The sequence below is a fragment of the Colwellia sp. MB02u-10 genome, assembly GCF_014077185.1.
GTDB lineage: Bacteria > Pseudomonadota > Gammaproteobacteria > Enterobacterales > Alteromonadaceae > Cognaticolwellia.
The window spans coordinates 173014-369888 of the sequence record NZ_JACGVK010000132.1 but is presented as its reverse complement, the minus strand read 5'-3'; the positions used below and the strand labels follow the sequence as shown (position 1 = coordinate 369888).

Annotated in this window: 151 protein-coding genes, 1 other RNA gene, 1 pseudogene and 3 riboswitches (1 of these 156 only partly in view); of the genes and pseudogenes, 78 read left to right on the top strand and 75 right to left on the bottom strand. The window is 39.6% G+C overall.

The window, feature by feature from the left end; translation table 11 throughout:
• Positions 1–603 precede the first annotated feature (603 nt).
• The 3 genes from H4J59_RS14950 to H4J59_RS14940 are packed head-to-tail and all read left to right on the top strand — an operon-like array spanning position 604 to position 4911.
• Entirely contained in the window at positions 604–2415 is a 1812-nt protein-coding gene (locus H4J59_RS14950; protein ID WP_182240638.1) for an assimilatory sulfite reductase (NADPH) flavoprotein subunit, read from the top strand.
• On the top strand, positions 2415–4157 hold the full coding sequence (cysI, locus tag H4J59_RS14945; protein WP_182240636.1) for an assimilatory sulfite reductase (NADPH) hemoprotein subunit: 1743 nt from the start codon (positions 2415–2417) through the stop codon (positions 4155–4157). The genes H4J59_RS14950 and cysI overlap by 1 nt, the downstream gene beginning before the upstream one ends.
• Entirely contained in the window at positions 4150–4911 is a 762-nt protein-coding gene (locus H4J59_RS14940) for a phosphoadenylyl-sulfate reductase (protein ID WP_182240634.1), read from the top strand. The genes cysI and H4J59_RS14940 overlap by 8 nt, the downstream gene beginning before the upstream one ends.
• 113 nt (positions 4912–5024) lie before the next feature.
• On the opposite strand, the gene H4J59_RS14935 is transcribed toward H4J59_RS14940, so the two are convergent.
• Entirely contained in the window at positions 5025–5936 is a 912-nt protein-coding gene (locus H4J59_RS14935) for a TIGR03899 family protein (RefSeq protein WP_182240632.1), read from the bottom strand.
• Between the two features lie 364 nt (positions 5937–6300).
• On the opposite strand from H4J59_RS14935, the gene H4J59_RS14930 reads away from it, so the two are divergent.
• The 4 genes from H4J59_RS14930 (at position 6301) to fadA (ending at position 12751) form a co-directional block, all read left to right on the top strand.
• Positions 6301–8526 (top strand): EAL domain-containing protein, encoded by a 2226-nt coding sequence (locus H4J59_RS14930; RefSeq protein ID WP_182240630.1) that lies wholly within the window; start codon positions 6301–6303, stop codon positions 8524–8526.
• 388 nt (positions 8527–8914) lie between these two features.
• The gene (locus tag H4J59_RS14925) at positions 8915–9199 is read left to right on the top strand and encodes a MazG nucleotide pyrophosphohydrolase domain-containing protein (protein WP_182240628.1); all 285 of its coding nucleotides are present in this window, start codon (positions 8915–8917) and stop codon (positions 9197–9199) included.
• 195 nt (positions 9200–9394) lie between these two features.
• Complete coding sequence (fadB, locus tag H4J59_RS14920; RefSeq protein ID WP_182240626.1) at positions 9395–11572, top strand: fatty acid oxidation complex subunit alpha FadB; 2178 nt, start codon at positions 9395–9397, stop codon at positions 11570–11572.
• 15 nt (positions 11573–11587) lie between these two features.
• Positions 11588–12751 carry an acetyl-CoA C-acyltransferase FadA gene (gene fadA / locus H4J59_RS14915; protein WP_182240624.1) on the top strand — a complete coding sequence of 388 codons (1164 nt, stop codon included), beginning with the start codon at positions 11588–11590 and terminating at the stop codon, positions 12749–12751.
• 174 nt (positions 12752–12925) lie between these two features.
• Here the strand turns inward: fadA and H4J59_RS14910 are convergent, their stop codons facing one another.
• Positions 12926–13483: a GNAT family N-acetyltransferase gene (locus H4J59_RS14910; RefSeq protein WP_182240622.1), complete on the bottom strand. Its 558-nt coding sequence runs from the start codon at positions 13481–13483 to the stop codon at positions 12926–12928.
• A 160-nt stretch (positions 13484–13643) separates the two neighbouring features.
• Here H4J59_RS14910 and H4J59_RS14905 point away from each other — a divergent pair, with 160 nt between their 5' ends.
• Positions 13644–15830 (top strand): prolyl oligopeptidase family protein, encoded by a 2187-nt coding sequence (locus H4J59_RS14905; protein WP_182240620.1) that lies wholly within the window; start codon positions 13644–13646, stop codon positions 15828–15830.
• A gap of 162 nt (positions 15831–15992) precedes the next feature.
• Here H4J59_RS14905 and H4J59_RS14900 read toward each other — a convergent pair whose 3' ends face one another.
• The 5 genes from H4J59_RS14900 to H4J59_RS14880 all read right to left on the bottom strand — a co-directional run bounded on the left by H4J59_RS14900 (position 15993) and on the right by H4J59_RS14880 (position 21416).
• On the bottom strand, positions 15993–16919 hold the full coding sequence (locus H4J59_RS14900; protein ID WP_182240618.1) for a manganese-dependent inorganic pyrophosphatase: 927 nt from the start codon (positions 16917–16919) through the stop codon (positions 15993–15995).
• 132 nt (positions 16920–17051) lie between these two features.
• Complete coding sequence (locus H4J59_RS14895) at positions 17052–18053, bottom strand: cytochrome d ubiquinol oxidase subunit II (protein ID WP_182240616.1); 1002 nt, start codon at positions 18051–18053, stop codon at positions 17052–17054.
• Positions 18050–19426, bottom strand: coding sequence for a cytochrome ubiquinol oxidase subunit I (locus H4J59_RS14890; RefSeq protein WP_182240693.1), 1377 nt, complete (start codon positions 19424–19426; stop codon positions 18050–18052). Before H4J59_RS14890 ends, H4J59_RS14895 begins: the two co-directional genes overlap by 4 nt.
• A gap of 114 nt (positions 19427–19540) precedes the next feature.
• Positions 19541–20083 (bottom strand): GbsR/MarR family transcriptional regulator, encoded by a 543-nt coding sequence (locus H4J59_RS14885; RefSeq protein WP_182240614.1) that lies wholly within the window; start codon positions 20081–20083, stop codon positions 19541–19543.
• Positions 20084–20447: 364 nt separating this feature from the next.
• A complete protein-coding gene (locus tag H4J59_RS14880; RefSeq protein WP_182240612.1) occupies positions 20448–21416 on the bottom strand; it encodes a class 1 fructose-bisphosphatase in 969 nt (322 codons plus the stop codon).
• A gap of 424 nt (positions 21417–21840) precedes the next feature.
• Here H4J59_RS14880 and H4J59_RS14875 point away from each other — a divergent pair, with 424 nt between their 5' ends.
• Both H4J59_RS14875 and speB read left to right on the top strand, forming a co-directional pair.
• A complete protein-coding gene (locus H4J59_RS14875) occupies positions 21841–24276 on the top strand; it encodes a zinc-dependent metalloprotease (protein WP_182240610.1) in 2436 nt (811 codons plus the stop codon).
• 149 nt (positions 24277–24425) lie between these two features.
• On the top strand, positions 24426–25241 hold the full coding sequence (speB, locus tag H4J59_RS14870) for an agmatinase (protein WP_182240608.1): 816 nt from the start codon (positions 24426–24428) through the stop codon (positions 25239–25241).
• 326 nt (positions 25242–25567) lie between these two features.
• Here speB and H4J59_RS14865 read toward each other — a convergent pair whose 3' ends face one another.
• Positions 25568–26530: a DMT family transporter gene (locus H4J59_RS14865; RefSeq protein WP_182240606.1), complete on the bottom strand. Its 963-nt coding sequence runs from the start codon at positions 26528–26530 to the stop codon at positions 25568–25570.
• Positions 26531–26931: 401 nt separating this feature from the next.
• Here H4J59_RS14865 and H4J59_RS14860 point away from each other — a divergent pair, with 401 nt between their 5' ends.
• The 3 genes from H4J59_RS14860 to elbB are packed head-to-tail and all read left to right on the top strand — an operon-like array spanning position 26932 to position 30245.
• Positions 26932–28377, top strand: a complete 1446-nt coding sequence (locus H4J59_RS14860) for a PLP-dependent aminotransferase family protein (protein ID WP_182240604.1) — start codon at positions 26932–26934, stop codon at positions 28375–28377.
• Between the two features lie 21 nt (positions 28378–28398).
• Positions 28399–29592, top strand: coding sequence for a multidrug effflux MFS transporter (locus H4J59_RS14855; RefSeq protein WP_182240602.1), 1194 nt, complete (start codon positions 28399–28401; stop codon positions 29590–29592).
• Positions 29589–30245 (top strand): isoprenoid biosynthesis glyoxalase ElbB, encoded by a 657-nt coding sequence (gene elbB / locus H4J59_RS14850; protein WP_182240600.1) that lies wholly within the window; start codon positions 29589–29591, stop codon positions 30243–30245. The genes H4J59_RS14855 and elbB overlap by 4 nt, the downstream gene beginning before the upstream one ends.
• A 65-nt stretch (positions 30246–30310) precedes the next feature.
• Here elbB and H4J59_RS14845 read toward each other — a convergent pair whose 3' ends face one another.
• The 6 genes from H4J59_RS14845 to cutA form a co-directional block, all read right to left on the bottom strand.
• Entirely contained in the window at positions 30311–30502 is a 192-nt protein-coding gene (locus H4J59_RS14845) for an oxidoreductase-like domain-containing protein (protein ID WP_182191813.1), read from the bottom strand.
• Positions 30503–30624: 122 nt separating this feature from the next.
• A complete protein-coding gene (gene accC / locus H4J59_RS14840; RefSeq protein WP_182240598.1) occupies positions 30625–31971 on the bottom strand; it encodes an acetyl-CoA carboxylase biotin carboxylase subunit in 1347 nt (448 codons plus the stop codon).
• Positions 31972–31994: 23 nt separating this feature from the next.
• The gene (gene accB / locus H4J59_RS14835; RefSeq protein WP_182240596.1) at positions 31995–32444 is read right to left on the bottom strand and encodes an acetyl-CoA carboxylase biotin carboxyl carrier protein; all 450 of its coding nucleotides are present in this window, start codon (positions 32442–32444) and stop codon (positions 31995–31997) included.
• Between the two features lie 85 nt (positions 32445–32529).
• Positions 32530–32985 (bottom strand): type II 3-dehydroquinate dehydratase, encoded by a 456-nt coding sequence (gene aroQ, locus H4J59_RS14830; protein ID WP_182240594.1) that lies wholly within the window; start codon positions 32983–32985, stop codon positions 32530–32532.
• 577 nt (positions 32986–33562) lie between these two features.
• A complete protein-coding gene (locus tag H4J59_RS14825; RefSeq protein ID WP_182240592.1) occupies positions 33563–35452 on the bottom strand; it encodes a protein-disulfide reductase DsbD in 1890 nt (629 codons plus the stop codon).
• Positions 35449–35685: a divalent cation tolerance protein CutA gene (gene cutA, locus H4J59_RS14820; protein ID WP_404852025.1), complete on the bottom strand. Its 237-nt coding sequence runs from the start codon at positions 35683–35685 to the stop codon at positions 35449–35451. The genes H4J59_RS14825 and cutA overlap by 4 nt, the downstream gene beginning before the upstream one ends.
• 324 nt (positions 35686–36009) lie before the next feature.
• On the opposite strand from cutA, the gene H4J59_RS14815 reads away from it, so the two are divergent.
• From H4J59_RS14815 to groL, 3 genes are all read left to right on the top strand, one after another.
• On the top strand, positions 36010–36543 hold the full coding sequence (locus H4J59_RS14815) for an FxsA family protein (RefSeq protein ID WP_182240590.1): 534 nt from the start codon (positions 36010–36012) through the stop codon (positions 36541–36543).
• A 118-nt stretch (positions 36544–36661) separates the two neighbouring features.
• Positions 36662–36952, top strand: coding sequence for a co-chaperone GroES (locus H4J59_RS14810; RefSeq protein WP_182138150.1), 291 nt, complete (start codon positions 36662–36664; stop codon positions 36950–36952).
• A 78-nt stretch (positions 36953–37030) separates the two neighbouring features.
• Complete coding sequence (gene groL, locus H4J59_RS14805; protein WP_182240589.1) at positions 37031–38680, top strand: chaperonin GroEL; 1650 nt, start codon at positions 37031–37033, stop codon at positions 38678–38680.
• Positions 38681–39054: 374 nt separating this feature from the next.
• Here the strand turns inward: groL and H4J59_RS14800 are convergent, their stop codons facing one another.
• Positions 39055–39957, bottom strand: coding sequence for a LysR family transcriptional regulator (locus tag H4J59_RS14800; RefSeq protein WP_182240587.1), 903 nt, complete (start codon positions 39955–39957; stop codon positions 39055–39057).
• Between the two features lie 106 nt (positions 39958–40063).
• On the opposite strand from H4J59_RS14800, the gene H4J59_RS14795 reads away from it, so the two are divergent.
• The 3 genes from H4J59_RS14795 to H4J59_RS14785 all read left to right on the top strand — a co-directional run bounded on the left by H4J59_RS14795 (position 40064) and on the right by H4J59_RS14785 (position 43124).
• Positions 40064–41767 (top strand): arylsulfatase, encoded by a 1704-nt coding sequence (locus H4J59_RS14795; protein ID WP_259369545.1) that lies wholly within the window; start codon positions 40064–40066, stop codon positions 41765–41767.
• A gap of 182 nt (positions 41768–41949) precedes the next feature.
• Positions 41950–42360 (top strand): hypothetical protein, encoded by a 411-nt coding sequence (locus H4J59_RS14790; protein ID WP_182240585.1) that lies wholly within the window; start codon positions 41950–41952, stop codon positions 42358–42360.
• A gap of 248 nt (positions 42361–42608) precedes the next feature.
• On the top strand, positions 42609–43124 hold the full coding sequence (locus H4J59_RS14785) for a DUF3016 domain-containing protein (RefSeq protein ID WP_259369544.1): 516 nt from the start codon (positions 42609–42611) through the stop codon (positions 43122–43124).
• Between the two features lie 182 nt (positions 43125–43306).
• On the opposite strand, the gene H4J59_RS14780 is transcribed toward H4J59_RS14785, so the two are convergent.
• Both H4J59_RS14780 and epmB read right to left on the bottom strand, forming a co-directional pair.
• Positions 43307–43603 carry a hypothetical protein gene (locus H4J59_RS14780; protein ID WP_182240583.1) on the bottom strand — a complete coding sequence of 99 codons (297 nt, stop codon included), beginning with the start codon at positions 43601–43603 and terminating at the stop codon, positions 43307–43309.
• Positions 43604–43790: 187 nt separating this feature from the next.
• A complete protein-coding gene (epmB, locus tag H4J59_RS14775; RefSeq protein ID WP_310733200.1) occupies positions 43791–44819 on the bottom strand; it encodes an EF-P beta-lysylation protein EpmB in 1029 nt (342 codons plus the stop codon).
• 46 nt (positions 44820–44865) lie between these two features.
• Between epmB and efp the strand changes: the two genes are divergently transcribed.
• The 5 genes from efp to panP all read left to right on the top strand — a co-directional run bounded on the left by efp (position 44866) and on the right by panP (position 50248).
• Positions 44866–45438: an elongation factor P gene (gene efp, locus H4J59_RS14770; protein ID WP_146879317.1), complete on the top strand. Its 573-nt coding sequence runs from the start codon at positions 44866–44868 to the stop codon at positions 45436–45438.
• Between the two features lie 257 nt (positions 45439–45695).
• Entirely contained in the window at positions 45696–46637 is a 942-nt protein-coding gene (locus tag H4J59_RS14765; RefSeq protein WP_182138156.1) for an ABC transporter ATP-binding protein, read from the top strand.
• 5 nt (positions 46638–46642) lie between these two features.
• Positions 46643–47416 carry an ABC transporter permease gene (locus H4J59_RS14760; protein WP_182240581.1) on the top strand — a complete coding sequence of 258 codons (774 nt, stop codon included), beginning with the start codon at positions 46643–46645 and terminating at the stop codon, positions 47414–47416.
• 44 nt (positions 47417–47460) lie between these two features.
• A complete protein-coding gene (locus H4J59_RS14755; RefSeq protein ID WP_182240579.1) occupies positions 47461–48150 on the top strand; it encodes a tRNA (guanosine(46)-N(7))-methyltransferase TrmB in 690 nt (229 codons plus the stop codon).
• Between the two features lie 469 nt (positions 48151–48619).
• A complete protein-coding gene (gene panP / locus H4J59_RS14750; protein WP_182240577.1) occupies positions 48620–50248 on the top strand; it encodes a pyridoxal-dependent aspartate 1-decarboxylase PanP in 1629 nt (542 codons plus the stop codon).
• Between the two features lie 105 nt (positions 50249–50353).
• On the opposite strand, the gene panC is transcribed toward panP, so the two are convergent.
• From panC to sfsA, 7 genes are all read right to left on the bottom strand, one after another.
• Positions 50354–51202, bottom strand: coding sequence for a pantoate--beta-alanine ligase (gene panC, locus H4J59_RS14745; RefSeq protein WP_182240575.1), 849 nt, complete (start codon positions 51200–51202; stop codon positions 50354–50356).
• Positions 51203–51345: 143 nt separating this feature from the next.
• On the bottom strand, positions 51346–52140 hold the full coding sequence (panB, locus tag H4J59_RS14740; protein WP_182240573.1) for a 3-methyl-2-oxobutanoate hydroxymethyltransferase: 795 nt from the start codon (positions 52138–52140) through the stop codon (positions 51346–51348).
• Between the two features lie 57 nt (positions 52141–52197).
• Positions 52198–52689, bottom strand: a complete 492-nt coding sequence (gene folK, locus H4J59_RS14735) for a 2-amino-4-hydroxy-6-hydroxymethyldihydropteridine diphosphokinase (RefSeq protein ID WP_182240570.1) — start codon at positions 52687–52689, stop codon at positions 52198–52200.
• Positions 52689–54131: a polynucleotide adenylyltransferase PcnB gene (pcnB, locus tag H4J59_RS14730; RefSeq protein ID WP_404852027.1), complete on the bottom strand. Its 1443-nt coding sequence runs from the start codon at positions 54129–54131 to the stop codon at positions 52689–52691. Before pcnB ends, folK begins: the two co-directional genes overlap by 1 nt.
• A gap of 87 nt (positions 54132–54218) precedes the next feature.
• Positions 54219–55115 (bottom strand): tRNA glutamyl-Q(34) synthetase GluQRS, encoded by an 897-nt coding sequence (gene gluQRS / locus H4J59_RS14725; protein WP_310733203.1) that lies wholly within the window; start codon positions 55113–55115, stop codon positions 54219–54221.
• A 21-nt stretch (positions 55116–55136) separates the two neighbouring features.
• Positions 55137–55577 carry an RNA polymerase-binding protein DksA gene (dksA, locus tag H4J59_RS14720; RefSeq protein WP_182191795.1) on the bottom strand — a complete coding sequence of 147 codons (441 nt, stop codon included), beginning with the start codon at positions 55575–55577 and terminating at the stop codon, positions 55137–55139.
• A 287-nt stretch (positions 55578–55864) separates the two neighbouring features.
• Positions 55865–56575 (bottom strand): DNA/RNA nuclease SfsA, encoded by a 711-nt coding sequence (sfsA, locus tag H4J59_RS14715; protein WP_182240568.1) that lies wholly within the window; start codon positions 56573–56575, stop codon positions 55865–55867.
• A gap of 466 nt (positions 56576–57041) precedes the next feature.
• Here sfsA and pepB point away from each other — a divergent pair, with 466 nt between their 5' ends.
• A complete protein-coding gene (gene pepB / locus H4J59_RS14710; protein ID WP_182240566.1) occupies positions 57042–58349 on the top strand; it encodes an aminopeptidase PepB in 1308 nt (435 codons plus the stop codon).
• Between the two features lie 250 nt (positions 58350–58599).
• Here pepB and H4J59_RS14705 read toward each other — a convergent pair whose 3' ends face one another.
• Both H4J59_RS14705 and thpR read right to left on the bottom strand, forming a co-directional pair.
• Positions 58600–59001 (bottom strand): hypothetical protein, encoded by a 402-nt coding sequence (locus H4J59_RS14705; RefSeq protein WP_182240564.1) that lies wholly within the window; start codon positions 58999–59001, stop codon positions 58600–58602.
• 114 nt (positions 59002–59115) lie between these two features.
• Positions 59116–59691: an RNA 2',3'-cyclic phosphodiesterase gene (gene thpR / locus H4J59_RS14700; protein WP_182240562.1), complete on the bottom strand. Its 576-nt coding sequence runs from the start codon at positions 59689–59691 to the stop codon at positions 59116–59118.
• Between the two features lie 809 nt (positions 59692–60500).
• On the opposite strand from thpR, the gene hrpB reads away from it, so the two are divergent.
• The 7 genes from hrpB (at position 60501) to H4J59_RS14665 (ending at position 71150) form a co-directional block, all read left to right on the top strand.
• Positions 60501–63083 (top strand): ATP-dependent helicase HrpB, encoded by a 2583-nt coding sequence (gene hrpB, locus H4J59_RS14695; protein WP_182240560.1) that lies wholly within the window; start codon positions 60501–60503, stop codon positions 63081–63083.
• Positions 63084–63301: 218 nt separating this feature from the next.
• Positions 63302–65089, top strand: coding sequence for an ABC transporter transmembrane domain-containing protein (locus H4J59_RS14690; RefSeq protein ID WP_182240681.1), 1788 nt, complete (start codon positions 63302–63304; stop codon positions 65087–65089).
• Positions 65090–65572: 483 nt separating this feature from the next.
• Complete coding sequence (locus H4J59_RS14685) at positions 65573–66703, top strand: hypothetical protein (RefSeq protein ID WP_182240558.1); 1131 nt, start codon at positions 65573–65575, stop codon at positions 66701–66703.
• Positions 66700–68433 (top strand): hypothetical protein, encoded by a 1734-nt coding sequence (locus H4J59_RS14680; RefSeq protein ID WP_182240556.1) that lies wholly within the window; start codon positions 66700–66702, stop codon positions 68431–68433. Before H4J59_RS14685 ends, H4J59_RS14680 begins: the two co-directional genes overlap by 4 nt.
• Positions 68434–68504: 71 nt before the next feature.
• Positions 68505–69518 carry a DUF4365 domain-containing protein gene (locus tag H4J59_RS14675; protein WP_182240554.1) on the top strand — a complete coding sequence of 338 codons (1014 nt, stop codon included), beginning with the start codon at positions 68505–68507 and terminating at the stop codon, positions 69516–69518.
• A gap of 107 nt (positions 69519–69625) precedes the next feature.
• The gene (locus H4J59_RS14670; RefSeq protein WP_182240552.1) at positions 69626–70357 is read left to right on the top strand and encodes a hypothetical protein; all 732 of its coding nucleotides are present in this window, start codon (positions 69626–69628) and stop codon (positions 70355–70357) included.
• Between the two features lie 460 nt (positions 70358–70817).
• Positions 70818–71150, top strand: a complete 333-nt coding sequence (locus H4J59_RS14665; protein WP_182138169.1) for a PBPRA1643 family SWIM/SEC-C metal-binding motif protein — start codon at positions 70818–70820, stop codon at positions 71148–71150.
• A 182-nt stretch (positions 71151–71332) separates the two neighbouring features.
• Here the strand turns inward: H4J59_RS14665 and miaA are convergent, their stop codons facing one another.
• A complete protein-coding gene (gene miaA, locus H4J59_RS14660; protein WP_182240550.1) occupies positions 71333–72277 on the bottom strand; it encodes a tRNA (adenosine(37)-N6)-dimethylallyltransferase MiaA in 945 nt (314 codons plus the stop codon).
• Positions 72278–72451: 174 nt separating this feature from the next.
• Here miaA and mrcB point away from each other — a divergent pair, with 174 nt between their 5' ends.
• Entirely contained in the window at positions 72452–74815 is a 2364-nt protein-coding gene (mrcB, locus tag H4J59_RS14655) for a penicillin-binding protein 1B (RefSeq protein ID WP_182240548.1), read from the top strand.
• A gap of 205 nt (positions 74816–75020) precedes the next feature.
• Positions 75021–75431, top strand: coding sequence for a hypothetical protein (locus H4J59_RS14650; RefSeq protein ID WP_182240546.1), 411 nt, complete (start codon positions 75021–75023; stop codon positions 75429–75431).
• 272 nt (positions 75432–75703) lie between these two features.
• On the opposite strand, the gene H4J59_RS14645 is transcribed toward H4J59_RS14650, so the two are convergent.
• The 4 genes from H4J59_RS14645 to H4J59_RS14630 are packed head-to-tail and all read right to left on the bottom strand — an operon-like array spanning position 75704 to position 79134.
• Positions 75704–76276, bottom strand: coding sequence for a BON domain-containing protein (locus H4J59_RS14645; RefSeq protein ID WP_182240544.1), 573 nt, complete (start codon positions 76274–76276; stop codon positions 75704–75706).
• 1 nt (position 76277) lies between these two features.
• On the bottom strand, positions 76278–76868 hold the full coding sequence (locus H4J59_RS14640) for a phosphoheptose isomerase (protein ID WP_182240542.1): 591 nt from the start codon (positions 76866–76868) through the stop codon (positions 76278–76280).
• A 42-nt stretch (positions 76869–76910) separates the two neighbouring features.
• The gene (locus tag H4J59_RS14635; protein ID WP_182240540.1) at positions 76911–77285 is read right to left on the bottom strand and encodes a YraN family protein; all 375 of its coding nucleotides are present in this window, start codon (positions 77283–77285) and stop codon (positions 76911–76913) included.
• Complete coding sequence (locus H4J59_RS14630) at positions 77269–79134, bottom strand: penicillin-binding protein activator (RefSeq protein WP_182240538.1); 1866 nt, start codon at positions 79132–79134, stop codon at positions 77269–77271. The genes H4J59_RS14635 and H4J59_RS14630 overlap by 17 nt, the downstream gene beginning before the upstream one ends.
• Positions 79135–79211: 77 nt before the next feature.
• Between H4J59_RS14630 and rsmI the strand changes: the two genes are divergently transcribed.
• Complete coding sequence (rsmI, locus tag H4J59_RS14625; RefSeq protein WP_182240536.1) at positions 79212–80063, top strand: 16S rRNA (cytidine(1402)-2'-O)-methyltransferase; 852 nt, start codon at positions 79212–79214, stop codon at positions 80061–80063.
• 4 nt (positions 80064–80067) lie between these two features.
• Here the strand turns inward: rsmI and H4J59_RS14620 are convergent, their stop codons facing one another.
• Positions 80068–80721 carry a glutathione S-transferase family protein gene (locus H4J59_RS14620; protein ID WP_220469832.1) on the bottom strand — a complete coding sequence of 218 codons (654 nt, stop codon included), beginning with the start codon at positions 80719–80721 and terminating at the stop codon, positions 80068–80070.
• A 98-nt stretch (positions 80722–80819) separates the two neighbouring features.
• On the opposite strand from H4J59_RS14620, the gene rnpB reads away from it, so the two are divergent.
• An RNA gene (gene rnpB, locus H4J59_RS14615) (RNase P RNA component class A) lies at positions 80820–81255 on the top strand.
• A gap of 617 nt (positions 81256–81872) precedes the next feature.
• Entirely contained in the window at positions 81873–82226 is a 354-nt protein-coding gene (locus H4J59_RS14610; RefSeq protein ID WP_182240534.1) for a hypothetical protein, read from the top strand.
• A 495-nt stretch (positions 82227–82721) separates the two neighbouring features.
• On the opposite strand, the gene H4J59_RS14605 is transcribed toward H4J59_RS14610, so the two are convergent.
• Both H4J59_RS14605 and H4J59_RS14600 read right to left on the bottom strand, forming a co-directional pair.
• Positions 82722–83726, bottom strand: coding sequence for a sensor domain-containing diguanylate cyclase (locus H4J59_RS14605; RefSeq protein WP_182240532.1), 1005 nt, complete (start codon positions 83724–83726; stop codon positions 82722–82724).
• A gap of 1217 nt (positions 83727–84943) precedes the next feature.
• A complete protein-coding gene (locus H4J59_RS14600; RefSeq protein WP_182240530.1) occupies positions 84944–85843 on the bottom strand; it encodes a histone deacetylase in 900 nt (299 codons plus the stop codon).
• A 204-nt stretch (positions 85844–86047) separates the two neighbouring features.
• Here H4J59_RS14600 and H4J59_RS14595 point away from each other — a divergent pair, with 204 nt between their 5' ends.
• Positions 86048–86743 carry a hypothetical protein gene (locus H4J59_RS14595; RefSeq protein ID WP_182240528.1) on the top strand — a complete coding sequence of 232 codons (696 nt, stop codon included), beginning with the start codon at positions 86048–86050 and terminating at the stop codon, positions 86741–86743.
• 351 nt (positions 86744–87094) lie between these two features.
• Here the strand turns inward: H4J59_RS14595 and H4J59_RS14590 are convergent.
• The 9 genes and pseudogenes from H4J59_RS14590 to sufB all read right to left on the bottom strand — a co-directional run.
• A pseudogene (locus H4J59_RS14590) lies at positions 87095–87970 on the bottom strand (transposase); the annotation flags it as partial.
• Positions 87971–88300: 330 nt separating this feature from the next.
• On the bottom strand, positions 88301–89083 hold the full coding sequence (locus H4J59_RS14585; RefSeq protein ID WP_182240526.1) for a ferredoxin--NADP reductase: 783 nt from the start codon (positions 89081–89083) through the stop codon (positions 88301–88303).
• 117 nt (positions 89084–89200) lie between these two features.
• The gene (locus tag H4J59_RS14580) at positions 89201–89611 is read right to left on the bottom strand and encodes a SufE family protein (protein ID WP_182240524.1); all 411 of its coding nucleotides are present in this window, start codon (positions 89609–89611) and stop codon (positions 89201–89203) included.
• A 22-nt stretch (positions 89612–89633) separates the two neighbouring features.
• Entirely contained in the window at positions 89634–90167 is a 534-nt protein-coding gene (gene sufT / locus H4J59_RS14575; protein ID WP_182240522.1) for a putative Fe-S cluster assembly protein SufT, read from the bottom strand.
• A 43-nt stretch (positions 90168–90210) separates the two neighbouring features.
• Positions 90211–90576, bottom strand: coding sequence for an iron-sulfur cluster assembly accessory protein (locus H4J59_RS14570; RefSeq protein WP_182138181.1), 366 nt, complete (start codon positions 90574–90576; stop codon positions 90211–90213).
• 10 nt (positions 90577–90586) lie between these two features.
• A complete protein-coding gene (locus H4J59_RS14565) occupies positions 90587–91819 on the bottom strand; it encodes an aminotransferase class V-fold PLP-dependent enzyme (protein ID WP_182240520.1) in 1233 nt (410 codons plus the stop codon).
• The gene (gene sufD, locus H4J59_RS14560) at positions 91816–93075 is read right to left on the bottom strand and encodes a Fe-S cluster assembly protein SufD (protein ID WP_182240518.1); all 1260 of its coding nucleotides are present in this window, start codon (positions 93073–93075) and stop codon (positions 91816–91818) included. The genes H4J59_RS14565 and sufD overlap by 4 nt, the downstream gene beginning before the upstream one ends.
• Positions 93072–93836 carry a Fe-S cluster assembly ATPase SufC gene (gene sufC / locus H4J59_RS14555; protein WP_182240516.1) on the bottom strand — a complete coding sequence of 255 codons (765 nt, stop codon included), beginning with the start codon at positions 93834–93836 and terminating at the stop codon, positions 93072–93074. The genes sufD and sufC overlap by 4 nt, the downstream gene beginning before the upstream one ends.
• A 6-nt stretch (positions 93837–93842) precedes the next feature.
• Entirely contained in the window at positions 93843–95279 is a 1437-nt protein-coding gene (sufB, locus tag H4J59_RS14550; protein ID WP_182138185.1) for a Fe-S cluster assembly protein SufB, read from the bottom strand.
• A gap of 458 nt (positions 95280–95737) precedes the next feature.
• Here sufB and H4J59_RS14545 point away from each other — a divergent pair, with 458 nt between their 5' ends.
• On the top strand, positions 95738–97084 hold the full coding sequence (locus tag H4J59_RS14545; RefSeq protein WP_182240514.1) for an AarF/ABC1/UbiB kinase family protein: 1347 nt from the start codon (positions 95738–95740) through the stop codon (positions 97082–97084).
• Between the two features lie 441 nt (positions 97085–97525).
• Here H4J59_RS14545 and H4J59_RS14540 read toward each other — a convergent pair whose 3' ends face one another.
• Genes H4J59_RS14540 through H4J59_RS14520 form a run of 5 tightly spaced genes read right to left on the bottom strand, consistent with a single transcriptional unit; the run spans position 97526 to position 103529 of the window.
• Positions 97526–97741, bottom strand: a complete 216-nt coding sequence (locus tag H4J59_RS14540; protein WP_182240512.1) for a formate dehydrogenase subunit delta — start codon at positions 97739–97741, stop codon at positions 97526–97528.
• 14 nt (positions 97742–97755) lie between these two features.
• Positions 97756–98568, bottom strand: coding sequence for a formate dehydrogenase accessory sulfurtransferase FdhD (gene fdhD / locus H4J59_RS14535; protein WP_182240510.1), 813 nt, complete (start codon positions 98566–98568; stop codon positions 97756–97758).
• Positions 98569–98570: 2 nt separating this feature from the next.
• Positions 98571–101474, bottom strand: a complete 2904-nt coding sequence (fdhF, locus tag H4J59_RS14530; protein WP_182240508.1) for a formate dehydrogenase subunit alpha — start codon at positions 101472–101474, stop codon at positions 98571–98573.
• Positions 101467–103038, bottom strand: coding sequence for an NADH-quinone oxidoreductase subunit NuoF (locus tag H4J59_RS14525; RefSeq protein ID WP_182240506.1), 1572 nt, complete (start codon positions 103036–103038; stop codon positions 101467–101469). The genes fdhF and H4J59_RS14525 overlap by 8 nt, the downstream gene beginning before the upstream one ends.
• Before the next feature lie 8 nt (positions 103039–103046).
• Complete coding sequence (locus tag H4J59_RS14520; protein ID WP_182240504.1) at positions 103047–103529, bottom strand: NAD(P)H-dependent oxidoreductase subunit E; 483 nt, start codon at positions 103527–103529, stop codon at positions 103047–103049.
• Between the two features lie 284 nt (positions 103530–103813).
• Here H4J59_RS14520 and H4J59_RS14515 point away from each other — a divergent pair, with 284 nt between their 5' ends.
• Positions 103814–104902, top strand: coding sequence for a substrate-binding domain-containing protein (locus H4J59_RS14515; protein WP_182240502.1), 1089 nt, complete (start codon positions 103814–103816; stop codon positions 104900–104902).
• A gap of 97 nt (positions 104903–104999) precedes the next feature.
• Here the strand turns inward: H4J59_RS14515 and H4J59_RS14510 are convergent, their stop codons facing one another.
• The gene (locus H4J59_RS14510) at positions 105000–106724 is read right to left on the bottom strand and encodes an OFA family MFS transporter (protein ID WP_182240500.1); all 1725 of its coding nucleotides are present in this window, start codon (positions 106722–106724) and stop codon (positions 105000–105002) included.
• Between the two features lie 607 nt (positions 106725–107331).
• Positions 107332–107676: a hypothetical protein gene (locus tag H4J59_RS14505; RefSeq protein ID WP_182240498.1), complete on the bottom strand. Its 345-nt coding sequence runs from the start codon at positions 107674–107676 to the stop codon at positions 107332–107334.
• An 844-nt stretch (positions 107677–108520) separates the two neighbouring features.
• Here H4J59_RS14505 and H4J59_RS14500 point away from each other — a divergent pair.
• Positions 108521–110794 carry an EAL domain-containing protein gene (locus tag H4J59_RS14500; protein ID WP_259369542.1) on the top strand — a complete coding sequence of 758 codons (2274 nt, stop codon included), beginning with the start codon at positions 108521–108523 and terminating at the stop codon, positions 110792–110794.
• A 171-nt stretch (positions 110795–110965) separates the two neighbouring features.
• Here the strand turns inward: H4J59_RS14500 and H4J59_RS14495 are convergent, their stop codons facing one another.
• Positions 110966–111694 (bottom strand): class II aldolase/adducin family protein, encoded by a 729-nt coding sequence (locus H4J59_RS14495; protein ID WP_182240496.1) that lies wholly within the window; start codon positions 111692–111694, stop codon positions 110966–110968.
• Positions 111695–111756: 62 nt separating this feature from the next.
• On the bottom strand, positions 111757–112893 hold the full coding sequence (locus H4J59_RS14490) for a TauD/TfdA family dioxygenase (RefSeq protein WP_182240494.1): 1137 nt from the start codon (positions 112891–112893) through the stop codon (positions 111757–111759).
• A 404-nt stretch (positions 112894–113297) separates the two neighbouring features.
• Here H4J59_RS14490 and H4J59_RS14485 point away from each other — a divergent pair, with 404 nt between their 5' ends.
• Entirely contained in the window at positions 113298–113939 is a 642-nt protein-coding gene (locus H4J59_RS14485) for a DUF5610 domain-containing protein (protein ID WP_182240492.1), read from the top strand.
• A gap of 406 nt (positions 113940–114345) precedes the next feature.
• Entirely contained in the window at positions 114346–115257 is a 912-nt protein-coding gene (locus tag H4J59_RS14480; RefSeq protein ID WP_259369541.1) for an HNH endonuclease, read from the top strand.
• Between the two features lie 262 nt (positions 115258–115519).
• On the opposite strand, the gene putA is transcribed toward H4J59_RS14480, so the two are convergent.
• Complete coding sequence (gene putA / locus H4J59_RS14475; protein WP_182240490.1) at positions 115520–119356, bottom strand: bifunctional proline dehydrogenase/L-glutamate gamma-semialdehyde dehydrogenase PutA; 3837 nt, start codon at positions 119354–119356, stop codon at positions 115520–115522.
• A gap of 1084 nt (positions 119357–120440) precedes the next feature.
• On the opposite strand from putA, the gene H4J59_RS14470 reads away from it, so the two are divergent.
• Positions 120441–121460 carry an FHA domain-containing protein gene (locus H4J59_RS14470; RefSeq protein ID WP_182240488.1) on the top strand — a complete coding sequence of 340 codons (1020 nt, stop codon included), beginning with the start codon at positions 120441–120443 and terminating at the stop codon, positions 121458–121460.
• A 191-nt stretch (positions 121461–121651) separates the two neighbouring features.
• A complete protein-coding gene (locus H4J59_RS14465) occupies positions 121652–124408 on the top strand; it encodes a serine/threonine-protein kinase (RefSeq protein WP_182240486.1) in 2757 nt (918 codons plus the stop codon).
• Positions 124409–124418: 10 nt separating this feature from the next.
• Here H4J59_RS14465 and H4J59_RS14460 read toward each other — a convergent pair whose 3' ends face one another.
• Complete coding sequence (locus tag H4J59_RS14460) at positions 124419–124913, bottom strand: hypothetical protein (protein ID WP_182240484.1); 495 nt, start codon at positions 124911–124913, stop codon at positions 124419–124421.
• Between the two features lie 363 nt (positions 124914–125276).
• Complete coding sequence (locus H4J59_RS14455) at positions 125277–125672, bottom strand: hypothetical protein (protein WP_182240482.1); 396 nt, start codon at positions 125670–125672, stop codon at positions 125277–125279.
• Positions 125673–126190: 518 nt separating this feature from the next.
• On the opposite strand from H4J59_RS14455, the gene iadA reads away from it, so the two are divergent.
• The 4 genes from iadA to H4J59_RS14435 all read left to right on the top strand — a co-directional run bounded on the left by iadA (position 126191) and on the right by H4J59_RS14435 (position 133006).
• Positions 126191–127378 carry a beta-aspartyl-peptidase gene (gene iadA / locus H4J59_RS14450; protein WP_182240480.1) on the top strand — a complete coding sequence of 396 codons (1188 nt, stop codon included), beginning with the start codon at positions 126191–126193 and terminating at the stop codon, positions 127376–127378.
• Between the two features lie 8 nt (positions 127379–127386).
• Positions 127387–128211 carry a cyanophycinase gene (locus H4J59_RS14445; protein ID WP_182240478.1) on the top strand — a complete coding sequence of 275 codons (825 nt, stop codon included), beginning with the start codon at positions 127387–127389 and terminating at the stop codon, positions 128209–128211.
• 216 nt (positions 128212–128427) lie between these two features.
• On the top strand, positions 128428–131247 hold the full coding sequence (gene cphA, locus H4J59_RS14440; RefSeq protein WP_182240476.1) for a cyanophycin synthetase: 2820 nt from the start codon (positions 128428–128430) through the stop codon (positions 131245–131247).
• A gap of 40 nt (positions 131248–131287) precedes the next feature.
• The gene (locus H4J59_RS14435; RefSeq protein ID WP_220469831.1) at positions 131288–133006 is read left to right on the top strand and encodes a Mur ligase family protein; all 1719 of its coding nucleotides are present in this window, start codon (positions 131288–131290) and stop codon (positions 133004–133006) included.
• A 201-nt stretch (positions 133007–133207) separates the two neighbouring features.
• Here the strand turns inward: H4J59_RS14435 and H4J59_RS14430 are convergent, their stop codons facing one another.
• Both H4J59_RS14430 and gtfA read right to left on the bottom strand, forming a co-directional pair.
• Positions 133208–134239: a LacI family DNA-binding transcriptional regulator gene (locus H4J59_RS14430; protein WP_182240474.1), complete on the bottom strand. Its 1032-nt coding sequence runs from the start codon at positions 134237–134239 to the stop codon at positions 133208–133210.
• Between the two features lie 137 nt (positions 134240–134376).
• The gene (gene gtfA, locus H4J59_RS14425; protein WP_182240472.1) at positions 134377–135846 is read right to left on the bottom strand and encodes a sucrose phosphorylase; all 1470 of its coding nucleotides are present in this window, start codon (positions 135844–135846) and stop codon (positions 134377–134379) included.
• A gap of 203 nt (positions 135847–136049) precedes the next feature.
• On the opposite strand from gtfA, the gene H4J59_RS14420 reads away from it, so the two are divergent.
• From H4J59_RS14420 to H4J59_RS14380, 9 genes are all read left to right on the top strand, one after another.
• Positions 136050–137276: a sugar MFS transporter gene (locus H4J59_RS14420; RefSeq protein WP_259369540.1), complete on the top strand. Its 1227-nt coding sequence runs from the start codon at positions 136050–136052 to the stop codon at positions 137274–137276.
• Positions 137277–137467: 191 nt separating this feature from the next.
• Complete coding sequence (locus H4J59_RS14415) at positions 137468–139891, top strand: TonB-dependent receptor domain-containing protein (protein WP_182240470.1); 2424 nt, start codon at positions 137468–137470, stop codon at positions 139889–139891.
• Between the two features lie 77 nt (positions 139892–139968).
• Positions 139969–140925: a carbohydrate kinase gene (locus H4J59_RS14410; RefSeq protein WP_182240468.1), complete on the top strand. Its 957-nt coding sequence runs from the start codon at positions 139969–139971 to the stop codon at positions 140923–140925.
• A gap of 31 nt (positions 140926–140956) precedes the next feature.
• The gene (gene pgi, locus H4J59_RS14405; protein ID WP_182240466.1) at positions 140957–142627 is read left to right on the top strand and encodes a glucose-6-phosphate isomerase; all 1671 of its coding nucleotides are present in this window, start codon (positions 140957–140959) and stop codon (positions 142625–142627) included.
• Positions 142628–142861: 234 nt separating this feature from the next.
• Positions 142862–144208 (top strand): DASH family cryptochrome, encoded by a 1347-nt coding sequence (locus tag H4J59_RS14400; RefSeq protein ID WP_182240464.1) that lies wholly within the window; start codon positions 142862–142864, stop codon positions 144206–144208.
• A gap of 6 nt (positions 144209–144214) precedes the next feature.
• A complete protein-coding gene (locus tag H4J59_RS14395; protein ID WP_259369539.1) occupies positions 144215–145798 on the top strand; it encodes a cryptochrome/deoxyribodipyrimidine photo-lyase family protein in 1584 nt (527 codons plus the stop codon).
• Positions 145799–145804: 6 nt separating this feature from the next.
• Positions 145805–145990: a DUF2256 domain-containing protein gene (locus tag H4J59_RS14390; RefSeq protein ID WP_182240462.1), complete on the top strand. Its 186-nt coding sequence runs from the start codon at positions 145805–145807 to the stop codon at positions 145988–145990.
• A gap of 67 nt (positions 145991–146057) precedes the next feature.
• Positions 146058–147608: a cryptochrome/photolyase family protein gene (locus tag H4J59_RS14385; protein WP_182240460.1), complete on the top strand. Its 1551-nt coding sequence runs from the start codon at positions 146058–146060 to the stop codon at positions 147606–147608.
• A 654-nt stretch (positions 147609–148262) separates the two neighbouring features.
• Complete coding sequence (locus tag H4J59_RS14380) at positions 148263–148514, top strand: TIGR03643 family protein (protein WP_146879395.1); 252 nt, start codon at positions 148263–148265, stop codon at positions 148512–148514.
• 253 nt (positions 148515–148767) lie between these two features.
• On the opposite strand, the gene H4J59_RS14375 is transcribed toward H4J59_RS14380, so the two are convergent.
• Positions 148768–149745 carry a GGDEF domain-containing protein gene (locus H4J59_RS14375; protein WP_182240458.1) on the bottom strand — a complete coding sequence of 326 codons (978 nt, stop codon included), beginning with the start codon at positions 149743–149745 and terminating at the stop codon, positions 148768–148770.
• Between the two features lie 783 nt (positions 149746–150528).
• On the opposite strand from H4J59_RS14375, the gene H4J59_RS14370 reads away from it, so the two are divergent.
• Both H4J59_RS14370 and H4J59_RS14365 read left to right on the top strand, forming a co-directional pair.
• Positions 150529–150813, top strand: a complete 285-nt coding sequence (locus H4J59_RS14370; protein ID WP_182240456.1) for a hypothetical protein — start codon at positions 150529–150531, stop codon at positions 150811–150813.
• Positions 150814–151510: 697 nt separating this feature from the next.
• On the top strand, positions 151511–153202 hold the full coding sequence (locus H4J59_RS14365; protein WP_182240454.1) for an RluA family pseudouridine synthase: 1692 nt from the start codon (positions 151511–151513) through the stop codon (positions 153200–153202).
• Positions 153203–153517: 315 nt separating this feature from the next.
• Here H4J59_RS14365 and H4J59_RS14360 read toward each other — a convergent pair whose 3' ends face one another.
• The 3 genes from H4J59_RS14360 to H4J59_RS14350 all read right to left on the bottom strand — a co-directional run bounded on the left by H4J59_RS14360 (position 153518) and on the right by H4J59_RS14350 (position 160586).
• Positions 153518–153985 (bottom strand): 2TM domain-containing protein, encoded by a 468-nt coding sequence (locus H4J59_RS14360; protein WP_182240452.1) that lies wholly within the window; start codon positions 153983–153985, stop codon positions 153518–153520.
• A gap of 141 nt (positions 153986–154126) precedes the next feature.
• A complete protein-coding gene (locus tag H4J59_RS14355) occupies positions 154127–159775 on the bottom strand; it encodes an ABC transporter substrate-binding protein (RefSeq protein ID WP_182240450.1) in 5649 nt (1882 codons plus the stop codon).
• Between the two features lies 1 nt (position 159776).
• Positions 159777–160586 carry a cobalamin-binding protein gene (locus H4J59_RS14350; protein WP_182240448.1) on the bottom strand — a complete coding sequence of 270 codons (810 nt, stop codon included), beginning with the start codon at positions 160584–160586 and terminating at the stop codon, positions 159777–159779.
• Positions 160587–161079: 493 nt separating this feature from the next.
• A riboswitch (cobalamin riboswitch) is annotated at positions 161080–161275 on the top strand.
• 162 nt (positions 161276–161437) lie between these two features.
• Between H4J59_RS14350 and H4J59_RS14345 the strand changes: the two genes are divergently transcribed.
• From H4J59_RS14345 to H4J59_RS14330, 4 genes are all read left to right on the top strand, one after another.
• A complete protein-coding gene (locus tag H4J59_RS14345) occupies positions 161438–161674 on the top strand; it encodes a hypothetical protein (RefSeq protein ID WP_182240446.1) in 237 nt (78 codons plus the stop codon).
• Positions 161667–161873, top strand: coding sequence for a hypothetical protein (locus H4J59_RS14340; protein ID WP_182240444.1), 207 nt, complete (start codon positions 161667–161669; stop codon positions 161871–161873). The genes H4J59_RS14345 and H4J59_RS14340 overlap by 8 nt, the downstream gene beginning before the upstream one ends.
• Positions 161870–163390: a cobyric acid synthase gene (locus H4J59_RS14335; protein ID WP_182240442.1), complete on the top strand. Its 1521-nt coding sequence runs from the start codon at positions 161870–161872 to the stop codon at positions 163388–163390. The genes H4J59_RS14340 and H4J59_RS14335 overlap by 4 nt, the downstream gene beginning before the upstream one ends.
• Positions 163391–163414: 24 nt before the next feature.
• Positions 163415–163591: riboswitch (cobalamin riboswitch) on the top strand.
• A 51-nt stretch (positions 163592–163642) separates the two neighbouring features.
• A complete protein-coding gene (locus H4J59_RS14330; protein ID WP_182240440.1) occupies positions 163643–165496 on the top strand; it encodes a TonB-dependent receptor domain-containing protein in 1854 nt (617 codons plus the stop codon).
• Between the two features lie 135 nt (positions 165497–165631).
• Here H4J59_RS14330 and H4J59_RS14325 read toward each other — a convergent pair whose 3' ends face one another.
• Together H4J59_RS14325 and H4J59_RS14320 are read right to left on the bottom strand one after the other, a co-directional pair.
• The gene (locus H4J59_RS14325; protein ID WP_182240438.1) at positions 165632–166735 is read right to left on the bottom strand and encodes a phosphotransferase enzyme family protein; all 1104 of its coding nucleotides are present in this window, start codon (positions 166733–166735) and stop codon (positions 165632–165634) included.
• Between the two features lie 792 nt (positions 166736–167527).
• The gene (locus tag H4J59_RS14320) at positions 167528–168358 is read right to left on the bottom strand and encodes a LysR family transcriptional regulator (protein WP_182240436.1); all 831 of its coding nucleotides are present in this window, start codon (positions 168356–168358) and stop codon (positions 167528–167530) included.
• 238 nt (positions 168359–168596) lie between these two features.
• Between H4J59_RS14320 and H4J59_RS14315 the strand changes: the two genes are divergently transcribed.
• The 3 genes from H4J59_RS14315 (at position 168597) to argR (ending at position 172493) form a co-directional block, all read left to right on the top strand.
• Entirely contained in the window at positions 168597–170801 is a 2205-nt protein-coding gene (locus tag H4J59_RS14315) for an alpha-ketoacid dehydrogenase subunit alpha/beta (protein ID WP_182240434.1), read from the top strand.
• A complete protein-coding gene (locus H4J59_RS14310) occupies positions 170798–171889 on the top strand; it encodes an ACP S-malonyltransferase (RefSeq protein ID WP_259369538.1) in 1092 nt (363 codons plus the stop codon). The genes H4J59_RS14315 and H4J59_RS14310 overlap by 4 nt, the downstream gene beginning before the upstream one ends.
• Before the next feature lie 124 nt (positions 171890–172013).
• Positions 172014–172493 carry a transcriptional regulator ArgR gene (argR, locus tag H4J59_RS14305; protein ID WP_182240432.1) on the top strand — a complete coding sequence of 160 codons (480 nt, stop codon included), beginning with the start codon at positions 172014–172016 and terminating at the stop codon, positions 172491–172493.
• A gap of 234 nt (positions 172494–172727) precedes the next feature.
• On the opposite strand, the gene H4J59_RS14300 is transcribed toward argR, so the two are convergent.
• A complete protein-coding gene (locus H4J59_RS14300; protein ID WP_182240430.1) occupies positions 172728–173816 on the bottom strand; it encodes an aldose epimerase family protein in 1089 nt (362 codons plus the stop codon).
• Positions 173817–174114: 298 nt separating this feature from the next.
• Complete coding sequence (ispB, locus tag H4J59_RS14295; protein ID WP_182240428.1) at positions 174115–175086, bottom strand: octaprenyl diphosphate synthase; 972 nt, start codon at positions 175084–175086, stop codon at positions 174115–174117.
• A gap of 241 nt (positions 175087–175327) precedes the next feature.
• Here ispB and rplU point away from each other — a divergent pair, with 241 nt between their 5' ends.
• From rplU to cgtA, 3 genes are all read left to right on the top strand, one after another.
• On the top strand, positions 175328–175639 hold the full coding sequence (gene rplU, locus H4J59_RS14290) for a 50S ribosomal protein L21 (RefSeq protein ID WP_077285540.1): 312 nt from the start codon (positions 175328–175330) through the stop codon (positions 175637–175639).
• A gap of 16 nt (positions 175640–175655) precedes the next feature.
• Positions 175656–175913 carry a 50S ribosomal protein L27 gene (rpmA, locus tag H4J59_RS14285; protein ID WP_182190682.1) on the top strand — a complete coding sequence of 86 codons (258 nt, stop codon included), beginning with the start codon at positions 175656–175658 and terminating at the stop codon, positions 175911–175913.
• 168 nt (positions 175914–176081) lie between these two features.
• Positions 176082–177242 (top strand): Obg family GTPase CgtA, encoded by a 1161-nt coding sequence (cgtA, locus tag H4J59_RS14280; RefSeq protein ID WP_182240426.1) that lies wholly within the window; start codon positions 176082–176084, stop codon positions 177240–177242.
• A 133-nt stretch (positions 177243–177375) separates the two neighbouring features.
• Here cgtA and H4J59_RS14275 read toward each other — a convergent pair whose 3' ends face one another.
• From H4J59_RS14275 to moaA, 7 genes are all read right to left on the bottom strand, one after another.
• Complete coding sequence (locus H4J59_RS14275; protein WP_182240424.1) at positions 177376–178122, bottom strand: HesA/MoeB/ThiF family protein; 747 nt, start codon at positions 178120–178122, stop codon at positions 177376–177378.
• Entirely contained in the window at positions 178115–179329 is a 1215-nt protein-coding gene (modC, locus tag H4J59_RS14270; RefSeq protein ID WP_182240422.1) for a molybdenum ABC transporter ATP-binding protein, read from the bottom strand. The genes H4J59_RS14275 and modC overlap by 8 nt, the downstream gene beginning before the upstream one ends.
• A 4-nt stretch (positions 179330–179333) precedes the next feature.
• Positions 179334–180023: a molybdate ABC transporter permease subunit gene (gene modB, locus H4J59_RS14265; protein ID WP_182240420.1), complete on the bottom strand. Its 690-nt coding sequence runs from the start codon at positions 180021–180023 to the stop codon at positions 179334–179336.
• Positions 180016–180843: a molybdate ABC transporter substrate-binding protein gene (gene modA, locus H4J59_RS14260; RefSeq protein ID WP_182240418.1), complete on the bottom strand. Its 828-nt coding sequence runs from the start codon at positions 180841–180843 to the stop codon at positions 180016–180018. The genes modB and modA overlap by 8 nt, the downstream gene beginning before the upstream one ends.
• A gap of 35 nt (positions 180844–180878) precedes the next feature.
• Positions 180879–181409: a molybdenum cofactor biosynthesis protein B gene (moaB, locus tag H4J59_RS14255; protein ID WP_182240416.1), complete on the bottom strand. Its 531-nt coding sequence runs from the start codon at positions 181407–181409 to the stop codon at positions 180879–180881.
• Positions 181402–182088 carry a molybdenum cofactor guanylyltransferase gene (locus tag H4J59_RS14250; RefSeq protein WP_182240414.1) on the bottom strand — a complete coding sequence of 229 codons (687 nt, stop codon included), beginning with the start codon at positions 182086–182088 and terminating at the stop codon, positions 181402–181404. The genes moaB and H4J59_RS14250 overlap by 8 nt, the downstream gene beginning before the upstream one ends.
• Positions 182088–183059 (bottom strand): GTP 3',8-cyclase MoaA, encoded by a 972-nt coding sequence (gene moaA, locus H4J59_RS14245; protein WP_182198521.1) that lies wholly within the window; start codon positions 183057–183059, stop codon positions 182088–182090. Before moaA ends, H4J59_RS14250 begins: the two co-directional genes overlap by 1 nt.
• Positions 183046–183207: riboswitch (molybdenum cofactor riboswitch) on the bottom strand. Its footprint overlaps the gene before it by 14 nt.
• Before the next feature lie 262 nt (positions 183208–183469).
• Between moaA and moeA the strand changes: the two genes are divergently transcribed.
• The 8 genes from moeA to thrC all read left to right on the top strand — a co-directional run bounded on the left by moeA (position 183470) and on the right by thrC (position 194086).
• The gene (gene moeA, locus H4J59_RS14240) at positions 183470–184708 is read left to right on the top strand and encodes a molybdopterin molybdotransferase MoeA (protein ID WP_182240412.1); all 1239 of its coding nucleotides are present in this window, start codon (positions 183470–183472) and stop codon (positions 184706–184708) included.
• 42 nt (positions 184709–184750) lie between these two features.
• Positions 184751–185476, top strand: coding sequence for an alpha/beta fold hydrolase (locus tag H4J59_RS14235; protein WP_182240410.1), 726 nt, complete (start codon positions 184751–184753; stop codon positions 185474–185476).
• A gap of 113 nt (positions 185477–185589) precedes the next feature.
• Complete coding sequence (gene dbpA / locus H4J59_RS14230; protein WP_182240408.1) at positions 185590–186975, top strand: ATP-dependent RNA helicase DbpA; 1386 nt, start codon at positions 185590–185592, stop codon at positions 186973–186975.
• A 399-nt stretch (positions 186976–187374) separates the two neighbouring features.
• Positions 187375–187779 carry a YebG family protein gene (locus tag H4J59_RS14225; protein WP_182240406.1) on the top strand — a complete coding sequence of 135 codons (405 nt, stop codon included), beginning with the start codon at positions 187375–187377 and terminating at the stop codon, positions 187777–187779.
• 183 nt (positions 187780–187962) lie between these two features.
• The gene (locus H4J59_RS14220) at positions 187963–188691 is read left to right on the top strand and encodes a M48 family metallopeptidase (protein WP_182240405.1); all 729 of its coding nucleotides are present in this window, start codon (positions 187963–187965) and stop codon (positions 188689–188691) included.
• Between the two features lie 619 nt (positions 188692–189310).
• The gene (gene thrA / locus H4J59_RS14215; RefSeq protein WP_182240403.1) at positions 189311–191767 is read left to right on the top strand and encodes a bifunctional aspartate kinase/homoserine dehydrogenase I; all 2457 of its coding nucleotides are present in this window, start codon (positions 189311–189313) and stop codon (positions 191765–191767) included.
• A complete protein-coding gene (thrB, locus tag H4J59_RS14210) occupies positions 191767–192741 on the top strand; it encodes a homoserine kinase (RefSeq protein WP_182240401.1) in 975 nt (324 codons plus the stop codon). Before thrA ends, thrB begins: the two co-directional genes overlap by 1 nt.
• A 58-nt stretch (positions 192742–192799) precedes the next feature.
• Entirely contained in the window at positions 192800–194086 is a 1287-nt protein-coding gene (gene thrC / locus H4J59_RS14205; protein WP_182240400.1) for a threonine synthase, read from the top strand.
• Positions 194087–194356: 270 nt separating this feature from the next.
• On the opposite strand, the gene serA is transcribed toward thrC, so the two are convergent.
• The 3 genes from serA to H4J59_RS14190 form a co-directional block, all read right to left on the bottom strand.
• Positions 194357–195586, bottom strand: coding sequence for a phosphoglycerate dehydrogenase (serA, locus tag H4J59_RS14200; RefSeq protein ID WP_182240398.1), 1230 nt, complete (start codon positions 195584–195586; stop codon positions 194357–194359).
• 109 nt (positions 195587–195695) lie between these two features.
• On the bottom strand, positions 195696–196352 hold the full coding sequence (gene rpiA, locus H4J59_RS14195) for a ribose-5-phosphate isomerase RpiA (protein ID WP_182240396.1): 657 nt from the start codon (positions 196350–196352) through the stop codon (positions 195696–195698).
• Between the two features lie 314 nt (positions 196353–196666).
• Positions 196667–196875 carry the final stretch of a 5-formyltetrahydrofolate cyclo-ligase gene (locus H4J59_RS14190; RefSeq protein WP_259369537.1) on the bottom strand. 430 nt of this gene lie beyond the right edge of the window, so the window shows 209 of its 639 coding nt (coding positions 431–639); the start codon falls outside the window, past its right edge; its stop codon occupies positions 196667–196669.

Below are 196875 nucleotides of genomic sequence, written 5' to 3'. Positions count from 1 at the left end.
CCCATTCCGAACTCAGAAGTGAAACGTGTTAGCGCCGATGGTAGTGTGGGAGTTCCCATGTGAGAGTAGGACATTGCTAGGCTTCTATTTAGAGAAACCCGTAGCTGACGCTACGGGTTTTTTGTTTTCTGGGATTTAATAAATAAAACTTGAGAATGGCACATTAGCTTGTTGCAATCTCAAAGGTTACAAAGCGTATAGTCGTTTAAACTTCTTATATATCACGGCAATTCACATATTTACACTTTAGAGATCTTTAGTTAAAGCTACTTTTTTAAGTCTTAAGTTTTGATGGTTAATAACAATTAAATATAATTGCTATAACATCAGTTTTTGATCAATAGTTAATATTACTGCCAGTTAAAGGTCTTCGTCTAAATTGACCTTGTTCTGTTGTTTAAATCAAAAATACCCTCCAAAAAACACTGTCATAGTCATTAATTTTTTTACATAGAGTTATCGTAAGTAGCTGCTATGATTTTTATGTTATAAATTCATCTCCCTATATTCTATTTTTGCATAAAAAAGCCGTTTATATTCTTTTTACTTCAACGAAAATGAGTTTATTATGATGTCATTCATTAGTAATAGGTGTATTGCCAGATGTCGCCAGAACCACAAAAATTAAACCAAACAATGCTAGATACCAATCAGTTGGCATCTTTTCAGCAAAGCATCAACAATCTTTCTCCACTTCAATTAGCGTGGGCTAGTGGCTATTTGGCCGCTAAAGCAGAAAATGTTACTAATGCTACAGTTCCCGCGGCCATTGCAAGTGCTGCTCCAACAACTTTAACTATTTTATATGGCTCGCAAACGGGCAATGCTAAAGGTGTTGCTAAGAGTTTAGCGGCCCAAGCCAGTGCTCAAGGTTTGAATGTTGAATTAAAAAGTATGGGAGAGATTAAGCCTAAGGCGATTAAAAACATTACTCACTTACTGATAGTAGCGAGTACCAATGGAGAAGGCGAAGCTCCAGACGATGCTATTGCATTACATGAATTTTTGTCTTCAAAGAAAGCGCCTAGACTTGATCATTTGAATTATAGTGTTTTGGCACTGGGTGATACCAGTTATGAGCTTTTCTGCCAAACAGGTAAAGATTTCGATCTGAATTTAGAAAAATTAGGCGCAAAAAGAATTGCACCTCGATTGGATTGTGACGTTGACTATGATGAGGCCGCGAATACTTGGTCAGCTACTGTCATTACTCAGGTTAAAACCCTGCTTAGTAGTGAGGCTAGCGCTAGCAATGTAGTAGCATTAGCCAGCGTGAACAGCACAGAAGAACTTTATACTAAGCAAAAGCCATATACTGCTGAACTATTGCTTAGCCAGAAAATTACCGGTCGTGATTCAGCTAAAGATGTACGACATGTTGAAATAGATTTAGGTGACTCAGGGTTAACTTATCAAGCCGGTGATGCCTTAGGTGTTTGGTTTGAGAACTCTGTTGCATTAGTAGATGAGCTTATTACGGAACTAGGGTTTGATGATCAAGAGAAAGTCTCTATAGGTGATGAAAGCATAGCACTTGGTGAAGCATTAAAGACCAAGTTTGAAATAACTCAAACTTCAATTCAGTTTGTTAATTTTTGGGCTGAAAAATCACAAGCGACTAATTTACTTGATATGTTAGATGATAAGAGTGCTATGCGAGAGTATGCGGCTAATCATCAGGTCGTTGACGTGGTTAAATCTGCTCCATTACCGAATGAAGTTAAGTTAAATGCTCAAGAATTTATAGATGCGTTACGTAAAATAACGCCAAGGCTTTATTCTATCGCGTCCTCTCAAAGCGAAGTGGAAGAAGAAGTGCATTTAACCGTTGGCCTTGTTCAGTATCAGACTGAAGAGGCTAACCGTCAGGGTGGTGCGTCTGGATTTTTAACCAATGGTATTGAAGAAGGTGGTGAAGTTAAGGTGTTTGTTGAGCACAATGACAACTTTCGTTTACCAGAAAATAATGAAACACCCGTGATTATGATCGGTCCAGGTACTGGTGTTGCGCCATTTAGGGCCTTTATGCAAGAACGTGAAGCCACTGAAGCCACAGGCGATAATTGGTTGTTTTTTGGTGACCAAACGTTTACCCAAGACTTTCTTTATCAAGTTGAATGGCAAGGCTATCTTAAGTCAGGCTTGTTAACCAAAATAGATTTAGCCTTTTCTCGTGATCAAGCGGAAAAAATTTATGTGCAAGATAGATTATTAGAAAATGCTGATGAAGTTTTTTCATGGTTAGAGCGAGGTGCACATATTTACGTTTGTGGAGATATGAGCCGAATGGCAAAAGATGTTGAGGCGGCTTTATTAACTATTATTGCCACTAAAGGCCAATTATCAGCAGAACAGGCAAATGATTACTTAAAAGATTTACGTAACGCTAAGCGTTACCAGAAGGATGTATACTAATGACTGATTTGACTAAAAAAGATCAAGCAAATGGCCCTTTAATTGTCGAAGGCAAACATGCCGATAATGAAAGGTTAAAAGCGGAAAGTAATTACTTACGTGGTACCATTGTCGACGATTTAAAAGATCATGTTACTGGTGGTTTTACCGCTGATAACTTTCAGTTGATCAGAACACACGGTATGTATCAGCAAGATGATCGTGATATTCGTAATGAGCGTACTAAGCAAAAACTTGAACCACTACACAATGTCATGCTGCGTGCTCGTATGCCTGGTGGCATTATCACGCCAACACAATGGTTAGGCATTGATCAATTTGCTCGTGAAAAAACTAGTTACGGCAGTATTCGTATCACGACCCGTCAAACCTTTCAGTTTCACGGTGTGTTAAAGCCAAATATTAAGTTAATGCACCAAACACTGAACCATTATGGTATCGACTCTATTGCTACGGCAGGTGATGTAAATCGTAATGTGCTTTGTACGACGAATCCAGTTGAGTCAGAGCTACATCAAGAAGCGTATGAATGGGCTAAAAAAATTAGTGAACATTTGTTACCTAAAACACGCGCTTATGCGGAAATTTGGCTAGATGGTGAGAAAATTGAAGGTGGTACAGAAACCGGTGAAGTAGAGCCGATTTTAGGTCCAAACTATTTACCACGTAAATTTAAAACTACGGTCGTTATTCCACCGCATAACGATGTTGACGTACATGCTAATGATCTAAACTTTATTGCTATCGCTAAAGACGGCAAACTAATTGGCTTTAATGTGTTGGTCGGTGGTGGTTTAGCGATGACCCATGGCGATAAATCTACTTACCCACGTAAGGCTGATGATTTTGGTTATGTGGAGTTAGCTAAAACCTTAGATGTTGCTAGTGCAGTAGTTACTACTCAACGAGATTGGGGTAACCGTGTTAATCGTAAGAATGCAAAAACAAAATACACCTTAGATCGTGTGGGTGTTGAGGTCTTTAAGGCTGAAGTTGAGCAACGTGCCGGTATCACTTTTGCAGAAAGTCGCCCTTATAAATTTACCAGTCGAGGCGATCGCATTGGTTGGACTGAAGGCTTTGATGGTAAGCATCATTTAGCCTTGTTTATTGAGAATGGGCGTCTGCTTGATAAGCCCAATTTGCCATTAAAAACGGGTGTGGCTGAAATTGCGAAAATCCACAAAGGCGATTTTCGTATGACCGCCAACCAAAATTTAATTGTTGCGGGTGTGGCAAGCGAAGACAAAGCTGACATTGAACGCTTAGCACGCGCACATGGCTTAATGGCTGATAGTGTTTCTGTGCAGCGCAAAAGTTCAATGGCCTGCGTATCTTTTCCTACTTGCCCGTTAGCAATGGCTGAAGCGGAAAGATATTTACCTGGCTTGGTCACTGATGTCGAAGCTATATTAGCGAAGCACAATGTCGCTGATGAAAGTATTATTTTACGAGTGACAGGCTGCCCGAATGGCTGTGGACGCGCCATGTTGGCCGAAATAGGGTTAGTCGGTAAAGGTCCTGGCAAATACAACATGCATTTAGGTGGTAATGTTGCCGGTACGCGTATACCTAAAATGTATAAAGAAAACCTTAGTGAAGACGATATTTTACAAGAGATTGACAGTCTAGTGGCACGCTGGGTGGCTGAGCGTAACTCAGCCGAGGCTTTTGGTGATTTTGTGATTCGAGTCAGTATTGTTGATGAAGTTAAAGTTAGCAAGCGAGATTTTCATGACTAAGATTATTACAGCGAGTACAGCTCCGCTGATCAGTAATAAATTTCCAGCGTCGTTACCAGAACCTTGGTTAAAGCAGTGGAACGAATTATTAGAAAAACAGTCGGCAAGCCAACGCGTAGAATGGGCAATGGAAAATTTACCCGCACAATTCGTTTTATCGTCGAGTTTCGGTATTCAATCTGCGGTAATGCTACATATGCTGACCCAAATTGAACCCAATATACCGGTATTAATAACTGATACTGGGCATTTGTTTCCTGAAACCTATCAGTTTATTGAGCAACTAACAAAGCGCTTAAAGTTAAACTTACAAGTGTTTAGCGCGAAAGAAAGTGCGGCATGGCAACAAGCTAAGTTTGGTCAAGAGTGGAATGCTGATGAAGACTCGTTAAAAGCTTATAATCGCCGTAACAAAGTTGAGCCATTAGAACGTGGCTTGAGTGAGTTGCAAGCGGGTACTTGGTTTTCTGGCGTTCGTCGCCAGCAATCTAGCCACCGTGAAGGTTTATCGGTAGTCAGTATTTTACGAGGGCGATTTAAAGTACATCCGATTATTGATTGGACCAATAAAGACGTGCATCAATACTTAACGGCAAATAATTTACCTTATCACCCGCTGTGGGAAGAAGGTTATGTTTCAGTGGGCGATGTACATAGTACGCGACCATTAACTGCCGGAATGGATGAGAGCGATACACGTTTCTCTGGTATGCAAAGAGAGTGTGGTTTACACACTGACGGTGATGGTATTTAAGGTCATTATTATAAAAAGAATGCGCGAGACGTATTCTTTTTACTGTCTAACTTCTCATCTAACTAATCTATCGATTGTAAAAATCTTATTCCTGTTCTTAAACCGTAAACTTCCTAACTATCTATAGCAAAATTTTCCGCCAATTGCGTTTTAATTAGGGTTAAATAATGCTCGTTTTCATCATCAGTAACTAAGTGGGCGAGTTCAGTGCCAATGGGAGTGAACTTATAAAAAGTGAGTATGCAATCAGGTTTTTTCGCGACAAAACTAAGTTGTTTACCATGATAATTAAATTGAATTTTTTCTCCCTTGGCAAAGGAATGGCTTTCTGTTTCTTGTTCAAACATTAAGTGGTTATCGGCTAAGGTTAAGATGTCAGCGTAACTCAATCCCATCTGGTTAAGATCGAGTCGTTGTTGTCGCTGTTTATTAAATAAATTGAATAATTTGGGGATTTGATAAGCGCCGCTGATCACACGAATATTTTTTTTACGTGCATCAGTCATCGCGACACTGCAAGCTTTTGCCAACAGCTTCGCTTCAGTGATACTCATGGTTCTAAATGCTTGTAAGGTTTTTAGTGAAAAAGAGCCAGGTTGAGATACTTCACCGGCTAAAATTTTCGCCCATAAGTCCTGCATATTTTTATTACTAATACTTTCAGCAAGTGTTAAAAAAGAGCTAAACCAGTCTTGATCTGCTCTGTCGGTAATTGTCTCATCCGAGCAATACTGAACAGCGCGTACAATGATAGCTTCCATATTTTGTTGTTTTCTTAACTGGTCAAGTTTCTTTCGTCGGTTGGCTCTTTCTTCCAAAGGGGCTTGTTTGGTTTCGGGTAAAAATGCAGCGCTAAGTGAAAACTTTTTTGCCAGTACTAATAATTGTTTTTGTGAGGAAGCGTTGACGTTTGCATGAGCATTATTTTTAGGTGTGACGGTTTGTTCATCATGTTCGACGATAGCGGGTTTACTTTGTTCTACAGGATGCTTAATTATTTTATTTTGATCAATCGAATTCGACATCAGTTGTATCCCTTAAAACTATCAAATATTGAAAAAAATGCTGGAAATTCCAACATGATATCGCCAAAAAATTATTATAGCGCAAATATAAATTTTACTCATGCTCTTATATTATTAACTTTTCTTTAACAAAGAGTAAGATATAACTTGAATTTATTCATGTTTAAGCTTATGTCAGTATGTTTTTTGTACATGTAAATGATTTATGACTAACCGTACTTGAAAATGATAATATTATTAAACGAAATGTTGAATAATTTCATTCCGACTTTTATTATGTACCTATTACATGAAGACAATTTTTAACGAAATTAATATTCAAAAAACTCTACTAGCATCTTTTTGCTAGTGCTTTGAGGATGATATGCAAGTTTTTGACAATACTAACGATGATTTTTTGTTTATCGACGATAGTGATGAAGATGAAATATTTGATTCAGCTATAAGGGATACTTGGAAAGTCTTAATTGTTGATGATGACCCTGAAATTCATTCAGTAACCAAGTTGGCCTTATCCGACTTGGTTGTTTTAGGTCGACATCTACAATACCTGCATGCTTATTCAGGTCACGATGCTTGCAAACTTATTGAAGAGCATGAAGATATCGTTTTAGTTTTGCTCGATGTGGTAATGGAAAGTGACGACGCAGGTCTTGTGGTCGTTAAGCACATACGTGAAGTATTAAAACGTGATGATATTCGTATTGTGTTACGCACTGGCCAGCCGGGCTATGCACCAGAAGAAAGTGTTATTAAAGATTACGATATTAATGACTACAAAACAAAAACTGAATTAACTCGTCGTAAATTAGTGACAACAGTTTATGCCGCTGTTCGCTCATATCAGCAAATTGACTCTGTAACTCAGTATAGAAATGGTTTAGAAAAAATCATTGGCGCTGCTGCCAAGTTGTTAGAACTGCGTACTATTCATGATTATGCTAGTGGCGTGTTAGCTGAGCTTATAACGCTAGTGGACGGTAGTAGTGCTGTTTTCTGCGCTCGTGGACAAGGAATTGTAGAGGGTGCTGATGATTTAAGTTTGTATGTTATTGGCCAAGCCGGTTTAGTTGAAGCGAAAATAAATCAAAAATTAGCAGCATTGGAAAATCAAGACACCGCTAGTCAAATTAATAGTTGTTTTCAACAAAAACAGCACTTCTTTGCTGTCGACTCTACCTCATTTTATTTCGCCAGTGGTGGCTTTAGAGCCGTAATTCATTTAGAGCTTACTCAAGCGTTAACGAGTATTGAAATACAGCATATCGAAGTTTTTCTCGCCAATATTGCCACGGGTTATGAGAATGTTCATCTATTTCAAAAACTGCGTAATGCGGCTTATAAAGATTGGTTAACTGAACTGCCCAATAGATTAGACTTTGTCAATTTGTTGGATGACTTCTGTCAAAGTGTTGATGACAAGTTGGTCACTGCACTGGTTGATCTTAATCATTTTAGTGATACCAATGATGGCTTAGGGCAAGATATTGGTAATCAGCTTTTAATGGCAGTATCTAGACGTATTCAAGCATTAAGTCCAAATAATCATGTGGCAAGAATTGGTGCTGATGTATTTGGTATTATTGGTGCAAAGAAATGGGTTAATCCTGAAATATTAACCGCGCTGTTTAGTGAGCCCTTTATTGTTGGTGAACAAAATTTACTTATTAGCGCCTGTTTTGGTTTTTGTTCTAAAGGCTCAGCAGGATCGCGTGGTGTCAAAGTACTGAATCAAATTAATATTGCCCTTAATTTGGCCAAAAAATCTTCGCATGAACCTTATGTTTATTATCATCAAGAAATGGAAGATAAAACACTTTGGCGCTTAAGTATGATTAGGCAATTACGCACTGATTTTGCTGAACATCGTTTAGAGCTTTGGTATCAACCCCAGTTAAGTTTAATCACGGGCAAAATTATGGGTGCTGAAGCCCTGCTGCGTTGGAAAACAGCCGAAGGCAAGTTTATTTCACCCGCGGTATTTATCCCATTGGCAGAGTATTCTGGTTTGATCATTGAGATTGGCAACTGGGTTGTCGATCAAGCATGTCAGCTGTTAAATAGACTGGCAGCGAGCAAATTTACCGAGGTCAGTGTTTCGGTTAATGTGTCGATTCCTCAGTTTAAACGCGATAACTTTGTCGACACGATTATTGAGATAACGAAGTCGCATAAAGTTGATCCCAGTAAATTAGAATTAGAAATCACCGAAAATGTGTTAATGGATGAACCTCAGGTGATTATCGATGCGCTAGTGAGATTAAAAGCGCAGGGCATTAGTATTGCACTTGATGATTTTGGCACAGGTTTTTCATCGTTAAGCTATTTACAAAAACTACCTTTGGATCGATTAAAAGTTGATCGCTCTTTTGTCAGTGCTATTGCCGAGCCAGGTGGTGCAATTATAGCCGACACCATCATCAACTTAGGCAAGCAAATGAACTTAAAAGTCATTGCTGAGGGCATTGAAAACAGTGAACAAGAATCAGAACTAAGAGCTTTGGGCTGTGATGAAGTACAAGGTTTTTATTATGCTAAGCCAATGCCAGCTGACGAGTTCTTTACTTGTTTAGAGAGAATAAATCGATAGCGTATATTATTGGCAATACTCAGTTTAAAGTGCTTGTTTTACAAGTGCTTTTTTTTGTGTGAATTTTTATATTTTTCCTAGGTGTTTAAAGCACAAACAAAGTTAACCATAAAGCCCAACAAGCCAAGCCTGCACCGATATAAAACCCCGACAAAGTATTCACTATTCAAATCCTTCCAAGTAAAACTGCAATATCCACGGCGGTAATAGGCTAAGTGAAAAGCAGGTTTTATCATTTTCAGTAATGTATTCTGTTTAGGCTTCGTAAGTTAATTGTTTGTAAAATATAGGATAAATGCAGTAAAGTTATGATTGCTAGCTTAAGTTCTTCACTCTAAGCTAGTCATCAAGCGCAATAACGATAGATAAAACCACAGCTGAGGTATGTATGGATATTAATAAAATAGCGGAGCAAAATTATGATTGGGTTGAACGCATGGGTTGGCACAATAAGACCACGTTGGAAGCATTAGCTTTAGTCGCCTCAGAGGTCGGTGAAGCGATAAATGAATGTCGCGGTGCAAAGCCGACTGACAATTTTAAAGAAGAGTTAGCCGATATTGTGCTGAGAGTTTTAGATATTGCGCATTGGCAAGGTATAAATATGGAGCAAGCGTTGCTAAATAAAATGAAAAAAAATGAGCAAAGAGGCACCCGAGGCCGCATTAAATAAAATTAATACACTTAATTAAAACGCTTGTTTAAAAATGTTTGCTTTCCCTTTCTTTTCAAGGCAAACTCATTGGCACTTTATTTATTTTACTTATTGGTTATACCTAATGAGTAAGCTAAATATTCACACGCTTGGTAGTAATCTATGATTACGCATTACCAGTCAATCGATCCATGAAAAGTCAGGAGAGTAGGCATGTTATTCCAAGGCAAAAGCCTTTCTGCCCAGTTGTTAGACAACGGCATTGTTGAATTTAAATTCGATGCGCAAGGTTCAGTTAACAAGTTTGATCAGGCAACGTTTAAAGAATATATCGCAGTAGTCGATGCGATTAATAATTGCAGTGAAGCTAAAGGGGTACTCGTTACTTCTGGTAAGTCTTCTTTTATTGTTGGTGCTGATATCACCGAGTTTTTAGCAGTATTTAAAAAACCGGAAGATGAGTTACTACCTTGGATAAAACAAGGCTCAGACGTTTTTGACTCATTTGAAGATATTAACCTACCAACAGTTGTTGCTATTAATGGTTTTGCTTTAGGTGGCGGTTGTGAAATGAGCTTAGCTTGTGACTATCGTATAGCTGATACCTCATGTTCAATCGGTTTACCAGAAGTTAGCTTAGGTTTAATACCTGGCTTTGGTGGTACCGTGCGTTTACCACGTGTTATTGGTGCTGATAATGCTATTGAGTGGATGTCGACAGGCCGATCTTTTAAAGCTGAACAAGCGATGGCGGTAGGTTTACTTGACGCTGTAGTTGCTCCTGAGCACTTACGTGAAGCGGCATTGAAAATGTTAAACCAAGCGATTGCTGGCAAACTAGATTGGCGCGCAAAGCGTCAACCTAAGCTTGAAGCATTAAAGCTTTCTCCAGTAGAAACTATGATGACCTTCAATACCTGTAAAGGTATGATCGCGGCTAAAGCCGGTAAACATTATCCTGCACCTATGGTAATGGTTAAAACTATTGAAGCTGCAGCAGGTTTAGACCGTGCAGGCGCAATGGCATTAGAAAACGCAGGGTTTGCAAAATTAGCGAAAACTGACGCTGCTACTGCACAAATTGGCCTATTTATGGCTGATCAAGTAGTGAAAGGCAAGGCGAAAAAAGCGGGTAAACAAGCCACTAAAGCGGTTAATAAAGCGGCTGTTTTGGGTGCTGGTATTATGGGCGGTGGTATTGCATACCAGTCTGCTTATAAAGGCACGCCAATTATCATGAAAGATATTAATGACCAAGCACTTGATTTAGGTCTTACTACGGCAGCCGGTATTTTAACTAAACAAGTTGAACGTGGCCGCATGAACGTCAAGAAAATGGCTGGCGTACTCAATAGCATCACACCGTCACTAAGTTATGACAGTCTTAAAGGTGTTGATATTGTTGTTGAAGCTGTAGTTGAAAATCCGAAAGTAAAAGCTATGGTGTTGGCTGAAGTTGAAAACCATGTTGATGAAGACACTATTGTGACTTCAAATACCTCAACTATTTCAATTGATTTATTAGCGCAAAGCCTTAAACGTAAAGATAAATTTTGTGGCATGCATTTCTTCAACCCGGTAAATAAAATGCCATTAGTTGAAGTTATTCGTGGTAAAGACACTTCTGACGAAACCGTTGCTGCTGTTGTTGCTTACGCAGCTAAAATGGGCAAATCACCTATCGTGGTAAACGACTGTCCTGGTTTTTACATTAACCGTGTTTTATTCCCATACTTTGCTGGCTTTAGCCAATTAGTACTTGAAGGTGCTGATTTCGTTGCTGTTGATAAAGTCATGGAAAAACAATTTGGTTGGCCAATGGGTCCAGCGTACTTACTTGATGTGGTTGGTATTGATACTGCTGATCATTGTACGGGTGTTATGTCTGCGGGTTTCCCAACACGTATGACTAAAATTGATAATGACCCAGTGAGTGCTTTATATAACGAAAAACGTTTAGGTCAGAAAAACGGTAAAGGCTTTTACGATTACGGTAAAGATAAGCGCGGTCGTCCAACAAAAGTTGCAGCACAAGCGGCTTATGACTTATTTACTGGCGTAGATAAAAAAGACTTCACTCAAGACGAAACCATTGCTCGCTTGATGATCCCTATGGTTAATGAAGTGGTTCGTTGTTTAGAAGAAGGTGTGGTTGATACTGCAGCTGAAGCTGATATGGGCTTAATTTACGGTTTAGGCTTCCCTCCATTTAGAGGCGGTCCAATTCGTTATTTAGAAACGTTAGGCTTAGATAACTTTATTGCAATGGCAGATAAATATGCGCACTTAGGCGAAATTTATCAAGTTACTGATGGAATGCGCGCTATGGCGAAATCTGGTCAATCATATTTTACAACCGATGTTAAAACTAACAGCGTTAAAACAGCTTAGGCGAAGGAGAAAATCATGAAAGAAGTCGTTATTGTCGATTGCATCCGTACCCCAATGGGACGCTCAAGAGCGGGTGTTTTTCGTAATGTTCGTGCTGAAACTTTATCAGCACATCTAATGCAACAATTGTTAATTAGAAATCCAAATCTAGATCCTGCATTAATTGAAGATATTATTTGGGGCAACGTTAAGCAAACTAAAGAGCAAGGTTTCAACATTGCTCGTAATGCTCAACTGTTAACTGATATTCCAAAGTCTACTGGTGCTGTTACTGTGAACCGCTTGTGTGGTTCATCAATGCAAGCACTACATGATGCAACTACTAATATCATGGCCGGTCAAGGCGATGTGTTTTTAGTAGGCGGTGTTGAACACATGGGTCACGTACCTATGATGTACGATGTAGATTTTGATCCCGCATTGAGCAAGCATATTTCTCGTGCGGCCGGCAACATGGGCTTAACGGCTGAATTGCTAGGTATGCAACACGGCATTACGCGTGCTGAGCAAGATGCCTTTGGTGCTCGCTCTCATCAGCTTGCTCATAAAGCCATGCTTGAAGGTCGTTGGGCCAATGAAATCGTACCAACTTTAGGTCATGATGCTATGGGCGCGTTAACGCTTATCGAACATGATGAAGTTATTCGTCCTGAAACGACTATTGAAAGCTTATCAGCATTGCGTCCGGTATTTGATCCGGTAAATGGTACGGTAACTGCAGGTACTTCTTCTGCACTTTCTGATGGCGCTTCTGCGATGTTAGTGATGTCAGCAGAAAGAGCTAAAGCCATGGGCTTAACACCTCGTGTTAAAATCCGTGGTATGGCTATTTCAGGTTGTGATCCATCAACAATGGGCTTTGGTCCAGTGCCAGCCACTAAGAAAGCATTAAAACGTGCCGGCTTAACATTAGCTGATATTGAGCTAGCTGAGTTTAACGAAGCCTTTGCTGCACAAGCTTTGTCATGTGTACGTTCATTAGGTCTAGAAGATAAAGTGGATGACATGATTAACCTTAACGGTGGTGCTATTGCGTTAGGTCACCCACTAGGTTGTTCAGGTACGCGTATTTCAGGGACCTTAATTAACTTGATGGAAGCACAAGATGCTAACATTGGTTTAGCGACTATGTGTATTGGTTTAGGCCAAGGTATCGCAACGGTATTTGAAAGAGTGTAGTTTGCATTTTTTATCGTTAGCTTTTTAGTTAATGCTCTAAGCTAACCTGATGAATAAAAGCCCAACATTTGTTGGGCTTTTTTGTGTTCAGACTTCTCAGGTATCCTGTTTTTCAATGTCTTAGTACCTATTTGTCATGACTCCAGCATGGCTAAGTAAGGTTAACTTACTTAGTTACTTTTTGCGCGCTTGATTATTTTCAATACGATACAGTGCGACATCTACATTATCTAGCGGTGAGTCGGTATGAATATAAGACTTGATATATTCCATACCTAGCTTTTTCATTACCGCAATTGAGCCAAGATTATCTTTTACGGCAATAGCACTAAAGCTTTTATTTTCTGGTTGTTTAGCCAGTAGCTGTTGAAGATGAATCGCTGCTTCACTGGCATAACCTTTACCCCAAGTGGATTGTAAGAAACGCCAGCCTAATTCAATGTCATGCCAAATAGGCTGGTCGGAGAAAAAGTCCATCGGGCGCACTAAAATCCAGCCAATTTTGGCTTGAGTTGCTATTAGGGTAACTTTCCATAAGCCCCAACCTTTTTCTACATTTTTATAGGCGTTATGGCGTGGGATAAATACCTCGCTAATATCTTTGCGAGTGGTCATATCACCGCCATTGATATAACGCATCACTTCTGGGTTTTGATCGAGTTGGAATAAGAACTCGCTGTCTGTTTTATCAATGAGCTGATAGCTAAGTCGAGCTGAATTATCAATATTCATGTTTATACCATTTTTATAATTTTCAATAGCTTAATTATCATAATAAGTGATTAAATTTTTATTATTCTTACTGTTAACTAAGGCCATGCGCTAGACATCAATTATTGACTGCCTTATGATTGTTAGCAACATAATAACAATATGGTTTATTTGGTAAATTATGAATGCTAAAAAAGTAATGTTAAATTCTGCTGTGCTAATCGCCTTTTGTGGTTTAACAGCCTGTAGTAAAGACGCACCGATAGCGGCTGATACAGCCCCTGAAACTGAAAAAGTAGTGAGTATTGGCGATGGAAGTAAAATGTTAACTTATCCAATAACAAAAAAAGTAGCCGTTGTTGATGATTATTTTGGTACTAAAGTTACCGATGCTTATCGATGGTTAGAAGATGACATGAGCGCTGAAACCGCAGATTGGGTAAAGGCACAAAATAAAACCACCTACGATTATTTAGCGAAAATCCCTTATCGCGAGAAAATTAAATCTCGTCTTGCGGATTTATTAGATTATGAAAAAGTTGGCATGCCGTTCCTTGAAGGCGACTATAGTTATTTTTATAAAAACGATGGCTTACAAAACCAAGCGGTTTTATATCGCCAAAAAGGCGATGCACCGGCGGAAGTATTTCTTGATCCTAATACGTTTAGTGAAGATGGTACCGTTTCGTTAGCCAATATTGAATTTAGTGAAGACGGTTCATTAGCGGTTTACTTAATTTCTGAAGGCGGTAGTGATTGGCGTAAAGCGCGTATTATAGCAACTGAAACTAATGCTGTACTTGAAGCCGAACTGGTTGACATGAAGTTTAGTGGCTTATCTTGGGTGGCTAACGAAGGCTTTTATTACTCAAGCTACGACAAACCTAAAGGGAGTGAGCTTTCAGCCAAAACGGATCAACATAAATTGTATTACCATAAGTTAGGTACTGCACAGTCGCAAGATAGCTTAGTTTTTGGTGGCAGCGAAGCACAAAAACACCGTTATGTTAGTGGTGAAGTCACTAAAGATGGGCACTATTTAGTGGTATCAGCAGCGGTATCTACCTCGGGCAACAAGCTCTTTATTAAAGATTTAACCAGCAAAAATTCGCCACTGGTTAGCGTGGTTGATAATACTGAGTCAGACACCTATATGGTCAATAGTGAGGGTGACAACTTGCTATTTGTCACCAATATGGCAGCACCTAATAACCGTGTGGTTAAAGTTAATGCACTGCAACCCAGTGCTGAGAATTGGCTTGATATTATTCCTGAAACTGAGCATGTTTTATCCGTGTCTACTGGCGGACATTACTTGTTTGCTAACTATATGAAACATGCGGCGTCTTTTATTGAGCAGTATGATTTAACTGGTAAAAAAATTCGCGATATCGCTTTACCTGAAGTAGGCACAGCTAGTGGCTTTAGTGGTAAAGCGTCGCAAAGTCAGCTTTACTATTCATTTAGTAACCAGAAAACCCCATCAACCATTTTTAGCTTAGACCTTGCAACCGGTGAGTCTGTTGTACATATGAAGTCGAAAGTAAAATTCAATAGCGATAACTTTGAATCAAAGCAGGTTTTTTATAGCTCTAAAGACGGTACTAAAGTGCCGATGATCATTACCCATAAAAAAGGCTTAGTGCTTGATGGCAGTAACCCAACGATTTTATATGGTTACGGTGGTTTCAATATCAGTCTACAACCAGAATTTAGCTCAACTCGCGCTGCTTGGTTAGAACTCGGCGGTGTCTATGCCGTAGCTAATTTACGTGGTGGTGGCGAATACGGTAAAAAATGGCATGATGCGGGTACGCAGTTGAAAAAACAGAATGTATTTGATGACTTTATTGCTGCAGCTGAATACCTGATTAAAACGCAAGTGACTTCTTCAGATAAACTTGCGGTTATGGGTGGCTCAAACGGTGGTTTGTTAGTGGGTGCTGTGATGACACAACGTCCTGAGTTATTTAAAGTAGCATTACCTGCGGTAGGGGTACTTGATATGCTGCGCTACCATACCTTTACTTCAGGTGCTGGTTGGGCTTACGACTATGGTAAATCAAACGACAATGCACAAATATTTAATTACCTGTTAGCTTACTCGCCATTACACAATGTTAAAGCAGGCACACATTACCCTGCGACATTAATCACAACCGGTGATCATGATGATCGCGTCGTGCCGGCGCATTCATTTAAGTTTGCTGCCGAGTTACAAGCAAAACAAGCGGGCGCTAACCCAACCTTAATTCGTATTGAAACGGATGCGGGTCATGGTGCGGGTACGCCAATTAGCAAAACCATTGAGCAATATGCCGATATTTATGGTTTCACATTATTTAATATGGGTGTGACGGATATTTAAGCGCTTGGCTATAATTCGTTGGTAATGAGCGATTGTAAAAGCAATCACTAACAAAAAGCCCAGCAATTGCTGGGCTTTTTAATATCGTTTTAATATAGTGTTAAGTTATAGTTTTACAGGTATAACTTTACGCTTATAACTTTACATTTATAGTGCGGCTAACTACTTAGCAAAAGTATCTTGTAGTGGTGGTACAACTTGCTTTTTACGGCTCATCACACCCGGTAACCACGTTTTACCGTCAACCAAGGTAATATCATAAGCTTTTTCAATAAGGCTGATATCATCACTTACCACTAACAACTCAGAGCCTTCTTGCATGATGTCAGTTAATAACAACATCACAGTATGACGATTACCTTCTTCTTTAACAGCTTGTAAATCAGCATATAAATCAGCTTTCATCTCGTCAAATAAAGCTAAGTCGATCACTTCTAATTGGCCAATACCCACAATATTATTCTTCATGTTGAAGTCTTTAAAATCACGTAAAACAAGTTCACGTACTGGCGTACCGGCGACTGATGACTTTACGGTGAACATTTCCATGCCCAAGCCTTTGTAATCTTCAATACCAGCAATTTCAGCCAAGGCTTCAACGCATTTTATATCAGCGGTTGTGCAGGTTGGCGATTTAAATATCACTGTGTCTGATAAAATTGCACACATCATGGCGCCAGCAATATTTTTAGGAATTTCAATACTGTGAAAATCGAACATCATTTTAATAATGGTATTGGTACAACCTACAGGGCGAACCCAAATCTCTAAAGGGGTAGACGTGGTAATATCACCCAGTTTGTGATGATCGATAATGCCTAAAACTGTGCTGTCATCAATATCATCAGGGCCTTGAATTCGGTCTGAGTGATCAACAACATAAATGCCGTCAGTATCAGCGAAACTCAATTTAAGCTCAGGTTGTTCTAAGCCAAATTTATCTAAAATGAATAGCGTTTCTGGCGAAAGTTCACCCAAGCGTGCAGGCTGTACATCTTCACCAATTTGGGTTTTTAAATATGAAAGGGCAATGGCTGAACAAATTGAATCTGAATCAGGAACTTTGTGTCCTACGGCATAAGCTGGCATAAATTGTGCTCTCCAAGCGCCGTTAAGATGATAACGGCGCTACTGTATAAGTATTTTCTAGAATATGTCGTATATTCTAGCAAAAATTATAAGCATTAGCCTAGTCACTATTTATACTCTTTTTATACGACTTTAGTAATTAAGCTTGGTGGTTTTACCCCAAAACACTTTATAAGAAAATATGGTGTAAGCAATAATCATGGGTAATACGACTGCCGCGCCAACAAAGATAACCCATAAAGATTCTCGTGCACTTGCTGCTTCAAATATAGTTAATTGAAACGGTACTATATAAGGATAAAAGCTGTAGGCTAAACCACAAAAACATAAAATAAAGAGCATAATTGCCGCTAAAAATGGTAGCCAGCAACCCAGGTCATTTTCCATTGGCACTTTACCTAAATAGCGATGCACGGTAAAAAAAGTAAAGCCAAGTAACAAAGTAATGGGAATAAGTACTATCGCTTGAACGCCACCTAACCATTTATCCATAATTTGTTGATCAATTAATAGGTTGGTGAAGCACACAGCGACAATCCCCAAAGCCATCAATATATTGGTATGCTTTGCCCATTTTGCCGCTTTACGTTGTAGTTCACCTTCAGTTTTCATTACCAGCCATGCCGCACCAATAAAGCAATAACCTGCGGTTACACAAACAGCTGATAAAGCAGAAAAACCCAGGGTTAACCATGAATCTTCAAATGAGGTGATATAGCGTCCCAGCATATAACCTTGTGATAATGTCGCTAATAATGAGCCAAATTTAAACGCGTAATCCCACTTTTTTTTGTCGGTACTAGGTGCTTTAGTACGAAAGTCGAATGATACGCCACGTAAAATCAGTCCCGCTAACATTAAGGCTGTTGGTAGATACAATGCCTGAAAAATAATGGAATGAGCTTTTGGAAACGCAATCAACAACAAGCCAATAGCCATCACTAGCCAAGTTTCATTAGCATCCCAAAATGGTCCAATGGAATAGATCATTGTGTCGCGTTGTTGCTGGTTATCTAATGGCAGTAAAACCCCAACGCCTAAGTCGTAACCATCAAGTATCGCGTAAATTAAAAATGAAAAGCCCATTAAGCCAACGAAAACTATGGGTAGCCAATCTAAAGTTGTGGGGATCATAATTTAGCTCCTAAGGTAGTGTTATTTTGTGCAGTTTGTTTATCGTCTATCATTGGGCCTGTGTCGGTTATTGACACATCGGCTTGTTCTAATATTACTGCACGATTTGCCATAACAAATAGAGTACGAATATAGGCAATCAGCAAAAAGCCATAAATAACCAGATATAAGGTTAAAGACAATACTATGTCTTCTGGTGGCGTGGTAGTTACCGCGTCTTTGGTGCGTAATATGCCCGTAACTAAATAAGGCTGGCGGCCAATTTCAGTGACATACCAACCCGCTAATGTTGCTAGCCAGCCAGAGAATGTCATGGCAATACCTGTTTTTAATAACCAAGGTGGATAGCGTTTTTTGAGAACAAATTGATAAGTGGCCAACCAAGAAAATAACAGCATTAATACACCTACGCCGATCATAATACGAAAGCTGAAAAATACCGGTGCTACAGGTGGATGTTCGCCAACAAAGTCGTTTAAACCTTTTATTTCACCTTGCGCGTCATGGGTCAAAATAATACTAGCCATGTTGGGCACTTTTACTTCAAAGCTATTTTCTCGTGTTTCTTCATTAGGTAAGGCGAATAATAATAATGGCACGCTGGTATCTGTTTCCCAAACACCTTCCATAGCGGCGACTTTTGCCGGTTGATTTTGAAATGTATTCAAGCCATGTAAATCACCAACAAAAATTTGTATTGGTATTAAAATAGCCGCTAAGGTAACTGAAAAGTTCAACGCTTGTTTTACTGACTTTTTATTGTCGCCTTTGAGCAGTCGATAGGCGGAAATACCAGAGATTAAAAATGCTGATGTTAACCCTGAAGCTAATAACATATGCATTAAGCGATAAGGCATAGACGGATTAAAAATAACCTCAAACCAACTGGTAACATGGGCGACACCGTCAATCATTTCGAAACCAGCTGGCGTGTGCATCCAAGCGTTGAGTGATAAAATCCAAAATGCCGATAAGGTGGTACCAAAAGAGACCAGTACCGTGGCAAGGGTGTGAACACGATTAGAGACTCTATCCATGCCAAACAGCATAATTGACAGAAATGACGCTTCTAAGAAGAACGCGGTCATGACTTCATAACCCAGTAATGGCCCCGCAATATTGCCAACAGTTTCCATATAACCAGGCCAATTGGTACCAAACTGGAATGACATGGTAATACCACTGACTACGCCAATAGCAAAGGTTAAGGCAAATATTCTGACCCAAAATCGGTAAACGCGTAACCAGCTTTGGTCTTGTGTTTGGTTAAAGCGCACTTTAAAAAACAGCAATATCCAGCACAAGGCAATATTGATGGTAGGAAATAAAATATGAAAACTAATATTGGCAGCAAATTGGATGCGTGAAAGCATGAAACTTGTGTCGTTAGCAATAGCTGCTGCATCTAACACGTGATGTACTCCACTAGGTTAAGTCATATAACTTGAGTTGTTTATGTTTGAGATACTGGGAGGTGAAATTTTTTGTTATCTTAGTAACAACTTATCTTTAACATCTAAAATCTTACTAATGCCTTCACCCAGTTTGAGTAAAGCGGATAGTTTTTCTGAAGACATACCTTGCATTTCATTAGTCCACTGCGTCACCATCTCCATCAGATCATGCATTTGTTTAACGCGCATTTGGGTATATTCATCTGACTCATTGCTCGGCTGCTCCATTAAGGCATCACGTAATGCCGATAATGTTGGGTCTAACTCGCGCTTTCTTCGTTCAACCACTAAGGTTCGAGCAATTTCCCAGATATCACTTGGCGCTGAGAAGTATTCCTTTCTATCGCCTGGAATATGGTGCAGTTTGATCAGGTTCCAAGATTTAAGTTCTTTTAAACCCATGCTGACATTCGATCGAGATATTTGTAGTGCTTCGCTGATTTGATCGGCATTCAGCGGTGTTTCGGTGAGCACAATAACCGCATACATTTGCCCAAGTGTACGGTTTAATCCCCAGCGTGAGCCCATTTCACCAAAGTGTAATACTAGCGATTGGGTCATAGGTGTAATTTTCATATTTCTGTCCTTCTGTCCTTTCTGAACTTTCAGTAATTTGTGAAAATTGTAACCCTTTTTTGATCTAAGTCAAGTGCGAGCCATAAATAAGGTTAGATATGTTTTTTCTGTGGAATTGATATGAGGCGTTAACAGCATAGTGTTATGAAGCACTAGGGCTGACTTTTCCTATAAAAATATAAGGCTATGACGCTAAAAAAGAAAGAATTAGCGGGTTAAACGCTCATTTGTGGTTAGATATTTAAGGGTGCTTTAATGGGTGAACATGAGGTTAAAGCCGATTAGACCGAAGCGTTATACGAAAAAACCACCGGCATTACATGCGGGTGGTTTATATTTTAGCTTGATGAGTCGTAGGTTAAGTCTACTTGTAATAACCTAAACAGGCTTCAACTTCATTTTTAGAACCCATGATCACTTCAACACGTTGATGAATATCTGTTGGCTCAATATCCATGATACGCCCTTGGCTAGTCATCGCTAAACCACCGGCTTGTTCAATTAAAAAGCTCATTGGGTTGGCTTCATACATTAAACGTAACTTGTAGGGTTTTTCTGGGTTTCTATTATCAGCCGGATAGGTAAATATACCACCACGGGTGAGAACACGATGAATATCACCTACCATAGCGGCAATCCAACGCATATTGAAGTTTTTCCCACGTGGGCCGGTATCACCGGCAAGTAAATCACTAATGTAGTTTTGCATAGGTGGTTGCCAGAAACGTTGGTTTGACATATTAATAGCAAACTCTTGCGTTTCTTCAGGCACTTGTAAATTGCGCTCAACTAATAAGTAACCGCCATGCGTGCGGTCTAAAACATAAAAGTGTGTACCGCTGCCTGTGGTCATAACTAAGGTCGTTGATGGACCATAAAGTACATAACCCGCACAAACTTGGTGATTACCTGATTGCTTAAACATATCAGGATTGCTAGCGGCCATATCTGTTGGCGCTTGGTGAATGGAGAAAATAGTACCAATTAATGAGTTAATATCGATATTTGAACTGCCATCTAAGGGATCAAATGAAACGATATATTTGCCATCTTCGTCACCTGCCACTGACGTGTCTTCTTCTTCAGAAGACACGGCTTTGACAAAGCCTGATTCTAACAAAATATCTTTAAATAACTCGTTGGCAACAACATCGAGTTTCTTTTGCACTTCACCTTGAATATTTTCATCTAAGGTCGAGCCCATTGAGTCACTTAAGTGCCCTTGGCTAACTCGAAAGGAAATTTCTTTGGTGGCAGCTAAAATAGTTTCTATTAATGAAATTAAATCTAACGGTACATTGTCTTCACGTAAAGCGGGAGCTAGTCGTTGCATAGGGTTACCTAATTACTTTAGAGTCATACTCTTATGATAGAGCATATCGTATTTTATTTTCGATGTTATGATGTAGTATACCCATTACAATAAATAATCGAACATATAAAGTGTCCTAAATATCCAATATCTACTTTACTTTTAATCACATACGCTAGCTATGGTTCAATCAAGCCTAGGCTATATCGATATAGGTACCGATGTTTAGTCTGCAACAATAAAATGTGTTCTTGAATATTTATTATTACTACTTGTTTATTACTTATTATTGCTCACTGACTTAATTTAATGGGTATTATCAAAAAATCAAAAGTTAATTTTGAACTGATTATAACAAAAATAAGCGTATTTTCAGTACTTCTAATCATTTTAATTTTAACTAAGCAGGTAATTTATTTAGCTTTACTGACTACAAGGATATGCAATGAGGTTTTTTATTAGGCTAATGGTGTTATTTTTTTACTGTGGCTTGTCAGCGCAAGTGCAGGCAAAAACAGAAAAAAGTTATACTGAATTTATTCAAGACAAGCAGATCCATCAAGGTTACTTTTCTTTTTATCTTGATGATAAAACAGGCAAAGTGTTTTTAGAAGTAGAGAACTTTGAGCAAGAATTTTTATTTCAAAGTGGCTTGCCACAGGGTGTTGGTTCAAATGATATTGGTTTAGACCGCGGCCAATTGGGTGATACTAGGTTAGTGCGTTTTGAAATAGTGGGTGATAAAGTTTTTCTGCGCCAACTCAACACTGATTATCGTGCTAATAGCGATAACATCCTTGAACAGCAAGCGATAGATGAAGCCTTTGCTAGCTCGATTATTTGGGGCTTTAAGGTAAGTCATAGCTCAGCAGATAACCGTAAAACCTTAATTGATTACACGCCATTTTTACTCTCAGATATTCATAACTTGTCGGCGCAATTAAAGCGCACTAAACAAGGCAGTTTTAAGATTGATGCCACGCGCAGTGGTGTTTATAAAAAGCGTACAAAAGCTTTTCCAAACAATACCGAACTAGAGGCCACTGTGACTTATAAAGGCACAGACGCTGGATCTCACTTGCGCTCAGTGACGCCTGATGCCTCAGCGGTTACGGTTAACTTACACCACTCGCTCATTAAGCTGCCTGATAATAGTTATCAAACACGAAAGTTTCATCCCTTTAGTGGCTTTTGGCAGCACGCCTATGCAGATTATGCCAGCGCCATTGATGAGCCATTGATTAAACGCAATATTCCTCGCCATCGTTTAGTTAAGCAAAACCCTGCAGCTAAAATAAGTGCAGCGGTAGAGCCGATTATTTATTACTTAGATGCCGGAGTCCCTGAGCCGATTAAAAGTGCCTTGCTAGATGGCGCGCGTTGGTGGGATCAAGCCTTTTCTGCTATTGGTTATAAAAATGCCTTTCAAGTTAAGCTGCTACCAAGTGACGCCGACCCCATGGATGTTCGTTACAACGTTATTCAATGGGTACATCGCGCTACACGCGGTTGGTCTTATGGCTCATCAGTGATCGACCCGCGTACCGGCGAAATCATTAAAGGCCATGTCACCTTAGGCTCTTTACGTGTTCGCCAAGACTATTTAATTGCCTTAGGCTTAACGTCACCGTTTAAAAATGCCAATACTGACACTAGCGCTATGAAAGCCATGGCGTTAGCGCGCATTCGTCAATTAGCGGCACATGAGGTTGGTCACACCTTAGGCATCGCACATAATTTTGCCGCCAGTGTTAATAATCGAGCGTCAGTGATGGATTATCCCCATCCGTTAATTACCATTGAAAATGGCCAGATAAGCTTAGCTAATGCTTATGCCGAAGACATCGGTGAATGGGATAAATATGTGATTGCTTATGGTTATGCTGAGGTAGAAAAAGCACAAGAAGCCCAGTTTTTGACTGAGTTAATAGCAGCAACCCAAAAAAAGGGGCTGAAGTATATTTCTGACCCCGATGCAAGATCGCAATCAAGCGCTCATGCTACAGGGCATTTGTGGGACAATGGTCAAGATGCGGCTACAGAGTTAAACCGTGTTTTAGCGGTTAGAGCACTGGCATTAGAAAACTTTGGTTTGAACAGTATACCGGTTGGTACGCCGATGTCTGAACTCGAAAAAATATTAGTGCCCATTTACAATTTTCATCGCTTTCAGGTACAAGCCGCGGCAAAATTAATTGCCGGTGTTGACTATGGCTATCAACTGCGCAGTGAACAATTTAGTAATCAGCAAACCAGGGTTGCAGGCAAATCTCAACAAGCAGCACTTGATGCCTTACTCGCAACGCTAAGCGTAGAAACCTTAACACTGCCCGCTAAAATCACCGCCTTAATACCCCCTAAGGCCTATGGTTATAGTCGCGATAGAGAAAGTTTTAATAGCCAAACAGGGGTGACTTTTGACCCCATCAGTGCCGCAGAGGCAAGTGCAAAACACACATTGTCGCTATTACTCAATACCGAGCGACTAGCAAGACTGCAGCAACAAGCCATGCTTGATAACGATATTCCGTCAGTGGCATTTTTACTCAATAAACTGGTCAAAGGCACAATAAAATCAGCACCAAAAAGCTCAACAGCCATGTTAGTGCAACAAAGGGTAAATCAGCAATTAATTGAGCATTTACTTGTGCTTTGGCATAGCCAAAATATTGTGCCAGAAGTCAGAGCTGAAGTGTATGTAACATTAACAGATTTAGCTCTATGGTTAACCGATAAGCGCAGCACACGAAAATACCCAGGCTTTCGAGCGCACTTTCAGTTATTAGCTCAGCAAATTAATTACAGCTTAGCGCATGATAAGTCATCGACACCGGCATCCAAGATAACACTACCACCCGGTTCACCGATTGGTAGCTATTAAATACCCTTAGCTTAATTGCCAAGCTGCATTGGTAAGTAGAAAGAGTATAGATGAACCATGTTCCGTAGATAACTGAACATGGTTCATCATAAAAGGCTGTTACAAAAAGCTTATAAAAAGTTCACAAAAAATTCATAAAAGGCAATAAAATGGTAGAAAATCCAGTAGGTAAAGTCGCATTGTTAGGTGTACCATTTGATGACAACTCTTCCTTCGAGCGCGGCGCTGCCTTAGCGCCAAATAAAATTCGCGACGTGTTAAATCATGGTTCATTAAATGGTGCTACAGAATTAGGCGTGAACTTGCGCGAGTCAAAGCAATGGCTTGATGCCGGTGATGTCGACATAAGCTCGTCAGATAACTTTATCGATAAAATTGAACAACGTTGTGACCAGTTACTTGCACAAAACACCCGGTTATTAACCTTAGGGGGCGATCACAGTATTAGTTATCCCATTCTCAAAAGTTACCGAAAATTTTTTGATAAAATCACCATATTACACATTGATGCCCATTCTGACTTGTATGATTCTTTCAAAGGCAATCGCTACTCAAACGCTTGTCCTTTTGCCCGCGTGATGGAAGACGGTTTATGTGATCGCTTAGTGCAGGTAGGTATACGGACATTAAATTTGCATCAAAATGAACAAATAGAAAAGTTTAAGGTTGAGTCACTAGAAATGCGCCATTGGCCTTTGGCCCAGCCGTTAGTCTTTCAGCACCCAGTTTATCTATCACTTGATATTGATGGCATTGACCCCGCCTTTGCACCGGGAGTTTCACACCGAGAGCCGGGTGGCTTAACAAGTCGTGAAGTGATCCACCTTATCCATCAAATTAATACACCGCTGGTGGGCGCTGATATTGTTGAGTTTAATCCCAATAAAGATATCGACAATATGACCGCTCAGTTGGCGGCAAAGCTAGTGAAAGAGGTTGCGGGTAAAATGCTCATGGGTCTTTAATTTGACCTGTTATACCAATATCACTAATTACCTGATCATTTATACTGGCTAAAAAAAACCACTACAGCGTTATTTATTTAATAATTAGCACAACTAGTTATTAAAATAAATGCCTTATATTTGGCCATTTTTCCTACGTATAAAGTAGCCCCCTAATTAATGAAATTGGTATTAATTTACACTAGCAAGGAAAAACAAGCACAGTAGCAGGGTAAGAAAAAACGGCGCTAAACCGGAAGGTGTTTAGCGCCGCGGTGCAATTGTACTTAGGGGTAAGTGAACTGCGCACAAAAAGTTGACCGTTTGGAAAGTATTAAACCTGATTATCAGCTCTGTGTCTTCAGTTTTGTTTGATTGATATCTGCTTTTTCTACGCTATCTGTCTGTATTTCTTTACAACTATCACCTGTTAGCTGCTTTTTAGAGCGAATGAGTACCACAAGGTTACCGGCTAAAATAAATAATAAGCCCACGAAGGTATAGGTGGTCCACGCAAATCCTTCAACCACAGTTGAAATGATCACCGCCACCGCTGGAAACATCACTGAAGCATAAGAAGCCTTATGTGCACCAATGCGGTTGAGTAATGTTAGGTAGCTAGCAAAGGCAATAACAGAGCCAAAAATGCTTAAATAAAGTAATGAACTGATATAAGAAAAGGTATAGTCAAAGCTGAAATCTTTCCCCTGAGCCATAGCGATTATCGCCATAAAAATGGCCCCGTAGGTCATGCCCCATGTCATCGCCGGTATTAGCGGCAGCTTTAGTTTTTGATTTCTCATTGACAGCATATTGCCAGTAGACGCGACTAAAGTACCCAGAATGCAAAATCCTAAGCCTAATAGCGTCTCAGCGCCTAATTGCGTGTCACTTACTTGTGGCCAAAACAGTGTCACTATGCCGAGTAATCCTAAGCTACCCCCTAAGTAAACTTGTTTAGTGATATGAGTGCCGTACCAAATGCGAGCATTGAAGACATTAAAAAACATGATCATTGAAAAGGCAATGCAGGTTAATGCTGAGTTGATATGTTGCTGTGCGCTATAGAGTAAATAATAGTTAAAGCTAAATAAAGTGACGCCAAAAAGAAAGAATTGAAGATGGTGGCGCAAGGAAAACCTTAACCGCAAATTTTTAAGTTTACAGTAGGTAAATAAAATAATAGCAGCCAAACCAAAGCGATAAACGATAGACGCCTCTGGAGCAACATGACCTAATTGGTAATTAATCGCTATCCAGGTAGAGCCCCATATCAACACGGTAATTAAGTATAAAAATGTGTTGTTCATTAAAATCCCTTAGTCTTTTTGCAAGTAAAGCACTTGCGATAAAAATTTAAATTACTCAGCGCCAGACGGTTAGTGATGACTGAGGCACTGTGTAGTGATCGACATTATTTTTGTTCTTTGTGCTTATTGTTTTGTAGCTGAGCAGTAAAAGCTCAATACAACAAGTGCTAAGGCATTATTCAATACTTTCTTATTCATACGGTTTTATCCAATACTGTTTTACCCGATATGCCATGTTGAACGCCTTCGTTAGTATTTTTAGTCACTTTAATTTTCAACCTCATCACTAACATTAACAGGGCTTATATTAAGCAAACGGTTTGTTAGTGACGGATAGACATTTTACCGATTTTTTGTTTTAATAACATATACAAAAAAATGAAAATGCAACCTATACAGTTATGCGATTAGTTGACAAATCATCCCCCTACTTTCTATATCAACAAGTGATCGACTTTGTTGAGTTTCAGCAACAAAGTGGCGCAATACGCCCAGGTGATAAATTACCCAGTTTACGTAAACTCAGTCGACAGTTTGAGATCAGCGTACCTACTGTCAAGCAGGCATACCTTGAACTTGAACGCCAAGGTAGTATTTCTGCTCGGCCACAGTCGGGCTACTATTTAAAGGCTAAACAAGCACGCACTTTATTACCCATGCGGGCAATATGGGCCAGTTGTGAGCCGGCAGAAATATCATGCCGGAGTTTAATTGAGCAAGTTTATGACGCTGTGCATATGCCTGACTCAGTGGCATTAGGCATTTCTAATCCTGTTAATGCGCATCCGCCAGATAAAACCCTAGCAAGATTGATGCGCTCAGTGCTGAGTCGAGTGTCTGAAAAAGCGGTGAGTTATGGGCCGATTAATGGCGATCCTAAACTACGTTTGAATTTAGCTTTTCGTTATCAAGAGCAGGGTGTTTCGGTTAATCACGAAGACTTAATTATTACCAATGGCGCACAAGAAGCCTTGTCTATTGCCCTGCAATGTGTGGCTGAGCGCGGTGATATTATCGCGGTTGAATCACCTTGCTACTTTGGGCTTATCGAACTTATTGAAAGTTTGGGTATGAAGGCTTTAGAGGTTTACACCTGCACTGAAGACGGTGTTTGTGTTGTAGAATTAGCCAAGGTTATTAAACAACATTCAGTGAAAGCCTGCTTGTTTTCAAGCGCCATTAGTAACCCGCTAGGGTCAATGATGACCGATAAGCAACGACAAGCTATGGTCAAGTTACTGGAGAAAAACGACATTGTCTTAATTGAGGACGAAGTCTACAGCGATTTGTATTTTACTGAGCACCGGCCGGTGTCAGCACAGTTATACTCAGAAAAAGGTTTAGTATTAACCTGTTCATCTTTTTCAAAAACAGCGGCTCCGGGTTATCGAGTCGGTTGGTTGTTAGCCGGTAAGTTTGAAGAAAAAGCTAAGCGTATCAAAAGGGCCCAATCATGCTCTACGTCAATGTTGCAACAATGGACATTAAGTGATTACTTAATGAGTGGCGAGTATGACCGGCACCTGCAAGTGCTTAGAAAAACCCTGCGTTATAACTGTGAGCGCATGCGGGCGTTGATCGCTGAGCATTTTCCTGAGCAAGTGTGTATTTCAAAACCCAAGGGTGGCAGCGTTTTATGGGTACGTTGTCGTTCACATGTCGATACCAGCCAGTTTTTTAAACAAGCGATTGCACAAGGCGTAAATTTTGCGCCCGGAGAGGTTTTTTCACCCTCTGGAAAGTATAAAAACTATATGCGTATAAGCTATGGCGTACAATGGAGCGAAAAAATTGACCAAGCCATTCAAGTGCTAGGCCAATTAGTGTATGACTACCCTGAATCTTAAAAACACAAGGAAATAAGCGCAGTGACAGAGTACCGCACAAAAATATCATTAAAATTAATATTACCCTTATTAGCCGCTATTATCGCGGTATCTCCTTTGGCCATTGATATGTATCTTCCTGGCATGCCTGAGCTTACTCAATATTTTTCAACAAAAATGCCCTTAGTGCAAAATAGCTTAAGTATTTATTTATTGGGTTATGCCGTTGGCTTGTTAGTGTTTGGTCCCATGGCGGATAAGTATGCTCGTCGCACATTAGTCATGATAGGTTTATTGGGCTTTTTATTAACCACAGTGGCATTAACCTTTGCACAAAATATTGAACAATTTATAGCTTTACGTTTCTTTCAAGCGTTTATGAGTACAGCAGCGACAGTGGTTGTGCCCGGTATTATTCGACAGCTTTATGGCAAAGACACCGCGAAAGGACTGTCTTATGTCAGTATGATCATGATGTTGGCGCCCATGATAGCCCCCAGTATTGGCAGCGTATTACTGCTGCACAGTTGGCAAATGATTTTTTATGTCTTGGCGGGTTATGCTTTTATTGTTTTTGTGTGCAGTTTTTATTATTTACCCGATGTTAAAACGATCAAATCGACAATCACCTATAGTGCCGTGGAGCGTTATAAAATTGTTTTTAGTAACCGTGCCGCTCGTTTTGATTTATTGACCGTTATGATGGCCTCATTGGCTTTTTTCAGTTATATCACCGCCATTTCATTTGTTTATTTGACCGTATTTAAGGTTTCTGAATTTGAGTTTAGTTTGCTATTTGCGTTGAATATTTTGGCTTTAATGACCGCGCACTTTATCAACACACGGCTGGTGGGTAAGTTTGGATCTAGAAAAATGTTACGTTTTGGTGTTGTCCTCGCCTTTGTGGCGGTAACAAGTTTATTGCTGGCCAGTATATTTTCTTTATCGCTATATTATTATGTTGTGGCTATTTTGCCGTTAATGGGGAGTTTATCGATGATTTCGGTCAATGCTGACGCCTTAATTTTACAAGAGTTTGCTGAACACGCTGGTACAGCAACAGCGGTAAATGGTACTTTGCGTTTTGGTATTGGCGCCCTAGCGGGTCCTATTTTAGCGATATTTTATAATGGCAGTACCTTACCCTTTGCCCTTTTAATGGCGGGGGCAGTTTATCTCGTGGTGATCTGTCAATTAATACAAAGTAAGCTCAATGTAGCTACGGAGGAAATGTGAAAAATATAGCAGTAATGTTATCAGGTTGTGGGGTCTACGACGGCTCTGAAATTCATGAGGCAGTGTTGACTCTGCTGGCGATTGAACAAGCGGGCGCTAAATATCGCTGCTTTGCGCCAAATATTAATCAACATCATGTGATTAATCATTTAACCGGTGAAGTGATGGCAAAAGAGCAACGCAATGTACTGGTAGAGTCTGCGCGCATTGCTCGTGGTGATGTTGAAGACTTAACAGAATTTTATATCGATGAGTTTGATGCCTTGATCGTACCCGGTGGTTTTGGCGCGGCAAAAAATTTATCTGACTTTGCTATTAACGCTGAAGCCTTTAAAGTGAATGAACAAGTGATGGCCGTATGCCAAGCATTTGTAAAGGCCAATAAGCCAGCCGGTTATATGTGTATAGCGCCGGTGATGATCCCACTCATTTATGGTGAAAATGCTCAAGCAACCATAGGTCATGATATTGGCATTGCAAAAGCCTTAATCGATGTGGGTTTAGCGCACCGAGATTGTGCAGTTGATGATATCGTTGTTGATGCTAATCGTAAGCTAGTGTCTACACCGGCCTATATGCTGGCAACAACGTTAACTGAAGCGGCTAGTGGTATTAATAAACTGGTGGCACAAGTGATCAAGATGATGGATTAAATCCCATTGAAAACCGAGTGTTTGCATTGAAAGCCTAAGCAGAATGAGGGTTTTATCTTTAGTGGCTAATCTTCATTTGATGGGATTTTATGCGCTTCAGCCGCTTTTAATGCGACTTGTTCTTTTAATACGACTTGTTGTAAACGCCATTTTTTTCGTTCAGCGTAGTAATAATCCCATACACAAGGGTTACATGCACCACCGCCACAGCAGTCATCGTCAGCAGGGGGTAAAGGCTTTGCGAGTAATTCAGTCATAACAGTTACCGTTTTTGCTATCAAGAAAACATCATTATAAATAAAAAAAGCTCTGCATGCAGAGCTTTTTTAGACCAGGCTATAAATGTAGCGCTAAGTATTATCCATTATGTCATTGGCTATTATTCTAATGCAGCCAGCTTCTTTTCAAGATAGTGAATATTAGCACCACCATCAATAAAACCTTTGTCAGTTAGAATGTCTTGGTGCAAGGCAATATTGGTTTTAATACCATCAATAATTAATTCACCTAATGCGTTACGCATACGCGCCATAGCAACCTCACGACTATCACCCCAAGTGATCAACTTACCGATCATTGAGTCATAGTTCGGTGGCACTGAGTAATCCGCATAAATATGAGAATCCCAACGTACACCTAAGCCACCTGGAGGATGGAAACGAGTGATTTTTCCTGGTGATGGCACGAAGGTACGTGGATCTTCCGCGTTAATTCGACATTCAATTGAATGGCCTGATATTTTAATATCGTCTTGCGTATAAGATAGTGGTTGACCTGCAGCAACACGAAGCTGCTCTTTGATCAAATCAACACCCGTGATCATTTCAGTTACCGGATGCTCCACTTGAATACGGGTATTCATTTCGATGAAATAGAATTCGCCGTCTTCGTATAAGAATTCAAAGGTACCAGCACCACGATAGTTTATTTCGATACAGGCATTACAGCAGCGTTGGCCAATTTTTGCCCGCAGTTCAGCTGAAATACCTGGCGCAGGCGCTTCTTCAACCACTTTCTGGTGACGACGTTGCATTGAACAGTCACGCTCACCTAAATGAATAGCAGCACCTTGGCCATCAGCCATGATTTGAATTTCAACATGACGTGGGTTTTCTAGGAATTTCTCCATGTAAACTACGTCGTTATTGAAGGTCGCTCGTGCTTCTGATTTAGTCAGTTGAATAAATTCAATTAAATCTTCTTCACGGCGAACAACACGCATACCGCGACCACCACCACCACCAGAGGCTTTGATGATAACTGGATAGCCAATACGTCTACCGTGCGCTAAATTTGCTTCAACATCTGCAGTCAATGGACCATCAGAGCCAGGTACGCAAGGTACGCCAGCTGCTTTCATCGCTTTAATGGCTGAAACTTTATCGCCCATTAAACGGATACTTTCCGCCTTAGGTCCAATAAAGGCAAAACCTGATTTTTCTACTTGTTCAGCAAAATCAGCATTTTCAGCAAGGAAACCATAGCCAGGGTGAATAGCTACAGCGTCAGTAACCTCTGCGGCAGTAATAATGGCTGGAATATTTAAATAACTATCCATTGCCGCCGGTTTGCCAATACAAATAGTTTCGTCGGCTAACAATACATGCTTAAGGCTTTTATCAGCCGTTGAGTGCACAGCAACCGTTTTAATGCCAAGCTCTTTACAAGCGCGTAATATTCTTAAGGCAATTTCGCCGCGATTGGCGATAACAACTTTATCTAACATGAAAATCCCCTTAAAGGTTGGGCTTATTCAATGATGAATAGCGGTTGATCAAATTCAATAGCGTCTTCGTTTACGGCTAAAATTTGTTTGATGACACCTGATTTATCGGCTTCAATTTGATTCATCATTTTCATCGCTTCAAGGATACATAGTGTATCGCCAGAATTAACATGCTGGCCAACAGCAGCAAATGCAGGTGCATCAGGCGAACCTGCTGAATAGAAAGTACCGACCATTGGAGAGCGCACAATATGTCCGGTTATTACTGGAGCTGCCGCTTCCGCTGCAACAGCCGGAGCAGGTGCTGTAGGTGCTGCAAGTGGTGCTTGAGCTGCATGCATCATAGGAGCTGCTTGCATAATGGTGGCACCACGGCTAATGCGCACTGATTCTTCACCTTCAGAAATTTCTAATTCGTTGATACCTGACTCTTCAACCAATTCAATTAATTTTTTAATTTTACGAATATCCATTTGAATACCTTTTTATATCATTATTAAATTTATGTGTGTAAAACTTAAATGAATATCATCATTTAAGTGCTTATTTATTAAGTACTTATTTTTTATTTTTTTCTAACCAATCTGTTGCAGCAGCTAAAGCATATTCATAGCCATTAGCGCCTAAGCCGCTAATAACGCCGATAGCAATATCTGATAAATAGGAATGTTGTCTGAACGACTCACGCGCATGTACGTTTGATAAATGGACTTCAATAAAGGGTATACTAACCGATAATAAGGCATCTCTAAGCGCAACGCTGGTATGCGTGAAGGCCGCTGGGTTTATTATAATAAAGTCTATTTTTTCGAAACTGGCATGAATTTCGTCAAGCAAAATATGTTCAGCATTTGACTGTTTATGACTTAACCGCACATCAGCCTTAATGGCGATGTCAGCTAAATTTGCCATGATATCAGTTAACGACAACGAACCATAAATAGTAGGCTCACGTTTGCCTAACATATTTAAGTTAGGACCATTTAGGACTAGAATGTTAAACTTTGTAGTCATCTTCGGTAAAAACACCCTGATTATTGTATAATAGTAACATCATGTCATATTTAACTATGTGATTAAATTAAATTTGGCTTAAATGGTAAATTAATCTCATTTGACGATTATTATAGTGTTTTCGCAGAATATAGCAGCAAAATACTGGTCTTATCACTTGGGGTGGTTATTAAATGATTGATTTTAGGTCAGTTATCATAAGTTTAGCACACTAAATAGGGTGCTATTTTTAATTAATCTATTGATTTATCAGGTTTATTTAAAAATAATTCAGTAGTTAGCTGTTGTTTCGTGGCTTGCTGTTAAATACTAGGATGAAACTATTAACGCCTTATTTTTTAAAATGGCTGCCGTAATTTTGTTTTTTAGTTTATAAGCAGCAGCCATTAATATTATTTTAAATATAACGGCAGATACAATATCGTTATTTGTTAACCCGCTGCGGGCTATTTTCCTACATGGCAGGTTTATGGGCAAAATGGTATGGCTATAGTGACTTAGGTTTTGTTGAGCAAAAACTCGTATTGCAACAATAAAAAAGCGCCTTGGAGCGCTTTTTTATCATCATATTGACCAGTTAAGGGGTGAATGTTTTATCGACATGCGCTGAAAATTCATTAGCTTCCATAAAGCCGGTAACTCTGCGTTGTGATAATTCATTACCGGTTAAATCAAAGAATAAAATTGACGGTAAACCAAAAATTTCAAACTTAGACATTAACTCAACACTGTCTTTGGAACCTGTGTCGGTCAAATCTATTTGTAGTAATACCGTGTCTGCAAGCGCTTTTTGCACCTTGGCTTCAAAGAAAGTGTACTCTTCAAATTCTTTGCATGCGACACACCAGTCAGCATAAAGATCAACCATTACGGTTTTTCCTTGTGCATTAGCGGTTGTAATCGCTTGATTCATTTCTGTTAAATTCTTTACATGCTCAAAGCCACGGAGTTCTGTTTGTGGTGAGACCAAAACATTGTTGGTGACGGGATAAACCAGTTGGTAGGCTTTATTGGCGCCGATAAAGAAAACTAAAAATATTAAGATACTACGTAAACCAAAACCAAAGGTTTTAGCCGAGGCTTGATTGACAGTATAAAAGTATCCAGCAGTGGCTAAAATAAGCAGCACCCAAAGTATATCTATCACTATTAGTGGTAAGAAGCGCTCAAGCAAAAATATTGGTACGGCTAGCAGCAATAAGCCAAAAATATTCTTAATTACATTCATCCAGTTGCCCGCTTTAGGTAGTAATTTACCACCTGAGCTGCCTAATACTAGTAAGGGTAAACCCATACCTAAACTGAGCGCATAAAGTGCTGACGCACCGAGTAATATGTCACCTGATTGGGAAATATATAATAGTGCACCAGTTAAAGGGGCAGTAGTGCAAGGAGAGGCAACTAAACCGGAAATGGCGCCCATCACTAGCACACCAAAATAAGAGCCACCTTTTTGATTACTACTTAGCTGATTTAGTTTGTTTTGCCAACTACTGGGTAGGGCTAAATTAAAGGTACCAAACATAGACAGTGCTAAGAAAATAAATAATAAACTTAAGGCAATAAGTACGATAGGGTGCTGAAACATGGCTTGAAATTGTGCACCGGCAATTGCCACCACAATCCCGAGTAAAGTATAAGTAACCGCCATCCCTTGTACATAAGCAAAAGATAAGGCAAAGGCTCTTTTAGTTGATAACTTGTCACCTTGGCCAACAATAATACCTGTTAAAATTGGGTACATAGGGAAAACACAAGGTGTAAAAGACAAGAGTAAGCCACCCACAAAAAATGCCGCCAGTGTTAACCAGACACTGTCACTTTTTAGCATGTCAGCTAATTGGTGCTGCTCGCTGCTGTTGGCATTATTACGTTGAATTGGGTTACTTTGACTATTGGTATTGCTTGTAGTACTAGCTGATGGGGTATTAATTTCATCTTCGCTATTAGACCCCAGTGCAGACAAAATATTTTTAGCCTTGTTGGTAGGCGGCGCTATTTGTTTAACCTCATTTACCTCAACCGTTTGCTTTGTCGGTGGATAACATAAGCCTTTTTTGGCGCAGCCTTGATAGCGAATAGTGATATTGGCATCACTTTGAGCTTGTGTAATATCGATGGTAAAAGCGACTTGGCCGGTAAAAATTTGTTGAACACCAAAAAACTCATCTTCATGGCGCTCACCTTCAGGTAAGTTGACGGGCACAATAGTGGCGTTTTCACTGGTAAATTTAAACTGGTGACGATACAAATAATAACCATCAGCAATATTAAAACTGACTTTTAATTGGTTTTTTTGTTGGTGGAAGTCAAAAATGAAAGCGTCATCAACTTTTAAAAACTCATTGTCATTACTAAAGAGTGATGCAGGCGTGTTAAAAATTGACTCTTGGGCATTTGCTAAGGGTGTTGTAGCAAAACATAAGCTAGTAAGTATTAACCAAAAAACAGTAACAATTTTTTTCATAACCGATATTTTAAAAACTCGTTGATCCAGTTTAAATATTGATGATCACCTTGCTGGATGTTCAAGGCGATAACTTCATGAGTATCGTATGGGTGCAATGGCTTGATTATCTCACTAAGTAAATCAAAGCGTGCTAATTTATTTTTTGTAAATAGCGCCACCACTGTTTCACTAAGCAAAAAATCTTGCCAGCGACAAACCGATATAATATTCGGTAAACTATTGACGCACACGGCTAGCTTTTCCGTTACCAAGTGCTCAGCAATATCTTATGCCATACCCATGGTCGGGCATAGACATAAGGTTACTTGCTACATCAACAAAGCTACATTATCAAAAATACCTTAATAAAAACTTAAGTATTCAAAAGAAAGCCAATGTTTGCTAAATCAGTCGATATTTACTCTTAAGTTTACGCTAATCTTTTTCAATCAGTAAGTATCAAGCCTAGGTTTGTATGAGACTTAATGATATTGGGCATAGCTAAAAAGATAGCTAGCTTGAAAAAGACCTGTTAACCCCCATATTAGTTTCATTAAAGATTATTAGGCACTGCTATGTTTCGGCTTTTATTTGTACTTTTTATTATTATTCCGATTATTGAAATTTTTGTTTTGATGCAGGTTGGCGCTGTTTTAGGTGTTTGGCCAACCATTGCTATGGTAATTTTTACCGCGTGGTTAGGGGCAAAATATGTCAGACAACAAGGGATTTCAACCTTAAATTCGGTACAAACAAAAATGGCTCAAGGGCAAATGCCGTCAGATGAAATTGTTACGGCTTTAATGCTATTAGTAGCGGGCGTATTGTTGGTAACCCCTGGTTTTGTTACTGACTTTCTGGGTTTGAGTTTGTTGATCCCTGCGGTTCGTCATACCATTGCCGGTAGCGTTATGTCGCATATCTCCAGTAATAATACCAGCCAGCAGGGTTTTCAGTTTCACAGTCACAGTCACAGCCATGGCCAGAACCAAAACCAGAACCAAAACCACGATGATTTTTCCAAACAACCTGAAAGCCCGTTTCAAGAAAACCTTCAGTCACCACATGAAGGTCAAACTTTGGATGGTGAATTTGAGCGCAAAGATTAAAAAAAAATCGAGAGGGACTTGTGAAGTTTTATTTAATCCCCATCTTACTTCTACAAGCAAATAGCACCAAAATTTTAGTCCATTATTTTTATAAAATAAAACTTTTCTGGAGAACAAAATGAGTATTCGTCCATTACACGATCGTGTGATTATCAAACGTAAAGAAGTAGAATCAAAGTCTGCTGGCGGTATTGTATTAACGGGTAGTGCTGCTGAAAAGTCAACACGTGGTGAAGTCATTGCGGTAGGCAAAGGCAGAATGCTAGAAAATGGTGACGTGCGTGCCTTAGATGTAAAAATTGGCGACCAAGTTATCTTCAGTGAAGGCTACGGTACAAAAACTGAAAAAATTGATGGTGAAGAAGTGCTTATATTGTCAGAGACTGACATTTTAGCCATCGTCGAATAATTAATAATTATTAATTTTTACCTATTATATTGTACTGATTAAGTTTGGTACAAATACAGTTTACAAGGAATCATGAAAATGGCAGCAAAAGACATATTATTTGGTAACGACGCACGCGCAAAAATGCTTAAAGGCGTTAACGTACTTGCAGATGCAGTAAAAGTTACTTTAGGCCCGAAAGGTCGTAACGTAGTTTTAGACAAATCATTTGGCGGCCCAACGATCACTAAAGATGGTGTATCGGTAGCAAAAGAAATCGAATTAGAAGATAAGTTCGAAAACATGGGCGCACAAATGGTGAAAGAAGTTGCTTCTAAAGCCAATGACGAAGCAGGCGATGGTACAACTACAGCAACTGTTTTAGCACAAGCGATTGTAAACGAAGGTTTAAAATCGATTGCAGCGGGCATGAACCCAATGGATCTTAAACGTGGTATCGACAAAGCAGTTATTGCTGCTGTTGAAGCACTGAAAGGTTTATCGCAAGAATGTAGCGACAACAAAGCGATTGAGCAAGTAGGTACTATTTCTGCTAACTCTGACGAAACTGTTGGTAAAATCATTGCAACAGCGATGGACAAAGTTGGCACTGAAGGTGTTATTACCGTTGAAGAAGGTCAGGCATTAACTGACGAACTAGACGTTGTTGAAGGTATGCAGTTTGACCGTGGTTACCTTTCTCCTTACTTTATCAATAACCAAGAAAGTGGCAGTGTTGAATTAGAAAACCCTTTCATTTTATTAGTTGATAAAAAAATATCTAATATCCGTGAATTATTAGGCACACTTGAAGGTGTTGCTAAATCGGGTAAGCCATTACTTATTATTGCTGAAGATGTTGAAGGCGAAGCACTAGCTACATTAGTAGTTAACAACATGCGTGGTATCGTAAAAGTTGCTGCTGTTAAAGCACCAGGTTTTGGCGACCGTCGCAAAGCTATGTTACAAGACATCGCGACATTAACGAAAGCTACAGTGATTTCTGAAGAAATCGGCATGGAGCTTGAAAAAGCAACATTAGAAGATTTAGGTCAAGCTAAACGCGTGGTTATCTCTAAAGACAATACGACTATTATTGATGGTATTGGCGAAGACGATGAAATTAAAGCACGTGTAGCGCAAATTCGCGGTCAAATTGAAGATTCTTCTTCTGACTACGATAAAGAAAAATTACAAGAACGTTTAGCTAAATTAGCTGGCGGTGTTGCGGTTATCAAAATTGGTGCAGCAACAGAAATGGAAATGAAAGAGAAAAAAGCCCGTGTTGAAGATGCATTACATGCAACACGTGCCGCGGTAGAAGAAGGCGTAGTTGCTGGTGGTGGTGTTGCCTTAGTTCGTGCAGCCGATGCTATTAAAGACTTAGAAGGTAGCAATGAAGACCAAACTCACGGTATCAACGTTGCTATTCGTGCAATGTCAGCTCCTTTACGTCAAATCGCCACTAACTCAGGTGACGAAGCCTCAGTAGTATTAAACCAAGTACGTACTGGCGGCACAGGTAACTACGGTTACAATGCGAGCAATAGTACTTACGGCGATATGTTAGAAATGGGTATTCTTGACCCAACTAAAGTAACGCGCAGTGCCTTACAGTTCGCGGCCTCAGTTGCTGGCTTAATGCTAACAACAGAAGCGATGATCACCGACGCACCTACTAAAGATGCTGGCGCCCCTGATATGGGCGGCATGGGCGGTGGTATGGGCGGAATGGGCGGCATGATGTAAACGTATTGCCTAAATACTAGCACTTCCTAGAAAAGCCCGTAAGCTTATAGTTTACGGGCTTTTTTATTTTGATATTGTTAGTTTTCTAATCTTTAAGGTACTACGTTAATAACAATGAGAGTTGACTTGGTCACCAGCACTGTTACTAACAAAGCTGAATATACTATTTAAGGATGAATGAAGTTACTGACATTTTGTCCACCAGCACAACCTAGATCCAACCCTAACTCACAATACAGCAGCAGCATTTCAAAATAATTATACAGCATAAGGTAGACGCCTTCTCATCATTGGGGTCAATAGACTTCTAAATGATTATGTTGCGGTAGGTTTGAATATGTTTTCTGACGCCTATCGAGCAGTAGCATCACTTATCACTTCTGTACTTTTAAGCTTTTTACCATATTGATCATTTCAGATAAACTTGGCGTTAATTGTCGAGAACGCATACGCCACAGTCCAATGTCACTACTGATGTTAAACGGCAATGTAATGGCGGTGAGTGAACGTTGTTGCCATTCATCGCGTTTTAAATCACCCACGGCAATGGTAATCAAGTTATTTTGTTCAGCTAATTCTAACGCTTGTGGTAGGTCGGTCACTTCAAAATCAGGTTTATTTGAATTTAATAAAAAAGCTTGAAATTGTGGCGGTAAATGACTGATATAACGTTGCGGTATTGGTGGCAATACCCATTTATATTGAAATAAATGCTCTAGTACCGGTGTTTGCTTATGGATAGGATGATCATGGTTTGCTACCACATAAACCGGGGCTTGCAACAAAGGGATCACTTCATAGCTATTAGGATCATGGAGTGTTTGTTGTTCACCGACATCATACAACAAGCAATCATACGAATGATTGTCTAGGCCATGTATGAGATCTTCAAAGCGTCCGGTACTGGCATGGATTTGGATATCGGCGTTATGGGCAATAATCTGCCCAATTAAGGGTTTGAGAATTAATTCATGTATCAATGGCCCACAGCCGACATTGATAGTACCTTTTTCACCATGACTAAAAAAACGTGCGTGTGACACCATGCTCTTCATCGCAGAAATACAGTTTAACGCATCTCGATACAATGCTTGTCCTGCCGGGGTGGGCGTTACATCACGAGTATGGCGATCAAAGAGCAATATCTGCAAGTGTGACTCAAGTTTTTTAATACTCTTACTGATACTTGATTGCGTAACACCTATTGAGCCGGCAGCTTTGGTCAGATTACGGTGCTCATATACACCAACAAAATGTTCGAGCAGTTTTATGTTCATGATGCATCCATAGATATATTATATTTTGGAATGGTTATATGCCAATGAGGCATGACTATTTAAGCTACATTGTTTTTACATTTTCAGCAACGCTTAGGTTTACATTATGGTCAAATTCACCTCATTCTCACGTGTTATGGTTGCCGTGTTGTGCATGGTTAGCGCACCGCTTGTCTCGGCAGAAAATAGTCTCAGCTCTAGCCCTGAGGCGGTTTCTAAAGCACCGAATTTTTTAATTATTTTGGCGGATGACTTGGGTTACTCTGATATCAGTAGTTTTGGCAGTGAAATTCATACCCCTGGGATTGATTCGTTGGCAAAGGGCGGAGTTAAATTTTCTAATTTTCATGTCGCCGCCACCTGCTCACCGACGCGAAGTATGTTGCTAACAGGGGTGGATAATCATCTTAATGGCTTAGGCAATATGCGTATCATTATGGATGATAATCAATTTGGCCAACCTGGCTACGAAGGTGAGCTTAATAATAGCGTGGAGACGGTGTCGAGTATTCTGCAACGTAATGGCTATAGTACCTATATGTCTGGCAAATGGCACTTGGGCATGAAAAAAAGTAATTTACCAATTAATCGAGGCTTTGATCAATCCATTTCGTTAATGGAAACTGGCGCCGATAACTGGGAGAAAAAACCTTACTTGCCACATAACAAACAAGTGCACTATTTTGATAATGCCAATGAAATTGATTTACCAGATGATTTTTATTCATCAGATTTTTATACCGATAATCTTATGGGCTACTTACAACAACATGATCGCCAAAAGCCATTTTTTGCCTACTTGGCTTTTACGGCTGTGCATTATCCACACCAAGCACCAAAAGCGCTCACTGAAAAATATTTAGCCAACTATCAAGACGGCTGGGAAGTGATTAAATCTAAACGTTATACACGATTAGTGCAACTGGGTTTAATGCCGCCAGGTTTAGAAGCATTACAGTTACCGACAATTGCCGAGTGGGATGCACTCTCTAAAGAAGATCAAGCATATCGCACCAAACAAATGGCGGTGTATGCTGCTATGGTCAAGCGGATGGATTACAACATTGAACGTTTGTTATCCTACCTCAAAAAAGCGAATTTATTTGATAATACCGTCATTATGTTTATGAGTGATAATGGCGCAGACAACAATGAAATAGAAAAAGTATTTCCTGATTATATTCAGAAAAATTTTACCACCAATATTGAAACCTTAGGTGAAAAAGGCAGTTATGCTAATTATGGCCCAAGCTGGGCTAATGTTTCTATGACCCCCTTGAGCTGGTACAAAGGTTCAGCATCAGAGGGCGGCATGCGCTCACCACTGATTGTTCATTATCCTAAAAAGCTCCAACAAGGCGTTGTTAGCCATAGTTTTAGCTACATTACAGATATTGTACCTACCATATTGGATTTAGCGGGTTTAACTCAAGCTATAGATAAAGAAAAAATGGTTATTATGGGACGTAGCCAAGTTGGTGTGTTAACCGGCGAAAATGAAACGGTTTATACTGACCAAGAGGTGATTGGTTATGAACTTGCTGGCAGCGCGGCCTTGTTTAAAGGTGATTACAAATTAGTGCGTAACTTTCCGCCCTTTGGTGATAAGCAATGGCGTATTTTTAATATTAAAACCGACCCCGTTGAGCGCTATGATTTAGCCACCACAGAGCCCAAGCGATACCAACAAATGTTACTTGATTATCAAGTGTATCAGGGCAAAGTTAAGATGGTTGAGGTTACTGAGCAATATCATGTGATTAAGCAGCTGTCTAAAAATTTAAAACGCATGAAAGATCAGCACCATTAATTAGCCCTGCACACATGTCGGCCATTCAAGTACTGCGCAGTGTTAAGGCAGAATGTAGCTTGTTTATCGGGTAAATTTGAAACAATATACACAGTGCAGAGATGACAAAAAAACAGTGCGCTAGGCTAAAAATCTAAAGGAAAAACTATAAAGATAACGATAAAAAGTGAGCGAGTTCAGATATGAAGATAGAAAACACCATCATTACCAAAGGCTTTATTCTTGCGGGTTTAATGAACTTGTCAGTGCTAATTTTTTCAAGATTATTTACCAACACCACCATTGCTGAATTTGATCCCATCGTGATGTCTAACTTTGGTTTACTGATGATTCTTATTTGGGGCTTAGCTTATATGTCAGTTGCTAAAAATTACCAGCAAGTAAAATGGTTAATTGGTGTTTTTGCGCTGGAAAAATTAATTTATGCCGGTGTTTGGAGTAATTGGATGCTGACCAATAACCTTGCTGACGTTTACGCACAAGATTTAATGGCAGGCGTGTTTTACTCCATTTATGGCATCAATGATGGGGTGTTTTTTGCTTTCTTTGTCTTCGTTTTTGTCCAAAAATGTAAAGTAAAAAATAGTCAGTAGAAAATAAAAATTATAAAATAGTAGTCTACAAAGCAAAGAAGATTCGGAGGGGGATTGTCGCCTTTTAATTCGCGATAGATTATTTATACTATAGATAATATTAGCTACGTGCCTATGATATTGATAGGGTGCGAATACAGGGTTATAAATCTGCTTAAAATGGTATAACACAATAATTAGCAATTAGATCGATACTTTTCTTAGGTGCTACGGTCTACTATTACACTGAAAGCAATAAAGAGGATGAAATGATGAATAAATTTATGACAGGTTTACTAAGCCTTGTTGTCGTTTTAATATCAACGGCAACGGCAACGGCAACAGCACAAGCGGCGCAAGTTGAAGTTAAGTGGACAAATCCTGACAAGTATTCTGATATTGATGCGGGCCAAGAACATCGTCAACATTTTAAAGACAGAACCTTTAAAGCTTTTGAAGAGCATTTTGCTAAAATGGCTGAAGCGCTACCAGAACAACAAAAATTAGTTTTTGATATAACGAACCTAGATTTAGCCGGTGATGTTAATTTTGGTGGTACGAAACGTATTCGTATTATAAAAGATATCTTTTTTCCAAGTATAGAGTTCAGTTACCAGTTATTGAATGCCGATAATACTGTGGTTAAAAGCGCAGAGGTTTCATTAAAAGATATGGGTTTTTTAATGCATAACAGTTTTAGATATCGTAATAAATCGTTAAGTTATGAAAAAGATATGCTTGATGATTGGTTTAGAAAGACCTTTGAAAACGAGATGGTTAAATAGCCTGACTTTTCTAATCAGAGTGGTTTAATCAGAGTTTTTCATTAGCATTTTCAGTAACGATTTTGCTAGTGAAAATCTATGAGTTGTCAGCTTTAAGAGAAAAGTTCATCAGTAAAATATAAAGTTTTCAGGCATAAAAAAACGCAGTAAAGCTGCGTTTTTTGCTTTTAACTTTTGGCTATTTAGCTTTGTTCAAGCTTAGCTAGTACCATAAATAACTGCTCTATTTTTTTTACAATATCGATCAGTGCTTGCTGATCAGAGGTTTTTTGCCAAAAAACCAAATCATTGGCTACTTCTTCAACGTAAGGCTGAAAAGTATTTGCTGAACATTTAAAGCCAGCGTCTGGGGTAAATATTGCCGCAAAGCCTGCTTGTTTGGCTTCACGTAATGTAGTTAATGTGGCGTCTGCCGCCAATGATTTTTTTAAAATGATCGAAATATTATCGATTAATTGTTTGTGTACCGCTTCGCTCATAATAACTCATCTTCTTTTCGTGTCTTCAATGGCGCTATTATGCCAAATTGAATGGCATTTTGTTAGCTTCTAAGATAATTTCTCTAACAAGTTTTGGCATTAAATTACGGTGAATATTTACATAGCCAATGTTAGGTCAAATTTTTCTTAGGTTTTGTTCGCTGCTCCCGCAATTTCTCTAACCAGTTTAGGTTAAATTAATCGGTGTTTTGTTCGCTTCTCCCGCAATTTCTCTGACAAGTTTTGGCATTAAATAGCCGGGTAAAATCGCCAATAGCTGCAAAGTGATTTTTTTTGCTTCTGCTTCTGTGACATCAAAATGAGCGACGCCTTGTACTTTATCAAATAAATGTAAGTAGTAAGGCTGAATACCGACATCAAATAAGCCTTCACTTAGTGCTGCTAGCGTGTTGGCGTTGTCATTAATGCCTTTTAACAATACGCTTTGATTAAAGAGTGGAATTCTGGCCGTAAGCAAAGGTTCAATAGCCTGTGAAACGTTAGCGTCGATTTCGTTGGCATGATTGATGTGAAAAACGATCACGGGTTTAAGTCTTGTTAAGCTTAAGGTTTTAACCAAAGCAGGCGTTATACGCTGTGGAATAACGATGGGCAAACGGGTGTGAATACGTAACCGTGTCACGTGGGGTATTTTTTCAATTTCGGTAATTAACCATTGCAAGTGTTCGTCACTGGCCATTAACGGGTCGCCACCGCTAAAAATCACTTCGTTGATTTCTAAATGTTGTTCAATATAGCTAAGGGCTTGTTGCCATTTTGCCTTATTTGGGCTGTTATCGGCATAAGGAAAGTGGCGGCGAAAACAGTAGCGACAGTTAATCGCACAGCCTGTTTTTACCATCATTAATACCCGATGTTTATATTTATGCAGCAATCCGGGGGCAACGGTGTCATGTTCTTCTAGTGGATCTTCGCTATAACCGTCAGTTATTGAGAACTCTAAATCTAATGGCATAACTTGTTTTAGAATAGGGTCGTTGATATCGCCTTTTTTAATGCGAGACATTAAGGGGCGCGGCACTCGCACCGGAAATAGTTTACGTGCAGCAAAGTGCTGTTGATAGCTTTCTGGTGAAATTTCGACCAACTCTAACAAGGTTTTTGGGTCGGTAATAACATTTGCCAATTCTTTTTGCCAAGAAGTGTGCAATTTATCGCTGATTTGGGTTATTATTTGCGGCATTTCTATATTCAATTTTTAACCTTTGCGTGTACTGCGTGAACGAACGAGCATAATAATTATGGCTAACTTTAGCACTAACCAGTTCAAAGCTGGACTTAAATTAATGATTGATGGTGAACCTTGTAACATTATCGATAATGAAATTGTAAAGCCAGGTAAAGGGCAAGCATTCAACCGTATTAAAATTCGTAAGTTAATATCTGGCAAAATATTAGAAAAAACGTATAAATCAGGTGAAAGTGTTGAAGGCGCCGATGTGATGGATTCAGAGTTAGGTTATTTATATGCTGATGGTGAGTTTTGGCATTTTATGGATAATGTAACCTTTGAACAAGTGGCGGCAGACGATAAAGCTGTGGGCGATGTCGCTAAGTGGTTAGCGGAAGGTGATATCTGTACCATTACATTCTGGAATGGTAACCCTATTTCAGTCGAGCCACCGAACTTTGTTGAATTACAAATTACTGAAACTGATCCTGGCCTAAAAGGTGACACCGCAGGTACTGGCGGTAAACCGGCAACACTAGCAACTGGCGCCGTGGTACGTGTGCCATTATTTGTCCAAATAGGTGATGTGGTAAAAGTTGATACGCGCAATGGTGACTATGTGTCACGTGCGGGTAAGTCTTAAGTTTTAGCTAGTATTGCCTAATGACAAAAGCCTGCATTTTGCGGGCTTTTTTGTTGCCGAGCAATGATACCCTTGCTTAAATTAATGGCATTTTTCTACTATGGCAAGGCAAACGCCTTGACCACAATTTATTACTCGTTCGCCATTATTACTCGTTAACTTATTAAATGCATTTTGGTGAAAGCACAAGGCATTATAAGTTGAAAATGACCAATTTGCCCCCACATTAAAGGCACGCAATTTTTTTAAGGTTCGCTATGCAATCAGCATTAAAAATATCAGGATTAAAGAAAACCTATAAAGGTGGCTTTCAAGCACTTAAAGGTATTGATCTGACGGTTAAACAAGGCGATTTTTTTGCTTTGCTTGGCCCCAATGGCGCCGGTAAATCAACCACTATCGGCATTATTATGTCATTAGTGAATAAAACGGCAGGTAAAGTTGTTGTTTTTGGACATGATATTGATCAAGAACTTGAAACCGCTAAAAGCTTTATTGGTGTAGTACCGCAAGAGTTTAACTTCAATCAATTTGAGTCGTTAATGAAAATCTTGGTTAACCAAGCAGGTTACTACGGTGTAGAGCGTAAATTAGCGGTTCAGCGAGCTGAGAAATATTTAAAAAAATTAGACTTATGGGATAAACGTAATGACTCGGCCCGTATGCTTTCAGGTGGCATGAAGCGTAGATTAATGATTGCTCGAGCATTAATGCATGAACCACAAATGCTGATACTTGACGAACCCACTGCCGGTGTAGATATTGAACTACGCCGCTCAATGTGGGAGTTTTTACGTGAGCTTAATCAGCAAGGCATTACCATTATTTTAACCACACATTATTTGGAAGAGGCTGAGATGCTTTGCCGAAATATTGCCATTATAGACTCAGGTATTATCGTTGAAAATACCGATATGAAATCCTTATTAGCTAAATTAGATGTAGAAACCTTTGTTTTTGATTTAAAGCCAAATAGTGTGCCGACAGCCTTGGCGGATTTTAGCTCTAGAGTGATTGATGATCACACTTTAGAAGTGGACGTTAAAAAAAGTCAAACCATTAATGCTGTGTTTATCGATCTCAATAAACAAGGTATTGAAGTATTAAGTATGCGAAATAAAAGTAATCGCCTAGAAGAGTTATTTGTTGGTCTAGTCGGTAGCGGTCAAGCAGCGAGCAAAAGCGCGGTTAAGGAATAAATATTATGGCATCATCTAGAAATATCATTGCGCTTAAGAGTATTCTGCACAAAGAAATACACCGCTTTATGCGTATTTGGGTGCAAACCTTGGTTCCACCCGCGATTACCATTAGTTTGTATTTTGTTATCTTTGGCTCGTTAATTGGCTCGCGCATTGGTGAAATGGGTGGCTTTGATTATATGTCATTCATTGTGCCCGGTTTGATTATGATGAGTGTTATTACCAACTCATATTCTAATGTCGCCTCGTCATTTTTCAGTGCTAAGTGGCAACGAAATGTTGAAGAAATGCTGGTGGCACCGGTACCTAATTGGGTGATTGTTGCTGGCTATGTGGGCGGTGGAATGGCACGAGGCATGTTAGTAGGCAGTATAGTGACGCTAGTATCTATGTTTTTTGTTGATATACAAATACATAACATTTGGGTGATTATTACCACAGTGGCACTTACCTCAGCTACCTTTGCTTTAGGGGGCTTAATTAACGCTATTTTTGCTGGTAGTTTTGACGATATATCTATCATCCCAACTTTTATATTAACGCCACTGACCTATTTGGGCGGGGTGTTTTATTCGATCAGTTTGTTACCTGATTTTTGGCAAGGTGTATCGCAAATCAATCCAATTGTGTATATGGTTAGTGCTTTTAGGTATGGTTTTTTAGGTATTTCTGATGTGAGTTTGGCCTTGTCATTTTCGGTGTTAGGCGTGCTTATTGTGAGTTTGTACACTATTGCTATGGTGTTAATTACTAAAGGTATTGGTTTAAGAAGTTAAGCTTAACCACTAGCTAATAAATTGAAGTTTATAGGTAAAAAGTAATGAGCAATACAGAAAAAATCGGTGACTCAAGAATGATTGAAACTAACCAACCTGATATGCATGAAAAGTTGGTTGATATCGTTCATAAGCATATTGCGCATCCATCACGAAAGCCAATACAAGCACACACTCAGCAAGCATTTGATGAAATTAACGCTATTGTGCTCGCATTTTCGGGCGAAGTTATTCTTGATTCCTGTTGTGGTGTTGGCCAAAGTACGCGCTTATTAGCCAAGCAAAATCCAGATGCCTTAGTTATAGGGATAGATAAATCTGCCCATAGAATTAACCGTAATGTCGATGAAGTTGAGCATGATGACGGTCAAGGCAGAGTAGAGAATTATCATTTGATCCGCGCTGATTTAAATGACTTTTATCGCCTTGTTGTAACGGCCAACTGGCAAATAAGTCAGCATTATATTTTATATCCAAACCCTTGGCCAAAAGCTAAGCATGTGCAGAGACGCTGGCACGGTAGTGCTGTTTTTCCACAAATTATTGCTGTTGGGCAAGAAATTATTTTACGCAGTAACTGGCGACTCTATTTAGAAGAGTTTCAACTGGCCGCGAGTATATTTTCTTTGCAAGGTGATATATCAGCGATTAATGATGCTGAGCCGTTAACGCCATTTGAGGCAAAGTATCAAGCGAGTGGCCAGCAATGCTGGCAATTGCGTATTTTTAAGTAACGACAGCGGTAAACTAAAAACAAAAAATTGGTTAAATTAACAAATTTTTAGCCAATTTATAGCGTTCGAATATTTAGTGTTAAGCTGCTTTTTATTGTTTTTATTATATATTTCATTTAGTTATGTTTTTGGCCTGAATGTTGATATTACTTTAGTATATCAACTGATAATTTAGGATGAATAACATGACAAATAATATTAAAAAAACCGTTTTTATGCTGGCATTAAGCAGCTTGGCAATTGTTGAACTGGCTTTGGTTTATATAGCAACTTTAGTGGGTTAAGCACGATTTTAGCTAAGTATTACCGCTAAATTCAGGCAAGTTAAATTGAGCTTTATTTGGCTTTATCTTATGTTTAAAACTCAATTTTGATTGAAAAAACGAGACTTTTGCTTGATTTTTTATTACAGTGCCGCTCATATATAAATATCAACTTACTTAAGGTAAGTCGTTAATAGTGAATAAATATGACGGTGAATAAACGCGCGGCAAAAGCGTCTGAAGAGTCTTTACTGCGCATTTTTACCATTCCTGTCGCACCTGATTCTACATTAGGTCGAATAGAGAATGAGATATCGCAAAACTTGGCAGGCTTCCTTGGCGCACATATAGCGGCAACAGAGCAAGCGTTGAGCGAAATTGAAAAAGACTTTGCTGATTCGCAGATCCCTGAAGAGCCGGCTTTTGTTTCTGATCACATGCAGCACTTGCTTGACAAGTTGGTGTCTCAGTCTGTGCATACCTCAAGTCCAAGTTTTATTGGCCATATGACCTCAGCACTGCCTTACTTTATTTTGCCGTTGTCAAAGTTGATGGTGGGCTTAAATCAAAACTTAGTCAAAATTGAGACCTCTAAAGCCTTTACTCCGATGGAACGACAAGTTCTGGGTATGATGCATCGTTTAGTTTATCAAGATGAAGCACCATTTTATCAACAGTGGATGCACAGTGCGAATCACTCGTTAGGCGCATTTTGCTCAGGTGGCACTGTCGCTAATTTAACGGCACTTTGGGTTGCGCGTAACAATTTACTAAAGCCTGATGGCAATTTTAACGGTGTAGCGCGTGAGGGCTTATTTAAGGCGCTTAAACACTATCAGTATGATGGCTTAGCTATTTTAGTCTCGGCTCGTGGTCATTACTCACTGAAAAAATCAGCCGATGTGCTTGGCATAGGTCAAGACAGTGTTATTGCTATTCCAACCGATGAAAATAATAAAATTGACTGCCAATTGCTGGCCGCTAAATGTCAGCAATTAGCCAGTGAAAATATTCATGTGCTCAGTATTGTTGGTGTCGCTGGAACAACGGAAACTGGTAATGTAGACCCCCTTGATAAAATGGCAGCCATTGCCCAACGTTATGGTGCGCATTTTCATGTTGACGCGGCCTGGGGTGGAGCCACTTTATTATCGAATAAGTATCGACCCTTATTAAAAGGCATTGAGTTAGCTGACTCGGTGACTATCGACGCACACAAGCAAATGTATGTGCCGATGGGCGCTGGGCTAGTGGTGTTTAAAGATCCGGCCTCGGTGGCAGCGATTGAACATCATGCGGAGTACATTTTACGTAAAGGCTCGAAAGATTTAGGTAGTCATACTTTGGAAGGCTCACGCCCAGGTATGGCAATGCTGGTATATTCTGCCCTGCACGTGATCAGTCGCCCCGGCTATGAAATGCTGATTAATCACAGTATTGAAAAAGCACATCATTTTGCTGAGCTAATAGCGCAGCACCCTGATTTTGAATTGATCACTAAACCTGAGTTATGCTTATTAACTTATCGCTATAATCCTGCCATTGTACAAAAATTGTTGGCGAATGCTGATGATATTGAGCAAGAAAAAATTAATGAATTACTCGATAAACTGACCAAGTTTATTCAAAAGCGCCAACGTGAAAATGGTAAGTCTTTTGTTTCTCGTACCCGTATTGAAGTGAAAAAATATCAAGGGCGCAAAACCTTAGTTTTTCGTGTTGTATTAGCTAATCCATTGACCTCAAAAACGATTCTTCAAGATGTTTTAGCCGAGCAAACAACCTTGGCACAAGAAAGTGAAAGCTTTTTGCCATTGTTACTGGCGATGACCTAAACATTTTTATCGGCAAATAAAAAAGCGACTACCCTGAGTAGTCGCTTTAATGTTTACTGCGTTATAAAGCTATACATTCATAAAGCTATCCAGTTATAAAATAACTTAAGCTAATGTTACTCGTAGGTTATCGATTAACCGTGCTTTACCACAATGCGCGGCCGCGAGAATCACCAGTTCTTTATCGTCTATGCTTGCGGGTTGTAAAGTGCGCGCGTGACAAATATGAATATAATCAGTTTTCATGCCAGCTATATTAATATTACTGGCCGCTTTTTGCGCTAAGCCAACAAAGTCATTGTTGCTTCGTATGGCTTGAGCAAGCCACTTAAGGTTTTGACTTAAGGCAGGCGCGATGTTTTTTTCTGCTTTATTGAGATAATTATTACGTGAGCTTAACGCTAAACCTGAGGTTTCTCGCACGGTTTCAACGGCTATTATCTCAATCGGCATAGATAAGTCTTCCACCATGGTTTGAATAACTTGCACTTGTTGATAGTCTTTTAAGCCAAAGCAGGCAATATCGGGTTGCACTAAATTAAACAACTTACAGACAACCGTTGTTACACCACGAAAATGTCCAGGGCGACTTTCACCACAATAGTATTGAGAAACATTCGGTACTTCAACATAACTTTGTTGGTCTAACCCCTTGGGGTAAATAATCGCAGGCGTTGGCGTAAATAATAAGTCGCAACCCGCGGTAAGTAATTTCTCTTGATCCGCTGCCATAGTGCGAGGGTAATTACCAATATCTTCAGTGGCGCCAAATTGCATTGGGTTAACAAAAATGCTGGCAACCACTTTATCGGCAACCAATTTAGCTTTTTCTACTAAGGCAATATGCCCTTGATGTAAGTTGCCCATAGTGGGAACAAAAGCAATTTTAAGACCTTGTTGGCGCCAAAGATTAATTTCGCCACGTAAATTCGAAATTTGTTCAATTGTTTGCATGGTTATTCTACTTTCTACTCGGTGTGAATGTTGAAGGCTAAAGCTTTAACGACGATAGCTTTTATAGCCAACAGATACATTAATTTTTCAGCTTCTAATGGTCTACATAATATATTGCGTCTTTATGTCATCAGAGTTGTTGGCTAGGTGAATATGTGCTCAGGGCCTGGAAAATTACCTTTGCTGACTTCGTCAATATACAGCTCTACTGCCTTTTTTATATCGCCAGTATCGATTAAAAAGTTACGTGAAAACTTAGGCATATAACTACATGAGATGCCTAAGGCATCATGCATCACTAAAATTTGTCCGTCAGTATCTTTACCTGCCCCTATACCTATGGTTGGTATTGATACGGCTTCGGTAATAGCTTTACCTAGGCCACTTGGAATGCACTCTAGCACTAATAACTGTGCACCGGCGGCCTCTAATGCTTTGGCGTTTTCAATCATCTCTAGGGCTTTGTCGCTTTCTCTACCTTGTACTTTAAAGCCACCAAAGACGTTAACTGACTGTGGTGTTAAGCCTAAATGGGCACAAACGGGGATACCGCGCTCAACTAAGCCTTTAATGCTGGCTTCTAACCACTGGCCACCTTCTATTTTTACCATGCTGGCACCGGCTTGCATTAGCTTAGCGGCGTTTATATAGGCTTGTTCGGTAGTTGCGTAACTCATAAATGGCATGTCAGCGATAATAAGGCTGTTTTCCACACCACGTTTTACACAAAGTGTATGATAAGCCATATGGCCGATATCAACGGGTAGGGTATCGTCATGGCCTTGTAAAACCATGCCTAGTGAGTCACCGATCAATATTGCGTGAATACCTGCTTGATCGAATATTTTTGCGAAACTGGCATCATAGGCGGTAATAGTGGTAATTTTTTCACCTTGTTGTTTCATTTTCTGCAAGGTGGCGGTGGTTATTTTGGCCATAGTATTTCCGTTGGTTATGATGCAGCATTAATTTTTGCTACTTTTAGAGCTGTTATTCTAACTTAACTTACTGTGAATTTTTAGTCCATTTTTATTGATCTGGTCAGCCAGTTCTTGAATATTATCACCATCAGGTAAAATTAAGTCAGGTGCTATTTCTGCCAGCGGTAGTAGCACAAATTCTCGTTGCTTTAAGCCATAGTGCGGAATGGTTAAGCGCTCAGTACTTATCACTTGCTGGGCAAATAACAGTATGTCTAAATCCAGCACCCTAGCACCCCAACGATTATCCTTGCGAACACGACCGGCATTTTGTTCAATATGTTGTAGTTGATCAAGTAATGCAATGGCACTTAGGCTTGTTTTAATGGCGACCACAGCATTCATGTAATCAGGTTGATCTTGTGGTCCCATTGGGCGACTAAAATATAATGAAGACACTTGGCTAACCTGACAGTTTTCTAATTGCGCTAGTTTAGCTAACGCAGAAGATATTTGTGCTTGCGGATCAGCTAAATTACTGCCTAAACCAATATAGGCTAAAGTCATTAGGCTTCGCTACTAGCGCTTTTTACCCGAGGTTTTTTGCGCTTACGTGTGGTGCGTCGAGGGCCATTCTTACTGGGTACAATACTTTTTATCATCACTTGTTGTGTGTCGGCATTAGCTTCTTGAAATTCTCCCCACCATTTAGCCAGTTCTTGCAGAGAACCTGGCTCGCTTTGACTAATGTTTGGCTGTTCAATTTCAGCGCGCAGTAATAAAAAGTCATAACCGGCTCTAAACTTAGGGTGTTCAAGGGTTTTAAATGCGCGTTTACCATCTCGGCGAACTAACTTCTCTTGTAAAATCCAAATGTCTTTCATCACGGCTTGAAAGCGTTTGGGTATAGCGATACTGCGCTGTTGCTCTGACATCACTTCACTTAATGCGCCAAAAAATGCATCTTGTGGTGTTAGTTGAGCTTCACGATTTAATCTTTGTATTTGCTCTTGCATCGGATACCAAAGCATAGCAGCAAATAAAAATGCTGGGGTAACACGCTGGTCATTATTAACTCTATGATCCGTGTTTTTCATCGCTAAACTGATGAAGTCAGCTAAATAAACTTGAGACTTTTGATTCAGTTGTTGATCAACCGCAGGGAAGAAGTACTGAAATAAACTGTAATCACGCAGCAGTTCAAAGTTTGCTAACGCTTTGCCAGACATAAACAGCTTTAAAAACTCTTCAAACAAACGCGCAGGTGGAATATTAGCCATCAGTGGCGCAAGCGTTTTTATCGGCGCTTTGGTGTCAGGATGAATTTCCATATCTAATTTTGTCGCAAAACGAATAGCACGTAACATTCTAACGGGGTCTTCACGGTAGCGTGTTTCAGGGTCACCAATTAAGCGAATTTGTTTGGCGTAAACATCAGCTACACCATTGGCAAAGTCATAAACCTTAAAGTCTTTGGCTGAGTAATAAAGTGCATTAATGGTAAAGTCACGACGTTCGGCGTCTTCTTCAATACTGCCATAAATATTGTCACGCAATAACATGCCGTCTTCACTTTGCTTTGAGGTTTTTTGGCAATTTTTTTCTTCATCGCTATCGTGATGGCCCCTAAAGGTGGCCACTTCAATAATTTCACGACCAAAAACAATATGGGCAAGACGAAAGCGACGACCAATAAGTCGACAATTACGAAACAATTCTTTAATTTGCTCAGGGGTTGCATTGGTGGCAATATCAAAATCTTTGGGTTCAAAACCTAAGATAATATCGCGAACACCACCGCCCACTAAGTAAGCGTCATAGCCGCCTTTATTTAAGCGATATAATACCTTTAAGGCATTATGACTAATGTGTTTTCTAGATACAGGGTGCTGATCACGTGAAAGTATAATAGGTTGTTCAAATGATGGCTGCTTAGAATTTTTTTTTCGTGCTTTTCCGAGAACTTTTTTACACAAATTGATCACGCTTTTGATAATGGTGGACCCCAGTTTTATCGATAAATTTACCGCGCAATGATATAACAGTGTAAAGGAAAAGAGAATGGAAACAGTGTGAAAAGTCGGCGTTAATTGTACTTATAAAACTATTTCTTGTGATTTTGGTACTTGAGTGATCGACCAGTGGGCGATTGCCCAAGTTAAAAGCTCAGTCACATTGGCTTGTTGTAATTGTTCAGGCGGCTGTTGACCCAAAAATTTTAAGGCGGCAAATAGTGAAGGTACTGGATTTTTTTGATCAATTTCAGGGGCGTTATTTTGCTTACTTAGTTTAAAACCTTGCGCAGTTACCGCCAGCGGAAAATGACCAAACTTAGGGGCATTATGTTGTAAAATTTGATAAAAACTTAATTGCCTTGCTGTGGGTTCAAGTAAATCACAACCACGGATAACATGGGTAATACCTTGATAGATATCGTCAACAACGACCGCTAATTGATAGGCAAATAGGCCATCTTTTCTCAAGACAATAAAGTCTTCTTGAGCCAGCTTAGCATTACAGGTTACTGGGTGTTGAATAAGGTCGTGATAGTGTGAAATACCTATAGTGTTAATCACACGAATAGCACTAGCATTTTCCGGCTGTGATAAGTGTCGACAATGGCCTGGGTAGATTCCGCCCGTGGCTTTAATTTGGGCTCGCGTACAGCGGCAATAATAACTGAGTTTTTGTTGGGCTAATTCAGATAAAACTTCACGATAAACGTTACTTTGTTGGCTTTGGTAAAGTACGTCTTCATCCCAGTGCAAACCATAGTTTTCCAGTGTGGTTAATATTTCAGCACTGGCGCCGGCCTTTTCCCTCGGTGGATCAATATCTTCAATTCTTACTAACCATTGGCCGTGATTATGCTTGGCATCTAGATAACTTGCTAGTGCAGCAATTAATGAACCGAAATGTAATAAGCCGGAAGGCGAAGGGGCAAAGCGGCCCCGATAGTGACTGGCAGTATCGGGTCGCAAAGATTGGCTGATAGCTAACAATGTTGAGGGTTTTTAACCCGCGAGTTGACGTTCTTTGATTTCTTGTAATGTTTTACATTCAATGCAAAGATCAGCTGTTGGGCGGGCTTCTAAACGGCGTATGCCAATTTCAATGCCACAAGAGTCACAAAAACCAAAATCATCATCTTCGATAAGTTGTAAGGTTTTTTCAATTTTCTTGATTAGTTTACGTTCACGGTCACGTGTACGTAATTCAAGACTGAACTCTTCTTCTTGAGCCGCACGGTCAACAGGATCAGGAAAATTTGCTGCTTCATCCTGCATATGCGATACGGTACGATCAACTTCTTGGCGAAGTTGTATACGCCACGCATCTAGAATTTTTTTGAAATGTTCTAGTTGCGCGGCATTCATGTATTCTTCTTTAGGCTTTTCAACGTAAGGGTTGACACCTGCTAATGCTAAAATACCTAATGTTTTCTGTGCTGGCATGCTAATTCTCCTAGCCCTAAATCGATGAATATTGGTTACGTCATGTAACTTCATCGCTTGGTTGCAACGGCCAATTTATACAGGCCTAAAATATCTCACATATATTGTGCTAACTTATATAAAATTCAAGGCTTAATTGATAAATAATCAGGATAAAATATAAAGTTTTTTTAAAATATTACAGCGGTTTAAATTTTAACCAAGATGATAATAAAATTTAAGCAAGCTCTTTTAGCAAGTTTTTAACCCTCTCGTCAATCATTATTCTTGCTATTTTTTTGTTATCACTAAAATATGACCGGTACTTTGTTCGCTAAAGTCATAGTGAAATTATGTTTTTCTTGTTGAAAAGTAGCTTTGTAAGCTATGATTTCAACACCTCGTTGGCTTGCTTCACGCAGTAGTTCTGCGTATTTAGCATCAATATGTGCTGCAGGCTTAACATCTTTTATGCCTGAATGTAGTACCGCAAATAAAAGAACGGCTCTGTGGCCTTTTTCTGCCATGGCCATTAACTCGCGTAAATGTTTTTGCCCTCGCAAAGTCACCGCATCGGGAAAATAGCCCTGATCTTCTAATAATAAAGTCACACTTTTGACTTCAATGAAAGTCTCTTGGCCACTTTTATCCGTTAGGTGAAAATCAATTTTACTATTTTCGTCGCCATATTTAACTTCGCGCTTTAATGCTTCAAAACCCTGTAGTTCAGTAATGGTGCCATTTAAAATGGCTTGTTCTGCCAGTTGATTCGCTCGCAATGTATTGACACAAATAAAATGATTTTCTTGGGTCTGTGTTAACTCCCAGCTAAAGGGGTATTTGCGTTTAGCGTTTTCTGAGGTGCTAAACCAAACAGTATCATTAGGCATAGCACAGCCACTCATCGCACCGGTATTGGCAACATGAATGGTGCAATCGCTACCATCTTGTAAGGTGATATCTGCCAAGAAACGTTTGTAACGCTTAATTATAGTCGCTTTTGTTAAATTAATTTTCATTACATATTTTCATTACATATTATTAGTCATCAGGCTTATTGCATATTACGTGATGAGCCGTTGAACTGCTAATTTCTCTCAACAGACTTTACTGTCTTTATAACTTAGGGATAAAAATGACTTAGGAATAAAGCAGAGTTTTAAGACCATAAAACTGTGTTTCCGTACTTAATTTTTTCAGTAAGCAATTCAGTAAGCCATAGAAGAGAAAATCTATATTGCTCTCTAGCGAATCATCGGCAAAATTTCGCAACGACTATCGCTATAAATTTTTTACGCCAGCTTCACAACAAGGTATTTATCAGGCTTAATAACATTACTCGGTTTTAGCCGAAAGCAGATTAAAAAAGCAGTCTGATAAATCAGCTGCAAAGGTTAATTATTTGCCGTTATGTTGCCGTTATGTTGCCGGTATGGCGCAACGGGTATAGACTATTAGCTTAACATTAAATGCAAAGGCGATAACATGACCACAGCTAATTCTGCTTCAGTATCAATAACCTTGACCACAAGTAATAACGCACAAGGTTGGCAGCAAGATAAAACCCTACAAATTACCCATGATAATATTGCCATTTACTTACCTCAAGACGCTGCCCATCGCTTACGAAAAATTCAAATGGCTGCGCGTAAAATAGAAAAATTAGATATTTCTCATGCATCGCTTCAGGGTGATGGCTGGGATGAAGCGAGTCAGTGGGCTTTTGCGCTTGGATTTAGTTGTGTTAACAAACTAGAGAATATCAGTTTTTGTGGTGAGCCAGCGTTAATTGAACGTTTGCATAATAAGCTCGCTGTTTATGCTTGGAGTCGCGACTTAACTAACCAAACACCGGCTGAACTTTACCCGTTAAAGTTGGCACAATTAACCTCAGACTATATTAAAAACCTCGCCCCTAACCATGTTTCTACTCGTCTGATTCAAGGTGAAGAACTCAAAGCGCAACAATGGATGGGTATCTACAATGTAGGTAAAGGTAGTGTTAATGAGCCATGTTTGCTTGAGCTTGATTTTAACCCGAGTGCTGATGAAAGTGCAGCAGTTACTGCTTGTTTAGTGGGTAAAGGTATTACCTTTGACAGTGGTGGTTATAGTCTTAAAAGCAATGTTGGTATGTTTGATATGAAGTGTGACATGGGCGGTGCAGCTGTTGTTGCCGGTGCCTTGGCATTGGCAATCAAACAAGGTTTGAACCAAAGGGTTAAGTTATACCTATGCTGTGCAGAAAATATGATCAGCAGCAATGCTTATAAACTTGGCGACATTATTACCTATAAAAATGGCGTTACTTGTGAAGTGGCTAACACCGATGCCGAAGGCCGTCTTGTGCTGGCTGATGGTTTAATGGCCGCTAGTGAAACGGGTGCGCCAATGATTATTGATGCGGCCACCTTAACCGGTGCTGCTGTGATGGCAACTGGCGGTGATTACTCTGCTTTATTCGCGCTTGATCATAGCGTGGCGGCAAAAGCGCAAGCATCAGCAAAAACTACCGGTGAAGCGTTATGGCAGTTTCCTTTAGAGTCTTGGCACCAAGATAAATGCCCATCAGCATTTGCTGATACAGCCAATAGCCGCACAGCAAAAGGTGGTGGGGCTGGTGGTGCGAGTAATGCCGCAGGATTTTTGTCACGCTTTGTTGATAACGACGGTGCTGGTTGGTTACATTTTGATTTAGCTGGCGCTTATAATGGTGGTGAGTCTAGCTTATGGGCCGCAGGTGCAACAGGTCTTGGTATTGCTACGATTGCAGACTTGATCACTAAGCATTAATTTTTTAAAGGCAGGCTTTGGCCAGGCTAAGTGGCAGTTACTTGCTTTTACGAGTAGCGAGCAAAGCGCTTGTCACTAAGCAAGCTGATATTTATTCGGCTTTTAATTGTCTTTTAAAGCCTCAATTTAACACCTTAATTTAAGAGGTGAGAGCAGTGCTAGAAAAGATATTTTCTAGCACTTTTTGTATCTGTTACTATGGCTTTAAGTGCTTGGTATTGGTGAGTACTGTTAACATTTTCAATGTGCTTTAGTGTTGTTGTAAATACTGTTCTAACCAAGATTTTGCACAGTCTAGATCACTAAAGACATAAAAGGTAATATTACAGGCTTGGTAAATCCGTCCTAGCTGTAACTGCTGAATATCAGCAGTGCTACTGTCAATTAATACACTCGCATTGGCAATTAAGCCATGTTTTACGCGGTATTTATTGACCTTGATTAAGGCCTCTTCCGCTTCAGGTGAAAAAACACTATTGCCATAAAAAGCAATTAATAAGCCCCAAGGTTGGCCGGAAAACTGTTCACAAGCACCATACATATCATTGATATATTTTTCGGTTACGTGCGCATTAAATGGGCCAAAAGCTTCTACTTGTAAAATGTTCGAGCGCGATGCTATTGAATATTTATCTTCAACTATTGTTTCCATTGTGCAAACTCCATTTCAACCAGAGGGGGTGACAGTAGTAGCAGTATTTTACGTGCTTGCCAAGTAAGCATGTTTTCGAAAAATTGCCAATTTAAATCTCCTTAAAAATCAAGGTTAAAAATTTATTTCCCATGTTTGAACTGGCTCGTACCTAACACCTAGGGCGGTGGAGTATGAATGATATAAGCTAAAGCTAGTGATACTCAGTTGTTGTTTAAATACGCTTTGTTGAAGGTGTTTACATAGTGCGGGTAATGGAGTTTTTGCTTTGCGGTAAAGGCTTAGGTGCGGTTGGTAGCGGTTGTTTTCAAGCGCAATATTACTGCTCAGGCTTAACTCAACCACAGTGCGCTGTAAATATATTAACCAGTCAGGACAGCTTGCTGGCATCAGGTGTAATACCTGCGCCTTTTTAAAATAACCTAGCTGTGACAATACGATAGATGAGGTCTTGTTTTGTTGTATAAGAGGTTTTAGGTGCTGTTGAATAAAACCATGCTGTTGGCTAATTAATTGCACTACACTCGCCTGTTGTTGCGGGGCGATACAACCTAAAAAGGCCAAAGTAATATGAAAGTTTTGCCTGTCGATGGTTTTAAATGGCAAAGGTAAATATTGCTCGCGCCATTGGGCAATTTTCACTTTATTTGTGTCAACAATATCTAAGGCAATAAACATGCGTTTTTTCATCAACATTTCCATTTTAGCGACTTAAGAACATGACAGTAAAGCTGCTACTCATCTCATTAACCTTGTGACCATGCTTGGATCTTCCCGCGATTCAACGGACATTAAGCATAAGTACTGTAGAGTTTATTCGCTATATATTCTGTATGGCTACTATAATTCAGGTTGCTGAAATAATAGTAGGAAGTCACCGCTGCTCTTCATATTAATAAAGCCTATTTACTTTTCTGTGATTTGATTGATTCGTTAAGTCTTTTTAGAACTGCTCTACATTCTTCTTTGTCTTTCATTGAGCCAGTATTACAGGCAGATTTTTGCGTATCCTTACCTATTTAAAAGTTACGATGAACACCATGATGGACATATGATTATAAGAAGGGTGTGTCATTCAAGTAACTGATAATATTAATTTTTTATTCCATAATGTACTTTAAGCAAGGAGTCGAACTCAGCTAAGATTATATAGTTAACTTGTTGACTACACTTGGTGAAATTATTAGGCGCTATATTGATAAAACGCCTAAAATTATATTCAACACGTGAAGAAGCGAAAGGAGAGATATTTAATTTTATAGAAATGTTCTACAATCCTAAAAAGCGTCACTCTCATGCCGATAGTATTTCATTTACCAAATTTGAGAAAGCATATTTTTCTGAGGTAAAAGCTGTCTAGTGAAATATGGGAAGTCCAAGTTTAACCAAAGATAAATAGCAGAATCAAAAGTAATAAGTTAACGCATAGCAGATGCGTTAACTTATTGACTTCATTTAAGTGATAACAACTTGTCAGTCAATTACTGCGCCGCTAATTGATGTGTTTTATCATTTATATTTTTATACCTATAAAAAATTCAAACAACCAAAATATAAAAAGTAGAGTTCATAAAATTAACCTTCCAATTAATAAAATATTAGCTGACCTTTTACAAGAGTTAAAAAGTAACCAGAGTGTGGTGTTACAGGCGGAACCCGGGGCAGGTAAATCTACTGTTGTGCCGCTGGAGTTATTAAAAGCTGACTTTTTGAATGGTCAGCGAATTATTATGCTTGAGCCTAGACGAATGGCAGCAAGGTCAATTGCTCATTACTTAGCGAAGTGCTTGGGTGAAAAGGTTGGTGAGACTGTTGGTTATCAAGTAAAAAATGACAAAAAAATATCAGCTGCCACAAGGCTTGAAATCCTAACCGAAGGAGTATTAACAAGGCGACTTCAATCAAACCCTGAATTAGCAGGTGTTGGCCTTATAATATTTGATGAGTTTCATGAGCGGTCGATTAATACTGATTTGTCACTTATGTTATCTCTCGAAATTCAACAAGTCATTCGTGAAGATCTTCGCCTTTTAGTGATGTCTGCTACGTTAGATACAAATTTAGTATCAAAGTACCTCGGTGACGCACCTGTGATGCTATGTAAAGGAAGAGCATATCCAGTTAGCGTTTTTCATCAAAAAACAGATAAAAAACAGTTGGCATCGAATGTCTGTAAAGCAATATTTAATGTCATTGAAGATGAGGGAGATATTCTTGTATTCCTCCCTGGCGTTGCTGACATAAAAAGGTGTATTGCACATGCTGGCACAGTATTTTCAGAGCACAATAAACTTAAACTGGTGTCATTACATGGTTCATTGCCATTGGAAGAGCAGGAAAAGGCGATTGCATTAGCACCACCAGGCGATAGGAAAATTATTTTCACAACCAATATCGCAGAAACCAGTTTAACTATCGAAGGTATTACCTGTGTCATTGACTCAGGTCTGGAAAAGAAACTTATTTTCAACCCGTCAAGTGGCATGTCAAAGCTGACGACAACTCATATATCAAAAGCGTCAGCCGAGCAACGTAAGGGGCGAGCAGGTAGGTTATCTGCAGGGAAATGTTTAAGGTTATGGAGTGAAACCGAACATATATCGCTAAAAGACTACCAAGAAGAAGAAATTTTGAATGCAGATTTAGCTGATGCCGTGATAGAGCTAGCAAGCGCCGGACATTCAAATTATGAGGAAATAAATTGGTTAACACCTCCGCCAAAAGCTCATTATGACTCAACTCAAGATTTGCTGGTAAAATTAGGTATGCTTGAGAAATCAGGAAAAATCACAACGCTTGGAAAACAAGCAAGTGCTCTGCCTATCCACCCAAGGCTAGCTAAGATGATGTTGGCAGCGAATGGTAACCAAGAGCGTGAAATTGCTTGTAATATTGCAGCTCTCTTGTCAGAACGAGATATATTGCAAGGGAGTGATAGTGCTGATTTTTTGATGAGATTACAGGTTCTTATTGAGAACGCGACGGGTCATGTTAATAAAGCCTATGTAAATAGAAATACGTTAAAAACGGTAGTTAAAGATGTTCAGACATTACAGTCATCTATAAAACATAAAAAAAGCACAGTAGATATTTCAGATATTTCAGATATTTCAGACATTGCAGCATATTTGTTGCTTCTAGCATTTCCGGAAAGATTGGCTAAAAGACGTTCAGCTAATAGTAATAAATATCAATTAGCCAATGGTAAGGGGGCTTTCCTTGCAGAAGATGATCCTCTCATTAATCATGAGTACTTAGTGGTTAATGATTGTGATGCGCAAAAAAAAGAAGGTCGAGTTTTTAGTGCTATTACTTTTAATAAAGATATTTTATCTGAAAAATTTTCTCAGGAAATTTCAGAACAAATAGAATATGAGTTAGCAGCAAACAATAGCCGTGTATACGCCAGGGTATTGAAAAAATATGGCAGTTTAATCATCGAAGAAACAAGAAGTAATGATGTGCCGACTGAATTCATATTAGACAGTATTAAATCTCTGGTAAAGACAGATGCTAGAAACATATTAAGCTGGACTCAAGAGTGCGATGATTGGATGAAAAGGGTGATATGGCTTGGTGGCAAAGTGGAAGGCTTTCCAGTGTTATCAGAGACTTTAATCATGAACACTGCTGAAAACTGGTTATTACCGTATGTTTCCAATATTAAAAAAATATTGGATTTAAAACGAGTGAAAATATTACCCCTATTATCATCATTATTAACATATGAAGAATCAAAAATTCTGGAGAAAGAGGCTCCCGTAATTTATACAACACCCAGTAATAAAAAGGTTTCAATCATTTACGACAAAAATTCAGAGCCAACAGTGGCTGTCGTATTGCAAGAATTGTTTGGTGAGCTTAAATCTCCAATGTTGGCAGGTAATAGCATTGCACTACGCTTTGAATTGTTATCACCAGCGCGAAGACCAATACAAATAACCAGTGATTTAGCCAATTTTTGGGGTGGCTCATATGTCGAAGTTGCAAAAGACATGCGAGCTAAGTATCCCCGCCATAGATGGCCGATTGATCCCTTTTCTGAACAAGCAGGTAGCTCTAGAAAAAAACGAATGACATAAGCATCTATATCAAATAATAATTGTTGAGATTTCAAGGTGCTAATGCGTTAGCGCTAGGTTAACTAAATAAGTCATGACTGTATTTTCACTAAGCGTTTTTAAGCCGCTTTATTATCGCGTGTCTACTTGAAATAGGCATTTTTATAACCATCTTTAGTATAAGATTAACCTACTGGAAAGCCACTGTGAGCGACAACAGCCAAACCATTAATCAGCCTATTTCAGATCATAGCTCGGCAAAAAAAAAGCCTAAAGCATTCAGCAGTCTGTTACCTATTTTCGCCTTTATAAAACCATATAAGCTAATGTTAGCCATGGCCTTATTGGCTTTATTAGTCACTGCAGCGGTTAACTTGTCTTTAGGACAAGGGGTAAAGTTTGTTATTGATAGCGGTTTTATTGCCGGTTCAGTTGAACAATTACAATCGGCTATTTTAGCTTTAATCGGCTTAATTAGTTTGCTGGCCGTTGGTACTTTTAGTCGCTTTTATTTAATGTCTTGGTTAGGTGAACGGGTCAGCGCCGATATGCGCAAAGCGGTGTTTAATCGCATTGTTACTTTGCATCCTAGCTATTTTGAAGAAAACCGCAGTGGTGAGTTAATGTCGCGCTTAACCACTGACACCGCCTTATTACAGTCTATTATTGGTTCGTCTTTTTCAATGGCACTGCGCAGTATATTATTACTGATTGGTGGCTTGGTGATGTTAATGGTGACTAATTTTAAATTAACCCTTTTTGTGGTTTTTTCAGTACCCATTATTTTAATACCTATGATGATTTATGGTCGTAAAGTCAGGAAATTAGCAGAAAGTTCACAAGATGCTATTGCTGATGTCGGTACTTATGCCGGCGAAATCATTCAAAATATAAAAGTTGTGCAAAGTTATACCCATGAAGTAAAAGAACAAGATGCTTTTGCCCATGAAGTAGAGAAGGCATTTTCTGTCGCCAAACAGCGGGTAAAGCAACGTTCATACTTGATCGCTATTGTTATTTTTCTTACCTTTGGGGCGATTAGCGCCATGTTGTGGGTGGGCGGTATGGACGTGCTAAAAGGGCAGATGAGTGCTGGCGAATTAGGCGCCTTTATTTTTTACGCCATCATTGTTGCTATGTCTGTCGCCACTATTGCTGAGGTATACGGTGAATTACAACGAGCAGCAGGCTCAGCAACTCGGCTGTTAGCATTACTTGAGGTTGAAAGTGATATTAAAGAGTTAGTTTCTCCACAAGTGATGAATAACCATGCCCAGTCGGTGATCAGCTTTAAAGAGGTTGATTTTTGTTATCCATCACGGCCAGACAGTGCGGCACTTCATCAGATTAATTTAGCCATACCGACGGGAAAAATTGTGGCATTAGTGGGTCCATCGGGTGCAGGTAAAACAACGTTATTTGAATTGCTACAACGTTTTTATGACCCTCAAAAAGGCAGTATTCGTTTTAATGATATCGACATCACTGAGTTAAAATTAACTGATTTGCGTCAAGCTATGGGTATGGTGCCGCAGCATCCGATACTGTTTAGCTCTGATGTCTGGCACAACATACGTTATGGTAAGCCACAAGCGAGTGATGAAGAGGTGATTAGCGCGGCGAAAAAAGCCCATGCCCATGAGTTTATTGAACAATTACCCCAAGGTTACGCGAGCTTTTTAGGTGAACAAGGGGTGCGATTATCGGGTGGGCAAAAACAGCGTATAGCTTTAGCCCGAGCCATTTTAAAAGACCCTGAGGTATTACTGCTTGACGAAGCAACCAGCGCTTTAGATGCAGAAAGTGAATACCATGTACAAGCCGCATTAGATGAATTAATGACCAATAGAACAACATTAATTATCGCGCACCGATTAGCTACTGTGATTCATGCAGATTTAATCGTGGTGATGGACCAAGGCAAAATTGTTGATCAAGGCGATCATAAGTCGTTATTAAAAAGCTCGACACTATATCAAAGGCTTTGTGAATTACAGTTTGATAAAGCCAATGGTGAGGCTAATTAATCACGCTGTGTGACACTTTGTAATATAAGTTGCTGTGCAGCCAATGGACATGTTTTTATATAAGGGCTATCCACTTAGCCCAACCGACCACTACATGTTGTGTTTACTAGATTTAACCTCTTCGATCACTTATGCCACATTGCGACCTAATTTTGCATTGAATTCACCACAACCAATAGTCCGCTTGGCCACCAAAGCGGTCGTTGGGTATCAAACAATTAATGTTAACTTTGTGCCTTGCCGACATTAGCCTCAAATTGTTTGCCATATATATTCGAATGAACCATTCCTACGAGTTTACTAAAACTCCTTAGTAACAAATACCTTTAAAACAGTTACATTCAATGCATATTTATCTTTTTATATTCTGGTACATTTACGCCATTGAAATAATGATCGTTAGTAGTCACTTTAAAAGTTAGTTATCATGCCTGTCTGGATAAAAATTTTGGATAAAAATTTCATAAAGTAGGGATGCTAGGGTTGGTAGATAAAACAGTAAATGCAGGAGTTGGAGCGCAACAAGGTTTTGACTTACAGCGCAATATGGCTTTATTTATAATTTTGGATAACTTTAACGATAAGTTTAAGGGTAATAAATATTTTCTGTCATTAGAGCATTTAGAAGATATTATTTTTTGTTTTATAAATGATATTGGTGAATCTACTCATATAGATACTTACCAATCTAAAAAAAAATCTACGGGAAATTGGACTGTTAACCAAGACCTTGCAGTAGTAGTTGCGAAGATACTTGAAACAGGTGGGAAATTAATAAGTGATCCTTACCCAAAAGCGAAAAATTATCAACACGCATTACACTTTTCTTCTAATGCAATTATGCATTTTACAAAGAGTGTTGCACAAAAAAAACCTCTTAAGCCAATACCCTTTTCAGAAATAATAAATGACCAAAACTTAATTTCATCTTTCCCTTCTCTAAATATTCATATTCAATCGGCAATCAAAGACTCTATAATAAAAAAATATAAATACGGTGATTCTTTGCCTAAAGAGTTAGAACAAGAACTGGAAAATTTGAAATTTTTGTTCGTGGATATGACGAAAACAAGTAAAGAGCAAGAAAATCAATTAGAGGGAAAATTATCATCAATTTTTGGAAATAAGATTAATGATAAGAAAGCAGCGATTGAAACCTTGTTTTCGTTATTTAATAAAATAGGTCTAACTTACAATCAAAAAAATATAGCTCGTTTAAATGACAAAAGTAAACGTGTTGAAAGTGATGAGGTTGAAAATGCTTTGGATATTATTACTACTAAATCAAAAGCTTTTGATTATTGGCGCAAAGAAGAAAGAAATATATCTCGAAAGCTTCAAATTAGACCTTTTGAAAAGGAAAACTTTGAGCTGATGTTTTATTCAGCCTTTGATTTTTTTAAAAGTAATCAAGAAGCTGAACATCAAAGAATAATAACCTTTGTTAAAGAAAACTATTTATCTTGTCAAGGTTGTGATGAAGAAGAATGTATCTCTGAATTATTTGTTCTTTTTAATAATACGAATAATACCACTTTTGAAGTTATGAATTTGAAAGCAGTTCTTTATGCGGCCTATTTTGAAACTATATACAAAACGGAAGTTAAAAATTGAAAGCAATTATAGAGTATGAAAATTTCTTCGCATTTTCCGAAAACTCCAATAAATACTTTAATACGTCTTTTAGTAAAGGTATGAATATAGTTCACGGTAAAAACACTTCTGGAAAGAGCACTTTATTACAGGCAATGCTTTATACATTCGGTATAAATGACGAAAAATTAAAGTTAAGTGAATTACTTAATGATCGTGTAATTTTTAGATTAGATTTTATCTTAAAAAAAGAAACGAATGAAAAAATATCTATCCTCAGAGATGAAGATTTTCTGGTTATAAAACGACAGGATAGCCCACCTATAAAATTCACAGGAATTAGTGGTGATCGTTCAGTCGAACATATAAAACTAAAAGAATTTTTAGGTAATATGTTTGGGTTTGATCTATATCTCGAATCATCAGGTAAATATAGTCCTGCATCAATTGAGGCAATGTTCTTACCTTACTATATAGCTCAAGATGTTGGTTGGGTGTATAAGCATAAGTCATTTAGAGGATTGGATTTTGTTAAAAACTTTAAGTTTGATTTTTTTGATTATTATTTAGGTATATCTAATGATTTTGATCGTGATGAAAAGAAACGTTTAGAAAAAGAAAAGTCAGATTTAGAGAATGAAAATAAGTTTTTAAGTAATATTGAAGAAAAAAAAGATGAACTTAAACTTTCTAAAATGAAAGATGAAGTGTTTGTTGTTAAGTCTATTGAGTATATTGAACCTTATAAAATCAATAAGGGGGAGCTTATAGAGCTTGAGAAAAAATATTTGGATAGTTGTAATAAACTAGCATTTTTAGAACAAAGAAAATTGATATTAAATCGAATAAAAAGAGCATTGAACAAGCAAAAACCAGTAGAAGGTGAATGTCCTGCTTGTAAGCAAAATATGCCTTCGGATTTAGTAAAGATTTATAGTCATTTGCAAGATATCAATGATACTACTGCACAGTTACAAGAGATCAAAAAAGAAATAGATAAGCTTAAAGAAATCAAAGGTACTATTAATTCACTTATAAGAAACATATCTAACAAAAGAAAAATTGTAGCTAAAGAGTATGATGAATTAACTAAATATAATGTAGATAATTTAACCTATAATTCTTGGATCGAAAATAAAGTAAATGTTCAGCTATCTGAAAAATTATTGATTAAATTAGGAGAAAACACGCTTAAATTGAACGATATAATAGGGCAGTTGAGCGAATTTAAAACTGATGAGCAAGTTAGAAAAGATAGGGTTAAATATAGCTATATGTTTAAAGAGATCTTTGAAAAATCACTTTCAGATTTAGGTGTAAAGAAATTTGAAAATAATAAATTTTACTTACTTTATGAGATACCTGCATTTCCTAAACAGGGTGTAGAATTGTTGAAAACCCTGCTTTCATATAGTTTTTCTTTTAATAAGATAATTAAAAATACGCCATATGTGCATCGTTTTCCATTTATGTTAGATGCAATATTTGAAGGTGATTTAGACGAAGATAATAAAGGGAATATTCTTGATTTTATATATAAAAATAAGCCTAATGATACACAAATTATATTTTCAATAGCAGATTCTAAAAAAAATTATATACCTGTAGATGTTTATAACCAGAATCATTTGAATGGTGAAGCAAATCTTATTTGTCTTGGTGGAAATAGCAAAGAGAGAGCTTTTCTATCTCCATATGAAGGTCAATATAAGGAATACTTAAAAGAAACATTAACGATTTTAGGTGTTTAGAGAAGTTTAAAGGGACAGTCACTCAAAATAGCTCGGATAAATAATATACTATTATGAAGCATAGGAAGTTTATGAGTTTACCAATGTCGGGTAGTGTCCTTTTCGAATCTGATTACATTCACGAATTTAATTTTAGATTTACTAAAAACTATGGTCTTGAATTAGATATTCCTAAAGACTTTATTGGTATTGATAAAGGCTTAGTTTTATATACAGATGAAACACGTGGTCCGATAGGACAGAGAAAAATATGGTTCCAATTTAAAGGAATACAATCAGGTAGAAAAACATCTGATAAGAATGACACTACTGATTTCATCAATGCGGTTAATATTAGTATTGAACATATTAACTATTGGAACTCTTTTGGAGAACCTGTTTACTTGGTTGTTTATAGTGAAAAAGATCGTGAGTTTTATTATATTGATTGTGAAAAAATTCAATATGAATCCACTAAAGAACAAGTAAACATTAAGATAAGCAAAGAAAACATTATTAACGAGGTATTCTTTGTTAATCAAAGAGAATTAACTCCTTCAATAAGAACAGATATAGCTACATATAAAGGAAGAGCATTAGCTATTAACTCTGATCCTTTACGTAGCAGCATTTCCAAGTTAAATGAGTCTGTATATATAAGGTTAATAACTCGTTTACTTCAGTGTCATAATTTCATTGAATCAGAGAAATCTATTTGTTCAAGTGGAGAAGTTCGTTCTGGCGTACTACTTGACTCCCTAGAAACTCCGATATATTGGACAATTAGTTATGGCTTCTCCGACTCTATTTTTCGTGACAATGGCGAATTTGACAATACAAGTGGCAAGCTTCGTATTTACATTGTTCCAAATGTAGATACATTTGATTTTGAAGAGCTTCAAAATTCACAAGGTGATCAAAAATCAATATTGTTTTATAACGATGAAGAAACTGATTCTTTATTTGGTAGTTTACGTAATATAAACATTTTACCTATATCTAATCATTCGCTTACATATAACCTTATTTTGTCGCCTTTGTTATTTAATGAATTCAAGAATGAAGTGAAATGGTCAAATCTAAATCCACTGATAAGTGCTTCATAACAAGAAATTTAAACGGAACGTCAACAATTGGCTATTGTTCGTTCTTAACAAATTTTAGCCAACTATTTCCGTCCGCTTAAGCGGGCGTTATATTGAATTGGAGTTTTATGCAGTACCATACATTTATAGATCGATATTTTCATAGTCAAAAAGAACTCCTAGATTTTCGCAACACTGAAGATAGGGATATAAATACTCTTTATTCATATTTAAACAACCTTCACTCAGTTGCGGATAAATTGAAAGATTTATTTGATTGCAATATTAAGAATTATCCAGAGTTTAAGATTCTGAGGCTCATTAGAAATTACTTTCATCATGTTGGTGATGTGGACGAAATCCGTCTAATAGCAACAGTTGAAGAAAATGTAATCATGAGCCATACACAACACGTCATTATTCCACTAGAAACATTCTCTAAAAGTGTGAAGTCCTTTATTGATAATAATGTCGTTGAAGGGCGAAAAGACTATAAACGTAAAATGGAGTTTGTTTCAAAAGAGTTAACAAGCATCACTGAGTGTTTTAGATACCTTAATGACATTCTACCTAATATGGAAATGTGCTGTAACAAACCTAGTTTGAAGCTTGACGGTAATGTTTATGAATTGGGGTTTGATATGTATAAATTCGTTTATAACATTACAAACTTAATTGCAGATCATTGCCGAAATATTAAAGAGGTTGCGTGTAAACAAGTAATCCAAGAATTAGATGAGTCGTATACGGCTGAGAATAATATTGGAAGAATTGATATGTGGTGTAGTCCAGGTAAGATGCCTATTACTACTATGCAAGGTATGATTTATGCCAAAGAAAATATTGAATTGGCAAAGTAGCAATATAACAAGAAACTATGGCTATATTCATCTTAAGTATTTGGCTTTCGTTGTCTAAATTGTCTAAATTGTCTTTAAATATATAAACGGCAACGTCCGCAATGAGCTTGAAGCGGTCGTTAGGATTACCGAGTTGCTAACTTCCGGTTTGCGCACCAACAAGACCTAAATGACAAAAGAAAGGAACCACAACATGTGGTGGTTGGTCGGACTAAGTGGATAGCCCTTTTTTATATCTATGAAATTAGGCCAATAACTCGCTATGGGCTTAATTTTCTAATCAAGGGTATTTACCCCGGTGACTGATGAGCAAAAAAATTAATCTCACCCCACCTTTCGCTAAAAGCTAGGCAAGGCTTAAGTTCCTGCATTCAACAGTCGACTATTTTACGTTTTACGTTATACTGCCGCGCTCAAACCTAGTATTTAATTTTTAGTTTTTCATTTAGCGGAGTTCATCATGCACGATCTGTATTACAAAGGGCGTATCCATACCAGAGTAAACCATGTAAAAACAGGTTATAACACTAAGCGTGCTGTTAAGCTTGGCACAGAAAAACACCCGTTAACGCTAGTGGTAACAAGTGAAGAAAAGAAATTAGAGGTCGCCATATTAGTTGCCGATAATGAACTGTTTGCTAATATCACGGTAGATAGCACCGCTGATGAAGATATTATTGAACTGAGCGCGATACTGAACAAACCAAGCACCACTAGGTTTGATAAAACGCCCAATCGTAATGATCCTTGTTTATGTGGTAGTGGCAAAAAATATAAAAAGTGTTGCGGTTAACCAAACACTGTTTTTCTACCTACTGTAAAGCTAACGCTGCTCTAAGTTTTATGAGCAGCGCAGGCTAAGCCCATCTGTATTATCATCTTTATTAGCACAGGTTACTCGGCTCACTTTCTTCTCAGTTAATAGCTAAGCTTACAAAGACCATTTTTAGTCGAAAACGGCTAAATTTTATTGTGCTATGTTTTGCACTCATTTGTAGTATTTGCAGTATTTGTGCTATTTAAGCCTGCTATCACTGCCATGGCTTGTACAAGCGTATCTTTATCTCCGTCTAGCCAATGTATTTTAGTGCCATTTCGTTCTAACCGTCGCAGCCAAGTGTCTTGTTTTTTAGAAAATTGATGAATAGCTGAGTTCAACTTTTGAAAACAGTCATTCTCGCTTAATTGCCCCTGTAAATGTTGGGCAATAAAACGATATTCTAAGCCGTAAAAATATAAGGTTTGCCAACTAACCCCTTGGGCATGTAACTGTGCTACTTCTTCAATAAGGCCTTGTGCCATGCGTTGCTTTAAACGCAGGGTTATACGTTGTCGAATAACCTCTCTGGGCCATTTTATGGCAAATATAAGTGGCTTGAGTGCGGGGAAGTCATTAATTTCATCTTGTGCTGCTAGCTCGCCTTCGGCTATTTCAATGGCTCGTACCAGTCGTTCACGTTCGATAAGATCTGTGGTGTTATGCACATTAGGTTTAAGCTGTATTAACTTTTGAATTAGTTGCTCATGACTTAGCCTAGCTAATGTTGACCTCAGGGCTTTATTTTCAGGTACGGCAATTAAGCGATAGCCTTTTAAGATTGAGTCAACATAAAGCGCTGAACCGCCAGCTAAAATAGTCAGCTTATTTTTTAAGTTTATTTGCTGATGGGCATTAATAACATCTTGTTGAAAATCAAAAATATTATATTCGTAACCAGGGTCAACAATATCAATTAAGTGATGGTTAATTTCTTGGTATTCATCAAGGTCTTTACCGCTGCCAATATCTAAACCGCGATAAACCTGTCGAGAGTCGGCGGAAATTATTTCACCATTTAGCGTTCTTGCTAGCTCTACTGCCAGTTTGGTTTTCCCCGACGCCGTTGAACCCAGCACAACGAGCATGTTAAATGCAGACATAGTTAACCTTTAGCCATTGGTAGTTAGATAAAAGCAGAATTATATCGTTAATTTCGCCGTTATGCTTGTGAGTTAAGCACTATTTTAAAACGATAAAAATTATCGTTTGGGATCTCGTCTTAGCTAGATTATTATAAGAGCTTAATCGCATATCCTGAGGCTTTTTAATTACCTATGACAGTCAAAAAAACTGCACAAACAGCGAGCAATAAATCAAAAGATGACCAAGCTAACAGCGCAAAAAAACCAGAGGATATGAGCAATAACCGCTTAAAAAGTGTTATTCGTTGGTCATTTTGGCTGATAGTGAAAATAGCTGTTATCGCCGTCTTTGTGCTATTTATCTATAGTATTTATCTTGATGGTAAAGTGCGCGATAAGTTTGAAGGTCAGCGTTGGCAGGTGCCTGTTCAGGTTTATGGTGCGATAGAAAGTTATCAGGTAGGTAGTGAGTTAACCCTGACTAACTTAAAGCAGTCGTTAATCGCTAATCGTTATAAAAAAGTTTTTGATGTTAGACGCCCTGGCGAGTTTGCCTTATCAAAAACTCGCGCCATTATTTATCGTCGCGCTTTTGATTTTGGCGTTGGTATGGAGCTGGCAACAAAAATGACCATAGATTTGGCTAACGGTCATGTGCAAAATTTATACCTTAACGATAAAAGGGTTTCGCAACTGAGATTAGAGCCACTTTTATTGGATAGAATTTTGCCTGAAAGCAAAGAAGACCGAGTTTTGGTGTCCTTGCAAGCGGTGCCAACAATATTATTAGACACCTTATTATTAATCGAGGATCGTGATTTTTATTTTCATCATGGCGTTTCCCCCTTAGGTATTTTACGCGCACTCTACCAAAACATTAAGGCAGGGCGAACGGTGCAAGGTGGCAGTACCTTAACGCAGCAACTGGTTAAAAACATGTTTTTAACGCGCGATAAAACCTTATGGCGAAAAGCGAATGAAGCCATTATGGCGCTGATATTAGAGTATCGCTATAGCAAAGATCAATTATTAGAAGCCTATATTAACGAAGTCTATTTAGGCCAGCATTACGCTAATGGCATTTATGGCTTTGGCCTCGCGGCTGAGTTTTACTTTGGCAAGTCAATTCAATCACTTAACTTAGAACAAATGGCGATGATTATTGGCCAAGTCAAGGGGCCTAGTTACTATGATCCTTGGCGTTTTCCAGCGCGCACTATCAAGCGTCGCGATCTAGTCTTAAGGCTAATGTATCAACAAGAAATTATTGCCCAACACGAGTTTGAGCGTGCGGTCGAGTCGCCGCTATCAATCAGAAAAAAACGTCGGGTAAAACAGCAAAAATTCCCCGCCTATCTGCAATTAGTCAAAGCCGAATTAGCGCGGCATTTATCCCAATATGAGCAGCAATCTGGCGTTAGAGTGTTTACCGGTTTTGCCATTAATCAACAACTGGCATTACAAGCCAGTATTGATCAAACCTTACCGAATTTAGAGCAAGGGTCGGGCGCTGAACTACAAGTAGCGATGGTGGTGTCTGATTTTAAAACTGGTGCAGTTCGTGCGTTAGTTGGTGGGAAAGAAGCGGGCTACGCAGGTTTTAATCGTGCGCTACATGCTAAGCGACCTATTGGTTCTTTAATTAAACCTGCGATATACATTGCGGCGTTAGAGCGTTATCAACGCTTTAATTTAGCTACTTTAATTACCGATAAAGCGATTACCTTGTCAACGGAAAACGGCCAAGCATGGCGGCCGAAAAATTACGATGGTCAGTATCGAGGCCAAGTGCATTTAATTGATGCCTTAGTATCAAGCCTTAATGTCCCCACGGTGAATTTAGGCATGGCGTTGGGTTTGGACAATGTTGCTCAAGCCATTCATCTACTGGGTTATCAGGATGATATTGTTACTCGTCCGTCAATGCTGCTTGGGGCATTAAATATGTCACCAATGCAAATAAACCAACTCTATATACCTATTGCTAATGATGGTGTTGGTGAAACGTCACATGCAATAGAGCGGATAGTCAGCGCCCGTGGTGAAACCTTATGGGAGTTTCAAGCTTTAGAACAGGCGATTATTTCAACGCAAGCGGCTTATTTACTCAACTTTGCCTTAAATAAAGTGACAACGTCAGGCACGGCGAGTTCATTAACGTGGCGGCTTAAAGATAAAAAAATAGCGGGTAAAACAGGCACAACCAATGATCTAAGAGACAGTTGGTTTGTCGGTTATGACAATGAAATTTTAGTCACCACTTGGGTAGGTCGAGACGATAACAAGCCAACTAAATTAACTGGTAGTAGTGGTGCACTGGTACTATTTGCTGAGTTTATGCAGAAAACAGGGGCGGTTAGTCGTCAGCCTAAAGTACCAGCAAGTGTTGAATTAGTACGCTTTGATAATAAAAGTGGTCGGGCGGTTAGCCAAACTTGTGATAATTCGCAATTACTGCCTGCTGTTACCACTGGCCTGATTTATGACAAAAAATGCGAAGCAGATCCTAAAAATATTAAGCAGAAATCTTGGCTAGAAAAATTATTTGGCGCTTAGTTTTATAGTGAATTCAACTGCTAAGCTTTTAGCGGGTTATTTTCGCTATTTTGTTGTTTGAATAACCTTATTTTCAGCACTATGGTTAATAGGTCGTGTATAAAAGCGGCCGTAAATTAACGCCACTTAAGCAACCAAGCTACAGTAAAAACAGAGCTAAAAAATAGCTGGAAGTAGTTAAAAGTATCTAGGTAAAAGGAGCAGAATGAAGCATAGATTAAGCTTTGGTTACTTCACATTGCTTACTGAAAATATTGTTGAAGTTATTATCGATGAAGGTATTGAATTGTCACTTGAGATGATTGAAGAGTGTGATGTTTTTTTTAAAGCGCATATCTTTGGTAACTTTGGCATGCTTATCAACAGAGTTAATGAATATAGTTATAGTGATGAAGCGCGATTATGCCTAGGGTTTTATGAGGACTTAAAAGCCATTGCTTTTGTTTACTATTCAGATAACAGCCAAGTTATTGTTGAAGAAATCAATTTATTACAGGTATACGAACAGTGGAATAGTTGTATTTTTTCTGGCTTAGAACTTGAGAGGCAACAGGCATTTCAATGGCTACAAGGTGAGTTATTAATGACTAATGATCAAGCTTCAAATATTGGCTAACCCTAATTAAGAATTAAGAATTAAGAATTAAGGGTGAATATTTTTCGTAAGCGATAAACAAAGAAAAACTTAACGTAAAAAGCAAACCATTCGGTTTGCTTTTTTATGTTTAGGGAAGAACGGTATGTCACGGTCACATGGACGTGAAAGAGTGACTATGTTCAGGAAGAACGGTATGTCACGATCACATGGATGTGAAAGAGTGACGATTCTCAGGCTTCTCAGACATACTGTCTTGCGGTATATTAGTGTTTTAGACGCTCTTTCAAGCGCTAATCTAGGTATTCAAATATTTTAAATACTCGGTTAACGCCACCCGCATTGCGCGCAATATCTACCGCCATAGTCGCTTGTGCCTTAGTAACCAAGCCCATTAAAAACACTTCGCCATTTTCTGTTATTACTTTAATATTGGTGGCGTCTAGTTTTTCAGCACCAAGTAAAGAGGCTTTTACTTTTGATGTTAGCCAAACATCACTAGTTTTTGTGATAAAAGATGTCGTGTTGCTAATACGAATTTGGTTATGTAGTTGCTTAACACCGTTCACCCCATTAAGGGCTTTTATAGCTTGATCGCGCAAATAGCTATTAGGCGCTTGTCCAATAATTAGCACACTGCCATTAACACTCACCACGTGTAGGTTGGCGTTGTCACTTAACGCGTCTATTTGTGTGAGTTTTGCATACGCATCCAGTTCAATTTTTTGGTCGTCTATTTGATTACCCAAAGAACGATTATCAGTTGCCATACTCGCACCACCAACAACGCCAACAACCGCGACAGCAACACAGCCTTGCAGTAACACAGCAAGGGTGATTATGCTTACAATTGATTTTATTGACATACTAAGCCTCAGATTGCGGAAATAATGTAGTATCTATGATGTCACATAAGCAATGAATAACCACTAAGTGGACTTCTTGAATTCGTGCTGTGCGACTTGACGGCACTCGAATTTCAACATCATTTTCGCCTAGTAGGCCAGCTATATCACCGCCGTCACCACCGATTAAGGCAATAATTGGCATATCACGAGAAACGGCAATTTCGATCGCTTTGATCACGTTGCGAGAGTTGCCACTGGTAGAAATAGCGAGCAAGACATCACCATTGTTACCTAATGCGCGTACTTGCTTAGAATAAATCTCATCAAAGTGATAGTCATTACCAATAGAGGTAATAGTTGAACTGTCGGTTGTCAGAGCAAGGGCTGGCAAGGGTGGACGTTCAGTTTCATAACGATTTAATAGCTCGGCGGCGAAATGCTGGGCATCAGCGGCTGAGCCACCATTACCACAGGCTAATATTTTATTACCGGCTAATAGACTTTGTACCATTGTCATGCCAGCTTGCTCAATTGGCCCTGCTAATAATTCGCTGGCGGCAATTTTTGTTTGTATGCTTTCAGTAAAATTACTTTTTATCCGTTCTAACATGGTGGATTTAGCTCCGTTGTTTCATTGCTTAAAAGGCATTAATTAAAAGGCATTTTTAAGCCAAGTAATTGCTGGGTTATTAATATCGCCTTGCATCGCAATAACATCGAATCGGCAAGGGGTATTATATTCATTTAATCCGGCCTGTTGCAGGTAAAATGCCGCACATTGTTTAATTTTTTGCTGTTTTTTAACAGAAACAGCGGCAATAGCACCACCAAAGTGATTATTCTTGCGATATTTCACTTCTACAAACACCCAAACGTCATTTTCGGTCATGATTAAATCAATTTCACCACGACGATTTTGAAAATTACAGGTCTGTAATACTAGCCCCTGTTGGCGTAAATAGTGGGCGGCTAATTGCTCACTATGCTTACCTGTGGTTACTGTGTTTGTTTTATTGGTCCATAGCAATTTCTTGTACCTTGCTGCGACTGTATTTGCCCCAAATTAGGCTGCGCGTCAAAATATTATCAACGCCCAATTGTAATATACCTGTTTGACCATAATGGCGGACATAAGTTTTATTGTGCATGGCAGAAACTTTGTCTACCAACGCCAAACTGTCAAAGCCCATGGCAAAAATGCTTTGTAAGCTGTCACTGCGATTAGGCCAAAGTTTTTTTGCTTGTGCGGCTAAGACTTGGTTTTGTTGTGTACTTTTTAACTGCCAAGGCATTTCAGTAAATATTAGACCAGACAAATCACGATTATCACTTTTGTCTATTTTAGAGCTGTGACTGCGCGAGCTAGCATAGACCGGAATTATATCAGCAAAAGGGCTAATATTAACGTCAATATAAGGCTTTAACAGCTTGGTTTCTAGCGGCAAACCCACGACGTAAATCATATCAATATCTCGACGGTTACGTAATTCACTTTTAATGGAATATTTTATATAGCGATTTAGCTCTTTTGTGCGTTGCTGGCTTAGATCAACGCCAAGGCTGGCCTTAAGTTGATTTTGCATTTTAGCATCACTATTAAAAAATACAATTTCTGGTGTTTTACCCGTGATATGTTGCCATTGTTGGCTGAAGGTCTGCGCGATGCGACGACTGGCACTGTCTTGATGGCTTAATATTATAGGGTATTGATAATGTTGACGACTGAGCGTAGTTGCTGCTTGTATCGCTTCTTCTTCTGGTCGCATTGATAGAGCAACTTGATGAGGTAATAAGGTAATAGCCGATGGTAAATTAAGTAATAACGTCGGTGTTGTTATCTCGGTTTGGGCTAAATAGAGGTTAACATTTTCTTTTAGTAGCGGGCCTATAACATAGTCGATCTTTAGTTCGGTTAGCTTGGCATTTAAGGTCGTCATATCTAAGGTTGTTGAATCAATAAAGTGTAAGGTTTTAGCGCTATTAATATTGTAAGCGGCTAGTATACCTTGTTGTGCTACTTTGCCGGCGCGTTCTTGTTTACCTGAAAGCGGGATAATGATGGCAATGTTTTGATATTCGTTAGTTAATGTTGGTGGTTGCTGTCGTAACCTTGCGACAATATATTGCGCAGGGTGGCTGCTAAACTCTCGTTGCCATTGGCGTAAATAGCGTTTAAACCTTGCGTCGTCATCACCAAATTGATTGGCAAAAGCAAGCAATTTGCTCCAACCTTTAAAGTTTGGCGGTGACATTTTAATTAGCTGCTGGTGCTGCCAAGGTGATAACTGACAAAGTTGTTGCCAAATAATGTCAATATCGTATTCAGTTGCCGGTGAGCTTTTAGCAAAGGCTCTTAAGTTTGCATCTAGTGCGGCAATGGGCAGTTTTCTTTGTGTTTGCACTTTGGTTAATGTTTGAAAATAATCAAGGCGATGAGTCAGTTGCGCTTTTTCTTTAATATTATTTGCATTTTCCAGTGCGAGATAAGCATCAGGTAATCTTGCCAAGGCTAATAAACTTTTAGCCTCAATGATAGCTAGGCGATATTGCTCTGTTGTTGATGGCGCTAAGCCATTAAGTTGCTTAGCTAACCAAAGCGCTTTATGGGGTTTAGCTTCTGCTAGATATAACTCACTGGCGTTTAATAACGAACTAAGGGCTTCATCCTGTTGGTTGGCTGATATTTGTGATGCCGCTTGTGCAAGCTGTTGCTCAGTGGTTAAATTTGTATCAAGCGCTGGCATAACTTCAGCTTGTTTTTCAGCTGACTTTGTTGGTTGACTTGGCTTAGTTGTTGAACAACTGGCCAAAATAGCCACTGTTGCCAACGCACAAAGAGCACTTTTATAAGATGAAAACCATTTAGTGAGTGTCAAAGTTAATAAATCCATACTTTTTAATAGTGCTTTATAATAAACTTCATCCTCTTCAGTCTCAACACAAGTATTTTATTATGTCGGATTCTCAAATTCAGCCCAGCACCTTATATATAGTTGCCACACCTATCGGCAATCTAGGGGATCTTAGTCAACGGGCGCGGGATATACTCGAACAGGTAGATATTATTGCCTGTGAAGATACTCGGCATACCCAACGTTTGTTATCCGCTTATGCGATTAAAAATAAAACGATGTCGATGCATGATCATAACGAGCGTCAACGCCAAGAACAAATTGCCGTCTTGTTAAAAGAAGGCAAAAGCATAGCCTTAGTGTCAGACGCGGGCACGCCGTTGATCAGTGACCCGGGATTTCATTTGGTACGCCATTGCCGCCAGCAAGGGCTTCAGGTTTCGCCGATTCCAGGCGCTTGTGCCGCCATCGCGGCGCTGTCTGTCGCGGGCTTACCCACCGACAGATTTACCTTTGAAGGTTTTTTACCCTCAAAAACAGGTGCGCGACAATCGACATTAAACGCATTGGCCAACGAAGCACGTACCATGGTGTTTTATGATGCGCCGCGCCGCGCTATTGATACCGTTGAAGATATCGTTAAAACCCTTGGCGGTGAACGCTACGTGGTAATGGCGCGAGAATTAACCAAAACCTTTGAAACCATTCATTCAGACACGGCCGAAAATCTATTAAGCTTTTTACAAGCAGATCCTAATCAACTTAAAGGTGAAATGGTGCTCATTATCGAAGGGAAAAAAATTGATCCCAATGATATTCCTGCCCATGTGGTGGCAACACTGAAGTTACTGCTGTCAGAAATGAAGCCAAAAAGAGCTTGTGCTATTGCGGCAGAAATTCATGGGGTGAAGAAAAACGCGCTGTATGAATATGCTTTAGCAATGAAAGAGTAGCGGCTTAGGTGATGTCTATTGGCTTTATGCTGTAATGACTGTTTTTTTCACCGATATCTTTTACCGCTATAAAGCCCTCTCTGCTTTTAAGCCTTTGTAAGTAAGCTTGAGTTTGTGGCTGATAGTGTTTGGCTAGCCCGAGTAGTTCACCTAAATAAAGCGCATAACCGACACTAATGTCGGCAATGGTAAAGCGATTGTCGACCAAATAGTGATGGTTTTCTAAATGGATATTTAAGCGCTTTAAGCGCGCTAAATACCAAATGGCATAATCTTTAACTACTTGTGGCTGTTGACGTTCAGGCTTTTCAAATTGGCTGTATCGCAAGACTAAGGTTTGTGGAAATGTCAGCGTAGCATCACTGCTAAAGAGCCAATTTAGGTAGGCACCGTATTCTGGGTGTGTTGCGGGTAAACTCAACTGAGTTTGCGAGTAACGCTCTACTAAGTATAACAAGATAGCACTTGATTCGGTTAGCGTGGTAGCGCCATCTTTAAGAAACGGTACTGTGCCTAAAGGATTGGTCTGTAAATAAGCTTTGTCTAAAAAACGTGGTGGGAATGGCAAGGTGTGCAAGGTGTATTCAAGCTGCATTTCTTTTAAAGCCCACAAAACACGAAGTGAGCGAGTATTGTGGCAATGCCAAAGTTCGATCATAAATAAAGCCTAAGTCATTTTTAGCTTACTATAACAGCAGATCTATACCCGCGATATTTAATTTAGACCTAAGTGAATATATCGGGTAGAATGCGCCCTGAGTTGACGAGACAATCGCTGCTTTATCGTTGTATCGTTTATTTTTAATAAGCGGTAAACAGATAGAGGGGAGGAAAGTCCGGGCTCCAATGAACAGGGTGCCAGGTAACGCCTGGGGGGCGCGAGCCCACGACAAGTGCAGCAGAGAGAAGACCGCCGATGGTTACTTTTTCGAAAGTTTCACAGGTAAGGCTGAAAGGGTGCGGTAAGAGCGCACCGGATTGCTGGTAACAGTAATTGCAGGGTAAACTCCACCCGGAGCAAGACCAAATAGGGTTTCATGACTATGTTAACGCAAGTTTTCATAGTATAAGCGTGGTTCGCGTGGAAACCGGGTAGGTTGCTTGAGCTATAGAGCGATTTATAGCCTAGACGAATGATTGTCACTCTTCCTTGGAAGAGATACAAAACCCGGCTTATGCGTCATCTCACCAATTTTAGACACCGCTTGATCTGTTGTTAATAGTTCAAGCGGTTTTCTAAAATCCTCTTATATCAATTCCGACATTCAAAAAACGATATACGGTTAGTCACACAGCACCGATTTCTGTACTCCTTCTTCTATGCGTAAAACTCTTCTCAAATTATTAGTATACCGACAGGTACAGGTGTTAAGTATTTATAGCTTAGAAAAAATACTTTTTATGTGAGAGTTAAAGCGCTAAAGCGTCTTGGTGCAAAGAAGTAAGGCTTTGCTTACCGACTCAGAAATTAAGTGTTGCTGTGGTTATTTTAGCGCGAATTTTACTTATTGTATTGAGGTTAAAGCAACTTGTTATTGGCTCAAGAACACTAGACACTGACTCAATCTATTTGTAGTTCTCACAAATCAAAGATGACATGTTAAACTAGTTAGAAATATCCAATATTGATCCCATAATAGCTAAATTTGAGCAAGGTCATAGTGATAAAAGGGACATACACTCAATGCATTATCACACAACAGCTTGTTAGGTTTGGATGATACATTTAGAGAGTAAGACATTTATATTGGGCAAGTATCGGATATTAAGAATTTAATACCGATTATAAAATGCGTTTGAGGTGTAAAAATGAATGAATTTGTTGGCAAGTGGCGTATAACTGAAATGGAAGTTTGGGCACAAGATAGTGTTGATTTAATTGAAGAAGGTTATTTTTACTTTGATGAAAATGACCAAGGGAAATTTATTTTTTGTGCTGTAAAAGGTCATTTAGATGTTGTTGTTAATACCCGAATGCCAGAACTAGAGTTTTCGTGGGAAGGCACTGATGATGCAAGACCTGTTAGTGGCAGAGGTAAGATAGAATTTCCAACACCGTTTGAAGGCGAAGGTATTATTTATATTCATAATGGCGAGAGTTCAATATTCAGTATTAAACGGATAAAACAAACTGTGACTGATAATGTGGTGAAATTTAGGTAATGTCTATGACAAGTTATTACCTTGAGTTTAATCGGTGAATGCAACATACAGGTTAAATTTTTCAAGTCTCAGAATTTTTTACAATCAGCTAAAGGCTATGCTGCTGACCTTATAGTTATCCGAATTAATAAAAAGAGTCTTCCTATTATTTTTTGTTAAGAAAGTGCGCAAAGCGGAATAAGTCCAGTCGGAATATTGAACGTGAACTTTCCAATCATATAGCGGACATAAATTAAATATTCCTATCTCACAATGTCACAATGGGGCACAAAGTGAGCTAGAAAATATTACACCAAATAGACTAAATCTTTAGCTGTCTTATCACTTCAAAGCCTACTATCTCAAAATTAAAGACCTGGCCCCATTATTCCAGATCTCACTGATATGCCAAAAGCGATTGAATGGGTAACCCAAAATAACTAATTTATTGGGTGATTAGCTAACGGCTCATGCATGTATTTAATGACTGTCGCCAAAACAGGCTGCCCAGAAAACTTAATCACTCTTTTTTAGCTTTTGTGCCTCTTTTATGCTTTTCTTGTTTGCATACATTAAACAATCTGTTTCTGATAGCATCTTATCAATATCAAACCCATTAACAGGGTCATATGACTTACAACCGACACTAAAAGAGACGCCTTTAATTCGCTCATCAAATTTTGTTAACTCTGCAAATAATTGAGTTACTCTTAATTTTACCGTCTCCCCTTTATCATCAAACTGATGAAGCCCTAAAAAACAAAATTCATCTCCTCCTAATCGCGCAATGATATCCTCCTTGCGAATAGATTTTGAAAGTGCCTCAGCAAAAGTTTTGATGATAAAATCCCCCATTTTATGTCCATAAGAGTCATTCATTATTTTCAAGCCATTAATATCAAAATACATTAATGACAGTGACATCCGTGAACGCTTAGCTAAGCTGATTAACTGCCGTGCATTTTCGATAAAACCAAATCTATTGTTAATCTCAGAGAGCTCATCGGTCACACTTTGTTTCTTAAGCTTTTTAATTAATAATAAATTTCTAAGATCTCCATCAATCAACTCTTTCAATTGCCATAAAAGCCTAATAAAGCTTGCAGGGTAATTGGTTTCATTTGTGTCTAAGACGCAAAGCGTGCCAAACATATCACCATTGGGCCATTGCAAGGGGACACCTAAATAGGATTTAAAACCAGCATCTGTATATTCGGGGTTATTATTCCAAATACCTTCCTTTTCAGCATTCTTAACATAAAGTGTTTTTTTGTTTTGGATAACGGTTTTGCAATAAACATTCACATTGAAATCGAATGCGATACCGGCTGGAAAATCATCCTGTATAGACTCATTAGCAACAAGCACTTCGACCCCTTTAATATTAGCTTGCATAATCCAAGCTCCGGGCACATCAAAAATTTCAGAGACAACGTTAACCGTGCTTTGCCACCTTTTTAACGAAATTTCTTGTGGCATATTGTCGAAATATGAGTCTTGCAGGTATGGTTGATTTGACATTATTATTTCCCTAATGTGAGGCTACGTTTACCTAAAAAGAAAACTAATTAAACTCGCTAACACGATTCTAGCATGCTAAAACGAAGGTCACTAGCATGCTAAGACGAAGGTCGATAGCCCAGAGCGACTTATAAGCCTACAAATTTCAGCCTGTGGGTGGGATAAACTAATACGCACAAAATATCTATTAGGGCAAGTAGCAACTTTTTCTTCCGTAAATTACGGTTTCATTATCAGATTTAAATAAAGCACTTAAAAGCAAGAGCCAATTAATCTGTATAACCTTAACAATAGCAGGATCAAATTTTGTTTTAATGGCTGTTTTTTGAGCATGAAAACACTTTTTAATTTGGTTTTTTTTCAAGCTAAAATAGCTAAATTAAGCAATTTATTTTTTGTAAGGAGTAACAGGGACGGGTCAAGTTTTTATAAGTTTCTAAGGTGCTTTGGGGGCGACAGCGCCATAGAAAAACGCTGCTAATGTCAGCTATCTGTAATGATAGTAGACATAATATTGGTGATGATTGACATGAAAATAAGGATCGTTTTGTGGCAATAGTGACGGTTAAACCAAATCCCCAATCAGTTTAGTTTTTAGCACTAATATTTGTTGGTGCTAATGTCCCCTTAGTGTAGAGCGGAAGTTAGCTACTCGTTAATCCTAACGTACGCTTGAAGCTCAAAGCCGACTGTGGCGTTTCATCTCAGAGCGCTAACTTTTGCGACTTAAGATACATAGCAAAGTGTAAATTTTACACTTTGCTAACGATCACTTAGATACGATAGCGGACGCTAGCATTAATAGATATTTAAGCTGTTTATAATGTTCAATCTATCTTGTTCCTGACAGTGAGCTAAGCCAACTTTGAAGACGTTAGCATTTGAGAATTTAAACTGAAAATAGTTGTATTTTTTGATCTACAGCGGACATGGCTGAATAACCATATTACGCTAGCAGTTTCCCGACACCTAACGTTTAGCTATAGATGAGAACAGGTGTATATTGAGGATGATTTTTTGCCAATATACCGTTAAGTCTGAACGAGAACAAAACCACCAATATGGTCTTTCAACCTTGCTGTTGTTCTAATTTATTGAATAACATTAATCTATTTTTTATTAAAGCTTTTAGCTCTCATCTTATTTTCGAACTAGTCATTTATTGTATCTGTTGTTGCCATTCGGGCATAATCTAAGTCTTCATATAGTCGAATACTCTATGTAATAACACCTGCAGCAACAAAAAGTTGTAGATGTACATTAACTAACGCTTCAATATCTCTTTGGTAACCCCCACCAATGACTGCAGCGATTGGTATACCTTTAGAATTACAGTAATCAAAAACTAGTTTGTCACGAGCTAAAACACCTTGAGTAGAAATATCAAGATGACCAAGATCGTCATTGCAATGAATATCTACTCCCGCATCGTAAATTACTGCATCAGGCGTAAAGTTAGTAAAGGCTTTATTCAAAGCATTATTTACTGTCTCCAAATAAAGCCCATCTGTTGTTCCTTTCGGCAATGCAAAATCTAAATTTGAAACTTGTTTACGGTGTGGGAAATTTTTTTCACCATGAATTGAAACCGTAAAAACATTTTGATTATTTGACGCTAACTTGGCTGTTCCGTCACCTTGATGTACATCAGTGTCAAATATAAGTACCTTGTTGATATTATCATTTTGTAACATCACTAATGCGGCTAAGTATAAATCGTTAATCATGCAAAACCCGGAGCCAAAGTTAGCAAAAGCATGATGATAACCACCTGTTAAATTTATAGCTTTTCCGTATTGTAAGGCTAATTGTGCAGTCATTATAGTTCCACCAACAGCGGTTAGTGTTCGTTCAATCAATTGTTGAGACCAAGGAAAACCTATTCTTCGCATCGCTTTAATCTCTAATTGATTATTAACCAACTGATGTATATAGGTGGGATCATAAACGGTTTTTAAATTATCCACATTAACCGGTGCTGGTTGTTTAAACCAATTTTTAGGCACTCCATTGGAGGCAAGTGCATTTCGTATTCCAACATATTTTTCTATTGGGAATCGATGTCTAATGGGTAATTCAAGTTGGCTATAAATAGGGTGAAATACGAGTGGTGTCATAATTTAACTTATATAATATTTAAAAAACGTTAATGATAATAACTAAAATGTCGAGCATGTAACCTTATTATCGATATCTACGCAAATCGACACTTATTGAAGATATTTTAACAGTAGAGAAGAATACCGGTAACTAATATCATATATATGATCTTATTTTTATAATAAACCGTACCTTATATTATTAATTAAATGTGGCAATCAATGAATAAATTAATTTTACTTGTACTTTCTTGTACTCTCGTTGCCTGTACTGAAGGTGACGACAATGACGTAGTCGGGTATGAAGGTATTATAGAAAATATAGCAAGAACAAATCTAAATTCATCTGTCTCGCCTTGGAATTCTTCAAACACGGATAATTCTGGGCAACGATATCAAGAGATCCTTGCAGATGGTCAAATAAAACGCTGGGATTATAATAATACAGGATTAATTCCAGTAAAAGTCAACAATGTTGATATTGCTAACTCTGCAATGAATCGAATTGAAGAAGAGTTAGCACTAGTTATTTTTGATCGAACTAGTATACAAGATACTCCTGACCAGGATATTACCCGTGGAATTATAGTTAGTTATGGGACTGCGTTCAGCCCCAGTGGTCCAGCATGTGGACATGTATCTTCCCACTTGAATAATACATCAATGGCAACCAATTTTTATGATGAGCGCGGTGAAATCAGTGGTAAGTTTTATTTGCATTTAACTTCAAACACATGCATTGCCGATACAAATATTGCGATACATGAATTTGGTCATGTACTCGGAATGTATCCTCACTTCGAAGGCTTCGGTATAGGGCCTCCGATAGATAATAATTTTTGGAATGCCTTATATAATATTTATAATAATGATGTGGGGACATTAGAGGAAGATCTAATTATTGAAGCCATTTATTAATGTAGCTAACCCTTAAGAAGGTTGAGGGTTGGTTTTAAACTAATTCAAGCACTACTACTTATTTTTTTGTAAAGACTCCTCCGTGCGCTAAGCGGAATTTAGAGTCATAAAATTAAACCTTCCGTATCACACTTATAAGCTGACGTTAAATTTAATAAAGTTATTGGCAACTGTAAACTTGATATAGTCATTGATTCTTTGTGAAAAAATGATGATATTCAGCACAATTTTAACCAAAATTTACAGCTTGTTTGCAGGGCTGGTTTCAGCTCTCAACCAGACTTAGAGCGACGACAAATCATTTATCTAGCATGAGCGCTTAGGCCTTTATCGCGAACGTTCCCACGTGACAACCACTGTAATGTTTTTCTGCGCCAATGCTTGCTGCGTTAACCGTGTCAAATCGGCCAACTTGCCACGGTCATTGGTATTGGTGACTTCGTGCGTCACTATTAAATGATGTTTCGTATCAACAGAGCTTTGAACGTTATAACAAACCTGTCTGTTCATGCCTTGTGTTTTAAGTAAGCGGGCATCAGGGTCAACCGTGGAAAGTTGCTTGTCTGGATGCGCCTCCACTTGTACAGCAAGTTCCTTGAGTTCAACTACGCGTTGTTTCATCCATGCAATTTTCTCAGCAGCAGAGGCTTGAACAGCATCAACTTTATCATTGGCATCGGCGGTTTCAAGTCGACTTAAGTAATTCTCAATATGTTTTTCCATACGGCGAATATGGTCTTTGACTTTGTTCGGCGTGTAATTGTTGTGCTTGCTGTTAACCGCTTTGAATTTACTACCATCTATAGCCACAACGGCATCGGTGAACATATTCATTTGACGGCATAACTCGATGAAGTGACGGCAGACTTTGGTGATAGCCTTACCGTTGTCCTTTCTAAAGTCGGCAATCGTTTTAAAGTCTGGTTTTAAGCGCTCAAGTAACCACATTAACTCAACATTGCGATGTGACTCTTTCTCTAAGCGGCGAGAAGACTGGATGCGGTTCAAATATCCGTAGATGTATAACTTAAGCAACACGGCAGGATGATAACCTGGCCGACCTGTATTTTTGGCGATAACACGGTTGAACCCTAAAGTGTGTAAATCAAGCTCATCAACAAAGGCGTCAACGACACGAACGGGGTTTTCTTTGGTGACAAAATCGTCCAATGCTTCAGGAAATAGGGTTATTTGGTTTCGACCTTGGCCTTTAATATGGTGGGACATATCAGCACTTCTCGTTTTTGTTTTCCTACTATTAATTATAGCTAATACGCTATCTTCGAGAGCTGAAAATTAAGATTGATTGATCATAAAAAACTGAGGGTTAGACCAAAAGGTGATCAATAGTTTTCACACAGTCTGGTGGCTAAGCGGACTCTTTACAGTGATAAATAGGTGTCTAAATTAGGTCTTGTTCTTTTTGTTATGGTGCCACCTAAGTTTGATGGGGGTGCACAATAACCCCTCCAGTTAGGTGGCCAAATTAACTATGCCACTACATGTGCTTAATACAGGGTGTATTAATTATTTGCCTGCCTGTCTATCTATCTATGACTACTTTTCGAGGAAGGCTTGTTCGATGACATAATCACCTTGCTCTCGTGATGTGGCTTTTTTAAAACCTTGTTTATTTAACATTGCCATCGTGTCATCAAGCATGGATTGATTACCACAAAGCATGAACCTATCCGTACTTGGATCAATAGCCGGCAAGCCAATTTCTTGTGTTAAGGTATTATTCGCTAGCAAGTGAGTAATTCTTTGTTGATGAGCTTGAGAACGAAACGCCTCCCGAGTCACTGTTGGGTAATAAATCAGTTTTTCTTTGACCCAATCACCAAAAAATTCATTGTTCGGTAGTTCATCACAGATAGTGTGTTGATAAGCGAGTTCAGAAATATTACGCACACCATGAACCACTATAATTTTTTCATACTGTTCGTATAGGTGCGGATCTTTAATAATGCTCATAAAGGGTGCTAACCCGGTTCCGGTCGCAAGCAAGTATAGGTGCTTTCCTGGCTTAAGCCTGCCGGCTACCAAGGTTCCGGTAGGGCGTGTTGATAGCGTAAGTAGCTCACCAACTTTAATGTGTTGCAAACGAGAGGTGAGTGCCCCATCGGGAACTTTTATACTAAAAAATTCGAGTTCATCTTCATAATTGGCACTGGCAATGCTGTAAGCCCGTAGTAATGGTTTGCCATCGACCTCAAGGCCTATCATAACGAACTGTCCGTTTTCAAAGGTGAATGTGGGCTGACGAGTGGTTTTAAAGCTAAACAGCGTATCATTCCAGTGATGAACACTCGTGACTGTTTCTGTAATGGTATGTCTCATTTAATACTCTTGTAAACTAGGGTGGGAAAAGCTATCCGTACCTATATGATGTTAATATTAATTCTTGAACAGGGTTTGAACCAAGGTAGTTTGTAAATACGGCTCAGTCTTATCTGTTTACATCTTCGTTTTAGCAATGGCCTGAATTTTAGCGACGATAGCATGCAGGCCGTTGCCACGAGTGGGGGTGATATGGCGCTCAAGGTCCAGTGCTTTGAAATAGCCATTAATGTCAAAATCCAGAATTTTCGCCATGGTTTTGTCATTAAAAACGGCTATCACTAAGGCCAGTAGGCCATTAACAATTACCGCGTCACTGTCTGCCTGAAACTGTAATTTACCGTCCCGCTCAGTGCTCACTAGCCAGACATTGCTTTGGCAACCTCGGACCAGATTCTCGTTAGTTTTCAGACTTTCATCAATAGGTGGAATACTTTTGCCTAAATCGATGATGTACTGATAGCGCTGCTCCCAGTCATCAAAAAAGGCCATATCCTCTATAATTTCTTGGCTGCTTGGTAGGTTCATCAGGGACTCTCAGGTTATCTAACTAGAAAAAAATACCGGCTTCGAGCTGAGCTTCTTCGCTCATCATCTCACGGGACCAGGGGGGATCAAATATCAGCTCTACCGCAACTTTTTTAACATTGGGTACCATGCTCACTCGGTATTCTACATCGCCTACCAACACAGGTCCCATACCACAGGCGGGGGCTGTCAGGGTCATATCGATATGCACGGTTTGTGTATCCTGATTGACAACAACTTTGTAAATCAGCCCCAGAGATAACAAGTCAATGGGAATTTCAGGATCATAGACAGTGGCTAGGGCTTGTAAAACATGATCCTTATGGATAAGACCATCGTTGAGGATAGGAAAATCCAGTTTTTGTGATTTGCGCCCTATGGCATCGGCATCAGTGCCATCAATACGCAACATATTGCCGCGCCAAGTGACGGTATAGTTGCCGCCAAGATCCTGGGTGATATTGACAAATTCGCCTTGCGGGATCACTTGTAAATCGCCATTAGGCACACCCCTTGCCTTGCATTCGCGCTCAGTAATTACTATTTTTTGTTGCATTTATTGAACCTCTTTATGACAAAGCACAGGTTTGTAATGAGATTTAGCTGACACTAAAGCTTTCACCACAACCACATTCATTGACTGCATTGGGGTTATTAAACCTGACTACGCCGTTGACGCCTTCTTTTACATAGTCAATTTCAGTGTTTCTGACTAAATCCATGGTTTTGGCGGCGATGGTCAGGGTGAGCTTATCACTCGCCTCGATCCGCGTATCTCCGTCTTCTGGTTCCTTGGCAACGTCCAGCACATAGGAGTAACCCGTGCAGCCGCTGACTTTACTAGACAGGCGCAATAGATGGCCGGGGTGCTCTGCTAACTTGCCTTCAAAATACTTTATCGCAGCTTTTGTCAGGGTGACGGCTTCGCCTTGGCTTTTTTCGGGGGTAAATTTTTCTACATTCATCAAATAATCCTCAGGCCAGCATGTTCTGGACTTTTTTAAGGGCAATAAACAACGCGTCCACTTCTTCTAAAGTGTTATATACCGAGAATGAAGCTCTGGCTGTCCCCGGTAAATTCAAGCGACGCATCAGTGGTTGGGCACAATGATCCCCCGTACGGATGGCAATGCCCTGACGATCCAGAAGAAAGCCTATATCGGCGGGGTGGCAGCCTTGTAATATAAAACTCAACACGCCCATCTTATTGGCAGCATTGCCGATAATGGTTAAGCCCTCAAAGGCTTGGGCCTGTTCCAGGGCGCTGGCCATCAGTGCCTGCTCATGCGCTTGTACCGCGCTTAAGTCCAGGCTGGTAAACCAGTCTATGGCGGCGGCTAAAGCTATGGCACCGGCAATATTGGGGGTGCCAGCCTCAAGACGGTTAGGCAATTCGCCCCAGGTGGCACTTTCGTAGGTGACGGTGGCAATCATTTCACCGCCGGTCTGCCATACAGGCCAGTCCTGAAGCACCTCTTCTTTACCCCAAAGCACACCTATGCCGGTAGGGCCAAACAGCTTGTGACCGGAGAATACGTAAAAGTCACAGCCGATATCGCTTACATTCACATTGCCATGGGCAATACTCTGTGCACCGTCAATGAGCACTAACGCGCCTTGTTCTTTACTGAGGGCGGTGAGCTCTTTTACCGGATTAACTGTACCCAGGGCATTAGAGACATGGGGCAGGGCAACCATTTTCGTTTTCTGTGACAACAAGGCAGCAAAGGCTTCGGTATCCAGTGTGCCATTATCATGGATGGGTGCAATTTTCAGTGTTGCACCGCTACGCAAACAGGCCTGCTGCCAGGTGACAAGGTTAGCGTGATGTTCCATTTCAGTTACCAGCACTTCATCGCCATTTTGCAGGCGCTGGGCCATGCCATTGGTAACAATATTGATACCTTCGGTGGTGCCACTGGTCCAAATCACTTCCTTGCGATCATGGGCATGAATAAAGTTGGCGACTGTATCTCGGGCTTTTTCGTAGCGTCGGGTGGCCTCATCGGAAAGATGATGAGCGCCGCGATGCACATTGGCATTACACTGAGTGTAAAAGTCAGTTATCGCCTGGATCACCGCCTGAGGTTTTTGGGTGGTGGCGGCATTATCCAAATATACCAAGGGATGACCCTCAATTTGCTGATGCAAAATAGGGAACTGGCCTCGAATTTCATCCATATTCAGTACACTGTTGTTGGTATTCATTTTACTTCCATTTCTACGAAGCGTGAATGCAATTGGGGCTTGAGCCACTGCGCCAGGTGCTGATTAGGCATCTGTTCCACCAATTCCTGAATAAAGCCGAAGTTGAGCATAACCAGCGCTTGGGATCGTGATATACCGCGTGAAAGCAAGTAATACAAGGTTTCTTCCTCGGTCTCGGCAACGGTGGCACCGTGAGCACACAGCACGTCGTCGGCATAGATTTCCAACTCAGGCTTAGTATTTATTTGACCGCGACGGGACAATAACAGGTTGCGGTTATGCAGCTCTGCTAGCGTCTTCTGGGCATTGCGGTGAATATGAATACGGCCATTGAAAACGGCCTTGGCCTTGTCACCGACAATGCCTCGGGCATTTTCTTTTGTGGTGCCATTGGGCATCACATGTTCGATGGTGCTGTGCAGATCAAAGTTCTCTGCTTCGCCAAGCAGGTAAATGGCGTTAAATTTGGCCTTGGCATGCTCACCGTTATGAATGATATCCACATCCATGCGTGACAATTCACTGCCATAAGCGATAAGCGTGCTGTTAAGCTGTGCTTTTTGCTGCAGGCTGAAATGACAGCCGCCGATATGAATGGCCTGATGGGTATGCATGGCCAGTCGGTAATGCTCAAGATAAGCTTGTTCACCGATGTCATATTCGGCAAAACCTGTGCTAAGGCTGGCCTGTTCTCCTTGTCCGTGCTCAATTACTGTGGCACTGGCATGGCTACCTAAGCGCACCAGAACACGATGATGAGACTCTTGTCCATCGCTACTGATATTAACAATCCGAATCGGCTGTTCAATCTTACTGTTGGCATCAATATCGATAATCAGGCCATCTTCTGCTAAGACATCGTTGACCAGCCCAAAAAGATGACGTTGAGGTTTGATCTTGGCAAACAGGGCGTTGGCCGTGTTTTGTTCCTTATCTGATGCATCTTGCAAGCTACTAATATGTAGCCCTTGTGGTAAAGGCAGTAAGCTTATATCACTTTGTAATTTGCCATTTACAAACACTAAATCTAGGCTGTTCAGACCCTCAATATCTTCAATGATGGCTTTGCCCGCTGTGCTACTAGGGCTTAATTCAAGCTGTTCCAGTGGTGCCAGTGAGGTATATTTCCAGCTTTCTACTCGACGATTAGGCCATTTAGTGTTGCCCAGCGCTTCTAGGGCTTGGACCCGAAGCGGGCTAAGCCAGTCATCAATGGCCTGACCACGGTCTATTACCTGCTTTAACCACTGACTCATGCATTTTTCTCCTCGGCGTTATCCTGTCCTAAGAAAGCGTAACCTTCTTTTTCCACGTCTGTGGCCAGTGAGGCATCGCCACTTTTGACGACTTTACCATTGGCCAAAATATGCACGTAGTCAGGTTTAATATAGTCAAGCAAGCGCTGATAATGGGTGATGATAATAAAGCTGCGCTTGCCGTCGCGTTGGCTGTTCACGCCGTTAGCTACTACCTGTAAGGCATCGATATCCAAACCAGAGTCGGATTCATCCAGAATACATAGACTGGGTTCAAGCAGGATCATCTGCATAATTTCGTTGCGTTTCTTTTCGCCGCCGGAAAATCCTTCGTTAACACCGCGTTTAAGAAAATCTAGCGATAGCTGCACTTGTTTGCAGGCTTCCTTGGCTTTTTTCAGAAACTCTGTGGCAGTCAATGGCGTTTCACCACGTTGTTCACGTATGGCGTTCACCGATTCTTTCATAAAGGCCATATTGCTGACTCCGGGGATCTCTACCGGATACTGAAAAGCCAGAAATAGTCCCTTGCGGGCTCGTTCTTCTATCGCCATTTCGAGCAGGTCTTCACCGTTAAATTCTACTTGGCCTTCACTTACCTCGTAGCCTTCGCGGCCGGATAGAATGAAACCTAAGGTGCTTTTACCCGCGCCGTTAGGGCCCATAATAGCATGAACTTCACCGGGTTGAATGTCTAGGTTGAGACCTTTTAGTATCTCTTTTTGTTCTACACTGGCGTGTAGGTTGTTAATTTTAAGCATGTATTTTTATCCTATTGAGCCTTCAAGACTGATCTCGAGTAATTTGCCCGCCTCTACGGCGAACTCCATTGGCAGTTCTTTGAATACTTCCTTACAGAAGCCATTAACGATCATAGATACGGCCTTTTCAGGATCAAGACCACGTTGCTGGCATAAAAACATCTGATCATCGCTAACCTTGGAGGTGGTAGCCTCATGCTCCACTATGGCAGAGGGATTGCGACTCTCGATATAAGGGAAGGTGTGAGCACCGCAGCGATCACCAATGAGTAATGAATCACACTGGGTAAAATTACGGGCACCTTCCGCCTTAGCACCCATACTGACCAGGCCACGGTAGGTATTGTTGCTGTTACCGGCGCTGATACCTTTGGAAATAATAGTGGATTTGGTATTCTTGCCCAAATGGATCATCTTGGTGCCTGTATCGGCCTGCTGTCTGCCCCTTGTTAGGGCAACAGAATAGAATTCACCTACACTGTTATCGCCTTTGAGGATACAACTGGGGTATTTCCAGGTGATTGCAGAGCCAGTTTCCACCTGAGTCCAAGAAACCTTGGCATTGGTGTGACATATAGCGCGTTTGGTGACAAAGTTATAGATCCCCCCTTTACCGTTCTCATCACCGGGATACCAGTTTTGTACGGTAGAGTACTTGATTTGAGCGTCATCCATAACAACCAGTTCAACCACGGCAGCATGCAGTTGGTTTTCATCTCGTTGAGGCGCGGTGCAGCCTTCCAGGTAACTCACATGGCTGCCCTCTTCGGCAACAATCAGTGTCCGTTCGAACTGGCCAGTATTTTCTTCATTGATACGAAAGTAGGTGGACAGCTCCATAGGGCAACGCACGCCCTTGGGTATATAGACAAATGAACCATCGGTGAATACTGCACTGTTAAGGGCAGCGAAGTAATTATCTGAACGGGGAACTACCGATCCGAGATATTTTTTTACCAGTTCAGGATACTTATGCACGGCCTCGGATATAGGACAGAAGATAACGCCCGCTTCTTCCAGCTTTGCACGGTAGGTGGTCACCACAGACACAGAATCAAAAACGGCGTCTACAGCAACCCCAGCTAGCATTTCTTGCTCATAAAGCGGAATGCCTAGCTTTTCATAGGTGCGCAACAGTTCAGGGTCTACTTCATCCAAGGACTGTGGTTTGTCAGCCATACTTTTAGGTGCTGAGTAATATGAGATGGCATTAAAATCTATTTTTGGGTAATGCACATGAGCCCAATCCGGCTCTTCCATGTCAAGCCAGTTGTTATAGGCGCGAAGACGCCACTCTAACATCCATTCTGGTTCTTCTTTCATGGCGGAGATGCGGCGTATAACATCTTCGTCCAAGCCAGGTGGAAAGGTTTCAGATTCGATGTCGGAAACAAAACCGGCATCGTATTTGCGGGATAACGCCTGATCGAGTTGCTCACTCATACTTTAGTTTCTCCATAGCTATGTTGCCCTGATTTAAATAATTAGATACCAGAGTGGCTGTCTAAGTTTTTGTAAACCACGAATGTGACGGCAACAGCATAATACTTGAGTGATTTACTCAAGTATTAATCATATAGTACTTGACTAAATCACTCAAGTATTATGAATAAAAAAATAATCGCTTTCAATTGACTTAGTAAGTATAAAGTCATGCTTTAGAGCAACAATACCGACCTGTTCACTGCTATTGTTGCTCTAAAGCAGGTCATCGGTGAAAAAGTTAACTAGGCTATGCTGCCAAATAAAATGTTTGAGAGGGCAGCTAGCGCAGGCATCAGCAAAGTTTTTTTGCTAATATTATCGTCGACCCTCGTTATAAATTCCAGCGAGACTGCATTAAACACAACAACACAACACAAAGGTAGAATATTTACCATGCTCAGCGAATCAATTTTACTATGACAGCAAAACGCAACGAGCGGAAAGTACCGTCCGGAAGAATTGCTCGCTTAGCTAAGCTCGGTGGTTTGGCCTCAGCGGTTGCTGGCAATATTGTTAAAGGTGCGACAAAACAAATGCTCAGTGGTCAGCGGCCATCATTAACTCAGTCCTTACTGAATATCGACAACGCCATATCGATCACCAAGCGTCTAGCACATATGCGTGGCGCGGCCATGAAACTTGGCCAACTACTCTCCATGGATGCAGGTGAATTACTGCCTGCTGAATGGGAACCTATTCTATCACGACTACGCCAAGAAGCTGACCCAATGCCTAAGTCGCAACTACTCAAAACCCTAGAAGCATCTTGGTCAAAAGACTGGTATCAACAATTTAGTTATTTTTCATTTTCCCCCATAGCGTCGGCAAGCATTGGTCAGGTTCATAGAGCTACATTAAAAGATGGCCGTCAGCTGGCGATTAAAGTCCAATACCCGGGGGTAAGAGAAAGCATTGACAGCGATATTGATAATGTCATGAGTTTACTGAAACTGAGCGGTGTATTACCTCAACATATCGATTTGACCAGCTTGCTCGATGAAGCAAAAGCACAACTTAAAAACGAAGCTAATTATTTGCAAGAAGCCAAATTTCTTAACGCTTATCGTGCCAATCTGCGCAACGACCCTCGCTTTATTGTGCCCTTTGTCGTTGACGAGCTAACTGATCAAAATATACTCGCGATGGAATACATCGAAGGTTCTGCCATCACAGATATTAGTACCATGAGTGCTGACATTGTCGATCTAGTATGTACTCAGTTAATGCACTTAACTTACCAAGAACTGTTCAGCCATAAACTCATGCAAAGTGATCCCAACTTTGCCAATTTTTTGTATCAGAGCGAGACGCAAAAAATAGTGTTACTCGATTTTGGAGCCTGCCGGCAGATTTCCCAGCATACCTCAGTGCATTATCTCGCTATGGCTGATGCTATGCAGCGCCAAGATACTAATGACATGCGTTTAGCCCTGTATTCGCTTGGTTTAATTGACAATAACATGAGCGCGGCGGCCATAGATACTGTGTTAAAAGCGTGTTTTGAAGCGAGTGATTGCTTGCAAAGTGATACGGGCTACAACTTAAAAAAACAACAGCTAATTAAACGAATTCAAGAAGTTAGTATGCCACTGATGACTGATAAAACAGCCGCAGCATCTCCTATATTTGAGGTTGCATTAGTTAATCGTAAAATTACCGGCATGATATTGCTAGCCAATAAGTTAGGTGCAACACTGGATTTTAAAAGCGCACTTGCTCCTTACTTAACGAAAAGCGCAAAGCAACCGAACGATGAAATATGACACCATTGATGAATGACTTTTACAGGTTAAAAGGGTGCTGTGACCCATTGGGATTAGTACCTCCATGACGTCAGAAGAGCTATTTAGAAATAAAAAACTGATTTATGAAGGCTTATAGCACATTAACTATTCCGCCCTACTTAGTTTGGTAATCACAGTTTGGTAATCACAGTTTGGTAATCACAGTTTGGCAATAAAAACACCTAATCAAGTGGACAAAAAAGGTTAGAATCTTAAGCCACGTCCTTCATTAAAAACGGTCAATGTATGTTCGTGCAGGGCACTTACTTGCCATGAAATATAGACACAATATATCGCAATATTACCTATGACGATCATGCTGCCATTAGCTATCTAAATCTATGCATTCAGATTTAGATAGCTGATTTAGTTAAGCAGATTGAGATAAGCAGATTTGGATAAGCATGATAATCCCAATTTTTATAACTGGGCTAATGCTAGTTTTATGATGGAGGATAATTGTGAACCATCGTTATCGGCATACTTTGTTATGTTTGCTTTCATTGAACGTGCCCAAAATTTCTTTACATGATTAGCAACGATCATAGCCGTTTCTTCGTCAGTTTTTTTGTAATTATTATTATTAGCAATTTGGTTGAGCATACTAATTAGATTGTCAATTTGAGAACTACTCATCACTATTTTCCTGTTTATTTATTGAATTTGGTATAGCAAGTATGTCTACCAGGGCGAGCAAAACCAATTAAATTGAGCTTAGCTTGATTTGCCAAGCTTATTGCTAAGCCCGTTGGTGCCGAAACCGCGACTAATGTGGCGATATTAGCACTGGTTACTTTTTGTACCATCTCATAGCTTGCTCTGCTTGAAATGACAACAAAGCCACTTTGGCTGTTGATTTTACGCAGCGCTAAGCTGCCAATTAACTTGTCTAACGCATTGTGTCGACCGACATCTTCACATAAGAGGAGTATCTTGCCAGTATCGTCACACCATGCGGCTCCATGAACCGCACCGGTTAACGCTTGTAATTTTTGATGCTCACTTAACTGTGACAGTGCATCTTGTACTACTCGTGAAGAGGGCAGCGTTTGTGGCGTTACACTCTTAATTGGCCGAATGGCGGTCTCCAGTGATTCACTACCACATAAACCACAGCCTGTGCGGCCAGTAAGGTTACGTCGGTGTGACTTTAAAGACATCATACGTTCAGAGCTAATATCAAGACGTACTTCTATGCCTTTTTCACTGGCTACCAGCTCAATATCATAGATTTCAGCCGCGTGATTAATAATGCCTTCAGACAAACTAAAGCCTAAGGAAAACTCATGTAAATTGGCGGGTGAGGCCATCATAACCGCGTGAGAAATGCCATTATAAACCATAGCAATAGGCACTTCCTCTGCGATACAGTCAAGTTTTTTTTGCTCACTACCTTGCTGCCAATAGTGCACAGGGAGTGTTAAATGGCTTGGTTGCAATTTTGCTTCGTCTTCCAGCGTCAAATTTACCTTCCTATAGTGGCTTTTTGTTTTTTAGGTGAACGTTTAAAGTGCTCTTTTTGTTGTGCACTGAATTTTTTATAACGCGTCTGCCAAGCTGACGGCGAGGTGACTTTTTCCACCTGTACCGCAGTGACTTTATATTCAGGACAATTAGTTGCCCAATCCGAACTGTCGGTGGTAATAACGTTGGCGCCACTGATGGGGTGATGGAAGGTAGTGAATACCACACCACTTTGCATACGTTCACTGACTTTTGCTTTGAGTACAGTATCACCCGCACGGCTGCTAATGCCTAACCAGTCACCATCATTAATACCTCTTTCTTCGGCATCGTTAGGATGTATTTCAAGTAAATCTTCTTGGTGCCAAGTATGGTTGGCGGTACGTCGTGTTTGTGCGCCAACATTATATTGACTGAGTATTCGCCCAGTGGTTAATAATAACGGGAAGCGTTTGTTAGCGCGATCTTCACTAGCAAGGTATGGCGTAATCGCAAAACGACCTTTGCCAATGGGAAAGCTTTCCACGTGCATGATAGGTGAACCATCAGGAAACTCTTCGTTACAAGGCCACTGAATACTACCCTGTTCGTCCAATTTTTTATAACTGACCATACTGAAAGTAGGCACTAATGACGCTATCTCATCCATTATCTCAGAAGGATGTTGATAATTCATCGGGTAACCTAAAGCATTAGACAGCTTTTGGGTGACTTCCCAGTCTGCGAATTCAGCCAATGGCTTCATTACTTTACGCACCCGATTTATGCGTCTTTCTGCATTGGTGAAGGTACCATCTTTTTCTAGAAATGAAGAGCCGGGTAAAAATACGTGTGCATATAGCGCGGTTTCATTTAGAAAAATGTCTTGCACAATCAAACACTCTAATGATGACAATGCGGCCTGTACATGTTGGGTATTAGGATCTGACTGTAAAATGTCTTCTCCTTGCACATACATGGCTTTGAACGTGCCTTCAATGGCGGCATCAAACATGTTTGGAATACGAAAGCCGGGTTCGTTATCTAAGGTTACGCCCCAACTTTTTTCAAATTTAGCGCGCAACACATCATCACTGACATGCTGATAACCTGGCAGCTCTTGTGGGAATGAACCCATATCACAAGAGCCTTGAACATTATTCTGTCCACGCAATGGATTAATACCTACGCCTTCACGGCCTATGTTACCTGTAGCTAATGCTAAGTTTGCAATACCCATGACCATGGTTGAACCTTGGCTATGCTCGGTAACGCCTAAACCATAATAAATAGCGCCATTTTTCGCCTTGGCAAAAGCACGCGCGGCCATGCGAACTTGTTCGGCATTAACCGTGGTAATACTTGCCATCGCTTCCGGTGAGTTGATCTCATCAAGAATAAACTCACGCCATGCGTTGTATTCATCAGTACGCTGCTCAATGAAATTTTTGTCCTCTAAGCCTTCACTGATAATGACGTGTGCTATGGCATTGATCATGGCAACGTTGGTACCAGGTTTTAGCGGCAGGTGATGATTAGCACTTATGTGAGCGGTATTAAGTAAATCAATGGTTCGGGGATCAACAACAATTAACTCTGCGCCTTGGCGTAAGCGTTTACGCAACTGTGAAGCAAACACCGGGTGAGCGTCAGTGGGGTTTGCACCAATAACCATAACCACATCAGATTTCATCACTGAGTCGAAAGTTTGTGTACCCGCAGACTCACCAATGGTTGCTTTGAGTCCATAACCTGTCGGTGAATGACAAACACGAGCGCAGGTGTCGGTATTATTATTACCAAAAGCAGCGCGGATCAATTTTTGTACTAAATAGGTTTCTTCATTGGTACAGCGAGATGAAGTAATACCGCCAACACTTTCACGGCCATATTTAGCCTGAATGTTTTTAATTTTATTGGCGGCAAACCCTAAGGCTTCATCCCAACTGACCACTCGCCATTCTTCATCAATGCTGTCGCGCACCATAGGTTCAGTGACGCGGTCTTTATGAGTGGCATAACCAAAGGCAAAGCGGCCTTTGACACAAGAATGACCTTGGTTGGCTTTACCGCCCTTGTAGGGCACCATGCGTATAACTTCTTCACCTTTCATTTCAGCTTTAAAAGAACAACCAACGCCACAATAGGCACAAGTTGTGATGATACTGTGTTCTGGTTGTCCTTTGTCAATCACTGATTTTTCCATCAGTGTTGCTGTTGGACAAGCCTGTACACAGGCGCCACAAGAGACACAATCAGAGGAGGCAAAATCGTTTTCACTGGTACCAGCGCTGACTTTTGAGGCAAAACCTCGACCTTCAATGGTTAAGGCAAAAGTACCTTGAACTTCTTCACAGGCTCTAACACAACGAGAGCAGGTGATACATTTACTGGGTTCAAAGGTAAAATAAGGGTTAGAGTCATCAATTTTGGCGTCAAGATGATTATCGCCATCAAAACCATAACGCACTTCACGTAAGCCAACGGCTCCGGCCATATCTTGTAATTCACAGTCGCCATTACTTGAACAGGTTAAGCAGTCAAGTGGGTGATCAGATATATAGAGTTCCATAATATTGCGGCGTAATTTTGCAATGTCATTATTCTCAGTAGACACCACCATGCCTTCTTTAACCGATGTGGTACATGAGGTGGGATAGCCTCTCATACCTTCAATTTGTACCGCACATAAACGACATGAACCAAAGGCTTCGATGTTATCAGTGGCACAAAGTTTAGGAATATTAATATCAGCTATCGCGGCAGCGCGCATCACTGAGGTACCTGCAGCAACCGTTATTTTTACCCCGTCAATCTCAAGACACACTGTTTGTGTTGAGGTGCTAGCAGGAGTGCCATAATCTTTATTAAAATCGATTGGTTTATTCGACGTGGTATTAGTGGCCGGATCAAAATAATTAATCATGATTGCTCTCCTGTGCGGTTAAATAAAAGTCTTGAGGAAAATCAGTAAAAGCACTGCGTACGGGTATAGGTGTCATACTGCCCATTGCGCACAAAGAACCGTCAATCATGGTGTCGCAAAGGTCATTTAGTAAAACCATATTCTCAGCGCGGCGCTCATCGTTTTTTATCCGATCAATCACTTCTACACCACGTGTTGAACCAATTCTACAAGGCGTACATTTACCGCAAGATTCAACCACACAAAATTCCATTGAAAAACGTGCTTGTTCTAGCATATCAACACTGTCATCAAACACGACAATGCCACCATGACCTAGCACGGCAGAGGCTTTAGAAAATGCTTCATAATCAAGTGGAATATCGAGTTTATGGCTAGGTAAATAAGCGCCTAATGGGCCACCGACTTGAATGGCTTTTATTGGACGGTTGCTGGCGGTGCCACCAGAAAAGTTATCAATAAGATCTTTTAAGCTTGAGCCAAAAGGTAGTTCAATTAGTCCACCTTGTTTAACATTACCGGCGAGTTGAAAAGGTAAGGTACCTCGTGAACGATTTGTGCCATATCGTTGGTAGGCCTGACTGCCTTCACTCATAATAAACGGAATAGCTGCTAGAGACAGCACATTGTTAACAATGGTGGGTTTGCCAAATAAGCCTTCTAAAGCCGGAAGTGGTGGCTTAAAGCGCACCATGCCTCTTTTACCTTCTAGTGATTCTAAAAGGGCCGTTTCTTCACCACAAATATAAGCTTCTGCGCCTAATCTCACTTCTAAATTAAAGGTTTTACCACTACCACAAATGTTATTACCTAAATAACCGGCGGCACTAGCAATCTCAATAGCTTGTTGTAATATTTCATCGGCAATAGGGTATTCTGAACGTAAATAAATATAGCCTTGGTCGGCACCAACCGCTAATCCGGCAATAATCATGCCCTCAATCAGCATAAAGGGATCACATTCCATGACTAATTTATCCGCAAAGGTGCCAGAATCACCTTCGTCAGCATTACAAACGATATATTTTTTATCCGCCGTGGCATCTCTTACCGTTTGCCACTTTATACCGGTCGGAAAAGCAGCGCCACCTCGGCCACGAAGACCAGAATCTACGACAGCGGTGACAATTTCCTGAGTCGATAACGCGAGTGACTTTTGCAGGCCTTTAAAGCCATCTAAGGCAAGGTAATCATCAAGAGAAACTGGGTCAGTAATACCTGCACGGGCAAAGGTAAGGCGAGTTTGTTTTTTTAGATAGGCAATGTTTTCAGTTAGGCCTAAGGCTAGCGCATGAGCTTGTGGTTTTTCATGGAGAATATTCTGGCTAATATCTTCCATAATACTTGCAACATCGGCCGATGCTACAGGGCCATATGCCATACGGCCTTGTGCTGTTTCTACTTCGACCATAGGCTCTAACCAAAATAAACCACGCGAGCCATTTCTGATTATTTTTAGGTCAATATCATGATCTGATAAATAGTGCGTAAAGGCTTGAGCAACTTCATGTGCTCCTAAAGAAATAGCGGTACTTTCTCGTGGAATAAAAATTTTCGTTGTCATGGTCACTCTCACTTTGATTCGTGGTCTACATTAGAAAGAATTTCTTCAAATCTCTGATTAGAAATACGACCATAAAGATCATCATTGATTCTAATGTTAGGGCCAGTTGCACAGTTACCGAGACAATAAACACTATCCAAACTGAATTTTTTATCACGGGTCATTTGATGATAATCAATAGCTAAAAAATCTTTAGCGTGTGCTTCAAGTTCTCGACTTCCTCGAGATTGACATGCTTCTGCACGGCAAATTTGAATTTGGTATTTACTAGGAGCAGAGGTACGAAATTGATGATAAAAACTAATAACACCATGTATTTCTGCGGGTGTTTGTTTTAGTTTTGTCGCTATTCGCTCAATCGCTTGAGGAGCTATATAACCCACTTCTTTTTGAATGGCATGTAATATTGGTAACAGAGAGCCTTCTTTATTTTTCAAAGAATCAATGATGTGTTCCACATTTGATAAGGGGGAAGAAAATTCTATTTTCATACTAACTCCAAAGGCCTGTTATAAAATATATATATGAAATAAATTGCATATTTGTTATTGTTTTATAGTTCTTTTTATAGCCTGACTATAGCAGCATTGTTTTATTATAAGAATATGAACTTTTATTCATAATTTAGTGTTTTTTTTAGTTAGCTTTAGAGGTGAGATTTGACCGCTAAATATAAAGTTTATTGGCCAATGGCATAAAGTATTATTGATAATTAGTACAGCCAAATATCACAAATAAACAATACTAAATAAAAAATAATATACAGGGTAAGAAAATGACCAATATAACAGTATTGTCAAAAAGAATTCAAATTAAGCCGGCATGGTCATTTTATGATGAGCAGGGTGAATATGTAGACCCTCGACTTTTTGTCTTGCTTAATGCGGTACACACATATGGCAAGTTGACGGTAGCTGCAACAAAACTAGGTATGTCGTATCGTCATGTTTGGAATGTACTAAAAAAATGGACTGACTTTTTTGGCTCTGATTTAGTCGAACTTAAAAAAGGTAAAGGCGCACTTTTAACGCCGTTAGGTGAAAAGCTACTTTGGGCTGAACAAAGAGCACAGGCTAGATTTGAACCTCAGTTAATCAGCATTGCATCAGAACTAAATTTAGAAATACAAAAACACTTAATGGTTAAAGATCCTTTACTAAAAATTGCCGCAAGCTATGGTTATGCCGTGGCTTTACTGCCTAATTTTACTCATAAATTTAAGCTAGACTTACAATATAAAAGCTATGAAGAGTCATTTGATGCTTTAAGCAAAGGTGAGTGTAATATTGCCGCATTTCACTTACCCACCGACATTGTTAGCCAGCGCTTAATTGATATTTATAATAAATACTTTAAAGCTAATACTTATAAAGTCATTCGGTTTGTGACTCGTAAACAAGGCTTAATTGTTAAAAAAGACAACCCTAAAAATATTACTAAAATTTCAGACTTAATGCAGAATGAGGTTAAATTTATTAATCGGCAAAAACATTCAGGTACACGCTTATTAATAGATGAATTACTGGCAAGATCATCAGTGGATCCTAAAAAGGTGATTGGTTTTGATAAATTCGAATTTACACATTCTGCTATTGCTGCCTATGTAGCTTCAGGTATGGCTGATGTAGGTATTGGTATTGAAACCGCCGCTCGTCAATTTGGTCTGGATTTTATCCCATTAACCACAGAACACTACGTGTTAGTTTGTCATCACAAGACCCTTAAAGAACTCTCTGTACAGCGCTTAATTACCGAAATTAAAAGTGATAAATTTCATGAGGAGGTATCAAAATTAGCGGGCTATGAGTCTATTGCTTGTGGTGATATTGTGGATTTAGAAGATATGTTACCTTGGCACGTTTAATTTTATAGCGCTTGTTACTCTACTCGCTATAATAAAATTCAAGCCGCTTTAAACGAATTTAAAACGGTTTGAATTGTAGTTTTACAAGTTGAAAGTATTAACCCTTAGGATGTGTATTTTCAACATGATGCTTACCATCTACAGGACGAATGGTTAAGTTGGCAAAGAAAGCAACAACTAACAAAGCCGCCATAGCATACATAGTGGTATTATATAAGCTTGGTGTTGGATCAATAGTGCCCGCTGGCACTAATTCCATTAACTTACTTACCGTCACTGTTTTTGCTGCAACAAGTTCATTTAACTGACTAACGGCAGAGCCAAATTTAGCCTGGAATACGGCAGGATCTATTTTTGCTACTAAGTCGGTTATGGCGTCATTGACCGACATGTTTCTAAGGTACGTGATAGCAAATGGACCTAAAACACCAGCGGTTGCCCATGCTGTTAACAAGCGACCATGTATGCCACCGACATGTAATGTACCAAATATATCAGCTAAATAAGCTGGAATAGTTGCAAAACCACCACCATACATAGTGAAGATAACCATGGTGGCACCGTAGAACATAACTAACCAGACCGTAGATGGATCTGCACTGACTTGAGATGCAGCATAAGGTATTGATAAGTAAAGTAGCGTTCCTAAGACAAAGAAAAAGTGGTAAGTGTTTTTTCTGCCAATGAAATCAGAAATGGATGCCCAGAAAAATCGACCACACATATTAAAGACCGAAATCATTAATACGTAAGTACCGGCAAAGGCTGCTGTAGCTACATCAGGTAAGGTCGAACCAAAAATATCAACCATCATGGTTTTAGCCACACCAATAACACCAATACCTGCTGTTACGTTAAAGCAAAGTACAACCCATAACTTCCAAAATTGTGGTGTTTTTAGTGCTTGATCAATATGTACATCGTTATGTGAAATCATGCTTTTTTCAGATTCATCTTTCTCTGGAGGAGTCCAACCTTCAGGTGTCCACCCTTCAGCTGGCACACGATAAGAGAACGAGGCAATAATCATCACAATAAAATAAACAACACCTAGTGTCAGGAATGTTCCTGCAGCACCGGTATCACCCGTACCTACAATATAAACACCTGCATCACCAGGAAAAGCCATATTTGCCGCTTCACCAGCTGTTGCAACAATAACTTCTACTGTACCAGAAGCTGTTTCTGCAAAACGTTTGCCCGCTTCAGTTATTAGTTTTACAGCACCTTCTGTGCCTAAATAAGTAGGAGCAACGGCATGGAATTTTAACAAGGCAGTAATAAGTGGAGCACCGATCATCGCACCGCCACCAAAGCCCATAATGGCCATGCCTGTAGCCATACCTCGTTTATCAGGGAACCAACGCAGCAAAGTGGACACAGGTGAAACATAGCCTAAACCTAGACCACAGCCCCCCAGCGCACCATACCCAAGGTAAACAAGCCATAATTGGTGGGTTGATATGCCAATACTACCTATGATAAAACCGCCACCCCAAAGAAACGCGGCAGCAACACCAACACAGCGAGGACCGACTTTTTCTAGCCATTTTCCAGCGACTGCGGCAGATAAGCCAAGAAAAACAATAGCAACAGAAAATATCCAAACCACGTTACTTAAAGACCAATCTCCAGATGAACTAGTCACTACGCCTAATTCTTTAATAAGTGCAGGGTTAAAAATACTCCATGCGTAAACAGAACCAATACATAAATGAATTGCAATAGATGCTGGTGGGACTAGCCAGCGATTAAATCCCGATTTAGCAATTATTTTATCTTTCATTAAGAAAGAAAAAAAGCCCCCACTGTTATTTGACATTATTTAATACCTTATAGCTACAGCTTGATATAAATATTTATACTCGTACAACTAGAACACTTATGAATGGTAATTACAGTAGCTATTTATTTTCAAAAAATATTATTTGAGCATAAAATAGATAATGTTTTACCGTTATTCTTTGTTCTAAATTATTCACAGCTAAGCTGTATCAAGCATAAAAAAAGAGAATAATTAAGGTGAATGTGTGTTCTTATAAAAGTCTTATAGTTAAAACTAACCACAGTTTTTATATCCTTTTTTGACAATCAATTTAACTACCTTGTTTTTATTAACACAAGTATATGAATTAAATTACATATATTGGTTTTTTATTACTCGAAAACTATACCATTGGAGTATTAGCATTAAAATATGAATGAATATTCATATTAAGCTGCTATTTTTTACTGCCTGATGTGGGCACTTTTAGTGCTTAACTTTGTGTCATCAATAGTGAGTTAACCCCAAGTGCTGTAAGGGTTATCTTGATGTGCAAAGGGTAGTTTGAGTGCTGTTTATCGTTATATCATTGTTTTATTTTTTGTGCGCTGCACTGGTTATGGTGGCAATTTTTAGGATTAGGCTTTTAGAGCTAGATTGTCGACTAATGAATGGTGTGTTGTTGCTTGTCCCACAAACTTCTTTGCCAATTAGAGATGGTTCCAGCTACTTCGCAGCTATCGCAATGCCACTCAATAAGGTTAATGTTAATACACCTTGCTTCAATGTCTCCCTGACAATTGATTTGCTCAGCGCGAGTGTTGCATTTCAAATTTACAGTCACTAAGTCACTATCAACTATTGGCTGCTCTGTACGCACAGAAACACGCTCAGAAACCGATGATACAATTTTACTGAGAAATTTGAACACTGCTTTTGCTTGTTCAGTAAGAGCGAGTAACTTACCTTCTTCGTCCAGAAAATGTCTTAAATCTGTTTTTAATACCATAGGTTTTTTTCAATCAAAGAATACTAATGCGGCTAACATATAGTACTTAAAGCGTTTGGTACATTATTTCTCAGTTAATACCTTTCAGTTAATATTATTGTTCGCATCTATTCACCACACTTATTGGTCACATTCAGCCTATTATCAGCAAAAGTTAACTTTCTTGTTGCACAGCGAGGGAATTTACCTAGCTAGCCTTGCCTTAATCATAGGTTATATCGGTTCAGGTGATAAGACGATAAAGCACACCAATAGTAACGATCAATTAACAAACAAATAACGTCTTAAGATCTGCTAATGTGCTAGTCTGCAAATGTTTGTGAGGCTGAGGTTAAAAAGAAGTTAAGAATTTTTACATTAAATTGACTTTAAAGCTCTTTTTTCTCTAATTTAAGTAGATTTGAGCATCTAGACTCAGCTTTCATTTATACTTAAAAGTGAGTGATTTTTAGTGATGCTTAACTTTTTATTATGTTTAGCGCAATTTTCTGAGCTAGAGACCAAGGTGGTCTAACATTTACCTTTGTATTTAAACATGAAAAATCTCAATTTAAAAATAGGGCGGTTACATAAAAAATATGAAATATTCTTGGCTAATGACGGAAAACGACTCTCTTATAATAAGACAGCAAAGTAGACTAAAACTGTGATCAAATTTCCGAAAAAACTCAGTAAATTAATTGTTGTGATGACATTAGCCATTGTGGATGCCGGCTTTTCTTTTCGTAATTTGTATACCTTTTCAAAGACAAGAAAAGGTAATTGTCAGCATGGTTCTTAACTTTACCTATATTAGTCAAGCCAAGGTGTTTGAGTCAGTGTTATATAAAATGGAACTTGCCAAATGAATATGTCTGTAAAATCAGTCAACTTGATGGCCAAAGAATTACGCTATCGTGCGGAAGTCAAACTAACAAAGCAAATTCTTCCTAGTGACTCTGCAGCGCAAAAAATGCTACACGAATTACAGGTGCATCAGATTGAATTAGAAATGCAGAACGAGGAGTTACATCAAGCGCAGAAAACACAAGAATTACATTATCGTTACACTGAGCTATTTGAATTTGCCCCCATTGGCTACTTTTCTTTTGATGTAAATGCCATGATTAATCAGGTCAATTTTCGAGGGGCTAAGTTACTGGGTATTGAGCGAGCTAATTTGGTCAATAAACAGTTTTTAAACTACGTAAACGCTCAATATCGAGATAGCTTCAAATCTTGTCTAGTCAAAGCATTTGCCGGCAGTGGTATACAATCTTGTGAGATTTTAGCCGAAGTTGGTACCAAAAAATTCTGGCTGAATATTGAGGCCAACCTTGGCATTACAGGTACCGACTGTCTTGTTGCGGTAACGGACATTAGCGAAAGAAAAAAAATTGAACATGAGCAAAAGCTCGCCAATGAAGAGAAAGAAAAACTAGCTGATAAATTAGCCCTTGCCGCCAAGGTTTTCACTCACGCCCGCGAAGGTATTATAATTACTGATGCTAAAGCTACTATTATTGAAGTTAACTATGCCTTCACTGAGATCACCGGCTACAGTCGCGATGACTCTCTTGGTCAAAATCCAAGTCTTTTACACTCGGGATGCCAATCAGCAGAATTTTATAGCTCCATGTGGCAAACAATTTCTACCACAGGAGAGTGGTACGGAGAAATCTGGAATAAACGTAAAAATGGTGAAGTATATCCAGAAATTATGACCATTTTTGCAGTGTATAACGATACTGGCGAGTTGCAAAACTATTTAGCTATGTTTGGTGACATCAGTACGATGAAAAAAAAGATAAAAAAACTTGAGCAGATCACCCACTACGACTTACTGACCAACCTGCCCAATCGTATTTTACTCGCCGAGCGATTAACTCAAGCTATGTTGCAGTGCAAGCGACGTCAGCAGTCACTTGCGGTGGTATTTTTAGATTTAGATGGTTTTAAACAGATCAATGATAGCTATGGACATCATTTAGGTGATGAACTGCTCATTGCCCTCTCAATTCGCATGAAAAGTGTATTACGTGGAGGTGATACTTTAGCCCGGTTTGGCGGCGATGAATTTGTCGCGGTATTAACAGATTTAGGTAAAGTTGAAGACTGTCAGTTGGCATTAGAGCGCTTATTACGGGCAGTCTCAGCGCCTGTTGTTCTAGGTGATCTGGTCTTAAATGTATCAGCCAGTATTGGTGCCACCCTCTATCCACAAGACAACGTGAATGCCGACTCGCTGATACGCCATGCTGACCAAGCCATGTATGTGGCTAAAGAATCGGGTAAAAATCGTTATCATTTATTTGATACCGCTGAAGATGTCGCGAGTAAATTACAACTAGACAACCTAAAGACTATTCGTAGCGCATTAGATAACGATCAATTTGTCCTCCATTATCAGCCTAAAGTTAATATGAGGACAGGCTTGGTGACGGGTGTTGAGGCGCTTATTCGTTGGCAACATCCCGAGCGCGGCTTATTAAACCCCTTTGATTTCTTACCCTTGATTGAAAATAACCCGATGAGTCTCGAGATGGGTGAATGGGTTATTGATACGGCACTGAGACAAATTAGCCAATGGCAAACCCTAGGTCTTATCTTACCCACAGGTATAAGTGTAAATATTGCTGCCATGCAATTACAACAGCCTGACTTTACCAAGAGACTCACTAGGCTACTAAACGCCCATTCGGATGTTGAAGCGCGCTATTTAGAACTAGAAGTGTTAGAAACAAGTGCCTTAAATGATGTGATTCGGGTCTCAACCACCATGAATGACTGTATGGCGTTAGGCGTAAATTTTTCTTTAGATGATTTTGGTACTGGCTATTCGTCTCTGACTTATCTTAGACGTTTACCTGCCAACCTGATTAAAATAGATCAGAGCTTTGTGCGAGATATGCTAGTGAATGTTGACGATTTGGCCATTGTTGAAGGTGTCATTGCTTTAGCTAAATCATTCAAGCGTGAAGTGATTGCAGAAGGCGTTGAAACGATTGAACACGGCACGGCGCTATTGCAACTGGGCTGTGAATTAGCACAAGGTTACGGCATTGCCAGACCTATGCCTGCGAGTGATATTCCCGCGTGGATTAGTTGTTGGAAACCTGATATTAGTTGGCAAAGCTAAATAAAACGCCGCATGGCTTGTAACCCATTTAGGTTACACTGAAGCCAGATTGACTCTGGCCTCATTCAGACCTAACTATCACCTGATGTTGGCATAACACTTGATCAAAGATAGTTTTTTGTCACACAACCGAGACACGTTAAAGCGCGAGTATGGGGTAATAAGGTATTATTATTCCCGATACGAGCTACCCTTTTTATCGAGCATAGCTTTTTGCTGCTCAAAATGAGCAAAAGACTGGCCTCGAAACTCATCCCAACTTTCTGCTGTTTGTCGCGCTAACTCATGAGAGAGAGTATTCAGAGGCTGGCCAGTGGAATAAGCCAACACCATGGTCTTACAAGCTTTCTCTAGATAATACAGATCTTCAAAAGCTTCAGCGATCGTCGCGCCAGTAACCGTAATGCCGTGATTACCCATCATTAAAGCATTTTTACCGGCTAGGCTATCCACGATGCGTTTGCCTTCTGCATCACTGGTGGCGATACCGCCAAAACTTTCATCATAGGCGATGCGTTCAAAGAACCGCGCGGTATTGTTATCAATGGGCAATATACGTGGGTTTTTTAACGTTGAGAGGACAGTTGCATAGGTAGAATGCAGGTGCAGAATAACCTTAGCTTTGGGCAATAACGCATGCATGTTGCCATGAATACTCCAAGCCGAAGCATCAGGCGCTTGGTCAGTCTGCATAATGCTATAGTCTTCACTATCCAGTAACTGTAGGTTACTCGCTGTCACATTTGAAAAATGCATCCAGCGACGGTTCATCAGGAACTGTTTGCCATCTGCAGATACCGCAGCGCTTAAATGATTGGCGACCGACTCATGCATATCCATTTCATAAATAAGCCTAAAAGTAGCGGCCAAATCGACGCGTAATTCTTGTTCTGTTTGCATTCTTCTTATCCTCAATTTGCTTATCCTCAATAGATTCCGACTGATTAGGTCTCTAGTGATGGCTAAAGTGGCGCCGTTATTTCTGCTTCTGCTGTTGGATAGCTAGCACGTAAAACACGGTAAACACTGCGCAGATCGCCTCGGTCAACATAACAACCCCGTAAGTGTCTTGCACCACTGCCTTTGATAAAGGAAGCGCGGCCGTGAGCGATGCGGTGGTTGTCGAACACCATACACTCGCCAGCATTTAGGCGGAAGGTCATCAAATATTGAACGTCTTGTAGCATCTGTCCAAACTTACGAAAAGCGGGATAAAAAGTATCCATTTCACGCTGAGAAAAATCAAATACATCAGCCAAGTGCTGACTAAAATTAATACCGCTAACCTCACCATTATTAGGGTCGAGTTCGATTATTCGCTGCTTAGTGCGTACATCTTGATAGTGGGTGGTATAGCGATACGGCACTTGGTATTCTGTCAGTATTTTGAAGTATTGTGGATGGCTTTGTTTTAAGGCGTTGGCCACGGTGGTTGCATCGACAAACAAGCTGTTGCCGCCTTCTGCATCATTAACCCTACAGTGTAAGAACTGGATACCTGGAGCCAGTTCTTCTGCAGGTAAATCAGTATGTAACTCAAGTGCTTTGCTGGTATAAGCAAGGTTTTCTGGATTGGCTTTAGACTGGACATCAAAGGTGTAACCAGAAAAAGATGGCCGCACAGTGCCAAACAGTTCGCATAGGGTTTTCAGCCCTTCGTTGGAATTTGGCATATCTTGAATCAGGGCAACACCTTCATCTAACATCGCCTCTGCCCAATCAGCTACACTGGCGGGGTTAGCCATCACATCGTCATAGCTAAAACGCGCCATGTTTGGGTAGTGATCGCCATACCAAGTTTTACGGGTACGAACGGCTAAATCACCATGATTTTCTCCCTTGTGCCAACGTTCAAGCCAGTGTAGGTTGTAACGACTTTGATAGCCATCGCTCCAAATAATTTCCAGTGAGGCTGTATTTATCCAGGCGCTTGTTGCGTGTAAATCATCATCTTCATCAAGAATATCAAAGGTGCGTTCCTGAGTGCTGCTATCCCATGAGGTGGCGCAATTATCGCGTAACCAGAAGTAATTGAAATAAACCATTTCTGCGTTCATCGGGAGTTCTATACCGGTTTTCAGTAATACAATATCAGACATTCAGCAGCGCTTATTTTTGTTTATTTTAAAATTTAAATTGTAGCATTTGGGCCATCTAATGTCGAAGCCTCTTGGGGGGAGTTGCCGTGCTAAGTGCTTAATAAAGTATCATTATTTTTTACAAAAAATGATTAAAGCTGCACGCTATTCATTATCGTTAGCCATGCCAGTAGCGGGTGAAATAATAAGGTCTGCATCGGCTAAAATTAACCCGTAATGGTTAAGGGAAAATTGATGATGAACACTCTCATTGTCAGTCATGATCTTTGACAGCTTTTAATAAATTTATCTTGTGATGATGAATGTAACCTTGCATTGAGTGAGATAGTTACAGGGTAAACTTAAGTTGCACTTAATGGTGCCGATACTTGTTATATATGCTTTGATAAACCGAGGTAAATTTTATGAGCTCAACAATTAAACCTAATGATAGCTATAGCCAAGAGGTTCGAACATTAGCAAACGCCTCAGATAAAACCTTGAACAAGCCAAAGGGGCAGCAAATATCTGAGCTGGCTAATGATAAAAATATTGTTAAAGCAGAAAGCTCTATTTATGCCAACCATAAAAAACAGCTTAATGCCGCTATTATAGAGTCTTCACTGAAGTTCAATACAACCATGGGCGATCAGCCGCTGTCATTGTTGTTAAAAACTGCCTTACAGGGCATAAACGAAGCGCTTAAAGAAACTGGGGCTGATAATCGTGTTGAAAGTAGCGTTGAAGACAGTTATCAGTCCGGGGTTGATTTCAGCCCTGAAGCAACAGCCGAGCGTATTGTTGCTTTTAGTACTCAGTTTCTAGGTGCTTATCAAGAGCAGCATCCTGAAATGGCTGCAGAAGAATCGTTAACGGCTTTTGTTGATATTATCCGTGGCGGCATAGAGGAAGGTTTTGCTGAAGCCAAAGGTATTTTAGGTGATTTAAAAGTATTAGAAGGCGATATTAGCCATAATATTGATAAAACTTATCAGTTGGTGCAAACAGGGTTACAGTCTTTTGTCGAGGCTTTAAGTGCTAAAGAAGTCGATCAGCCAGAACTGTAATAAGTATAATAGTTGGTTATTTAGCCAGCGGTAAGCGTTAATTTTAACGTGAATTACGGCTATGCTGAGCCATTTTAAAACAATTTTTTTTGGCAGTTCTGTCAATTATATTTACTTAAATAACAAACTAAAACAAGGTGTTAATATGATTTTTCGTGTTGTTCTAGTTGCATGTTTACCCAATTTTTTAAGTTAGCGCTTGCACCACTAATAAATAATCAAGTTAAGGTATAAAATTAATCTCATCGCCATATTTTATAGTGATAAGCGCTAGGCAGTGATTTATTCAGCGACTGTTATTTTTACCTATATCATCAATTGTTAATTTATTTGTACTGATTTAACTCACTTTAGTGCAGAATCAATGGTGATGGCTTTATAAGCTATGTAATTTTATAAATCACTTTTGAAAGGAGTACGTCAGTTGTCTAGGAAAAAATTTATCGAGTCTCATGGTGGAACAGTTAATAATTGGAGAACTGATTTTTCATTTGTAAACCATGCAGCTAAGTTTGTTATTTTTGGGGCTTGGGATACTCATACTCAAGAGGGTCGGAGCTTAATCCTTAATAAGGATTGGGAGCAAAATAAAAAAGGTAGAAAGCAACCCGGTTATATTCAAGCGCTAGAGCATATTAGATTAGTTGAAGAGGAGGGGTATCAACTAAAAACCTTTCCAATAATTGAAGATTTGGACTATGTAGATGCCACTGATAGCGGCAAAACCAGCAGCAAAGAGTTTATAAAAACTTTAACGGATATGACCCTAAACTTCACTGATGATAAATGGTACGCAGAAGGCGCACACAAGCCTGAATATAGCGCAAAACCTATCGCAAAAGAGGCTGTAGATCTGTTGGATATACTCAATTTAGCTATCGAAAAGACAGAAAAAGAAAACTTAATCTTGTGCCGAATTGGACAAGGGCAGTTTAGAAAAAACGTTATTGATATTTGGGGTAATGGCGAGACATGTGCACTGACAGGTATAAATATTGCTGAAATGTTAGTCGCTTCTCATATTATTCCGTGGGCAAAATGTGAAGACAATAAGCAAAGGTTAGATGGCGTTAATGGCATTTTATTATGCGCGCATGTTGATAAGTTATTTGCTAAGCATTTAATTACTTTTGAGAAACAAAGAATGCGCTATATTATCAAAATTGCTCATCGCCTTGATCTAGCTTTATTAAAAAGTATCAGTATTGAAAAGGGGCTAGAGCTCGCTATAGCTCGCATGCATCCTAGGTTACAATTGAGATTTGATGAATATATTCTTGAGCATAATAAAGTTTTTGCAATCAACGATGTTAAATAACACCCACAATGGTGTTTTTATCCTTGTCTGGTGATTGTCGATAGCGCTTGATTGGCTAAACAGAGTCAGCGCTTTGCTAAATACCGAGCGATTTAAAGTTTCAGTTAAACTGATAGCTAGTAACTGACAGCTATAATCAATATATCATTCAGTAGTTAAAAAAAACGAGCATCATCAGATGCCCGTTTTCAGTTAACACTTAATACCTAATAGTTAATACCTATTCGTTTGGTATTAACTATCGCTCATTAACCATTAACGATTAATCTTCTTCAACTAAAGTCATTAGTGACGTGTTGCCACCAGAGGCTGTCGTGTCAATGCTAATGGTTTTTTCTGTTAATAAACGCTGAATCAAGTGATCAAAATATTCAGAACTGATCACAGGTAATATTGCCCCTGAACGTTCAGCTAATTTCTCACTGATAAAGTGCTTACGATCACAATGACTGTCTACCACAATACCTGATAACGCAGGATGCGCCAGCATAGTCGTTAAGTGACATAACTTAGCCACTTGGAAAACATCTGCATCTTGGCCGGTAGCAATGAACTTATCTCTAAAGGCAATCGCTTCATCATAATATAAATCAGAGACCACAGTAATAACGGTATTGCCCGTTGCCAAAGCCGTTACAATAGAAAGTAACCAAAAATGAAAGCTCACATTTTTATCGGCAAAACAAATGATATTGCCGCGGTTTTCCAAATAAAGCACATTAGACTCACCCGTTGGCCCAGGTAAAAACGTTGGTTTTTTCAAACGCTTTTCAATACTAATTAATTGTGAACGAGCTGATTTTAAGGTGCGGTTTAAATCGTCTGCTAAATCTTCAACAATTTCAACATGGGAAATTTTTGCTAACAATTGACGTACAGAAGAAAGGCGGGTATTTAACTCAGTTAAGCGCCAGCCTTTTTCTGCTGCATTAGCCTTGTCCATAAACAATACGGCTTCTTTTTCCGATTGTTCACCACCGTCTAAAGCTTCTACCTGCCATGGTAGTAATTTAAATTGCTCAGCATCGGGTGTTGCTTTTTCTATCACTAAACGCGTGAGGTAATTTGGTCCACCTGCTTTTGGTCCAGTACCTGACAGGCCACGACCACCAAATGGTTGTACACCGACAATAGCGCCAATCATATTACGATTGATATAGACATTGCCAGCACGTGATAACTTGGCTAAATCAAAGGCACGGTGTTCAATACGGGTATGAATACCCATAGTTAAACCAAAACCTGTACCATTAATTTTATCTACAACCGCTTCTATGTCATTGCCTTTAAAGCGCACAACATGTACACAAGGACCAAATACTTCCTTCTCTAGCACGCTAATGTCTTTAATTTCATAAAGTCGTGGCGCAAAAAAGAAATGTTCGTTCTGCGCTACTTCATCTGTTATCTCACTGGCAATAGGGCATTGGTACAGCAGTTTGCCATGAGTTTTCATATAGTCGCTGTGAGCATTGAGGGCATCTAATGCTTTTTGATCTATCACTGGACCTATGTCTGTGCTTAATTTTTCTGGGTTACCCACATGTAATTCTGCTAATGCGCCTTTGAGCATAGTAATAACGTCATCAGCAATATCTTCTTGTAAAAATAACACGCGCAGCGCCGAACAGCGTTGACCTGCAGACTGAAACCCTGAAGAAATAACATCATCAACCACTTGCTCAGGTAGGGCGGTAGAGTCAACTATCATGCAGTTTTGGCCACCGGTTTCTGCGATAAAGGGGACTTGATCGCCACCTCGGTCAGCCAAGGTTTGTGAAATAATAGTGCCGGTTTCAGTAGAGCCGGTAAACATAACAGTTTGAATACGAGCATCAGGAACAATAACGCTGCCCACTTGACTGCCTCGAGCAATAACCGCTTGTACAACGCCTTCAGGTAAGCCAACCGACTTCATTAATTCAATGGTGCGTAAGGCAATTAAACTGGTTTGTTCGGCAGGTTTTGCTAGCACCGTATTACCTGTGGCAATAGCGGCAGCCACTTGACCTAAAAATATCGCTAATGGGAAGTTCCAAGGGCTAATACATAAGGCAACCCCACGCGCTTCTAGGCGTTCATCGGCGGCAACTTCAACCGCTTGTTGTGCATAATAACGACAAAAATCAACGGCTTCACGCACTTCATCAATACCGTCTTGGGCTATTTTACCGGCTTCTTTAATACACAAGGCAATGAGCTCGTCGGTATGACGTTCAAGAATATCAGCCACGCGGCATAATAAATCAGCGCGTTCAGATACTGGCGTTTTTGACCATGTAGTAAATGCTGTTTCTGCCGTATCGATCATCTCAAGCATGGCGGCTTTGTCGTGCAGATGATGGAAGCCAATGATTTCACTATGGTTAGCTGGGTTCTTAACCGCAATAGCACCTTCGGGGATATCATTTTTATTAAGCAGGTGATCAACAAACCAGTAATCTAACGAGGCTTTTAACGGTGTGATGACACTAATGTCGGTTAAATCTAAGCCTTTAGAATTATCACGGCCAAGACCTTTGGCGTCATGATATAAGGCAATAGGTCTAAGTATTTGGTTGTTATACTTATCTTTTAAGCGTTGAGTTCTTTCAACTGGGTCTTCAAGTAAAGACTCGACCGGTTGCGACTCATCAACAATAGCATTGACAAAAGAAGAGTTAGCGCCATTTTCCAATAAGCGACGGACCAAATAAGCTAATAATTCTTCATGATGGCCAACCGGTGCGTAGATGCGACATTGAATGTTCTCAAGTGACACAATTTGGTCGTACAAAGAATCTCCCATGCCATGTAAGCATTGAAATTCAAAACCTTCTTTATCATCACCGGCAAGTTCAACAATCGTTGCTGCGGTGTAAGCGTTATGTGTGGCAAACTGTGGGTAAATAGAATCTCTATATTCTAATAATTTATTCGCACAGGCATGGTAAGAAACATCGGTAGAAGACTTACGTGTGAAGACTGGAAAGTGGTTAAGACCCTCTTTTTGAGTGTTCTTTATTTCTGTATCCCAATATGCACCTTTGACTAAGCGCACCATCATTTTCCGGTCAACACGTACGGTTAAGTCTCGTAACCATTCAACGACAAAGATAGCGCGTTTTTGATAGGCTTGTAATGCCATACCAAAACCATTCCAACCGGCTAATTCACTGTCACTAAATACCGCTTCAATAACATCAAGCGATATATCTAGGCGTTCAGACTCTTCGGCATCAACGGTCAAGCCAATGTTATAACTTTTTGCTTGCAGGCAAAGCGTTTTTAGTTTTGGTACAATTTCAGCCATTACACGTGCTTGGTGGCTAAACTCATAACGGGGATGAATAGCGGAAAGTTTTACTGAAATACCTGGTACTCTGCGTGGGTCATTTTTACCTGTAGCACGAGCCACTTTACCAATCGTTTCTATCGCATCTTGATAAGCTTTAAAATAGCGGTCAGCGTCGTCCATTGTACGAGCGCCTTCACCTAGCATATCGTAAGAGTAAACATAACCTTGCTGTTCTTTTGTCGCAGCACGCTCAGTGGCCGCTTTGATCGTTTCGCCCATCACAAACTGCTTACCCATAATTTTCATGGCGTAGTTCATTGACTTACGAATAACAGGCTCACCTAAACGGCCAATAACTTTTTTCAATAAACCAAAGCTATCTTTTTTGCGTTTATCAGCATAATTAACCATAGTGCCGGTAATTAACAAACCCCATGATGAAGCATTTACAAACAGTGAGTCACTGCTACCAAGATGACTGCTCCATTGTCCTTGAGAAATTTTGTCACGAATTAAGGCATCTTGAGTATGCTTATCAGGTACACGTAGTAAGGCTTCAGCCAAACACATTAATACCACTCCTTCTTCGCTTGATAGAGAGTATTCCTTTAACAAAGCATCTATCGCGCCAGTACCCGCTTGGTCTTGGCGAATTTTTAATACCATTTTACGCGCTCTTTCCCAAGCACGACTTCGAGCACTAACATTCACTTCTGCTAGTGGCAAAATATGATCTACCGCTGTATTTTCATCAATACGATAAAATTCACGAATTTTCTGACGAATTGGGCAATCGGTGATAAATGAATCATTAAAAAGCATAGGTTTTCCTCAAAATAACTAAGTAGTAGCGTGGTACTAGTTAGCGATAGTTACATTAATTATAATTCGTGCATTCTAATTAAAACTTAACCGTATGTGCTAGTTAAATTTTGTTTTTAAGCCATTTAAAATAGCGCTAAAATACCATCTCACCATAGAATGTATTTGATGTTAATAAATTTAACATCTGTAAAGCTAAGTAGAGTAATCATAACTAGACATAAAAGCCAAAATCAATATCTTATTTGCATAGAAATAAATTTATGGAACCGTCAAGGTATAAGTAGCTAAAAGACCAACAAGCGACTTCCTTAAAATTGTTATAGAGCGGTTTTGTGGTTTTTTAGCTGTGAAAATACAATATTTTAATAAGAGTTAAATATATTTACCCGTAATATTAACATCACCAATAGCGTTATTACCTTGTTGATAACTGTGCAACAACTATAGTACTGCGTTAACCCTGATGCATTTTCTCTGCACACAACAAGATCACAAATTTAATGAAAGTGGTATAAATAATGAAAAATATTATATCGGCTGATACCAACATGAAAATATTGTAGTGGGCTTTCTGTATTCGGCAGACAATGAAAAATTAATTTTGATATAAATGAGATTATTGTTTATTTGAAACTCGTCATAGCAATTTTGGGAGTGTACATATATTAACTTCGCACAATAATTTAAGTTACTGGATTAAGCTTCTAAATGGGTTCAATAAGGTTTGATGCGTTAAGTTACATGTTATGTTTAAAGCTGACCTTTCAGGGCGACTAGTAGTTATTCAGCGATTTACCGTCTAGTGAAACCAGGGAAGCCCATATTTCCCCTTCTGCGATAGATACAATCATCATGAGGCCAGTTCTAAAGTGGTGATAACAAGGTCGCTATTCCTATTTTTGATACTAACGGCAGAAAAACATTACGATCATTAGATAAATGTACTTACTTGCTCCGCTAGATAAGGCAGAATATATACCTGAGGTGTTTGTAGCTGAGATAAATAGGTATATTGATCATTCGTCATTTATCAGCTGTTAATCATATTTGATGAGCACCGATATCAAAATGAGAGGAAGTGATGGCCGCTTTACTGAATAATCAAACTCAACAAAATTGTTTATTACAATCACACCATAGCTTTGGTCGACTTAAAAGCTCGGTTAATACTTTTATTTCGGATGTTTTTGTTTCTAAAATTCATGCCTTTATTGAATGGAACGATCAACATTGGTTGCTGCGCGATGTTAGTAGTAATGGCACTTGGGTTAATGGCCAAAGATTAGCGCATGATCAAGTGGCTCAACTTAATGTTGGTGATGTGATCGCTTTTGCTAGTAAGTCAGGTTATGCCTTTGAAGTGCATGACGTAAATCCTCCTTGCGATTGCCTTATCCCTGTTGAGCATAATAGTGTGGCCATTGAATTAGAATATTTCCATTTATTACCGAGTAAAAAGTCTCATAATCGTGTGCTAAGCTATAACAGCCAAACTTACTCTTGGTGGCAAGAAACCCTTGATGATAACCTTAGTCAGTCAACAAGGGCGGCTGAATTGAATGATCAAGAATGCTTAGATATTGATGGTTTAACATGGCAATTACAAATAAACCGCACAATAGAAGATACCCAACTACTCAGACCCAATGTTACCTCGCTCGATGAATTAACCTTTTTTTTTCAGACCAGTTTAGATGAAGAGAGCACCCATGTTGTTATGCAAAATGGTGAAGAACATATTGATTTACTCACGCGTAGTCACCATTACCTCAGCCTTTGTTTAGCGCGTCAACGTGCTAAAGATATGCAAGCAGGTGTCGACGATAGTGAACAAGGTTGGGTGTATGCTGAATTACTGGCGAAAGATTTAGGCTTTGATGCCAGTCACTTAAATATTCAAATTTACCGTATGCGTAAACAATTTGTCGATGCACTAAATAATTCTTGCGAATCCAGTAACATTATCGAACGCAACGCCGGAAAATTACGCTTGGCAAGTAAGTTTTTTTGTATTACTAAAGGCGATAAAATTGAATGTGATACTCGCCAATTTACGCATCAAGAGTCTAACCAGCACGTTAGCCAATACGTGAACCACTAAAGCCATTTGTCCGTATTGTTCGTCAAGCCATTCAATTAATATTGTTTGGCGCTTGTTTTACGTAAATTAAGCGCTACTTGGTTATAGCAATAAATAAAAACTAAGCTCGACATAGCGGCATTGTCATATGATTATTGCCTTATAACAATAAAACGCAGTCAAGCATGGTATTGATTTGATATGGTCAAAAAGTGAAACAAACCGAACACGTTAATCAGCTTAATCAAGATGATGAAACACTTACTATCTCGATTGCGGATACGCAGTGTAGCCAGCAAGTTTTACTTTCTGATGATGAACAAGCGGCACAGGAAAAACAGCTGAAACACAGTAGTATGGCGCACTTTAAAATTATCGATATTTTAGGTAAGGGCGGCATGGGGGCGGTGTATAAAGCTAAAGATCTAGCTTTAGAGCGCTTTGTGGCCATTAAAATGCTGCGTATCAGTGATGCCCAGCAGCCATTAATACTGGCTGAAGCCAAAACTATTTCTCAACTGAATCATCCCAATATCGTGACGGTTTATGATATTGCCCGTGATGGTGACGCTAATTTTATTGTTATGGAGTGGGTTAACGGGCGTCCGTTAGATAGGGTTATTCCTCCACAAGGCTTGGCGTTAAATATTGTTATCGATTATGCCAAGCAAATGGTGGCAGCCCTTGCTTGTGCTCATCAGCAACAGATTATTCATCGTGATATTAAGCCACAAAATATTATGGTCGATGTTAACGACCGCATTAAAATACTTGACTTTGGTATTGCCGCGCTTATCGACCCTGATAAAGCTTTGACAGGGCAAGAACCTTTAGCAGCGCAAGAGCCGGCAGCTGAAGAAGCAGGGTCGCAAACGTTGCCAACAAGTATTGAAGGTTCGCCACAATATATGGCGCCGGAGCAAATTCAAGGTCAAGCGAGCGATGCACGCTCTGACTTGTTTTCTTTGGGTATTGTTTTGTACGAAATGTTGACCGGCGTTAAACCATTTTTAGGCTTGAATTTACCACAAATTAGGCAAGCTATTACTGATGGCGAATATACCTCTCTAGCCGAGCTTGAAGCGGAACGTAAGGCTGAGCGTGAAACTGAACCTAAGGAAAAACTGCCTGCTGAGCTCATTTCCTTGGTTGAAAAGCTACTAGCAACAGCGCCATCTGCACGTTATCAAAGCGCAGAGGCTCTGGCACAAGATATTGCTGCTATTGATGAAAAAATTAACCATAAAAAGAATTGGTGGCAGCAACAACACTGGCTAACACAAAGCTTATTAATCATCACCGTAAGCGCGACACTTGCTTGGAGTGTGCGTGGGGTTTTATTCCCGCCAAGTACTCAGGAACTGATTGCTCGACAATTAGTCGAGTCGAAAAAAATAGCTTTTTTACCGTTCGATAATATTAGCGGCGATCCGGTGTTGCAAATATTCAGTGATGGTATCGCCACTATGCTCAGTAGTGATTTAGCAGAAGTGGGTTATCAACAAGGGGATGGAAGTACTTGGGTATTACCCGGCAGTGAAATTAGGCAGCTTGAAGATCCTAGTGTGACCAGTATTTATAACAAATATGGCGTTGATGTAGTTATCACCGGTAGCATTCAGCATATGGGGTCGACCCGTAATATTCATTTAAGCTTGGTCAATGGCGCCGATGGTCGGCAGTTAAAGTCGCTGCAATTAACCATTGATGCCAATCAGTTGTTCACCGCACAAAGTCAAATTCGCCAGCAAGTGATGGACTTACTCGGCTGGCAAATACCGGCAACGTTAAGCCAACAATTCGCCGCGCAACAACCGGTTTTTGACGGTGCTTATAAATATTACTTGCAAGGACAGGGCTATCTGTATCGCTTTGACCATGGTGATAATATTAATCAAGCCCTGACATCATTTCAGGCGGCTATTGAGCTTGACCCGAAATATGCTGATGCTTATGTTGGCTTGGCAGAAGTACAGCTACGTAATTTTATAGAGTCCAAAGACGTTAGTTGGTTAGTACCCATGCGACGCACAATTGAACAATTGCAGCAGATCAATATTAATCATCCTATGCTGAGCTATTTACAAGGCGAACTTAAACTGAAACAAGGGGATTATAGTAATGCGGTTAAGTTATTTACTCATAGCCTTGAGTTAAATCCAAATTTTTTAAAGGCATATACCAGCCTTTCATTGTCATTTATTCAATTGGGCGAGTTACTCGAAGCTGAGCGGGTATTAATGCAAGCTTATGATTTAATGCCGAATAATATTATGGTGTTGACAGATTTAGGGGCTTATTATTTTGAAAGTGGTGACTATCATAGGGCCATAGAATACTTTGCCTTGCTAGCAAAAAAAACGCCTAATAATTATATTTCTTATCTTAATCTTAGCGCTTGTTATTACCTCAATGGCGATATACAAAAAGCAATTTTAGCGGCGCAACAATCCTTGGTGATTCAAAAAAATTCCGATGGCTACGCTAATCTAGGCACTTATTATTTCATCTTAAGCGACTATGAAAAATCCGTGGCGGCTTATGAACAGATGATCGCGTTAAATGATAGTGATTACATCAACTGGGGAAACTTAGCTGACGCTTATCGTTTTGCCAATAATGACAAATATTTTGAAAGTTTTAAACAGGCTATATTACTAGCAGAGCAAGCGTTGCGACTCAACCCTTATAACAAAGAGGCGATTTCATCATTAGCCTATTATTATGCGAATTTAGATAATATTGAAAAAACTAATTTTTATGCCAGAAAAATTAGTGACAAAGATCTCGGCGAAGATCAATTTTTTATTGCCGCAGCTTATGCCCGTGTAAATATGGCCGAAGCAGCTTTAGATTACTTAGTTTTGGCGATTAATAATAATTATTCTATTGCTGAAATTACCAACTCTCCTTTGCTTAATAACCTGAAAAGTGAGCCGGCATTTCAACAATTAATTGATAACAACTAAAGCGATTATATTAACCTCTTTTTATTTTTACTCTAGGATCCCAAGCGATTGAGAACTTGTCACCGTTAAGCTTAAAGTGAATATTAATAATAACCTTGTCGATTTCTACTGCGCCTTCAGTTATTACTGCTTTATAGCTCACTTGCGCTTTACTCTCTGTCGACACTCGATGTAAGTCAAAACGATTTTGTAAAATGCTTTTCCATTTAAATTTCGCTTTGTTGTTATCAGCACCTATTTTCGGTTGTAGTGTACAGATCACAGTATCCCCATCGGTGATTTCAAATGGTGGATCTATTTTATGTTCACCTGCGCTATCGGAAGAATAATAAAAATAATCGATTTCTTGTTCTGCAGTAATATAAGTGATTTTTCGGCCTTTGCCATTAAATTGGTGCGCTAGGGCGCCGTTATTAATATCGTTAGCCAGTTTGCTGAAATCCATATTGACATAAAAGGCGATATTTTCAGGTGCTGTTTCGTTGGCAGTTTGCGCAGTGGTCATATTTTTGATCCTTGGTTCTTATTCGTTATCGGTATTCGTTATCGGATTAGTAGCAGATATTAATATTGCATATTTTTTATCACAAAATGCGAAAGTCAGGCTAGCTATTTTAGGTTATATCTTTGAGGGCATGTTTGTCAGTTTATTAAAAATAAGGCCATTTATACGACTTCCATTAAGCTTTTTCTTTTGTCGTGTGGAGGGAAATGTACCGGGTAAGACGCTTAATTGAGCAATAACGTTCTATTGGGATTGAGCGTACAGGTATTTTAGTTCCAACCGCACTTAAGTACTCACATCCAGGTGGGCAACGCTGACATGGCATATTTTAACCCGCAAAAATGGGCAATAATTTAATTGTTATTATTTAGTCAAATTTGAAAAAACTGCTTTGATTTTATCAGCAAGCGTAAAGTGTTGTTTAGGCTGTACCGGTAATTTGTTGTTTCCATTCATCAATACGTGGTCTTGTTCAAATAGTTTTATAGTAATAATCTCGGTAGGTTTTAGCCTTGTTTGCTGGTCAGCTTTAGCCATTACTTGCGTGTGCACTAATTCATGGCTTTTATTACTATTAATGTCGTTGCCTGTTTCGTGAGTACGGATGTCATCATTGTTGATGAAACCGTATGATCTAGCGTCAATTTCTATATCATCGAAGTTAAAATCTATAAATAGTTCATCAGGATTAGATACGCAAGACTTATAGTATTCACGCATAATTTTCATGTATTCAATGAATGGTTTTGGTACGCTCATTATGCTCTCCAATTTAAAACTTCCTTTTTTAAATTATTTATTTTTAATGGTTTATATTGTTTTAGCCGTGATTGTTAGTTGCTCTAAATCCAGTCGCTATTACTTTGCAACGCGCTTCATTAGCGCGGGCAGCTGACGATAAAAATGATTAGATGTTGGTTAATAATTGAATCATTCGTTATCTGTTTTAAGCGATACCTGTATCGTAGCTAATAGGGGCGGTGGATAACCATTACACGACATTACACGGCTAATGAAATAAAATATTTTTGCCTGCTATGTGGCTTAAAAAATAACAATGATTAAATTGAAAAAAGCATATTTAAGATTTTTAAGCGTGTTGGCTTTACATTGTTACTGTCTTTGCAAGGTATGCTTGGTGGTAAAATATCAAGTGTGTTACAATTATTGATACTCTTTATTACTGTTCTCACTGTTGCTTTAGTTTGCTTGCTAATATTATTTATTGTTTAAAATAAATAATAAATTAGGCTAAATACAACGTCACTGTATATATCATGAAGAATAATCAAACCATGCTGACATTATTGTGTAATGTTAATATTTACGCACCAACCCCTCTAGGCATTAAAAACGTTCTAATTGCCGGTAATAAAATTGCCGCTATCTATGAGCCTGGAAAAGGACAAATCGATATTCCTAAGCAGTGGCACGTTAAGGTCATTAATTTTGACGGTGCGACCTTAACGCCAGGTTTTATTGATAGCCATGCCCATATTACCGGTGGCGGTGGCGAAGCAGGTTTTGCAACGCAAGTTCCGCCTGTTGGCCTGACTGAATTTACCCATGCGGGTGTGACTACCGTGGTGGGCTTACTTGGCACTGATGATACTACTCGAAGCACCGAAAACTTATTAAGTCGAGTTTATGGTCTGCGTGAAGAAGGCTTGTCTGCTTACTGTTGGACCGGAGGATATCATTATCCTTTAACCACCATTACGGGCAGCGCCAAGTCAGATATCGTTTTTCTTGAGCCCGTGATCGGTATTGGTGAGTTTGCCATTAGTGATCACCGCTCTAGCCAACCCACATTTGAAGAAGTGATCCGCCTTGCCAGTGAAACCCATGTCGCGGGTTTGATCACAGGTAAAGCCGGCGTTATCCATTTTCATTTGGGTGATGGCGAAAAACGTTTAGCCTTAATTGAACAAGCGATTAGAGACACAGAGTTGCCAGCGCGGGTATTTAATCCCACCCATGTTAATCGTAACAAAGCGTTGTTTGAAGATAGTTGTAAATTACTCACTCAAGGGTGTCATATTGATCTAACGGCATTTCCTGCCGGCACAGCGCAACCCGGTTGGGAAGCTTGTGACGCCATTGAGATGGCAGTGGAAAGACAATTACCCTTAGCACAAATAACCCTTAGCTCAGACGGTGGAGGGTGCTTGCCTTGTTTTGACCCACAAGGTGAATTACAGCATATGGATTTTGGTCGAGCGAGTACGTTAGGAGAAACTTTAGTGGAAACTTTACATAAAGGTATACCACTTGAAACAGTGCTCCCGATGCTAACGAGCAATGTTGCTACTATTTTACGCTTTAAAAGCAAAGGGCAAATTGCCGTTGGTTTTGACGCTGATTTATTGGTGATGAATGAAAAATATGAAATTACTGATGTAATGGCGCAAGGTGTATGGCACAAGCAAAATAATCAGACAATTATTAAAGGTACATTTGAATAGAGGTAGATATGTGTCCAGCTAAAACAACTGATGGTCAACAACGGGGATTTGTAATTCCTATCGGGGGGGCAGAAGAACGTGTAAAAGATCCGATAATTTTACAACGTTTTGTTGAGCTTTGTGGTGGCGAGAATGCTTATATTGTTATCATTCCAACCGCTTCACAACTCGAAGATACTGGGTCAAATTACGAAGAGGTTTTTCACGAATTAGGTGTGAAAAAAGCCGTTTCGCTACCGATTAATGATCGTGAACAGGCAAACAGCGATGAATACCTGGCTGAATTGGACAATGCCACCGGGATTTTTATCACCGGCGGTAATCAATTACGTTTGTCTACTATTTTAGGGGGCACGCCAGTAGCGCAAAGTATTCGTAAACGTAATGCGGCAGGTGTTCATGTTGCAGGCACTTCTGCAGGCGCAGCGATTATGCCAGAGCATATGATAGCCGGCGGACGCACAGGCGCTTTACCTAATGAAGAAGGGGTGACTTTTGCACCAGGCATGGGCTTAATTAATAAAGTGATTATTGACCAGCATTTTAGCCAAAGAAACCGTTTGGGACGTTTGTTATCCGCTATTTCATACAACCCTTTTGCTTCAGGCCTAGGTATTTGTGAAAATACGGCCGCCTTTATTGATCCCTCTGGGCTTTTAGAGGTAGTAGGTCATGGTAGCATTACGGTAGTTGACCCGTCAGACCTGTCGCACAGCTCAATGGCAGAGGCTAATAGAGGCGAAGCTATTACCTTAATCGGTCTTAAGTTGCATGTGCTTGGTCCAGGTGCGACTTACTGCATCAACGAAAGAATAGCGACACCCGCAATTTAAGCTAAATTTTTAAAAAGCCCACCTGATTTTAGGTGGGCTTTTTTGTTTTATTACAATAAGTTAAATCCTACCTTGATATCCCTACTCCCCGCTGAATAATATTTTTAGCAAGTAGTATGCTCACTATTCAAAGCGTGTTATCTTTTCTATATCGCGTCTAGCGTAGGCAGATATAAATAATAAAAAATGCTCTGAGAGTAATAAAAGGAAATCACGATGAAAATGCTATCTTCCAACGTTTATGTTGGCCCTAATGTTTATGCTCATTTTCCAGTGATTCGCCACATAGTTGATATAGGAATTTTGGAACAATACCCTTCAGTTAAGTTAGGCAATGAATTTATCGATGGCTTAATCACTCACTTGCCCAGTTTAGATCAGCACGGTTGCTCCTATGGTGAGCCCGGCGGTTTTCTTAGGCGTTTAAAAGAAGATGAAGGTACTTGGATTGCTCATATTTGGGAGCATGTTACGCTCGAACTACAATGTATAGCTGGTACTGAGGTAACCTTTGGTAAAACTCGAGGTACAGGTAAAACTGGCGAATACAATATGGTTTTCCAGTATAAGCAACGAAATGTAGGCCTTGAAGCAGCTTTGTTAGCGCGGAAATTATTAATTTCATTAATGCCCGACAACATTAAAGCCGAATTGAAAACCCCCATTGAAGACGATTTTGATTTTCAGCAAGAAATGGCTGATTTTATTCGCTTTGCACAACGCAAAGAATTTGGTCCTAGTACGCAATCACTGGTTGATGCCGCAGAAAAACGTAATATTCCTTGGTTAAGATTAAATGAATATAGTTTGGTGCAATTTGGTCATGGTAAATATCAACAGCGTATTCAAGCGACTATTACCAGTGAAACTAGGCACATTGCGGTTGAAATTTCCTGTGATAAAGAAGACACGCATAATTTATTAAATGATCTTGGCTTACCTGTTCCCCAACAGCGTATGGCATATTCCGATACCCAAGCGGTAAGAATGGCAAAAAATATTGGCTACCCTGTGGTACTAAAACCGTTAAATGCTAATCATGGCCGTGGCGTATCTATTGATTTAACGACTGAAGAACAAGTGATCACCGCTTTTGCTTTTGCTCGTGAACATGGTACCAGCCGCGCGGTTTTAGTTGAGTCGTTTTTAACCGGTTTAGATCACCGGATGTTGGTGGTTAATGGTGAATTAGTCGCGGTGGCCAAACGTGTACCTGGCCATGTCATGGGTGATGGCGTTAATAATATTAGCCAATTAGTTGATATTATTAATGAAGACCCACGTCGAGGTGTTGGCCATGAAAAAGTATTAACCCAGTTAGAGATAGATACTCAAGCCATACGTTTACTAGGTGAGGCGGGTTTTACCGAACAAACAGTACTACCCCAAGGTGAAATATTTTACCTACGTTCAACCGCAAATTTATCTACCGGTGGAACGGCAATTGATATGACTGATGTAGTCCATCCCGACAATAAAACCATGGCTGAACGTGCGGTACAAGCGGTTGGCTTAGATGTGGGTGGCGTTGATTTTTTAACCGCAGATATCACTCAATCTTATAAAGATATTGGTGGCGGTATTGTCGAAATTAATGCCGCACCTGGTTTTAGAATGCACGTAGCGCCAAGTGAAGGTAAGCCTAGAGATGTTGCTGGCAAAGTCATTGATATGTTGTTTCCGCCATCACTACCTACACGTATTCCTATTGCCGGTATTACGGGCACCAACGGCAAAACCACCACCTCTAGAATGCTCTCGCATATATTAAAAAGTGCTGGGCATGTTGTTGGCATGACGTCCACCGATGGGGTTTATGTTGATGGCCAATTATCGGTTAAAGGTGATATGACAGGTCCTGTCTCATCGCAAATTGTTTTACGTGATCCCTCGGTTGATATCGCGGTATTAGAAACGGCGCGAGGCGGTATTGTTCGCTCAGGTCTGGGTTACTTAGAATGTGACGTCGCTGCTTGTCTGAATGTGCAAGCCGATCATTTAGGGCTAAGAGGTATAGAGACGCTTGAGCAACTAGCTGAAATTAAACGTATTGTGGTTGAAGTTGCTACCGACAGTGTGGTGCTCAATGCGGATGATCCGCTGTGTTTAAAAATGGCCGATCATACCAAAGCTAAAAACTTATGCTATGTCACCATGAATACGGGCCATAGTTTAGTTCGCGAGCATATTCGTGCTGGCGGTCGAGCCGTGGTATTAGAGAAAGGTATTAACGGTGACATGATCACCATTTTTGATAATGGCACCCATATCCCGCTGCTGTGGACGCATTTAATTCCAGCCACCTTAGAAGGTAAAGCACTGCACAATGTACAAAATGCTATGTTTGCTGCTGCCCTAGCTTATTGCTTAGACAAACCATTAGAGGCCATTCAACAAGGCTTAAGAACCTTCACAACGACCTTTTATCAAGCCCCAGGTCGAATGAACGTGTTTGATGAGCACAATTTTAGAGTGATACTTGATTATGCTCACAATGCTGATGGTGTGCGTTGTATGAGTGAGTTGGCGAGTAAATTAGAAGTTAAGGGTAAGCGTATTACTGTCTTGGCAGGCCCAGGTGATCGTCGTGATGAAGATATCGTGAATATTGCTAAAGCGGCGGCTGGACATTTTGATCTTTATATTTGTAAAGCTGATGATAATCGCCGTGGTCGTGGTGAAGATGAAGTGCCTAAACTTTTAGCCGCCACATTAAAAGATCAAGGTATTGATGAAGCAAAAATTTATTGTATTCCAGATGAAGTAGAAGCGATAAACAAAGGCTTAGAACTTGCCAGTAATGATGACTTATTAATGGTTTTTGGTGATGCGATAACACGCTGTTGGAAACAAATTATTCATTTCAATGGTGTTAATAAACCTGAGCATGAAACAGAGCAAACGCCACGTCAAACCGTGGTGTCTATGTTAGAAACTAGCGAGCCTGATACTTTTGTCTTGGAAACCGGCATGAGAATTGTTTCTGATGAACGCGGTGTGCGTGTGGTCTCTGAACACGACGAAGAAAGTGATTAAGCTTGCTAAGAAAAACCAACATCAAAAAGCGTAGTAATATATGAATATAAAAAATATAACACTGAGCTTAGATGATAATCGTCGGCTGACAGGTAAAAATTTATTATCTGATCAGCCAGGCGCGATCATTGATGCTTTTGTCTCGGGTATTGATAAGCTTGTTGTGGTTAATGTTTGGTCTATTTACGTTAACCGGCTACTGAAGGCGGTTAATTGGTCAAATGAAAAAATATACTCGCGTATCTTCGAAGATGGCATCACGATTGCCATCAGTGCTCCCATCGATGCGCTTTATGCTGCCTGTGATTTAAATGAAATGGCCTGGCAGTTAACCTGCGAAGAGTTAGCCCATACTGAAAATGTAGAGCCAATGAGTGCCGCCATCATGCGTTTAAAAGCTGCGATAGCAGAAGAAGTTAATCCAAAACTACTGGCATTAATTAAACAAGCAAAAGCTAAAGGTATTGTTTATTTGGTTGATGATGATGAGTTTTCATTGGGTTATGGCAGCACAGCACAATGTTGGCCGATATCGGCACTGCCTGAACTCGCCAGCATAAATTGGTCACAATACCACTCGATACCGCTAGCCTATGTAACCGGCACCAATGGTAAATCGACTAGTGTGCGCATTATGTCGCAAATTATTGAGCAAGCGGGAAAATGTTGTGGTGTTACCTCGACAGATTTTATTCGGGTCGGTGATAATATTATTGATCATGGCGATTATTCAGGTCCGGGCGGGGCAAGAATGTTATTGCGCCATCCTAATACCGAAACCGCTATTTTAGAGGTAGCGCGTGGCGGTATTTTACGTCGGGGTTTACCCATAGATAAGGTTGATGCCGCCTTAATCACCAATATTGCCGAAGATCATTTAGGGCAATATGGCATTAATACCGTTGCCGCACTTGCCCAAGCTAAAGCGGTTGTTGCCAAAGGCTTACAGCATAACGGTGAAAGTAAAGGCACCTTAGTACTGAATGCCGATGATGAGTATTTAGTGGCGCTAGCGCCTGAATTGTTGGTGAATAAGTGTTGGTTTTCTTTAGATGAACACAACACGACACTACAACAACATAAACAACAAGGTGGCGCGGTTTGTTTTGTTAAAGACCAGCAATTGGTTTATGTAGACGCTAATGAAGAAACAAGCATTATCAGTGTTAACGATATTCCTATGACGCTAAACGGCGCGGCGCTGCACAATATTCAAAATGCGCTGGGTGCGATTGGCTTAGCTAAGAGCTTAGATATTGACAATAAAGCGATTAAAAACGCTTTGTCAAAGTTTGCTAGCAACAGTGAAGACAATCCCGGTAGAGGCAACCAGTTTAGCGTTAATAACGCGCAAGTGATCATGGACTTTGCCCACAATGTTCATAGCATGCAAGCCATGGCAGTTACGACGGCGAATATCAAAGCTCAGCGTAAATTTTTAATGCTGAGTCATGCTGGCGACAGAACTGATAGTGAAATCGTCAACATGACGAAAACCGCCTTAAAAATGCAGCCTGACTTTCTTATTGCTGTTGAGGTAGAACCGTATTTGCGCGGTAGGGCGTTAGGTGAAGTACCGCAATTAATTATTGATACCGCGCTGGCTCATGGTGTAAAGCAGCATAATATTTTTACTTTTAAGAGTCCCTTTGCTGGGGCGAAATATATTATAGAGCAGCTGCAAGCCGATGATTTAGCGTTACTGATGGTGTTATCTGAGCGAGAAGAGATCACTAAACTGTTACTTGATAAATCTTAAATAATTTAGCTTTGGATTGCTGTTGTCTAGATAACTGCAATCCTGACTTATGTGTTATCTCAGCAACTTTATTTCAGTAGTGTGAGTAAGCGCTTGACTGTCCAGTAAGTCGTTAAGCGCTTTTACTCACGACTTTGATGTCAACCAATAAGCGATAATAAACCTATAACTATCCATGTCGTGTTTATTAAGCTCAACGGTTTAACAGCTTTGTCTGTGCTCGATATGATAGGGGATCAAAACAGAATCTGTAGCTCGCTTAATGAAAAGCTCAGCGGCTTTGCTGCCTTTTTCTTCACTGTTTTGGTGTACAGTGGTTAATGGTGGATTCGAGCGGTTTGTTTCGTCAATACCATCAAAACCAACCACGCTGATATCCTCTGGTATTTTAAGGCCCATGGCATTAATTTCTTTTAACGCCGCTAAAGCGATTAAGTCACTCATACAAAGCAGAACATTGGGTCGAGGAATAGAGGTTAGCGCTTCTCTAACGGCTATTAAGGCGATGTCATGACTGCTTTTTGGAATATTCCATATCCTATCATCTCTTAACGTAACACCGAGTTCATTAATCGCCTTTTTGTAACCATTTAAACGACGATGAGTAATTGAAGGCAGAAGATCAAAGTCAGGTAATTCATACACTCGACAGGTTAAGTTTGAATCGAGTAATCTTAAACCCAGAATCGCGATATTATCATCGGCTGACTTTATCGCGAGTTTTGCTATTTCATATGCTGCTTGTTCATTATCAATGCCTACCGAGGCATTACGATCAATATCAAAATCTGCGGTAACCACTTTTTTAGTGGTAGCTCTTAACTGCTCAACCAACTTAGCGTTGCGCGGGATGCCATAACAAATAAAGCCATCGACAAAGTCAGCCACCTCATTAATGTTGTCAGAAGCCCCAGAGAATAATAATAAATTAACTTGGTTTTTTTCTAACACGGATGAAACGCCCTTAACAAAATTGCTGGCGACGGGATCAGAAATCATATACTCGACACTATCGGGTAATACCAAAGCGACAATATTAGAGTGACCTTTTCTTAATGATTGCGCCGCTTTGTTAGGCCCTGAATACCCCAACTTTTGACATGATGCAAGGATGTCATCTCTGCGCTTTTTAGACAGTTGATCTGGACGACTAAAGGCATTAGAGACAGTGGCATTTGACACACCAAGTTCTTTGGCAATGCTTTTTAGTGTCCATATTTTTTTCTCTGTCATGTTGAACTTATTTTATTATTGTGCATAAATATCACGCAGATCTATTGAGTTTGTTGTCATTATTGTTGACATAGTATACTGGTATTTATCAATATATAACTTAACTTTATTCGCTATTTTATTCGCTATTTTCAAGCCTAATTCAAAAGGCTTTTTAAGAGAATAAAACGCTTTTTACCCTTGTCATTAAGCTCAATAGACGCTTTTCTAGCGGCTAAGTCGACTAATAAAGTGGCTTGGCTATTAGCATGAGTCCAAGTCATTGCTAACCTAGAGTGCTGACCTTCAATAGTAAAGTCACCATTAAAAGCGTCAGTGTTATTACGTAATTTTATCAATTCAATGATAGCTTGAGTGATAGGTTTTTCGAGTGATTTTTCAATGTCTTCATGATTAAGATAAGGACGATTTATATCTCTGCCGACATTGGTGGTAGATAACAAGGTCATATCATTTTTTTCAGCGAATAAACCGGCATAATAAACTTGCGGCGTGCCCGGTGCGAAAAACTGTATGGCTCTGGCTAATAAATAATCATAATCATTGGCTGCTAACGCATCGTAGTAAGTACAATTAACCTGATATAAATCAACATTACTTGCCGCTGCACCTGTTGCTTTTTGGCTTTCGCCTGCGCTATTAAGATGAATTTTTTTAACTAAGTTATCTATTTCAGTATTATCAAGCAGTCCTTTTTTACCGTTCATCGGACCCACATCAATAATGCCAATACCGTCGTGGGTGTCTAAAACCGTGATGCAATTTCTAGGCGAAATGTTCAGCCATTTAATTAATGCGCTAAAGTCTTGGCTAAAAATACTGTGTAAAATTAACGGCGGCAAGGCAAAATCGTAAACTTGATCAACACGTTTAGCTATTTCAATTTGGGTTTGATAATAAGAATGAATTTCTACTAAGGTATCAATACCTTGTGCGTTAGCTTTCTGGGTTAGCTGATCAATAAACTCAAAGGTTTCTTCAAGCATAAAGCAACTAGTCCCCGCTTTTTTAATCGCATAACCCGCAGCATCAAGGCGAATAATATTAATATTATTTTCAGCAAAGGTTTTTAGAATCCGCGTTAAATAAGCTTGTCCAACATCTGAAGTGACATCGATATCAATTTGGCTATCGGTAAATGTGGTCCAAAAATCAGCTGATTGATTATTGGGTAATAAATAATTTGTAAAACTGCTACCGGGTCTAGGACGATATATTTTCGCTTGTTGCTCTTCATTTAAGCCGGAAGGGAAAACTTTATCTTTCGTTAAGAAAAGCGCCCAAAACGGTGAATCACTGCCTTTATCTAGTACATCTAAAAATTCTTTAGATTGAGCAGACATGTGATTTACAATAAGATCTGCCATTAATTCATGGCTTTCCCCTAATGTTTTCACATTTTTCCAATCGCCAAGTCGGCTATCAACTTCAGTATGGTCAATAGGGTCAAAACCCGCATCACTGCCATCTATTGGATAATAAAAGGGTAATAAGTGCACACCTGAAAATAAACCTGACAACTGGTTATGCAGAATATTATCGAGTGCTTGGACACCAGAACCGGTTAGCCTATCAACATAGGTTATTAGCTGAACATTATTTTTCATAAATCTACCATTAAAGTACAAGTTGAATCTTAATCGATTAAGGTATATGTTTATATACAACACAGTTTTAATCAAGAATAATTTTGCTTTTTCTTTAAAATATTAAGTATCAGCAGATGTTTTCAGGTTAAATAGTCAATAAATCACTTTAGTTATTAAGCAACTAAAGCCAATATATATAAATATAATAAGAGGGGAAAATAATGAATCCAACGAGTAGCTCAGCAGTAGATAAATCTTCAATCGAGGACGCATCGATAACCCGTATTAAGCTTTTAACCTATATGATGTTTTTTGTTTTTGCGATGACCTCAGATGCCGTTGGTGTCATCATTCCTCAGTTAATTGAAACCTACAATTTAAACTTAACACAAGCGAGTGCATTCCATTATATCCCCATGATTTTTATCGCATTGAGTGGTTTGTTTTTGGGGTATCTTGCTGATAAATGGGGCAGAAAGTTAACCATTGTTATCGGTTTAATGATTTTCTCTGTCGCCTGTTTTATGTTTTCTGTTGGCGAGTCTTTTTACTACTTCTTATTTTTGCTAGCGCTAATTGGTATTGCTATTGGTTTGTTTAAAACGGGCGCATTGGCACTGATTGGCGACATATCTTCGTCAGGCAAAGAACATACGGCGACAATGAATAAAGTGGAAGGCTTTTTTGGCGTAGGCGCTATAGTAGGCCCGGCGATTGTCAGCTACTTATTAATTTCAGGTGTTTCTTGGAAGTATTTATACATAGCTGCAGGGGTTATTTGTATTTTGCTGTGTTTGGTGGCAATGAAAACAAAATACCCAGTGACTAAACAACATGCGGCAGAAAAAATTAATTTAAAAAGCTCGTTTAAATTAATGAAAGACCCTTATGCTTTAGGGTTTTCATTAGCCATTGCGCTTTATGTCGCTACTGAAGTGGCTATCTACGTTTGGATGCCAACACTGCTTGCTGACTACACTGGCTCGCTTGTTTGGTTAGCGACTTATGCCTTAACTATTTTCTTTGTCTTACGGGCCAGTGGGCGATTTTTAGGGGTTTGGATGCTTAAGCACTTTAGCTGGCAAAAAGTGATGTTTTGGTTTTCATTAGCGGTATTTCTTTGCTATTTAGGTACCGCCTTAATGGGGGTTGAGGTAGCGGTTGTGTTATTACCCTTGTCAGGTTTATTTATGTCAGTGATTTATCCAACCTTAAACTCTAAAGGTATTAGTTGCTTTCAAAAGTCAAAGCATGGTGCCGTCGCGGGTGTGATTTTATTCTTCACGGCGGTATCAGCGGCTATATCGCCTTTACTTATGGGGATTGTGAGTGATCTACTTGGCCATGTTTCTTACGGGTTTTATTTAGCAACAGGCTTCGCCGGCTTACTGTTTGTCGCGGCAATCTACAACCTAAAAGTGGATCCTACTCAACATATAAAAAATTAATTAATTATATTTATCATGTAATTAATTCAATAAAACCTATTGTACAAAAAAAAGACTTGCTAATATTTGTATTTTTACGAATAATCAACTTAATCGATTAAGTTGATTATTCTAATAGTAAGCAACTTAGATTAACAAGATTAACTATAAAAATATTAATACAATAAATTAACAGAACATGGGGTGAGACAATGAAACAAGCTATTCATAAGAAATTTATCGTCAGCGCATTAGCTATGGCTATCTGCTCTAGCTTAAGCGCAGCAGAAACAAAGGTGACAGAAGAAGTAAAACACAAAGGTATTGATTTTGAGCGAATCGTCGTTACTGGCTCTGTTGGTAAAGGCACAACGGTTATGCAATCAAGTGTCTCGGTCAGTAGCATCTCTGCAGATCAAATTGAAATAGCGTCACCACGCAGTAGTGCTGAAGCATTCAGAAACATCCCAGGTGTTCGTGCAGAAGCATCAGGCGGTGACGGTAACGCTAACCTTGCAGTACGTGGTCTTCCTGTAGCAGCGGGTGGTGCTAAGTTCATGCAAATTCAAGAAGACGGTTTACCCATTCTACAATTTGGTGATATCGCTTTTGGTAACACAGATATTTTCTTACGTATAGATTCTACAATGGCATCTATTGATGCTATTCGTGGTGGCTCTGCATCAACATTGGCTACAAATGCGCCTGGCGGCATCATTAATATCGTTAGTAAAACGGGTGAAGCTGAAGGTGGTAGCGTAGCGACAACATTCGGTTTAGATCACGACTCTACTCGTACAGATTTTCAATTTGGCGGCGAGATTAACGACTCAACCTATTTCCATCTTGGTGGCTTCTACCGTCAAGGTGAAGGCGTACGTGATACAGGTTATACGGGTAACAAAGGTGGTCAAATTAAAGCGAACATCACTAAAGAATTTAGCGATGGTTACGTTAGACTTTATTTTAAACACCTAGATGATACTACCACAGCATATTTACCTATGCCTGTTCACGCGGACGGTTCTTCAGTTGAAGGCTTTGACGCCTCTACTGGCACTCCTCATACCCCTTACCATACTTCAATGATCACAACGGATGGTGCTGGAAATGGCCGTCTTGCTGATATGCGTAATGGCATGAGCCCGAAAGTTGATGCGCTTGGTTTTGAAGCTGTATTTGATTTAGGCAATGACTGGTCTGTTGAAAACAGAATGAGAATTTCTCGCACTAAAGGTAGCTTTACCGGCCCATTCCCTGAAAGTATTCAAGGAAGCCAAGGCTTAGCTGACAGTATAGCAGGTGCTGGTGCAACATTAACTTACGCAAATGGCCCACAAGCAGGTAATGCTTATACGGCTGATAACCTCATGCGTATTCACTCGTTTGATGTTGAAATGACTAATCTTGATTTTATGGTTAACGATTTCAAATTAACAAAAACGATTAACGACTCTACCTTTACTGTTGGTTTATATAACTCGTCTCAAACTATTCAACAATCATGGTTATGGAACTCTTACTTATATGAAGTAAAAGGCCAAGATGCTGCACTTGTTGATGTAACGGCCGCTGACGGTACAGAATTTTCTCAAAATGGTGTAATTGCCTATGGTGTACCTGCATGGGGTAACTGTTGTACACGTAATTACGATTTACAATATGAAGTTACGGCGCCTTATGCTGCGTTTAGCACAAGCTTTGATAACATCAACATTGACGGTAGTGTTCGTTTTGATAGTGGTTCTGCAACAGGTTCTTTCTCAGGTGCAGCTCAATCTGCAGTTGACATGAACGGTGACGGTACTATACATCAAATCGAAACCAGCGTTTCAAATGTTGATAACGCTTCAGCTAACAACGTAAATTACGATTGGAATTACGTGTCTTATTCACTAGGTGGTAACATCAAAATCAATGATGATTTAGCCGCATTTGCTCGTATCAGTAGAGGCGCTACAGCTAATGCTGACCGTTTAGCTTTTGGTAAAATAGATGCTGCTGGTGTTGCCAAAGATGAAGACATCTTTGATGAAGTTGATCAGTTAGAACTTGGTGTTAAATACCGTCAAGATGAATTATCTGTCTTTGCAACGGCTTTCTTTGCACAAACTCAAGAGCAAAACTTTGAAGCCACTAGCCAACAATTTTTTGACCGTGAATATGAGTCTAAAGGTATTGAAATAGAATCTACATACTACATGGGTGATTTTGATCTACGTGCTAACTTAACGTGGACTGATTCTGAAATAACTAAAGATGTCATTAATCCAGCTGTAGTTGGCAACACACCAAGAAGACAAGCCGATGTTGTTTACTCAATAACAGGTCGTTACAACTTTGCCCAAGGTTCTGCGGGTATTAACTTAATTGGTACTACTGATTCATTTGCTCAAGATAACTTTGACCAAAACGACCCTAACGCTCTTATATTAGACGGTTATGTTCAAACTAACGCCTTTGCTCAATACAAGCTTTCAGATTCATTAAGTGTTTCTTTAAACATTAACAACTTATTTGAAACTGTTGGTATTACTGAAGCAGAAGATGCAACAGCGGCAACGGCTAAAACTATTATACGGGCAAGATCTATTCAAGGTCGTTCAGCGACTCTGACGCTTAAATACGATTTTTAATCTATAACTTTTTAAACTAATAGTACAAATAATAACAAGCCCATTTTATATGGGCTTTTTTATTCAAAGGTGATTTTATGCTTTCTTTACTCAGTTATGGCGAAGTGTTGGTTGATTTTTTACCAAGCTCTGCTCATAACCCAAGTTACACTCCTTTAGCGGGCGGTGCACCGGCAAATGTCGCTGTAGCCTATGCTAAATTAGGCGGTAATAGTTATTTTGCCGGCGGTATCAGTAGCGATGATTTTGGTACTATGTTAATGCAGCAATTACAAGATCAAGGGGTGAATACAAGTTACGTAAATACCGTAGAAAATGCCAATACAGCCATAGTGTTGGTGACCTTAGATGCGAGTGGCGAACGTGCTTTTAATTTCTATCGTAACGATACGGCAGATATGTATTATGACAAGAGCCAGGTTGATAAAATAAACTGGCAAGATATTGCTGTTTTTCATTATTGCTCAAATACCCTCACCAATGAAAAAAACCATGATAATACGCTTTATGCCTTAAAGCGCGCTAAGTCGAACAAGGTATTAATTAGCTTTGATGTTAATTTACGTCAGCAACTTTGGGCTGATTTAAGTTTATTACCTGCTCGCGTAGAAGCCTGTCTCAATGAAAGTGACATTGTAAAATTAAGTAAAGATGAAGCCAGCTATTTAGCCGCCATTAAAAATGTTGACCTACCAGGCTATGTTAGCTATCTATTAACGCTAGGCGTTAAGCTGATCGTTATTACTGATGGCCCTAACGAGGTGCAAGTAACTTGTGCCAGCTACTCACTGATGATTGCTGTGCCTAAAATAACCGCGCTAGATACCACGGCTGCCGGTGACAGTTTTATTGCTAGCTTCTTATTTGCTCTCTCTCAAGATGCCGATATTAATCAAGCGTGTTTATTTAATGTATTAGAAAACCAAACGCTTGTGTCATCAGCGGTACTATTCGCCAGTAAATGTGGTGCTTTAACTTGCCAAAAAATGGGCGCATTTGCTGCCTTGCCGTCAATTAAAGCGCTAGCGCTTTAATTGTTTTTCTATCAAATATCCGAGAATAAATATGGAATCTAGAACTTCCCTTGCCAGTTGGAAAAAGCTAACGCTGCATGCACAACAGATGAAAAAGTCTCATATGAACGACTTTTTCAATGAAGACAAACAACGATTTGATAAATTTTCTCTGTTATTACCTTCTATGCTATTAGATTATTCTAAAAACTTGATCACAGAAGAAACTCGCTCACTGTTAATTTCACTCGCAAAAGCATGCGATGTAGAGGCTTGGCGAGACAAAATGTTCAAAGGCGAGCGTATTAATGGCACAGAAGATAGAGCTGTTTTGCATACCGCCCTGCGTGATCAGCAACAAACGCCAATATTTCTTGATGGCGAAAACATCAATGCATGCGTTGCAAAATCGTTAGATAAAATGCAAGCCTTTACCGAACAAGTGCGTCAAGGAAGATGGAAAGGATATTCTGGCAAGCGCATTACTGACGTGGTTAATATTGGTGTTGGTGGCTCTAACTTAGGCCCTCAAACGGTTACTGAGGCATTAAAAAAATATAGTGATGACAGTATCAATGTTCACTATGTCTCTAATGTAGATGGCACCCAAATTGCCGATGTATTGAAGCCATTAAATCCAGAGAAAGTCCTGTTTATTGTTTCTAGCAAAACCTTTACCACCACAGAAACCATGATCAATGCTAAAACGGCGCTGAACTGGTTAACCTCTGCTTCATTTGATAAAAGTGCTGTTGCTCAGCATTTTGTCGCTGTGACCACCAATAAAGAAAATGCGATGAAATTTGGTGTTGAGGCCGATAATATATTCGAGATGTGGGATTGGGTTGGCGGTCGATTTTCATTATGGTCAGCCATAGGCTTGCCAATAGCCTTAGACTTAGGTTTCGATAAGTTTATTGAATTATTAGCCGGTGCTCACGAAATGGATCAGCACTTTTGTCAGACTGAACTTGAACATAACGCGCCAGTGATTTTAGCCTTACTCAGTGTCTGGAATTGTACTTTTCTAGGTTCACAATCACAGGCTATTTTACCTTATGATCAATCCTTACATATGTTATCTGCGTATTTGCAACAAGCAGAAATGGAAAGTAACGGAAAATCAGTTAACTGGCATGGCGAAACCATTAGCTATTCAACTGTGCCGTCAATTTGGGGCGAATTAGGCATTAATGGCCAACATGCTTTTTATCAATATTTGCATCAAAGCAATAATGTCGTGCCGGCTGATTTTATTGGTTCAATTGAAAGTAATACCCCTATTGAGGGACATCATGAAACACTGATGGCGAACTTTTTTGCTCAAACTCAAGCATTAATGCAAGGAGTAGATGAACAACAAGTTAGAGATGACTTAAAAGCCAAAGGCAGGACAGATGAGTATATTAATAAAGTTGCGCCACATAAGGTACATAAAGGAAATCGCCCCTCTAACACTATATTAATGAACCGTATTTCACCCCGTTCGTTAGGCAGCTTAATCGCACTTTATGAACATAAAATATTTGTCCAAGGGATTCTCTTACAAATATGTTCGTTTGATCAGTGGGGCGTTGAATTAGGCAAAGGTTTAGCTAATAAAATTGAACATGATCTGCACAGTGACAAAAACAATCCCGCTCACGACAGCTCTACTTGGAATCTGATCAAACATTATCATAAGGTAAAATCAGCCACCGCTGAAACACCTGATAAGTCATAAAACTGTATCTTGAAGTCGGGTGGGTATCCTGTTAACAACAGGAATATATGCTTAATAACAATGGGGTTGTTGAAGGCTTGGGTTGGCTTTTGATCCGCTTGTTTGATAGTTAACTTACCGCCATTGCAGCGCTTAATTCAATGGCGGTGAGTTAAAGCAGGCGATAACTGAATTATTTTGATCTAAGTGCTAGCTTTATGCGTATAGTTTTTTTTAACTAATTGAATTATATCCATGAAACGTACCTTGTACTGGCTGAATAAAGATCTTCGTATCAATGACAACGCCGCGCTTAACTTAGCCAGTTTCAGTGATCATCTGCTTTGTGTGTATATTGTTGATAAACAGTGCTTTGAAGCAAATAATTTTCAGTCAAAACCTCTAGGCGATATCAGGTGGCAATTTTTACAAGGCTGCTTAGATGATTTTAACGAGAGCTTATTAAAGCTCGGCCAAGCGCTGTATATTGTTTATGGCGATACCTTATCGACCTTAACTCGGCTCTGTGAAAACTATCAAATTACTGATGTAATCACCACGAAATTACCCGGCACTTATGAAAATAGGCTTATTACTCAGCTTAATGAACGCCTGCCTGAGCTGACCATTAATCAGGTAGAGCAATTTACTTTATTTACCAAAAACTCATTGCCTTTTGAGTATGATGAATTACCAGTGAGTTATTCTAAATTTCGAAAGAAAATGGCTGAAGTCAGTATTTACAAGCCAGTGCCAAGCGTGGAATCTCTGCCTAGCATGTTTAACACCCTACCGGCGCCAACTCGTTTTAAACCTAAATGGCTACCTAGTGTAAGTGCTATAAAGACCAACCAAGGCTTTGAGTTTGAAGGGGGTGAACAACAGGGTTTAAAGCATCTTAGGCAATATTTTTCGTCAAATTCCCCCGCCGAGTATAAGCAAGTCAGAAATAATTTAGACGGTTGGAAAAATAGCAGCAAGCTATCGCCGTGGTTAAATGCTGGCTGTATTTCTGTGCGCCAAGTGATGAATTACCTTGCTGATTTTGAACAGCAGCATGGCAAAAATAGTTCAACCGAATGCCTGTATTTAGAATTACTGTGGCGAGAGTACTATCAATGGGTACATGGTAAAATTGGCGCTAAAACCTACCAATTTAAAGGCATTGCTAAACATAAACCCTTAACAACATTCTATCCTGAACGCTTTAATAAATGGTGCTTAGGCAATACCCCTTATCCCTTGGTTAATGCCTTTATGCATGAGTTAAGACAAACCGGCTATTTAAGTAACCGAGGACGTCAAATTGCTGCAAGTTGCCTAGTGAATGAACTCAGTGTTGATTGGCGCTACGGTGCTGCCTGGTTTGAAGAGCAGTTAATTGATTACGACGCTGCGGTTAATTGGGGTAATTGGCAATACATCGCCGGCGTAGGTGTTGACCCTAGAGGCGGTAGACATTTTAATATTGAGAAGCAAACCACACTTTATGACCCTAATGGTGATTACCAAGCTAAATGGACGGATCAAAGTCAGCAAAGTACTCAAGCCAATCAAGCACTAGACTCTGTAGATGCTTCAGATTGGCCTGTGCTACAGTAAACTAGAATGGCAGCTAATCTGGTGGCAACTAATAACCTGGCAACTAATCTCGTGACAACTAATAGCCTAGTAGATAGTGCCGTCAATATTGTTTGGTTAAAGCGTGACCTGCGACTTAGCGATCATCTGCCGCTGAGCGAATCCATTCAGTCGGGTTTAACACTGCTGTATTACGTTTTTGAGCCTTTATTAATAGCAGACCCTCATTACGACGAACGACATTGGCGTTTTATTTGGCAATCAATTGAAGATATTAACGCTCAGCTCAGCGCTTTTAATGCCCGGGTTTATGTCTATTTTGGTGATGCGCTTGCCGGCCTTAATGAAATTCAGCAGCGCTTTAATATTACCGGTTTATTCAGCCATGAAGAAGTCGGCTTGTTGTCTACTTTTGAGCGCGATAAAGCGGTTAAAAAATGGTGTAAAGCACAAAACATTGTTTGGCATGAAAGTGCATCAGGCGCGGTAAGTCGCGGTAAAAAAAATAGAAATAACTGGGACAAAGACTGGCGTAAGATCATGAAAGCTGAGTTAAGTCAGCCAGCGCTATCTTGTAACACACTGGTCAATAAACAATGTTTAGAGCAGTTACCTGAGTTTATTTTACCTGTGTCGTGGTCAACAGCTGATGAGTTCATGTTAAAAGGTGGTGAGCTTTGGGCGCAAAAAATGCTGCAATCATTTTTGAATGGCCGAGGTAAAAACTATCATTTTGACATATCTAAACCGCAGGCAAGTCGTAAAAGTTGTTCACGGTTATCGCCTTATTTAGCTTGGGGCAATATAAGCTTAAGGCAGTTCTATCAAAGTATTCTAATGAAAAGACCTCAAAGCGGTTGGAAAAGACCGATAGATGCACTGGCATCTCGCCTGCATTGGCATTGCCATTTTATACAAAAATTTGAAAGCGAACATCAAATGCAGTGGCGTCCGGTAAATCGAGCTTACATTGATTTTAGCTATCCTGACCTTCACTGTGGTTTGAGTGTTGAAACGCGATTAGATAAATGGAAAACGGCGCAAACAGGCTATCCGCTAGTTGATGCTTGCATGCTTTGTTTAATAAAAACCGGTTATATCAACTTTCGCATGCGAGCCATGTTAGTCAGCTTTCTATGCCATCATTTACTGCTAGATTGGCGTTTAGGCGTAAGGTATTTAGCGAAACTATTTCTCGATTTTGAACCAGGCATTCACTATCCACAATTTCAAATGCAGTCAGGGGTAACCGGCACTAATATCATTCGGGTTTATAATCCAGTGAAACAGTCATTGGAAAAAGATAAAGATGGCCTATTTATTAGAACATGGTTGCCACAATTATCAGAGTTGCCGAATGAAATTATTCATACCCCTTGGCAATTATCGCCAATGGAGCAACAGCTTTATCAATGTCAATTAGGCGAGACTTATCCTTTACCTATGGTGGATATCAATGAAACAGGGAAGATTGCCCGCGATTTACTCTGGGGTTTTAGAAAACGATTTGACAGTAAAAAAGAAGGCCAGCGTATTGTCGCGAAGCATGTTCGAGTGACTAAAAAATCGACGAAAGCCAGCAAGCCTAAACCATTAGAAAAATTAATATGATCAACGATGCATAAAAAATTATTGTTAGCCCATAAAAATTGTCTGACCTGTAAAAAAGATTTTTTATGGCGCAAAAAATGGCAAGCCAATTGGGAGCATGTGTTGTATTGCTCAGAGCGATGTCGGCGTAATAAAAACACGAGTAATAGTGCACTTGATAGCGCTCAATCGAGAGTCAAAAAAAAGAGCTAAACTTAAACTAAGCAAAGCGCTAAAGCTTGGCTCTAGCCAGAGTTCAAATAAAGGTAAGGTAAATTTCATGACGGCAAAACATCTCAGGCTTATATTGGGTGATCAGCTCAATCCTATGCACACTTGGTTTGAACATATCGACGCTGATGTTGTTTATGTCATCGCTGAGCTGCACCAAGAGGCAAACTATACTAAGCACCATGTGCAAAAAATAACTGCATTTTTTGCTGCCATGGCTAATTTTTCTCAAGACCTTGAAAGTAAAGGCCATCGGGTTTGTTATCTCACCTTAGATGACAGTGCAGCATATCAGGATCTTCCACAGCTGATAACAGCATTAGTTGCACGTTATGCTTGTCAAAGCTTTAGCTTTCAACGGCCTGACGAATACCGCTTACGAGCACAATTAACTGGCATGTCAGCGCAGTTAGCTTTACCTGTGGTTGAAGTCGACAGTGAACATTTTTTACTGCCCTTTGACGAATTACCTAATCATTTTAAAGCGGCAACGCACGTAAGAATGGAGAACTTTTATCGTTTTATGCGTAAGCGTTTTTCTATTTTGATGACGGGCTTAAAGCCGGCAGGTGGTGCATGGAACTTTGACGCTAATAATCGTCAATCATTTAAGCAAGCTGATCTCAAACTTATCCCCAAACCTTTGGTATTTGACAACTCAGCAGAGGAATATTTACAGCGTATAAAACAGCATAATATTAATACTATCGGGCATGAGTCGGATAATGTGGCTTACCCCATTAGTCGGCAACAATCCTTAGTGTTACTGGATTATTTTTGTCAACATCAGCTGGCTAATTTTGGTAACTTTCAGGATGCAATGACGGTAGCCTCGCCCTACGCTTGGAGTTTATATCACTCGCGGCTAAGCTTTTCACTTAACTGTAAAATGCTCAGCCCAATGGAGGTAATTAACACTGCGCTTATCGCTTATCAAGACTCTGAGGGTAAGATCACACTGGCGCAAATTGAAGGTTTTGTTAGGCAAATTCTAGGCTGGCGAGAATATGTCAGAGGTATGTATTGGGTGAATATGCCGAACTACGCAGAGCAAAATTTTTTAGGCGCTAAGCGTAACTTGCCTGATTTTTTCTGGAATGCGGACACTAAAATGCAGTGTTTAAAAAGCGCGATATCACAATCACTGGAGCATGCTTATGCCCATCATATTCAACGCTTAATGATCACAGGGAATTTTGCTTTGTTAGCCGGTATAGCACCTAGCCAAGTTGATGACTGGTATTTAGGCATCTACATAGACGCGATTGAATGGGTAGAACTACCCAATACTCGCAGCATGGCGCTTTTTGCTGACAGTGGTTGGATAGCAACAAAACCTTATGCGGCAAGCGGTAACTATGTCAATAAAATGAGTGACTATTGTAAAAACTGTCATTATAAAGTGAAAGAAAAAGTCAGCTCAAATGCTTGCCCATTAAATAGTTTATATTGGAACTTTATCGACCAAAACTATGACAAGTTTGCCGCAAACCATCGCATGAGCTTCCCTATCCGTAACTGGGATAAAGTTGATCCGGCGCAAAAAATTGCCATCAGAGAAAAAGCGGCCGAGTTATTAAATGATTTAGACAAGTTGTAGATATACTCAGTAGCGGTGTTTTTCAAGGCAGTTGTAGCGTAAATTAAAAGCTTTTTTTCACAACATAGTTTGGCGATTTTTGTAGGTCGGACTTTAGTCCGTCAACCGTTAAACGGGCAATTAACGCAATGGAGCACAATTTTTTTGTAGGTCGGACTTCAGTCCGTCAACCGTTAAACGGTCAATTAATGTCATGGGTTAACCAAATTTTGCAGCGAATATTATTCTGTTAAATAATTTCAATAGCAAAAAAAGTTAAATTTCATTTAACCTGATGGACTAAAGTCCAACCTACATTTAAGCCCCATAGAAGCTGCGGGTGATCATATAGCGTTGGGCGATTTTTGTAGGTCGGACTTTAGTCCGTCAACCGTTAAGCGAGCGATTAACCTTTATTTTCACTCGGTACCTTTATTATTTTTCACCTATCACATTGATTTATTTTAATATTGAAAGCGGTAACACTAGCGTTATAAATTATCTTAAGTTTATATGAGTGAATTTATATGGGCGAGTGCAAAAACAGTTACAACCAGTATCGCTTAGGTTTTACTCTAACTTTAAACAGGCAAAATAAATAATGAGGAATTGGTCTTTTCTTATCTGTTATCCGTATAGCTAAAAAACTTATTGAGCAATGTTAGGATAGCTTTTATGGCATTTTTGATGGATGAAGAATCAAGAATTATAGAAATGGCCTGGGAAGACCGAACTCCCTTTGAAGCGATAGAGCACCAGTTCAACTTACGAGAGCCCGAAGTGATCAAATTTATGCGTAGTCACTTAAAGCCAAAAAGCTTTAGGTTATGGCGTAAAAGGGTGGGTGGTCGTGCGACAAAACATCTGCAACTTAGAAGTGACGATGTAACCAGAGGTTACTGCCCAACACAATACAAACAGCGTTGATGCAAAAAATCTAATGCTTAACGATGCTAGTATAGCTTGATGACGATTTTACTTTGGCTAGGTAAGTAAACTCCTAGGTTATAATAATAGGTTATCTAGCGACCTATTATTATTCATTAAGCCCTAAAACATTAAAACATTAAAACATTAAAACGCTAGCCGCTGATCTTGTTTTGCTAGGCAATATTAAATGGCAGGAGTTTTAACACCAAACACTCAATAGCAGGCATCAGTAACCACTATGGAACAGTGGTTAAATAGTTTTTAAACAGTATTGGTTTTTGCCATTTTTTTTTGCTTCATATAAATATTCGTCAGCTAATTTAACCAGTTTATCACTGGATATTTTAGTACTGTTAGTTTTTAAAGCCGCTCCGACAGAGACTGACGTTTTAAGAATTTCGCCATTATTATTCAAGTTGAAATTTGCCACACTCTCGACTATTTCTAAACAGGTTGCTTCAAGTTTTGCTCTATTTACACCATAGAGAATCACTGCAAATTCATCACCACCTATGCGAAAGGCAATGTCTTCAGTACGACGACATTTGTCCTTTATGACGCGAGCTAGCTTTTTTAAAACCTCATCACCCATGCTATGTCCGCAAGAGTCGTTAATTATTTTAAAATAATCTGCATCAACAAAAATTAAACCTAGGGCTCCATCGTCACGCACGGCAATGGCATTTAATCTTACTATTTGTTCTTGAAAGGATCTTCGGTTGTTAAGTTTTGTTAATCCGTCTGTTATCGATTCACTGTAAAGCCTATTGATTAATAAATAATTTTGATAGAGCGTTTTTTGGCCGGTTAGATTAACCATAAGACAAATAGCTGCAGCAACTATAAAAATTACCAGCATGAATATTAATTCGGTTAATGGGTGACTTAAGTGAATATTTACCGCTACAAATACGCAGAGAATAATCACAGTGACTATGGCTGTAGGTTTGATCGGCAGCACCATAAGTAAGCAGCCAAACATTATAATGAGCACTAAACCAAGCTGAGGAAATGAAAAACCATTTATGCTAGAAAGATAATAGATTAAGGTATGATTTAAGCCCACTGTCAGGTAGATAAACAGCATTAATAATACGTTTGAACGTATCGTTATCGGGGGTTTAAACCAATAAATGAAATTTAAATACAATAAGGGCAGTATGACTAAAAATAGCCTAGATGTTAGTGTTAATAGGTATATTTCACTGGGAAATTTAACTATATCCATAATGGAAAATGCTAGATATAAAAGCAATCCAGCGATTAAAGCCCCACGCCTAACGTTTAAGCATTGCGACATCAAAAAATGGGTGAACTTCTCTCTATTATCAGTCTGCTTGTTATTACTCGGAACTGCTGTATTCATATAATATAAACTTTAATCATCTGTAATCTATAATGCATAGTTTTTTTGTTTATTGTGAAAAAATCGATTATGCAATAACTTCAAAGGTTTAGAAATAAAAAGTATTATAATTATATTCTTCTAAATCTATTACAATTAGTAACACTTTTATTGCGAGGGTGCAATTTAATGGCATAAAAAAACTATATTTCTAAAATGGCCACGTATTATCTACACAGTCTTAAGTTTTTTTAAGCCTTAATGAATACTAATACTGAGTCAAACTAGTAGGTAACTTATTATTGACAGCCTAGCCATTTTAGCAATCACTTATTTAACTATTTAGTAGACCTGCGTAGTTGTACTTAACTTTCCTTGCTGTCGTTTTTCGCGAGCAAATACATATTAAATAATAACATAAAAATGCACTGAAATATGGCGGATAAAAAACTATGGGCGTGAATTTAAATTTGAGGCCAAAACTAGTCGGTGATAAACATCAATTAACTATATTACAAACTCTATTAGTCAATAGCTGAAAAGTAATGCAAACTAGCCAATAACTCAAGCGAACTGGTTAATTGCTAGCTTATTTTCATTTCGCTGCATATTTTAGTCAACATAATTAGCCCATTAATGGCGCTATATTTCTTCTGGATAGATATTATGAATTTAGATAAATCAACAAAACGTATCGCAAAAAAAGTTAAGGCAGGTTTTCAGGGGTACCCTCAAATTACCTTGGCATATTTTGGCGAAGCTGAAGATTGTGCGACACAAGTAGTGGTTAGTTTTATGTTGGAAGCCGGTGCTGATGCTCAGGAAGAATGTTTTTCTAGCAAAGGTGACATCAGAAAAGACGAAACTATTCAAACTACCCTAGTAAAAGTTATTGAACGGGCAGAGGCAAAAACGGTGATAGAAGTTGCGGGTGTGGAAAAAATAAAATAACAGCAGTGAATTATGCCAACTGTTCGCCAAGGTAATATTGTTAAAAGTACGGCTCTTACTTAGCGTTCAGCAATCGGTTAGAGCTCATTTTTAGCTAAGTTATAGCAGCACAAGTTTGCATATGTCAGCACTGCAGGCAGCTTATAGAGAAAACAATAAAACCTAATACAACAACTATCTCACTGTCATCAAAACAGTTTGCTGTGTGTAATGGCAAGAGTTATAGCATTTTAGGTTAAACCTATTTGTTGTAAGTTAATGGCTGCGATAGCAGTTAAAGTAGTAGGTTTTAGTCTTTTACTTAAAAAGTTCTTTGCCACAGGTCAATTTTTTATGGCGGCATCGGTAGTAATTTAGCTAGTATTCATCGCTATAACTGCTTGCTAGGCTTTGCAATATCGAGCTTGGCTATGCACTGTATGGTATTTAATACCAATTTCATTAAGTTATTGCCCACTTGTACTGGTTAAAATACACCAAGGCTACGGTGCTCTCAATCACAATAGCCAGCTATTGCTCAATCAAGCGTCTTGCCCTGATGCATTTTCTCTGCACACAACAAGATCACAAATTTAATGAAAGTGGTATAACACCAATTTATCAAGATTACGCCAGATCAGGTTATTTAGTGAGATAAGGCTGATTATGTTATTATCTTGACTAATTGCCTTATTGAACATTTCATCATTATATTGCCATGATAAATCTTGCCCCTTGCTTTACGTTATTCTCCCAAGCTGTTGACTCTATAACGCTGCCAGAAAAGTTTACTTTCCCCTTTTATTATCAACCACAACCTTTAGCGGTTAAAGCCGTTGAGCAGTTACAGCAACAGCTTGAAATGCTGCCACAATGGCTGGATAGAACAGGATTAAATGGGTCAGTTGAATCAAATAAAACCAATGCTGGAAAAATGTTTGGTGTGTTAGTTGTGCAAAACAACCAGCAAGAATTAGGCTTTTTAAGTGCTTACTCTGGACAACTTGAAGACAATACGGCGGATATCAACTTTGTGCCCGCAGTGTCTAATATGCAATGGCAAGACGCAGCCTTTTTGGCAGAAAATCGTATTATCAATAATATTAATGCTGAAATTGAGCAGTTAGCACATAGCGAGCCGCTTAGTGTTATTAATAACCAGCTGAGTGCGGCGACAGCAAGTTATCAGCAAGAGTTAATAGCGCAGCAAAGTTTAATGGTAGCGAGTCGTCTGCAAAGAAAACAACAACGCAGCGACGCTATTGATCAACTCACGGAGCACGACTTTGAACAGTTAAAAGCAAATTTAGCAGGGCAAAGCATTCAAGAAAAAAAGCAGCTGCAAGCGCTAAAGCAATCTTGGCAAAACCAACTCGACTTATTGCAGCAAGCACTAGCGAGTATTACCAGTGAAATTAACAAATTAAAAAAACTGAGAAAATCACGCTCGAAAAATTTACAGAAAAAACTTTTTGCTCAGTACCAATTTCTCAATGCTAAGGGCGAGGCTAAAGACTTAAATGCTATTTTTGCTGAGCTACCTGATCATACACCACCGGCTGGCGCGGGCGATTGCGCTGCACCTAAATTATTACAATATGCTTATCAACATAACTTAACACCACTCGCTATGGCTGAGTTTTGGTGGGGCGCTGCGCCAAAATCGGCTATTAGACAACACAAAAATTATTATCCGTCTTGTTACAGTAAATGTCAGCCCATTTTGACCCATATGCTGCAAGGTTTACAAGTTGATGATAATCCGTTGTTGATCAACCCTGCTCTGGGTAAAGATCTAGCCATTGTTTACCAAGACGCAGATATGTTAGTGGTTAATAAGCCGGCCGAATTTTTGTCAGTGCCAGGTAGAAGCATTGAAGACTCGGTTTATTCACGTATTAAAAGCCAATTTCCGCAGGCCTCTGGGCCAATTATTGTCCATCGTTTAGATATGTCGACCTCAGGTTTGTTAATTATTGCGCTCAATAAAGTAGCCCATAAAGCGCTGCAAAAACAGTTTATTGAACGCACCATAGAAAAACGCTATGTCGCTTTGGTTAATGGAAATATTGTGGCAGAAAGTGGCAGTATTGACTTACCACTGACCTTAGATTTTGATGATAAACCACGGCAAATGGTTTGTTATCAACACGGCAAACACGCGCTAACTACTTGGCGAGTTCTTGAACGAAAAAATAACACCACACGACTGCATTTGTTCCCTAAAACTGGGCGAACGCATCAACTTAGAGTGCATTGTGCCCATAAACTAGGCTTGAATATGCCCATTGTTGGTGATGACCATTATGGTTTAAAAGCAAATCGCTTACATTTACATGCCGAGTATTTGTCGTTTTGTCATCCCATTAATGAGACCAAGCTAGTGTTTGAAGTCGCGGCTGATTTTTAGTGATAAATTTTGTCTAAACTCCGAGTTTGATCACTGACTAATAAAAGCTAATTAGTCTATAAATCAATAACAGTTAAGTCATAGGATTTGGCTCTATTGGCTTAAATCGTATGCCTGTTAAGCGATTAAGCTGCATTGGCCTAAGCTAGAATTCAGCTTAATCGTTTGCTCATGAGAGCGATTAAATAACAGATATCAGATCATATTTTGTATATTTAAGATAAAAAACAAGACCTGCGGCAAATTTTTATAAGCCAAATTTCTGCGCACAACAAGTTCACAAACGAAACGGGTATTACTTTATTTTTAGGGGGGTTAGAGTTTTTTACCTAGCCTTTTTTCAATTTGTTTCTTTTCCCAATCAGCACCAAAAAAGTTATATACCTCAAAGACACTAATGCCGTGAGATATTAGCCCTACACCCCAACCAAACGCTGCCCACCAAGCCCAATAATATCCAGGACTAGTTAAAAAATTAACTAAAAATAAAGCTAGAATTACCAGCGTATAATTAATCAGGTGACTGTAAAATCCTTTAATGTCTCTAACATGGTCGATAATACGACTTTCTTCTGCACTATAGTTGTCTGCGCTATTCATATTTTCTTTCTCCAGTAATTCATCAAGTTCAATTTCAAAAACAGCAGCAAGAGATTTTAGTGATTCTAAACCTGCTTTTTGGCCTCGTTCAATACGTTGGATAGTTCTGATATTTAAGCCACTGAACTGGGCTAGTTGCTCTTGAGACCATGCTCGTTTAAGTCTTAACTTTCGAACCATCATTTACTTCTCCTTGTAACTGTTCGGATTGAATTATTCATTACTAGATAAATTTTTACTACGACTTTTACCCGACAATTTACTGACAGTACTTAAAATTCAATGGGTTATGTCTGATTTTTTGTCGGTTTATGAGTTTGTAGTTTATGAAAAAATATTAATTTCCTTAAGTAGTTCTGCGGCATCGTCAAATTCATAAACTTCAATTTTTGCCATAATATCTTTTAGTGCTTGATGATAGCTTTGCTCTTGGGTCATTGCTAGCAAGGTATGAATGCTGTCAATAGCGGCAACATCACAATGCTCTACATCAATAATCAATTGCGCCATAAGTGCTTTGCAGGCTGACATATTGAAATTTATATCAGCCGGTTCTTGGTGTGCTAGCGGTGCTAGTGCAAGTTCAATACGACTAAGTTCTTCTTGGCACTGTGTTAAAAGCAGTGGTTTTATATCACGCTGGACAGCGTTGTTTTCTAGCTGTTGGCAAAGCGCGTAAACTGCTGTTGCGCCAATATTGCCAGCGACACCTTTTAAGGTATGTGCCAGTAATTCTATCTGAGCAAAATCATGGTTGTTTAATGCCACGGAAATAGGTGCCATAGCATTGGCATAGTTAGCTTTAAATTTAAGCAGTAAGCGCAAATACAGTGCGTGATTATTTTGTGCTATTGCTAAGCCTGCTTTTATGTCGATGCCGTCGAGTTTAGGGATGGTAACTTGCTGGTTTTTATTAGCTAATGACAGTGGTTCATCGTTGGTTTTATGCTTTTCTTTATCTGGCGTATTGAGTTTATTTGGCTTGCTAGGTGTTACCCACTGTGCCAATTTGACAAATAGTTCATCGGTATTGATGGGCTTGCCAATATGTTCATTCATGCCTGAGTCTAAGGCTTTTTGACGATCATCCGTCATGACATTAGCGGTCATCGCTATGATAGGTAAATCAATAAATCTTGGATCTTGACGCAATTCTCGTGTGGTGGTGTAGCCGTCTTTAATAGGCATTTGGCAGTCCATTAACACACAGTCAAAATGTTCATGGCTAAGGCGTTCTATGGCTTCTTGTCCGTTATTGGATACCACGACTTCAATACCATGATGAGTTAATAATTCAGTCGCTACTTCTTGATTTATTTCATTATCTTCTACCAGTAATATTTTTGCACCTTGTAGGGTATTTATTGCCAAGGGGACATCATGTACAGAAAAATTATATTTAACACTACGCAAGTTTTCGCGACCTAAAGCTATTAATAGGCTGTCGAGTAAATTAGAAGAAGTTATTGGTTTACAAAGAGTGGAATATTTTTCATCACCTTTAAGTGCTAGCTCCGACATTCTTTGTTTGTTAGGCAGAATATGTAATATGGGTAAACCCATACTAGCCGTTCGAATTAAACCTAAATCGCTGCAGTGTTGATTATCACTGCAATGGATAAGATCGAATACTAAGGCGTCAAAAACCTTGGTTTTGCTTTTTAGCTCAGGTAGCACGGCTCCAACACAGCTATAATGTTCGACTACAAAACCCCATGATTTTAACATCCGCTGTAAAATAGCTTTGTAAATTTCATTGTCTGTTACTAAGGCAATTTTTAAACCTTCAATCGAGGTTAACTTCAGTTTTTTAACCTTAATGTTTTCTAACGACTGGCTTTGATAGCTGAGGGTGAAATGAAATTTGCTGCCTTTGTTTTCTTCGCTGTCTAGCCATATTTCACCACCCAATAATTCAACAAGGCGTTTACATATCGCTAATCCTAAGCCTGTGCCGCCATATTTTCGTGTTGTTGAGGCGTCTGCCTGACTGAAGGATTGAAATAATTTTTCTTGTTGCTGGGCACTCATCCCTATGCCGGTATCACAAACAGAGAACTTTAAGGTGACATTATCGTCATGCTTACTCAGGCATGAAACGTGAATTTTTATTTGCCCTTGTTCGGTGAACTTAGCGGCATTACTGCCAAGGTTAGTTAATATTTGGCTCAGGCGCAGTGGATCACCAATAAGGTTAATAGGGACAGTATTTTCAACATCAAAAATCAACTCAGTTTGTGTCTCGTTAAGCTTATCTACTAACATCATACTAAGGTTATCGAGAATATCATCTAAGCAAAACGGGATGGATTCAATATCGAGTTTATTGGCTTCAATTTTTGAAAAGTCTAAAATATCATTAACGATACCTAGCAAGGATTCGGCCGCGAGATTGACCTTGGCGATATGATTTTTTTGTTCGGGTGTTAAGTTTGTTTTTAATGCTAACGCTGACATACCAATAATGGCGTTCATTGGCGTGCGAATTTCATGTGACATATTAGCTAAAAAATTAGACTTAGCTTCAACCGCATCTTCTGCTAATGCTTTAGCATGGGCTAATGTTTGCTCGGCCATTTTTTGTTCACTGATATCGACAAAGGTACCTAATAAGCCGCCAGGGCTACCATCAGCCTTTGCAAAGCTTTTTACCCAATACATGGTGGTATGTTCTAAGCCATCGGCGTAGACCAGTGGTATTTCTTTTCGCACCATGCCCATTGAGGCAATAACTGCTGTATCTTCTGTTTGGTAGGCTTTTCGGTCTGCTAATGGCAAATAGGTCAGGTCTAGTACGGTTTTACCAATAATATCTGCTCTTTTAACATTAAAAGTTTGTTCATAGGCTTTGTTAACATGAGTAAATTTCGTGTCGGGGTCTTTAACAAAAATGGGATATGGAATGGTATCAGCCAGTGCTTGCTGGAAAAGAGTGTGCTCAGCCAACGCAGCATCACGATTTTTGCGTTCGGTGATGTCGCGAATAATGGCCACAATAAAGCGATCATTATGAATATCAACGGCGCTGACGGTTACCTCTGCAGAGAATTCACTACCGTTTTTGCGTCTACCGTTAAGCTCGATGAGCTTTTTCTCTAGGGTAGGTTCGTGCAGTAAGTGGTGAAAAATATGTAAGCTTGTTTCTTCCGGTAATAATAGCTCAATTTTTTCGCCAATAAGCTCAGATTTTTCGTAGCCAAACATGGTTAATACTTGCGAGTTAACAATGCTGTGCTCTCGATGTTTATCTAACATCAATATGGCATCAGGTGCTGACTCCATTAAGGCGGCAAATTGTGCTTTGGCGGCATTTTTTTGCGTCACATCGATTAACGTTAACCGTACTTCGGTTAATTTATTATCGTCATCATAAACTGGCAGGGCAGACATCATAGTGTCGATAGTTTTCTTATCATTGATTTTGACTGGCACTTCACACTCTAAAAGCCGAGATTTAGTCTGAAATATTTGGTGCACGTAATGGGCTGGCGCAACAAAGCTTTGCCAATTTAAGGAGGAAAACGTGCCTCTTGGGCGTTTAAACATTTGGGCGAAGACAAAATTATGTTTAATAAGCTCACCTTGGGCGTTTAAGGTCGCATAAGCTACTGGTGCATGTTCATATAACTGCCACATTGCACGTTCGCGTTGCTGTAATTCAGCGGTACGTTGTGCAACGAGTTGCTCTAATTCTGCTTTCGAGTGGCGCATATATTTTGTTGAACGTTGGCCAACTGTGAGTGTAAATACGTTAGACGTTAAGGTTAATAGTAAGGTAATAACAGCAATTAACATCAATTCATTACGTAGTGAGCTTACACCCCCCATCGCTTCATTTGCATTGATTTCGGTTGCTATACCAAAGCCGTACTGATTGTTCCATAACCAAGCACCATAAACGGTAACACCGCGATAGTCGTTATAACCCAAGACATTGCTGGAAATTTTATGATCTGTGATCAAGCTAATGTTGTCTGAACGGGCATTATTAACCAGTTGGTTTGCCATAAAAGTAAAGGGTAATTGCTGGCTGTTAATCACCGCATCAGGGTTTTGTATGACATTAACTTGTGGGTCTTTAAGTGTGATCAGTTGCTTGTTTTTGCTGTGTTCTTGAAAATAGTGTAGTGATGATAATTCAGCATCAAAGCGACTTTTTGAGAGCATTTGGCCTAATCGACTGACTAAGTAGCTTTCGCCTGAGGCGCCAATGCGACCTTGCTGTATAATAGTAGATATTTGGCCCGTCACTTTAAAGCTAATGGATAATGCCGCAACAACCTGATCTTTTTCATCGAGGATCGGCGTGATCATATACATATTGTATTGATCTATCGTATTGACCGAGTGGCTAAGTGAGTGCTTAACACCAGCGTTTATCGAGGGTACAAAACGACTTTCTCCAGCAAAAACAGCAGCGATAATATCAGGGTGTTGTTGGGCTATTAGGTTAATTTTACCTAGGCTGTCATTATTATCAGCGCTAATGTTGATGAAGTCTTGATTAATAACTGAAAAACCTTGGCTTGCAAGACTCGTTTGGCGCAAGTATTGGTGAATATTTTGCTGTGATTTTACTGTGATGAGTGTGTCGTGTAACTGAGATTGCACCAGTAAGCTTTTAGTCAGATTAACTAATGTCTCATCTTTAGCGATTTTTTTTAATAAGTTTTCTTGCTCACTGAGCCAATCATTGAGTCTATTTTTTGTGGCTTCAACGACAAATTCAAGATTTTTTTTGATATTGGCTTGGCTGATTTTTTCATTGTCTTGCAAGGATAAGTAAATAACACTAAAAATAATAGCGATATTTAATATCGATACGGTATGGACGATAAAGGGGAATTTTTTTGATGCCATAAAGGAGGCTAGGTGCTGTTGGCTAACTAATCTTGGTAGCAGCAGTGTTGAAAAAATTAATAATAGTGATATTAATACCATGACAAAAATTAATGACGTGCTGCTATCAATGGCAAGTTGTTTAGGAGCAAAGCTGCTTAAGGCGTCTTCTAGTAATAGATTGGTGGGGATGAAAGGCTTATCTATCATGCCCAGTTGATAATAAATCTGACTTATTTTTTCCATGCGGGTACGGGCGATTGAGCCAAGAGGAATAAATTTAGCTAAAATTATTTTACTAATTTCGTCAGCTTCAAAAGCTAAGTGGCGATAAGACTTGTTTTGGCTATTATATTTTTCTGCAATTAATTTAATGACTTCTGCTTTATTATTGAGCGCATATTGCCAACCTTTAATGGTTGCCTGACGCATTGCTTGTACACGTTGAGGGTTGTTTTTTACCTCTGACTCACTGGTGAAAAGATTGTCGCCATAAAAATCAATACCATAGTCTCTTGGGCTAATGGTTAATATATCAATATTTGCTTGGTCAAATTCAAAGGGTTCATTAGTGTCATAAATTAAAACAGCATCGGTTTTACCGGTAATTAGCGCTGAAAATCTGTCACTTTGTTCTTGCCAAGTAAAGGCTGACATATCTTGTTCTGCTTGTATAAGCATGGCAGTAATAGGGGCAAAATTTTTCAATTTTGTATCTATCATAATGCGCTTACCAATCAGATCAAATGGACGGGCAATGCCGGATGATCTTAATGTAGCGATAGTGGCCGGTGAATGTTGAAATATTTGTGCGACAATAACAACAGGTTTGCCATTATTTTTCGCGACAATTAAACTTGAGTCATTGATGCCATAATCGGCCCTACCGTCGATGACATAATCTTCAATGGGGCTTGAACCTTTGAATTCTCTTAACTCTACCTCTAAGCCCAATGCTCGATAAAAGCCTTGTTCTTTTGCTGCGTAATAGCCAGCATATTGAAATTGATGCAGCCAGTTGAGTTGAATGGAAACTTTATCAAGTTCTTGCCCTAAACCTTGGCCACTAAACATGAAAGATAAAGTACAGACTATGGTGATTAAGCTGTTTTTAATGCTGAAAAAATTTAACATATTACGTGCGTTCGGCCCATTGTTTGATAATGTTGGCTAGTTGTTCAACACCGTCAGTTAACGCTGCGGGTCCTGGCTGTAAAATATCGGTAGAGTTTATCTCATAGATGTCAGCATTTTTTATCGCAGGTATTGCTTGCCACCCCGCTCTAGAGGTAACTTTTTCTTGATCAAATTTACGACCACACCAAGAGGCAATATAAATATCAGGCTGTTTTGCAATAACATCACTGGGGTCTGCTACAATGCGGTTTTTGGCTAAGGACTGACCGGAAAACTCTTGATAGCAGTCTATGCCACCGGCAATTTCTATTAGCTCACTTACCCAGCCAATGCCGGTGATAATAGGGTCAAACCATTCTTCAAAATAAACTTTTGGGCGAACAGGCAACTTGGCTGCTTGTTGTTTAATTTTGCTTAAATTATTTTGTAAGTCGCTGACTAGCTTTTCGCCTTTTTCTGGTTGACCGATTAAGCCCGATAAGGTGCGAATCATCTGCAAAATTTCACTGACACTGCGATGATTAAAGCAATGCACTTGTATACCTTGTTTGATTAAATCGGCAACAATATCGGCCTGCATATCAGAAAAGGCCAACACTAAGTCTGGCTTTAGTGCGACTATTTTTTCTGTTCTTGCGGTGATGTAGGCACTTACTTTTGTTTTTTCTTTTCGCGCGCGTTCAGGGCGCATGGTATAAGCTGAAATGCCAATAATGCGATGGTCTTCTTCCATCAGATAAAGTGCTTCGGTGGTTTCTTCTGTTAAGCAGATAATTCGTTCTGGCCATTTAGGTTCAGCAACTGGCATTATGTATTTTCCTTGTTGACTCGCTGTGGTCTTACTATCAGTCTTGTTACTAGTATGCGCCTTGCTATGAACTATGTGTCGCCATAAGCTAGTTGTTATTAGGCTGAGTGCTTTTTACTTTATCAAAAACAGAGACACAATGATTAATTTTTTAATTAATCTATTGGCTATTATTGGCACACTCGATGTTTACGCATCATAATTAATTACTTAATGCGCTAAGCTTGTTTGCTATATTTTGCGGCATTATGGGATGAAAGTTGGCTTGAATTGACGCTTTAACGATAAGTTGTTAGTGGTTTAGTTTAACGGCCATGGAGACGAAATACAGCTAATCAGTTAACTTTTATGCTTAGTAACCTAGTTATATTGCGGTGACATTATTTTGAACAAAGTGAGGATATTTATATTCTTAACAGCCAAGTGAATAAAAAATAAACCTTGCTATTTCGCTCTAGCTGTCGATAATCGCGCCATTAATTAAATAATGTCATATTCAATTTTACTTTTTTATGTTTTAAAAGCGTAATAAAATAAAGCTGGGAATGTGGTGAAAGTCCACAACTGTACCCGCAACTGTAAACAGAGCGATATATTAACCACTAAATCTTTTGGCTAAAAGTGATTTGGGAAGGGATATATCTAGATGCTGTAAGTCAGGATACCAGGTGAATTATGGTCATTAGTTACCACGTCGAGCGGGTTACTCGGGCATTGGATATTTTATCTATTTTCATTTATACCGCCTCAGTGGTGAAGATGAATTTGCTCGCTATATCGCTAAACCTTATCGACGTTAATCACATATATCGGCCAACTGATGTTTGGTTTGGTACGAGTTAGGCGTTGAAATGTTTGATATGAAAGCTGTTAGTAACGAGCACTCAGAAAAAACTCAAACGGTTAAGGTTTGTTATACGCCTAATCATCTTCATCAGAAATTACACTTCAACTCTGCTCATTTAACGTTTTTTTCCAGTAACACTTTATTGGCGAACACTTTGTCAGCAAGCATTCTACTGTCGACTAAGGTATTGCTAGCGAAAGTGTTGCTATTGCGCCCAGTAAAGTCACCAGCAAATGAATAACCCAATGCATCAAGCCATAGTGCCAATGGCTGATTTTTCTCATCTATTATTCGACCAAGCGGGCTGGCTACATTCAGGTATTGCTAGCATGGTTAATAATGTCGAGTTGATGAGGGCAAACTTATCTTGTACACAGTATTTAACATTACCTTTAACATTAAAATGGCCTGAAAAAATTAAGCCCAAGGATATATTGTGAAAACACTCATGGTGCAGGGTACAACATCAGATGCAGGAAAAAGCACCTTAGTTGCCGGCTTATGTCGGGTATTAGTTAATGCTGGATACAATGTTGCGCCATTTAAGCCACAGAATATGGCCTTAAATAGTGCGGTAACCAAAGACGGTGGCGAAATTGGCCGCGCTCAGGCTTTACAAGCTATTGCCGCAAAAGTAGAGGCGCGCTTTGACTTTAACCCTATTTTATTAAAACCTAATACTGACACTGGCGCGCAAGTTATTGTGCATGGCAAAGCCATATCAAATATGGAAGCTAGTAAATATCACGACTACAAAAAAGTGGCGATACAAGCTGTGTTGGAATCTCATCAACGTTTAGCTAATGATCATGCGGTATTGTTAGTTGAGGGTGCTGGCAGCCCGGCGGAAATTAATCTTCGTGCCCATGATATTGCCAACATGGGTTATGCCGAAGCGGTCGATTGTCCTGTGGTGTTAGTGGCAGATATTGACCGTGGTGGCGTCTTTGCTCACCTTGTTGGTACTTTAGCGTTATTGTCTGATTCAGAACAAGCCAGAATCAAAGGCTTTATTATCAACCGGTTTCGCGGTGATATAAGCCTACTTGAATCTGGCTTAGATTGGCTTGAACAGCGCACAGGTAAACCCGTGTTAGGGGTTTTACCTTATTTACATGACTTAGCGTTAGACGCCGAAGATGCCGTCGCGCTTGATAATAAAGTCACGCAAGCAAAAGTGAAAATTTTTGTGCCCTTGTTGCCACATATGAGCAATCATACCGACTTTGATCCGCTGCGCTTACAACCGAATATCGACTTACAATACATTAGAATAGGTCAGTCGTTACAAGGGGCTGATTTAATTATTTTACCGGGCAGTAAAAATGTTATTGCTGATTTAAGGTTTTTAAAGCAACAGGGTTGGCAGCAAGAAATTGAGCAGCACTTACGTTATGGTGGAAAATTGCTCGGTATTTGTGGTGGTTATCAAATGTTAGGTAAGCAAATTTTTGACCCTGAACATATTGAATCGCACGTTGAAGAGATTTCTGGCTTAGGATTATTAGACTTCACAACGAGCTTAACGCAAGACAAAACTTTAAGCCAAGTATCGGCAACCATGAGGCTTAATGGTGAAACCTGTCAGTTACGCGGTTATGAAATACATTGTGGTGTTTCTACTGGCCCAGCGTTAAACGCGCCACTACTTAACATTCATTATGATGAGCCAAGAAATAAAGCACAGAACATGCCTGAGGGCTGTATTTCCAATGACGGACAAATTATTGCTACCTATCTGCATGGCTTTTTTGATTGTCCAGAGCCTACCCAACTCGTGCTGAATTGGCTGGGTATAAAAGATACAGCACAAGCCATGGTTGATATTAATCAACATCGAGAAATACAACTTGAGCGATTAGCTGATGTTTGTCAGCAGCACTTAGCTATGGATAAAATTTACGATATTATTAATCAAGGTGTCGATACGCCGAGTAATAAGTTATCAACTCAGTAAGACGAAAGAATTTAAACAAGCGACAGTAACTGAACACTTTAGTGACTGTTTTACATAGTAAGTTCGAGGGAAGAAAATGAAATTTTTTCACTGCCCCCGCAACGGTAATCATAGTGTTAAGCGTTTTATTTATATAAAGATATATTGATAGAAAGTTTGACCATGTTAGTCCGAGCACTTTAACTTGCATAATTAAACTGCGCTTAAGCGCGGTAATACAAATGGTGCGGAGGGCATCGTTAATGAGGTCATATGAACATTAAACAAAACAATTTTTTCAAAAAATCACTATTATCACTTGCCGTTATCAGTGCTATGTCAACAGCTTTTGTTGCTTCAGCAAGCACCGAAAGTAAGGCAAAAGATATTGAAGTATTAACGGTAACTGCAACCCGTACACACCTAAATATTGACGATGCGCTGACTAGCCAAGTAGTTATTACACGTGCAGATATTGAGCTAGCTAACCCCATTTCATTATTAGATTTATTATCTACAGTACCCAGTATTGATATTGCCACTAATGGCGGTAGAGGGCAAAACGCCTCAATTTTTATGCGTGGCACCAACTCAGATCATACCTTAGTACTGATTGATGGTGTGCGAGTGAGTTCTGCTACATCGGGCGGCACAAATTTAAATACCATTTCGCCAGAGATGATCGAGCGTATCGAAATCGTGCAAGGCCCACGTGCAGCATTGTGGGGCTCAGACGCTATTGGCGGTGTTATTCAAATATTTACTCGTCAGTTATCAGCGGGAGAGTTGTTTGCCGGTGCTAGTTTTGGTACTGACAACTATCAAAAGTATAAAGCTGGCGCAGGTATTAGCCATGGTGACGGCCAAACGACTATCACCGTCAGTAAAGAAGAAAGTGATGGTTATGATGTTCAAGAAGGCACTGAAACTGATGACGACGGTTACGACTTTACCTCGGTAGCGATTAGAGGTCAGCAAAAAATTACGGAAGATTTTTCAGTAGAGTGGTTGTTATCAAGTGATAGCGGCGACAATGAATATGATGGTTATTATAATGGCTCTGACTTTAATAATCATGCGTGGTTAGTTCGCGGCAATTATGCCAGCAGTATTAAAGGTGTAAATAACAATACCGTTTTTTCTGTTGGCCAAAGTCGTGACAGTATCGACAGCTTAAGTAATGGCCTTTCACAAGGGATTTTTGAAACCCGTCGCAATCAATACTCGATTGTTAATAACAGCCAATTTTCTGATGATCTGCAAGTTAATATTGGTGTTGATTATTATCAAGACGATGTTTCTAAAAGTAGCATTGTTTTTGACAAAGAAGAGAGAGACACCACAGGTGTTTTCGCTCATAGCTTATATACTGAAAATGCATGGACATTTGAAGCGACATTAAGACACGACAATGTTGAAGATGTTAACTCAGAAAATACTTATAATTTCGGCGTCGGTCATAGAGCTGATGAAGATACTCGCGTGGTACTTAATTATGGTACTGGCTTTAAAGTGCCGACTTATAATGATTTATTCTACCCAGGTTTTGGCACGCCAACACTTGATTCAGAGCTTTCTGAAACGGTAGAGTTGTTTTTCGAAACAAAAATTGCTGAAGTTAATACCAGTGTTAGCTTATACCGTTCAAAAATTGATGACTTAATTGGTCAAAAAGATGGTGTGGCAGCAAATTTCGAAAAAGTTGAAATTAATGGTGTTGAACTCTCAGCCAACTATGCTGGCTTTGGTGGTATGCATGACTTTAATCTTTCTTATACGGATGCCGAAGATCAATCGACAACAGATAATACTGGGCGCTTAAGTTATGAGCAGTTGATTCGTCGCGCGAAAGAAAAATTCAACTATAAATTTGTCACCACAGTGAGTGCAGTAGACGTTTACGCAGAATATCAATTTGTTGGTGCAAGAGAAGATGCCGTATTTGGCATTGGTAAGGTTGATTTAGCGAGTTATCAATTAATTAATCTAGGGCTGAACTACGATGTATCTCAAAATTTTAGCGTTTCTTCGCGTATTACTAACTTATTAGATAAAGCGTATCAAACGGCGAGTGGCTTCAACAGCCAAGAACGCGCACTTTATCTGGGTATTACTTATCACAACTAAGCTGTATTGACCTGCGGGGAGTTATTATTGCTTAGCGCTTTTTCAAGAGCGTTGAAAGAGCTTTTGTAAGAGTATTGAAATAGCCCTGTAAATAAAAAAGGCACCCTATATAACACTAGGGTGCCTTTTTTTATATTATGCGGGTGTGTTCGATGTGGGGGCCGACAATACTATGTTAGTTAATAATGCTTCTTGTTGGCAAAACAAGCGATAAAGCTGTAATTGATTTTTTGCTCTGACTAAATTGTGGCTGGCGTAAGTGGTTTTAAAGTACTGATCGCCATTTAAAAAGTCAGTTAAAAATCGAATACTGAGCATAAACGGCATCAATTTAATGCCAAGGATTAAACTTCTGCGTTCAATTTCGCTAAGCGAGCCATTAAAACCTTCAATGTAGGCGTTGGTTAACGCGGTTAATATCTCAAAATTAATGCTCATATTATCGAGTTTAGGGCTATCTTCGGCAATTGACGGACAACAGCTGCGTACCATATCGCCAAAATCATGCATCACATAACCTGGCATACAGGTATCTAGATCAATCACCGCAACAGGCTGGTTGGTTGTTTTGCTAAAAAGTAGATTGTTAATTTTAGTATCGTTATGGGTAACACGTAAGGGCAATTTTTTAGTGATTTCAGCGATACTGTCGATAAAAGTTTGCTGAGATTGAATAAAGGCAATACTTGTCTGAGCAGCTACTAATAGTGTATCTGTCGCGCTTGCTAGTGCTTGTTGAAATTGTTTTATTCGTATTGATAAGTCATGAAAATGTTCAATGATTTCAGCTAATTCTGCACTGTTAAAATCACTGAGTGCGGCAGTAAATTGTGCGAAGGCGCGGGCAACTACACTGGCTTGCTCGATGCTAGTTATTGACTCTAAGGTATAACATTGAGGAATATAATGCAGGCTACGCCAATATTGCCCTTGTACTTTAACATGATTTTTATTATCTATGCTGCGCAGCTGATAAATCGGCGTTAAAGGGTAGCTTTTATTGTCAGACTTAATTTTTAAGTGTGCGCTAACCAGGTCGGCATTATCAGTTACTTGCCGCGGCGCATTAAAAACTTGTTGATTTACATGTTGTAAAACAAAGGTTTTATCAAGCGTTTTCACTAAATAAGTGTTATTGATCAGGCCATTGCCGAGCAAAGTGATTTTGCAATCTTCTATAGCATAACCAAATTGTGGTAATACCTGTGCGAGTAATTTATGAGGTAAGGCTGAAGTCATAGGATGTTTTTTATTGACAATAAGGCGCTATAAATACGCGAAATCTTATCACTATAAAGAGTTGCACATATTAAGCGTTCGACATATAAAACAGTCGAAATGTTAAGTTATCGACATATTAAGAGATAGTCGCCAAGATGAAAAGTCTTCATTTGCTATTAATGTTTGAGAAAAACGAGGCCAAACTAGCAACAGATAACTTTTTGCATTGATATTATCTTTATATTTGCTTGTGCTTTACCTCCTGCAGTCCTCATTCTTTTCTCCCTGTGAGATGTTTCTTGTTTTTACAGGGAGGAAACAATGAGAAAAGAAGGAGAAAAGATTTAATATATTGCAGGGCTGCGAGGGTATTACTTAAAGGCGAAAGCACTTTATATTAGCCGTGCTTTACCTCTTGCAGTCCTCATTCTTTTCTCCCTGTGAGATGTTTCTTGTTTTTACAGGGAGGAAACAATGAGAAAAGAAGGAGAAAAAATTTAATATATTACAGGGCTGCGAGGGTATTACTTAAAGGCGAAAGCACTTTATATTAGCCGTGCTTTACCTTCTGCAGTCCTCATTCTTTTCTCCCTGTGAGATGTTTCTTGTTTTTACAGGGAGGAAACAATGAGAAAAGAAGGAGAAAAGATTTAATATATTGCAGGGCTGCGAGGGTGTTAGGTTGAGGGTATTAAGTTAAAGGCGAAAGCACTTTATATTAGCCGTGCTTTACCTCCTGCAGTCCTCCTTCTTTTCTCCCTGTGAGATATTTTTTATTTTTACAGGGAGGAAACAAGCAGATAACCAAGGCTAGTGTGCATGTTTGCGCGCTAAACGCTTTAAATTATCGATAGCTTCAGATGATTTTGTATAGGCTAGGACAATTTCTCTAGTCAGTTGTAAGCCAACTATCGGTCTAAACACCACGTCACTGCGCTTAATAATTTCACTATGTGCCGGTAAAAAGGCACAACCTAAACCGGCATGTACCAAACCCAGTGCATAATCTATGGTGGTGATTTTTGCTCGCACATCAAGACTAATACCTGCCAGCGCTAAAGTGTCTTGTAAGTTATTCCAAGCACTGCAAGGTGTGCGTTGAATAAAAGGTAAGCCATCGAGTTGCTTTAAAGTGACAGTATCCTTGAGTGCTAATACGTGATCGTAAGGCAATACCAGCAAGTAGTCTTCTTGCCACATATTGATATATTGTTCACTCTCATGCAGTTCGTCTTTTAAAATAATACGCGCATCAACTTTATCGGTATGAGGGACTAAGGTCAGCTCAACCAATGGATTGGCTGAGGTAAAATCTTTTAATAGCAGGCTCATGCGCTCAACACCTAAACCTCGGGTTACGCCTAAGTTAAACGGCTGTTTATCAGTTTTTTCTGAAAACACATTTTTGATTGCCCCCGCTTGTCCTAGCAGTTGCTTGGCTAGTGGAAAAAGCTTTTCCCCTTGCTCTGACGGCGTTACACCACGAGCATGACGAATAAAAAGTTGCACATTAAGCTGTTGCTCTAATTGCGCTATTGCTGCCGATATTGACGGTTGGGCAATAAAGCAGGTTTTTGCCGCCGCGCTAAAGCTTTTTAACTCATAGACGGCAATAAAATAATTCAGTGATTTTAAATCCATAATAATCTTAGTTACTTTAGTGTCGTTATTGTTACTGTCATCGGTAACGTTATCAGAAGCGGTATAGGAAAAAACTATAGCAGATAAAGGAAAAGAATATTTTAACTTTGGCTGGTTTTTGCTTATTATTTTTGTACTTTGTTTTGCATGCCTTTTTTTAGTTTTTGTTTGATAGCTTAAATTGTCTTACAAGACTAATTTTAAACCACAACAATAATAACTATCCCGTGGAGCTATGATGTCTGATCGCAATCAACTGGTGAACGAAAACTTTATCAATTTTGTTCGAGCACGAACTTTACCTGAATCAAGTTGTGCTTTAAGCCCTAATGATGTGGGACTAAGTTCAGCTGAAGTGATTGACTTATTTGAAACGCAAGTCATGAGTCGCCACCTTGATTTGCAGTCACGTGTGATGCAGAAAAAAGGTCAAAGTTTTTATACTATTGGTAGCTCTGGCCATGAGGGCAATGCCGCTTATGCCAAGGCATTTCGCCCGACCGATATGGCCTTTCTACATTATCGCAGTGCCGCGTTTGTTATACAGCGTAGTAAGCAAGTACCCGGACAAACCATTTTATACGACATGCTGTTGTCATTTGCGGCCTCAAAAGATGATCCTATTTCTGGTGGTCGTCATAAGGTGCTCGGTAGTAAAGCACTCTCTATTCCGCCACAAACTAGCACCATAGCATCACATTTACCCAAAGCCATGGGTGCTGCTTTTAGTATTCCGTTAGCAGAGCGTTTAGCCCATCAAGGTGAAATTCCCAACGATGGCGTAATTATTTGTAATTTTGGCGATGCTTCATCGAACCATTCCACCACACAAGGGGCAATTAACAGTACTGCTTGGGCGGCCTATCAGTCGATTCCTATGCCGATTGTTTTTGTCTGTGAAGATAACGGCATAGGTATTTCAACTGCTACCCCAGAAGGTTGGATTGCGGCTAATTATGAAAACAGAGCGGGTTTAACTTATCTCTATTGTGATGGCTTGAATATTTTAGAGACTTACCAAACCGCCAAAAAAGCTGAACGTATTGCTCGAGAATTGCGTAAACCGGTGTTTTTACATATTCGCACCGTGCGTATACTGGGCCATGCAGGGTCTGATGCTGAGTTTGTTTACCGTGATATGGCCGATATTACCGCAACAGAATTTCAAGACCCGCTATTACACACGGCGCGTATTATTCTAGAAAACAAGCTGTTAAACCCAGAAGAGCTAATTGACATTTACCAAGATGTTGAACGTCGCATTGCGGTGATTGCTGAAAATGCCGCTAGCAAAGACAAGCTGACCAGCGCTGAGGAGATAATGGCGAGCATTGTCCCCCAAGTTCATAAAGCACCCAGTTCAATCGCGGTCAGCGAGGAAACCCGCAAAGAAATTTTTAAGCATGAGCAACATAATCTGCCTAAAAAACAGCATTTAGCAAAATTGATTAATTGGACCTTGATGGACTTGATGGCTGAGTACCCCAATATTGTGATGTGCGGTGAAGATATTGGCAAAAAAGGCGGTGTTTATAACGTCACGGCTAAACTATGCGAACGTTTTAGCAAGAACCGAGTGATCAATACCTTGTTAGATGAGCAAACGATTTTAGGTACCGCGATTGGTTTAGCGCATAACGGTTTTTTACCTATCCCTGAAATTCAATTTTTGGCTTATGTGCATAACGCTGAAGATCAAATTCGTGGTGAAGCGGCCACCTTGCCATTTTTCTCCAATGGCCAGTTTACTAACCCTATGGTGATCCGCATTGCGGGTTTAGCTTACCAAAAAGGTTTTGGTGGTCATTTTCATAATGATAACTCTTTTGCTGTATTTCGCGATATTCCTGGCTTGATCATTGCCTGTCCGTCAAATGGCGCAGATGCGGTTGAAATGATGCGCGCCAGTGTGCGCTTAGCACAAGAGCAGCAACGCATGGTGATATTTTTAGAGCCAATAGCCTTATACATGGCGAAAGACCTACATCAAGAAGGTGATGGCTTATGGACTTTTGAATACCAAACGCCAGCATTGGCAGACAAAAGCATTGATTTAGGCGTTAAGGTTGCAGGCTCAGGTAAGCAAGTGTGTATTTTAACGTATGGCAATGGCAATTATTTATCGCGCCAAGCACAAGCAAAACTAGCCAAGCAAGGCATTGAAGCGCGCGTAGTTGATTTACGTTGGCTAGCACCGCTAGATGAACAGGGTATTTTGGCGCAAGTAAATGCTTGTGAGCATGTGCTTATTGTCGATGAATGTCGTCAAACGGGCTCAATTAGCGAAGCCTTAGTGACCTTAATTCATGAACAAGCAAGCAATGACACTAAAATCAAACGCGTTACCGCCAGTGACAGCTTTATTCCTCTTGGCGCAGCGGCTTATGAAGTGTTGCCATCGGTGGAAAATATTGTCGATGCTGCCAAGGAGATTTGCCAATGAGTTCGTCAGTTAACAATAGCGCTGAAACAAGCGTAAAAAAAATGCCTAACACTAAGCAAAGAGTAGTAGTTATTTGTCCTGGTCGAGGCACCTACAATAAAGAGGAACTGGGTTATTTACAGCGTTTACACAGTGATAAAACTGAAATAATTTCATTGATTGATGATTTTCGTGAGCGCCAAGGACAAATAAAAGTCGCTGAACTTGACGGCATGGAAAATTACAGCATGCGTACACATACGGCTGGCGAAAATGCCTCTGCGCTTATTTATGCTTGTGCGCTAGCCGACTTTCAAGCGATTAATAAAGACCAGTTTGATATTGTCGCGGTGACAGGAAACTCTATGGGTTGGTATATTGCGTTAGCGGTTGCCGGCGCTTTAAAGCCAGATAAAGCTATCGAGTTAATTAATACCATGGGCTCGATGATGACAAAAGGGCTTATTGGCGGGCAAATGATTTACCCGATCATTAACGATGATTGGCAAGTTGATCCAGCGCAAGAGCAAAAAGTAATGCAATGCTTGGCACAGGCAAATCAAGAAAGTGATTGTGAAGTTTATCTGTCAATTAAGCTCGGTGGTTACCTTGTTTTTGGCGGTAATAAAGCGGGTTTAAAAGCTTTAGAGCATTTATTACCTGTGATGCAAGACCGTTACCCGATGCATTTGTTTAACCATGCGGCTTTTCATACGCCGCTGCTTGATGAGGTGTCAAAACGTGCGATGTCGTTAATGTCAGCTGAACTGTTTAATGCTCCTGAAATACCGTTAATTGATGGTTTAGGACAAGTATGGCAACCTTATAGTTGTGATGCTGAGCAGTTATATCACTACACGCTTGCTACCCAAGTGGTTGAGCCTTACAACTTTTCAAAAGCGATAGAAGTGGCCATTAAAGAGTTTGCACCAGATAAGCTGATTATTTTAGGTCCTGGTGCGACCTTAGGCGGCGCTGTAGCGCAAAGTTTGATCAGTCACCATTGGCTTAACTTACAAAGTAAGGCTGACTTTATCGCTCAGCAAAAACAAGATCCCTTTATACTCGCTATGGGTTTAGCAGAACAACGTAAAAAGGTTTTAAAATAAGCCTTATTTCGACAGATATTATTTAAAGATAAGTCGCGTTTACAATTTTTGTGTAAAATAAAATAGCCGAAAAAATATTTATTTTATACAATAGACAAAAGCAATTTCCGTTTCGAGTTAATTAATGATCACAAGCCGTAAAAAAAATGAAGCAGAGTTAATACTCGCGTTTAAAGCATTACTAAAAGAACAGTGCTATGGCTCACAAAGTCAACTTGCTGAGGCATTAGCCGAGCAAGGCTTTAAGAATATGTCGCAGGCGAAAATTTCACGCTTGTTATCTAAACTTGGCGCAGTGAAAATGCGAAATGCGAATGATCAAGTGGTCTATATTCTGCCAGATGAGTTAGCCGTACCCAAATCAAAGCAAGCTATTCAATCTGTGGTGATCAGTGTCAAACATAATAATATGCAGATTATTTTAAAAACAGGGATTGGTGGCGCACCATTAATTTCAAGAATGCTAGATAGTCTAGGTGAATCAACCGGTATTTTAGGTACGTTAGCAGGTGACGATACCATATTTATTGCACCAACAGATATTACTCGTATTAATGAAATAACTAAAGATATCAGTTTGTTGTTAGGTGTTTCATCGCAATAGTTTTAAGCTGTCAGTTCTGAGCTATCAGTATTGAGCTGTCAGCTGTCAGCTATCAGTCAGCAGAAAATAGCGAGAAGCCTAGTTACCGGCTTTTTGCAGGTTCTTTGTAGGTTGGACTTTAGTCCAACATCTTGATTTAGCAATGCTTTCAGCATGATAATCCATCATACTAACCGCCTATTCGAGTGCATAAACGCGAACCCACAACAAGCACTGATGCATAGGTAATTCACGTTAAACCGTTTCAAACACAAAGCGAGTTTGGCTATAAAAAGGCTGTTCTGGCCGCACTATGGTGTTGTTTATATTAGCGCCGTTAATACGGGTAGCTAAGTTTTGCGGTTCAAAACAAAACGCTGAATGTTGTTGATAAACGCAGTGTTCTTTACCTGTTTGGCTGCCATCAATATAATTAGCTGTGTATAAAATCAAGCAAGGTTGAGCGCTATACATAGTTAGTTGCCGGCCAGAGTTAGGCTCAAATGCTCTTGCTGCAAATGTTTCACCACTGATAACATTATCATTGCTTAACCAATAATTGTCGTATCCTTTAGCGATAATCACTTGTTCGTCGTTTGAGTTAATGTTTTTACCTAAAACCGATAACTGACTGAAGTCGTGCGCGCTATTTAGCACGGCTCTAATTTCACCTGTTGGGTAAATATCTTCATTCATAGGTAAAAAATAATCAGCATTTATTTGAATCTGGTGCTGATAGATATCACCAGATTTATGCCCAGCGAGGTTGAAATAGCTATGCTGAGTTAGGTTGATTACGGTAGTTTTATCGGTATTGGCAAAGTATTCAACGGCTAGTTCGTTGCGACAATTAAGGCTATATTTTACTGTGAAATCGACATTTCCTGGAAAACCGTTATCACCATCAGGACTGGTATGTTGCAGTATTAAACTGACTTTTTCAGCCGAACTTTCAGTGGTTGCCTGCCAGAGTTTTTTGTTGAGCGCCTTGTGACCCCCATGAAGCTGATTGTCATTATTATTGATATCAAGCTGATAAGTTTTATCGTCAATAGACAAGAGCCCTTGATCTATCCTACCGGCATAGCGGCCGATAATAGCACCTAAATAATAAGGGTCATTTTCATAAGCTTTAATGTCGTCATAACCTAAGACAATATCGCTTGAAACAGCATTTTTATCTAAGGTTTCTAAAGCAACAATAATACCGCCGTAATTACTGATTTTTATTCGAACACCGTTAGAATTTGATAAGGTAAAAAGTGCTGCGCTTTCGCCATTACTTAAAGTGCCAAAGGGGAGTTGAGTAATGCTTAGGCGGTTAATTTTGGGCTGGCTTGCCATGCTTTATACCACTATCAAAAATAATAAGAAGATTATAACAAATATTTTTATGGCTCTACTAGCGCTACAAAATTATCTCAAGAAATAAATATAAATAACAGTGAGTTATATACCCGTAATCAATGACGATGCAGGTTTTATGACGGTCTAAAAAATCAGCTACTGCGTTGTGTTCAATCCCAATGGCGCGCTATTACTCAATCACACGCCTTGTATCTTACATTTTATCCTCGCCCTAAATTCCAGCACTTTCAATGGTCACGGGTATAAACAAATTGTTGTTTATTTGGCTAGATACTTAATGGCTGCGATTAGCGGCTATATGGGCTAATGAAATTAAGGCTTGTTTGTATGCTGACTCAGGCAGTATGGCAATCGCATTAATGGCTTTATCCGCTTCTTGCTCGGCTTTATCTTGGGTATAGACTAAAGCGCCAGTTTGTTTCATGGCGGCGAGTATATCGTCTAAATGCTCCATACCATCGCCATGCTCAATCGCGCTGCGGATCATACTTTTTTGTTGTTCATTGCCATGTGCCATTGCGTATAAAAGTGGCAAGGTAGGCTTACCTTCAGCAAGATCATCGCCAACATTTTTGCCCATGGCTTGTGCATCAGCGGTATAATCCATAATGTCGTCAACCAGCTGAAAGGCAGTACCTAAATGTTTACCATAATTTAGCATGGCGGTTTCTGTTGCTTGATCTTGTTTGGCAATGACCGCAGCAAGTCGCGTGGCGGCTTCAAATAATTTAGCTGTTTTGCAGTAAATAACCTTCATGTAGCTATCTTCTGTGGTGTCGGGGTCATTACAATTCATTAATTGCAGCACTTCACCTTCAGCAATGATATTGGTTGCATCGGATAAAATATCCATGATGTTTAAGTTACGTAACTCACTCATCATTTGAAATGAGCGAGAATACAAAAAATCACCTACCAAGACGCTAGCACTGTTACCAAACATAGCATTGGCGGTTTCACGGCCTCGGCGCATATTTGACTCATCTACAACGTCGTCATGTAGCAGGGTTGAGGTATGGATAAACTCAACTATTGCTGCAAGTTGTAAATGCTCATTGCCTTCATAGCCAATAGCTCTTGCCGCTAATACCGTGAGTAGGGGACGCATACGCTTACCACCACCATTAATAATATAAACGCCTAATTGGTTAATCAGCGCCACATCAGAATGAAGTTTTGAAAAGATAAGATCGTTGACAGCTGTCATGTCTTGTTGAGCCAAAGCTTGGATATTTTTGATATTCATAGAACGTAACAAGTTACCTTAGATGTACTTTAGTGTTAGAATACTAGTAATTTCACGGGGTAATTTTACACGAATTTCATGACGATAGAAGTTTTCCGAGTGATAAGTTTTTAGTTTAGTAAAAATAATAATAAATCATTACTTTTATGCTTGCTCTGACTGATTTCTTCGCGTAGAATTCGCGCCCTATAATTTTAAATTTAAGCGTCGTCCATAGATGATGACGCAGTACGGAGTAGCTATGTACGCGGTATTCCAAAGCGGTGGTAAACAGCATCGTGTAACTGAAGGCCAAACAGTTCGTTTAGAGAAGATTGAACTTGAAATTGGTGCTGCAGTAGAATTCGAAAACGTTTTAATGATCGCCGATGGCGAGAGCATCAATGTAGGCGCGCCTTACATTGCTGGTGGTAAAGTTGTTGCTGAGGTTGTAAACCAAGGTCGCGCTGACAAAGTTAAAATTGTTAAATTCAAACGTCGTAAGCATTCACGCAAAGAAGCGGGCCATCGTCAATGGTTCACTGAAGTGAAAATTACTGGCATTAACGGCTAACTAGGAGCGATTTACAATGGCACATAAGAAAGCTGCAGGTAGTACACGTAACGGTCGTGATTCAGAAGCTAAACGCCTAGGTGTTAAGCGTTTTGGCGGCGAAGCCGTTTCAGCGGGTAACATTATTGTTCGTCAACGTGGTACTCGTTTCCACGCTGGTAGCAACATGGGTATCGGTAAAGACCACACTCTATTTGCTTTATCTGATGGTAGAGTACAATTTGAAGTTAAAGGTCCTAAAAACCGCAAGTTTGTAAGTATTGTTGCTGAGTAGTAATACGCAAACTTATAAAGCCCTGCTTTTACGCAGGGTTTTTTTTTGCAGGTAATTTATAGTAATCCGTTACAAATTGTATAAAAAATGACATTTTTCAAAACTATTTGAAATAAATCATTTATAATGTGTGGCAGAAAATAAAATTTTGGAGTGTTTTAAAACACCATGAAATTCGTAGATGAAGTAGAAATTCGCGTAGAGGCCGGAGACGGTGGCAATGGTTTAGCCAGTTTTCGTAAAGAAAAGTTTATTGAGTTCGGTGGACCAAACGGCGGCGACGGCGGTGATGGCGGCGATGTTTATTTAATTGCTGATGAAAGCTGGAATACACTAATCGATTACCGTTTTGAAAAATTTCATCGCGCGAAACGTGGTGAAAATGGCAGAAGCCGTGACTGCACCGGTAGAGGCTCAGAAGACTTGTACTTAAAAGTTCCTATAGGTACACGTGCTGCAGATATTGATACCGGTGAGCAATTAGGTGATTTAACTCATCATGAGCAAAAGCTATTGGTCGCCAAGGGCGGTTGGCATGGTTTGGGTAATACACGTTTTAAAAGTAGTACCAATCGTGCACCACGTCAGAAAACTGATGGTACCCCAGGCGAAATTCGCAACTTAAGACTTGAGTTGTTGTTGCTTGCTGATGTTGGTTTACTCGGTTTACCAAATGCAGGTAAGTCTACTTTAATTCGCAGTGTTTCGGCCGCGAAGCCAAAAGTAGCAGACTACCCGTTTACTACCCTAGTACCTAATTTAGGCGTTGTGCGCTTAGATCCTCAACGTAGCTTCGTTATTGCCGATATTCCGGGCTTAATTGAAGGTGCTGCTGACGGCGCAGGTTTAGGTACACAGTTTCTAAAACACTTAGAGCGCTGTCGTATTTTATTGCATGTGGTTGATGTTATGCCAGTTGACTGTTCAGACCCATTAGAGAATGCAAAAACTATTATTGGCGAATTAGAAACACATTCTTCAGAGCTTGCTGGCAAACCACGCTGGTTAGTCTTCAACAAGTTAGACTTGTTACTTGAAGAAGAAGCAAAAGAAATTACTGAGCGGGTTATTGAAGGCTTAGGCTGGACAGGTGAAGTTCGCAGTATTTCAGCCGTTAATCGCACCGGCACTGACGATTTGTGTCAAGGTGTCATGGGCTTTATTGAAGCCTTGCCACCAGAAGAAGAAGAAGCACCTGTTGATGGTAAAACTGTTGAGTTTAAATGGGATAGCTATCACGAAGAGACTATTGCAGAACTCGAAGATGATCTTGATGATGAAGATTGGGACGAAGACGATTACGATGTAGAAGTTGAATATCGTAAGTAATTTCTGACCTAAACTGAGTTCAGTTTAAGCCTTATCCATAGGCTTAAACGCCAAAGCAAATGTTAAAAGGTGGCTTATTTTAGCTGATAAGCCACCAGTCTTACCAAATAAATTCCATATACCCCATTAAAATTTATCCTGAGCAAATAGGGCAATCAGCTTGCTTTTTTAGGGTGAATTGCTGCCATGAATTATGTAAGCCATCAAAAATATCTAATTGATTTGTGGCGACTGCATGGCCAGTTAAAAACTTAATGGCTTGCAATGCTTGCATACCACCAATAATAGCCAGTATTGGGCCTAATATACCGATGGTTTGGCAATTGTTTTCTGGCGGCTTCTTATGGGCAGGAAATAAACATTGATAACATGCGCTGTCAGCTATGTTCGGATTAACAAACATGTGTTGTCCGTCAAAGCCTGTTGCGGCGCCAATAATTAAAGGTTTTTTATGTTCAATACACTTTTGATTAATTAAATAACGGCTGTTTATGTTGTCGGTGCAATCAAGCACTAAATCAACCAGTGGCAGATAGTAATCAGCCAGTTCTGCATCAAGCATTTCATCGAGCACTTCAATGTTGGTAGCGCTATTAAGCTGTTGTAACTTCTCTGCACTGGTGTCGGCTTTATTTTGGCCAATATCTGTTTCGGTAAACAATATTTGCCGGGGTAGGTTGCTAAGTTCAATATTGTCGCCATCGGCTAAGTAAATATTACCGACACCGGCGGCATTTAAATACAGGCTAGCAGGGTTACCTAAACCACCAACACCGATAACTAACACACTGGCATTCTTAAGGGCTTGTTGACCTTGTTCACCAATGTTTTTTAACATGGTTTGACGGCTAAAACGTATTTTTTCTTGGTTGCTAAGCATTGGCTGTTGGCTCCGTAAAATAATAACTATGTACGGCATTGGCTTTAAATTGAATATACACCTTTGAATGTGTGGTTAGCGCCATACGTTTTGCTGACCATAAACTTATTTGGGCGTAAAACTCTTGCTCGTTAGTTTTTAATGTCACTAACGCATTGGTTTTGTTGTATTGTATAACGTTAATGCTTGCCGGTAGGTGATTTACAATTGAGCTGTGCTCGGGTTTGGTTTTACTGATGCTAATATCGCGGGCATAAATAATGCAAGGTAATTGCTGAGAAATTAAGCGCTGACTATTGCTTTGTTCTAGTATGGGTAAGTAGATATTATGGTTTTTGCTTGTGCTTTTTGTTGTGGGTAATGTTAGTCGAGTTAGGCCGTAATCAGGCAAATGTTCAGCGATAGTTAATGACAAACTGGTTTTAGGGCTAGTTTCACCACGGCTGTTTAGCTGATGAATCGCTTGGTGAATAGGGGCTACTTGGGTTATTTTTCCTGCTGAAACTACCACCAATTGATCGGCGATGTATTGTAACTCACTTAAACTGTGACTGACATAAAGCATAGGCAGCTGAAGCTGTTGTTGAATGGCTTTTAATATCGTCAACATTTGTGCTTTAGTGCTTTTATCTAAGGCACTGAAGGGCTCGTCCAACAACAGTAATTTAGGCTCGGCTAATAGCGCCCTAGCAATCGATACTCTTTGTTTTTCACCACCAGACAGCAGCGTGACATTTTGATGCTGTAGTTGGTTTAATTGCGTTAACGCCAGTACCTTTTCAATGGTCAGTTGCCGGTTGGTTTGGCGTTTTGCGCCATAAGCTAAATTTTGGTAAACACTTAAGTGTGGAAATAAACGACTGTCTTGAAAAACTAGCCCAATTTGTCTTTTCTCCGCTTTAATAAAACCTTTGTTGTCGCTATTTTGTAGCACTGTGTCATTTAATGATATTTGGCCTTTTGCTCGTGGTTCAAGGCCAGCGATAACGCGCAGTAAGCTTGATTTTCCTGAGCCAGAATCACCATAAATACCGGTAATCGCTGAAATGCTAATGTTTTGTTTAATGTTTATTTCAAGATGGCTAAACGTTAATTTAAACGCCAAGGCTAATGTTGAGGAGGCAGCACTTTCGGGCTGTTCAACAGCTAGCTGTTTGTCGCTTACACTTATATTGCTTGAGTTATGTGAGTTGTCTATGCGGCTCATAGTTTCACAGTCTCTTGCTGCTTTTATTGAAGTTATTACCCAATAAATAAACCAAAGACAAGAGTATTAATGAGGCAATTAATAACCCGGCCGAGAGCAGGTGGGCGTTAGCGTAATTAAAGGCTTCAACATGATCGAATAAGGCGATAGAGAGTACCCGCGTTTCGCCAGGAATATTACCGCCAATCATCAGCACCACACCAAATTCACCCACGGTATGCGCAAAACCTAATGCGGTTGCCGTAATAAAGCTGGCCTTAGTTAATGGCAGTACCACACTAAAGAAACGATCGATCGGACCAGCACCCAGCATAGCGGCTGCCTCAAGGTGGTGATCACCTAGCTGTTCAAAAGCTTTTTGTAAGGGTTGTACGACAAAGGGCAGTGAATAGAGTACTGAGCCCATAACAATAGCGCTAAAACTAAAAGCGAGCTGGCTACCCGTAGCACTTTGCCATAACTGCCCTGGTAAGGAGGTGGGTGAAAAGGCTAGCAGTAAGTAAAAACCTAATACGGTGGGCGGCAATACTAAGGGTAAAGCGACCACGGCCTCAAAAAATACTTTGAATCGACTTTGCCACTTGGCTAAATACCACGCCATTGGCGTACCTATTATGAGCAAGATAACCGTAGTCACCGCCGCCATTTTTAAGGTGGTTATAAGCGCGAGTAAGTCGGCTGAAATATCAGTCATATTGTGCATTGACCTTGTTATTTTTTTCTATCAATGGTATTGATTTTATCGGTAAATAACCGAGTTGTACTAATTTTTCTTGGTTATCTTCCTGTAAAATAAAATCACTGATTTGCTGTGCTAATTTGACTTGTTGGCTAGATTTAATAATCACTAATTGCTGGGCAATGGGCTGATAATATTCAGGCGGAATAATAATCCCTTGATATTTATTCATGGCTAATTGGCTGTACGCCACAATGCCAAACGGCACAGCCTGACTGCGAACTTGTTGAAAGGTTTGGTTGATATTCATGCCGGTGATTAAATTGTTTTTAACCTGCGGCCAGAGCGATAATTTTGTTAACGCCTGTTGAGCAGCCTTGCCATAGGGGGCGGTATCTGGATTGGCAATAGCCAACTTACCGGAATAATGATTAAGCTCACTTAAGCCAGATAATGCTTGAGTAGCTGACCACAAAGCAATTTGCCCGTAGGCATAAGTTTTGCGACTGTCGGCTATTATTAGCTTTTCTTGTTCGAGTAATTCAGCTCGCGTTGAATCGGCAGATAAAAACAAATCAAAGGGTGCGCCGTGTTTTATTTGCAGATATAAGGTACCGGTCGCTGCGCTGATTATTTGAAGGTCAATAGCGTCTTTGTTGGCTAGGTTAGCCAGTAATATTTTAAGGGCAGGCGCAAAGTTTGCGGCGACCGCGATACGTAAGGGCTTAGTCTGTTTGGGTTTCTCGAGTGCACAAGCATGGCTGGCTTGTAAGGCCAGCCAAATAACGCATAGCGGGAGTAACTTTTGTCTTAACTTTTGTATTAGTTTTGGCATTAGCTTCTGCATGAGTGCTATCGATATAGTTGATGCTATGTAAACTTTAGGTGCGGCACGAAGTTACAGGGGCGATGACTAGCATCCAGTTGCTCAACAATTAATTTGTCCCAAGCCGTTTTACAAGCATTGGTTGAACCGGGTACAGATAGAATGACTGTACTATTTGCCATACCACCAAAGGCACGAGATTGAATGGTTGAAGTGCCAATTTCAGCTAAAGAAATCGTTCTAAATACTTCACCAAAACCTTCAATGTCTTTGTCAAATAAAGGTAATAACGCTTCTGGTGTATTGTCTCTTGCGGTAAAACCTGTGCCGCCAGTGGTCAATATTACCTGTATAGCGTCGTCGGCGATCCATTGAGAAACTACAGCGCGTAGTTGGTAAACATCGTCTTTTGAAATTTCTTTAGCGGCTAAGCTATGGCCTGCTGCTTGTAATCGTTCAACGAGTGCCTGGCCCGAGGTGTCGTTATGTTCTTCTCGGGTATCTGAAACAGTTAATACGGCGATATTTAATGGTACGAAGCCATCGCCACAATGAATAGAAGATTTGCTAGACATGAGATTTCCTTTGCAAAGATAATAAATGTTGTGCCTGTTGCCATTGCTCAGGCGTATTGGTGTTAAATAAACATTTGCTGTTTTTTGGTGTAACTACCTTATGCGGAATTTGTGCTAATAAACTGCGCACAGAAGGCCCGGTTAAATTTCGCTTACTGGCTGCTTTATCCGCACTGACGTGTTCATGACTAAAGCTTGTTTTTGACTGTAGTGGTGAATCAGGTCGTGACGAAGCTTGTGAATGCGGCTTGGTTAAAAGTTGTTGAAAAAACTGTTCAACAAAGGCATTCACCGGTAAATACAAGGGCAAGTAATTGTCAGTAAAATAGCAAGCTTGGTGACTCAATTCGCCCACTTGCTTTAATCTTGCAAGTTCTACCGAGGTCATTAAAGGTAAATCTACCGGTAAAATTAATAGTGCTTGGGGTTTAAATTGTTTGATAATACTTTGAATACCACCAAGGGGGCCGAGGTTGGCAACGAGATCGTCAATACCTTGTTCACCACCACTCACCAGTACTTGTGAACTGCCGGCAGCTTTGAGTAAAGACATGCTGTAACTGAGCATGTCTTGTTTTTCCCGTTGCAAGCTGGCTTTATCTTGTCCCATACGGGAAGATTTACCGCCAGCTAAAACCACACCTAAGCAGGGTTGAAATAAGGTATTTGCCACCGCCATTAACCGCCCAACATAGCTAAGTTTTTCGTTGCGCCAGTCAGCTTCTCATGTAAAAAGTGCGTTTCCTTTTTATCAGTCAACATACTGGTGATAGCCGCTTTTAAAGGCTCAACATCATCAGTTTTCAAGTAGTCTTTCAACGATAAGCCTTGTTCAGTAAATAAACATAAATGTAACTTACCTATGGCACTTATTCGTAAGCGATTACAGGTATTACAAAAATCTTTAGAGTAAGGCATGATCAAGCCAATTTTACCGGCATAGTCAGGGTGAGAAAACTCTTGTGCGGGTCCTGCCGCCTTGTCATTAATAACGGGTAACCAGCCATCTAAAATCAGATTTTGTTTTATGCGTGAGCCTTGCACGTGTTGGGCATCAAAAAATTCTTTATTATCACCCGTTTGCATTAATTCAATAAAGCGTAAGGTAATGGGTGTGTCTTTTAACCAGGCTAAATAACTGGCGATGTCGTAGCCATTATATTCACGCATTAATACGGTATTAACTTTAACATCTATATTACCTGCCGCCACTGCCATATCAATACCTTTGAGGATATGTTTAAGCTTGTCGTGACCAGTAATAGCATGAAATTGTCTTGGGTCTAAAGTATCAATACTGATATTTATGGCATCAATGCCGGCATCTATCCAAGCCGGTAAATGTTCAGGAAGTTTGTAACCATTGCTGGTGATAGCAACCTTTTTAATGCCAGGTGTTTGCTTACATCGGGCAATAATTTCAGGTAAGTCTTTACGTAAAGAGGGCTCACCACCGGTAATACGAATTTTTTCCGTACCCATAGCAGAAAACGCCGAAGCTAAGCGGGTTATTTCAGGCAGTGTAAGGAATTTTCTATCATTGTCACATTGATAGCCATTGGGCAAACAATAGTCGCAGCTAAAATTGCATACGTCAGTGATTGATAGGCGCAAGTAGTAAAACTTGCGACCGAAGTTGTCTGTTAACATGTCACCTTTCCAATGTCGGGAGGTAAACAAGTTTCCTTGTTAACCCTGGCAAACTCAAATTCAAACTCAAATTTGGTTTACGGCTAAAACAACATGTTAGTTGCACAGCAACTAATTTAGCTAAGATAGCTCGGCGAAAAAAAATAATATTTTATATCATCTATCTAAATATTTTATATCATCTACTTATAAGCATAGTATGATTGCGATCACTATAACAGACAAAGACCTTTGTTATAGTAAATGACATTCAATAATATAATTATTATTTAAAAATTAGATAACTCATACCATTTGATTAAATAAGTGATCTACTTGGTATAAAATAAAATGTTGCTTAATCGCGCTATTTTAAGGCGTTTAGTTAAAGCTAGAGATATAAAACACAATAGAAGTTGGAAGAGTTTATTATGGTTGATTGTTATTCTGCACCTGGATTAATGCCCTTTGAACAAGCACTAGAAACAATGCTAGCGGCTATTACCCCGATTACCGACCTTGAAAATATTAGCTTAGCTGCAAGCTTAGGTAGGGTTTTATCAACAGATATAACTAGCCCAATTAATGTACCTCCGCATAATAATTCCGCTATGGATGGTTATGCTTTCGCCCATGCGAGTTTGGCCAAGCAAGCGAGCTTGAGCTTAGCTGGTCGCTCTATGGCTGGGCAGCCTTTTGCAGGGGTTTGTGGTGCAGGTGAATGTATTCGTATTATGACGGGCGCTAAAATGCCTACTGGTTGTGATAGCGTAGAAATGCAAGAAAATTGCCAAGTAGTAGGCGAGAGCGTTAAATTTTTAGGGCAGAGTAAATTGGCTGACAATGTACGCTACGCCGGTGAAGATATTAAGCAAGACCAACTGGTTTTTACTCAAGGTCGGCGTTTGTCTGCTATTGATATTGGTGTATTAGCTTCTCTTGGTATTAACAAATTAAGCGTATTTCGCCAGCTTAATGTCGCGTTAATTGCTACAGGTGATGAGCTAAAAGCATTAGGCGAGCCTTTAGGCAGTGGTGATATCTTTGAAAGTAACAGTTACGCGCTAGCGGCTATGCTAAAGAACTTAAACGTTAATGTCATTAATTTTGGCGTTATTGCTGATGATGAAAATGCGATTAGATCGGCGTTTATTCAAGCAGATGCCCAAGCTGACGCCGTGATTTCCTCTGGCGGTGTGTCGGTAGGTGACGCAGATTATACTAAACTCGTGCTTGAACAAATTGGTGAAATTGCCTTTTGGAAAATAGCGATGAAACCCGGTAAGCCCTTTGCCTTTGGTAAATTGCCGAACAGTGTGTTTTTTGGTTTACCGGGGAACCCAGTTTCCGCCATGGTAACCGCGGACCTGTTAGCCATGCCAGCGCTGATTAAATTACAAAATTGCCACCCAACACCGGCAATAACCTTAAAAGCAAAAACTATCACTGATTTAAAAAAGTCACCCGGGCGCATGGACTTTCAGCGCGGTGTTCTCTCTTATGACCACACAGGTGAGTTAATGGTCAATAGCACAGGCAGTCAAGGCTCCGGCATTTTAACCAGTATCTCGTCGGCCAATTGTTATATTGTTTTACCTGCTGAGCAAGGTCGAGTGCCGGCTGGAGACGTAGTCAATGTTCGCTTGTTTGAGCGCTACTTTGCGTCATAATTTAGACCAAGTAGCACTCAAAAAAACCTACAAGGGATAAAAGTGTCACAAACTATTTACTTTATTCCCGGTACTATGTGCGATGAGCATTTGTGGTTGCCTGTATGGCAGCTGCTACAAGAGCAATGTCATGAAGATCACCAATTAATTTCTTTGGTGATCCCCAATACCGGTTGTATGGATGAAGTGGTGAGTGCTTTGGCAGACAAAATCGTTGCACATAAGGCGATATTAGTCGGTTTTTCATTAGGCGGTTATATTGCTAGTGCCATAGCGTTAAAGCTCGACAATAAACTTAAACACTTACTGATAGTCTCTAATTTTCCGAAAAACTTACCCATAGCAGAAATTAAGCAACGTAAACGTACTACTGATTTGATAAGCCAGCGCGGTTATTGTGGTATTCCAGATAAGCGTGTTGATGACTTATTACACCCAGAGATTAAGCAACGTAATCGACAAGGGTATCAAGATATAAAGCAAGTTATCGTCGCTATGGACCGCACGTTGGGTGTTGATGTGTTATTGCATCAACTCAGAATTTCTATGCATAGGCCCAACTTATTGCCTGGTTTAACGCGATTATCTTTACCTATTACCTTGCTGGTTGGTGATGCGGATAACTTAGTTGATCTGGCTTCATTAAAACAAGCGCTGCACGGTGCGAGTCATATTATGTTAAAAGAAATCCCCCATACTGGCCACATGTTACCATTAGAATCACCTCAAGCTTTTGCCACTATGCTAATGCATTTGTTGGCTAGTTAATGCTACTTTTTGTCAGCTGCCAAGTGGTTAATAATTTAATTGCCTAAAGCTGTGTTTGCCTGAGCGAAAGCGTGTAAAATAGCGACAATTATTTTTTACCTTAGGACTTTACGTTGAGCGACAGCAAATTTTCATCACTTAGCTTGCAACCGGCACTTTTAGAAAACCTTTCATCAATGGGTTACCATGAGATGACAGAAATACAAGCGAAAAGCCTACCAGCTATTTTAGCGGGACAAGACGTTATTGCCCAAGGTAAAACCGGCTCTGGCAAAACAGCCGCATTTGGTCTTGGCCTTTTGAATAAACTACAAGTTAAAAAGTTTAGAATTCAAACCTTAGTCCTTTGCCCGACACGCGAATTAGCCGACCAAGTAGCGAAAGAAATTAGAAAGCTAGCAAGAGCTGTGCATAACATTAAAGTGCTAACCTTATGTGGTGGTACACCGTTTGGCCCGCAAGTGGGTTCATTGGAACATGGCGCACATATTATTGTTGGCACGCCAGGGCGAATCGAAGATCATTTAGGCCGTGGCACCTTGTCATTAGAGCATGTTGACACCTTAGTGTTAGATGAAGCCGACCGTATGCTTGATATGGGCTTTCAAGCGGCTTTAGATAACATTGTGGCGAAAATTCCTCAGCAAAGACAAACCTTATTGTTCAGCGCTACCTTTGCACAACAGATTCAAAAAATAGCCAATAGCTATTTGCAAACACCAGCTGTGATCAAAGTAGAATCAAGCCACGAAAGTAGCACTATTTCACAGCATTTTTATCAGGTAGACAGTGATGAAGATCGCCTAATGGCGATTCGTTTACTGCTGTTAACTCATCAGCCTGAGTCGAGCGTCATATTTTGTAATACCAAAGTAGAAACCCAGAGTGTGGCTAATAAATTAGCGGCCTATGGTTTTGGTGTTGTCGCCCTACATGGCGATTTAGAGCAAAGAGACCGAGATCAAACCTTAGTACGTTTTTCGAACAAAAGTGCCTCAATACTGGTGGCGACTGACGTTGCTGCTCGTGGCTTAGATATTGAAGCGCTTGATGCGGTATTTAATTATCATATTGCCCACGACAGTGAAGTTCACATTCACCGTATTGGCCGCACTGGTCGTGCAGGCAGTACGGGTTATGCCTTTTCTTTATTTAATAAAAAAGACAGCTATAAAATTGGTTTGTTAGAAGATTACTTAGAGCGCAGCATTGAAGGCGAAGAATTGCCCAGTAGTGATGCTTTAGAGCGCAGTATATTTACGCCAAAAATGACGACAATACAAATCGACGGCGGTAAAAAGCAAAAAGTGCGACCAGGCGATATCGTCGGTGCATTGACTGGTGAAAATGGCATAACCTTTGAGCAAGTGGGAAAAATCCAACTAGGCGCAAATTGGGCCTATGTCGCTGTAGATAAAATGGTGATCAGAAAAGCGTTAAATAAATTAACCCATGGTAAGTTAAAAGGCCGCACTTTTAGAGTTAAAGAATTAAAATAAGACTGCTCCCCTAAACATACCCAGGTGACTAACCAGGTACTCAGTGGCAAATTTGAGTACCTGGTTAGTCACCAAACTACCATTTCTAAAGCATAGCTCCTAATGCCACCACTTAAGTGTCATCACTTAACATTCACCTTGATTTTCGATATCAGGCTTTACACCTGTTGACCTTGTGATAAATATTAACGCATAGTAAGGTCATATATCGTACGATAGGCACGATGAAAATAGTGCGAGTTAATAATAGCCTTTGGTAATTTACAGTAATCAGGGTATGATGCTGTTAATATATACAGTTGTTGCTACTATAGTGCTGGTATATCCATGATTTTACTGCATCATAGCAACGAGTCGAGTTTGGTAAATAGTTAAATAATAGTTAATTAAGGGATAATAATGGCAGTTGAAAGTCGATATGTCGTCATAAGAAAAGCTGTAGAGGTAGAAACATTCATGGATAAAAGAGCCGCAGATGAATACGACAAAATGCTTGATATTGCAGATGGTTTATCTGAAATTTTTGAACAAGCACCGGTCGAGCTTTCAGAAAGTATCCGTGAAGAACTGAGTGTTTATTTAGCGCAAAACCGTGAAGACGTACTTGTCGCGTTACAGGCAAAAAAAGCTAAAGTCGTCAGTAAAAAATCCACTGGCAGCAGTCCAAAAAAGACGAAAGACACAGCAGAGTTAGCTAATGATACTGTTGAAGCTGATAGCGTTAAACCCACAACTGAGCCAGTAAAAAAGCCTAAAGCAGCTGGCGTTAAAGCGAGTAGTAAAGCTAAATCTGACGCCGCTTAGCAACGGTTTCAATACCGGTAGGCGTGAAAGTAACATATGAATAACTTTACTCTTTTGAGCTAAAGTTTACTGAGTTATCATATGGCCATCATATGACTATAATATGACAGTATTGTTTATCGCAAGTTGACTAATAAAGACACCCACTTAACTTGATATAAGTTGATGTCTTAGGGTAGCGTTTTGGAATATCAGCTGATACGTAGTTCGCGCCGAAAGACTATTGCGTTACAAGTCAGTAACGCAAAAGTGATTGTTAGAGCGCCAAGGTTTGTTAAAACAACTTATGTTGAGCAGCTTATACAAGCTAAATTGCCGTGGTTGCAGCAAAAAGTGGCCGAGCAAAAAGAAAGTATAGTGCTGAGCCCTCATTTTACGCTGCAATTTTCTGATGAAACGCTAGGTAAGCATCCAAGCCTATATATTGATGGTTTGCCTCATAGCGTACTGATTGATTTTGGTCAGAAAAATGTTATGCACAATAAGTTAGCACAAAGTTTAACCGTAGTGCTTAACCCTCGCTATAAATCCCACGCTCTAAACTCAGCTATTGTTAGCACAAAAATAAAATCGCAAATCGAATCTTGGTTTAAAGCCAGTGTTGAAGATTACATTGAGCATAATCTTGTGATTTTTTCACAACAAATGTCGCTGCATGCCTCGTCATTTAAAGTGAGAAAATACAAAGCACGTTGGGGAAGTTGTAATAGCCGCGGCGAGTTGAGTTTTAATTATTTATTGAAAATGCTGCCTACTTGGGTGATTGACTACGTTATTATTCATGAATTGTCTCATTTGGAGCACATGAATCACTCGACAAAATTTTGGCAATTAGTGGCCGAGCATTATCCAGAATATCAAAGTGCCAAGCGTTGGGTGCAAACACACCAGGCTTATCTACAGTGGTCGTAGTCGTTTAAATACCGCACTGTGGTGACTATACTTTTTTCGACTGAGACAAGTTTTAATTTTAAAGGCAAGCGGGACAATAGCATGATGTTAATTTTTTACTGTAGGATCCTGCTTTAATTATGTTGGCAAAAAATAAAATTATTGCTGAGGGTGTTTTTCTGTTTTAGCTGAGCAGGGAGAAAATACTTTGAGTGTAAATTATCGCCTGTTATCTCATTGTAACGTCAGTTTTTGTGTCGCCCACATAAAACAGTATTGGCGCCTTGAAGACTTGATGAGTCGTCTAAGATGACCTTTATTAAGCACAAAAATGTCAGTGCTAATCACAGCTGCTGAATTAAAAACAGGGCTGCTAGATGAATATTTTATACAAATATTCAATCCACCTTACTTTTATACATATATTAGTTTTTTTTATTCATAAAAATCAGTTGACAGAAAAACCCTTATCAGGCACTTTATAGCCTATGAATATTCTACTTAGCCGAATTATTATTATTATCACTACCACCCTCACCGGAATGGTGGTCATCGGCTAACGTGTAGAATTTGTCAATTTTATAAAGCCCGTGACCTATAAGGTTACGGGCTTTTTTTGTTTTAGGGTTTAGGAGTAAAAATGCGTGTATTAAAATTTGGTGGTTCCTCTTTGGCTTCAGGTCAACGCTTTATTGAAGTGGCAAATATCATCAAAAATAAAAGTAAGTCTTCTAGTCTTGCTATTGTTGTCTCTGCGCCTCAGGGCGTCACTAATCATCTTGTAGCGATGGCAGAGAATATTTCCAATGAAGAAAAGTTGCAAAGTGACTTACTGCATTTTAAACAGGCAATTGAAAATATTATTAACGACTTATCGGCAACATTGCCCAGTTTTTGCCCGCTACATAGCGAGCAAGTACTAGCGACTTGGGAGCATCAGTTAAGTCGATATTTGCATGGCGCCACATTACTGTCATTTTGTCCTGAACATATACGTGCGCGTATTATCAGTATTGGTGAGCGGTTAAGTGTGGCCTTGTTGCAATCGGTACTGTCAGTTGACGCCATTGAAGTGAGTATTATTGAACCCGAAAAATTTTTACGCACTAATGATGTGGCTATGAATGCAGTGGCTGACTTGGTGTTATGTAAAGAAAAGTTTCAACATGTATATAACGAACTCAATACTATTGCGCTTATGCCTGGTTTTATCGGTGTTGACAGCCTTGGTAATATAACCACCTTAGGCCGCAATGGCTCAGACTATTCTGCAGCAGTATTAGCGGTTTGTAGTGACGCCGAGTATTGCGAAATTTGGACTGATGTTGACGGCGTTTATAATGCTGATCCTCGCTTAATCAAAGAAGCGCAATTATTAGATTATTTGTCCTACCAAGAAGCGATGGAGCTGTCTTATTTTGGCGCCAGTGTTTTACACCCTAAAACGATTGGACCGATTGCTCAGTACCATATCCCTTGTTTAATTAAAAATACCGGTAATCCTGACGCGCCAGGCACCTTAATTGCTAATGAAAATGATCAGCAAAAGCGGGTTAAAGCGATTTCAAACCTAGATGACTTAACCATGGTGAATGTTTCCGGCCCTGGTATGAAAGGCATGGTAGGTATGGCAAGTCGAGTTTTTGCTACTATGAGTCGTGAAAATGTTTCTTTAATTTTAATTAGTCAATCTTCAAGCGAATATTGTATTAGTTTTTGTATTTACTCGTCTGATGCCGTTAAAGCAGAGCGAAGTCTACAAGAAGAATTTGAATTGGAATTGTTAAACGGTTTACTAGAGCCGTTATCATTAACCCCTGAAATGTCGATTGTGTCGTTAGTTGGCGATGGTATGAATCATCAGCAAGGTGTAGCGGCAAAATTTTTCGCTTCATTGGCACAAGCCAGAGTCAATGTGGTTGCGATTGCGCAAGATTCGTCAGAGCGTAGTATTTCTGTCGTTATCGAAAGTAGAAAGTGCACTGATGCCATGAAAGTGAGTCATCAAAACTTTTTCTCACACAAAAAATCTATCGATGTATTTTTAGTTGGCTGTGGTGTGGTAGGTAGTGAGTTACTTGCTCAAATAGCGCGCCAACAGGCAAAATTGACCACAGACAATATTTCACTAACAGTCTATGGCTTAGCTAATAGTAAAGGCATGGTATTTAACAGTGAAGGCATCGATGCGGCAAATTGGCAGGAAAACTTAAGACAACAACCTGTGACGGTTAATGTCGACAACATTAAAAACTTTGTGCGTCAAAATCATTTAATTAACCCCGTATTAGTTGATTGTACATCTAATGAAGCACTCGCATTGCAATATGTAGATTATTTAGAAGCGGGCTTTAATGTGGTAACGCCCAATAAGAAAGCCAACACCGACTCTTGGCAGTATTATCAAGCACTACGAACAGCAGCACAAAAAACTAACCGTCGATTTTTATATGAAACAACCGTTGGCGCAGGTTTACCTGTGATTGATACCTTACAAAACTTACTAAAAGCCGGTGATGAACTGGTGCGCTTTGAAGGTGTGTTATCAGGCTCTTTATCCTATATATTTGGTAAACTTGATGAGGGCATGACCTTATCTCAAGCAACTAATTTAGCCAAAGAACAAGGCTTTACTGAACCTGATCCGCGTGATGACCTGAGCGGTATGGACGTAGCGCGTAAATTGCTTATTATGGCCAGAGAAGCGGGTATGGCGTTAGAACTAGACGACATTGAAATAGAGCCAGTGTTGGCTAACTCATTTGACGCTAGTGGCGACGTAGACACCTTTATGAGTAATTTACCTACCTTAGATCAGGCCTTTGCTGAGCGAATTAATCTCGCAAAAGCTGATGGCAAAGTGCTTAGGTACATTGGTAACATCGTTGAAGGGAAATGTCAGGTAACTATCGAAGCTGTCGGTAAAGAACATCCTTTATATAGTGTTAAAGATGGCGAAAACGCTTTAGCGATTCATAGCCGCTATTATCAACCATTACCTTTCGTTTTACGGGGCTATGGTGCTGGCGCTGCGGTAACTGCTGCCGGTGTTTTTGGTGATTTATTAAGAACATTAGCATGGGAGCAACAAGACTAATGAGCGTTTCAGTATTTGCACCTGCTTCAATTGGCAACGTTAATGTCGGTTTTGATGTTTTAGGTTTAGCGGTTAAACCCATTGATGGCACATTATTGGGTGATGTAGTGACGGTTAGCCCTAGTAATGATGGCGATCAATTAACGGTTACCGGTGATTTTGCACATAAGTTACCCAGTGATGTTAAGCTAAATATTGTTTGGCAGTGTTTACTCTTGTTTAATAAAGAATTATTTGCCAGTAAACAGGCGAGTGTTGAAGTAAAAATAAGCTTAGATAAGCGTATGCCAGTGGGCAGCGGATTAGGCTCTAGCGCCTGTTCAGTGGTGGCAGCTATTGCCGGCTTAAATGCTTTTTATGAAAAGTACCATCAGTTTAGTTTTTCAAAGCAAGCGTTGTTAAAAATGATGGGAAAGATGGAAGCACAAATTAGTGGTAGCCTTCACTACGACAATGTTGCACCATGTTTTTTAGGGGGTATGCAGCTAATGGTGCCCGACCACGATATCATTGCCCGTAATTTACCGCCATTTCAAGATTGTTATTTTGTCATGGCATATCCAGGCATTGAAATATCAACCAAAGCGGCAAGAGATATATTACCAAACACTTATTCTCGTGCTGACTTGATCAGTTTTGGGCAGAATTTCGCCACATTTGTTGATGCTTGTCATCGCGCTGATAAAGCGCAAGCCTTTGCCGTATTAACTGATGTGGTTGCTGAGCCTTATCGAAAATCAATTTTACCTGGCTACAGCGAAGCGGCAAGTTATTTAACACAGCAGGGCTGTTTGGCTGTGGGCATTTCTGGCTCTGGGCCAACGCTTTTTTGTGTCACAGACGATTTAGCAAAAGCGACAGAATTTGCTACCTGGTTAAACGACAATTATTTACAAACATCAGCTAACGGCAGCAGTGAAGGATTTGTTCATGTTTGCCAAGCCGATACTCAAGGTGCAGTGAGTTTACCTTAAAGAGCAATAATATCTGTTGCTTTAAACCTCGAGATTAAACCCTATATAGGAATTGAGTGTGAAATTTTATAATTTAAAAGAAAACGATGAACGAGTCAGTTTTGCTGGCGCGGTAAAGCAAGGTTTAGGGCGTAATCAAGGCTTGTTTTTTCCAGAAGAATTACCCCGTTTTGATAATATTGAAGCCTTACTTGCACTGCCGATGATTGAGCGTAGCGTTAAAGTACTTTACCCTTTTGTTAGTGAAGATTTAACCGAAGAGCAGTTAACTGAAATTGTCACTGACGCCTTTAATTTTCCAGCGCAAATACAGCCTATTAGTGAAAGTAGAGCCATACTAGAATTATTTCACGGACCCACACTGGCGTTTAAAGATTTTGGTGCTCGCTTTATGGCCAAATGTTTACAAGCGTTTGGTGAAGGTAAAAAAGTCACTATTTTAACCGCAACCTCTGGTGATACTGGCGCTGCCGTGGCACATGCTTTTCATGGTATTGACAACATTGATGTCGTGATCTTATATCCGAAAGGAAAAATAAGTTTATTACAGGAAAAAATGTTTACTACCCTAGGCGGTAATATTCGTACTATTGCGGTAGAAGGCACGTTTGACGATTGTCAGGCGCTTGTTAAACAGTCTTTTGATGATCAAGAGCTTAAAGAGGCTATTGGGTTAAATTCAGCTAACTCGATTAATATTAGTCGCTTGTTGGCACAAATTTGTTATTACTTTGAAGCGGTTGCACAACTTTATCGCCAAAAAGGCACTGATGCACTTAGCGATATTGTTTTTGCTATTCCCAGTGGTAATTTTGGTAACCTTACCGCCGGACTTTTTGCTAAAGCCTTAGGTTTACCTATTAAGCGTTTTATTGCCGCCACAAATGCCAATGATACCGTGCCTCGTTATTTAAAAACTGGCGAATGGACACCTCATGAAACGGTAGCAACCATTTCTAATGCCATGGATGTTAGTAACCCCAATAATTGGCCACGTATAGAGCATATGTTAAAAGCGGGATTAGTTGAGCAAGACTGTGTCACTTCAGTATCAATTGATGAAGAGCAAACACAAATGGCGATGATCCAACTGGCTAAACTTGGCTACATCAGTGAACCTCATGCGGCGGTTGCTTATAGAGCGCTGCAATATAATGCCCTTGATACTGAATTTGGTGTATTTTTGGGTACCGCGCATCCAGCGAAATTTAAAGATATTGTTGAAAGTACCTTAGGGCAACCGATAGGCTTGCCAAAAGAGCTTGCCGATTGTGCGAGTGAAACTATTCTATCAACCACAAGTTCAACTGACTTTGCTGAACTTAGAGCCTACTTACTCAATTAGTTACTGCGTTCGTTAGTGTAAGATCAGGCTAGTGTTAAAGGGCAGTTTTTACTGCCTTTTTCTACAGAAAGTATAGCAAGGCTGGGGTCAAGTAGCTGAGATCAAGTCGCTGTGAGGTAAGTAAATTTTTACGGTGAGTCACTGTAAATCGGTATTTAGCTTGCCAAGTTAGGCACTTAACATAGTGTGATATCGCGTAAACGGCAGCAGAAATAAAAAAGCCAAAGAATATTTTCTTTGGCTTTTTAGTTTTTCAAATCAGCGGTGATATTAGTTTAATAATCTTACTCTGATTGTTGCATCAATCTGTTTTAATTCTTTTAAGGCTAACTTACTATTTTCAGCTTCAATATCAATAACTACATAGCCAATTTGGTCAGCGGTTTGTAAATACTGAGCGGCAATATTGATATTGAGTTTGGCAAACATTTGGTTAATTTGCGTTAACACCCCAGGCCTATTGTGGTGAATGTGTAATAAACGGCTGGTGCCAATATGGCCAGGTAAGGATACTTCAGGAAAATTAACCGCCGATAATGTTGAACCATTGTCTGAATATTTGGCAAGTTTACTTGCGACTTCAAGGCCAATGTTTTCTTGCGCTTCTTTAGTGCTGCCACCAATATGTGGCGTTAAAATTACGTTATCAAAGGCACGTAACGGGCTAAAAAACTCATCGTCATTACTTTTAGGTTCAACCGGGAATACGTCAATTGCTGCACCAGCCACTTTTTTACTGGTTAATGCCTCAGCTAAGGCATCAATATCAACGACAGTGCCGCGCGAAGCATTAATAAAGATAACACCCTGTTTCATGACCTCAAATTCTGCCGCACCCATCATATTTTTGGTTTGTGGCGTTTCAGGTACATGCAAACTAATAACATCTGCTTCTTTCAATAATGAAGTCATAGTCGGCGCTTGGCTGGCATTGCCTAAAGGCAGTTTAGTTTCAATATCAAAAAAGCGAACTTTCATCCCTAAAGTTTCGGCTAGTATGCCAAGTTGCATACCAATATGACCATAACCGATAATGCCTAAGGTTTTGCCTCTGGCTTCAACTGAACCCGTAGCTGATTTATTCCAAACACCACGATGTGCTTGGGCACTTTTTTCTGGAATACCACGTAATAATAATAATGTTTCGCCCAATACTAACTCAGCGACCGAGCGGGTATTTGAAAATGGCGCGTTAAATACTGGGATACCAAATGATTGCGCTGCGGCTTTGTCTACTTGATTGGTACCAATACAGAAGCAACCAATAGCAACCAGCTTTTTAGCGTGGCTTAAAACATTTTTATTTAAGTCAGTGCGAGAACGTATACCAACAAAATGCACGTCGGCAATTTTCTTAATTAGCTCTGCTTCTGAAAGTGAGGCTTTAATATATTCAATATTTGAATAGCCTTTATTTTTCAGCTCTTCAAGGGCGCTCTGGTGAACACCTTCTAGAAGTAGTATCTTAATCTTGTCTTTTGCTAGTGAATTGTTGCTCATGATAGTTTATCTTCTCTCGATCAAACATTGATGTACTTAAATATATTTCAAATAAGCTTTTAGATGGCTAGATACCTAAAATACCATATAGGGTATAAACTCTAAAGTGTTATTTTATTATTTTTGTACCCTCTGCACTGCCGATAATTAAGACATTTGCTGGACGATTAGCAAACAAGCCATTAGTCACAACACCAACAATAGCGTTAATGCTGTTTTCTAATGCTTTAGGGTCCATTATTTTTAAGTTATGTACATCAAGAATAACATTGCCGTTGTCAGTAATAACCCCTTGGCGATAAACTGGGTCACCACCTAATTTTACCAGTTCTCTGGCGACATAACTGCGCGCCATTGGGATCACTTCTACCGGCAATGGAAAACGACCTAGCATAGGCACTTGCTTAGTGTCATCGGCGATACAAATAAAGGTTTTTGCCACCGCAGCCACAATTTTTTCGCGGGTAAGGGCAGCACCGCCACCTTTGATCATATGCATGTGAGGGCTGATTTCATCAGCGCCATCAACATAAACATCAATACCGTCAACGTTATTAAGCTCAAACACTTCAATGCCATATGATTTTAAACGCTCAGTTGAGCCTTCAGAGCTTGACACTACGCCAATAATTTTATCTTTAATGGTAGCAAGAGCGTCGATAAAATGATTTACCGTTGAGCCAGTACCGACACCAACAATGGTATCTGCTTTGATATAGTCTAGGGCTTTTATTGCTGCCGCTTTTTTCATGTCATCTTGAGTCATAATAGGCCTGTTTTAAATAAAAAAAATTATTAGCTATCAGTTTTAAGCTGTCAGCTGTCAGTAAAATATAGTGATCAGTTAAAAGTAATAAGTGATTAGCATTCAGTAAGAGGTAGTTATAAATCAAAAGAAGTTTTCGAGCTATATTTTAACTATGTCTGTAGTAACTTACTGAAAGCTGACCGCTTAAAACTAACAGCTATCTCTTAACTATGTCTGTAGTAACTAACTGAAAGCTGATAGCTAAAAACTGACAGCTATCACTTAACTAACTATGGTCAGTATTATAACAAGAGTATCGAGTTAATTAGCTTTTATTTATGGATATCAAACTTATATTGTCTGGTTGGCGTAATAATCTCAGGTAACGGAATATCCCACAGTTGTGCAGGAATGGCGTCTATTAATTGGATGTCATGCGCTAAGCCTATTGGATAAGGCTTTGTTAACTTGCTTGGTGTAACGTCAAGCGGTTGATTCTGGTGGCGGTATTGCTGATACCAGGATGATAAGGTTCTATCGT

Excerpts from the sequence above, each read along its gene's own strand:
- H4J59_RS14950 (WP_182240638.1), top strand. The coding sequence starts at position 604 with ATGTCGCCAGAACCACAAAAATTAAACCAAACAATGCTAGATACCAAT.
- cysI (WP_182240636.1), top strand. The coding sequence starts at position 2,415 with ATGACTGATTTGACTAAAAAAGATCAAGCAAATGGCCCTTTAATTGTC.
- H4J59_RS14940 (WP_182240634.1), top strand. The coding sequence starts at position 4,150 with ATGACTAAGATTATTACAGCGAGTACAGCTCCGCTGATCAGTAATAAA.
- H4J59_RS14935 (WP_182240632.1), bottom strand. The coding sequence starts at position 5,936 with ATGTCGAATTCGATTGATCAAAATAAAATAATTAAGCATCCTGTAGAA.
- H4J59_RS14930 (WP_182240630.1), top strand. The coding sequence starts at position 6,301 with ATGCAAGTTTTTGACAATACTAACGATGATTTTTTGTTTATCGACGAT.
- H4J59_RS14925 (WP_182240628.1), top strand. The coding sequence starts at position 8,915 with ATGGATATTAATAAAATAGCGGAGCAAAATTATGATTGGGTTGAACGC.
- fadB (WP_182240626.1), top strand. The coding sequence starts at position 9,395 with ATGTTATTCCAAGGCAAAAGCCTTTCTGCCCAGTTGTTAGACAACGGC.
- fadA (WP_182240624.1), top strand. The coding sequence starts at position 11,588 with ATGAAAGAAGTCGTTATTGTCGATTGCATCCGTACCCCAATGGGACGC.
- H4J59_RS14910 (WP_182240622.1), bottom strand. The coding sequence starts at position 13,483 with ATGAATATTGATAATTCAGCTCGACTTAGCTATCAGCTCATTGATAAA.
- H4J59_RS14905 (WP_182240620.1), top strand. The coding sequence starts at position 13,644 with ATGAATGCTAAAAAAGTAATGTTAAATTCTGCTGTGCTAATCGCCTTT.
- H4J59_RS14900 (WP_182240618.1), bottom strand. The coding sequence starts at position 16,919 with ATGCCAGCTTATGCCGTAGGACACAAAGTTCCTGATTCAGATTCAATT.
- H4J59_RS14895 (WP_182240616.1), bottom strand. The coding sequence starts at position 18,053 with ATGATCCCCACAACTTTAGATTGGCTACCCATAGTTTTCGTTGGCTTA.
- H4J59_RS14890 (WP_182240693.1), bottom strand. The coding sequence starts at position 19,426 with ATGCTTTCACGCATCCAATTTGCTGCCAATATTAGTTTTCATATTTTA.
- H4J59_RS14885 (WP_182240614.1), bottom strand. The coding sequence starts at position 20,083 with ATGAAAATTACACCTATGACCCAATCGCTAGTATTACACTTTGGTGAA.
- H4J59_RS14880 (WP_182240612.1), bottom strand. The coding sequence starts at position 21,416 with ATGCAACGACTAGCTCCCGCTTTACGTGAAGACAATGTACCGTTAGAT.
- H4J59_RS14875 (WP_182240610.1), top strand. The coding sequence starts at position 21,841 with ATGAGGTTTTTTATTAGGCTAATGGTGTTATTTTTTTACTGTGGCTTG.
- speB (WP_182240608.1), top strand. The coding sequence starts at position 24,426 with ATGGTAGAAAATCCAGTAGGTAAAGTCGCATTGTTAGGTGTACCATTT.
- H4J59_RS14865 (WP_182240606.1), bottom strand. The coding sequence starts at position 26,530 with ATGAACAACACATTTTTATACTTAATTACCGTGTTGATATGGGGCTCT.
- H4J59_RS14860 (WP_182240604.1), top strand. The coding sequence starts at position 26,932 with ATGCGATTAGTTGACAAATCATCCCCCTACTTTCTATATCAACAAGTG.
- H4J59_RS14845 (WP_182191813.1), bottom strand. The coding sequence starts at position 30,502 with ATGACTGAATTACTCGCAAAGCCTTTACCCCCTGCTGACGATGACTGC.
- accC (WP_182240598.1), bottom strand. The coding sequence starts at position 31,971 with ATGTTAGATAAAGTTGTTATCGCCAATCGCGGCGAAATTGCCTTAAGA.
- accB (WP_182240596.1), bottom strand. The coding sequence starts at position 32,444 with ATGGATATTCGTAAAATTAAAAAATTAATTGAATTGGTTGAAGAGTCA.
- aroQ (WP_182240594.1), bottom strand. The coding sequence starts at position 32,985 with ATGACTACAAAGTTTAACATTCTAGTCCTAAATGGTCCTAACTTAAAT.
- H4J59_RS14825 (WP_182240592.1), bottom strand. The coding sequence starts at position 35,452 with ATGAAAAAAATTGTTACTGTTTTTTGGTTAATACTTACTAGCTTATGT.
- H4J59_RS14815 (WP_182240590.1), top strand. The coding sequence starts at position 36,010 with ATGTTTCGGCTTTTATTTGTACTTTTTATTATTATTCCGATTATTGAA.
- H4J59_RS14810 (WP_182138150.1), top strand. The coding sequence starts at position 36,662 with ATGAGTATTCGTCCATTACACGATCGTGTGATTATCAAACGTAAAGAA.
- groL (WP_182240589.1), top strand. The coding sequence starts at position 37,031 with ATGGCAGCAAAAGACATATTATTTGGTAACGACGCACGCGCAAAAATG.
- H4J59_RS14800 (WP_182240587.1), bottom strand. The coding sequence starts at position 39,957 with ATGAACATAAAACTGCTCGAACATTTTGTTGGTGTATATGAGCACCGT.
- H4J59_RS14795 (WP_259369545.1), top strand. The coding sequence starts at position 40,064 with ATGGTCAAATTCACCTCATTCTCACGTGTTATGGTTGCCGTGTTGTGC.
- H4J59_RS14790 (WP_182240585.1), top strand. The coding sequence starts at position 41,950 with ATGAAGATAGAAAACACCATCATTACCAAAGGCTTTATTCTTGCGGGT.
- H4J59_RS14785 (WP_259369544.1), top strand. The coding sequence starts at position 42,609 with ATGATGAATAAATTTATGACAGGTTTACTAAGCCTTGTTGTCGTTTTA.
- H4J59_RS14780 (WP_182240583.1), bottom strand. The coding sequence starts at position 43,603 with ATGAGCGAAGCGGTACACAAACAATTAATCGATAATATTTCGATCATT.
- efp (WP_146879317.1), top strand. The coding sequence starts at position 44,866 with ATGGCTAACTTTAGCACTAACCAGTTCAAAGCTGGACTTAAATTAATG.
- H4J59_RS14765 (WP_182138156.1), top strand. The coding sequence starts at position 45,696 with ATGCAATCAGCATTAAAAATATCAGGATTAAAGAAAACCTATAAAGGT.
- H4J59_RS14760 (WP_182240581.1), top strand. The coding sequence starts at position 46,643 with ATGGCATCATCTAGAAATATCATTGCGCTTAAGAGTATTCTGCACAAA.
- H4J59_RS14755 (WP_182240579.1), top strand. The coding sequence starts at position 47,461 with ATGAGCAATACAGAAAAAATCGGTGACTCAAGAATGATTGAAACTAAC.
- panP (WP_182240577.1), top strand. The coding sequence starts at position 48,620 with ATGACGGTGAATAAACGCGCGGCAAAAGCGTCTGAAGAGTCTTTACTG.
- panC (WP_182240575.1), bottom strand. The coding sequence starts at position 51,202 with ATGCAAACAATTGAACAAATTTCGAATTTACGTGGCGAAATTAATCTT.
- panB (WP_182240573.1), bottom strand. The coding sequence starts at position 52,140 with ATGGCCAAAATAACCACCGCCACCTTGCAGAAAATGAAACAACAAGGT.
- folK (WP_182240570.1), bottom strand. The coding sequence starts at position 52,689 with ATGACTTTAGCCTATATTGGTTTAGGCAGTAATTTAGCTGATCCGCAA.
- dksA (WP_182191795.1), bottom strand. The coding sequence starts at position 55,577 with ATGCCAGCACAGAAAACATTAGGTATTTTAGCATTAGCAGGTGTCAAC.
- sfsA (WP_182240568.1), bottom strand. The coding sequence starts at position 56,575 with ATGAAAATTAATTTAACAAAAGCGACTATAATTAAGCGTTACAAACGT.
- pepB (WP_182240566.1), top strand. The coding sequence starts at position 57,042 with ATGACCACAGCTAATTCTGCTTCAGTATCAATAACCTTGACCACAAGT.
- H4J59_RS14705 (WP_182240564.1), bottom strand. The coding sequence starts at position 59,001 with ATGGAAACAATAGTTGAAGATAAATATTCAATAGCATCGCGCTCGAAC.
- thpR (WP_182240562.1), bottom strand. The coding sequence starts at position 59,691 with ATGAAAAAACGCATGTTTATTGCCTTAGATATTGTTGACACAAATAAA.
- hrpB (WP_182240560.1), top strand. The coding sequence starts at position 60,501 with ATGTGTTTTATCATTTATATTTTTATACCTATAAAAAATTCAAACAAC.
- H4J59_RS14675 (WP_182240554.1), top strand. The coding sequence starts at position 68,505 with ATGAGTTTACCAATGTCGGGTAGTGTCCTTTTCGAATCTGATTACATT.
- H4J59_RS14670 (WP_182240552.1), top strand. The coding sequence starts at position 69,626 with ATGCAGTACCATACATTTATAGATCGATATTTTCATAGTCAAAAAGAA.
- H4J59_RS14665 (WP_182138169.1), top strand. The coding sequence starts at position 70,818 with ATGCACGATCTGTATTACAAAGGGCGTATCCATACCAGAGTAAACCAT.
- miaA (WP_182240550.1), bottom strand. The coding sequence starts at position 72,277 with ATGTCTGCATTTAACATGCTCGTTGTGCTGGGTTCAACGGCGTCGGGG.
- mrcB (WP_182240548.1), top strand. The coding sequence starts at position 72,452 with ATGACAGTCAAAAAAACTGCACAAACAGCGAGCAATAAATCAAAAGAT.
- H4J59_RS14650 (WP_182240546.1), top strand. The coding sequence starts at position 75,021 with ATGAAGCATAGATTAAGCTTTGGTTACTTCACATTGCTTACTGAAAAT.
- H4J59_RS14645 (WP_182240544.1), bottom strand. The coding sequence starts at position 76,276 with ATGTCAATAAAATCAATTGTAAGCATAATCACCCTTGCTGTGTTACTG.
- H4J59_RS14640 (WP_182240542.1), bottom strand. The coding sequence starts at position 76,868 with ATGTTAGAACGGATAAAAAGTAATTTTACTGAAAGCATACAAACAAAA.
- rsmI (WP_182240536.1), top strand. The coding sequence starts at position 79,212 with ATGTCGGATTCTCAAATTCAGCCCAGCACCTTATATATAGTTGCCACA.
- H4J59_RS14620 (WP_220469832.1), bottom strand. The coding sequence starts at position 80,721 with ATGATCGAACTTTGGCATTGCCACAATACTCGCTCACTTCGTGTTTTG.
- H4J59_RS14610 (WP_182240534.1), top strand. The coding sequence starts at position 81,873 with ATGAATGAATTTGTTGGCAAGTGGCGTATAACTGAAATGGAAGTTTGG.
- H4J59_RS14605 (WP_182240532.1), bottom strand. The coding sequence starts at position 83,726 with ATGTCAAATCAACCATACCTGCAAGACTCATATTTCGACAATATGCCA.
- H4J59_RS14600 (WP_182240530.1), bottom strand. The coding sequence starts at position 85,843 with ATGACACCACTCGTATTTCACCCTATTTATAGCCAACTTGAATTACCC.
- H4J59_RS14595 (WP_182240528.1), top strand. The coding sequence starts at position 86,048 with ATGAATAAATTAATTTTACTTGTACTTTCTTGTACTCTCGTTGCCTGT.
- H4J59_RS14585 (WP_182240526.1), bottom strand. The coding sequence starts at position 89,083 with ATGAGACATACCATTACAGAAACAGTCACGAGTGTTCATCACTGGAAT.
- H4J59_RS14580 (WP_182240524.1), bottom strand. The coding sequence starts at position 89,611 with ATGAACCTACCAAGCAGCCAAGAAATTATAGAGGATATGGCCTTTTTT.
- sufT (WP_182240522.1), bottom strand. The coding sequence starts at position 90,167 with ATGCAACAAAAAATAGTAATTACTGAGCGCGAATGCAAGGCAAGGGGT.
- H4J59_RS14570 (WP_182138181.1), bottom strand. The coding sequence starts at position 90,576 with ATGAATGTAGAAAAATTTACCCCCGAAAAAAGCCAAGGCGAAGCCGTC.
- H4J59_RS14565 (WP_182240520.1), bottom strand. The coding sequence starts at position 91,819 with ATGAATACCAACAACAGTGTACTGAATATGGATGAAATTCGAGGCCAG.
- sufD (WP_182240518.1), bottom strand. The coding sequence starts at position 93,075 with ATGAGTCAGTGGTTAAAGCAGGTAATAGACCGTGGTCAGGCCATTGAT.
- sufC (WP_182240516.1), bottom strand. The coding sequence starts at position 93,836 with ATGCTTAAAATTAACAACCTACACGCCAGTGTAGAACAAAAAGAGATA.
- sufB (WP_182138185.1), bottom strand. The coding sequence starts at position 95,279 with ATGAGTGAGCAACTCGATCAGGCGTTATCCCGCAAATACGATGCCGGT.
- H4J59_RS14545 (WP_182240514.1), top strand. The coding sequence starts at position 95,738 with ATGACAGCAAAACGCAACGAGCGGAAAGTACCGTCCGGAAGAATTGCT.
- H4J59_RS14540 (WP_182240512.1), bottom strand. The coding sequence starts at position 97,741 with ATGAGTAGTTCTCAAATTGACAATCTAATTAGTATGCTCAACCAAATT.
- fdhF (WP_182240508.1), bottom strand. The coding sequence starts at position 101,474 with ATGATTAATTATTTTGATCCGGCCACTAATACCACGTCGAATAAACCA.
- H4J59_RS14525 (WP_182240506.1), bottom strand. The coding sequence starts at position 103,038 with ATGACAACGAAAATTTTTATTCCACGAGAAAGTACCGCTATTTCTTTA.
- H4J59_RS14520 (WP_182240504.1), bottom strand. The coding sequence starts at position 103,529 with ATGAAAATAGAATTTTCTTCCCCCTTATCAAATGTGGAACACATCATT.
- H4J59_RS14515 (WP_182240502.1), top strand. The coding sequence starts at position 103,814 with ATGACCAATATAACAGTATTGTCAAAAAGAATTCAAATTAAGCCGGCA.
- H4J59_RS14510 (WP_182240500.1), bottom strand. The coding sequence starts at position 106,724 with ATGTCAAATAACAGTGGGGGCTTTTTTTCTTTCTTAATGAAAGATAAA.
- H4J59_RS14505 (WP_182240498.1), bottom strand. The coding sequence starts at position 107,676 with ATGGTATTAAAAACAGATTTAAGACATTTTCTGGACGAAGAAGGTAAG.
- H4J59_RS14500 (WP_259369542.1), top strand. The coding sequence starts at position 108,521 with ATGAATATGTCTGTAAAATCAGTCAACTTGATGGCCAAAGAATTACGC.
- H4J59_RS14495 (WP_182240496.1), bottom strand. The coding sequence starts at position 111,694 with ATGCAAACAGAACAAGAATTACGCGTCGATTTGGCCGCTACTTTTAGG.
- H4J59_RS14490 (WP_182240494.1), bottom strand. The coding sequence starts at position 112,893 with ATGTCTGATATTGTATTACTGAAAACCGGTATAGAACTCCCGATGAAC.
- H4J59_RS14485 (WP_182240492.1), top strand. The coding sequence starts at position 113,298 with ATGAGCTCAACAATTAAACCTAATGATAGCTATAGCCAAGAGGTTCGA.
- putA (WP_182240490.1), bottom strand. The coding sequence starts at position 119,356 with ATGCTTTTTAATGATTCATTTATCACCGATTGCCCAATTCGTCAGAAA.
- H4J59_RS14470 (WP_182240488.1), top strand. The coding sequence starts at position 120,441 with ATGGCCGCTTTACTGAATAATCAAACTCAACAAAATTGTTTATTACAA.
- H4J59_RS14460 (WP_182240484.1), bottom strand. The coding sequence starts at position 124,913 with ATGACCACTGCGCAAACTGCCAACGAAACAGCACCTGAAAATATCGCC.
- H4J59_RS14455 (WP_182240482.1), bottom strand. The coding sequence starts at position 125,672 with ATGAGCGTACCAAAACCATTCATTGAATACATGAAAATTATGCGTGAA.
- iadA (WP_182240480.1), top strand. The coding sequence starts at position 126,191 with ATGAAGAATAATCAAACCATGCTGACATTATTGTGTAATGTTAATATT.
- H4J59_RS14445 (WP_182240478.1), top strand. The coding sequence starts at position 127,387 with ATGTGTCCAGCTAAAACAACTGATGGTCAACAACGGGGATTTGTAATT.
- cphA (WP_182240476.1), top strand. The coding sequence starts at position 128,428 with ATGAAAATGCTATCTTCCAACGTTTATGTTGGCCCTAATGTTTATGCT.
- H4J59_RS14435 (WP_220469831.1), top strand. The coding sequence starts at position 131,288 with ATGAATATAAAAAATATAACACTGAGCTTAGATGATAATCGTCGGCTG.
- H4J59_RS14430 (WP_182240474.1), bottom strand. The coding sequence starts at position 134,239 with ATGACAGAGAAAAAAATATGGACACTAAAAAGCATTGCCAAAGAACTT.
- gtfA (WP_182240472.1), bottom strand. The coding sequence starts at position 135,846 with ATGAAAAATAATGTTCAGCTAATAACCTATGTTGATAGGCTAACCGGT.
- H4J59_RS14420 (WP_259369540.1), top strand. The coding sequence starts at position 136,050 with ATGAATCCAACGAGTAGCTCAGCAGTAGATAAATCTTCAATCGAGGAC.
- H4J59_RS14415 (WP_182240470.1), top strand. The coding sequence starts at position 137,468 with ATGAAACAAGCTATTCATAAGAAATTTATCGTCAGCGCATTAGCTATG.
- H4J59_RS14410 (WP_182240468.1), top strand. The coding sequence starts at position 139,969 with ATGCTTTCTTTACTCAGTTATGGCGAAGTGTTGGTTGATTTTTTACCA.
- pgi (WP_182240466.1), top strand. The coding sequence starts at position 140,957 with ATGGAATCTAGAACTTCCCTTGCCAGTTGGAAAAAGCTAACGCTGCAT.
- H4J59_RS14400 (WP_182240464.1), top strand. The coding sequence starts at position 142,862 with ATGAAACGTACCTTGTACTGGCTGAATAAAGATCTTCGTATCAATGAC.
- H4J59_RS14395 (WP_259369539.1), top strand. The coding sequence starts at position 144,215 with ATGGCAGCTAATCTGGTGGCAACTAATAACCTGGCAACTAATCTCGTG.
- H4J59_RS14390 (WP_182240462.1), top strand. The coding sequence starts at position 145,805 with ATGCATAAAAAATTATTGTTAGCCCATAAAAATTGTCTGACCTGTAAA.
- H4J59_RS14385 (WP_182240460.1), top strand. The coding sequence starts at position 146,058 with ATGACGGCAAAACATCTCAGGCTTATATTGGGTGATCAGCTCAATCCT.
- H4J59_RS14380 (WP_146879395.1), top strand. The coding sequence starts at position 148,263 with ATGGCATTTTTGATGGATGAAGAATCAAGAATTATAGAAATGGCCTGG.
- H4J59_RS14375 (WP_182240458.1), bottom strand. The coding sequence starts at position 149,745 with ATGGATATAGTTAAATTTCCCAGTGAAATATACCTATTAACACTAACA.
- H4J59_RS14370 (WP_182240456.1), top strand. The coding sequence starts at position 150,529 with ATGAATTTAGATAAATCAACAAAACGTATCGCAAAAAAAGTTAAGGCA.
- H4J59_RS14365 (WP_182240454.1), top strand. The coding sequence starts at position 151,511 with ATGATAAATCTTGCCCCTTGCTTTACGTTATTCTCCCAAGCTGTTGAC.
- H4J59_RS14360 (WP_182240452.1), bottom strand. The coding sequence starts at position 153,985 with ATGATGGTTCGAAAGTTAAGACTTAAACGAGCATGGTCTCAAGAGCAA.
- H4J59_RS14355 (WP_182240450.1), bottom strand. The coding sequence starts at position 159,775 with ATGTTAAATTTTTTCAGCATTAAAAACAGCTTAATCACCATAGTCTGT.
- H4J59_RS14350 (WP_182240448.1), bottom strand. The coding sequence starts at position 160,586 with ATGCCAGTTGCTGAACCTAAATGGCCAGAACGAATTATCTGCTTAACA.
- H4J59_RS14345 (WP_182240446.1), top strand. The coding sequence starts at position 161,438 with ATGTTTGATATGAAAGCTGTTAGTAACGAGCACTCAGAAAAAACTCAA.
- H4J59_RS14340 (WP_182240444.1), top strand. The coding sequence starts at position 161,667 with ATGAATAACCCAATGCATCAAGCCATAGTGCCAATGGCTGATTTTTCT.
- H4J59_RS14330 (WP_182240440.1), top strand. The coding sequence starts at position 163,643 with ATGAACATTAAACAAAACAATTTTTTCAAAAAATCACTATTATCACTT.
- H4J59_RS14325 (WP_182240438.1), bottom strand. The coding sequence starts at position 166,735 with ATGACTTCAGCCTTACCTCATAAATTACTCGCACAGGTATTACCACAA.
- H4J59_RS14320 (WP_182240436.1), bottom strand. The coding sequence starts at position 168,358 with ATGGATTTAAAATCACTGAATTATTTTATTGCCGTCTATGAGTTAAAA.
- H4J59_RS14315 (WP_182240434.1), top strand. The coding sequence starts at position 168,597 with ATGTCTGATCGCAATCAACTGGTGAACGAAAACTTTATCAATTTTGTT.
- H4J59_RS14310 (WP_259369538.1), top strand. The coding sequence starts at position 170,798 with ATGAGTTCGTCAGTTAACAATAGCGCTGAAACAAGCGTAAAAAAAATG.
- argR (WP_182240432.1), top strand. The coding sequence starts at position 172,014 with ATGATCACAAGCCGTAAAAAAAATGAAGCAGAGTTAATACTCGCGTTT.
- H4J59_RS14300 (WP_182240430.1), bottom strand. The coding sequence starts at position 173,816 with ATGGCAAGCCAGCCCAAAATTAACCGCCTAAGCATTACTCAACTCCCC.
- ispB (WP_182240428.1), bottom strand. The coding sequence starts at position 175,086 with ATGAATATCAAAAATATCCAAGCTTTGGCTCAACAAGACATGACAGCT.
- rplU (WP_077285540.1), top strand. The coding sequence starts at position 175,328 with ATGTACGCGGTATTCCAAAGCGGTGGTAAACAGCATCGTGTAACTGAA.
- rpmA (WP_182190682.1), top strand. The coding sequence starts at position 175,656 with ATGGCACATAAGAAAGCTGCAGGTAGTACACGTAACGGTCGTGATTCA.
- cgtA (WP_182240426.1), top strand. The coding sequence starts at position 176,082 with ATGAAATTCGTAGATGAAGTAGAAATTCGCGTAGAGGCCGGAGACGGT.
- H4J59_RS14275 (WP_182240424.1), bottom strand. The coding sequence starts at position 178,122 with ATGCTTAGCAACCAAGAAAAAATACGTTTTAGCCGTCAAACCATGTTA.
- modC (WP_182240422.1), bottom strand. The coding sequence starts at position 179,329 with ATGAGCCGCATAGACAACTCACATAACTCAAGCAATATAAGTGTAAGC.
- modB (WP_182240420.1), bottom strand. The coding sequence starts at position 180,023 with ATGACTGATATTTCAGCCGACTTACTCGCGCTTATAACCACCTTAAAA.
- modA (WP_182240418.1), bottom strand. The coding sequence starts at position 180,843 with ATGCCAAAACTAATACAAAAGTTAAGACAAAAGTTACTCCCGCTATGC.
- moaB (WP_182240416.1), bottom strand. The coding sequence starts at position 181,409 with ATGTCTAGCAAATCTTCTATTCATTGTGGCGATGGCTTCGTACCATTA.
- H4J59_RS14250 (WP_182240414.1), bottom strand. The coding sequence starts at position 182,088 with ATGGCGGTGGCAAATACCTTATTTCAACCCTGCTTAGGTGTGGTTTTA.
- moaA (WP_182198521.1), bottom strand. The coding sequence starts at position 183,059 with ATGTTAACAGACAACTTCGGTCGCAAGTTTTACTACTTGCGCCTATCA.
- moeA (WP_182240412.1), top strand. The coding sequence starts at position 183,470 with ATGGTTGATTGTTATTCTGCACCTGGATTAATGCCCTTTGAACAAGCA.
- H4J59_RS14225 (WP_182240406.1), top strand. The coding sequence starts at position 187,375 with ATGGCAGTTGAAAGTCGATATGTCGTCATAAGAAAAGCTGTAGAGGTA.
- thrA (WP_182240403.1), top strand. The coding sequence starts at position 189,311 with ATGCGTGTATTAAAATTTGGTGGTTCCTCTTTGGCTTCAGGTCAACGC.
- thrB (WP_182240401.1), top strand. The coding sequence starts at position 191,767 with ATGAGCGTTTCAGTATTTGCACCTGCTTCAATTGGCAACGTTAATGTC.
- serA (WP_182240398.1), bottom strand. The coding sequence starts at position 195,586 with ATGAGCAACAATTCACTAGCAAAAGACAAGATTAAGATACTACTTCTA.
- rpiA (WP_182240396.1), bottom strand. The coding sequence starts at position 196,352 with ATGACTCAAGATGACATGAAAAAAGCGGCAGCAATAAAAGCCCTAGAC.